The following is a 216,744-nucleotide window of genomic DNA, read 5'->3' on the forward strand; positions in this document are numbered from 1 at the left end:
CCGGGAAACAGTTGCCACCTACGGGAATCCCCCAATTTCGCGCACCCACAAGAATCGGTAAACAGGACTCAACCACTAGGTCTTCCCAGACCACACCACTTTTCCCCGATGAGGGGCTGGTCACTACCCCCTCGGCCGGCCCCTCAATAATTTTAGGGCCTTCCATTCAGTATTGTCGCTCTTGCGATAGGCGCTCCACCAACGCTGGCAGTTCTGTTGCGGAACCATAGCTGACATGGTTCGGGATCTCCGCGACAGGTGACTTTCGATATCCCTCGGTAAACAGCAAAAATGGTATCTTCGCGCGAACTGAAGTTTCGGCGTCGACTTCGCTGTCGCCGACAAAAAGGCGTTTGTCATGGGGCGGAAGCGCTTCGAAACTTGCCATCAAGTGGGTCGGGTCGGGTTTGCGTGCGTTCAACGTGTCGCCTCCCAGCACGGCATCAAAATACCGGGACAGATCCAGCGCATCCAACACATGGCGGGCGGGTGCCTCTGGTTTGTTGGTGCAAACACCCAGGACGCAACCCTTGTCTTGCAGGCGAGACAAGGTCTCGGGGATGCCGGGATATGGCACGGTCGTGTCGCTGGCCGCAGTATTGTAATGCGACAGGGTGGCTTGGGTCAGTTCGTTGTGGCGGTCCATTGGCAGGGCGCAATGTTGAATAACCCGTTCGACCAGTTTGGGCAGGCCGTTGCCGACGAATCGTTTGATAACCTCCAGCGACAACGGATCTCGGCCCACGCCCGCCAGCATTCTGTTCGCGGCCCCGGCCAGATCACCAATGCTGTCCACCAGTGTTCCATCGAGGTCAAATACGATTGCGGTTTTCATTGAAAGCCTGCCCATATCACGTGTTTTTCCAGACCTATCGCGCAATGCGTTGCACCGCAATCGTGCCGGTTTCAGGTTCTTTCGAACCGGCACTTGACATACCTTACTAAATTAATCAGATTAAAGGCAGAAACCATCAGCCAGCCTGATTTCGGGTCAGCCAGATCGTCAGAAACGCGAACAGATTAGGCCGTTTGCCTTAAAACCTCTGGAGTTGTCCGATGAACGCGCAGACCCCGAACCCCAGCCAATCCTATGCCGTCTCGATGCTTCCGGCACATAAAGCTGAAGAGCTGACCAAAGGCGGTAACCTGGCCCATATCGAACTGGGTGATCAGCTTTATACCCTGCGCATCACCCGCGCCGGCAAATTGATCCTGACGAAATGAGCACACCTGCCTCTCGGGGTGGGGCAGCGGTCGGTCGCCTGTCCGACCTCAGCCCCGTCGAAGCCGGTGCAGTGATGTACCTGCGCCTTTGGAGCGAAGGCAAAAGCGGTCGCGCTGATGCCGCCAGCGATTTTGACATCGCATTGGGGCAAGATCACGGACGGGCTGCAATGCTGTCATTGGATCGCTTGTGTTCGCTGTGCGCCCATCAAGGCCGCCGTCCATTGGTGCGCCATGGGTTGGGATGTGCATGTCTGGGTGCAGATGAGAACTGTTTTGCGCAGATGATCGCTGCGGCGTCAGAGGGCGCACGCGAAGACGCTATGATGATGGCCTCTCTGATTGTACGCCCGGATTTCGCACCTGCATTGGCTTCGTTGTCGGAAGAATTGGGGCTGGCCCTTCGCCGCATGACAGCTGCCGTGCTGATGCCAACAACAGGTCACGAGGTCCCCTCGGCCGTATTGCACTAAATTGATGTGCGTGACGGCGAAACCCCGGCGGAAGCCGGGGTTTTTTGATTCAGCAGCACCCGCAGCCTGCGTGGTGATGATCGTGATCGCAGACCGGGGCAGGGGTAAACTCGCCAACTTCCGACAGGACCTCGCGCAAAGCCCAAAGTATCATATCCACATCCTCGGCCCCGATGGTCAGGGGGGGGCGAATTTTCAGGATGTTATCCTTGGGGCCTTCGCTGCCAATCAGGATGCGATGATCGCGCATTCTGTTCTTGACGTATTTGCAGATTTCAGTGCCATCGGTTCCATCCGGGTTGACCAATTCGACGCCCAGAAACAGACCCATCCCCCTGACATCGCCGACGCATCCAAACTGTGCCTCGATCTGGCGCAGCCCGTCCAGCAGGCGCGATCCCATGCGTCGGGCGTTGTCCTGCAGATCTTCGTCATCGACAATGTCCAAAACCTCTTTGCCGATCCGGCAAGATAGGGTCGATCCGCCGAAGGTCGAGAAAAACTCAATCCCGTTGTCAAAGCTTTCTGCGATCTCTCTGGTCGTCACCAGAACGCCCAAGGGGTGGCCATTACCAATAGGTTTGCCCAGGACCACGATATCCGGCACGGCGCCTTGGTGTTCAAAGCCAAAGTAATGCTCGCCCAGTCGCCCAAGGCCGGTTTGAACCTCGTCCGCGATGCAAACGCCCCCTGCGGCGCGGATTTTTTCATAAACGGCAGGCAGGTAGCCTTTGGGCGGAATAATCTGCCCACCGACCGAGGGGAACGTTTCTGCGATAAAGCCCGCAACCCCGTGGCCTTTTTCCTGCAGAGTGGTGATTGCCCGGTCCACCAAATCCGCGAATTTTGCGGCGCGGTCTGGGTCATCCCGCTTGAAAGACCCGCGAAAATCATCGGCAACTTCGACCAGTTCCACCCAATCCGCTTGGCCATTACCACCGGGTTTGTTGAATTTGTAGGCCGAGATGGCCACTGCCGCGTTGGTATTGCCGTGATAGCCATGATCGGGCGTCACAATGCCTTTGGCCTTGGTATGCGCGCGCGCCAGTCGCAGGGCCAGTTCATTGGCTTCGGTGCCGGAATTGACGAAGAAGCAGACCTTTAGTTGGTCCGGCAGCTTGGACAATATCTTCTCGGCAAAGGCGGTCTGAGCGGGGTGTAGATACCGCGTGTTTGAGTTCATCCGCTTCAACTGATCCGCCGCAACGGCCTGAATGCGTGGATGGGCATGACCCACATGAGGGACGTTGTTATAGGCGTCGAGATAGGGGCGGCCCCATTCGTCGAACAGGTGATGTTTCCAGCCGCGCACCAGCATAACCGGGTCATCATAGGTCAGGCTAAGGTTGCCGCCGAAATGATCATGCCGCCCTTGCAGGATTGCCTGCTTGTCCGTGGGGCGGTAGAACACTTTGTCATCCGGCAGGTTCAGTAAGGCCGCTGGATTGGGACAGATCGCATGCCACAGCTCCATCTCGTCCGGGTCGCCGACACCGGGCCAGTCGGCCTCCATCCCGTCAGTTGTCAGCGCCAGTTGGAAATGCACATGCGGGGCCCAGCCGCCGTTCTGACTGGCGTCGCCAAGACGTGCAAAGGCGGCACCCTGCGCCACCGGGTCGCCGGGTTTTAGGCGCCCACAAACCTCGGGGTCCAAATGACCGTAGAGCGTGTAGAACGGATCACCTTCGGGCGTTTCGTGATGCAGGATCACCACGCCGCCATAGTCGAGGTGGTTGTCCCGGTTTTCCACCGCTTCGACCCGCGCGCTCATTGGCGCATGCAGGACCGCGCCGGCGGGTGCAAAGACATCCACGGCCAAATGTACGGTGCGGCGGTCGGAGGCTTTCCACGGTCCCTTTCGGAATCCGGGCTCGGTGTAGATCAGGCGGGGTTCGTTGTAGTAACCCAGCCATAGGCCTTCGCCGAATTCTTCGCCAACCTTCGCGGCCTCTTCCAATGGCATGTGAAACGGATTTTGTGGCCAAGCTGAATTTTCTACGGAAAGGGATCCCATCGGCGCATCGCTCAGGTCCTGATCGAACATTTGCGCAAAATGACCCCTATGATCGGATAGATATGTGTGGACGCGTTCTGCCGCGTCAGTGACGGGCAACCCGCACGCCGCGCGCAGTCGCGCGGGCATCAGGCCTCCATTGATCGATGTATTCTCAAGAAATCTCCATGCCGGGGCCTGCGAGATCGTGACATACGGATCGTTCGGGTTTTCGATCGCCATCAGGGTGGAATTTACCACAGACACCGCCAATCGCATCCGCAGTAATGGCCAGATCAGGTCGACTTCTTCCGGGCTTAGACGATTAGCAGCGTGATAGCCGCGCACCAACGCGGTCAGGGCACGCTCGGGCTTTGGATGATCCAACACGATGTATGCCCCGGCGATGGCCAGATCACAGATACGGGGCGCGGCGCACATGTCGCCCAGGTCGATCAAGCCCGATATCGTCTTACGTTGACCCAATTCGCCCTCGACCAGAATGTTGTAGTCATTGGCGTCGTTGTGAACGGCCTGCTTGGGTAGGGCGCTCAGCTGGTCCGCAATGCCATCAAATTCTGTGGCGATCGTGGCCAGCAATGCCCTTCGGTCCGGATCAGAAACCGTGTTCAGCTTGTCCGCGACCCAACCCGCCTGCGTCAGATCCCACTTGAAACCATCACGGTGCAGGCTGTTGTGCCTGAACTGCTCCAAAGCGCGATCCGTTGCACCCAGAACGCGGCCCAGTTTCAGGATCAGATCTTCGCTTTTGGGCGTGGCCTTGGCGTAGCACTGTCCGGGCAGGCGTTCCAGCAACCAGGCCAGCCTTTGCTCGCCAGTCTCGTCCTGAATGTCGATCAGCAACGCACCCTTCAGATCCGGCAACACTTTGGGCAATGGCAGTCCCGGAGCTTCAGTTGCGATGTGTTCCAGTGCCTCGATCTGCAGATCGACCAATTCACGCGCGCAGCCTGCCCGCATGATCTTGAACACATAGTCCTGACCGTTTGTGGCCTGGACCAAGAAGTTCAGATCATACTCACCATCCAGGCGCGAGAGTTTGGCCTCCAGCCCCCAGTGCGAACGCAACGTATTTGCCCAGAATGCAGTCATATCGGTCATCTGTTCTTAGGTTCCCTGGTCCAGCGCCCGAAGCCGTTTGATCAGCGAGGACGTATCCCATCGACCACCGCCCAGCTGTTGAACATCCTTATAGAATTGATCGACCAAAGCGGTCACGGGCAGGGGCGCCCCGGTCTCATTCGCGGTGTCCAGACAAATACCCAGATCCTTGCGCATCCAGTCGACGGCAAACCCATGGTCAAAATGATCGTCCAACATCGTTTCATATCGGTTCGCCATCTGCCAGCTGCCCGCAGCGCCCTGGCTGATAACCTCGACAACTGCGCGACCATCCAGACCTGCTTTTTCGGCGAAATGCAGGGCTTCGCTGAGGCCCTGAACCACGCCCGCAATGGCAATCTGGTTGCACATCTTCGTCATCTGTCCTGCACCGCTGTCGCCAATACGACGGCAGATCTTTGAATAGACCTGCATCACCGGTTCTGCGGCGTCATAGGCAGATTGATCACCGCCGCACATGATGGACAGCGCACCATTTTCTGCCCCGGCCTGACCACCGGAAATCGGAGCGTCAACAAACGTATTGCCCTGCGCTTTGGCGGCGTCATACAGCTCGCGCGTGACCTTGGCGGACACTGTTGTGTGATCTACGAAAATGGCACCTGCCCTCAGCCCATGGAATGCGCCATCATCGCCAGTGCAGACATTGCGCAAATCGTCGTCATTGCCGACGCAAGCCATGACAAACTCGGCCCCTTGAACGGCTTCCTTGGGTGTCCTGCCCAATGCGCCGCCATGGTCAGCCACCCAGGCCTCGGCCTTTGACGTGGTACGGTTATAAACAGTGACGTCGTGGCCCGCGGCCTGTAGGTGGCCAGCCATGGGATAACCCATGACGCCAAGGCCAAGGAAAGCAACTTTTGCCATTTGGTGATCCTCTCCGCTGACCGGTCCCTTCGCCCACCGAGCAGCGGACCGGATTGTTCAGCAGAGACAAAGCAAAGCTGCGCCAAAAGGGCAACCCCGCGTTACGATTTGCCGCCAAGATCCTGCAGGATTGGACAATCCGGCCGGTCATCGCCTGCACAGGCTTCGATCAGGTGGCCAAGCGTGTCACGCATGGAATTCAGGTCCGCGATCTTGGCTTCGATCTGCGCCAAATGATCCCGTGCAACCTGTTTGACGTCGGCGCTGGCGCGGGTTTCATCCTCATAGAGGGCCAGCAAAGTACGACAGTCTTCTATGGTAAACCCCAACGCACGGGCACGTCCCAAAAAGCTTAGCTTGTGCACGTCCTGCTCGCGAAAGCGGCGGTATCCGTTGTCATCGCGCATCGGTTTGATCAGGTTGATATCTTCGTAATAGCGGATGGTCTTGGCCGGAAGACCGGTGCGGTTTGAGACGTCTCCGATATTCATGCGTGGGCCTCCTTAGGGGTGGGTGGCGTGTTTTCCACCATACTGGCGCGAACGCGGCGCAGACGTAGCGCGTTCGAGACGACAAATACACTCGACAATGCCATAGCGCCTGCCGCCAATGCGGGCGACAAAAGGGGGCCTCCGAACGGATACAAAACACCTGCCGCCACCGGGATCAAAAGGATGTTGTAGCCAAACGCCCAACCCAGGTTCTGACGGATGTTGCACATGGTTTGGCGGCTCATTTCCATGGCATTTGCAACGCCGCGCAGGTCGCCCGACATTAAGACAACGTCTGCCGTTTCGATGGCTACATCTGTACCGGTGCCGATAGCGATGCCAATGTCCGCAGCCGCCAATGCTGGGGCGTCGTTGATGCCATCCCCAACGAATGCCAGCGTTCCATACAGGTCGCGCAGCCTGTTAATCGCATCCAGCTTGCCATCGGGCAGAACCTCGGCGGTGATATGATCGATCCCCAGTCGATCTGCCAGGGCTTGCGCCGTTCGTGCGTTGTCGCCGGTCACCATGGCCAGAGTAATTCCCATCTCGTGCAGCCGCGCCAGCGCTTCTGGAGTACCCGGTTTGATCGGGTCCGAGACGGTTAGGCTTGCCGCCAGCTGGCCATCAATCGCCAAAAACAACGGGGTGGCACCTTCTGCAGCGCGCGCGTCGGCCTCGGCTTGTAAATCCGAAAGGTCGATGTTGTTTTTCTCCATCAGTTTGTGCGATCCAATCAGGATGTTGCGGCCCTCGACCTGACCTTGAAGGCCCAGACCGGTTAGGGATTGAACATTCGACACATCGGGCAAGTCTGACGGGCTAGCGCGCGCGATGGCCGTTGCAATCGGATGCTCGGATCGTGCCTCGAGCGCCGCTGCCAAGCGCAAAACCTCGGTCTGACCAAAGCCGTTCGTTGGGGCAATGCTGTCCAGTTCAGGACGACCAAGCGTCAATGTCCCGGTCTTGTCCAAAGCAACGACCTTTGCTTGTTGCAGCTGTTGTAACGCGTCACCCTTGCGGAAAAGAACGCCCAATTCTGCCGCGCGTCCTGTTCCCACCATGATCGAGGTTGGTGTCGCCAACCCCATCGCGCAGGGGCAGGCGATGATCAGAACCGAAACCCCGGCGACCAAGGCCAAAGGCAGCGTCGGAGATGGCCCAAAGATCAGCCATGCAACAACCGTCAGGCCGGCAATTGCGATGACAGCAGGGACAAAGCGATAGGTGATCCGGTCCACAAGCCCCTGAATGGGGAGCTTGGCCCCTTGCGCCTGTTCGACCATCCGTATGACCTGTGCCAACACGGTGTCGGTACCGACACGACTGGCCTGCACACGCAGCGCACCAGTGCCATTCACCGTACCTCCGATAACTTGATCCTTTGCGGATTTTCCCACAGGCACCGGTTCACCCGTGATCATGCTTTCATCGACATAAGAATTGCCGTCCAGAACATCGGCGTCCACAGGCACGCGCTCACCTGGTCGTATTTGCAGGATGTCTCCGACAGTGATTTCTGCGATTGGGCGATCCACGGTGGTACCGTTTTGCTCGACCCGGGCTGTCTTGGGCTGCAATCCCACAAGCTTGCGGATAGCCGCACCGGTCTTACCCTTTGCACGTGCTTCCAAGAGACGACCCAACAGGATCAGAACGACGATGACGGCTGCGGCTTCGAAATACACATTTACAGTGCCTTGGGGCAGCGCCTGCGGTACAAAAGTGGCTGTGACGGAATACAGATAGGCAGCACCGGTACCCAAAGCGACCAGCGCATTCATATCTGGTGCCGCGCGCATCAGTGACGGGATGCCTTTCAAATAGAACACCCGCCCCGGCCCGACCAGCAGGGCAGAGGTAAGCGCAAACTGAATCAACTGGCTAGTCTGTTCACCAAGCGTTGCATGGACCCAATGGTGAAATGCGGGGATCATATGCCCGCCCATTTCAAGAATGAAAACCGGCAACGCCAGAACAGCGGCAAAAATCGTTGCGCGGGTCAGCTTTAGAATGTCTTCGGCTTTCGCATCGGTCTGCTCTTCGTCACTTTGCGTCGCTTTCAGTCGCGCACGATATCCCAAACGGGCTGAGACCTGAGACAGCGCCTCGGCGTCGGTTGATCCATCGAGATAGGAGACCGTCGCACCTTCGGTCGCGAGGTTCACTTGCGCCGCAACAACCCCGGGCGCAGATTCTAGGGCGCGCTCGATCTTGGATACGCAGGACGCGCAACTCATGCCGTCGATTTCAAGTTCAATTTGACGGGTTGCCGCCGGGTATCCTGCACTCTCCAAGGCTTGTGTGATGTCCGACGTTGGTCCAGTGAAGGTGACTTGCGCTATTTCGGTTGCAAAATTGACCGAAGCATCTTCGACGCAGGGTACTGTGCGCAAAGCTGTTTCGACGCGGCCCACACATGACGCGCATCCCATTTTCGTAATTATCAGCTGAACTGTTCGAGCGTTCGTCATCCAACTCATCCCGGCGGTTTGTCTGCCCTTCAAATGGGGATTCCAGTGACGGGAAGGTCAAGGGGTTGGTATGCGATTTCCCGGATTAAGTCACGATCCGCTTATCTTTCGTTCCATCAAATGCTGGTACAGGCGCGGAGAAACCCGGTTGAGCCACCATGCAAGACGCGCAACGCGACCCACCGGAATTGTTGGCTGTGATCGGTCGAGCCCGCGCAGGATTATCTCAGCGGCCTCAGACGGGCTCATTTCATCCATCCCGTCATTCGCCGAGCCCGGTCTGGCAGTGCCATCCAACTGAGTTTCCGCGTTCCCGGTGTTGGTCGCCACAAACGACGGGGTCGCGACGTGCACTGTCACGCCATATGGCTTTTCTTCCGAGCGGAGTGATTTGAAGAAACCTTCCAGCGCATGTTTTGAGGCGGCATACGCGGTGCGGTGGTAAAGCGGCGAAAACCCGGCCACGGATGACATCGCCAGATGTGCGCCACGGGATTTTCGGATTTCGGGAAGTAACGCGCGTGCCATTTCCACCGCTGCAAAATAGTTGACCTCGAACACCCTGCGGTGGCTGGCCTCATCTGACTGACCAAACCCGCGAATTTGAGTGATTCCGGCATTGTAGATCACCAGATCAATGCTGTCGCTTGTGGCAATGGCCTCTGAGACAGCGTTGTTCAATTGCTCGGGCAGTGTCAGGTCGCAGGCGATGGGCAAAAGGTTCGGGTTAGGTGCAAGGTCTGAGACGTTCAGGTCCAACGCCACAACCCGCCAGCCGCGTGTTAGCAACGCCTTGGACAGCGCTTGACCCAACCCGCCTGCGCCGCCTGATATGACTGCGGTTTTCATAGACCGGCCTGTTTCTTCCACAGGTCGAAAACTTCGGCGCTGGTTTTCTCGGGTGTATAGCCGAACTTTGACTTGAGCGCGGAATTGTCCAGTACTGGCCTGTATTGCAAGAACCGCACCTGCTCGGGTCCATATCGCGACAAACCCAAAGGCCGTGCGGCCGACAATGCCGCCTTTAGCAACCACGCGGGCAGCCGCAGGACCGATTTTTCCATTGCTTTGGCAAGGTCGGTCACACCTAAAGCACCGTCTCCGGCGACGTTGAAGATACCGGGCGGGCCGTCCGTTGCAGCGCGCTTTAAGATACGGGCCAGGTCACGGGTCCAGATGAAGACAAAGGGGCTTTCGCTACCTGACACGGCCATCAACCGCGGCTTGCGAAACAGAGCGGTAATCTGGTTCTCCGTGCCATCCCCCAAAACCGTGCCCACACGTAGAACAACCTGCTCCAGTGCGGGGGCTTGCTTTCGTGTTTCGGCCAGCACTTCTTCGACCTGCCGTTTGTGATCGGAATAGGGGAATTCAGGATTTCCACGCAACGGGTCGCCTTCTCGCAAAGGCACGCTGTTGTCTGCATGATAGCCGTATGCGGCGCCAGAAGACGTGACAACCAACCGACGCACCCCATTGGCGATAGCTGCATCTACAACCTTTCGCGTGCCCTCGACATCGACGGCATAAGCAGCCTCGCGTCCCATTTTGGGCGGCGGCGTAACGATAGAGGCTAGGTGCACAATGACATCAGGCTTGATCTTGGCAATGACCCGTGCGGGATCCCCAGTGGTGACATCCATACGCAGAAAACTGATCTTGTTGGGCATGTTGTCCGGGTGACGTAGGTCGGTGGCGACGACGTCATAATCGCGCAGTTCAGCCATAAGCTCACGCCCCACCATGCCAGAAGCGCCAGTGATCAGGATACGGGTCATCGTGCGGCCTTGGTTCTGGACAGGACGGAGGCGAGTACTAGGCCCGAGATGGCGTGCCAGATCCCCCAAAACGCTGCGACCACGGCCATCCCGCCCAACCCATGAAAGAACGCAAAGATCAGAACAAGCCCAAGGCCAGAATTCTGAATGCCTGTTTCAATCGTGATGGCGCGTCGGTCAAACGGGGACAATCGGGTGACAGAGGCAATACACCACCCGCCCCCCAATGCCAAGGCGTTGTGAAGGATCACAAGCCCTGCGACTGCTCCGGCGTAACTTAGGAAGAACCCCCAGTTGGCGGCCAGGGCGAGTATGATGAAGGCAAGGAAAATCCCCATCGACAGGTATTGCAGCGGCGCGCGCAGGCGCGCAGTTAACCTTGGGTGGCGCTGGTTCAGGGTGACGCCCAGCACCAGCGGCAGGATCAGCATCAGCGCGACAATGATGGCGATCTGGACCGGGTCGATCTCGGTTTGCTGCAGGATCGCGCGAGTCGGGGGGTACAATCCGCCCCACAAGGCGATGTTCAGCGGCGTTAGGAATATCGCCCCGATCGTGGCAAAGGCCGTCATGGACACAGACAGGGCTGCATTTCCACCGGCCCGATGCGTAATAAAATTCGATATGTTGCCGCCGGGACAAGCCGCCACAAGGATCAGCCCCAAAGCAATCGAAGGGCGCGGAGCCACCAGCCAGACCATTGCAAAGGTCAGCGCCGGTAGCACGATGAATTGTGAGATTAGCCCAACGATCACCGGCTTGGGTGCGCGGCGCAGGCGGTCGAAGTCGCTGGGTGCCAGATCAATGGCTATCGAGAACATGACGATGGCCAGGATCGCGTTCAGCAATGTCAGTGAACCCGGGCTGAAATTCAGCGTAATCTCGTCAATACCACTCATCCGGTGGCTTTCCTGAAACGTTTGATCCAGCCGGTGACAGCTTTGCGATAGGTGACCTTGTCGACGTAATAGGCCATGCGGGCAAGTTTGAGGTAATTCATACCTCCGGTGGCGCGCCCGTAAGCCTGTTGTTTTTGCGCGGTCAGTTCGGCGGCCACAGGGCAATCATGTTGAAGGCCTTTGATGTACCGGGCCACCATCTCGGCCTGTTCATGTCGTCCCTGCCAGCCCAGGCCGGTGGCCTCGATCATCCCCAGAACAAACAGATCGTTCCGTTCAGGATGCATGGCATTGAGATAGAGATGCGGCGCATCGCCTTGCCAGTTCAGATGGTCTTTGTCGATGAACGGGTAGTGCAGTTTGTACCCTGTTGCTGCAAGGATCATGTCGTAATCTTCGCTGCTGCCATCCTTGAAGTGAACGGACTTTCCTTCAAGCCGTTCAATGTCCGGTTGGATGCACAGATCACCGTGACCTGCGTGATACAAGACCAGTGAGTTCACGATTGGATGGCTCTCGTAAAGCTTGTAGTCAGGTTTTGGAAAACCGTATTTCTGTGGGTCGCCAACAAACCAGCTAAGGATCAGACTGTCTACTTTGCGCTTAAGCCACATAGGCAGGCGGATCTTGCCGCCCATCGTATCTGCGGGTTTGCCAAACACGTATTTCGGCACGAAGTAATATCCCCGTCGCATCGACAGGTCGCAGCGCTGTGCGTGGTGGATTGCATCCACCGCGATGTCACAACCGGAGTTGCCCGCGCCGACCACAAGGACGCGCTTGCCTTCGAACTGGCTGGGATAGCGGTATTGCGACGCGTGGATCAACTCGCCGGCGAACGTGCCGGGGAAGGCGGGCATGTTGGGTTCTGATAGCGTGCCGTTTGCAATCAGGACCCCGGCGAATTCGGTCTCGTGTTCACCGTCCTGATCTCGCCAGCAGACGCGCCAGCCGTCGCCTGAGTCGCCGAGCGGTGAAATCTGGGTAACTTCGGTATTGAACCGATACTGATCGCGCAATCCGTAATGATCGGCGAAGTCTCGGAAGTAATCGCGCATTGCACGGTGCGAAGGGTATTCGGCCACCGCTTCCTCCATTGGGAAGTCGGTGAACTCGGTCATCCGCTTGGATGAAATCAGGTGGGCAGATTCGTACATTGTCGATCTGGGGGCGTCGATGTCCCACAGACCGCCGACATCCGAATGGAGATCGAACCCCTGAAAGGCGATCCCTTGTTCTTTCAGCACTTTGGCCGCAGCCAACCCCATTGGGCCCGCCCCGATCAGGGCGAATGTGTCGCGCGTCTCCGTCATGAACCCTCCCCAAGTTCGTGACGCTTAACTTGAACGATTGACCAAAATAAGACAAGATCAATTTCATGACGATCAAATGTGCTGAAAAACCAAGGCAAAGAGCGCCTTCCAAACGGTCCTTGCAGACCAAGACACGCATTTTGGATGCAGCGGAATCCATTTTTGCCGAACGAGGATTCGAAGGGGCTTCGATCCGGGATATCGCTGCTAAGGCAAGTGTTCAGATTGGGTTGGTGCATCACCACGGCGGTGGCAAGGAAGAGCTGTTTTATCGCACCGTCGCCCGCCGCGCGAACGCGTTGGCTCGCCGCAGGATCGAGGCGTTGGAGCAGGCGAAAGACAAGGGTGCGTTATCACTGCGGACCATCTTGGACTGTTTCATCCGCCCCTATGTGATGCTTGCACAAACGGGCGGGCCGGGGTGGTTGGCCTATGGGCGTCTGGTCGCCCATGTCTCGGTCGATCCGCGCTGGCGCGACATCGCAGCCGAGTGCTTTGACCCGACCGCGCAACGCTTTATTGCAGAGATTACGGCGCTGTATCCCAATACTGAACCAGCGCTATTGGCCAGCGGACAGGTCTATTCGGTTTCAGCGATGTTGGCACATCTCAATAGCGCGTGGCGCGTCGAAGCCTTGGCGCAAGGCGGGGATATGGCCGATGTCGATCACCTGATCGAGTTCTGCGCCGCGGGCATCGAAGCGATGGTAAAAGCTGCGCGGATTTGATCAGGCGTCGGTTTTGTAACTTCGGTGGCGCGCGGAAACCGATCAAACAAAAGCGAGTTGGACGCAGCGGGCGGCGACATTCGCACGGCGTTGGGCGATGCAAAAAAGCCGAACAATATAACGAGCAGACTTATCGCGGAAGCGATAACAGCAATCACCGCAATTTGGAAAGCTGACCGCAACATGGTGTTTGCTCCTTGAACTCACATTGAGAAAAGGTCCGTGTGGCGACTGACAACCTCAGTCCGAATTCGTCAGTTCCTGTTTCAATCGCTCGTTTTCTGCCTGTAACTCGGCTAGCTGCTGCCCCAGCGTGTTCAAATGCGGACGCAGCTCGGCCTCGGTAAACCGGGGCGTGATGTGGCGGGGGCAATTCCAGTCCAGCGCGTCAACACGAATGACCACGGCACGCTCGGCGGGGGCCTCGGCCCCATCTGGATACAGGCTGGTCGCCGCAGCTTCGCCTTCAGTGAATTCGACCCGGCCGAGGATTTTAAGGCGGCGCTGGTTGGCGTAATCCATCAAGATCAGCGCAATGCGGTCGTTGCCGTCCAGGTTTCCGCGCGAGATGTATTGTTTGTTGCCCGAGAAATCGGCGTAACCAATGGATTGCGGCCCCAACACTTTCAGGAATCCGGTGGGCCCACCGCGATACTGTACATAAGGCCACCCGGTTTCGGACACCGTGGATTGATAGAACCCGTCCCGTGCTTCTATGAACGCCTTTTCTGCGTCTCCGACCAGATGTCCCTGTTGCGGGCCGCTTTCGATGAATTTTGCATAGGTTTTCGCTGACCCCATCCGTTCCTGATGGGCGCGAACGGTGGGGGTGAAGGTCAGTTCGGAAAAGGCGCGTGGCATCAGAAATCCTTTCAAAGTCCCAGATCAGAGAGCCCGGGGTGATCATCGGGGCGTTTGCCCAACGGCCAGTGAAACAGTCGCTGATCTTCGAATATCGGGAGGTCATTTAGTGAGGCGTGGCGATGTGACATTCGCCCGTCTGCGGCGAACTCCCAGTTTTCATTTCCGTAGGAACGGAACCATCGTCCGCTGTCATCATGCCATTCATAGGCATAGCGGACTGCGATACGGTTGCCTGAAAATGCCCAGAGCTCTTTGATCAGCCGGTAGTCCAGTTCCTTTTTCCATTTGCGGGTCAGAAAGGCATGGATGTCTGCATGGCCTGACAAGAACTCAGCCCGGTTCCGCCACTTTGTGTCGTCTGTGTATGCAGGCGTTACGATGTCCGCCTCTCGGCTGTTCCATGCGTTTTCTGCCATCCGAACCTTTTCGACGGCGGTTTCCTGAGTGAATGGCGGTAGAGGGGGGCGGCTCATGGTTTGATCTTTCAGGTCAGGGCGGCGGTAATAAGGGCAAGCGTCAACAGGAGAGGGACGTATTGCGGGGAAAATAGGCTGGTACGGCGTTTCATTGATCAGATCCCAAAGTATACAGATCGGTAAATTATAAATATCATGTACCGATCGGTAACCTCATACAAGCGAAAACGTGGTGTCACCGGGGACTAAAGAGCTATGACTGACGTACCCCTTTGATAAATTGAATAATATTCTTCGATATTGCAGTCGGCGGTTCGATTGTATATGTACTGATCAGTTCGCATAGGAACCGAATCATGCGCCCGAACAAGAGGGATGAACTCGTCAGAAAGGCCCTACAGGTTTTTTACAGGGACGGGTTTCACGCCACCGGCATGGATAAGCTTGTTGTTGAAACCGGTGTGTCGAAAACCTCCATGTACAAGCATTTTCGCACCAAGGAAGACCTGATCCTGGCGGCTCTGCGACTACGGGACGAGAGCTTTCGCAACTGGCTGCTGCGTCGGATCGAAGAGGTGGCGGATACACCTGCCGAGCAACTGATCGCCAGCTTTGATGCCCTAAAGGAGTGGTTCGAGGAGGACGGCTTTCGCGGATGCATGTTCATCAAAGCGGGGGCCGAGTATCAGGATGCCGATCACCCGATCCATGCGCAAGCAGCGGAACACAAGCGTCTGCTGTTGGAACATTTCACCCGACTGGCTCGCGAGGCCGGGGTAGGCGATCCCGCGAAACTGGCCAGTCAGGTCATCTTGTTGCAAGAGGGCGCGATCGTGTCTGCTGTACTTTTGAAGAACACCAGCCCGGCCGAGGACGCAAAAGAGGCCGCGCAGCAACTGCTCAAAATTGCGCAGGGCTGATCGCCAGTATTTTCCGGTTTAACGCACAGTAAAAATCCCGACATAGGCAGCTGCGAACGTTGCGTTGCACCGGCTTACGACGCGGCGTCACACGGATTGGCAGAGGGCTTCGCAAAATATAGCCTTTCTGTAACCACTGATCGGAGAGTTTGAGATGTCGCTGTTTTCCTCCACCGCCGCATGGGTCACTGACGAACACCGGATGTTTGCCGAAATGGCAGGTCGGTTCATGGATGATGAACTGAGCCCAAATGTCGAAACCTGGGTCGCCAATGGTGTTGTCGATCGCGCGTTTTGGAAAAAAGCAGGGGACACCGGCCTGATGGCGGGGGCGATCGCCGAGGAATACGGCGGTGTCGGTGGCGGGATGGGGTTCGATTCAGTCACCATTTACGAACAGGCCGCCCGCGGGGACGCAGGGTGGGGGTACGGGATCCAATCCATTGTGACCCATTACATCACCGCCTATGGCAGCGATGATCAAAAGCAGAAATGGCTGCCCAAGCTGGCCTCGGGCGAGATGGTTGGTGCGCTTGCAATGACCGAGCCTGGCACAGGGTCAGATGTGCAGGCTGTTCGGACGACGGCCGAGAAGGATGGGAATTCCTATCGGATCAACGGATCCAAGATCTTCATTACCAATGGACAGACCGCAGATCTGATCATCATTGCGGCCAAAACAGACAAATCCCTCGGGGCCAAAGGCGTGTCGCTGATTGCCGTGGAAACCGAAGAGGCCGACGGGTTCCGCCGTGGGCGCAACCTCAAAAAACTTGGGATGAAGGGCAACGACACCGCCGAGTTGTTCTTCGAAGACGTCAAGGTTCCGATGACCAACCTTCTGGGTTCCGAAGAAGGCCAAGGGTTCTATCAATTGATGAAACAACTGCCGTGGGAGCGTCTGACTATTGGCCTGATGGCGCTGGGCGCGATCGATTTTGCCATCGCCGAGACGGTAAAATACGTGCAGGAGCGGAAAGCGTTTGGCCAGCGCGTCATGGATTTTCAGAACACGCGGTTCAAGCTGGCGGAATGCAAGACGAAAGCCGAAGTGTTGCGCAGCTTTGTCAATGATTGCATCGGCAAGCTTGAGGCGGGCGAGTTGGATGCTGCCACCGCGTCCATGGTCAAATACTGGGGCTCAGAAGTGCAGAATGAAATCATGCACGAATGTCTGCAGCTGTTCGGCGGCTATGGGTTCATGATGGAATACCCAATTGCCCGCTTGTATGCAGATGCGCGGGTGCAGATGATCTATGGCGGCACCAACGAGGTCATGAAAGAGCTCATCGCACGATCTCTGGACGTTTAAGGGCGACAGAGCGGTCTTCCGTCAGTCAGCTATGGGGCGGGCGCTTGGCCAAGTTGGGTTTGCAGCCAGCTGCGGAAGGATTTGAGTGGTTCTGACTCGGCTTTTCCCTTTGGCCAAACCAGATAGTAATCACCCAGGCTGACCTCGGGCCCGTCCCAGGCCAGCGCCAGGCGATCGTTCTTTAGGTCTTCGGCCACCAGGTAGCTGGGAAACAGTCCGACGCCTAATCCATGAATGGTGGCCTGTATCATGGTTGAAAACTGATCGAACAGCATGCCTTGCAACCCTTTGATCGGATGGCCCTGCGCGGCGAACCACCGCTCCCACCCGTCAGGCCGTGTTTCAATGTGCAACAGGGGGGCATTGGTCAGCCATTCGATGCTTTCGGCGCGGTCCGGCAGCACAGACGGGGCGCAGACCGGTAAGACCTCTTCATGCATGATCTGCATGTAGTTCACCCCGCTCCAGTTTTGTTGGCCAAAGTGGAAGGCTGCGTCAAAGGGTTCGGTGTCGAAATCGAACCGTCGCAGGCGCGTATTCAGGTTTACTGTCACTTCCGGGTGGCGGCGGGCGAAATCCTGAAGCTTTGGGGCCAGCCAGTGCATGCCAAAGGCGGGAAGGATCGACAGGTGTAGCGATCCGCCTGTCGGGTTTGCCTTTAGCTTCAGGGATGCTTGCGCCAGTTGGTGTAAAGCTGCTCGTGCTGTCTGCACATAGTCTTTGGCGGCAGGGGTCAGGTTCAGCCGCATCTGGGTCCGCTGGATCAGCTCGACCCCCAGCTGTTCCTCCATCGCCTTAAGCTGTCGGCTGATGGCACTTTGGGTCAGAGACAACTCCTCTGCCGCAGCCGAGGCGCTGCCAAGGCGGTCCACAGCCTCTAATGCCAGCAAGGACGAAATCGATGGAAGAAAGCGGCGGGGCGCAATCATATGACAAATCCTCATACCTTTGCGTCTGAATATCACTGGAATTTTGCCGAGGCCAGCGAGATACAGGAATTGCGTGACCTGCACGCGATATCCGAGCATCATTTGTGTCGGTATCCCAGCCAAAGCGATAAATACGGGGCCCGCCCCACTCAGACTGAAAAGGCCAAACCATGGACCGCGCCCAGATCGTTCATGAGAATTTCCTGTCTCGTGTTGCCAAGGGCGACCTGCCCAGCGGCATGCCGCCTCAGACCGGTTTGAGCGCGACAGACGCGGTTTCGCTGTTCCGCTCCCAAGTGCTCAGCCGAGCGTTGGACCGTACCAGCCGGGCGATGCAAAAGGCTGGGCAGGGGTTTTATACGATTGGATCGTCGGGGCATGAAGGCATGGCGGCGGTTGCCCACGCTCTGCGCCCGACGGATATCGCGTTTCTGCACTATCGCGATGCGGCCTTTCAAATCGCCCGGGCCGAACAGATGCCCGGACAGCAGATCGCCTGGGATATGTTGCTCAGTTTTGCTTGTTCCAAGGAAGATCCCATATCCGGCGGTCGTCACAAGGTATTGGGATCCAAGGCGCTATACATCCCACCGCAGACCTCGACCATCGCCAGCCACTTGCCAAAGGCCGTTGGTGCGGCTTATTCGTTGGGTGCGGCGCGGCGTCATGATCCTGAGCATCGCGAATTGCCCGAGGATGGGATTGCGATGTGTTCCTTTGGCGACGCGTCGGCCAATCACTCAACGGCGCAGGGCGCGATCAACACCGCAGGTTGGACCAGTGTGCAATCCACACCCTTGCCACTGCTTTTTGTGTGCGAAGACAATGGCATTGGCATTTCGGTCAAAACACCGAAGGGTTGGATTCAGGCCTCGATGGAGCATCGACCGGGGATCAAGTATTTTCAGGCCAACGGTCTCGATATCTACGAAACCTACGCGATTGCGCGACAGGCTGCCGACTATGTGCGCACACGCCGCAAACCGGCGTTCCTGCATCTGAAAACCGTGCGGCTCTATGGGCACGCGGGGGCAGATGTGCCGACAACCTATCTACAGAAATCCGAGGTCGAGGCGGATGAGGCCAATGATCCGCTTTTGCATTCCGTCCGCCTGTTGGATCAGGGAGGTGCTCTGACCCCGGATCGGGCGCTGAAGATCTACGACCAAACCTGCGCTCGCACTGACCGCATAGCAGCCGAGGCTGCAACCCGCCCGCACCTGACCAAGGCGCAAGAGGTCATGGCCAGTCTGATCCCGCCCAAGCGCGATTGCACGCCCACGAACGGCCCAAGGACCGAGGCCCGGGCCAAGGCGTTTGGTGGGGATTTGCGTGCGATGAATGATCCCCAACCCATGAGCCGTCTGATCAACTGGGCGCTCACCGATCTGATGCTGGAGCATGGCGAGATCGTCTGCATGGGCGAGGATGTGGGCCGCAAAGGCGGGGTCTACGGCGTGACGCAAAAGTTGCAGCAGCGGTTCGGGTCGGACAGGGTGATCGACACGCTGCTGGACGAGCAGTCCATCTTGGGTTTGGCGATTGGCATGGCGCACAACGGTTTCATTCCGGTGCCCGAAATCCAGTTTCTAGCCTATTTGCACAATGCCGAGGATCAGATCCGGGGCGAAGCTGCGACCCTACCGTTCTTCTCGAATGGGCAGTTTACCAACCCGATGGTTCTGCGGATTGCCGGGTTGGGATACCAAAAGGGCTTTGGTGGCCATTTCCACAACGACAATTCACTTGCCGTCCTGCGCGATATTCCGGGGGTGATCATTGCCTGCCCCTCGACCGGATCGGACGCGGCGCAGATGCTGCGCGAATCTGTGCGGCTCGCGCGGGAAGAGCAGCGGGTGGTGGTGTTCCTTGAACCCATCGCGCTCTACCCCATGCGGGATCTGCACGGGGCACAGGATGGTGACTGGATGACAGCTTACCCGTCACCCGATCAAAGGATCGCATTGGGCGAAGTCGGCGTGCATGGCGACGGTACTGATCTGGCCATCGTGACCTATGGCAACGGGCACTACCTGTCGCAGCAAGCGCTACCAGAGCTGCAGGCCGTCGGGCTGAAAACCCGAGTTATCGATATGCGTTGGTTGGCCCCGCTGCCGGTCGACGCCCTGAGACGGGCGACAGAAGGCTGTAGACACGTTCTGATCGTCGATGAATGCCGCCAGACTGGCAGCCAATCCGAGGCGTTGATGACGTTTTTCTGTGAAGAAGATGCCCGCAAACCTGTCGCGCGTGTCGTAGCCGAAGACAGTTTCATCGCCACCGGTCCCGCCTACGCCGCGCCTCTGCCATCGAAAGACGATATCGTTTCGGCGGCCATCGCACTGACCGGAGCCAAGACATGACCCGTACTGCCGTTGTGATCTGCCCCGGTCGGGGCACCTATAACAAACCTGAGCTGGGATATCTGCACCGGCATCATGCCGAACGCCTCTCGATGTTTCAGCGGTTTGACGCCATTCGGGCAGAGGCCGGTCAGGAAACGCTCACCAAGCTGGACAGGGCCAAACGGTTTACGGTTGGCAAGTATTCCCGCGGTGACGTGGCCTCGCCATTGATCTATGCGGCCTCGCTGGCTGATGCGCAGGCACTGGCCGATGATATCGAGGTTGTGGCCGTTACCGGCAATTCCATGGGCTGGTACATCGCGCTCGCGGCGGCTGGTGCATTGAGCGATGAGAATGGGTTTCGTGTCGTCAATACCATGGGGACCTTGATGCAGGATCATCTGATCGGCGGCCAACTGGTCTATCCCTTTAATGGCGACAGTTGGACCAACGATCCGGATCGAAAAGCTGCTTTGATCGAAGATGTGGCGCGTATTGACGCGATGGACGGCCATGATCTTGCGCTGTCGATCGAATTGGGCGGGATGTTGGTGCTGGCAGGGAACGAGGCGGGTTTGGCGGCATTTGAAGCCTCCCAACCATCGGTTCAGGATCGCTTTCCAATGCGTTTGCCAAACCACGCTGCGTTTCACACCCGGCTACAGGCACCTGTCGCGACTGAAGGTCGGGCGCGACTGGCCGCAGACCTTTTCGAACAACCCCAACATCCCCTAATTGACGGGCGCGGTAAGGTCTGGTGGCCAGACGCAAGCGATACCCATGCGTTGTGGGAATACACCTTGGGCCATCAGGTGACCGAGACCTATGATTTTACCCGCGCCGTGCAAACCGCCGCGCGCGAATTTGCGCCGGATCTGTTTATCGTGACTGGTCCGGGGGCGACGCTGGGCGGCGCAGTTGCACAATCGCTGGTCCAGGCCGAATGGCGCGGCATGGCGAATAAATCTGCCTTTTTTGCACAACAAGAGGTGTCACCTATTTTGATTGCCATGGGTCGCGACGATCAAAGGTTTATTGCAACGGGATAGAACCGGGCTAATGATCCCGGCGAAAATGCACCGAGGTTCACAGTGAACACCCCCGAACACGCCTTGTGGCGCGACACTTGCAGCGAAACATTGAAGACGGCGTCCTTGTCAGTCGACCTGACGGTTGATCTGGCCGTCATTGGTGGCGGCTATACGGGCTGCTCGGCGGCGCTTACGGCGGCAAAGGCAGGGGCGTCTGTCTGCCTGCTTGAGGCGCAAGACATCGGGCATGGTGGATCGGGTCGCAATGTTGGGCTGGTAAATGCGGGGCTATGGCTGCCGCCGGACACAATTCGATCGCATCTGGGGCAAGACGTTGGAGATCGTTTGATCGATCTTCTGGCCAAAGCCCCTTCGGACGTTTTTGCGTTGATCGATGTACATGGGATCACATGCGAACCGGTTCAGAACGGAACCCTGCATTGCGCGCATTCCGCATCTGGCTTTCGGGATCTTCAAACCCGGCACGCGCAACTTAGCGCAGCGGGGGCGCCGGTGGAACTTTTGCCCGCTGAAGCTGCGCATGCCCGAACCGGCAGCAAAACGTTTCACGGTGCGCTGTTCGATCCGCATGCGGGGACGATTCAACCTCTGGCCTACGTGGTCGGTCTGGCCCGGGCTGCGTCGGACGCAGGGGCGCAGGTATTCACGCAAAGTCCGGTGCAGGCCATACGGCATCAGAACGGGCATTGGGTTCTGACAACGCCGGGTGGTACGGTTCGGGCTAAGTCGGTCATTCAGGCCACAAACGCTTATCATCAGAGGTTGGAGGACACGGCACCCGCCTATGTGCCGGTTTACTACTTTCAATATGCCACCGCACCCCTGTCGCATAACCTGCGCGCCAGCATCCTTCCAAAAGGCGAGGGATGTTGGGACACCGGTTTGATCATGACCTCGTTCCGGTTGGATCAGGACGGGCGCATGATCATCGGGGGTATGGGTGATTTGGCACATGCGGGGCGTGGGCCCCATTCTGCCTGGGTCAAACGCAAACTGGCACAGCTTTATCCTCAGCTATCGGATGAGTCTTTGGTACAAGGCTGGCATGGGCGCATTGCCATGACTTCGGATCACATTCCAAAGATTACCGAGATCGGACCAAATGCAATGTCTGCACACGGGTTTTCCGGTCGAGGTATCGGGCCGGGAACAGTGTTCGGGCGATTGATGGCGGAGAGCCTGTTAAACGATGATCCATCCTGCTTGCCGGTGCCCGCGGTCCCAGAGCATCGCGAAAGCTGGGCAGGCTTACGCCGCGCCTATTTCGAAACCGGCGCGGCGTTGACACATCTTATCAAAGCCCGGATCTAAGCGGTCAAACAGAGCGGGTGATGCCACCATCCACCCGGATATTCTGTCCGGTGATGTAACCGCCGCCCTCTGACGCCAGCATAGAAATGATCGAGGCGATCTCATCATAGCTGCGCCCGTAGCGTCCCATCGGGATGCGCGACCGAAACTCTTCTTTCTCGGGCAGGCTGTCGATGAAGCCGGGCAGCACGTTGTTCATCCGGATGTTCTCGGCAGCGTATTTGTCCGAAAACAGTTTGGTAAATGCGGCCAGCCCGGCGCGAAACACACCAGACGTCGGAAACACAGGGTCCGGTTCGAATGCGGCGAAGGTTGAGACGTTGATGATCGCTCCGCCACCCTGTGCCTGCATGATCGGCGTCACCAGACGGGTCGGACGGACTGCATTCAAAAAGTAGACCTCCATGCCTTGATGCCAATCCTTATCCGTCAATTCCAATACACCTGCGCGCGGCCCATGGCCTGCCGAGTTGACCAGCACATCAACTCTCCCCCAATGCGCCATGGCGGCATCCACCAACCCCTGAAGGTCATCATTGGACTGGTTCGATCCCGTCACGCCAACGCCGCCCAATTCTTGTGCAAGCGCCTCACCTTTGCCTGAGGAAGACAGAATGCCTACTTTGAAACCGTCAGTTGTCAACCGCCGTGCAGCGTCGGCGCCCATGCCGCTGCCGCCTGCTGTAATCAGGGCTACTTTTTCAGTCATCATTTTGCTCCATCACTTATCCGCAATCAGGATGCGCCTTGGCTCCAGATTTGACCAATCAGTTCTTCTGCCTTAATGCTGTAGAAAATCTACAGTGTGGTGCCATGCCAGCCCTTCCCCCGCTCAATGCGCTGCGCGCTTTCGAGGCCTCGGCCCGACATCTGAACTTTCGCCTTGCTGCAGAAGAGCTTGGCGTCACTCAAGGGGCAGTTGCACAACAGGTGCGCGGACTGGAGGCACGATTGGGCGAGCAGCTGTTTGACCGCCTTCCGCGCGGGCTGAACCTGACCGAGGCTGGGCGGCGTTTTCACTCACCCTTGCGCCGTGCCTTTCGATTGATCGAAGGCGCCGTTGATGAGTTTACACCCTATGCAAAGCTAACAATATCGGTCACTCCAAGCTTTGCCTCGAAATGGCTGGTGCCACGGTTGAATGATTTCACAGCTCGTCACCCTGATATCCAGGTTCAGGTTGATGCGCGTGAGAAACTTGCCGATTTCAACCGGGATGGCGTCGATATTGCAGTCCGTCAAAGCCGCAAACCGCAGGAGAAAGATCTGCACGCGGTGCCGTTGTTTTCTTGCGAGTTCATGGTCGTCTGTAACCCAGAATTAGCGCAACGCGTGACAGCTGCCTCCGATCTGAGCCGGCATGTGTTGCTCAGCGACTCTCATGGTCTTTGGCCGCTGTTTCTCGAACGTGCGGGCGTGCAGGGTAAAACCCGAATGATGAACTTCAATCAAACCAGTCTGGCAATTGATGCAGCGGTATCTGGGCAGGGTCTGGCGCTTGCAAACGAAGCCCTCGTGAGGTCCGAGATTGCATCAGGGCGTCTGGTCTGCCCGCTGGATCAGATATTGGTCGATGACCTCAGCTTTTACGTTGTAATGCCTCGAAAGCCGCGCCAACCTGACCTGGTGGTCAAGATGCGGGATTGGTTGATCTCGCAGGTCTAAAGGGCGACGACAATCTCCTCGATCTGAGCACGCAGCCATCGGTGGGCTGGATCATTCGCCGAGCGTTGGTGCCATATCATGTAGATCGAAACCGGATCACATTTGAACGGAAGCGGCGCGGCATCCAGTGACGCCAACGGGCCTTTTTTCATCAGTGCCGTGTCCGTCGAAATCAGCGTGCTGTTTTTCACAAAAGACGGTATCGCATTGAAATGGGGCAGGGTGACAATTGGCGCTCGGATCTGGCTTTGATCCACACCGCGCATCACAGCACGTGCGTTACGCCCGTCCGGAAACTGAACTTCGACATGGTCGCATTGACAGTAAGCCTGCCAGCTGTCCGGTGGCGCCCGCTTGGCGCCATCGTAGAACACCATCAGCGGGCTGGTAAGCAATCGCTTTTGCAGGATGTCGGGCCCATCCGGCGGCAACGGCGTCAGCATCAACTGGCACCGATCACTACGCAGCAGATCGGGGTCCGGGACACCCGAGGGCATGAATTCCAGCCGCAACTGAATCCCTTTCGCCCGGTTTACCCGCAGCAATTCGGGAAAGATCAACTCGCGCGGCATATCATTGGTCGCGATCCTGATGGCAATCTCTTCTGCCAGCGGGTCAAAGGGGCGTTCTTGAGTCAGGGCCCGCATTCCGTCCAGAACGCTTTGAGCAGGGTCCTTTAGGGACAGGGCGCGTTCGGTCGGGGTCAGTCCCTGACCTGACCGCACAAACAGCGGATCGCCCAGAAGCTGTCGGAGTTTTCCCAGTGTGTGGCTAATTGCTGATTGCGTCACCCCCAACCGGTCAGCCGCCTTGGAGACAGAGCTTTCTTCGAGGATAGTCAGGAATGTGCGCAGGACTTTTCCGTCCAGGTCGGTGAAATCAGTTTTGTTCATATCGTCTATGATTATTCATGAATGGATTTGCTGTCCATGGCGGGGTAGGTGATCTTAAAGAACAGGAGGCGCACGATGGGGATCCGCTTTTTCTCGGACAAAAACCGACCCGTGCATATGGGGCCTTATCCGATGGAGCGGTTGGCGCGGCAAGATCATTTGCCCGGCCTGTCCGATGTGCGACCCATGCCGGTGCTCAGTTTTCATCGACCCAATCAACCAGACAGTATCGTCAACGCGATGGGTGAGTTTCAGGCCATGATGGATGCGATCCGGAATGGGTTGGTCAATCCGTCTATGGCGGACATCCCGATTGACCCGCAGGCGCGTTCCAATCATCTGAAAGCATTTGGGTATTTCAATGATGCCTCGATGATGGGATGCGGCCCGCTGCCACCCGAGGCTTTGCTGGATCAACCTCGCCGCAACCCCGATATCGCCCGGTTGGCCCATGCCTTGCGCACGCGGCAGACCAAGACACTGGCGTCGGGCATCGACGTGATCATGGCTGATCTGAAGGACAGTATGGAGGCGACGCCGGGGCCGATTGACCGTCACCGCCATGCCATCGTGTTTTTGGTCGAGCACAACCGCGACCCTGAGCCGGACGAGCCCGGCGCGGATTGGATCATGGACGCGCAGGATCATCGCAGCTGTTTGTTGGCCACTGAAAATGCGGTTGTGATCGCCAATTACATCCGCTTGCTGGGTTTTGATGCGCGGGCACATACGGCGATGTCTTCCGAGGTCGATCTGGGAAAGCTTGCCGTGGCCGCTGGGTTGGCCTCGGTCGAAGATGGCGAGGTCGTTGTACCTTGGCTGGGGAAACGGTTTGGTCTGGCCGCAGTCACCACCGAGATGGAGGTCGCGCATGACCGGCCCCTGCAACCGATATCGCAGCAGCCGTGGTTTCGCACGCAAGGACCAGCTTGGTGGCTGGGCGCGGGGTTTGCCAAGAACGCATTAAACCGAGACGCCTATGCCAAGCGGCGCTATGCCGAAGGGGCGCATCCCTTCGAAAAGCTCAAGCGTGTGGACGATCCCACCACCTATATCGACGAACAGAATGTGGCCCGCGTCCCCAAGCGGGCGGACATGTTCGCCCGCGCGCAATTCGGCGATATGGGTAAACCTCTGCAGGATGCGGCTAAGGGTGGGCACTACGTCCGGAAATCCGCGCCAAGTTTTGCGCAACGCCGCGCTTTGGGGGCATTTGTTCTGTTGCAAGATGGGGACAGCGCCGAGGGGGCAAAACCCACGGATGCTGAACGCAATGCTGCGAATATCAAAGCCGCAAGCTATTTTCTGGGTGTCGATGCCGTGGGCCTCAGCCGCTGCCCGGAATGGACCTGGTATTCCCATGACGCCACCGGGGACGAAATCGCTCCGCCCCATGATCAGGCAATCAACATGATCATCGATCAGGGGTATGAGACTATGGAAGGTGCCAGCGGGGATGACTGGATCAGCGTCGCCCAATCCATGCGCGCGTACCTCAGGTTTTCTCTGTTGGGCGGCGTGATCGCGCAGCAGATCCGTAACCTCGGCTACAAAGCCAAGGCGCATACGGTGATGGATGGCGAGGTCCTGCAGCCTCCGTTGTTGCTGCTGTCTGGACTGGGTGAGGTCAGTCGGATCGGTGAGGTTATTCTCAACCCCTATCTGGGGCCGCGCCTGAAATCGGGTGTGGTGACGACCGACATGCCGATTGGGCATGACAAACCCATCGATTTCGGCCTGCAGACCTTCTGCGAAAGCTGTAACAAATGCGCGCGAGAATGCCCTTCAGGGGCGATCACGGCCGGTCCAAAGCTGATGTTCAACGGCTATGAAATCTGGAAATCCGACAGCCAGAAATGCGCCACCTATCGGATCACAACGCCCGGAGGATCAATGTGCGGGCGGTGCATGAAAACCTGCCCTTGGAACTTAGAGGGTATCTTCAAGGAACGCCCGTTCCGGTGGACGGCGATGAACATCCCCCAAGCCGCGCCAGCCTTGGCCAAACTGGACGATGTCGTGGGAAATGGTGGCTTGAACGACACCAAGAAGTGGTGGTGGGATATCGAGTTGCAGTCGGATGGTGCCTACCGTCCCTCGGTTCACCCTTTGAATCGGCGCGATCTGCAAAAAGACCTGGACCTGAAGTACGAGGACCAGACACTTGCCGTGTACCCGGCCTATCTGGCCCCGCACCCGTGGCCCTATCCATTTGCCATGGATCGAGAGGCCGGGATTGCCGCCTATGAGGCGATGGTTTCTGCCGATGACTACAAGGCCCGCAAGGCTGCGGGTGATATGTCTGTTGTACATCGCTATCAGATTTCCGGGGATGCCCCAGTGATGCGGGTTATGCTGTCGAAAGTCGACAAGATGACGGCAGATGTTTCGAAGTACGAGTTCTCAGCCATGGATGGTGCACCGCTGCCTGAATGGAGTGCCGGTGCGCATCTGGATGTGCTCGTCGCGCCGGAATTTCTGCGCCAATATTCCATGTCCGGTGATCCTTCGGACCGGATGTCCTACCAGATCGGTGTACTGCGCGAGGATGAAGGGCGTGGTGGATCGGCCCTGCTGCACCGGATTTTTGGCGAAGGTCGCAAGGTCTTCATCTCAAAACCCATAAATCACTTTGAGCTTGAGGAAGCGGCCACCAAGACCTTCCTGATGGGCGGAGGGATCGGCATCACGCCGATGATTGCCTTTGCCCACCGCCTGCACGCGCTGGGCAAGGAATTTGAGCTGCACTATTCTGCCAGCACCCGTTCGGCTGCAGGGTATCTGCAAGATCTGGCCGCGACCCCATGGGCAGATCATGTGCACTATCATTTCTCCGATGAAGGAACCCGCGCCAATCTGGAGACAATTTTGGCGTGCTATCAGGACGGGTGGCACGTCTATACCTGCGGTCCAGATCGTTACATGGATGGCGTGATGCAGGCAGCCGAAGCGCAGGGCTTTGCTGAAGAGGCGCGGCATCTGGAGTATTTCTCGGTCCCCGAACAGCCGGAATACGAAAATCACCCGTTTACTCTGAAACTGGCCCGCTCGGGCCGGGAACTGCCGGTGCCTGCGGACAAAGATGCAGCCCAAGTGCTGAACGAAGCTGGCATTCACGTCGATGTGAAATGCTCGGACGGGATCTGTGGCGTCTGTAAATGTGGTGTGATTTCGGGCCCGGTTGATCACCGCGATTTCGTTCTGTCCAAAAAGCAACGCGAGGGCGCGATGATCTTGTGCCAAAGTCGCGCTGCAGAACCGGATGGAATTGTGGAAGTCGATCTTTAGACGTGGTTCGGAAACGACATTCATCGATGAAAAAAATAGGTCGCTCCAGCCATGGACGCGGCCAGATTGCTGCACTAACGTCCCCTGCGAACCCCAGTGAATCCTGATCAACAGGTGCGAGGTATTTTCATGGACTATCACAGCCCTGCCAGCTTTGCCGAAGCCTCGGCTCTGGCCGCAAATGCGACGGGCATCACACGGTTTCTGGCTGGTGGCACCGATGTTCTGGTGCAACTGCGCTCGGAATTGGTGACGCCTGATACGTTAATCGACATTAAGAAAATCAACGGTGTACGCGATATCACCCGCAATGCAGACAGCAGCTGGACGCTGGGCGTCGCGGCCACCGGTGCCGAGATGAGCGAGCATGCCGAGCTTTGCAAAGACTGGCCAGGCGTGGTCGAGGCGATGGATCTGATCGGCTCGACTCAGGTGCAGGGGCGGGCGACGCTGACGGGCAATCTGTGCAACGGGTCTCCGGCTGCTGATTCCGTACCTGCGATGGTAGCGGCAAGCGTCACCGTTACGGTGACCGGACCCGATGGAGATCGCGTTGTTCCGGTCACAGACATTCCGGCCGGACCCGGCAAGACCTCCCTGACCAAGGGAGAGGTCGTGTCTGCTGTGCACATCCCGCCTCGTGGTGACAACGGCGGCGACGCTTATCTGCGGTTCATCCCACGCACTGAAATGGACATTGCCGTTGTTGGTGTGGGTGTAAACCTGCGTCTGGACGGCGAAATCATCACAGAGGCGCGTGTGTCACTGGGCGCCGTCGCACCAACTGTTTTGCTGGTCAACGACTGCGCTGAGGCGATCGTTGGCACGACACTGGATGAAGATGCCTTGGATGCGCTGGCCACCGCCGCGTCTGCCGCCTGTAACCCGATCGATGACAAGCGCGGCACAATCGCATTCCGGACCGAAGTCGCCGGCGTTCTGGCCAAGCGCGCTGCAAAAATCGCCTATGCCCGCGCAAAGGGAGACCACGCATGAGCAAGTTTCACGTATCCACCACCGTGAACGGAGACACGGTAGAATACCTCTGCGATCCACGCGAAACCTTGCTGGATTGTCTGCGCGACAAGTTGAACCTGACCGGCGCCAAAGAAGGCTGTGGCACCGGCGATTGCGGCGCGTGTTCGGTCACGGTTGACGGTCGTCTGGTATGTTCTTGCCTGATGCTGGGTGTTGAAGCAGACGGCAAGCAGATTGAAACCGTTGAAGGCATCGCCGAAGGTGACATTCTGCACCCGCTACAGAAGAAGTTCATCGAATATGCTGCCCTGCAGTGTGGCATCTGCACTCCGGGCATTCTGGTTGCGGCCAAGTCGCTGTTGGAAAAGAACCCCAATCCGACCGAGGAAGAGACGCGGTATTGGCTGGCAGGAAACCTCTGCCGTTGTACCGGATATGACAAGATCATTCGCGCCGTAATGGATACGGCTGCTGACCTGCGGGAGGCTTCGTAATGGCACTCGACGATCGCAAATCTGAATTCAACTTTGTGGGTACACGACCGGATCGTCCGGACGGGTTGGATAAAGTTACGGGCCGCGCCAAATTTGGTGCCGATATTTCTGCGCCGGGCATGTTGCATGGCGCGATCCTGCGCTCGCCCCATGCCCATGCGCGGATCATCAAAATCGACACGTCCAAAGCCGAGGCGCATAAGGACGTCAAAGCCGTTGTAACACGTGCGGATTTTGCTGATGTTCCGTTCAAGCCAGGTCTGGAAGGCGAATTCTGGAACGTCCTTGAAAATGTCATGGCAGGCGAGAAGGCGCTGTATGATGGCCACGCGGTGGCGGCTGTTGCCGCAACTTCGGCGCTGGCGGCGCGCGATGCGCTGAGGTTGATCGAGGTCGAATACGAGGTGCTGCCGCATGTCACCGATGTCGACAAAGCGATGGCATCGGACGCACCGGTCATCCGCGAAGGGGCGGCGGATTATTCGGTGTCGGAAGGGATGCACCCGAACGTCGTGCGCTATCACGAAAGTGGTCACGGCGATGTCGAAGCCGGTTTTGCCGAGGCAGATCTGGTCATCGAAGACAGCTTTGCTACCGAGGCGACCCATCAGGGCTATATCGAACCGCATGCCTGCCTGGGTATGTTGGGCAATGACGGCAAGGGTGAACTGTGGTGCACCACGCAGGGGCATTGGATCGCGCAAAAGACCTGTGCTGCACTGCTGGGGATCGAGACCTCGCAATTGCGCGTGACCGCGTCCGAAATTGGCGGCGGTTTTGGTGGCAAGACCACCGTATTCATCGAACCGGTCGCGCTCGCGCTGAGCCGCAAGGCGAACCGTCCGGTCAAAGTTGTGATGACCCGGTCCGAGGTGTTCCGGGCGACTGGCCCGACCTCTTCGGCGTCGATGGACATCAAGATAGGGATGAAGAAAGACGGCACAATTACCGGGGCGCAGGGCATCTTCCGTCTGCAGGGCGGGGCGTTCCCCGGCGCACCGGGGGACATGACCGCGATGTGCGGTTTCGCGCCCTACAACCTGACCAATGTGCATCAGGTCGGGTATGACGTCATGGCTAACCGTCCAAAACAGGCAGCATATCGCGCGCCGGGCGCGCCGATGGGGGCTTTCGCCGTCGAGTCGGTCATTGATGAGCTGTGCAATCAGTTGGATCTCGACCCCCTTGATGTACGCCTGAAAAACGCAGCTTATGAAGGCACCAAGGCCAGCTATGGCCCGCGCTACGAACGCATCGGTCTGGTTGAAACATTAGAGGCCGCCAAGGCACACCCGCATTACGCGGCTCCGTTGAAACCGGGTCAAGGGCGCGGGATTTCCTGCGGTTTCTGGTTCAACCACGGCGGAGAGACGTCGGTGTCCTTGGCCTTGTCGGAAGACGGCTCAGCGCAGCTGATGGTGGGTACGCCAGATATCGGCGGCTCGCGCGCGTCAATGGCGCTGATGGCGGCCGAGGTTCTGGGCATTCCGTATGAAAACATCCGGGTGACCATCGCAGACACCGCGACACTTGGTTACAACGACGTATCCCATGGGTCTCGCGTCACCTATGCCAGCGGTCTGGCGACGATCAAGGCGGCGCATCACGCGGTCGACAAACTGTCTGAACGGGCGGCGGCCAAATGGGGCATCCCGGTTGATGCAGTGAAATGGGAAAACGGCAGTGCGGTGCCTTCGGGGCCCAACGCGGGCGATTTTGACCCGATGCCTTTGGCGGACATCACCGCGGATATGGGCTCAACCGGTGGCCCGATCTCGGGCCATTTCGAGGCCACTCCCGAAGGTGCTGGCGTGTCCTTTGGCACCCATATAGTTGATGCCGAGGTGGATCCGGAAACCGGCAAAACCTCCGTCACGCGCTACACAGTCATCCAGGACGCAGGCAAGGCCATCCATCCAACTTACGTGGAAGGTCAGTATCAAGGCGGCGCTGCACAGGGTATCGGTTGGGCGCTGAACGAGGAATATATATACGGCGACGATGGCCGTCTGCAGAATTCGATCTTCCTTGATTACCGCATCCCCGTGGCCAGCGACTTGCCAATGATCGACACAGTGATTGTCGAAGTGCCCAACCCGGGCCACCCCTTTGGTGTGCGCGGCGTGGGAGAGACAGGCATCGTGCCGCCTCTGGCCGCTATCGCCAATGCGGTGTCCAACGCGGCTGGCGTCAGAATGCGCCAACTGCCAATGTCACCGCCCCGTATTCTGGCGGCCCTTAAGGACAATGGTTGAGGTTCACCTTTGGTCCGGCCTCCGGTCTCTGACCGGGGGTCTGGAAGTGGTTGAGGTCAAGGCGGCAACCACGGGCGAATTGCTACGGGAACTGGTTCGTGTCCATCCGCAATTGCAGGGCCCGATTGATGCCGGAGTGTCCGTCGCAATCGACGGCCGTGTCATCGCTAGCGGTTTGACCGAACCCATTCCCGAAGGCAGCGAAGTTTACCTGATGCAGCGCCTCAGGGGTGGTTAGGGCTGGGGTGACCAAGGCTCTCGTCCAACCATCCGGTCAGCTTCGGCGGTGATATCATTCATGTGCTGTTCCAGATCAAGTCTCAGGGCTTCAATCTGTTCCTCACTGGCCTTACGCGGGACGGTTTCCGTCCATTCCCGACACAGAAACACACCATCATTGCGCCACACTCGCGGCATCAAAAGTCGGTCCCAAGTTCCAGCCTCGCGACCATGGCGAGCAGAATAGGTGATGCCGAACACCCGTTTCCCGGATGCGCGGGCCCAGATCAGCGGCACAGTCGATAGAACACGCTCTGGTCCGCGCGGGCCGTCGGCGGCAATCCCAATGGAAATCCCCTGTTTCATCTTGCCCAGAACTTCACGCGACAGGGCGACGTGGCGCTTGTGGCTGGACATGGCGATCGTGTCCATCCCGAACAATCGCTGTACCCGCCCCACCATGCTGCCCGCCCGGGCCGAGGACGTGATCGAACAGATGCGCCCTTTGTCTAGCGGAAAAAAATAAGGCGATTGCGCCAGTCGCTGATGCCATAGCACCACGATGACGGGTTTCCCGTGTTCGGCCAGCTGATCCAGTTCTTCGTATCCGATGCGCTGCCAGTGCGTGTTGCGATGCACCATCCGGATATAGCTGGCAATCCGCCGCGCGACCCAGTTCAGAACGGCTTCGCTGTCTGCGATCTTTTTGCGGATGTTCACGCGGGGTTCCTTTTCCTGACCGGATCTTGTCTTAACCAACTGCACGTCATGCGCAACTTGTTTGTCCGATTGCGAAGTGTATCGGAATCTGAAAAAGCCTCTTGAGTCCGCCGCGCGGCTGGCATATCTGAGGCGCACGATAGGGGTATAGCTCAGTTGGTAGAGCGACGGTCTCCAAAACCGTAGGTCGAGGGTTCGAACCCTTCTGCCCCTGCCATTCTCAACAACATTTCCGCGCGAGCGTTAGCCTGGATTGTTGAAAGATGTAAGCCGGTGGGTCAATCCCGGTTTCCACTGCTGGGCGAATGGCTTATGGTCGCCGCGAGTTAGATAGACCCGAGTGAGGATACATGTCGCGTTTCGATGGCTACTTCCTGCGACAATTGTTGGTCCTGTTCGGCTTTTTCACTTTGGTTTTGGTTGGCGTATTCTGGATCACCCGATCAGTCAGCCTGTTTGACAGGGTGATCAGCGGCGGCCAGTCGGCAATGGTGTTTCTTGAATTTACGGCCCTGACCCTTCCGACACTGATCCGCACCGTGATGCCCATGGCGGTGTTTGCAGCCGCTGTCTATGCAACCAACCGTCTGAGCCGGGAAAGTGAGTTGACAGTAATGTTGGCCACCGGGTCCAGCCCGTGGCGTCTAGCACGAGCGGTGGTTCTGTTTGGCTTCGTAACCGGCTTGATGATGGCGATTATAAGCGTCTTTTTGCGCCCCGCCTCGGTCGAACAGCTGGAAGTGCGACAGGCCGAAGTGGCCGGGGACGTCACTGCGCAGTTGTTGAATGAGGGCGAGTTCCTGCACCCTGCCGAAGGTGTGACGGTCTATATTGGTCGGATCGATCTGGATGGAACCCTGCACGAGGTGTTTGTGTCGGATCGGCGCGACGCCGTAGACGCGGTCAGCTATTCCAGCGCGACTGCCTATCTGGTCAACAGCGACTTGGGTATTCATCTGGTGATGGTAGACGGAATTGCCCTGCGCCTTGATAAGCAGGGACGCACGCTTTCCTCCACCCTCTTCCAGGATGCGTCGTATGACATCTCTGAACTGACGAGCACCGGATCAATGGCCCGGCGTAGCCTCGAGGCCATTCCAACAATCGAATTGATGCAGGATCGCGATACCGTGGCTGCAAATGAGGATTTCTCTCGGGGGCAAATGGTTGAAGAACTGCATCAGCGATTTTCTTGGGTTGCCATTTGCATCGCTGTATCGCTGGCCGGGTACTCGACCCTGATGCTGGGTAGCTTTTCCCGATTTGGGCTCTGGCCACAAATCCTGGGCGCTTTTACGATTCTGGTCTTGTTGGAAGGGGTCCGAGGATTTGTATCACCCTTGGTGGTCGATGACCCAAGGCTGTGGGGTCTGTTGTATCTGCCAGCAGTTATGGGCGTACTCATATCGTGTTTGTTTTTGATTTTCGCGGGGCGACCGTTGCTGCGAAAGCGTGATCCTGGTGGCAAGGCTGAGCCTTCGCCTGCTTGATATCAATCGCAAAGGTTTGACAGGTTGCGTGGAACTTCGTTTTCTGTGCGCCAAGAGACAACCGAAAGGACAAGTCATGCTGGACAAAAGCCACAAGCCGACATGGACCAGTTTCGAAGAGGCAACCAAGGCTGATTGGGACGCGGTCATGGAATATGAAGAGGCTTACAATGCCGCTCTACCAGACCGAATTCTCGATGCCATTCGGTCACTGGATGAGGATTGGACGCCCTATCCAGTCAACCGGTATCAGCACAGTCTTCAGGCCGCGACCCGTGCCTATGAAGACGGTGCGGATGAAGAGCTGGTGGTCGCGGCACTGATCCACGACACTGGCGATATCCTGTCTCCCTACAACCATGGTGAGCTGTCGGCAGCGATGATGAAGCCCTATGTCAGCGAGAAAACCCATTGGATTCTCAAGCATCACTGCGTGTTTCAGGGCTATTACTACAACCATCACCTTGGCGGCGACCGGAACGCGCGCGACAAGTATCGCAACAGCCCGTATTGGGAGGATTGCCGGTACTTCTGCCATGAATACGATCAGAAGGCGTTCGACCCGGACTACTCGACGAAGCCGCTGGAGTTCTTTGAACCTATGCTGCGCCGCGTCCTGAACAAGGGCGAGGGGCATATGGAGTTGAACGAGACCGTCGAGGGTTAACAGGCAGCCATCAGGCGATAGACGATTTGCGCAGCGGTGAAGTCCCAGGCCGCATTGCCGTCAGGGGCCAATTCGACCACATCGAACCCGACGCATCTGCGGCCTTTCAGTGCGTGTTCGACCAGTCGAAGCGCCTGATAGTATCCCAACCCACCGGGCACCGGCGTGCCGGTGGCGGGCATTTGCGACGGGTCCAATCCGTCTACGTCAAAGCTGATGTAGATCAGTTCCGGAAAGTCATTGGGCAGGTCTACGGCGTGGATGTTGCCGGTGACCAACTCCTCGGCATCGATGTGGAAGACATGGTTTTTCAAACGACTTTGGACCTCTTCGGTTGAAAAGGCCCGGACACCGAACTGGGCCAGCCGAATGCCTTCCTCGGCCAACAGATGCATGACCGAGGCGTGAGAGTGCTTTTCTCCCTGATAGGCGTTACGCAGGTCGGCATGGGCGTCGATTTGAACGATGCCAATCGGGTGCCCCAACGCGCGGACCACACCCGTCACCGCGCCGTAGGACAGTGAGTGCTCTCCGCCCAATGCAACTGGCACCTTGCCTGCCCGTATGGCGGCCTCGGTGCGCTGTGCAAGGCGTTCCATGACCTCGGGCAGAGGGCCATCGCAGTCCAACGGCTCTTCCGTGAAGATGCCCTCAACACAAGGCTCGGCGTGGCCGGTGATGCGTTCCAGTTCGTTGCTGGCTTCGATGATCGCCTCGGGACCTTTGGCAGTACCGGAGCCGTAAGACACGGTGCGCTCCAACGGCACCGGGATCACGCGAAAGCGCGCGTTGTCGGAGCGTTCCGAGGCGGTCAGTTCACTGTCGAGGAATATGCTCATGAGAGCCTCTCTTTGAAGTCGTCATAGCCGAACTGCCTGATGATCTTCAACTCGTCCGTTTCGCTGTTCCACAGAGCTATTGTGGGCAGGGGCACGCCGTTGAATGTGTTGGTTTTGACCATCGAATAATGCGCCTGATCCAGAAAGGCAAAGCGCTGGCCGATCTCAAGTGGCTGGCCCCATGTGTAGTCGCCGATTACATCGCCTGCTAGACAGGACGGGCCGCCCAGACGGTAGGTATGACCCGCCTCGGCCTCATCCATCAGGGCCGGACGATACGGGGCCTCGATCACGTCAGGCATATGGCAGGTGGCCGAAATATCGGTGATCGCCAAGCTCATGCCGTTGATCGGCAGGTCGAGGATTTCACCGACCAATATGCCGGCGTCCAGCGCCACGGCTTCGCCGGGTTCGAGGTAAACGTCGATGTCGTGTGTCGCGCGAATGTCTTTGATGAAAGCGATCAGCCCGTCGCGATCATAGTCGTCACGGGTGATATGGTGGCCGCCGCCGAAGTTTAGCCATTTGAGCTGATCCATGAACGGGACGAGTTTCAATTGGACAGCGTCCCATGTGCGCTGCAAAGGCTCGAACCCTTGTTCGCAAAGGGTATGCATGTGCAGGCCATCGACGCCGTATAGCGCCTCGGCGGTCAGTTGGCTGACCGGAGTACCCAAACGCGAGCAGGGGGCGCAGGGGTCGTATTTGGGGATCTCGCCTTCGGACTGTTCGGGGTTGATGCGCAGGCCGACTTGCACCCCAGCGGCTTGGGACTTGGCGAGAAAGCGGTGTTTTTGCGCCGGAGAGTTGAAGATGATGTGGTCGGACAGCGACAGGATTTCGTCGATATCGGAGTCTTTGTAGCCAGCGCAGAAGGTTGCGACCTCGCCGCCATATTCCTCGCGGCCCAGGCGCGCCTCAAAGATGCCACTGGCGCAGGTGCCGCCGAGGTGCTGGCGTATCAGCGGGGCCAGCGAGAACATCGAGAACGCCTTGAGCGCGCTCAGGACATGAGCGCCGGATCGGGTGCCGATGTTTGAAAGGATCGCCAGATTGCGTACCACGGCTTTTTCGTCAACCACAAAGCAAGGGGTTGGCACGCGGGCCAGGTCGAAATTGCGGAAGGCTCCGGCGTCGCCTGCCTGGGTGGTCATCATATCGGACATATCAGGGGTCTCTATTGGATGGAGAGGTCGGGGGCTTTGCCCCCGGACCCCCGGAGTATTTGGGAAAAGATGAAGGTGGCTTCAGAACTCGACCGGACCGTCGAGTTCGTGGACCTGCCACGGCAGGCCGTGTTCGTTCAGCATGTCCATGAAGTCATCTGGATCGAGCTGTTCCATGTTCCAGACACCGGGCTGCACCCAGTTGCCTTTCAGCACCTGCGCCGCGCCGATCATGGCGGGGACGCCGGTGGTGTAGCTGACCGCCTGGCTGCCGACTTCGGCAAAGCAGTCTTCGTGGTCGCAGATGTTGTAGATGTAGTAGGTCTTTTCGCCCGAGCCATCCTTGGCCTGACCCGTGGCGATGTCGCCGATGCAGGCCTTGCCCTTGGTTTCTTCGCCCAGATCGCCGGGATCGGGCAGCAGGGTTTTCAGGAACTGGATCGGGATGATTTYCTTGCCGTCATGCATCACTGGATCGATGCGGGTCATACCGACGTTTTCCAGCACTTTGGCATGGGTGATATAGGCGTCGCCGAAGGTCATCCAGAAGCGGGCGCGCTCGATCTCGGGGAAGTGGGTCGAGAGCGATTCCAGTTCTTCGTGATACATCAGGTACATGTTCTTTGGCCCAATGGCGGGAAAGTCGTATTCGACCTTATGGGTCATGGCGGGGCTGTGGTGCCATTTTCCGTTTTCCCAGTGCCGTACTTCGGCCAACACTTCGCGCAGGTTGATTTCCGGGTTGAAGTTGGTGGCAAACTCCTGATCGTTGGTGCCGCCATTGGCGTCCAGCACGTCGATCTGGCGGATCGTGTCCAGCTTGTGTTTCTTCAGCCAGGTGGCGAACACTGATGTGACGCCGGGATCGAAGCCCGAACCGAGGATGGCGGCCAGACCCGCCTCTTTGAACTTGTCCTGATAGGCCCATTGCCAGTGATATTCGAACTTGGCCTCATCCTCGGGCTCATAGTTTGCGGTGTCGAGATAGTGGATACCGGCCTCAAGGCAGGCGTCCATCAGCACCAGATCCTGATAGGGCAGGGCAAGGTTCACCAGCAGTTCGGCCCCGGTTTGCTTGATCAGCTTGACCGTGTCCGCCACTTTGTAGGCGTCCAATTCCGCTGTGGCGATATCAACCCCGGCACGGGTTTTGACCGCTTTGGCGATGGCGTCACATTTCGATTTCGTGCGGCTGGCCAGAGTGATTTCTGTGAAGATGTCCGAATTCATTGCCATCTTGTGCACAGCGGCGTGGGATACGCCGCCCGCGCCGACAACCAGTGTTTTGCCACTCAAAGTGCCCATGGGGGTGATCTCCTCTCAGGGGGGTTATTCGTAATAGGTGTAGCCGTTGATCGAGTCGCGATAAGCGCTCATCAGGGTTTTGCAGTCGTTGGCTTTCTCATCGTCCACTCCTCAGTGGTTGCTGATGAGCCAAGAACATTCCCTTATCAAATACCGTTAAATCGACCCATAGGCGCTGATGTCAGACATTCGACAATGGCAACAGGTAATGGTGTCTGTGATGCGGGACAGGCCAAACCGCTGAGAAAAGATGAGAATCTATTGTTCCCAAAACATATCTCGTTGTTCGGGCCTGCCCCTTTAGTCTAGTTATCAGAACGTTTTAAGTACGCCGAAACCGACATAGCGGGGTTCAAGCAATTCGCCCTCGACTCCGCCGATTGTGCGGTTGGTCCTTTTGAAGGTTGATCCACGTTCATCGAACAGGTTGTTGACGTAGCCAAAGATCTCAATGTCGTCGCGGGGACGATAGCTGAGCCGTAGGTCGGCGACCGTGTAGCCGCTGACGGCCAATTGAGGATCATTGTTATCTGTCGAGTAGTATCCGTCGGTGAAACGAACCGTACCACCCAAAGTCCAGTTGCGCGCAAAGTCCCAATCTGCACCCAGAGACAGCATGTAGCTTGGTGAATTGCTGAACTCATTGCCCAGAAAATCAACCGAAGCTGAGCTGAACTTGGTCACCTTAGTACGCAACAAACCCAGACCACCGGTCAGACGCAGCGTATCAATCGGGCGATAATCTATACCAAGTTCAAGGCCATATGACTTGGCTTTCTCGGCGTTGACAGTCATCGCCTGACCCACGAGGCCCGGAATTGCCACGACGACAAAACGCTGTGCGTCCGTAAAGTCGCTGTAGAACAGGTTGCCGGTCAGGAACAGGCTGTCATTCAGCAGTTGTGCACGGCCGAACAGTTCATAGTTCCAGACTGTCTCTTTGTCGAACGGGACGTATTCGCCGGTCCGGAAGTTAAGAGACACGCCGCCCGGGTTGTAACCCTTGCTGATCAATGCACCGACAGTGGCGGTGTCGGAGATATCATACGCAACCGAAATCCTGGGCAGCCAATCAGAGAATGTCTCTTCATAATCCAATTCCCCTCTGGCAAAGTTCGACGTACCTGAGCGTCGGATCTTGTCCTGTTGGAACCGCAGGCCCCCATTCAGTGACCACCGTTCTGCAAACCTGTAGGTGATGTCAGTAAAGATGCCGAGGTTGTCCTTGCGGTCATCAAAGCGGGAATTTCCGCGTATCTGTAAGGCTTCGTCGGAATCCGTTCTTGCCGCGTAAATGCCAACGACACCATTGACCGCGGAGTCTTCGGAACCGAACGTCAGCCGCAATTCATTGGACAGGTTTGTCTGATCGATCTGGGCCGAGCCGAAGGTCACGGGTTCGGCAACGCGTTTCACATCGATATCCGAATATTGCAGCTGATTGATCAGCGCCATGCCGTTCCCGAACTCATAACCGATATCAGCAATGGTGGTGTTGGTGCGTTGCTTCCAGCTGGGGTTGCTAGCTGTTGTGCTGATAGGTTCTTCGAACGGTGCGTCGGCTGCCTCGGTGGTTGGACGGTTTGTGTCCGTGTACGAATAAGTCAGTTTTGCCGTCAGACCGGGAATGTCGGTTGGCGTCCAAAGAAATTTCAGGCGAGCATTCTTGCTTTCGAAATTCTGGTCCGTCGCGCCGCGCGCGAAACGCGGGTTGGTGTAGTCGATGAACGTATCCCGAGAAAAGTAATCAAGCGCGATTCTGGCGGCAAACTGCTCAGACAGCGGGGCCGAATATGCAAGCGAAGCCCGCTTGCGGTTATTGCCGCCAAACTGCAATTGCGCGGCACCTTCCTGATAGAAAGTCGGGTCCTTGGTGTTGACGATGATTGCACCTGCGATGCTGTTTGCGCCCTGTGCAGTCGTTTGTGGGCCGCGGAACACCTCGATCGTGCCTACATCCCAGACCGAGTCGGCGCCAAAGACCAACTCATTATAGCTGAGGTAGTGTCCGTCCAGATTGACAGTTGCACGGGGAACTGTGCCGCCAAAGAATGCACCGGCGCCGGTGTTTGGTCCCTGCGCCTCTTGGCCACGAATGACAGGCGCGCCGACCGTTGCAGGGTATAGAACGTTTGGTGTGCCTTCAACTGCATCACGCACATCGGCAACGGATGGTTTGGCTTCCAGGTTTTCCGAAGTGATCACGGAAACCGAACTTGCGGTTTCGCGAATGGTCCTGTCTACCTTTTCCCCGGTGACAATAATTTCCTGAAGCTCGAAGACTTCGGTGTCTTCTGGTGGCTCAGAACTTTCCTGAGCCTGCGCGGATACGCTTGAGCAAGTTGCCAGAGCAACAATGCTCGCACGACTCAACAGCCGCCCGAATGTGCGCCGTTTCATTCCTTGGTCCCTCTGTATTTTTGGACTGTCCGGCTGTCGAAACTTGCTGCAGTCAATGGATTGTTTGACCGGCCTCTGCATGGCTGGCCGAGTCACAATCTGACTCTGGCTGGCGAGTGGATTTACTACCGGCGGCTTCCACATGGCAGAATGCATTCCGCATTGCAATAAGAATTCTTGATACTACTTACCTCGAAATTGCACCAGATGGACGCAATCCACCCAGCGTATGCATCGAATGAGAATGGTTGACGGGTCTGTCTTGTCGTCCCAACATATTGGCGTTCCCGAACAAAGGACCGGATCAGCAATGGCAACTCAAAAGAGCAGTTTGTCACAGAAAAGATCGGTGGCTTCCGATCCCCCGAGAAAGGGCACGATACAGTCGGTATCGATCGCGGCGCGCTTTCTGTCCATTTTGGCGAATTCCGAGGGGCCACTTGCCCTGAGTGAAATCGCCAGACGCGCGGAAACGGGCAACTCGACCGCGCACCGCTACCTGAGTTCGCTGCAGCAGGAAGGTCTTGCCACACAAGAGCTTGCGTCCGGCCATTATGATCTGGGTCCAGCGGCGCTTGGGATCGGGCTTGCAGCGCTGCAGCGACTGGATCCGATTGAGATCGCAGCGCAGCAAATGAAGCAGTTGGCAAGCCGCGTTGCGGCCAGTGCTGGCGTTGTTGTCTGGACAGAGCGCGGGCCGACGGTGGTGCGTTGGTATCGCAGTGCATATTTTTCGATCAGTTCGCTCAGCCTCGGCGATGTACTGCCTGTCGACAATTCGGCCTGCGGTCTGGCGTTCCAGGCATTCCTGCCCTCTGCCATGATCAAAGTCGCACGGCGTAACCAGCCACCCACAACGCGAGGCAAGCCGCCGCAGCGCGACGTATTGGATGAGATACGGACATCCGGTCTGGCGGAATTGAACAGCCACCTGATGTCTGAGGTCACCGGGCAGGCGGTTCCGGTATTTGATGCGCAGAACGAAATTGTGTGTGCGATGACCATCGTGGCCGATCTGGGCAGTACAGTCGGCCCGAGCGCGGATGGCGCATTGGCGGAGGCGGGGCAGGCGGTTGCCCAAATGACCGGTACGACACGATGGGTAGGATTTTCGCCGACACGCTGAGACTGCTTGACAATCAATCGTTGGAGTTTTTAGGGTCCGGCCAATCTGCCAGACCCAGCTGACTCACGGCAAGGCCGACTTGCTGGCAGGCATGACCTACGGGTCGTGTTGTCATGCCGCTTTGCGCGGCGTTTTTGTGGATCAGCAAACCATGCGCTTTTCTCGTGGATTATCCAGCCGAGGCTTTGTGGCCGAGAGTCACACGCATAGCGGGAGTCTTGTGTGGAGATGCGCGTTCAGATTTCTGTTTCAGCGCCCAATCCAATCGCCCGCGCATCTTCCAGACCCGAATCTCGCATTCACATCAGCGATTGGCGGATCTGACCTCATTTTCACTCAATAAACGAGACCTTCCATGCCCCACGACTTTCAGGATCTGCTCAGCCCGTCTGAATGCAATCAACTCGATGCCTCGGTGAAAACACCAGAACCGACAGCCCATCAGGAACATATATGGCTCCGCCAGGCGCAATGCCCCGAAGAAACTCTGGTTCAGGTCGCGGCAGTTGACCTGCCTGAAACCGTTGATACCCAACGTTTGCTCAACGCACTCAGCAATTTGACGAATTTGCTGCCAGAAGCGGGCTACGGTTATCTCTTTGACGACAACGGGCAACTTGTCAGATCCCCGCTCGGGCAGGTGCCCGTTGCGTGTGATCATGTCAGTGATGAGCGTGCGCTTATCGACATTCTGATGAGTGCGCAGGCGAAAGAATGGGATCTGAGCAAACAGCCCCCTATTGGCGCGCGCTTGCTGTTGGGACCTGATCATCGCGCACTCGCCATTTTCCGGCACCGGGTGTCAGAAGATGTGCTACCGTTTTCTGTGCTTTTCGATGCCATATCAGCGGCTTATGACGGCAGAGACTTTGCGGTTTCACCAGCGCCGCTGAATGCGTCTGTTTCCTTCGGTGCGATTGAGGAAAGCGGTGAGGACTCACCGCTCGCCTGGATGCGCCTGCAATCCGACATGCGGCTTGCGGGGGTCTCGTCCACCGCAATCGAACACCGGATGAGCGGGGTTTGGCGGGGCGCGCTGGCGCATCATCACCAGATCTCGCTGCCGCTCACTTCAGCTCCGCTGTTGATCGGGCATCATGATGATGACGCTGTCCTGCTTGCCCGGATCACGAGTATTTTGCTGCGAATGCTGTGCCAGATGAGCGGTAAAGCAGGGGCAACGGTTGACTATCTGACACAGGGCGCAGCCGCTTTCGATCTTGGCCATGCCGCGGCATCCTCTCCTCGTTTGCAACTGCATTGGCACAACACGGCGGGTGGCGATGAAACCCTCTGCGCGGCCCTGAGTGTATTGAAGACCGAGGTCGCGGAAGTACCCAAATCGGCCCCGATAGCGATCTCCCTGCTGGCCAAACAGCAAGCAACCATGGAACTAGACGGAAACCGATGCACGCCGTTGACGATACCGACGGCCGCGCCTGTTCCGGATCTAACCCTAGGATTGCGTTTGGACGGCACACAGCAGCTGAGGATCGAGCTTGTGACCGATCGTGCACTCTCGGTCAGCGCCGGTCCGCTTCTTCTTGAGCGGCTGGTTGGCATTCTTCAGGGGCGACAACCGATCCCCGAAGCTGGTCCAATTCCCGCCCAACCCGAGCAGTCCGGGTCACGCTCGACCGATGACATCGCACAAATCATCCTGGCCGAGTTTCGGGACGCTCTGTCCAGTCCCGACATGTCCGAGGATGATGACTTTTTTGACCATGGTGGCCATTCGCTGGTTGCGACCCGGGTTATCGGGCGGTTGCTGAGCCAGCATGGGCTGGAGATCCGGTTTGCAGATCTGTTCAGCCATGCGTCTGCAAAACGCTTGGCATCAAGGGCGCATCGGGTGGAAGCAGCGCCATCAGTCGAGCCTGTCATCATCAAAGACGACGGGGATCAGGGGCCGTTTCCACTGTCTCTTGCACAGCAGTCGTTGTGGCGGGCTTACGCGGCGTTTGGAAAGGGCGCGATCTTCAACATACCGTTCGCCCTACGGTTCATTGACCACGTGGATGAGCAGGTTTTTGAGCTGGCCTTTCGTGACCTGATGGAACGGCATCCCATTCTGCGCTCTTTGCATTCTGATGAGGGCGGAGAGCCCGTGCATCAGATCGTTCCGTTTGATCAACTGGATGATCATCGCTGGTTCTGGTCCAGTGAGGACAGCCGCGATACGGACCGCAATGCCGAGGCGCATCATGTCTTTGACCTCGGTTGCGAATTACCACTGCGCCTGCGGTTTATGATGGACCCCGAAAGTGATGAACAGATATTGTCGATGTTGTTTCACCACGTCGTGTTGGATGAGTGGTCGGTCAATTTGCTGATGGACGAACTGGCGATTGCTTATCGCTGCCGTGCCGGTGGGCGCACACCGGAATGGACAACCAGCCCCATGCCGTTCCACTGTTTCACGCAATCGCAGAATGACGCGGGGCTGAATGAGGCACACGTGTCCTATTGGGCGGACAAGCTTACCGGCGCTCCGCGCGCGGCGCCCTTGTTCCCAGAGGATCTCGACGAGAGTGTTCCGAGCTCTCCGAAAGGCGGTTGGGTTGAACTGACTTTGAACCCGGAGGTTGCCGACGGGCTATATATGCTGGCCAAAGAGCAGGAGGCGTCGCTGTTCAATGTCGTTTATGCGGCCATAGCGACCAGTCTCAGCCAGCTGAGCGGTCAACAAGACCTTGTCATCGGGACATCAGCGTCGGGCCGCAACAGGGCCGAGTATTTTGATACGATTGGCTATTTTACGACCGTGGTCGCGCACCGAGTGCAGATCACAGCGGATACAACTGCGGCATCGCTGATACACTCGGTGCGCGATGAGGTCGCCGAGTCGTTGCCGCATAGCGAGATTCCACTGGATCTGGTCGGGCGCCGCCTGACCGGAGGTGAGTCACCGGCCATGGAAACCATGTTCGAAGCGTTTATTCAGATACACGCCCAGAACAAGCTGAACGGCTCACTTACGGACGCGAAGGGCCGGGATATCGCGTTCCGGCAAATCGACCCGGATAAGTCTGAAACTCTGCTGGGTCTGCAATTCGAAGTGCTGGAGGAGACAGTAGGCGAGAAACGCGGTATTCGGGTGATGATGAGCTATCGCGCGGACCGGTACGGACCCGAACGGGTCGAGCAAATCCGCGATACGTTGAACACTGTGTTCACCCGTTTTGCGGAACCCAGCATGGCTGCCCGCGCATTGCCGGTGCGGGCCAACTGACACGGAACACGAGGCGCCCTTGAGCGCCTCTTTTTCTTCAGGCCAGCGTGGCTTCGCGGGCACCCAGCACAAGGTCTTCGATCGGTTGTAACGGGCTTTCCGGACGGATAGCTCGGCTCAAATATTCGGGTAGCGCGCGCAGGTGCATGTCAAACTCGGCTTGGCTGGTCAGAGCCGGATCTGCATCCAGTTGTAATTTCATCTCGTGCCCCTGGCTGTTTGCCCGGAATGTGAGGTTGAAGCCATCTGCAGGTCCGTTCGAGAGAACGACCCGTTTGCTGTCGCATCCGTGAATGTCTGGCTCTTCAAATGGCATCACATTGATCAGAGGTGAAAAGAAAAACCGTTTTCCCGATCCTATCCCGTGGTCGGCCGCAATTTGCTCGACCCGATACCGACCGTGACGGCGCATCTGGCGCAATTCACGACCGGAACGCTTGAGAAAGCTGTTCAGATCTTCCCCACTGGCCCCGGTTTTCAGATAGAAGGGCAGGATGTTTACCCCCAGCGAGGGGATCAGAGCATTCACGCTTCCCATGCGGCTCATGAAAGGCAACCAGACCGGCAAGACCCGATCCGATCCCTTACTTGAAACAGCCTCGGGAATGCGATGCAACAAGTAAGCGCCGGAAATGAGCACCAGCATGTCCGGCCAGCTTAGACCGGTCTCTTTGGCAAGCGACAACAGCCCCTGTTCAGTCTCAGCAGAAATCGGGCATTCACCCCAAAGGCCTTCGACCCCGTAATCCTCGCCACCTTTTTCCAGGACTTCCAAATGACCTGGTTCGGACAGGCGATCTTTCCAATATGCCTGGTCCGACTCGTAGCGGGCGCCGTCGGAATAGGTCAGGTCTTCGTCGATGAAGTTGGAATACGAACGGAAGGCTGTACCTTGTTCAGATTTACCCAACCGGTGCAGATAAAGCTGCGCCACCCGCTGTTCCAGAAGCAGCATGCTATAGCCGTCCAGAACGATGTGATGACCCCGATTATACCAAATCCAGTGGTCGTCACCCAGGTGCAGCAGCCATTGCTGGGACAAGGGCTGTGAGCGTAAATCGATCACCTTGTCCATGTCCTGATGCATCAGGTGCAGCGCCTGGTGCCGTGGGTCTTTTTCACGGCGCAGATCCAGCCGCCGCAAAACAGGCCGATACTCCGGGTCGCAGTTTTGCATTGGGAAGGGCGCATCAGGCACAGTGTGGAACCGCACGCTAAGGGTTTCGGCTTCGTCGCAGGTTTGTTGAATGGCCCAACTCAGCGCATCATCGTCAACCTGCCCTTTCATTTCGACAAAATGCGCTACGGTTGAAACGGGTAGGTCGGGGTGGAAAGTGAATTCCTCCCAGAAGTCCTTCTGGGCCAATGTCAGCGGCATCAGACGCTTGAGATCAGTAATATCGGGCATTTTGCTTCCTTAAAATTTGGTCGTTTCCGCGTTTGATTCGAGCGTCAGGCGGCACGCGCTACCAGGTCCGAGACCTGCCTTGCCGTTCTGCAGCTGATCAAAGCTCCGGGTGTGACCGAGGCGTCAAAACTCGAATTCAGTCTGCGGGCAATCTCGGTCAGATGAGATGGTCTCAGACCCAGCGAGATCAGAGGGCTGTCTTCCAACAAGTCCGGTGGTGCGGTGCGATCAAGAACTGACAAATAGATGTCCAGAATGCGATGTGTGGCTGATGGAGCACCCCCGACGGCTTTGTCATTTGCTGCGGTGTTTTCTGGCTGCCTTGCCAGCTCACGGGCGCGGTTGCCGTCAAGTTTGCCATTAGCGTTTAATGGCAGAGCATCAACCATCATGAAGCGGCTGGGGACGTGGGTTTCCGGCAGGTGCCTGCGCGCGAAGGTGCGCAATTCCGATGTCTCTGGCGGGACCGGTTCCTTCGCCACGCATAACGCAAGTAAGGTTGCCTCGCGGCCTTCTGCCTCGGGCAGATCGACGACAGCGACGTGACTTAGTTTGTCATGAGCGCTCAGTTCGTTTTCCACATCGGCAAGCGAAACACGTACGCCTCGGATTTTGACATAGCCGTTGACCCGGGTGGCAAAAATCAAGGTTCCGTCGGCGCTATAATACCCCTGATCGCCGGTTTTGAAGGCACGCTGATCTTGGCCGAGATCATCGGTCAGGGTCACGAAATCGGTCTGTGTCAGCGCACCGTCCACCACGTACCCCGGAGACAGGTTGACGCCGGTCGTGTGTATCCGGCCCGTGACACCGGTCGGGCAATGCTCATCCAGTTCGTTGCAGACAAAGTACCGACAGCCCCTTAGCGGGCGGCCGTACGGAATGATCTGGCGGTCTTCGGGCCCGATATCGTGCCAGATGCTCCAGATGGTTGTCTCGGTTGGGCCACCCAGCGAGATCAGCCTTGCATCGGGAACAGTTCTGCGCAGGGACGAAATTGTCGTTGGTTTGATATAGTCACCGCCCTGGGCAACAAGTCTCAAGGATCGCAGATCATCCTCGCGGCTGCAGGCCAGCAACATCTCCAGGATTGCAGGAACCGAAGTCCAGATCGTAACCGCGTGATCCCGCACCAGTTGGGCCCAACGAATGGCATCCTTTTCCTCACCTTCCGCAGGCAGAACCAGCGTTGCCCCGGCCGTCAGCGCTCCGAACACATCGAACACGGACATGTCATGGTGCAGAGGTGTGACTGAAATCAAAACGTCCCGATCATCGACCTGCCAATGATCCAATGTGCAACCAAGAGTGTTCGATGTACCTCGGTTGCTAACCGCAACGCATTTTGGCTTGCCCGTCGAGCCGGAGGTGAACAGGTAGTAGGCGGGTTCCGCCGAGCTGCTGCGCGTGCGCAATGCGTCTTCGTCGGGTGGGCTCACGTCTTTCGTCGAATGTGCAAGCAGGGCTTGTGGTGTGATGCAGTTTTGATTGTCTGTCGGCTGTCGGGCCACCACAAGATCGGGCATACAGGCGTCCAGCAGGTATTGCAGACGTGCCGCCGGAGATCCGGCGTCAATCGGCACCCATCGAATGCCCTCCAATGCGCAGGCGAGCTGTAGGGTGACGTGGTCGCGGCTGCGGGGCAGGCAGATGGCGACAAGATCACCTGGTTTCAGCCCCATTTCCCGCAAACCTGCGATTGTCGCCAGTACGGACTCTCCCAGTTGATCATAGCTGATGTGTTCGCCGTTGCAGATCAGGGCGGTCGCGTTTGATCGGCCATCGAAAAGGCGTGTTCCGATACGTTCCAGAAAGCCTGAGCACTCGAACGGCTTGGTCTGATCGTTCAGGCGGTAGTGGGCCAGATCTGTAAAGTCAGAGGCGCCCAGAGTCAGAGTCTTGGCCTTCGATACAGACAGAATTGCACGATCGATGGCACCGAGCAGGTCAGACATCATCTCTGCTGAAAAGGCGTCTTGCGCGTAATCAAGGGAAAGCACCAGGTTTCTTTTGCCGTCCAGAGTCAGACGTATGTCCAGTGCCGTCTGCGGCGTGGGCGTCAGGCCATCCTGATACCGCATCGGGCTGTCCGGGTGCTGGGTGGGCCAGCTCAGCCCGCTTGTGATCACCACCGGCAGCGCTATTGCGCCACCATTTCTGTTCAGCAGCATTCGGTTCAGATCCACTCCGGAAAACGCGGTATGCTGCAAGCCTTCCAGTATATCCCTCTGAACCTGTGTGGCTCGATCGGCAAAGCTGCCCTCACACGCATCATAGGTCAGGGCAACAAAGGATGAGGTGTTGCCGGATGACGATCCGCCTCCTTGGGGTGAAACCGGCACAGCCACGCACAGATTCAGGTCGCTGGTCCAGCGCGCCAGAACCTCAAGAATCAGGGCCGTCAACATTGCGTTTTGAAACAGCCCCTCCTGTGCGCCCCGCCGCATCAGATCCCGGACTTGACCACGCGGAACCGTTAGGGTCTGCCGACTATAGCGGGATTGGTCAATTTGTTCAGGCGGGGTTCGGTACGGCAGGCGCGGTGGACCAGAGATTGCTTTGAGTTTGTGCTGCCAGTATTCGGCGTCGGCAGCGCGCCGATCAGGTTCCGGAAGGTCCTCATCGGTCGCAACCGGTGCTGGTGGTGCATCGGTGTTTACTTCGGGTGCAAACAGATATCTCAGAATTGCCGAGATCGAATGCGCATCCAATATGAGCGCATCAAAGCGAGTCATTACGACCAGTTCGTCGTCGGGCATCGCGATCGCAATCAGGCCCCAGGGGGACTGCTCATCGGGAAAGATCGCATGTGACCAGTGGTTCTGCAGATCTGAGAGCCGCGTTTCAGCTTCGGCTTGGCTCAACGCTGAAAAATCCAGAACCTCAAGGTTCAAAACAGGTTCCGGCCGAACCGTCTGGGTCAGCGATGGTATGTCGATATATGTGCGCAATGCTGGATTGGAACGCACCGCCGCTGTCAGTCGTGTGCGCAATAGGTCCAAGGGCATCGTTCCGCGAAACAGCTCAAAATCCTGCATTGCAATGCCGCCCAAGGGCAGCTGCGTTCCACGCCCCAGCAGGTAGGCTTTTTGCAAAGGCTTTAGAGGCATGCCGACAATTGGTGCCGCCGCTCCGGCCGGTTCCGATATCCAGGTATTTAGCGGTTGTTCCACAATTCCGGGATTGTTTGCCAGACGAATGAGCGCATCGCAGAAAGTGTCAAAGACCTGTGTCATCCAACTCTGGTCAACCATGTCTTCGCGTATGTCCCAGTTAACAAGAATGCGGTCCTGTATCCGCGCGACTTGAACATCCAGCGCGACCTGCGGGCCCTGAGATATCACCCAAACCAGATCGCCGAATGTTGCAGCGACCGCGTCTGACAGGATTGGCGTGTCGCCCGTCGCCAACCCGGCCGTGAAGACCACCGGCATGCGTTGTACGGTGCCGCGGTGGCGGGACAGGTCCCGAAACAGGGCAGGGCCCGGGTACCCCGTATGCGAAAGCTGCTTTTGGATTTCGACCCAGCAGCGCAAAGCCAGAGATTTCAGGCTGTCATCTGCGTGGATCCGGGCGCCCAAAAGCCCCAGATCCGAGAAGTCGCCGACCAATCCTGCCGCGTCCGCCGGGCGATGGAATCGGGGCAGATTGAGGCACAGTTGGTCTGTGTTCAATGAACGCGCCAAACTGGCTGCGAACAGGGCCGACATCAGACTGGAGAGTGTCACGCCGCCAAAGTTTGCGACGGATTGCAGCGCGGTGCGATCCTTAGCAGATATCCATTTTGACAAGCGGGAACTGCGTGGCGTCTTTGTTGCGCCGGTCGGGCGCGGCAATTCAGGGGCGGGGGGCAGCGCGTCAAACCGGGTTGCCCACCAGGCCCGATCTGTTCTGAAATGCTCCGGCCGCGTCGCCGTTTTTCTGCCGAATGCGACATAGTTCGGCAGCGGCGGCAACTGATCGCGACCGCCATTGGCATAGATCCGGGCAAGGTCATCCATTACGATGCCAAAGCAGGACGGATCTGCCGGGATCATGTCCATATCCACATGCAGTCTCTGTTTTTCGCCCGGCAACATGCTGAGATGAAACTCGACCCCGTGACCGGTTTCCAGCGACAGGCGCTGATGCGTTTTTTTGGTGCGAATCCGGTCCAGTTCCAACGTCAAGCCAGACCCTTTGAGGTGACGCAGATCGGACAGGTTCAGCCCGTGCCTCTCGTCGACTGGGGCAATTCGCGCGGCCCCGTCCGCGGCTACTGCCAGCCGGAGCATTGGGTGACGTTGGTACAGAGCCTGCACACTCGCTTTCAGCGTTTCGACATCCACAAGTGGCCCATCAAACTCGCTGTATAGGTGTGCGACAACACCATCTGAGGCTGCAGCCGAATGGCCGCCCGTCCAGTAGGCGGCTTGCATCGAAGTCAGGTCCAAAATGAAGTCCTCTAAGGTGGTTGACATTTCACGACAAAAATACTCAAGTATTTGAGCTCGTCAATACACACACACTGATAATCGGATCGTGGTAGTGCGGGGACTTGATAACTACCGAAGGCCAGCAGCAGTCGTTCGAATCTTTCAAAGACCCACCGGTTTCCCGCGGACAAAGTTTGAATTAATATCATGTTAAAACAACCAATTAAACTAACACACTGGCCAGAAAACCTGACCCGCTCCTACCGTGCGAAAGGATATTGGATCGATCAGCCTTTGACACGGGGGCTGCGCCATCAGGCCCGCGTTCAACCCAATCTCACGGCCATTATCTGCGGCTCTCGCAGCCTAAGTTACGGCGAGGTTGAGCAGCGGTTTATGGCCCTTGCGCGGCGACTTACGGCTTCGGGGCTTGGCCGTGGCGATACCGCTTTGGTGCAGCTTCCGAATAGCGCCGAATTCTACATTACCCTTCTGGCATTACTCGAAGCTGGCATCGCGTCGGTGAATGCATTGTTCGCCCATAAGCAGAACGAACTGAACGCCTATGCAGATCAGATTGAGCCAAGCTTGCTGATCGTCGACCGGAGTCATCCTCTGTTCCGGGACAACCAATATGTCGAATCGCTCAAGGCTCGATCCGGTCGTCTGGACACAGTATTGTTCCGCAGTGCTGAGACGGCAGACCAAAGCCTTGATGACTGGATGGGCCCGAACGTAGAATCCCTGTCAGGTGCTGGTGATGATCTGCCTCAGCCCGGTCCGACAGATCCTGACCAAGTCGCTTTCTTTCAGCTGTCCGGAGGCAGCACCGGCACACCCAAGCTGGTCCCGCGCACCCACAACGATTACGACTACAGCATTCGGGCCAGCGCCAAGATTTGCGGTCTTTCACCGAGCACTCGGTTTCTGTGCGCCTTGCCCGCCCCGCATAATTTCCTGTTAAGCTCACCCGGCGCGCTTGGCGTGTTTCACGCAGGTGGCACGGTTGTTCTGGCCCCCAATCCAGACCCGCAAATCTGCTTTCCGATCATCGCGCGCCATAAGGTCACGATGGCTGCATTGGTTCCCTCGGCAGTATCGATGTGGCTGCGCGCCGTGGAACAGGCAAAGGCCGACCCAACTGCGCAGGAACAAGACCTCAGCTCCCTTAAACTGGTTCAGGTTGGCGGTGCATCCTTCGCCGAAAGTGAGGCGCGTCGTGTCCCTAAGGTGTTGGGCTGCACCCTGCAACAGGTGTTTGGCATGGCCGAAGGTCTGGTGAACTATACAAGGCTGGACGATGACCCCGAGATTATTTTCACGACGCAAGGCAGGCCGATCAGTGATGATGACGAGGTGCGGGTCGTAGACGAAAATGGTGACGACGTTCTCGATGGTCAGACGGGTATGCTGGCCACTCGCGGCCCTTATACCTTCCGTGGTTATTTCCAGAGCCCAGATGCAAATGCCAACGCCTTCGACGATCAGGGGTTTTATTTCAGCGGGGATCTGGTGCAACGCCTGCCCTCCGGGCATTTACGGGTTGTGGGGCGGGTGAAAGACCAAATCAACCGCGGTGGTGAGAAGATCGCAGCCGAGGAAATCGAGACGCTGCTGCTGCGTCATCCGCAGGTCAATCAAGCGGCACTGGTCGCGATTGACGATCTCTTGTTGGGAGAAAAGAGTTGCGCTTTCATCGTAGCTGAAGGTGCGTTGCGGCCCGCTGAGCTGCGCCGTCACCTGATCAAACTGGGTGTCGCTGATTACAAGTTGCCCGATCGCGTGCGGTTTATCGATAGAATGCCCCTGACCGCAGTTGGAAAAACCGACAAGCGCGCATTGCGCAAATCGCTGTCTGACGGTTTCGCAAGGTCAGACGCCGGCAAGATTCCGATCCCCGAAACGCTCTAAATTCAATTGTCGTAAGAAAAGGACATGAACATGCTGGACAGAAACTGGCTTGAAACACGCGTGCGCGGCCTCATCGAGGACGAAGAAGATATCGCACCCGACGAAAGCCTGATCTACTTTGGGCTCGACTCGATCCGGGTGATGGAGCTTGCAACCGAACTCAAGGCGCAGGGCGTCGTTGTTTCCTTTGAGGAACTGGCGAGTAATCCCACGATAGATGCCTGGTGGGGTTTGATCTCGACTCGTCAAAGTGCAGCCTGACGCATTCTTACCCGTTGCGGAAATACAAGGCTGGCCCTGGAAAGATGCCTCGGGGTCAGCCGTTTTTTCATGGCGGCAAGTGGGCTATCACGACAAGTCGCTGCGCCTGCCGGACAGGCTAGGGCGCGCCGCTGCCAAGCGTCGGAACGAATACCTGGCGGGACGTTGCGCCGCGCGTCAGTCTATCCGGGCGCTAACGGGCAAGTCGCTGATCCCTGATACGGACCATGATCGCGCGCCGATCTGGCCCAGCGGTCTTGTCGGGTCGATCAGCCACGGTGGAGGACATGCTGTCGCTCTTGTGGGCAAGCAAATCGACTATCTGGGTCTGGGGGTAGATATTGAGCCTCCATTGGACACCCGCAGGGCCATGAAGCTCGCGCCTCAGATACTCACAGATTCTGAGCTGCGCAGCGATGTCTCCCCTGAGCATGTCTCACGGGCATTTTCGGCGAAAGAGAGCCTTTTTAAAGCACTCTACCCGCTGACCCGTGTCTGGTTCGGTTTTCAGGATGCGGTACTTGTCGCATGTGATGAAGATGGGCAGGGCACTCTGCGGCTGTGCCGGGATTTGGGTTCAGATTGGCCCCGAGGGCGCTGCCTGCCGTTCAGGCACGTGCGATTTCGCGGGGCGATCCTGACCCGGGTTGATATTCCCGGGCCTCAGGCTCTGAGCGTCGCGCCGCCATCCACATAGAGGTCGGCCATGGTGACGTGCCCAGCCTGATCGGACAGCAGGTACATAGCAGCCTCAGCGATATCCTGAGGCTGAGCCAATTTTCCCAACGGGATACCGGTTCGAAACTGATACGGATTGCCCCCGATCACCCTATCGGACCCGGTATCGTCCGCCCACATGCCCGTCAGCATCGGTGTCAGGGTCGAACCCGGCGCAACGATGTTGCAACGCACATTCTGACTTGCCAGCTCCAGACCGAGGCAACGTGCCATCATTGCCATTGCGGCTTTTGACGCCGCGTATGCTCCCATATTCATTCGTGGAACACCCGCCGCGTTGGATCCGATCATGACAATCGCGCCGCCGCCACCATTTGCCATGATTTGCCCCAGTGTACGCCCCACCAGAAAAGCGCCTTCGGCGTTGACCGCAAACAGGGAACGCCAGCTTTCCGGCGACATTTCCAAAAGCGGTTCGGTGTTCAGAATTCCCGCTGCGTGGACGCCGAGTTTAGCAGGCCCGAAATAGCTCTCTGCATCTGTGACGCAATCGGAAACACCCTGTGCGTTGGTGACATCCAGTTCCAGCCATCTTGTACCGGCACCATCCTTTGGGGCGATGGTGGCCAGTGCGGGGGCTGTATCGGTTGCTGTGACCTGAGCGCCCGCGGCGCGCAAAGCATCGACAACGGACTGCCCAACTCCTCCAGCTGCGCCTGTCACGAAGGCGTGTCGGTTCTCAAACCCGGTCAGTTGCATCTCAGTTTTCCTCCAAGACTTGCAATACCTGATCGGTAGTGCCGATCCCGCCGCAGGTTGAGGCGACCCAGTGCATCGCCATTTCGTGATGCGTGCGATCAAAATCGGCCTGTGCATCGACGACGGCAAAGTTCTCGAAATCGCGTTGAAATGCGTCAGCTGCGGTGGCGAGACATCCAATGTGGGCATAAATCCCGGTTATCAGAATCTGATCACGCCCGCGCGCGCGCAGAAGATGTTCCAGATTTGAGCGTTGAAACGCGCTGTAACGATGTTTGACCAACACGACATCTTCACTCTGCGGAGCAAGCGCGTCGATGATGCCACAATGCTCAGGGGTGTCCCGCATACCGGGACCCCACAGATCAGCCTGCAGCCCACGGTCGGGGCGAAACTGATCTCCTTCCTGCGCGGTGTAGAGCACCGGAATGCCTGCGCGGCGCGCGGCCTGTATCAACCGTTCGATGTTGTGCGTCACCTCTGGCAATGGCGCCCGATCTGTCGGGTATGGGGCGCAGAAATAGCGCTGCATGTCGTGTACCAGCAGGGCAAGGCGATGCACCTCTGGTATCCAGGGGCCGCGCGCCGCCGGAAGATCGTGAACAGTCGGCAAATCATAGGCAGCAATTTTCGGCAGTGCCATCCGGTTACTCCTTTTGTCCGGCTTGGCCAGTGCCGGTCAGCCCAGCCAAAGGCGGCAAGCCCAAGGCGGCCAGCATGGCGCCGAATTTTGCGCCGGTCTCGGCGCTTTCGCTTATGGGGTCAGATCCGGGAACAACGCCGGCACCAGCAAACAGCCGGGCATGTCGACCGCAGATTTCGGCGCAGCGAATGGCAACATACCATGCCCCGTCGCCGCGCGGATCGCACCAACCGGCAGCACCGGCATAGAAGTTGCGGTCAACCGGCTCGAGCTGTTTGATGAGTTGCGCGGCCCGGTTCAACGGAACTCCGCACACCGCCGGGGTGGGGTGCAGTTTGGCCGCAAGAACGGCCGATGAGATATCATCGTGTCTCAGCTCACCTTCGATCGGCGTGCCAAGGTGCCACATGCTGCGGGTCGAGGTCAGGCCCGGTCCGGTGGGCCGGGTCAGTTGACGGCAATAGGGCGTCAGGACGTCGAGGATATACTCGACCACCATCGCATGTTCACGCTTGTCTTTTTCGGATCGCGCAAGCGCGCCTGCAGCATCGGAATCCATCACAGGATTCTGGTGCCGTCGCGCCGATCCGGCCAGAGGATATGACGAAACGCGAAGCCCCTGCTTGCCGATCAGCAACTCGGGTGTTGCGCCGATCAGATAGCGGCCATGTGGATCACCCTCGCCCTGGGGCAATCTGATCTGATATGTCGTGACCGCAGGATCATTCATCAGCCGCGACAAGATCGCTTCGGACCGGAAGGGATGTTTGGCTTCCAGCGTCAAAGTGCGCGCCAGAACGATCTTGCGCAATGCGTCGGGGGACCCTTCTTCGTCTTTCATGATACGTACGGCTTCGGCCACGGCATCGGCAAATACGGGAACCGGCGGTTCGGCGCGCGGCGCCAGCAGTGGCTCGTCCTGAGTGCCGTCTTCGGAACTCGACCCAGCCGCACAGGTTGTCTGAGGCGCGGCCCACAGGCAATCTGTGCGGCGTTTGTCAAAAGGCAGGGCGCCGCCAATGACAACATCATCGGACACATCCGAAAAGGCCTTGTTCAGCCGGGATTCAAGCGTTTCGACTGTTCCTTGTGCCACCGGTGAACATGCGCTTTGAGCAGTGACGACCCGACCCGCACCACGAAACGTGAAACACGCGGGCGAATTGCCGGAAACTGAGCTACGGGACCGATCTGATACAGACAACATTTTTGTTGCCCCTTTTCGTTAAGCGCCGGACCATCGACCGCGCACATGAGGTTTGGCAATGCTGGCTTGAGCTGGCAACTGCTGCAGGTACGCCCTATGCGGCGCCTGATCGAATGCGCCTTAACGCGGACGCTTTTTGCGGTTCGGCCAATGAGCGATTTGCTGGCGGATGAACCATTCACTGATTTGAGCGAAGAGTGGCGCGACAAAGTCAGGATTCAACCCCAAAGCACTGGCCCAGTCGCTTCGTTCATTCAGCATCTCGCGTACCCGTTCAGGGGCGGGAACGGCCTGCAGGTCCGATTTGAAGTCGGCCGCGGCTTTCACATAGTCCATTCGCCTGCTGAGTAATCCGATGATCTGCGCGTCAATGGCATCGATTGCCTGACGCACATCGTCCAACCCGCTGACTTCGTCGGGTTCTGGTATGTCTGGCTTTAGCCGCACTTTTGCAGCATCTCGCGCGGCAGGGTGCAGCTGTTCCGAAGTGGCTAAGGTCATCCCGCCATCTCCACCAGTTCGGAGGTGTCGGGTTCGCCGAAATGCTGTGCCTTGAGCATGTCACGCAGGCCGCGCTTGTTGACCTTGCCGACACCGGTTTGTGGAAAGGCATCGACAAAGATGAACTCGTCAGGGATTTTGAAACCGGCAATCCCAGCTTTGCCCAGCTCGCGTCGCAACTCGTGGCTTTTGAGCACGCGCCCCGGCGCTGGAATGACAAACGCACACAGGCGTTCTCCGACGCGTACATCGGGCCGTCCGACCACTGCGGCGTCCAATACGGCGGGATGTGTGACCAAAAGATCCTCGATCTCGTCAACGCCAATCATCTCACCGCCACGATTGACCTGATCCTTCTTTCGCCCTTCAACCGAAATGTATCCATGTGGATCGCGCGCGACGATATCCCCGGTGCAATAGAACCCATCAGCGGAAAATGCCCGGGCATTGTGTTCAGGCATGTTGTAATACCCGCGGATGGTATAGGGCCCGCGTGTCTGAAGCTCGCCGGTTTCTCCGGGGATGGCTTCGGTTCCGTTTTCCCGGACAACGCGCACCTCATCCCATTCGGACATCGGCATGCCCTGAGTTGTGTGGATGAGTTCGACATCGTCATCCAGCGAGGTGTAACAGATCAGCCCCTCGGCCATGCCTAACACCTGTTGCAGCTTGCAACCCAGCCTCGGGGCCACCTGCCGCGCGTTCGACGGGTTGAGCTTGGCTCCGCCCACCTGCAAAACCCTAAGCGAATAGAGCGGTCCGCGCGAAAACGCGGCTTCGATCCACATGATTGCCAGAGGCGGGACAAGCGACGTGATGTTGACGCGGTGCTTGTCGATCAACGCGAAACATGTTTCGGCTCCGGGGTCCGGTGCCATGATGGTTGTGCCGCCGACGGACAGCGCACCCATTACACCGGGACATGCCAGAGGAAAGTTGTGTGCAATCGGCAGCGCGCACAGATAACATGTGTTCTGGTTCATGTTACTGGCCATGGCTGCGCAGCGGATGTTGTAGAGGTATTCCATATGCCGTCGGGGGATCAGTTTCGGAACACCTGTCGTGCCACCTGATATCTGAAAACAGGCCACATCCTCGGCCTCGGGGCCTGGCCAGGGTCCTAACCCTGTGATCGGTGAAGTGTCCTTGTTTCGTAATTCATCAAGGCTGACATTCCCGCGGGCGTCACCAAGGACAATGATGTGTTCGATCGAGGGCGCGATGGCTTTTACCCGATCAGCCATAGCGACCATATCGTCCCCGCCCGAAAGTTCGGGCACAATACAGGCCCGCGCCTGAACGAAATCGGCAAATTGCCCGATCTCGCGGTCGCGATGTGCGGGCAGGGCCAGAACCGGTACGACGCCCAGACGGAAAAGCGCGAACAACAACTCCACAAAGGCAATCGAGTTCGGCAGTTGCAACACAACCCGGTCACCACGCCGCAAGCCCAGATCATGAAGCGAGCGGGCCAGTATCAACGCGCCTGCGTAGAGGTCGCGGTAGCTGTATGAGCATTGGCCTTCGATCAGGGCCGGTTTGTCGCCAAAGCGGTTTTGCGCGTCCTCCAGAAACCCAAAAAAGGTCTCATCTCGCCAGATGCCTTCAGTCCGATACCGTCGCGCAATGTCAGCAGGCCAGAAGGGACAAAGAGATTGCCAGTCAAGTGCAGAAACAGTCATGTCAGGATTCCCAGGGAGTGTCGGATCCGGTGGGAAAGTCGTGACGACTTGTGCCTGCGGAGAATAGTGGATTAAGGCAGTGGGGCGTCAGCCCTGCGCGGGTCAATGCTGCCCGGTGATACGGTGGTCATAGGCGTGGATTACTCCATTGAAACATAGATTTTACAAAGTTCACTACGGGCGTCCCGCCCACTGAGCGTAAAAGTCGACTCTTTTAGTAAGTTGTTTACTGAAGCAATAAGCTTGGATTGTAAAGACCCTTATGCGTGCATGAATGCACATTCAGAGATTTAAGTCCTTGCAATAATTTTACCGTAAGCAAATAATAATAAAAGAAATTATGTCTAGTCTGATAGATGCCCAAGAAAGCTTGTTGCTGAATAATCTGATCGAAAGAGTTTTCGCTCAACCAATGCGGGAATCAGCTGATCAAGCGTCAAGTGCATGGACCTGACTGATCCCCCGGGGACACAAATAAACCCGTCAATGGCACTGGCCTGAGACCATTGCGCCACTTCCTCGGCGGCATCCTGGGCTGTGCCTACAATTTGCCAGTGCCCGGACCCCATGACCTCGGGGCGTGTCAATAGGTCCTGGAGCGAAGGTGTTTCACGCCGGATGAGCCGCTGTAACAATTCGGCATGGGTGCGGCTGGGGCACCGCGCAGGCAGAGGCGGCAGGTAGGTCGCCGCAATTGGGCAATCCTGCGGCCAATTAGTCAGATCCAGGCCAATCATCGCTTGGATGCGGGCAATCGCACGGGATCGATCAGCGCGAACATGCGTGGCCTGAAACAGGTCACGGGCTTCGGACTTGTTGTCAGCAAGATACAGGCTCAGCCCGGGCAACAGGCGGATGTTATGCGCTGGGCGCCCCTGACGTTCGGCGCGCGTACACAGGGAGGTTCGAAGAGCCGCAGCTGCATCGCGGTCCGGGGTTGACGCAAACACGGCATCTGCGATGGCGGCGGCAAAGTTCTGTCCTGCCTCGGATGCACCAGCCTGTACCAGCGGAATTCGGTCTCCCGCCCAGGCCGGGAGGTTCAACGGCCCCTGAACCCGGAATTTTTTCCCGTTATGATCAATTGGCTGAACAAGCGATGCATTTGCATATCGTCCCGTATCACGATCATTCAGGATCGCTGCATCAGGGTAACTGTCCCATAGCGCGCGCACTACTGCGACAAACTCGGCGGCCTGCGCATAACGCTCTTCAGCGGGGGGCATCGCGTCTAGCCCGAAGTTTTCGTGCCCACCAAGTGCGGTCACCACGTTCCAACCGACGCGCCCCCGGCTGATACGGTTCAACGTCTGTAGCTGACGGGCCACCACGTAAGGCGGAAGAAACGTTGTCGAGACAGTCGTCAACAAACCGATCCGCTGCGTTTCATGCGCAATCGCTGCCAGCGTCATCGTTGGATCCATGCTGGAAAATCCCGGGCCTGTCTCCAGAACCTGAGGATCCAGATACAGCGTGTCGGGCAGGAAAACGAAATCCAGTTTCGCGGCCTCGGCCCGCCTTGCGATATCGGCTGCAAAACCCGGCTCGTGATAGTTCTCAATCCCGCTGTCAGGGCGACGCCAGGCCTCACTGCTCAGCCAGGTCGGTGCCAGTGACATTCCAATATGCAACTTGCCCATGCCGTATAACCCCTGAAATCAAAGCCGGTTTTCTAATTGCCGACTCTTTTACTATGGAATATGAGGAGCGCAACCAAAGAGCGAGGGCCGCATGGTGTTGGAGCTGTGTAACGTTTCTGTATCCTACGGCAAAAATCTGTGTGTGCGCGACGTTTCGCACCGGTTTTCTGATGGGCGGTTCACAGCGCTTGTGGGTCCAAACGGATGCGGAAAGTCTACCTTGCTGCGTGCGCTAATGGGTCTGTTGCCGATGCAACAGGGCGAGGCCCGGCTGGATCAGCGACCTGTCTCTACTATAGGCCGCCGCAGTCTGGCGCGCCGGGTCGCTTATTTGCCGCAGGACAATCACTGCCCTGACTACATGACACTGGGCGAGTTGATCGAACTGTCGTCCTTTTCCCGCAGCCGACTGATGCGCGGCCCCAGCGCGTCGGACCGGCAGATATTTCGTGACGCGCTTGAGACTGTCGGTCTTCTGGACATGGCGCACCGACCGTTGAACACGCTGTCGGGTGGTCAGCGTCAGCGTGCCTGGATCGCAATGGTTCTCGCTCAGGATGCCGATTTGATTCTGATGGATGAGCCGGTCAATCATCTGGATATTGCCTATCAGTACTCGGTCCTCAATCTCGTTGCGCGGCTTACGCGGCAGAAGGGCAAGACCGTGATTTGCGTTTTGCACGATCTCAACCTGACAGCCAGCTTCGCAGATGAGGTGGTTTTGATGCGCGACGGGGGTATCGAGGCGGCAGGACCTGTACGCGAAACCATCACGGTAGGCAACGTGACAAAGACATTCGGCATGGAGGCCGAGATTTTCGATCGCAATGGGCGTCTCGTTTGCCTGCCATACCCGACGGAACTGACCGCATGAACTACGGTGAAGGCGTTCTGCGGCGGCAGCGCCTGGGTTTGATGCTGGGGGCCGGGGGTCTTTTGCTGGCACTGGGTCTGAACCTGTCTCTGGGCGCGCGCTGGATTGCCCCGGACACGTTGGTTGGCGCCCTGTATGAATTCGACCCGGATCAGTTGGATCACTTTCTTCTATGGTTCCAACGGATACCACGAGCGCTGATCGCTATTTATACCGGAGCGATGATGGCCTGTGCGGGCGTCGTGTTGCAATCGCTGATGCGCAATCCACTGACGTCACCGGCGACGCTGGGTGTCAACGCGGGCGCTACGCTGCTTGTTGTGCTGGGTGCGGCGCTATGGCCGCAGCTTTTGAGTCCTGAAAACCTTGTTGCACAGGGGATAACTGCCCTGGCGGGTGGCGTATTCGGGGCGGTTCTGGCGCTGACGGTGGCGCGACTTGCCGGGATGGCACAGGATCCGCGCGGGTTTTCCCTGATTTTGGCTGGCGCGCTGGTGGCGATGCTTCTCAGCGGTGTGACGCAGGCCATCCTGCTATCTGACCCGCAGCGCCGCAGCGATCTGCTGGGCTGGGCCTCAGGCAATATCAACCATGTTTACGCGGACCGGTTGGCGGCCTTCTGGTGGATCGGCGTAATCTGCTGTGGTGTTCTTTTGCTTCTTTCGCGGTCGCTGAACCTCATACTTCTAGGGGCTGACAAAGCGAGCTCGACCGGGGTTAATGTGCCGCTGGTCTCGCGGGTTGCGATGTTGGTCTCGGTCTTCGCTGCGGCATCAGCGGTTGCTGTGTGTGGACCGGTGGGGTTCATCGGGCTTGTTGTGCCTCATATTGCGCGCCCTCTGCTGGGCGCGGCGGTGGGGCCGCTGTTGCTGGGGTCGACGTTGATTGGGGCTGGGCTATGCCTGATGGCGGATCTGACGGCGCGAATGGCATTCCAGCCTTATACGTTGCACACTGGCGTGGTCATGGACTTGCTAGGCGGCTTGTTCTTCGTGGCCATCATAAGACAGCACTACCTGAGTGGCCGGGCAGGGCGGCTGACATGAGGCTGACCCGTGCTCTCGATACCCGTCCGGTGTTGCGTTTTGAGGGCGGGCTGGACCTGCGTCTGGGTAATCTGGCGGCCGGCTTTGGTCTGGCATTGGCGATTTTGGCAACCGCGCTCTGGTCGATAACCTCTGGCAATACCCCAGTCGGGCTGAGCGATCTTATCTCTGGTGAGTTGAGCGAGGAGCAAAGATTTGCATTGATGTACGGGCGCCTTCCGCGTCTGCTGCTTGGCCTGATGGCGGGTTGGTGTTTGGCCATTGCAGGGGCTATGCTGCAGTCGTTGACCCAGAACCCGCTGGCGGACCCCGGTCTGCTGGGACTTAGTCAGGGATCGATGATCACAATCATGGTTCTGTTGCTTTTTCTGCCCACCGCACCCGCAGCCCTGATACCTGTTGCGGGTTTGGTCGGCGGGCTGCTGCTGTTGGTGATCCTCAGGCTGCTGCTGGGCGGAAATGTTGCGGACGGGCTGGCCATCCTGCTTATGGGAATTGCTTTGGATACGGTGCTGAGTGCGATAACCGCTCTGCTGGTTCTTTATACGCCTACCGAGATATCCATGGCGGTGTCGACCTGGCTAGCCGGATCGCTGTACCTTTCTAACTGGCCGCAGGTTTTGGGTCTGTCCCCATGGGCCGCGTTGAGCTTTCCGATCCTCGTGTTTGGCGCACCAATTCTGCGCCCGCTGGATCTGGGAGACGATCGTGCCACGGCGATCGGGCTGAACCTTACACGGGTCAAACCGGTGTTGTTGCTTGCAGCTGTATTGCTGACATCCACGGCGGTGTCAGCGGTAGGACCCATTGTGTTTCTGGGTGTGATGGCGCCCCATCTGGCGCAGTTCCTCTCGGCCGCGACGGGTCGCGCACGGTTAATCCTGTCAGGCCTTATGGGAGGTTGGCTGGTGCTGCTGGCGGACCTGATCGTGCGCACAGGGGCAACGGAGACGACCATTCCGCTGGGGCTTGCGCTGACATTGCTGGGCGTACCTCTTTTTGTCATCACGCTGCGTCTTCGAATGCTACGAATCCTTTTGCAATCTTGAGAATACCATGATGCCCCTTGCTCGCCTTCTGACTTTTTGCTTGTCCATTGCAATCGCCGTTCCTGCCAGTGCCAGACCCGTCACTGACGACACCGGGCGATCCGTGAACATCCCTGACACCCCGCGCCGGATTGTCGTGTTGCATGAACCACTGTTGGGTATTCCATTGATGGACCTGGGTGTCGAAATTATTGGTGCCTATGGTCGTGGCGATGCAGGCGAGTTGCTTAGTGCCGTCGATTTTACTCGCGCCACTCTAGGTGATGGTGCCCAGTCGGCTCTGCCACGGGGAATCGGCCCCTTTGGTAACATCAACATCGAGCGGTTGCGGGCGCTTGAACCCGATCTGATCATCGGCACTGAATATGATGCGGCACAGGCTGATTTGCTGTCAACCATCGCTCCGGTGTACTTGCAGAACACCGGTTCTGGGCGTGTGCGGGGGTTCGAGGTTGAATCCGACCTTGCCGGTCTGTTGAAGCGTGAAAAGGCCCTTGAGGCCCGCAAAGCACCATATGAGGCCCGGGTCGACACATTGACGGATGAAGTGACCAATGCGCTGCCCGGTAACAGATTTTTGGCCGTGATCGTTCACGACCAGATCAATCTGGTGGGAAACACATCGGGGATGGTTCAGGCGCTTGAGGATTTGGGGCTGAAGCGGGAAGATATCGAGGGCAGCGTTTCAAATGCTCCGGGGTCGAACTTTGCTGCTCCGATCAGTGCGGAACTATTTATGCAACTCGATCCCGCACTACTGGTGCTAATGAACAGCTATATGGATACCGCTCAGGGCGAAGCCGCAGTACGCGCCCGGCTTGATCGAATTGCACCGGGCTGGGATCGGTTCATGAAACCTGCGCGGGAAGGGCGCATCCTGTATCTTGATCCGGCACAGGTCACCAGCCCAACAGTTGCCAGCGCAGAACACACGCTAACGGCGATCTCTGATTGGCTTAGTGCGCAAGAGTGATCTCTGTGTTCAATCAAGCGGTTGACTTGGCGTGCGCTCAGTTCTACCGATGCGGTATACGGGTGCTTCAAACGCCCCCAGCCAGGATCGGATCTGACACCACGAGGTCCGGGCAGCTATCACCAAAAATCAAGCCGGATGGACATTCGACTGGGAATCGCCTCGCTCCGGGCGAGCCATTGACAAGATAAGGATGGTCCGGCCCAAGCTTTGAGGATTCACATGCTGCGCCGACCTGACTATCCGCTGAACACACAAACATTTGTGCCTGGGCTCGAGTTTGCGGCTGTCCGTGATCTTATGCTGGGCGATGCCGCAAGATGGGATTTACCGGTGCAGCAGGATGATGCGCAGGTGCTGGTCGTTCAATTGGCCTATGGCTTGTGCAGCTTCAGACCTCAGCCATCTGGTACGCTGGCGGCACTGCACGCCTCGCGCCCCGAGAAGCTGCACGTGATCCGGGAACGCCTGTTGGCCCGCCTGACAGAACTTGTGCCGGAACAGATCGGTGCGCTCAGATGGTCAGGGGCCGGGCAATCCGAGCAGGTGACGGCCGACGGGCCGCCGCCCAACTTTCATTTTGCCACAGTTCAAAACGTCGCCGTACCGGCAGCCAACTTTCTGCGGGTTCGGGCGAACATGTCGGACCTGACCGGGTTTTCCAACGACTCGATCCATTTCCGCCTGCTCTTGCCGCCACAAGGAATTGCAACGCCAGCGTGGCCGGTGTTGGCCGAAAACGGCTCTACTCGATGGCCACAGGGTGACAAGGCCCTGCACAAGCCTGTGTACACCATAAAGCACCTTGATCAATCTGCCGGGAATTTTGATTTTGATGTGTTCATCCATGAAGGCGGGCGCGTGACGGAGTGGGCGCAGAACTTGAAGGCAGGCACGCGATTTGCACTCCTCGGGCCGCTGGGCGGTGGCGTATTAGAAAGCCGGAAAATTCTGTTGTGCGGTGATGAAACAGCCTTTCCGGCGATTGCTCGGATTTTGGGTAACTTGCCGGAAAATGCGCAGGGACAGGTTCTGGTCCTGTCAGACAAAGTTGGCGACGATGCCTATCGCTTTGAAACACCACCCGGTGTAACGCTCATTCGTCTGTTTCGGGGCCAAGATGACTTGGTGCAAATCGCATTGGACGAACAGGCCAAACAATCAGACCATTTCTTCTGGTTTGCCGGTGAAAAAGCCGACGTTGCCCGTGTACGGGCAGTTTACAAGGCGCGTCAGGGCGATCCGGTGACATCCTACATTCAGGCGTATTGGGCTTTGGGCGCTGCCTGAAAGTGGTTTCAAGCATCGTTGCGACGGTTTCCGCAATTTCAGCGTTATGATTCCATCTCTGAATGGCTTTGAGCGAGCACTCGACAGAAAACCCGGAACCACCCCTGTTTGAGAACGCGTGGCACGCGGTCCAGGGTTGGTTCCCGCAAATGACAGGCTTCCGAACAGCTTGGAGTCGGTTTAGCAATTGTTGCCAACGGCAGGTGACGAAATGCCTAACGATCATCTGTCGCCGCGACACCGCATGGCGGCGGCAAGCACCTAACTGTCGAATGCTGCAACGCGAACGAATGCCCGTATTGAAATCCTCTAATCTAGATGATGGCCTGCGGAGGTACGGCTTCGCTTGAATGATCGTGGGGGACGCAGATTATGCGGCCCCCCACCTACGCAAAACGTTGCTGTTATTGTTGTATAAGTACCTGCTACTCTGCAGGTACGGGGTCTTTTGCGTCCGGTTTGACTTGCTCGGGCTCTTTTTTCCAGATTGTCCACCCCATGAACCCGAATAGGAGAGTGACAAGCGGCGATAGCCAGCAAAAGAACGCAAATGGCAGGTAGGCCAGAGTTGCCACACCTAGCGTCGCCGCTTGATAGGCACCGCCGGAATTCCAGGGGACTAGGTTCGCCGTCACCGTAGCGGAATCTTCCACCGCGCGAGACAGGTTCTCGGGTGCCAATCCTCGGTCGCTATAGGCTTGCGCATAGGTGCGTGCCCCCATAACGATTGCCATGTACTGATCGCACAAAACCATGTTCGCGCCGATACCCGTGAAAACGGTTGAGGCGATCAAGCCACCATCAGAATTGACTTTTGACAGGATTTTGTCTGCGATGGCTTTAAGTTGGTTGGTGCGCTCCATAACGCCGCCAAACATCATTGCCACGATGACCAGGCTGATGGTGTACATCATTGAATCCATACCACCGCGCGTCAGAAGACTATCGACATCTTCATTGCCGGTAGAGGCCTTAAAACCACCGAAAGCTGCATTGGCTAGTGCACCATAATCAGCCCCCTGCAATCCGACAGCCAGTATTGCGCCTGCAATAACACCCAGTGTGATCCCGGGGATTGCAGGCATCTTGCGATACGACACAAACAAGACGATCAGGGGCGGCAAGATCATCGCAATATTGATCGTGTAGTTTTCATTCAGCACGGAGAGTATTGTCGAAATCCTTTCGACATTACCTTCACCACCGCTGTAGGACAGACCCAGAACAATCTCGATGATCAGGGTCAATGTGATCGAAACGCCTGTAGTGTAAGACATGTGCTTTATATGCGTGAACAGATCCGTTCCCGCTAATGCTGGTGCCATGTTGGTAGTATCGGAGAGCGGTGACATTTTATCGCCGAAATACGCTCCTGATAGAACCGCACCCGCGACGAGTGGCAGAGGAAAGCCCAAGCCCGCACCGACGCCCATCAATGCCACGCCAATGGTTCCTGTTGTTCCCCAGCTGGTTCCCGTCGCGAGCGATGTCATAGCACAGATCACGACTGTTACCGGCAAGAAGATCGATGGCGAAAGGATCGTCAAACCATAGTAAATCAGGGTTGGCACAACGCCCCCAAGTATCCAGATTCCGATCAGAATGCCAACTATGATCAGAATGATTGTGGCAGGAAGCGCATTGGTAATTCCGCGCACCATGCCATTTTGAATGTTTTGCCAGCTAAAGCCGCATCGAAGTGCAACCAATGAGGCGACGAGAACGCCAAGCAGCATTGGAATGTGCGGATCGAGACCGTAAATGACGATCGAAATACTAATTCCGACGACAAGTGAGAAAAGCGATACCATCGCCTCCCAAAAGTGCGGCATGCGCGCGCCTTCTGGTATGTCCGTTTTCATAAATGGTACTCCCTATGGTCGAGCTACTGCCCCAAAAATCGCGTCACAACTTTGCGATGAAGCATCCTGCTTTCAAATATTGTTTGTTTTGATCTGTTTTTAGAGTATTTTTTGCACAAAAAGAGAGCAATTTATACATATGGAAGGTCTATTCTTTAATTATGGATAAAACGGATAGTTTGATCATTTCTGAGTTGCGGCGGAATTCTCGCATCTCGCTTTCCGCTTTGGCATCAATCACGGGACTGTCCCGCGTGACGGTTCGTTCTCGCATGGAACGGCTTGTCAAATCCGGTGTGATCCTTGGCTTCACCATTTCTCTGAAAGATGATACTCAGAAAATCCCGATCAGGGGCATGACGATGTTGGGGATCGAAGGGGCAGGAACCGAGCGGATCAAGCGGACGTTACGCGGCTTTCCCGCTGTCAGTGCTATCCACGCCACGAACGGGAAATGGGACTTAATTGTCGAGACAGGAACCGAAACTCTGGAAGAGCTGGACATTGTACTGGGTCAAATTCGCCGTATCCAAGGGGTCAGAGATAGTGAGACGAACCTTCTGTTGGCCACTCAAATGAACACTAATGTTTGAGTGCCGAGGCATTGCATTCAACCTTGTCTTCTATCGAGCGAAGATAGGGGCTGGCCGATTCCTCGTGGCCGCTAGGGCCAGGACTCATTGATTTCTGCTGTGTGGCCTGATTCATCGTTCGAAAAACGAGTGATGGCATGTCTGATCTTTTCTGGCTGAGCGACGCGCAAATGGCGCGGCTTGAGCCCTATTTCCGAAGTCTCAAGGTAGGTCCAACGCCGATGACGGGTGTGTTCTGAACAGAATTATGTTCATCGAACACAATGGCTTGCGATGGCGGGATGCGCCCAAGGATTACGGCCCACACAAGACCCTGTACAACCGTTGGAGCGACAAGGGGGCCTCGACCAAGGACTATGGCCAAAACCTTCCGCAATGCGATGTGGTCGATCTTAAAGCGTCCCTTGCTGATGAGAATTCTGGCCCGACCTCGAGGGCACCGAAGTGGCGCGGTTCAAGTTTCGATGTGGCTGAGAAGTCTTCGAGCGCGTTCCCGTCGTCCTGTCGCAGATAATGGATGAACCCCGCGGGTTCCAACCCTCCCCATCGTGCGGCCAGTACCCGATAAGTTTGTCAAACAGCGTCTCAGCCATTTCATAGTCGGCGATCCCGTTCCGTTCGCGCCCTACGTCCATCAACCGTTGCAACGTTTCATCGGGGCCGAAATCCAAACTCCCCATAGTTATCCGGCGATGGCCCGGCCTTACACGTCGTTTGGTGCTGCATGCAACTCGGAAGAGAGATGGTGCTGCTCATCTTGACCGGTTTGAGCAGCTGGGCAACTCAGTGCAAACGAAGGCGTCAAGAATGCACACATGAGAATGGCGAGAGAGCTCGTTTTCATTGTGGGTCTCCGGTGTTTTCAGAGTTACAAGATCTCGATTAAGCCTTTCATGTGCGGATGGAAGGCGCAGAAATATGATGTTTCCATATCTTCGGTGACAGCAATTTCTCCGACTTCACCTTTGGTGATTTCCTCGGTGTCCCACCCAAACGCGTCAGCGGTGGCCGTGTGCGGGGCGAGGTCATTGTTTGTCCAGCGGACCGTATCACCAACTTGAACCTGCACCAATCCCGGCTCAAACGTGAAGGCCTTGATTGCAACGTCATGCACGATTGGCTCACGGGCCCGAAGCGGCGTGGTGGTCAAGGCGACAGCTGATGCAGCCACCGCACAGATAACCTTACGGCGTGATAGAGATTTTTCCATCACTGCAGCGCCTCGACCATCATTTCGGCGTGTCCTTCGTGCGCCTTGAAAATTTCAAGACCTTGCTGGAACAGTGCCTTCACTTCCGCATTGTCGATGTTGGGGATCATCGTATTTTCAACAAGATCATTCACGGCCTGGTGATAGGCCAATTCATTGGCAGCGTAGGCGACATCGAATTGGGCGCCACGCAGTTTAACGAAGCCGTCGATAATCTTTTCCGCATTTGCGTTGAGGGTTTGGCTAAACGCATTGTCTTGCGCGGTCGCACCTAACTTGTCCAGCAATCCTAATGCAGCTTCGTTCACCGCAGTATGATCGCGGATCATCGTGTTGGCAAATTCGTGGATGCCGGGGTTTGTGGACAGCGCCAATGCCAGATAGGCATACCGAATGTCGATGTTATCGGCAGTATAGGCGATGTGAGCATATTCAAGATCGCTCATATCAGCGACATCCTGAGCCGTTGCCTGTGTGCTGGTCATGGCCAACGTCAAGGCAAGAGCGGAAATCAGTTTCTTCATCTTAGGAACTCCAAAGTGTGTTTCGATGCACCAGAAGTAACGCCAACCAAGACATCCGATATATGCGTGATCGTTCCAAGTTTCGTGCAGGTCGTTCAGATGTGTGTACAGATGCGCTGTGGGGCTATTATAGTGGCATGCTTGATCTTCTGAGCGATATGCTCACAAACCTGTCGAGTTGCGGGAGGTTGTACTTCCGTACTTCGTTCACCAAGCACTGAGGCGTCCTCGTATGCGCCGGGAACGAACCACAAAGTGAAACCAAACTCATTTACGGTTCAGTTTCAGAATCTGATGCCGATGTCGGCGAAAGAGCGGGCAATGCTCATGGTTCTGCTTTCACTCGCGCATTCATGAAAGAGGCTGGGCAGCCACCGGTAGAATTCAGAAAAACCGGTAATTCCGTTCATTCGAAATCGTGAACGATCTGCGTTACTTGGGGGAATCTGGCATGTATTGACTTAATTCACGGCGTTCTTTCAACCTATCGATGCCGACTAGCGGCGTCCCATAGAGAAAGAAGAAGCCATGTTTCTACGCTGGATTTGCCTTGCCGGGGTCATGGCCACCGCGAGCGCCATCCATGTGCAGCACTTTCTAAGTGAACGAGAGGGGCTGGACGAGGGGGTCATTGCCAGCCCCTCAACAAGGTGTACATGAAGTGGTGTTCATGTTCCGTTGACTGACTTCTAACACCCGGTGGTGATCCGCGTAATTGGGGGTACCCCTTAGTAGGTTGAATTTCAGCGAAACGGTTCGTTTCCAAAATGGCAACAGATAATTTCACAAAGAATAGTGGACACAATTTCGCCGCAATGTAATACATTCCGCGTGGGTGGCACGTCCTGATTTTAGTACGTACAGTTTTTGAACTGGTTTTCGAGGGGGTTATGAGTGTGGCGTGCCGCCCCACGTTTCCTGAATTATCGTCAAAGCCGCTTGTTAAAGTTACCGCGACGTCAACCAGAAACGACGCACGTTTCAACAAAACCGACACAATTCCAACCAGTGCTTTGTGTAATGGAAAGGAGCGGCGCGTCTTGAAATGGGGTTCACGATTTCGACGAGGGGGTACGAGTTTGACGCGTCGCACCTCTTCAAACGGTCACCTGCAGGTAACCGCTACATTACTGTTCTGTCTTCGTGCCAAGTAGTTTTCGGGCAAACGACGTGAAGATCACGAAGCGCAGACATGTAGATATGGCAGGAAATCTGAAAACCGGATTCACTCGGACTATTGTCGCTTTCTTTTGATCGAAATAACACATCCGGAGTGCTTTGGATGCCGTGCTGGAACATCCCGGGCCATTGCGTCGACATTTCCCAGATGCCGCAGAGCACCACTGTTCACTAGTACGCCGCGACCGGCGTCCATTCGACGTTGCCCAAAACCGCTGGCAACGCATTCCCATTTTTCATTGTCATCGGGATTGCCGAACCTGGGCAGATCATGAGCTTCATGCCGGCCTGGAGTTGCCGCAACATGGTCAAGCTTTCTGGAGCTCGACTGGTGAGTTTGATGATGAGTCACTTGGGCAGCGGCGGGTTGTAATACCGTCCCATGAGGCGGCCTCGGCTTTGGCCTCAGAATAGTTACGACGCCCTGAGGATTTGGATGTCCGGGAACCGCGACGTGAGTTGCAGTGGGTTGGTTGGTCAAAGAAGGGATTTGCCCGGGAACTGCAACGGGGACCTGATTGGGTACTGCGGTTGGCACAAGTGGTGGTGTTATCGTTGGCCCAGTGGCTTGCGGTGGGATCTGACCGGGAACCGCAACTGGAACTTGATTGGGTTTTGCAGTCGGCACAAGAGGCGGCGTTATCGTCGGACCGGTAAGTTGCGGTGGGACTTGCCCTGGAACAGCAACCGGAGTTTGGTTTGGCGTCGCAGTCGGCGACAACGTTGGCGTTGCGGTGGGACTTGTCACCGGCGAGGGGACCTGACCCGGGATCGCAATCGGGATTGCTATGGGAACTTGACCCGGGATCGCGTTGGGGACCGCGCCTGGCGCGAGGACTGGAACCGTTACAGACGAGGGCGTTTGCTGCGTACCTTTTGGTGGCAGTTGGTTTGCAGTTGGTTGTGTTGGACCGTTGACCTGGTTATTTGGTCCTTGCCCTCCGGCTTGTCCGCAGCCTTGACCGGATTGGTGAGGGTTTCCAACACCCCGGCACCATCCATAGTGATTTCCTCGGGCGATCACGGGCGTGGCTGCCAACTCGGCGACCAGACATGCCACGGACACAAAAACGACGGTGTTCAGTTTCATGACTTCCTCACCAACTTGTTGTTAATGCCAGGTAAGCACCGGGATCGCCTGCACTGGTCAAAGGCCCGTCCCTGAGCGGAACCCCAACATAGCCCGACAGGAAAACGTTTCGCTTGAAATCCACGTCTAGGCCGACGCCGGCAGATGCCAATGTCGCGTTATCGACCTCGAAACTGGCTGGGTCATTGTTCGAAACATAGCCGACGTCAATGAAGGCAAAGGGTGTTAGGCGATGAACGCTGCTGGAACTTGGGAAATATGAATGAGACACTTCGAAGGTTGCAGAAATTCCAGAGTCGCCATCCACTTCATCAAATCGGTAGCCGCGCAGAGCGTATCGATCACCAAGGAAGTATTCTTCGACAGAAGGCAGGCGATCGGTAGTAAACTGACCCCAAATCTCAGTTCGCCAGGCGCTATTGGGAGATAACGCGGTTAGAGGGCTTTCGTAACCTATGCCGCCGCGAAGATGCCAGAACGAGGACTCTCCGTCATCGAAGTTCGCGACGTTTGTGTCGTTGTCATTGTCACCAAACGACAAAGTCAGCCCTGCCTCCAACACACAGCCATCAGAAAAGCTCTGGCCGTACAAGTAGGTTAGTCCCAGGACGCTGGCATCACTTGAAAGTGGTTGCCCGCCGCTGACGGAGTCTGCTTTGGACAGCCTATAATCAAGCAATAGATATCCGTACCGTTCGACGTCCCGAAGAACAGGATATCCTAAAGCGAGTGTTAGGTTTTCGCCGTCGATATCTGTTCTAGCAAAATCACCGGAGATGTCCCTGCGGGCGTTGATGTTGCCATAGAAAATCTCACCATACAGACCGTTGCTGTTGAGTGGTACACGGTAGGTCAATGCACCCCATAACGAGTGCTCATCATCGTTGTCCCAATTGTAAGCGCCTGACCCTTCGAAACGAAACAAATCCCCTACGGTCAACGTCGAGTAGAACTCCTGAACGACGTAGAAACTCAAGGCTTCGCCAAGTTCGCGAGGAGGGTTGTCCAACGTGGCACTACCGGCTTGTTTGCGTAGCGGTTCACCAAGAACTCTCAACCTCGCTCCGGCACCGTCTGGAAAGTCTATTTCTGTTGACAATTCCAGATCCGGAATGTCATCGGCCAACATAACGGCGCGCTCAAAACGCCCGAGTGTGATTGGTGAAACTCTGGTCAGAGGTGAGAATATTCCCTCAAGTGTTTTGAAGGTTCGGATGTCGACGCCTTCAATATCGATAGTCTGGATGCGTCCTTCATCCACGACGATGCTTTGCCCATTGGAGCCGACCCAGGCTTCGGCCAGAAAATATCCGTCTTCCCGATAGATTTGGCTGATCGTCGCTGCAACCTCGTTAGCTGAGATGCGGCCAGAGCGGTTGTGTGCCAGCTGTCCGGCATATGTCAAAAGCTCATCCACATCATAAACAGTGACACCACGAACGGTGGGCTTTGACGTTATATTCCAAATTTGCGCCGAAGAGAGGGTTGGAGCAAACAGGGCAACCGAGACCGAGAATAAAATTGTTAGCACAATAGAATTAAGTGAACGCATTTCAGACAACCTTTGGGCGACTATGCGGGTTGAAAAACATCCTAACCCATGTTTTCCAGAATTTTGTATGAAAAAATTTGGAATCAAAAAAGGCGATGCAATCTCGGCGCATGACGTCGGGGAAGGCATTCTTTACTTCGATGCAACACGAGCGAAATCGAGACTGAAAAACGCAATTCTGTGCTTTCAGGTGTGCATCATGATGCTGTATTTATTCATGTTTTCAGTAGGTTGAATAATTATTCAGGTTTATTACTCAACATGAACGGTACATGAACAAAGTATTTTCTACGTGTTAAAACTCGTTCAGGCATGGTCATCAATACGAGACCGAGCCGACATTGAAGCGCCCGGCCTCATCGAAGGGGACAGATATGAAAAAGACTGCCATTGGGGTTGAAACACAACACCCTCCTAAAGGAACACATTCTTCCAACACCCGCGCGCGCAGTGACGAATTGAGCAGCGCGAAGGCAAGCAGCGGCAGGTTCCCTTCTATCGAAAACGCACTCACCAAAATTGCTCACTCTATTCAGCTATATGAGGCGTCGAAAGACGTTTGAAGTAACGAAGCGATCCCCCTCAGCTTCACAGTTTCAAATCTTTCGTGAATCAGTAAAAGGCCCGCTTCCATAGGAGCGGGCTTTTTCGTTTCCGGATTGGTTTAGCGCAGATTGGTAAAACGCAAGTGTGCAGCAGTCTTGAGCTCAATTGCGTCTTTGGCCCGTCGCGCAGAGGGTCTCAGTCAAGATCCAGAAGCGCCTTAACTGTGGCTTCGACTGCATCCGTCACGGGTTTGTTCGCTGCGTTCTCGAGGGCCGCGCGTTCGGCCGCCGTCTGGTTCTCGACCAACCCGGTCAAGTCCCCGACCACCGCTTCCGTTTCGCCGTAAATGGCGGCGGCTTGACGTTCATCGTCCAGGTCTTTTGCGGTGTCGATGGACTGTTCCAGATCGGCATTGGCCGCACTAAGTTCTGCTTCGATGTCAGGATCGGTACCGCCAGCCGCTGCAAGTGCTTCTTCAAGCTCGGTGACGCGATCTTGGTGCTGCTGAACGTCTGTAAGCGCTGATTCAAGGTCGTCCTCAATTTCACCTATGGGCCGATCCGGCGGAGTCAGGCTGTCGAGCAGATCCTGTACCTCCTGTAGGTCGTCGCGCAGTTCGTCTCCGGCAAGGACCGTATCACGGTAGGTTGCGATACGACCGACACGTGAATTCGGTGCGGCGTTCTGCAAAGCGGTTTCGCTTGCATTGGCGGCATTGAGTGCTCCGAGCTCCGAGGGATGTGCCCCCAGCAGTTTGGCAAGTTTGTTCCCTGTTGTCCGGGCCGAAGGTCGAACGGATTTTGTAACCTGAAAAGAGCTTTTGGATTTGCGAGTTAAGCTCTTGGCTTTCCGGCTGGTTTTAGCAGTCTTGGTTTGGGCTTTCTTACCGCCAAATAGGTTTTTCAGGGAAAAGCCATTTGTCTTGGCGGATTTCGATCTCGCGCCTTCTGATTTTCCAGATGCTTTTGAACCACCCCCTTTTGATGCGCCCGATCCGCCCTTGCCACTTCCAGCGCCGTCATTGCCGCCGCCATTACCATTACCGTTTCCACCGCCGTTGCCGTTGCCGCCACGGTTGCCGTTGCCGCCGCCATTGCCTTTACCGTCTTTGGCATACGCAAAATCGGGAAACGTGAACGTTGCCACGATCGCAGTTGATCCCAGAAGGGCGATTACGATGGCGGAGGCCTTCATCAAGTTGTCTTTCGTCATTTTCATAACGATCCTCCAGAATCGAATTCTAATTGCGTGTTGGTTGGTTGCGCCAATAATCGTGCGCAGCGGGAATCAGTGGCCAACACTTCTATTTGATGAAATTCTCGTTGAACTCCCGCGAAACTGGTTGTTCATCGCCAGTTCACGTTGAACTCGCTAGTTTCGAGAAAACTTTGAGCATACAGAGTGCAGAGGATGAGACGACTCTTACCAATTATGGTCTTACTGACCCTTTTTCTGACCGAAGAAGGGAATGCTGCTGCGCGCGAGTTGAAACAATCCGAGCTGCGTAGGGCGACCATGACAGGCGGTGCCATACGATTGAAAAGGGTTATCAAGGGCGTCGAAAAGGTGTTCGGAGGTACGCCAGTTGATGCGCGGGCTTTCGAGGCGGACAAAGTTTACTACCGTATTCTGGTGAAAAAACCGAACGGCAAGATCATCAGCGTCATCGTTGATGCTGAGACCGGCGTCGTTGTCCCAAACCGATCCAGTATAGGTCGTCAAATTTCAGAGGCGGCTAAATCGACCGTCGGCAACTCAACGAACGCCAATTCGCTAGGGAATGCCGGCACCAGGGGCAATGATGGCGGCAACGGGAACGGCAGTGGCGGTGGAAACGGGAACGGGAACGGCAACGGTGGCGGAAACGGGAACGGCAACGGCGGTGGAAACGGGAACGGCAGTGGCGGTGGAAACGGGAACGGGAACGGCAACGGTGGCGGAAACGGGAACGGCAACGGCGGTGGAAACGGGAACGGCAACGGCGGTGGAAACGGGAACGGCAACGGCGGTGGAAACGGCAATGGCAACGGCGGCGGAAACGGGAACGGCAACGGCGGCGGTAAAAAGTAATGGAAATTCTGCCATCTAGACGCCTATAGTCACTAGACATGAGAGTTTTACTGGCAGAAGACGAACCCCATCTTTGCGAGCAAGTAAAAAAGCTGCTGAACGCTGAGGGTCGGGTCGTGGACGTCGCCCATAATGGAATGGACGCTCTGCATCTTGGCGAGACCGAACCCTACGATATGATCATTCTGGACATTGGGTTGCCAGAGCGCGATGGAATTTCTGTCTTACGTACATGGCGCAGCTCAGGCATCAAAACCCCGGTGCTGATCCTCACCGCTCGAGATGGTTGGAGCGAGCGAGTAGATGGATTGGACGCAGGTGCCGATGACTACATGACAAAACCCTTCCACATGCCGGAACTGGCCGCACGCGTCCGTGCGATTTTGCGGCGCCAAAGTGGGCAAGTGAACCCGGTAATTGAGATGGGTGAGGTCATTTTGGACACACGTAACGGGCGGGTCACGTTACATGGGATCCCGGTTGATCTAACCGCACAGGAAATCGCAGTGCTCAGTTACCTGGCTCACAACAGTGGGCGCATGATTTCACGAACAGAACTTTCAGAGCACATCTACGAATATGATGGGGATCGGGATTCGAACACGATCGCTGTCTTTGTAACGCGCCTTCGCAAAAAACTGGGTTCTGACCTCATTACTACGATTAGGGGCCGCGGATACATGATCGACACGATCTGATGCTTTCACTCCGTCAAAGGGCATTGATGGGAGGTATCGCATCCGGCGCGTTGTCGGTCGGCGTAGGCACTCTGGCTGTATTCTCTTACATTGATTCCAGAGTTGCAGACAGGTTTGACACCGCGCTTCGAGATCAACACACTCAGCTTGTGGTCGGGTTGAGTGTCGTAACTCAGGCCCCAGAAACCCTGCGCGATCTGATGTTCGACCCAGCATACAGAACGCCGTATTCAGGGCGCTATTGGCAGGTCACCAGCGCCGATGGCAACATTTACTCATCCGCCTCACTTTTTGATGCAACCATTGCCGAACCTCAGGGTTCTCCTGGCACTCCAACGATTTTGAACACTTTTGGCCCTGAAAACGAAGCAGTTCGAACCGTCTATCAGAAGATATCATACGAAGATGGGACAGTTTGGGGCGTCAGCGTCGCCGAGAGTCAGGCGCAACTGTTTGCGGAACGGCGTGTCGCACAAAAAAGCCTGTTGCCTGTATTTGCGCTTGTAGGTTTGATTGGCGTAGCAGGGTCTTTGTTATTGATGACAGTCACCTTGGGTCCGCTTCGAAAATTGCGGACTGATGTAGCCCACCGATGGGACACAGATGAGGATCTGAAACCCGAGGACTACCCGGAAGAGGTCTCGCCTTTGGTGGACGATTTGAACCAGCTTTTGCGCCGTAACCGGGACATTGTGTCCGGTTCCCGCAGGCAGGCTGCAGATCTGGCGCATGCTCTCAAAACTCCGACTGCCATTTTGCGAAATGAGTTAAGTGGTCTTTCCGAAGCAGGCGCTCCAACAGAAACCGCGTATGAGGCTTTGGATCGAATTGACGCGCAATTGGGGCGGTCTCTTGCCAGATTGCGCGCGATAAACACGGCAGATCTGACTCATTCGCGTACTGATCTGGTCAACTCTATCGACAGGCTTTCGCGGCTGTTCTCGAAAATGACAGAACGAGAAAACAAGTCACTGGAGGTATCACGTGATCCTGAAATGTGGGTTCGTATGGACACCCAGGATATCGAAGAAGTTCTTGGCAACTTGATGGATAACGCCGTCAAATGGTGTCGCAATCGCGTGCGTGTAACTGCCAAACGCCAAGCGGGCTACATCGAAATTCGGGTCGAAGATGACGGGCTAGGCATACCTGAAGATGCCCGGCGCGAGGCATTGCGGTCCGGAGGTCGACTAGATTCTTCTGTTGTAGGCAGTGGATTGGGGCTAGCGATCGCGGTTGATCTTCTGAATGCCTATGGCGCTAAACTTGAGCTAAGCAGATCAGATGAGCTTGGTGGGCTGCAAAGTCGCGTGGTGATTTCCTTGGGTACCAAGGGAATATCCTCTTAGGTTCGGGGCACATAACCAATAGATAGAGGTTGCGGCAAGAGCGATGGCGGAGAGGAAGACCTTTGTTGCCTCGGAATGGGGCTAATCAGTGAGCCACAATCCTAATTTAGTAATCTTATGGCGGCCGAATCTGAAAATTGCAGATCGACTTGTGTTGAAGCGCGTTCCGTTAAGGGTTAGTGGGGATATGATTTAGAGCCGACGCTAAGGAGACATCGATGCAGGATTACGCTCGGGAGGAATCGGAACAAACGAGTTCGTCGATCCAAACGCGATACGGTACTTTTCATGTTCCAGATGGGTCTGATACGATTTCAGATTCTCTTCGCCTGTATGGTGAGTGGGCTCAGTCCGAACTCGATATTCTATGTGACTTTTTGAGCGACGGAGATACGGTTATTGATGGTGGATCATGTTATGGTACGCATGCACGCGCATTTTCACACAGCGTTGGCCCGAACGGACAAGTCATCGGCTTTGAACCTTTTGCTGAAAATCGCCGGATCTTCAAGCTGAACGCAGCTGCGTCTCAACTGCGCAACATTGACGTGAGGGCGAGTGCACTGGGCGCAAACCCGGGGAGCGGGCGAGTTGCCGAACGTTTTGCGGATAACGCAGGTGGCACTAGAATAACGGCTTGCGAAACAGGTGGTACGCTTACAATGACGCGCCTTGATGATGAGGTGCAGGAGAGAGTTGCGTTTATCAAACTCGATCTTGAAGGTACCGAGCTGGACGCATTGAAAGGAGCGACCAGGATCCTCTCACAGGACCAGCCGATTGTGTTTTGCGAAGTATTGGACGTGTCGACCGGGGCGCAGATACTCAACTACATGTCTGAACAAGGATATGTTTGCTACGGTTTGAATACGCCTGCGTTTCGGCCAGATAACTTCAACAGATCAGACGAAGACATCTTCTTCGGCGGCACAGAATGCGGTCTGCTTTTTCTCTCGGAAGATCGAAGCGAGATTTTTTCAGAGCTTGTCGAGAGGCACATCCTTCCTAAGATTGAGACACTAGATGATCTGGCTTTGCTGCTGCTGCAACAGCCCCAATATTGTTGGTCAACACTCGCCAACTTGGGTTCTGCGTCCATCTTGGAAGTTCCGAAAGCTCTACACGACGTCACTCGACTCGAGCAGGAAACGTCACGACTCGAGCAGGAAACGTCACGACTCGAGCAGGAAACGTCACGACTCGTGCAGGAAACATCAATCGTCAAAAAAGAGGCAGCAGCTCGACTGGCAAAGCTGGTATCGCAATCGCAACCTGACATCGCGGATTTGATGCTTTCGTTGGAGCAATGGAAAGAGGAAAACAATTACGCGATCCGGCTGGCCAAACGAGTCCGAAAACTGCCCTTTGCGCTATATTTCAGGACCAACTCCAAGCATCGTCGCGGCACCAGGCAACTGCTGAAATCCAATGTCGGACCGCAGAATGCACTAGATAAACTGGAGAAGTTGAAGAAGTTACTAAGCGGAGCGCCATCCCATGCGTCAAGCTCCTCGGTCTTATCTGAGGGGCATCGAGCAAAAGTCATCAATGCGATTGCTTCGGCTAGTTCAAAAGCTACGCTGGCACCGTTACCAGATTTGACTGAAGCAGTTCTAGATGCGCCTGCTATTGCCAGAAAGCTAGCTGCGGGACGCGATCAGATAGTACTTAGCATATGCCACGATGACTATCGCGAGGTGACTGGTGGCACGCAGATCTGCATTCAGATTGAGGCGGAAAGAGCTCTCAAGTCAGGGATCGACTATCTGAATATCCATCCAGTCAGGACCTGCAACGCTTTGTTGCCAGATGAAGAAACTGAGACGGCTATGTTTCGCCTGGTTCTGAATGGTGAGTGCATTGGGATCGCGCGATACGCCGAGTTAATCGTTGCTACCGCGGATCGGTTTGCAGCTGGCCAAGTTTTCAAGTGCGTCATCCACCATTTGCTAGGCCACTCGCCTGAGACGGTTGAGCAATTGATTGAAGCGAGCTGCAATCGAACAGCGTGCTTTTGGCTACATGATTTCTTTGCGGCGTGCCAAAGCTATACGCTACTGCGAAACAACCTAAGCTATTGCAATGCTCCGGATGTTGGTTCGCAGGGCTGTAACATCTGCATTTACGGGGACGGGAGAACGCGCCACACGCAGCGTTTCCGAGACTTCTTCGAGCGAGTTGAAATCACCGCTTTGGCGCCATCTCGGGTAGCGGCTGATATTTGGGTAAAAGCATGTAACTATAAGTTGCATGACCTGATTGTTCACCCTCACACAATACTCAAGAGCGAGCCGCGGCAAGCGTCCTTGCCTGCAGTTGGCAATGGGGCTGGGGGTACCATTAAAATAGCCTTCGTGGGTGCACCATTACCCCACAAAGGATGGGATGATTTCTCGACGCTGGTTGAGGCCGAGGCTATTAATCCCGAATTAGAATTCCACTATTTTGGTAAGAGCGATGTGAGCCTGAATGTCATCAAGCATCGCGTGGACACCGCGGCCAGCCAGGTTCCTGATGCAATGACAAGAGCTCTGTCGGCTGCAGGCATTGATCTTGTGGTTCATTTTGCTCCATGGCCGGAAACATTCTCGTTGACGACATCTGAGGCGCTGGCAAGTTCGGCCTACGTTGTGACACATGGGCAATCTGGCAACGTTTCTCATTTGGTCAAATCAACGGGCCGTGGAGTTGTGTTGGACAGCAGCAAAAACCTCGCGGACTGGGTGAAAAGTGATGCTTGCAAAGAGTTGGTTCAACAAGCACGTCAACGACGTCGCACCGAAGTGTTGACATCCGAATACAGCGACATGGCGATACCCCACCTTCAAAACATGAGCGCAAAATGACAGTGCATGCTTTTACAAGCTTTTCATTTAGTTATCTTAACCGTGCGCGGGTCTTGGCCAGCTCACTCAGGCGGCAGCATCCCGATTGGGTTATTTGGGCGGTTTTGACGGATCATCCTCCTCAGGGGTTTGAATACTCTACGGAAGGTGAGGACTTTGATCGGCTGGTAACGGCTGATGATTTGTATGGCGAAACAACCGATCCATGGCTGTTTCGACATGACATCGTAGAGGCGTGTACGGCTGTCAAAGGACAAGCTCTCAAGCACATTATGGATCAGCCCGGGGTTGAGAAGGTTATCTATTTTGATCCTGACATTGCTGTTTTCTCAACGATGCAGCCCGTTGTCGAGTTGCTGGACGAATGGTCAATTGTCCTCACTCCGCACCAAACCACCCCCGATACTGAGGAAATCGCTGTACGCGACAACGAGATCACGTCGTTGCACTACGGAACTTATAATCTTGGATTTCTGGCGGTTCGTAATGACCAAGAAGCGCGTGCCTTCGCCGATTGGTGGACCGAGCGCCTTAATACATGGTGTTATGATCGCTTGGATATTGGGGTTTTTGTAGACCAGAAATGGTGCAATTTGATTCCCTGCTACTTTGACAACGTCAAAGTACTGCGGGATCCTGGATACAACGTCGCCAGCTGGAACCTGAGCAAAAGAACGATGTCAGTTTCCTCCGAAGGAGGTCTTCTGATCAACGGTGTTCCGTTACGCTTTTATCATTTTACAAAGCTTGGGCCTGTCGGTAACACAATGACCGAAAGGTATGCCCAGGGAAATTCAGAAATCTACGAACTCTGGGCATGGTATGAGCGCGAAGTTACCCGCTTCACTGATCCTACTATTCCTGCAGGGTGGTGGTATTACGGCATCTTTCAAGATGGTACAAAGATTCCGAAAGGAGCCCGAGAACTGTATCGGGATCGTGAAGACCTCAGGCGGAGTTTCCCTGATCCCTTCAAAGATGGCTATCTGCGTTGGCTGAAGAAAAATACCGATCTGATACGCAAGTGATATTTGTGCTAAGCCCTTGAAAGAAAAACGACCCGACACCTGAGTTGCTTCGAAATGCTTCTCTCCAACGCGATGGTATCCCAATGACACTTCCACCACGAAAGATTGTATATTCCGAAACGCACAATGCAGATCTGGTTGATTATCCGATTCGAGATATCGACGAAGATGCGCAGTTTACGGACTTGTTCCATAAGTCGCGAGACTTCACGATGACAGGCAAAGATGCGATGTTTGCGCTTCATAATGCCTGCAAATACGTACACTCTGCGGGCATTTCTGGCGATTTCGTTGAATGCGGCACTTGGATGGGTGGAAGTGCAATCCTTGCCGGGCTGACATTTGAAGCGCTGGACGCTCCGCGCGATCTTTGGCTCTATGATACATTCGAAGGAATGACGGCGCCGACCGAGGCAGATGTGGATGTCAATGGTGATAGTGCTTCGGCATTGATGGAGTCATTCAGCGATGAGACGGGCTGGTGCTATGCGTCGCTCGATCAAGTGTCCCAAAATTTCGCTGCAGCGGGCTTGTCAACAAAGACCTCACACTTTGTAAAAGGTGATGTCATGGAAACGTTGAAGGACAACCTACCGGAGCAGATCTCAGTATTGCGGCTCGACACTGATTGGTACGAGTCGACGCGTTTTGAGCTGGAAGTACTTTATCCTAGGTTGTCAAAAGGTGGTGTGTTGATAATTGATGATTATGGGCATTGGTCCGGTTCGCGAAAAGCCACTGATGAGTATTTTTCATCAATTCAAGCACCGCTGTTAAACCGGGTAAATGATCAGGTCAGACTTTGCATCAAAGTATGAGAAAACACTGAGGGTCATTCTGTTGGTGAATTCAACTTTGGACTTCAAAACATAGCTTCTGAAAGCTGCTCAACAGCTTCCATTTGTTCCCGCAGTTATTGAATGGTTGGTGACAGATGAAGGCCGGCTCGAAGGAAAGAAAACCTTTGATTTTGGATGCGGCGGCGCTTCTGCTGTGGGCATCGCTTTGAAGCGCATTGCACATGTGCATGGAGTGACCTTGATAACGATGCAGATGCCTGGTTTGCAGCTGGGGTTCTTGCGCTTTGGCGGAAAGGTGAAGGCCAATCTTGACTGACGTGCGACCGGCATGCGGGGAAATGGCTATACGATGTGTCCCAATGGGCTGCATGCGGTCAGCCTGCTGAATTTTCGCGGTTTCCCAGACCAACTGTCTTGCCGAGGTTGGCGCCAACAATGGTGAACCGCTGAAAGCGCCGCCATGTCAGCGGTTCACGCATCACCTGACTTCTTCATTTGTCAGTCGATGAACGAGTATTCGCCCAAGTCACACAGGTTTAGGCCAAAATCCTCGGCCTCGGAGTCATCGGCAAAGCTGCCGCGGATATCGTAGGTGCATGTGGTCAACCCGTCCGCAATGGTAATTCCCGCTTGTTGTCCCGGTGCGATGTGATCACCGGCCAGCAGGTTTTCTTCCCAGAACTCGGATGACGTGGGCGAGACATTGAACCCGACCAACGCGGAGCTGCTTTCGTTAATGAGCAGGAATTGCAGGTCTTCCGCATATGCTGGTGTTTGGGATGACAAGGCGGCGATAGTCAGCATCGCAAAAGTGTGTTTGTTCATCGAATGGATCCTTCTGTTTTCTTGAAAGTTATTGTGGGCCACCGACTTGAGGGGGTCTGTGAGTGGCAGTATGGTGGCCCACGAGAGACAGCGCTCGTTTGGCGCTCGCTCTATTCTGTTGCTGCAGACAACCTAGAACCGGAACTCGAGTCCTATCTGGCCCGCAAACCCGTGGTCGTCGGAACTGCCGTCAAAACCACTTTGGGCAGATACTTGGCCAAACAGCATGGTTTGTGTCGCGATTTCCAGATGACCACCAAGCGTCAGCTCGAGGTTATTTTTGCCGCGTTTTGTGGTGATTGTGTCATTGCCAAATGAAACACCGGTTTCGTTGTCGAAGGCGCGGGTGTAGTCAAACTGGCCAAACAAAGCGCCGATCTCACCAAAATCCCGTTCTACACGCAGGCCAAGGCGGGCACGCAAGGTTTCACCGTCGGAAACCGTTCCGACTGCGCTGCCCGTCACATCATTGAGATCATCCGCGTCAACGCTGCTGTAGATAAGCTGTGCCTGCGGCACAATGTTCAAACCGTTGTTCAGTTGGTAGAACTTGCCAACCTCGATCGAGACTGCATAGCCATCTCCATCGGTGTCCACTTCCTGCCCACCTGCCAGACGGGTTGTACTGTCAAAGAAAGCGTAACGGATCTGGCCATCAAGATAGAGTTGACTATCAGCCAGCCAAAGCGCGCTAGCTGTCAGGTCATAGGCGTCGGTGTCTATCTGCCCAGTGGCCAATGAGGTTGCGCTGTTTGTGGAAAGCGTCGTTGCCCCAAACTCAAGACCCCCAATAAGTGAGCCGTTACCGAACTCCGCAAGGGGTTGGCTGGCCCCCACGCGCAGACCACCGCCTGTTGTCTTGTTGGTGCGGTCCCCATTGGTGTATTGATCACGCCCCCCTTCGGCCTCCAACCAGAACAGCGGTTGATCCGTTGTGCTCAGGTCGATCAGGGCTCGGCTGACGGTGTTCGCATCAGACGAGCCAGTACGACCCGACAGGCGGCGTAGCGCCCCGCTCAGGGCAATCTGATCGCTGAATTGCTGAACCGCTGCGGCGAGAAAGGCTCTGTCTGGGTTGGTGTTCACCTCTCCATCCGAATTGAACGGCGACAGAACGAATTGGCCGGTGGCCGCGTCGTAATTCAGAACATAGGCGACAGATCCGTCATTGACCGCATCCTGACCATTCCTTGTCACGAAGTCTCCATTCACCAACCGGAAATCGCCCGCGGTACTCGTGCCGTTGACAGTGGCGAGGGTAAAGTTCTGAAGTGCACCGCCCCCGTTTCCGGCTTTCTCGACCTGCAACCCCTGTTGTGCCCCCGCGCTGTCGCCGGTTACGACGATCTGGTCATTGGCGCCGGTTGCAAAGTTGACATCAAGCGCGACAGTACCCGCCCCAGCGAGATTGCCCCCGAAGGTCAAACGATCTCCGCTCTGACCATCGGCCAGTCGAATAAGGCCATTGCTGAGCGTGTCGCCACCGATGCTAACGGCCCCGTCCCCGCCAAACCCGGCATGGAAACGGCTGGTCGCGTCAATTTGCAACGCTCCGCCCAAAGCCAGATTTGCATCGCCTGCAGTAATGCTGGATCCGTTCAGAGCAGTTAGTACACCAAAATCTGCCGTTGCACCGGTGAGGGTGAGGGCGCTGCCATTATCCGCTACGGTGCTTTCCCAATTGGTGAAGCGCGCTCCGTCCAAGGCACCACTGAAGGCTGAGAAGGCCAGACGGTCCTGCGTGCCTGCGCCACCGTCAAACAGAGTTCCACCGCTGATATCTGCGCCACCATTCACCGTGAGAGCATCGTTGCCGTCATTCAGCTGTACCGATCCGGTAACCGCTGATCCTGCCGCCAGGGTGACCTGACTGTTGCCCTCGTCGTTGGTGATCGCCACTCCGGATGCGGATGAAACCGATGCGCCGCTGTTGAGGGTGATCACACTCAGCCCACCGGTATTGGTTCGGGTGTTGATGCCAGCTCCGGTGCCGCCTGATACAGCACCCGACACAGTGACCGATGTTACGCCGCTGCCTGTGTTTCGGGCGTAGATTCCATTGATAGCACCAACGACGGTCCCGGACGTTGTGACGGACAGAGCCCTGTCACCGCTACCTCGGTTCACCGCTTCAATGGCATTGGTCCCTGAACCAGTGACGTCCCTGGCCTGGATTGTCAGCGTACCGCTGCCGGAGTTACGCGCAATGATCCCATATGACGCACCAGAAACTAACCCAGAAGTAGTGATCGACAGGTCAGTACCATAGTTCCGGGCATCGATCCCCCGGCCTCCGGTTCCGGTAACATTATTTGTCTGGACCATCATCGCACCGGTACCATTGTTGGCAGCGAGGATACCGTTAGAGCCCGTGACCGTCCCCGAAGCTGTGATTGACTGATCTGTGCCGGCGTTCTCGGCCCTGATCCCGTTGGTATTGGTTCCGGTCACATCCACAACCGAGATCGTCTGGGACCCGGTGCCGGTGTTGTCTGCGCGCAAGCCATCAGTGACCCCGCTGATCAGGCCGGTGGTTGTGATGGATTGGTCAGTACCTCGGTTAAAGGCCACAAGACCTGTGCCGACGGTTCCAGTGACATCTGTTGCCGCGATTGACATGGCGCCGCTGCCATCGTTGATGGTGAAAATCCCCGTGGTACCGCTGGCGGTGCCGGTCGTCGTGATCGACAGATTGGTGCCGTTGGCGCTGTTGCGGGCGTTAATGCCAAATCCGGTGGTTCCCGTGACATCCGCTGCTGCGATTGTCAGCGCGCCAGAGCCCGCGTTCTGCGCGTCAATTCCTCGTGTCGCCCCACTGACCGACCCGGTGGTTGCGACCGACAGGTCAGTGCCGGTTGCACCATTGCGGAGGTAAATCCCTTCCTCCGTCGTTCCTGCAACGTTGACTGCAGAAACTGTCAGCGCGCCGCTGCCCTCGTTTCGGGCTTCGATCCCTTTGGTAACAGCACTGATCGTGCCTGTGGATGTGACCGAAAGGTTCGCGCCACGGTTGGTTAGATCAAGTCCATTTAAGCGTGTTGATGTCACATCCGCGACTGAAAGGGTCATGTCGCCTGTGCCATTGTTTGTTGCGGAAACCCCGCGCCAGTTGCCGGTGACCAGCCCAGTTGTCGTGATTGAAAGATCGGTGCCATAGTTTGTCGCGTGGAGGCCGGAGTCATTACCGCTGCCGGTAACGTTGGCTGCTGAAATCACCAATGCACCAGCGCCACGATTAACTGCATTGATGCCGTACCCATCACCGGTGCTAATTGCATCCTCAACATCGATGGTCAGCCCCCCAGTTCCGCGATTGTCGGCATAAATTGCATGATCAACACCTCGCACGGTACCTGATGCCGTCACCGAAAGGTCTGTGCCAAAGTTGGTTGCATTGATACCTCGGTGGCTGGTGCCGGTGACATTCGAAACCGAAAGCGTCAATGCACCGCTCCCCTCGTTTCTCGCAAGAATACCCGCAGCATTACCAGAGCCCCCACCGGAGACAGCCCCGGTGGTCGTGATTGACAGATCAATCCCTGTGCTTTGATTTCGGGCGTAGATCCCATGGCCATTGTTTCCTGTGACATCTGCCGCCGAGACTGTCAGCGCACCGGTGCCCGCGTTGTTCGCATAGATACCTCTGGTACCCCCCGAAACCGCGCCCGTGGCTGTGACAGACAGATCCGTGCCGCGGCCGCCATTGCTGGCAAGAATGCCCTCGGCGGTGAGGCCGGTGACATCCGCTGCCGAAATTGTCACCGCACCGCTGCCCGTACTCAGGGCAGCAATCCCGCGCGCTCCGCTGATAACTGAACCCGACGTGGTAATCGAAAGATCCGTGCCCGTGCTCAGTGCGGAAACGCCGTCAGAGATACTTCCGCCCCGGACATCTGCCGCCGAGATTGTCAGCGCACCGCTGCCGGTGCTTTGGGCAAGAATGCCCGAGTCACCACCTGAAACGCGTCCCGTTGTCGTGATTGAAAGATCCGTACCAGCCGTATGCCGCGCAAAGATTCCATGCCCCGAACCGCCTGTGACATCTGTTGCGGCAATGGACAATGCGCCGGTGCCATAGTTGCGGGCGTCGATCCCCCGGGTGCCACCCCGAATGGCGCCGGTGGCGGCAATCGAAACTTCAGAATGGATGTTGCGCGCAAAGATACCTTCGTAGGTCGTCCCGGTAACTTCGGTGGTTGAAATTGTTAGCGCTTCGCTGCCTCTGTGCAGAGCATTGATGCCCCGCGTGCCGGTGACCCTGCCGACCGTAGTGATGGACAGACTGGTTCCGTCGCGATTGAACGCGCTAATCCCGTTGCTGGTTGTGCCCAGAACTTCATCCGTTTCGATCGTAAGTGCGCCGTTGCCATAATGGCGAGCAGAGATACCGGCGGTGCCGCTAACGGTGCCCGTGGCCGTGATCGACGTATCCGTGCCGTGGTTACGAGAATCGATCGCCGCGCTGCTTGTTCCGGTAACGTTTGCTACCGAGATGTTCAGCGCACCGCTGCCATTGTTGTCAGCACGAATACCGTTGGTGCTCCCGCTGATCGAACCAGTTGACGTGATCGACAAATCGGTCCCGCTGTTGGTGGCCGAAATGCCCGCCCCTGCGGACCCGCTGACATTCACTGCCGAAACAGAAAGCGCGCCAGTGCCGGTGTTTTGCGCTTGGATACCCTGTCTGGCGCCAGAGATCACTCCGGACGTGGTGATTGTCAGATAGGTTCCGTTGTTACGGGCAAAGATTCCGTCTTGGCTCCCCGAGGAGACATCTGCAGCCGAAATGGTCATCTCGCCAATGGTTGAATAGGCCCCATAATTACGTGCGTAGATGCCAAAATTATTGCCAGTGACCGCACCGGTTGTGGTCACTGAAAGGTCACCGCCATTATAAACCACAGCGCGAAGACCATCGCTCTTGCCAGTGATTGAAGATTGATTTGTGTCGGTGAAGGTCAATTGTGTACTGCTGAAGACGTCGATCGCGTTGTGAGAGTTGTATGGTTCGATTCCAAAACCGGGCATTGTTACTATGTTGACAGGCCCGCCACTGATGATGCCCACACTGATATCTGTCGTCGGATCAGCCGGGCCGGAGCACACGATGGTGCCAGAGAGCGGCCCAACACAGTTGCCTGCGATCGCAGTTCCGCCGCTAAAGGCAATGGCCGTGCCAAGCGCGATGGCAGGGATCCCCGAGAGCACGCAGCCAAGCGTAGGTGCAAAGCTTGCCACCTGACCTTTGTGTTTTGTCATCCGTCCGCCGCGCAGAAGAATTTCCTGATAGTGCGGCCTGCTTGTGCCGTGCTCTGCTTTTGTCATGATTTCCGTACCAAAATTGTTTTTTGTTGTTTTTGTGCTTTGTCGTCACGCCGGTTTCGGCATGGTGATCAGCTTTGCCGCCTCGGGGGTGCCCGGAGCGGCGGCCATCGGGCAGAGATGGCCCTGAAGAAGTTCAAGATCGTAAAGTTCAGAAATGGCCCCATCAATCCGCAGCCAGTCGACGCAGGTCTTTGTTTCAAGATCGATGATCTGAACGCCGCACCACGGTGCGCTATCGGTCTCAGCCAGTCGCGCATCCAGATCCAGGCCCTCGAACCGCTTGTAGCGCGGCTTTGACAGGCCAACGAAGGCAAAGCGCCCATGCAAGGACAGACCTCGGGCAAACCCGGGGCAGAACACATGCGGTTCAAAACGACCTTTGCCGTTGTCATCGAACTCAACCGTGCCCAGTTCGCCGCGCCCGGAATTCAGCAACCACAAGCGCCCATCGTGCAGACGTGGAGAATGTGGCATCGACAGCCCGTCACACACGATATCATCAGTCTCAACATTGATGACGATCCCGCCATCGGCGCGTCGGTCGCGCCAGCCGTCGATCGTATCAGACCGGCTGACGGCCGTGACATAACGTGGCCGCCTATCCTGCATAGCAAGTCCGTTCAGGTGGCAGCGATCTTCATCCACCAGCGAAGAAATGAACGGGGGCCGCCAAACCTCGCGGAAGCTGTGGCGGGCGTCGGGCGTTGCAAGGCAATTGTGACGGGTGTTGACGAAGATCGCTTTGCCGCTGGCGTCAATACCGAGGTCGTGCAAATCCAACTGACCGGTAAAGTCACTCTGCCGTGGCATAAAGGCGGCATCGAACAGATCGTTCAAACACTCTTCTGGGTCCAGCACGTTCTGCAGGTGCAGGATTTGATCATCCGCAGCCAGTGACAGCCCGTGCGCCCCGTGCCGATGCAGGCCCATGGGGCGCGGGAACGCCATCTGGTGAATGTTAACCCCACCGCCCGGCTTTACCCCCACCATGTAGAGTAATCCCGATTGATACGACGAAAAAGCAACCGACAGCCCAAGACCGGAGAGGCGCCCGGCAAAACCGGCAGAGACCGAATAGTCGGTTTTAGCCCCATCCTTCGGAACTTCTGCGGCGCTCTCTTGAACAGCTGCATCCGGCGGTTCGTTCAAAACGGTTGTGTCGCTCATTGCGCCACCAGCAGAAGAACGTCAGACCCAGATTGCCGCTGTTGATGGCACACGGGCCGCCGCGTTGCATTCGGATCGACAAATCCAATTCCGTCGTAACTTTTGAAGGCGTTAACGCGAACCATCTGAAACCTCGTACTCTTTCGATTTCAGTTCAGCGATTGGCAAAATCATTGCAACTGATCGGACCCGGAAACGCCTGTATTTGAACGCTATGATACCGCTTATGTACTGTGTGTACTTCGTCCCCGGCGCCAGAAGCAGGCCCAATGTAGGCAGCTCCAAACCGAAAGGAATCACCAGATGATTACTGCCGTTCGCACATCAACTTGCGCGACAGGAGTCCGGCGACGCTATCGGCGTGAAACAGAGTTTGGTTTCTGATCTTACGTCCGCCACGCATCGGGATTTTGCGCGTGAACTGACGCTTTGGAAAACCCGGCTTCGGGTGTTTTCGGCAATTGGGCTGATAGCCATCGCGCCAATCGCAACACGGTCGTCGACGCGACGGAGGTCAGACGGTTCCGTCCGGGTCCAATCGATACCACGGTGTGTCGCAGGTTTCCGAACCACTGCCCGAAAGTCAAGACCCTTTCAGGCGGAATTCAACCCAGTGCAGCTGCTTTCAAAGACGCCCGCAACGTCTCCCAGACGCTTTCTGGCGAACTTTCGCGAGGGTCCTGTCTGGGCGTTCGGACGCGCAACCCCTCGCGGTATTCGCTCGGAGAAACGCCATAATGATCGATAAACGCACGCGACAGCGCTGGGCGGCTGGAAAACCCGGTCCGGTATGCGACATCGCCCACGTTGCAATCAGCCGCAGTCCGGAAAAAACCGGACGCTTTTTCAAGTCGTATCAAACGGATAAGGCGTTGCGGGGTATCAACTTGCTGACAGACCTGGTAAAGTTTTGACCGGGAAATACCAAGCTCTTTCGAGATCATTTCCGGCGATAGATCGCGGTTGTGAAAATTCTGGTGAATGTAATCGACGATGGTACAAAGCACAGTCTCGCTGCGGATCTCAAGGCTTTCCAGCTCTTGTATCCATTGGTGTCTGATCGCATCCACAGCAAGTTTGTGCAGCATATCGGAAAGTGTTCCGACCTCGCTGTCATCTGCGTTTCTAAGTTCGGAAAACACATCTCTTATCGCGGTTTTCAAAATCCTGGTCACCGGACTACTGCGTAAGATCATGTTATGCAGGTTTGAGAGTCCGGGAACCTCGCTCTGCAGTTTTGGACGGTGCAGGTTAAGCGTATAAACAACAACACCCTCGTGCTGATAGAAAAAGGGGCGTTCAGTATCCAACGAACGGAGATCGCCCGATCTGGTTAACCCTTTGCCATCAGAGTAATGCGTCGCCAGGTCATTTCCGCTGTACCGGTAGTGAACCCCAAAGGCATTCATTTCCGCGCGCGCCATGCCTTGTTCTGACCGTCTCAGGAAACACGGCGTTATGCTCTGATACCGATATAACGTCAGCGCCGCAGTCCGGTTGTATTCGGCGATGAAGCTGAACGGGTTGTCCGATGGACCATCCCGATCAACCTCGATCCCGGCCGAGTCGAACAATTGCTCGCGAAAGAACGCATATTGCTGCTTTTCGGGCAGCATGTTGGTGTCGATCTTGAGGGAGGTCAGAGTATTTTGCTCAGCCATGATGCACCCCATTTGACGACGTTGATAGAAATGGTCCAGTCACATTTTTTCCTGCAGAGAACGCGTGTCGCCGAACGCCAGACCGCGAAATGTCACCGCGCTAATTCAACAGTTCATTTTCAAACGGAAAATCGGCGATGATCTCACACCCTGCCTTGGTGACCCGCACCATTTGCTCAAGCTTCACACCGTGGGAACGTCCGACCTCACCGATGTAGCTTTCGATGGACAGGGTCATGTTTTCTTCGAACACGCCGTCGTAGCCGGTACGCTACCAGAAGGCGAGGGGGGGCACCTGCGGGTACTCGTTGCACATGCCGGTGCCATGGACCAAAACGCGGCAGTCAAGGTCCTGATACTTTTCAGGCATCTTCCACGCTTTCCCGGCAAACTCACGCAGAGAAACGCCCGCTTTGATCAGCCCCATATTGGTGTGCACCTGATCATAGGACGTCTGATACAGCGTCTTCTGTTCGGGCGTCGGCTTTGCTGATTGGCAAAGCCACGTGCGCGAGATGTCGGTGTTATACCCAAATGGGCCGATCATATCGGTGTCGATTGCCAAGAACTCACCGGGTTCCAGCGCCTTGTTGCTTGCCTCGGTATACCACGGGTTTGTGTTGCTGCCCGCGACGACCAGTTTGGTTTCGATATAGTCGCCACCGAGGTTTGAGTTCATTGACGCCAGGACAGCCCAAAGATCATTCTCGGTCGCGCCGGGGATGGTCATGTCACGCATGGCGCGCAGTGCGGTCATGCACACAAGCGCGGAGTGCTTTTGAGCCTTAAGTTCTTCGGGTGTTTTGATGCTACGCGCCCGTTCAATAATGTCCTGACCGAAAACAGTCGTAATCTGTCGTTCGGTCAGCGCCGTGCGACCGCCCGGTTCAAGCTTGTCGATGGCGATTCGTGAATTGCCGCAGCGCTCGGTGATAACGTCAGCCAGTTCATCTGCCCAAGCCTCAATCAATTCGGGCCGTTTGTCTCCTGCGGTGTGGTGATACCAAAGCGTTCCCGGCCGCGATTCCGCTATGGTGTCCAGACCTTTCGACAGATGCCCGCAATTTACAAAATCGAACATCACCGCCTTGCCCTGGGTGGGAACAAGGCAATATCTGGCGGCATTGTGCATCGTCCAGATCTGCATGTTCCGACAGTCGGTCGCATAACGGATGTTAATAGGATCATAGAGCAGGATGCCGCCCAAACCGTTCGCAGCTAGCTGCTGCTGAAGCCGGTCCAGTCGTTCCTGACGCATCTTGGCTTCATCGACTTGCGGCAGACGGATGAGGCCCTGGCGAGCATCATTGATATAGCTAGTCAGGTCCATGCGGATATCCCTAATTGATCGCCTGTATCCCCGTTCCAACGCATCGCTCTTTCAAGCATGATGACGGGTGGCCGCTCCGACGGCGCTTCCGAGGTCTCAAGATCTACTGGACTGCCGCTGCGCATAAAATATTGAAAAATGTCGGGATAAATCATAACTAGAGGTAATAAAAACTATCGCAAATCTCTTCCGCCTTTGGATAACCTGTTGTTCTTCCAAGCTGCTGCTGACAATCAAAGCCTGACGCTGGCCGCCGAAGAGCTGTTTGTTACTCAGGCGGCAGTCAGCAAACGGATTCACAGGCTTGAAGATTGGCTTGGCGCATCACTGTTTTCGCGCGAAGGGCGCAAACTCGAACTCACCGAGGCAGGACGCGAACTGGCCTCGGATGTGGAAATCGCATTGGAGTTTCTGGACCGGGCCATTCACAAGATCAAAGTTCCAGAACAACCCGCCGTGCAGATTGCCGCAAATACTGCGTTGTCGATGTTCTGGCTACATCAACGTCTGAAGGCATTTTCGTTCAGTGACGCGGCCTGTGACGTCAATATCCTGACGACGGAATCGACATCCGAGCTTTTGGGGGACTCGCAGAATCTGGCGATCGTCTATTGCGATGGCAACGTCCCCGGATGGGACTGTGTCAGCATACTGGATGTCGAGATGGTGCCGGTCGCATCACCCGAGGTTGCTAAGCGGGCGGAACAGGCAAAGATGTTCACGTTGAACGCGCAAACCGAAATGGCACCTCCCATCCTGGAATTTGCAAGCCTGGCCCCTGACTGGATCAACTGGGAAACTTGGCTCCGACGGCTTGATCTGCCGGACATCAAGAATTGGCCCAGGGTACAGTGCAACAGCTATGTGCAATCAGTTGGCAAAGCGCTTGAAGGTGCAGGCATTGCACTTGTGAACGCAGCCATGATGGAGGAGGATCTGAGCACCGGCGCTTTGACTAAAATCGGACAGCAGAGCCTAAAGCCGGGGAATTCCTATCACCTCTGTCGCAAGCAAAATGTTGCTTTGTCTCAAAATGCCATGGGCCTGTATGAGTTTCTGACCAAGAAGGGCCGCACAACGTACTGAGGTGCCGCCGTCGAGGTATTGGCCACCATTTTCCGCGTTGGTTGATCGTACTCGGAAACGTTTCGCTGCGTCGTGAGGCCCAAGGCAGGAACGCACCTTTGCGACATATAGCAAACCTCGCGGAGCGATGCTTCATCTGAGCCGTCTTCAGGTTTAGCGAGCCGATAGTGAGTTCTAGACCCGCGATGCGCGAAGCGACTTCTTGGACCTAAAATCTGATTGGTCCAAGTTGGAAATAGTTTACTGTCATAGTTGACAATGTATTTCAGGTGATTATTTGTCATATGTGACAATAAACGAGAGCGCCCATGCCACGACCCAATCTGAAGGACCAACGATCAGAACAGATCCTCGACGCATATCTCACTTGTGTGGCCCGTTTCGGATTGGAAGGGGCGACCCAGGAACGCATCGCCGCCGAGGCAGGAGTCAAGCGACCCATCCTGCGTCACTACTTGGGGAACAAGGATCAAATGGTTGAGGCATTGATCGCCTATGTCGTGGACAGGTTTGCCGCGGCGACAATATCGTTGCGGGATGCCTTGGAACCTGCTGGCATGCCCACCGATCTGATTGGTCTGCTGTTTGACAAGGCCACCCCCAACGATCCGCGTGTGATGTTGGCATATCAGTCTCTGGTGACATCCGTGGCTGAACATCCCACCATGCGTCAGCCTCTCGTCGATAGCTTGGCACAGTTCCTTGATGTGATCGAACTGGTGCTACGACGCGCCTATCCTGATGTTTCTGCAATAAGAATTCGGGCCGTCGCACAGGGAATCTCTGCGACATATGTTAACTTGGATTCCCTGACCCCTCTAAACCCGCCAGAGGCGTGGCGTGAGGAGCTGAAACAGGCCGCGCTGATCCTAGCCTCCAGCTTGGAAGCAAGGGCATGAGTACCTCGCGTCTTGTCAATTATGTTGCCTTACCAGTTCTTTTGGTTTCTGCGGTCCTGGGGCTCTATTGGGTCTGGGGGCTGCTGTTTCTGTGGTGGTTGATGCCATCGATCATGACTGGTCAGACCGCGCTGGTCTCTGACATCATCCGTGATCAGGACCCGGTCCTTTTCTGGTCTGTGGCCATTCTGTGGGCGGCGTTCGGACTGATGATGATAGCGGCCAGCCTGTTTCCCGCCCACGCCATCTGGCTTGTTTAAGAGGCTGCCATGACCCGCATGTATCACCACCTTCCCGTTGACGCCTATATGTCTCAAGACTGGTTCGACCGCGAACAAAAGCTGATCTTCTCACGCAGCTGGCGCTATGCGGGACTGGCCGAGGATGTACCGAAGCCCGGCCATTTTATCTCGGTTCAGGCCGGGCTGAACAACATCTTTATCGTGATGGGACGCGATCACCGTCTGCGGGCGTTTCACAACATCTGCCGCCATCGCGGTACGCAATTGATCCGGGCGGTCGGGAAAACGCAAAAGGCGCTGACGTGTCCCTATCATGACTGGACATACGATCTGGAAGGCAACCTGATATCTGTTCCAGATGAGGCAAAGGAGTATCCCAATGGTATCGACAAATCCTGCCTGGGCCTGAAACCTGCGAGCGTCGACATCTGGCGCGGCATGCTGTTTGTTCATCCTGATCCAAACCCACCCAGCCTTGCCAAATGGTTCGGCGCTGTTGATCCGCTGCTGGGACCACACAAACCAGAAGAACTGGTGGAGTATCCCGAAGCCCGGCAGAGCTATAAAGTCAAGGCCAACTGGAAGATCGTGGTCGAGAATTACATCGACGTCTATCACCTGAGCCATCTGCATTCGAACACGTTGCATATGTATGATCATGCGCGGGCGGAATATGGGTGGAAGGGTCCACACTACCACTTTTGGGAACCACCTGCGGCGGATTATGCAAAAGATCTGAACAAGAACCTGCCGTCGCCACGGACGATCCCTGAGCCGCATGCTGGGGCCTGGGTGCCGATGCTGTTCCCCGGTATCGGCCTCGGCGCTGGTGAGGATAGTTGGAACATTTTCATAATCACACCCCTCGCACCAGGCCTGACACGGGTGGAGAACCGCACCAAATTGGCCAATGCCTCAGGTTGGGAGTTTCAGAAACAGCAATGGCGCAGTTGGAGCTTTTGGAAAGATTTCGGCGGCCTGAAATATCCAGACGGCGATGCAACCGGCGAAGATGATCCCATGGCGTCAGGTGATTTCACCGCCGAGGATATCTATGCCTGCGAGCAACAACAGAAATCCTTGACCAGCCCGTTTTTCGAGGTCGGCCCCGCCGCCAATGGAGAAAGTCCTGTGGTGAAGCACCAACAAGCCGTCCTTGAATTTCTTGAGGCACAAGAAACTGGGTCTTAGCCGCATGCTTTGGATAGACGCCAGATATTCCCACAATTGGGTGCACAAACAGCCTCAGTTCCCGCTCTGACTCTGGAAGAACAATGACACGTATTTTTGCAACACTGATCGGCATGACTCTGGCAGCCGGGCTGGTTTTGGCCAACCCCTCGGACGAGCCAATGGAGCTGGCGGTTCGTTATCTCGAAGCAACAGATGAGACAGCCATCGCCGCAACATGGAAGAACTGGCACCCGGAGGCGGTGCATACTGTCACAATCAAATACGGGTTGGGATTGCCGGATGAGCAGTTTTCCTATCCAGCGTCAGATTGGGAAACTCTTCCTGATTGGCGCCAAGATACCACATTGAAGGACGCGATGCAGGGATACACAGAAGCCACGCGCAGTGCGTCCAGACTTACCTCAGAGACTGACGAGGACGGCACACATGTTACCGCCGTCACCCGTGTCGGTTACATCTGGGGTGATACACCAGGAACCATGATCCAGACGGACAAGTTCTTTGTCGTCTCGCAAGCGGGTCGGTTGGTTATCCGCGCTCTCGACACCACGTTCGACTATCGTTGAGGACGCCATGAACCCTAACTTCTTCTCCCTGAAAGTTGCTGACATCCGGCCTGAAATCAAAGGCAAAGCGTCAAGCGTGATTTTCGATTTACCTGCCAACCTGACAGAGACCTTTCGTTGGCAGGCAGGGCAGCATGTCACTTTGCGCTTTCGCCTCAATGACAGCGAGCAGCGCCGCAGCTACACCATATCCAATCCACCCGGCGCGCCCTTGCGCATCACTGTAAAACGGGTGGCCAATGGGCTGGTCTCAAACCATATCGGTGACCATCTAAAGCCGGGTGATACGGTCGATGTCATGCCGCCATTCGGTCGTTTTTCACTGACGCCTGATCCACTGTACCGGCGCACCCACTACTTCTTTGGGGCAGGCAGTGGCATCACGCCGCTTTTTGCAATGATCAACGCTGTCCTTGAAGAAGAAACTCATTCAGTGGCCCATTTGATCTATGGCAACGCCGATGGCGACAGCATCCTCTTTGGCAAAGAACTGGACAAGTTAACAGCGGATCACGCCGACCGGTTTACCTTGCGCCATGTCCTGTCCGCTCCCTCGATGTGGAGTTGGAACAGCCCGTGGCGAAAGGGGCGCGTGGATGTAAGTATGATCAAGGATGCGATCAGCGAAACCCCACCCGTGGCGCAAGACGTCCAATACTGGGTTTGCGGTCCCGGCGCTATGAATGCAGATGTGAAGGATGCCTTGGTGGCGCTGGATGTACCGGCGGGCCGAATTCACATGGAGAGCTTTGGAGGGGTCGAGGTTGCGGCCTCCAGTGTTATTGGTATCGCCGCCAATGCAAAGGTTGAACTGGACAGGGCGATACACGATGTTCCGGTCGCTGAAAATCAAACCCTTCTCAATGCGGTATTGTCGGCGGGTCTCACCCCCCCTTTCAGCTGCCAATCTGGAGTATGCGGCGCATGTAAAGCGCGCCTGATCAAAGGTCAGGTTCACATGCAAGCCGGAATGGCGCTGGAGGACAGTGACGTCGCCCGAGGAGATATACTCTCCTGTCAGAGTGTCGCAGCCTCAGATGAACTGAGTATTAGCTTCGACAAATAAGAGGCGTGGTTCTGCTGTTAGGGCGGGGATCATGCGAACGAGTCTACGTTGCGTGCCCTTTTCGGGTGCCCGTTTCAGGGCATTGCAGCAATTGCGAATGGGTCAATGGCAGGGAACCTGACATCCGCTGCTCATGTTGAGGTACGAACAGGGCTGACAATGTGGCGCCGTTAGGGCTGACGCCCTGGATTTCATGTCTACGGGGTCGGGTTGGTCAGTGCGAGGCTCAGATACTCTGTGCGTGTGTCAATTTCGAGCTTAGAACAAGTTGTTGAAATTTATTTCAACTAGAGTAATATTTTTCACAACGGAACTCAGAGCCGATTCGTATGTCCTATTCAATCAACCATGATGAAGAACTAAGCCTTTCAACGCGCGCTGCTTGGCTCCACTATGGTGGGGGGCTGTCACAGACGGATGTGGCAAAACGATTGGGCGTTACCAAAATTAAGGCGCACCGCCTGATTGGACGTGCCAATCAGGAAGGCATCGTCAAAATCAGTTTTGATGGTGAAATCGCTGAATGCGCCGCGCTCGAAATGAAGCTCAGCGAGGTCTATGATCTCTCTTACTGTGAAGTTGTTCCTGATCTTGAAGAGGTAGGGCTTCCGGTTCGCGCACTTGGTTTGGCAGGCGGCCGCTTTCTTGGTCGCGAAATTACCAGCGGGACCAATGATGTGATCGGCGTTGGCAATGGCCGCACTCTTGCATCTTGTGTGCGTCACATGACCAGCCTCAATTCAAAAGGTATCAAATTTGTTTCGTTGATGGGTGGTTTGACGCGGAACTTCGCAGCAAATCCCCATGATGTGATGCACAAGCTGGCTGAGAAAACTGGAGCAGAAGCCTATTTTATGCCGGTCCCCTTCTTTGCAAATTCAGCAGAAGACCGTGATGTGATGTTGAAGCAGCGCGGCGTGCCCGAAGTTCGGCAAATGGCGGCGGCGTCACCCTTGAAGTTTGTGGGGATTGGCACGGCAGAGATGACGGCGCAAACCGTCACCGCCGGAATTGTCGTGGAAAGTGCCATGCAAGATGTTCGCAAGCGCGGAGGCGTGGGCGAACTGATAGGGCACTTTTTCGATGACGACGGCAAGCGTGTGCAGACCCAACTGGCAGACCGCACGTTGTCGGTCGGCATCGACGCTCTGGAAAACAGCAGAATTGTTGCCATTGGAGGGGGCGACGAGAAGATCCGAGCGATCGGATCGATACTGCGAAGCGGGCTGTTGAACGGCCTCATCACGGACGAGCGCACCGCAAAAGCGCTTATTACTTAGTTTATCCATGGGAGGATAAGAATGTACGAAAAGGAAAAGAGACTAGCCAAGTCGTATATCGACGGAAAAGTTAGCAGACGCTCCATGCTGCGCGGAATGGCAGCCATGGGCGTAACAGCTGCGACGGCCGGGGTACTGGTTAACGCCGCTGCCACTCAGGCCTTGGCCCAGAATGGATTTGACTGGAAGAAGCACTCGGGTACGACCGTGAAGCTTCTGTTGAACCAGCACCCCTATGCCGATGCAATGATAGCAAACATTGAGAACTTCAAAGAGCTCACAGGCATGGATGTCGAATATGACATTTTCCCAGAGGATGTCTATTTCGATAAGGTCACAGCGGCACTTTCCTCAGGGTCAAGTGAGTATGATGCGTTCATGACCGGTGCATACATGACATGGACCTATGGTCCTGCCGGGTGGATCGACGATCTGAACGAATACATCGGCGACGAAACCAAAACCAATCCTGACTACAATTGGGAAGATATGCTCGAAGGTGTGCGCGATTCGTGCGCGTGGAATGGTCAACCGGGCGGTGCCCTTGGGTCGGATGACGCCAAACAGTGGTGCATCCCATGGGGCTATGAGCAGAACAACCTGACCTATAACAGTCGGATGTTCAGCGAAGCCGGCCTGACGCTTCCAACCAATCTTGACGAGTTGGTCAGCACGGCGTCGGAAGCGAACGCTAAGCTGGATGGCGTTTACGGTATCGGTGTGCGGGGCTCACGGTCCTGGGCCACGATCCATCCCGGTTTCCTGTCAGCTTATGCCAACTTTGGCCAGAAGGACCTGAATGTTGGTGATGACGGCAAATTGTCAGCGGCCATGAACACCGATGTGTCGCGTGCCATGCACGAGAAATGGGTCAAGATGATCCAGGAAAGTGGCGCACCGGATTGGTCAACCCATACGTGGTATCAAGCTGGCACTGATCTTGGTGCGGGTAAATCCGCGATGATCTTTGACGCCGACATCCTGGGTTATTTCATGAATGGTGGCGACAACGCCGAAGCCGGCAACCTGTCCTTTGCACCCTTCGCAGCAAACCCGGACGCTGACGCGCCAACGCCGAATATCTGGATCTGGTCGCTGGCCATGGCAAATGCGTCCAAGCAGAAAGATGCGGCTTGGTACTTCATGCAATGGGCCTCGGGTCCTGAGCATGGTCTTTTTGGTGCCACTGAAATGGACTTCGTTAACCCTGTTCGCAAATCCGTTTGGGCAGATGCAGGTTTCCGGTCGCGTCTGGACGAAAGCTATTCGGGCTATGTCGACATGCATGACCTGTCTGCGCCTGGCGCGAAAATCCACTTCACAGCACAGCCGCTATTCTTCGATCTGACGACCGAATGGGCCGCGACGCTGCAGAAGATGGTCGCCAATGAGGTGCCTGTGGATGAGGGGCTGGATCAACTCGCGCAAAGCGTTGATCGACAGCTTAAGGAAGCAGGATTGGGTTAACTCCCAAACCCAACTGCGCCCGCCGCCTGTTTTCCAAATGGGCGGCGGGACGCCCAGACGACCCTGAAACCCCAGAAGATGTACCGGCTCTCAGAGCGGGCATGAGAAAGATGTGCCATGGCAACCGCAACCGCTGGCGACCCACCAAAGCGCAAGTTCAAGATTAACAAAAGGTACCTTCCTTACCTTTTGAGCCTGCCTGCTCTGCTGACCTGCATCGGCATTCTGATCCCGTTCTTCACCGCCGTTGCCTATTCCTTGCAACGTTACCGTCTGTCCCAACCTTGGGCGCGGGAATACAATTGGGGCGAGAATTACCTCAACTTCATGACGGACCCATCCTTCTGGAACACGCTCAAGGTCTCTATGACCTATGCGTTTGTGACCGTCGGGGTGGAGTTGTTGCTGGGTCTCGGCATCGCACTTTTGCTGCAAAAGCGCACCCGGTTTAACAACTTTGTCTCCATCATGTTGCTGATGCCGCTGATGACCGCGCCTGCCTTGGCGTCGCTGATGTGGAAACTCATGACCAATCCCGGCTTTGGCGTGCTCAGCTATTTCGCTGAACTCATTGGGATTGAAGACATGCGGTGGGCGTCTGACCCATCCACGGCCATGCTGACTGTCGTGATTGTCGATGTCTGGGTCTACACGCCGTTCATTATGATATTGTTGTTGGCAGGCCTCCGATCGCTTCCTCGACAACCTTTTGAGGCCGCCGAACTTGACGGTGTGCCCCGCCTGTTTGTGTTCTGGAAGATCACCTTGCCGATGCTGACACCTTTTCTTCTGACCGCAACATTGTTCCGTGTTATCGAGTCAATCCAGCAATTCGACATCATCTACGCCATGACCCAAGGTGGCCCTGGCGACACGCTGACGGTCTTTCAGGTCGAGGCTTATCTGAACTTCTTCCAATCGACCAATGTCGGACGATCCGCCGCCCTTTTGATGATCCTTTGGGCCATCACCTACTTCCTGTCGAACATCTTCATCAAGAACTGGCTGCGCCTGCGCGAAAAAGCGCGCGGCGACGCATAGAGGGCCCTGCAGATGCAAACCACGAGCACCTTTGAGAGCGTCCTGCGCGGCATGGCGATCACCGTGATCATCCTGTTCTTCATGTTTCCGATCTTCTGGATCTTCCTGATGTCATTCCAGACGAACGAGACGATCTTGCGCGTTCCCCCGTCGCCGTTTTTTGAGCCGACACTGACCAACTACCGCTCGCTGATCTCGGGGCGATTGGAAGGCAGCACTGCGACGCTTGAGATCGCGTTCATGTCCAACCTCTACAACTCGCTGTTTCTGTCGGTCACGTCTGTAACGGTCGGCCTGCTTCTCGGCGTCCCCGCCGCTTACGCTTTCGCGCGACTGAAGTTCCGAGGCTCGGAAGATATCGCGTTTACACTTCTGTCCTTCCGGTTCGCACCGCCCCTTTTGGTGCTATTGCCGCTGACCATCTATTTCCAGCAGATCGGACTGGCCGACACCTATGGTGGCCTCATCTGGGTTTACCAATTGATAGTTCTGCCCCTGATCCTCTGGATCGTACGTGGCTATTTCGAAGATATCCCGGCTGATATCGAATACGCTTACCGCATTGCGGGTCACGGCTTCTGGGCTACGTTCCGGAAAATAGCACTGCCTCTGGCGGGTCCCGGTATCGCAGCTGCAGGCTTGCTTGCGTTCATCTTCGCTTGGAACAACTTCATCTTTGCGCTCGTCCTCGCCTCGGCCGACAAGCAGCCCGTCACCGTGGGGGCGCTGGCGTTCATCACCGCATCCGGCATCAATTACGGGCAAATCGCAGCCGGGATCATGCTATCCATCGCGCCGACATTCGCACTCGCGCTTTATGCCCAACGCTACCTTGTCGAAGGTCTGTCGCTTGGGGCGGTGAAGGGGTAAATCATGTCACTCGAACTCACAGACCTCAGCAAAAGCTTCAAGGACGATACCGTTCTCGATGGTGTGTCCCTGCATGTGCCCGAAGGCAAAACGCTGGTCCTGTTCGGCCCGTCAGGCGCTGGCAAAACCGTGCTTTTGCGCCTGATTGCCGGGGTCATTGAACCAGACACAGGCCAGATCAAAATCTCTGGCATGGACGTTGATGGTGTAGCGCCTGAGGACCGCAACATTGGGATGGCCTTCCAGAACTTTGCGCTTTTCCCGCATATGGACGCCCACGCCAATATTGCCAGCCCGCTGACCGCGCAGAAGCAGGACAAGTCCGCGATCCAAGCCGGCGTGCAAGCGCTGGCAAAGTTGCTGAAGATCGACCACGTGCTGGGCCACAAACCGAAGGAGCTCTCCAACGGTCAAAAACAACGCACTGCTTTGGCGCGGGCCTTGGCGGGCAAACCAAAAATCCTGCTGCTCGATGATCCTTTGCGCAATGTCGATGCCAAACTACGGTTTGAAATGCGGCTTGAACTGCCCCGCTTGCTGTCGGACCAAAATGCGACCGTTGTCTATGTGACTCAGGACTACAAAGAAGCGATGGCATTCGGCGACGAGATTGCCGTGATCAATGGCGGTGTTGTTCAGCAGATAGGCACGCCCGAGCAGATTTATCTGACCCCCGCCAATGTTGAAATTGCGCGGCTGTTTGGCGATCCGGTGATCAATTTCCTTGATGTAACGCCGCAGAAAGACGCAACTGGCGTCTTTGCGCTGATCTCTGACAAACGTGTCGACCTGGACGCGGGCTACAGCCATGTCGTTGGACAAGATTGTAGTCTTGGAATTCGGCCAGAATCCGTTCTGTTCGTCCCCGAAGATCATCCAGGCGCGGTGCCCGTGACGGTCGAGGCGGAAACGCCCCTGAACGAGAAAACCGTCAACCTGTGCCTGACCGCGCGCGGCCGCGAAATCATGGCGTCCCGGCCCTCGGGTACGGACGGCCCCGCCATAGGCGCGGCGTTTGTGACGATTGAGGCTGCCAATGCACTGTTATTCGACAAGCTGACTGGCGCGCTGATCGAACCGACGGACATTGCAGTTAAAGGAAAAGTCGCATGAGTGATGTGATGTTGAACCTTGATGCGGTCGACAAGTTTTATGGCCCCATAGACAAAGGCGTGCATGCCGTGCGCAACCTCTCAATGACGGTCACGCGGGGCGAAATCATCGCGCTTCTTGGGTCGTCTGGATGCGGCAAAACCTCGACCCTGCGCATGGTCGCGGGGTTCGAAGCCGTCAGCCGTGGCAGGATCAGTATTGGCGGGCGCGAAATTCACACTCTGCCGCCTGTGCAACGCAATGTGGCCATGGCGTTTGAAGGATACTCCCTCTACCCGACCGTCACGGTCCGCGACAATATCGCGTTTGCTTTGAAACGCGGCAACTTCTCGGCCGTGGATGTTGCTGCCAAAGTGGATGAAGTCGCTGAAATGCTGGAAATTTCTGCGATTTTGGACAAGTATCCCTCTTCGATCTCTGGCGGTCAGCAACAACGCGCCTCTCTTGCCCGCGCGCTGATCCGAGACGCCGATCTGTACCTTCTGGATGAACCCATGGGCCAGTTGGAACCACAGCTGCGGACCCTGCTGCGTGGCCGGATCAAAGCCTATATCAAAGAACGCGGTCTCACGGCGATACTGGTGACACATGATCAAACCGAGGCAAACGCGCTTGCCGATCGGATTGCCGTCATGGAGGACGGCGAGCTTCAGCAATTTGCCAGCCCCGAGGATATCAAGAAATCACCCGCCAATTTGTTTACGGGCACATTCGTGGGGGAGCCCCCGATGAATGTTTTTCCTGCACGTACAAGCATTTCGGAAACGACTGTGTCCTTGCGTCTGGATGGGGATGTCGAACTCAGCTACCCGGTTGACGCATTCTCGGCTGAACTGCGCACGCGTTTGACTGAGATGGGCGAGGTCGTTCTTGGCGTGCGTCCCTACGCAGTGCAGCGGCGCGAGACCGGCTCACCCGCAACGGTTGTGGCTAATCAATGGCTGGGTGACCAAAGCCATATTGCAGCGAATTTTGCCGCTGGATCGCTGGTGCTGGTCGAACATGACCGCACACAGTTGGTCGAAGATCAGCAAATCGCCGTTCATCTGGAACCGTCCGACCTTCATATCTTCAATCCGAAAACTGGCATGGCAATCAGCCATGGGGCGCGGTTGGTTGGATGAGCAAGGATCTGATCATAGGCGTTGACGCGGGCACATCCGTTGTTAAATCCATTGTTTTTGATCTGACGGGACGTCAGATCGCGTCGGCCTCCGTCAAGAACCGCTATTTTACCGCTGAAGGTGGCGCTGCCACACAGCCACTGGATCAAACCTGGGACGATTGCGCCACAACGCTGCGCCAGTTGAGCCAACATGTCCCAGACATTGCCACACGTGTTGTCGCCGTTGCCGTGACGGGTCAGGGGGATGGCACATGGCTGGTCGATGACGCTGGTGCTCCGGTTGGGGATGCCTGGCTTTGGCTGGACGCACGAGCCGGCCAGATCGCGGAGCGGCTGCGTCAACGCCCCGAGGATGCAGCACGATTCCTGCGCACTGGAACTGGGCTGAATGCCTGCCAACAGGGCGCGCAATTGCTGCATATGATGGAGCATCAGCCTGACAGGCTGGAACGCGCAGCGACCGCATTTCACTGTAAAGACTGGCTCTACTTCAACCTCACCGGCGTACGGGCAACCGACCCATCCGAGGCGTGCTTCACCTTTGGCGATTATCGAACGCGCGCCTATTGTGATGATGTAATCGGTTTTTACGGGTTAGGGGCGAGTAACGCTTTGATCCCCCCGATTTGCGACGGGGCAACCACCCATCACCGTTTATCCAGATCCGCGGCCGAGCAGACAGGCCTGCTGGCAGGCACGCCTATCGTGTTGGGCTATGTCGATGTGATCTGCAGCGCCTTGGGGGCAGGGGCTTACGCGCAGGACCGTGCGCTTGGTTGCACCATTGTCGGCACTACGGGGATGCACATCCGAACAAAACAAGCCGCTGACATTAGCCTGAACACCGCGTTGAAATCCGGCTATGTCATGTTGATGCCTATCGAGGGCATCGCGGCCCAGATGCAAACCAATATGGCCAGTACGTTGAACCTCGATTGGGTCTTAGGTCTAGCTAAACAGGTGGCTGAAAGCCTGGGGGATGCTGTCGACAAGGATCGCCTGCTCGGTCTGATTGATGGTTGGCTAGAGACAACGCATCCCGCCTCTCTGCTATATCACCCTTATATCTCTGATGCGGGCGAGCGGGGCCCGTTCATCGACCACACGGCTCGGTCCAGCTTTATTGGCCTGAACGCAAACCACGGCTTTGGTGATCTGGTGCGCGGCACGATCGAAGGATTGGGCTTTGCTGCGCGGGATTGCTACGCTGCCATTGGGGATATGCCCGACGAAATCCGGCTGACAGGTGGCGCCGCACGATCCACCGGATTGCGCAATATCCTTTCGGCGACATTGGGTGCGCCTGTGCGCCAGTCCATGCGCGAAGAAGCTGGTGCTGCGGGTGCAGCCATGATCGCAGCCGTCTCTGTGGGCATCTATGATACGATGCAAGACTGTCTCAATGAATGGGTCTCCCCCCTTCTGGGGGAGCGCGATGACCCCGACCCGAAACTTGTCGAGACCTATTCCCACCACTTCCCTCACTACGTCGCGGCGCGCGAAGCGCTTCAGCCGATATGGCACCGGCTTGCAGATCAAAAGGACACCTGAAAATGGCACGCAAAATTGCGATCATTGGCGACTATTTCATCCTGCCCGAAGTTTTTGAGCAGGAGGTCCGCAAAGCTTGTACCGGTCACGATTTGACCGTCCGTCTGAAACAGGAGGATTGGCCCAACAGTCCGGCTGTCCACGGCTATGCCGGCGATGAGGAAGTCCCAGTCAAGGAATTTGTCGGCGATTTCGATGAGGTCGCGGAGTTTGTCGGAGATGCGGAAATCCTGGTGATGCACATGTCCCCCGTGACTGACGGAATGCTGGATGCCTTGCCGAACTTGAAATTCATCGCCTGCTCGCGCGGCGGTCCGGTCAATATTGATATTGCGGCCGCCAACAAGCGCGGTGTTCAAGTCGTCCGTGCGCCTGGCCGCAATGCCTCAGCGGTGGCAGAGTTCACCATCGGTGCAATGCTCGCTGAAACCCGCAAGATCCGCGTGGGTCACGAAACGCTGCGCAAAGGTATTTGGCGGGGGGATCTGTACCGTGCTGACACGACCGGACGCGAGTTGAACGAGATGACTGTGGGAGTGATCGGATACGGCAAGATCGGCACCCGTCTGGTCAAGATTTTGCAAGCCTTTGGCTGCCGCATTCTGGTCAGTGATCCTTATGTCCAGCTTGATCCCGCAGATACCGCCGCCGGAGTCGAACAGGTCTCGCTCGACACGCTTTTGGGCGAAAGCGACGTGGTCTCATTGCACCCGCGCGTGACGGAGGAGACCACCCAAATGATCAACAAAGACACGTTGTCGAAGATGAAAAATGACGCCTTGTTGATCAACACGGCGCGGGGGCCATTGTGCAATTACGATGATCTTCATAAAGCTTTGGTGGACGGAACCATCGGCTCGGCCATGCTCGAGACGTTCTCTGTCGAACCCACGCCCCCCGATTGGCCATTGCTACAACTCGAGAACGTGACACTGACCCCCCATATCGCGGGCGCTTCTGTGCGGACCGCCCAATACGCCGCCCAAGTTCTTGCCGAGGATGTAAAAAACTACATCACGGGAAATCCTCTGAACAACCTTTGTGGAGCCTAACAAATGAATGAAACCGAAATCCGGGCCGAAGTCGTTGCCGCCTATCAGGAGCTGAGCCGGGAAGGGATGAACAAAGGCGCATCAGGCAATGTCTCGGCCCGTTGTGGCGATCACATGTTGATCACGCCGTCTGGCATTCCCAGTGCGCAAATGTCGCCCGATCAAGTTGCAAAAATTGCCATCGACGACGAGACAGGCGCCTGGGACGGGCCGTGCAAGCCCTCGACTGAATGGCGCTTTCACCGTGGCATCCTCGCCTCGCGCCAGGATGCAGGCGCGGTCGTGCACACCCACGCACCCTTCGCCACCATCTTATCGGTCCTGCGCAAGCCTATTCCGGCGATCCACTACATGATGGCGGCCTTCGGCACGACCGAAATCAAATGCTCTGGCTACACAACATTTGGTACAGACGATCTGTCGAAGATGGTGCTGGATGCAATGGATGGCAGCGCTGGTTGCCTGATGGCGAACCACGGCATGGTCGTCACCGGCCCGAACATGACGCGCGCGATGTGGTTGGCAGGCGAATTGGAACTGTTGGCCAGCCAATATTATCACAGCCTACTTTTGGGCAAGCCGCATATCCTTAGCGCAGCCGACATTGAGAAAACCGCTGAGTCATTCTCCAGCTATGGGCCACAGGCCGCAGAGGAGTAGCAATGTCCGACGACGTTGATCTATTCATCATAGGCGGCGGAGTAAACGGTGCCGGTATTGCCCGCGACGCAGCGGGCCGGGGCCTTTCGGTGGTGCTGTGTGAAAAGGATGATCTGGCCGAAGGAACGTCGTCGCGCTCTGGCAAGCTGGTCCATGGCGGTCTGCGTTACTTGGAATACTATGAATTTCGCCTCGTACGTGAAGCCCTGATCGAGCGAGAGGTCTTGCTGAATGCCGCGCCGCACATCATCTGGCCGATGCGATTTGTACTGCCCCACAGCCCCACTGATCGGCCTGCGTGGTTGGTTCGTCTGGGTCTGTTCCTCTACGACAATCTGGGGGGGCGGAAACTCCTTCCAGGAACACGGAGCCTGAACCTAAAACGCGATCCCGAAGGAGCGCCAGTAAAAGATGACTACTCGATTGGATTCGAGTATTCCGATTGCTGGGTTGATGATGCCCGCCTGGTCGTCTTGAACGCCGTTGATGCCAGTGAGAATGGGGCCGAGATTCTGACCCGCACAAGTTGTGCGTCCCTCCGCCAACATGAAGGCAACTGGATCGCAACGGTGGAGGACACAAAGTCCGGACAATCCCGAGATATACGCGCAAAGGCTGTCGTCAATGCTGCCGGTCCTTGGGTGAATGATGTGATCGGGCGCGTTGCCGGGTCCAATTCAAGCCGATCCGTAAAGCTCGTCAAAGGCAGCCACATCATTGTGCCGAAATTCTGGAACGGAGAGCACGCCTACCTTGTTCAGAACCACGATAAACGCGTCATTTTCATTAACCCATACGAGGGCGACAAAGCGTTGATCGGCACGACGGATATTGCATATGAGGGTGACCCGGACGATGTCACCGTGGATCAAAGTGAAATCACCTACCTGATTGATGCTGTGAACCGTTACTTTAAGGTGCCGTTGCGCGCGCACGATGTGATTGAAACCTTCTCAGGCGTGCGTCCGCTCTTTGACGACGGGAATGGCAACCCAAGCGCAGTGACGCGTGACTATGTGCTGGACCTGGATCAATCGCGTGGGGCACCTCTGCTGAATATCTTCGGCGGTAAGATCACGACCTACCGCAAGCTTGCTGAACAAGCCGTGCAAGACCTGAATGCCATATTTCCGCAAATGGGGGCCAACTGGACTGCCACCAAACCTCTGCCCGGCGGCGATATGGACAATGCAGATTTCGAGACATTTCTGGGAATGCAGCAAGGCCTGCACCCTTGGTTGCCAAGGAGTTTGGCGAAACACTACGCCCGGCTTTATGGGACAAGAGCCGCTCAGATCATCGGCGCAGCTTCGGATATGAGACATCTCGGCAAACAATTCGGACCACTCCTCTATGAGGCCGAACTGGCCTATCTGGTCAAAAATGAATGGGCCAGTTGTACGGAAGATGTCCTGAACCGCCGCACCAAACACGGGCTGACCGTCAGCCCAGCCCAAGTTTCCCAGATCGACGATTGGTTCAAAAATGGCATCGCACAAACAGCTTAACTCGCCACCCCAGGATTTCGAAGATCTAAAGGCTTTGTCCGCAGAATTCGGAAATAAGCCTCTTCACATCCAGGGCGCTGGCGGCAATGCATCTATCAAACAGGGCGACATAATGTGGATCAAGGCGTCTGGCACTCTGCTTGCCGAGGCGATGACCCGCGACGTGTTCGTCCCGGTTGATCTGGCCCGCATAAAGGCTTCCATCGCCTCTCATCTACCTGACGCCGACACGCCTGCCGCCTTCCTGATCTCAGGCGGGTCTGATCTGCGTCCTTCGATCGAAACCAGCCTGCACGCCGTTTTCGCCCAACGCATCGTGCTCCATACTCATTGCATCCACACGATTGCCCACGCTGTTCAAACGAACGTCGGCGATCTTTTGGCCACACGTCTAGGTAACTTCAATTGGGCCTTTGTGCCCTACACCAAACCTGGCGCCAATCTCGCGCGCTCTGTCATGGAGGTGCTCAAACCCGACATCAACGTCATCGTCCTTGGCAATCACGGGTTGATCGTCGCGGGCGATTCCATTGACGAAGTACGCGATCTGCAAAATGCAGTGCATAAGGCGCTTGCCCTGCCTGCAACGAAACTGGACGGAGAAGATCACGCCGCCCTGCTGGCCCGCGTCGATGACCGTGCGTACGGCCTTCCCGACGATCCGTTGCTCCATCAAATTGCTCTTTCGGATCAACGGGTCGCGCAAGTCGTAGCAGGCAGTCTCTATCCAGATCATGTGATATTCTGTGGGATCGCGGCAACGGCCCTGACCCCGAACCAGACAACACAAGACGCGACAGGTGATGATAGCCGACCGCACCCTGTTTGCCTTCTCGTTCCGGGCGCGGGATTGTTGGTGCACAAAGACGCAAGCATCGGCGCAAAAACCATGTTGCGCTGTCTGGCGGACGTCATCACGCGCCTCCCCGGGACGGCGGAACTGACCTATCTGACGCAAGAACAAAACTATGAACTCCTCGATTGGGACGCTGAGAAATACCGACAGGCCCTCAATGCCGAGTGACATTTTCATAGGCATCGACCTTGGTACCTCTGGTGCGCGGGCCATCGCAATCAACGAAGGCTGCGGTGTCATCGCCGAAGGCAAATCAAACCTCGTGGATCACGGCACGGATTACCGAGATCCCAGGATTTGGTACGCCGCGACGATCACTGCTTTGTCGCTCGTGACCAAGGCCATCAAACGGCAAAACGTCAAAGCCATCGCCATCGACGGCACCTCGGGCTCAATGCTGCCAATCGATGCGAATGGTAGGCCGCTTGCTCAGGCTCGTATGTACAATGATCCCTGCGATGACGCTGAAATCCTCGACAAGATTGCAAGAGCTGCCCCGCCCGAAAGCGCAGCCCACGGCGCCACAAGTGGTGCCGCTAAGGCCCTGCTGTTTCAAGCCGCCGTCCCGAACGCCGACAAGATCGTCCATCAAGCGGATTGGGTCGCGGGCCAGTTCTGCGGCATCTTCGCCTCGGATGACAACAATGCGTTAAAGACTGGCTACGATTCGGTTACCCGAACATGGCCTGATTGGATGGAGCAGGTCGGGATCGACCGAAACCTCCTGCCAAACGTCAGTGAACCCGGCGCGGTCGTCGCGCCAATCCTGCCACATATTGCCACGCAATTCGGCCTGCCAATATCAACGCTGATTGTTGCCGGAACCACGGATGGATGCGCCGCCTTTCTCGCGACTGGTGCGTCAAAGCCCGGGGATGGCGTGACCTCCATTGGCACGACACTGATCCTCAAAATCGTTTCCGACACGCCCATTTTCGACGCTGCAAGCGGCATCTACAGCCACAGGCTGCTTGGCAATTGGCTGGCCGGAGGGGCGTCGAACACGGGCGGTGGCGTGCTTTTGGGTCACTTCACCCCCGACGAGATCGCATCACTCTCGCAGCAAATCGATCCCACGACACAACTGGGCCTCGACTATTACCCGCTTAGCAAACCGGGTGAGCGCTTCCCTGTGTCTAATCCGGATTTGCAACCTAAGCTCTTTCCCCGACCGGAAAGCGATGCCGAGTTTCTGAAGGCCATATTCGAGGGGATCGCCGGGGTTGAAAAGCTCGCCTATGCAAAACTCAACGCGCTCGGCGCGCCGCCATTGCAAACCATCCGCACAGTAGGCGGGGCGGCCCAGAATGATGCCCTCACCAAAATCCGCGAGAACTTTCTTGACCTTCAGGGCAGTATGCCAACACATGTTGAGGCCGCCTATGGTGCGGCGCTTTTGGCGAAACATGGCGGCCAGGAATGAGCCTTGCGATCGAACCGTTTGGCCCGTTGGTTGATCGTTACGATGCGTTCCTCATCGATCAATTTGGTGTGCTGATAGACGGCGAGGGGGCCTATCCCGGTGCGGTTGACGCCCTCGACCATATAGCGCAATGCGGCAAACCCGTTGTCATTCTGTCTAACTCGGGCAAACGCGCAGAACCCAATTGCGATCGCGTGGTGTCCTTTGGCTTTGACCGCAACCATTTCAAAACGGTCGTCACATCCGGTGAGATTGCATATCACGCCATCAAAAACGCGCTTGGCCGCTCTATCAGATCTGATGCACGGGTCATGGTCTTGGCTCGCCAAGGAGACGCATCCCCTATTGCGGATCTTGGGCTGGACGAAGCCGACGATCCAAAATTGGCTGATGTGCTTCTGATCGTGAGCCGGGACCTTGAGATGTCTCGCGGGGACTACATAAAGTTGCTTACCGAATTCAGGTCTACCGGCGGCAAATGCCTCTGTCTCAATCCGGATCTCAACATGCTGACCCCAAGTGGCATCGCCTTCAGTGCCGGCGCCATTGCCAAGCTCTTTGAGCAACTTGGGGGGCGCGTTGTCTGGTACGGCAAGCCCCATTCTGATATCTATGGTTGCGCGCTGGGCTTCGTGGAAAACATCCCTAAAAACAGAGTATTGTGCATTGGTGACAGCATCCATCACGACATCATAGGTGGTCATGATGCAGGCCTTGCCACTGCGCTTGTTCGCCAGGGCGTGCATGCGGATCTTTCAGATGACGCAACCGCGGAAATTCTGTCAGAGCTGGGAGTGTTCCCAACGCATGTACTGAGATCACTCTCGATAGTGTAGAAGACTGTTGGCATTGTGGATGCAGACCACCTTAGGGCCTTCAGACGCCACATGCAGAGAAACATGGGACCACTACTCCCGATGGCTGGTGGTCGGAAAGCTATTATCAAACAGGTGCCCAGAGATGAACTGGCCACGGCAAGTTAAAGAGGAAAGACAAGGGTGTGCAGGCCCCCAAAGCGCGAGACCTTGACATCGTGCTGATACACCTTCGGCCCCCGACATCGCGGCTCAGTCAATTTTGTCGTTGTTGTTTTGGCGATGAGGTCACTGCCTTTGACCAATGGTCCTCAGCAAGAAGATGGAGAGGCGCGACCAATCTAAACCATCCTGTCCAACGCTGTATTCGCTTCCGCCATATGTAGGTCCTTAAAAGGGGGGTAGGGCGCGAGATACCTGAGGTGGACCAAGCCTTGCCAGTCTCGCGCCTGTGTTTGAGAAAAGTAACATTCTTGCGATTGCTGCAATTGCGTCTCTTTTCCGCCGGATTCTCGACTGATAAGGGGGTGTGCGTAACTAGTGGGATGTTGAAAGGTGTGAGTGGGCAGATGAGAACCGGGTTTAACGGTCGCGTCGCTATTTCATGGACGCAAATAGATATTGATGGGCTCGAGGCTGCGCCTCTGGCCTGTTTGGCTGTTGGGGCGGCATGGTCCTGGCGTGGTCAGGCTGTTGTGCTCAGCGAGGCTGTTGAGCAAAGGCTTGCACAGACCGGATATGCTGGCGGTGCTGCGTCGCGAATGGACAACCGTTTTCCGATGGTCAGAGAGTTATCGGGTCACGTCAGCGGAACCATAGTACTGACCAACGGTGCTCAGAGCTTTGTTGCAGACCTCATTGTTGATGACGATGACAATAATCCGACTTTGGTATTTGAAGCTGGATGCCCGCCACGTGATCAGGATTTCTGGATCAGTGACGTAACTGATGCGGTTCCGCCGCAAAACGCAGGCACGGCAAGCGAATCCACGGTCATCTCTTTTCCCTCCCAAACATAATTGAACTGAGCAATGTCTGGAAATGGCCTCGTGTTGCGGCCATTTCACTGCGTTTGAAGGGCTGAAGTTCTGTTGAGACACTTCCCCCCAGTTCGTATTCCAGGTATTTTCACGACCGCGCCGTTTGGCGTGTTGACTCTGCTGGCGCGGCGGATATAAGCGCCGCTTCATTGGTGTTGGTGGCCCTCGCAAGGGGATGCCTGTCATGGGGGAAACCTCAAGAGGACAACGCCCTTCATAGTGGCTTTCATAGGCCTCGATCAAAACGAAGGAGATCAGCCGTGACCAAACGCACGTCTGCCAAGCACAAAATCGACCGCCGGATGGGTGAAAACATCTGGGGTCGTCCGAAATCCCCAGTCAACCGTCGCGAATATGGCCCCGGCCAGCACGGTCAGCGCCGCAAGGGTAAGCTGTCCGATTTCGGTATCCAGCTGCGCGCCAAGCAGAAGCTGAAAGGCTACTATGGCGACCTGACTGAAAAACAGTTCCGCCGCATCTATGGCGAAGCCGAGCGTGTGAAGGGTGATACTGGTGAAAACCTGATCGGCCTGCTGGAGCGCCGTCTGGACGCTGTTGTCTATCGCGCCAAGTTTGTTGCGACCGTATTTGCTGCTCGTCAGTTCGTGAACCACGGCCACGTCAAAGTAAATGGCAAGCGGGTCAACATCCCCAGCTACCGCGTCAAAGAAGGCGACGTAATCGAAGTGCGCGACAAGTCCAAGCAACTGGCCGTTGTTCTGGAAGCCGCTGCTCTGGCCGAGCGTGACGTGCCTGATTACATCGATGCCGACCATTCCAAAATGACCGCGACTTTTGTCCGCGCCCCGGGTCTGGGTGATGTGCCATATCCGGTTGTCATGGAGCCGAACCTGGTCGTTGAATTCTACGCGAAGAACTAATCTTCGCCGAACCAAAGCTGAGTTCAGAGCCGCGCCTTCGAGCGCGGCTTTTCTTGTTGAGCGGTTCCCCGCGTCAATCCGGTAGCGTATTATCTTATGCGCCAATTCTGTGGCGCAAGGCATGAATGTCGGTCAGTTCGGGATCGTTGGTCCACCCAAGTGCTGCATCCCGATCTGGAAAAGGCAATAGTACCGCGACGTCTGGCAAATCTGACCTTCCATCATCCAACAGAAGTCGGGCTGACGGTGGAACGTGCGGCACATATCGAAGGCGCGGAGTTTGCTATACGTTGTGGGCTTTCGGGGAGGCCACCGTTTCTCACGTTCACAAACTGCGACCGCTGTTCCTCAAATGATCAAATCGGAAGGGGCCGGTTTTCTGCGATCGCTTCCATTGCGAAATACGACGTCACACTGTCCAGTTCGACCTTTTCGATCAGACGTTGATAGACCTTATCGTAGGTGGCCATGTCCTGGGTCACCACTTTCAGCTGATAGTCGTAGTCTCCACCGATCCGATGAAAATCCACGACTTCAGGGATCGTGAGTACGTGACTGCGGAATGCATGAAGCCAATCGGCTGAATGGTGTCGCGTCCGCAGCATTACAAAAACCACAAGAGTCAGCCCAAGTTTCTCACGCGCAATGCGCGCATTTGATCCCAACAACACGCCGTCATCGTTCAACGCCTTCAGACGACGCCAGCACGCATTTTGTGACAGACCGACCCGATCCGCCAATTCTCGTTGCGACAGTGTCGCATCCTTTTGCAGCTCTCGAAGGATACGTGTGTCAATATGATCTAATTTTGAAGCCATAGGTGATCATACGACACAAATCTCATAACTTCTACGCAAAAATAGGCGAAGTTAATACGATGTCAGTCAATCATATTGGTTCTGCAGTAAGGAGCTTATGTTATGACCCTGACCAATTTTCGTGCGGAAATCCAATCCACCACTCACAATTCCAATCTGCGCGATGGGCTGATCGGAGAGAATGTCCTGATCCCGGGTCTGCATGGGGACGTGCCGCTTGTATATGCGGACTACGTCGCCTCGGGGCGCGCATTGCGGCAGGTTGAAGATTTCGTAACCACGCATGTGTTGCCGTTTTATGCCAATAGTCACACCGAGGCCTCCTACTGTGGCTCCTACATGACGCGGCTTCGGCGCGAGGCGCGCGCAGAGATAGCCCGTATTGTTGGCGCGAAGGAAGAAGATGCGGTGATTTTTGCCGGATCTGGTGCCACTGCTGGGCTCAACCGGTTGGTCAGTCTTCTGGGAGTGGAAGAGGCTGACCAGCCGGTTGTTTTGATCGGCCCTTACGAACATCACTCGAACATCCTGCCATGGCGCGAAAGCAAGGCGCAGGTGATCGAAATCCCTGAGGGGCGCGACGGAGGTATAGACCTGCAAGCGCTAGAGGATGCCCTGATTGCTAACTCAGACGCGGATCTGGTCATAGGGTCGTTTTCGGCCGCATCGAACGTGACCGGCATCATCACCGATCCTGATCCGGTAACACGATTGCTGAAAGCGCATGGCGCGTTGGCCGTCTGGGACTATGCCGGTGGCGGTCCGTATTTGCCAATGGATATGGGGTCAGAGGACGCCCGTAAGGATGCTATCGTGGTTTCTCCGCACAAGTTTCCGGGCGGGCCGGGGGCATCCGGTGTGTTGATCCTCAACCAGTCAGCCGTTCAGCGCAAATGCCCCAGTTGGCCAGGCGGTGGAACCGTTAGCTTTGTCTCGCCCTGGCGGCACGACTACAGCGAGGATCTGTCTACGCGGGAAGAAGCCGGAACCCCCAATGTCATTGGCGATATCCGTGCAGCACTCGCCTTTATCGTCAAGGATGTGGTTGGCACGGACGAGATCGCAAGACGCGAGGCTTTGTACAACCGCATGGCGCTGGATGGATGGAAGGACAATTCCAACCTGACATTGCTGGGAACAGATAACCCGCATCGTCTGCCGATTTATTCTTTCCTTGTCCGTAACAATGCCGGGCAGCCGGTGCACCAACAGCTGTTCACCCGGATGCTCAGTGATATCTATGGGATTCAGGCACGTGGCGGTTGCGCCTGCGCGGGACCATACGCGCACCGGCTTTTGGACATTGATCAGGCGACCTCGGAAAGATTGCACGCAGAATTGTCGGCGGGGGAAGAGATGAAAAAACCCGGTTGGGTGCGGCTGAACTTCTCGTATCTGATGAGCGAGAAAACGGTCCAATTCATCATCGATAGTGTCAATGAACTGTCCCACCGGACCGAAGACTTCGTGCCGCACTACAATGCTGATCCGGCGACCGCACGCTTCAAGGCCGCCTGACGGAATTGCCGCTTTTCTCAACGCCTTGAGACAGGTATGAGGGGCTCAATCAACCGGAGCCTCTCATGACCCAAATCATCCCTCAACCCGGCATTATGGACATCGCGCTGTATCAAGGCGGCCAGTCGCATGTTGCGGGCGTCGAGAATGTGATCAAGCTGAGTTCTAACGAAAACCCGTTTGGTCCCAGCCCCAAGGCGATTGAAGCAGTTCGCGACAGTGCGGCCGAGCTGCATCGCTATCCCAACACAGACCACGCCAGCCTGCGTGCGGCCATAGGGGACGTGCACGGGCTGGATCCGGCACAGATTATCTGTGGTGTCGGCAGTGACGAAGTGCTGCAATTCGTGGCCCAGGCCTACGCCGGGCCGGGGGATGAGGTCATCTATACCGAACACGGGTTTTCGATGTACCCAATCATCGCACGTATGGCCAGTGCCACGCCCGTTATGGTGGCCGAGCGCGACCGAAAGGTCGATGTTGATGCCATTCTGGATGCAGTGACGCCGCAGACGAAAATCGTCTTTGTGACAAACCCCGGCAATCCGACCTCGACCATGATTTCCGAGGCAGAGTTGCAGCGTCTGGCCGAAGGTTTGCCAGCGCAGTGTCTGATGGTGCTGGACGGCGCTTATGCAGAATTCGTCGACGTGTTTGATGGCGGTGCGTCTTTGGTGGACCGCTTTCAAAACGTGATCATGACGCGGACTTTTTCCAAAGTGTATGGGTTGGGAGGTATGCGGGTCGGCTGGGGATATGCGCGAAAGCCGATCATTGACGTGCTGAACCGGGTGCGCCAGCCTTTCAACCTGTCGCTGACAGCGCTTTCCGCGGCCGAAGCAGCGATTAACGACACTGAGTTTCTGGAGTTCTGCCAGTCTGAAAACGCACGCCTGCGGGTTTGGATGGCTGATGAGCTGGCGAAGATCGGTGTGCCGTCTGATCCATCCAGCACCAATTTCATCCTCGTGCGCTTTGCCGATCAGGCCGAAGCCGAGGCTTGTGACGACTACCTCAAAACGCAGGGTTTGATCGTGCGGCGTGTTGCAGGTTACAACCTGCCAAACGCTTTGCGGATCACCGTAGGCGATGAAGAGGCCTGTCGCCGCGTTGTTGCGGCTATCACTGCGTTCAAAGGGGGCGCTGCATGAGCCAGATTTATGACCGCGTGGCGCTGATTGGCTTGGGTTTGATCGCCTCGTCCATGTACTGGGCGATCAAACGCGCAGGCCTTGCGAACGAGGTCACAGGCTTTGCCCGGTCCGAGGCGACGCGGGACACCGCCCGCCGCATTGGGCTGTGCGACCGAATATGCGACACCGCGCAAGAAGCTGTCGAAGGTGCTGACCTGGTTGTTCTATGCGTTCCCGTGGGGGCGATGGCCACGGTCGCAGAAGATATCGCGCCGGTTCTGAAACCCGGAGCAACAGTGTCAGACGTAGGCTCTGTCAAGCGTCATGTCATTCAATCTGTAGCCCCGCACATTCCCGAAGGCGTGCATTTTATCCCGGCACACCCGCTGGCGGGGACGGAGCATTCGGGTCCGGAATCCGGCTTTGCCGAATTGTTCGACAACCGCTGGAGTCTGCTGGTTCCGGTCGAAGGATCCGACCCGGACGCCATCGCCCGGTTGCGCGCGTTTTGGGAAGGCTTGGGATCTAACGTCGATGAGATGGACGCAGACCATCATGATCTGGTTTTGGCCGTGACCTCTCATGCGCCCCACTTGATTGCCTACACGATGGTGGGTGTGGCCGATGATCTGCGTCGGGTGACCGATAGCGAAGTGATCAAATACTCGGCAGCGGGTTTCCGAGATTTCACCCGCATCGCGGCCTCTGATCCGACTATGTGGCGCGATGTGTTTCTGACCAACAAGGATGCGACGCTCGAGATATTGGGACGTTTCACCGAGGAATTGTTTGCCTTGCAACGGGCCATTCGAACCGGCGACGGTGAGCAATTGTTTGACTATTTCACCCGTACCCGCGCCATTCGGCGCGGTATCATCGATGCGGGTCAGGATACCGATGCGCCAGATTTCGGGCGCGGAAAGGCAAGCTGATGAGAGTTTGGGGGGGAAGACTACTAATCGGATTCGCGGCCATCTGGGCCTCAGCGTCTCAGGCACTGCCTCCGGAGCAATCCTTGGTACCCGTCGCGCGCCCGGCGGTCTATACAGGCGGTGCGTCGATTGTGCCCGCTGCCGTTCAGAGCGCGTCGGTGCAATTGGCTGCCATACCCAATTTGCGGCCTGAATTGCGGCCAGCGTCACCCCAAGTATCAGCCTTTGCAGCACGACCTTCGGACCTGCCCTTGCTGGCGCCCGACATATCGTTGATGCCGTACATGCGCCCCAAGTCGCTGGAACAGGATGTGCTGTTCAAGAAACGAAAATTGCGTAAGAGCTCGGTCTGTGGAGACATCGCAATTCAAGGCAAAGCTGTTGGAAGAGTTCCGGGGAAAATCAAGGCATGCGGGGTTAAGGACGCGGTTCAGATCACCTCGATCTCGGGCGTGAAGCTTAGCCGCCCCTCGACAATGGATTGTGGAACGGCAATTGCCCTGAACAAGTGGGTAGATAAGTCCGTCAAACCAACCTTCAAGCGGCGCGGACCGGTTGTACAGTTGCAGGTGGCTGCACATTATGCGTGCCGCACCCGCAACAATCGCAAAGGGGCCCGCATTTCCGAGCATGGCAAAGGGCGGGCCATAGATATCTCGGGCTTTGTGATGGCGGACGGTGAAGTGGTGACCGTCTTTGAGGGGTGGCGTAAGAATCCATCCCAAAAGCAACTCAAGAAGATCTGGCGCGGCGCGTGCGGACCCTTCGGCACTGTGCTGGGGCCGAACTCAGATCACTTCCACCGTGACCACTTCCATCTGGACACGGCACGGTATCGCAGCGGCCCTTACTGCCGCTAACGCAGGATCAGGCGGGGGGCAGGCCCAAGAGGCAGCGGCCCCAACGCCACGAATCCATCGCGAAAGTTCAGCTGCAAATCCAGCGCATTGGGGTTGCCCCCCAAACCGGCCAGAAAATTCAGGGCACGCGTCACCGGGTCGACGGCCTGATCGGGCAGGGCGCCTGCGGCATTTGCCATTGCGATCATATCTCGCCAGTTTTCTGCTTTGACCGCAATCTCGCCGGTTGGGATGCCTTGGGTGTCGACATCAAGCTCTCCCGCCGCAAACAACCTCAACTCGCCCCACTTGATTTCAGCCAGGTTCAAGTTGATTTGCGTCGGCTGAGGGCGACTCTGCTCCAACGCGGATCGGTCCCACGGTTTGTCAAACGTCGCAACCATATCCAGCTCGAGCGTATCGAACGCTTGCGGCAGCGATGTGGCTGATTTCATCAGGTTGCGCAAATCGTCTCCGGGTGTGAAGCCATCCACACGCCCCGAAATCATATAGGCTTCGGGAACGGACGTTTGTTCCATGATCAGCCCGAGTGTGCTTCCGGCTGCCAGCGTTTCTGTGTCGTCGGTGATCATCCAGGGTCCCGCTGTCAGGGCCATTTTCTCAAGCATCAAGGCAACGCCGGGCTGCAATTGCAGTTCTGCCTGAAGTGCATCGGCCTGAATGGTCGAGGTTTGATCGTAGTAGGACAGGCGTTGGGGGGTTTCGGCAAAGCGCAGTACCTGACGACCCGGCCAGATTGCTGGGCTTTGAAATTCGATCCAATCCGCGCTCCAGGCGGTGCCGTTCACCGGGTCCGCCAGCGCAGGATTGCTCAACCGGGTCAAATGATGCGCGGGGTATCCGGCGGTGGCGGCATCCGAGAAATCGGCTTGCCAACCCAGTTCCTGCTGCTGGTCGAACCAGCGTGTGATCGCATTGCGCAGGCCATAGCCGGCGACGAACCAGTAGGCGCTCCATGCGATGGCTACAAAAATGATCACTCGTATCAGACGGCGCATGAGCATTGGCCCTTTTTCCTGCCTTGGATTTGATGTTTATAGGCCCAAACGGGCAAGGACCAGTGTAATGACGATGTGGGTTTTCGGTTATGGATCGCTGCTGTGGAATCCGGGCTTTCCGGTGGCCCGCAGCGAACACGCGACATTGCACGGCTATGCGCGGTCGTTCTGCATGAGCTCGATCCACCACCGCGGGACCGAAGAAAATCCGGGCCTTGTCTTGGCGCTGGATGAACAAGCCAGTGCCCATTGCAAAGGGCTGGCTTTGGCGGTGGAAGCCGGACATGAAGACCGTACGTTGCACGAACTGCGTGAACGGGAATTGATCTCGTCGGCCTATGTTGAACGCATGCTGGATGTCCACATGGACAATGGTGAGGCTGTCAACGCCGTGACATATGTGATCGACGGCGACCATGTGCAGTATTGCGGCGGTATGCCCTTAGAGGATCAGGCCCAGATCATTGCCCATGCCGTTGGCGGGCGCGGCCCGAACACCGAATATCTGTACAATACAGCAGAACATCTAACCGAGATCGGCTTACGCGATCCGGATCTTGAGTGGTTGTCGCAACGGGTGCGCAACCTTACCGCATAAACTCTTGGCGTCATCGGCGTAATTTCGCTAGATTCGGCCCAGAGCAGGCAAATACCGGGAACAACGCGCATGGCGCAGGCACATCAGGGCGCGAGACCCCATTTCTCGCATCCCATTCGACAGATTGTGATGATGTTGATCGCAATCGGCCTTGCGGGGCTGGGGATATTCACGGCGCTGCCTTACGTGCTGCCGGTGTTTTTCGCAAACCCGTATTTGAACGGGTTTATTCTACTGGTCTTTGTCATCGGCGTGTTCGCCTGTTTCTATCAGGTCACGCAGCTTATTGGCTCGGTCCGCTGGATCGAAGCGTTCGTTGGCGGGGTTGTTCGTGAAGACGCCCGCACGCCGCAGTTATTGGCACCGCTGGCGTCGCTTTTGCGGGAACGGGGCGCGCGGTCCCAGATCAGTTCAACATCGACACGGTCGATCCTTGATTCCGTGGCCGAGCGGGTCGAAGAAGAACGCGAGATCACGCGCTATATCACCAATGTCCTGATCTATCTGGGTCTTTTGGGTACGTTCTTTGGTCTGGCCACGACGGTGCCGGCCATTGTCGACACCATCCGCAGCCTCAACCCGCAAGAGGGCGAAGAAGGGCTGGCTGTATTCAACCGCCTGATGACCGGACTTGAGGCGCAGTTGCAGGGCATGGGCGTCGCCTTTGGCTCGTCTTTGCTGGGTCTGGCCGGATCCCTGATCGTCGGCCTTCTGGAGGTGTTTGCAGGGCACGGCCAAAACCGTTTCTATCGAGAGCTGGAAGAATGGCTGTCTGGCATCACCCGCGTCGGCTTTGCTTCCGGCGAGGATGGCGGTGCCGAGATTGCTGTGCTGACGCCTGTTCTTGATGCGATGTCTGAACAGATGGATGCTTTGCAGTCCATGTTTGTTTCCCAGGAAACTGAGCGGGCGGACGTTTCGGCAAAGCTGAGCCAGTTGGTCGATGTGATTGGTGATATGAACCTGCGTCAAGCAGACAGCGAAGGCGTGACTGCAGCGCTGGAACGGATTGCGCTGGGCCAGGACGCGTTGTTGGATCATCTGCGCGATCACGGGTCTGGCGAAGGGATCGATGCCGAAAGCCGCATGCGCTTGCGGTCCATGGATGTTCAGTTGCTGCGCATTCTGGAAGAGATTTCCGCCGGACGGCAGGAAAGCATGAACGAGTTGCGCAAGGATCTCGAACTGTTGGTCAAGGCGATGACCCTGCCGCGCGGCGCGGTGCGCACCGTACCGGACGGGGAATAGCCCATGGCGCTGTCCCGCCGCACCGGCCAACGATTCCAAGGCTCTATCTGGCCCGGCTTTGTGGATGCGATGACGGGTTTGCTGATGGTGCTGATCTTTGTGCTGACCATCTTCATGGTGGTTCAGTTTGTTCTGCGCGAAACCATCTCGGGGCAAGAAGATGAATTGACTGCCCTGGCAGATGAAGTGGCCGCGCTGGCCGGTGCCCTTGGTCTGGAAGAACGGGAAAACAGCCGATTGGAAGCCCGGCTTGGGGCGCTCACCGCGACCTTGTCGCAGGCCGAAGGTGATCTGGTGCAGGCGCAGTCTTTGATCGCATCATTGACGACCGAGCGGGACCGGCAAGCGGCAGCATTGGATCAGGCGCAGACCCGTATTACTGATTTCGAAGCGCAGGTTGCTGCCCTGTTGTCTGATCAGGAACGGGCGCTGGGCGATATTGCCGCGCTGGAAAGCCAGCGCGAACAATTGCTGAGCGAACAGGACGCACTGAACCTTGCGCTTGCACAAAGCCGGAACGAGATTGACGCACAGGCTGAAGCCGCGCGTCTGGCTGCAGCGCGACGCGAGGCATTGGAAGCACTGATCGCTGATCTGGAGCAATCCGAAGCAGAGCGTGTTGCCCAGATTACCGAACTGGAACAGGACCTCAGCGACGAAGAAGCGGCCCGGTTGGCGGAAGCTGCTGCTGCGGAAAACCTGCGCAATCGATTGCAGAACGCAGATGCAGAGTTGACGGCCATGACCCTTGCGCTTGAGGCGCAGCGCAAAGAGGCCGAGGACACCCTGACCTTGTTGGCTGCAGCGCAGGCTGCCAGAGCTGACCTCGAACGCCAGTTTGGAGAGTTGAACAATCAGGAGCTGCAGGCGCAACTGGAAGCCGCACTTGCGGCTCGGACGCAGGCACAGGTCGACGCGGACGCGCAAAGATCACTGGCAGATCAACGAGAGGCTTTGTTGGCCGTCGCGCGTGAAGCAATTTCGGCAGAGAAGACGATTTCTGCCAAAGCGCAACGCGAGGCTGCCTTGTTGAACCAGCAAATCGCCGCCTTGCGCGGGCAATTGGGGTCATTGCAGGCCCTGCTGGACGATTTTAAAGACCGTAACGCAGCCTCGGAAGTTCAAATTCAGACATTGGGTCAAGATCTCAACGCGGCATTGGCGCGGGCCGCGTCCGAAGAGCGCCGTCGTCGATTGTTAGAAGAGGCCGAGCGTCTTCGACTTGAGGCGGAAGCGAAATCTCTTGCCGGTGAAAATCAGGAGCTGACGGCGCAGGCCGCAGATCTTGAACGCTACCGGTCCGAGTTTTTCGGCAGGCTGCGCGATGTTTTGGGCAATCAGGAAGGCGTCCGGATCGAAGGGGACAGGTTTGTCTTTTCCTCGGAGGTTCTGTTCGATACCGGCTCGGCGGTTCTGTCAACGGAAGGGCGTCAGGAAGTGGCCAAAGTGGCCAATATCCTGCGCAGTGTCGCAGCTGACATTCCATCCGGCCTGAACTGGGTCATTCGGGTCGATGGCCATACGGACAACGTACCTTTGAGCGGTGGGGGTCGGTACCGTGACAATTGGGAGCTCAGCCAGGGTCGCGCCTTGTCCGTGGTGCGCTACATGGTCGATGCGCTGGGCATCCCGCCGAACCGATTGGCCGCCAACGGGTTTGGTGAGTTCCAACCCGTCAATCCGGCCAACACGCCCGAAGCACGAGCGCAGAACCGTCGGATCGAGCTGAAGCTCACCGAACGATGAAATCGTTGGTTTTCTAAGAGTTCGGACTACCGGCGTCCAAAGCGGAAGCTTTTGTCCGGTGTTCCGGCAAAACATCTTGGGATCACCGGATAGTCTTCCGTCAGAAAGTAGGCATAGGTACCGGATGGGTATTCCGTTGAAATAGTAAACGCACCGTTACACATATCCAATGTACCGTGACCCTGCACATAGGCGTAGTCCTCGTTGAACGTGCCATCATATCGACCGTCCGGTTGGTTTCCCCCTGGTCGATTGCCGGACTTCAAACGGTAAGACGAGGTCATTTTTGTCACCTTCCCGTTGACCACTCCAGTCATGGCATAAATTGGATAGCCATCGGCGGCGTACCCAATCAGGGGTGAATGTTCTTTTGGTGACCAATCATGCAGTTCTACCAATCCGGTCGGGACGCCGTGATAGTGGTATTTCCCATTTGGTTGAACATGCGCATGGTTCGCGTCAAGACCCAGAGCAATCGCACCACCCAGAGCATTGTAAGACCACCCGGATCTCGGATCTCCGTGCCAGAATTCTGCAGCCAGAGGGTCAAATGCCACGCCGCCCAGCGAGACGCCAAAGTTCCAACCCATTTGCAACGGTGTTATTGATCCGGTCGTTTTTGGATTTGCCGGAATGTTCAGTTTTACATTCTGCGTGGAAATGCTGTGCGGATTTCCGCGGTTGGGAAACTGTCCTACAAGATGGTCAGGAATGCCGTTGCCAGTCATGCGCAGCTTGGACGCCGTTTGCTTGATTTTTGATCGACTAGTGCCCGGGTCAACAGTTGCAGGCACAAGGTTGATCGGCCTAATTTCGGTTTCGTCATGATAGCGAAATCTTTGCTGCGCCACTGCGACCGCCGCGCTGGCGGAGATAACAAGGGCAGCACCCCAAATCACGACTGTTTTCCTGCGCATTTCCAAGCTCCTCTGGTGACCGGATATGTAAGTTAAACGTTCGGAGTTTTGGTTTCCGTCGCGCAAGTAAGAAAAGATAAGCAGATTTAATCACAACCAAAATGCAGAAACGCCCGGCGCTGGTCAGCGGCCGGGCGTTTCTTGATGAAGTTTTGGTTGGTCAGATCAATCCGCAGTCAGAAGTGGCGGCTTGTCACCAGGAATGCGCCGCTGATCGGGGCCCAGGATTTCCAGGTCCAGGTCACCTTTCTTGACAGACACCCGCACAACCCCGCCTTTGGCCAGCTTCCCGAACAAAAGCTCTTCGGCGAGTGGTTTCTTGATATGCTCTTGAATGACACGCCCAAGAGGCCGCGCGCCCATTTTGTCATCGTATCCTTTGTCAGCAAGCCAGGCTGCGGCCTTGGCTGTCAGGTCGATGGTCACGCCGCGATCCAGCAATTGCGCCTCAAGTTGCAAGACGAATTTTTCGACCACCTGCAGGATGACTTCTTTCGGCAGAGGCGCGAAGGAGATTACGGCATCCAGACGGTTACGGAATTCCGGCGTGAACATGCGTTCGATCGCAGCGGTGTCCTCGCCCTCGCGACGATCACGGGCAAAGCCGATGGCCGCCTTGGCCTGTTCCTGCGCACCAGCGTTCGATGTCATGATCAAAACAACATTGCGGAAATTCACTGTGCGGCCGTTGTGATCGGTCAGCTCCCCGTGGTCCATCACCTGAAGCAGAATGTTGAACACATCCGGGTGCGCCTTTTCGATCTCATCCAGCAGCAGCACACAATGCGGGTGTTGATCGACGCCGTCTGTCAGCAGACCGCCCTGATCGAAACCCACATATCCCGGAGGTGCACCGATCAGACGGCTGACGGCGTGTTTTTCCATATACTCGGACATATCAAAGCGCAGCAGTTCGACACCCAGGGTATCAGCCAGCTGTTTCGCGACCTCTGTCTTGCCGACACCTGTTGGCCCTGCGAACAGATAGTTGCCAATTGGCTTCTCGGGCTCTCGCAGACCGGCGCGCGCCAGTTTGATTGCGCTTGAAAGCGCCTCGATAGCCAGATCCTGACCAAACACCACGCGTTTCAGCGAAGCCTCAAGGTCTTTCAGAACCTCGGCATCGTCTTTGGTGACGTTTTTCGGCGGGATGCGCGCGATCTTGGCCACGACAGCTTCGATCTCTTTGACGCCGATGGTTTTGCGACGCTTGCTTTCTGCGACCAGATGCTGGGCTGCGCCTGCTTCGTCGATCACATCAATGGCCTTGTCCGGCAATTTGCGATCATTGATGTATCGCGCAGACAGTTCAACCGCCGTCTTGATTGCATCCGCGGTGTATTTGATCTCGTGATGCTTCTCGAAATAGGGCTTGAGGCCGCGCAAAATCTTGACGCTGTCCTCAACGGTTGGTTCGCTCACGTCGATCTTCTGGAACCGCCGCGACAGTGCACGATCTTTTTCAAAATGCTGACGGAATTCTTTATATGTGGTCGACCCCATCGTGCGCAGTTTGCCGCCCTGAAGTGCGGGTTTCAGCAGGTTTGAGGCATCCATTGCGCCACCCGAAGTGGCACCGGCGCCAATGACGGTGTGAATCTCATCGATGAAAAGCACCGCGTCGGGGTGGTCTTCCAGCTCGGTTACCACCGCCTTGAGGCGCTCTTCGAAATCACCGCGATAGCGGGTACCGGCCAGTAGCGCGCCCATGTCGAGCGAATAGATCGTTGTTTCGGCCAATACATCCGGCGCTTCGCCCTGCACGATCTTATAGGCCAGACCTTCAGCTATGGCTGTTTTGCCAACCCCGGGATCGCCAACCAGCAATGGGTTGTTTTTGCGGCGGCGGCAGAGCACTTGAATGCAGCGTTCCACTTCGTCGGCACGACCGATCAATGGGTCTACATCGCCGGCGCGGGATTTTGCATTCAGATCGACGCAATATTTTCCAAGTGCGCTTTCTTTCTGTTCCGTCTCGCCTGAACCCGCCTGAACCTCTTCTTCGGCCTGATCCGCGCCAGACACCGACCGGCTTTCGCCATATGCAGGGTCCTTGGCAACGCCGTGGGCGATGAAGTTGACCGCGTCGTAACGGGTCATGTCCTGTTCCTGTAGGAAATAGGCCGCGTTGCTTTCGCGTTCGGCGAAAATCGCAACCAGAACATTTGCCCCGGTGACTTCGGTTCGGCCCGAACTTTGAACATGGATGGCGGCGCGCTGAATGACACGTTGGAAAGCCGCTGTCGGGACAGCTTCGGATCCGTCTATATCTGTCACCAGATTGGACAGATCCTCATCAATGAATTCGACCAGAGTGCTGCGCAGCTCGTCTAGATCAACGCTGCAGGCTTTCATGACGCGGATGGCGTCAGGTTCTTCCAAAAGCGCCAGCAGCAGATGCTCTAGCGTTGCAAATTCGTGGCGCCGCTCATTCGCAGCTGCCAAGGCCGCGTGAATGGCTTGTTCTAATGTGCTCGAGAATGAAGGCACGCGGGTGCTCCTCTGTCTTGGGTCGGAAGGGGCGGGCTTCGGCCGGATCCCCATCCCAACCATGTCCTCATACTATTAGAGTTTGGTTGATCGACGCCCGGCTTCAAGGGTTTTCTTTCACTTGACAGTCACATTTCCTGTGACCGTGGCCGTGAAGAGGGCGAAATAGGCACTAAAACTTGTCTTTTCTAGTCCGAATCTCGGCAAAAACTTTAGCCGGGTCCGAGTTATTCATGCCCAAATGGGCCTGAATCGCCGGATCTGTCGCCCGCAAGAAGGGATTTGTAGCCTTTTCCAAAGCCAAAACTGAAGGAACGGTAGGTATTCCGGCTGCACGTGCGCGGTCGATTTCGGCGACACGATCCTGCAAGGCCAAATTGTCCGGATCGACCGTCAGGGCGAATCTGGCGTTGGATTGGGTGTATTCATGTCCCGAACACACCAGCGTGTCATCGGGGAGGGCAGCCAGTTTGCCAAGCGAGGTCCACATCTGAGGGGCTGTGCCTTCGAAAAGACGACCGCAACCAAGGGCCATCAGGCTGTCCGCCGTAAACACCGCTTTGCTTTTGGGTAAATAAAAGGCCACATGACCTACTGTATGGCCTGAGACGTCTAGAACCTCGACCGGTTCGCCACCGATTTCAAATCTGTCGCCCTCAGCAACTTGCAGGTCCATGGGCGGCAGGCGGTGGGCATCTGCCGCAGCGCCGACCACTTGTACCGGATGGGCTTCAAGAACAGCTGCAAGGCCATCGACATGATCCCAGTGGTGATGGGTCAATAGAACTTGGCTCAACCGCCAGTTCCGCTCATTCAGCATGGCTAGAATCGGTTCTGCCTGTGGGGCGTCGACCAGCGCCGTGTCGCCGCTGACAGGGTCGTGGGCCAGAAAAGCGTAATTGTCGCTGAGGCACGGGATGGTGACGATCTCAAGAGGCATGGCCTTTTGCCCTTTCGTTGCTAGACTGCGCCCAGCTAAGCCGATTGACCGGGTGTCCGCAATGCATCTTGATGTGCAGGATCTGAGGAATTTCTACTACCGCAGCACGTTAGGACGTGCGGCGCAGGCTGCGATACGTGGCCGCCTGACAGATCTGTGGCCCGAAGCAAAGGGCCAGACAGTTGCGGGCTTTGGGTTCGCGGTGCCGCTGCTGCGCCCATACCTGAAGGACGCACGGCGTGTGATCGGCCTGATGCCCGGCCCGCAGGGCGTAATGCCGTGGCCAGCCGGGATGCCGAATGTTTCAGTTCTGACGGAAGAAACGCTCTGGCCCATCGAAACCGGTCATGTGGATAAGCTGGTGGTGATGCACGGGTTGGAAACCTCGGAACGGCCCAGCCAGTTGCTTGAAGAGTGCTGGCGCGTTCTGGGCCCAGGCGGGCGCGCGCTGTTTGTTGTTCCGAACCGGGCCGGGCTATGGTCGCGGTCGGACCGAACCCCATTCGGTTACGGGCGGCCTTATTCGGCCTCGCAACTGGAAAGCCAGTTAAAGGCCCATCATTTCCTGCCGGGGTCCCATTGTTCGGCGTTGTATATGCCACCGTCCTTTAAGCGCTACTGGTTAAAATCCGGCAGCCTGATCGAAAAAACCGGGCAACGGTTGCCGACGGTCATGGCAGGCGGTGTCCTTATGGTGGAAGCGACCAAACACATACGGCCACCGGGCGGCAACGTGACCAAAGACGCCGAAAAACGACCAATCAAAGCGCTGGATGGTTTGCTGAAGCCTGCTTGACGGGCTGGGTCGCCATAAGGCCTGTCGAAGACAAAATCATGAGGGAAAAAAGTCACAGGAATCGCAAAAACCTGCAATTTCGTAACATTTTTCAACTGACGTACCTGAACCAAAGGGTCGCACTTGTCGTAAGTGTATGAATTTAAACATTTTGTGGATAAGGCTGTCACGGTTATAATATATTGCTAGCTTGGTTCACCTCTGCTACATCCCCGGTGATTTTGATCCCCGACCGTCTGGCCGGGGTTTCTTCACGCCCCCGGGGTAGCTGCCGCAACGCGAATTCGGGGCCCAAAATATCGGAAGGGTGGACGTGTCCGAACCAGCTTCGATTTCCACAGGCATCGCCATGCGCTATGCCACCGCGATCTTCGAGATCGCTAAAGAGAATAAAGACCTCGCAGGTCTGGAAACCGGCATTAATGATCTGGCAGCCGCCTTGGGCGAAAGCGCCGATTTGCGCGATCTGATCGCATCGCCGCTGGTGTCCCGCGCCGAGCAGGAAGCAGCAATTACCGCGATTGGCGACAAGATGGGCCTGCATGCCATCCTGCGCAACACGCTGGGCCTGATGGCACAGAAACGTCGCCTGTTCGTTGTACCGCAACTGGTGAACGTCCTGCGTGAGATGCTGGCCGATGAGCGTGGCGAAGTGACCGCCGATGTCGCCTCGGCAAAAGCGCTGACCAAAACGCAAATGGAAAAACTGTCCAAGACGCTGTCCGAGCGTGTGGGCAAAACCGTGACAATAAATGCGACCGTTGATGAAAGCCTCATCGGCGGTCTTGTCGTTAAAGTGGGCTCGAAGATGATCGACAGTTCGATCCGTTCCAAGCTCAACTCCCTACAGAATGCAATGAAAGAGGTCGGATAAATGGGAATCCAAGCTGCAGAGATTTCTGCAATCCTGAAGGACCAGATCAAGAATTTTGGTCAGGAAGCCGAAGTGGCCGAAATTGGTCGCGTGCTGAGCGTCGGTGACGGGATTGCCCGTGTATATGGCCTCGACAACGTACAGGCCGGCGAAATGGTCGAGTTTCCGGGTGGCATCATGGGGATGGCGCTGAACCTGGAAAGCGACAACGTCGGTGTTGTTATCTTTGGGTCCGACCGGGACATCAAAGAAGGTGACACTGTTAAGCGCACCAACTCGATCGTGGACGTGCCAATCGGTAACGGTCTGCTGGGTCGTGTTGTTGATGGTCTGGGCAACCCGCTGGACGGCAAGGGCCCAATCGAATCCACCGAGCGCGGCGTTGCAGACGTCAAAGCGCCGGGCATCATCCCGCGTAAATCGGTGCACGAGCCGATGGCAACGGGCCTGAAGTCGGTTGACGCGATGATCCCGATTGGCCGTGGCCAGCGCGAGCTGATCATTGGTGACCGCCAGACCGGTAAAACCGCCGTTGCTCTGGACGCGATCCTGAACCAGAAGGTCTATAACGAAGCCGCTGGCGACGACGAGTCGAAAAAGCTGTACTGCGTTTACGTTGCCATCGGTCAAAAGCGTTCGACCGTTGCGCAGCTGGTGAAGAAACTGGAAGAATCCGGTGCGATTGACTATTCGATCGTTGTTGCTGCTACCGCGTCCGACCCGGCGCCGATGCAGTTCCTTGCACCCTATGCTGCGACCGCGATGGCCGAATTCTTCCGTGACAATGGCCGCCACGCACTGATCATCTATGATGACCTGTCGAAACAGGCTGTGTCTTATCGTCAGATGTCGCTGCTGCTGCGTCGCCCGCCCGGACGTGAAGCTTATCCTGGCGACGTTTTCTATCTCCACTCCCGCCTGCTGGAGCGTTCGGCGAAGTTGAACGAAGATTTCGGTGCTGGCTCGCTGACCGCTCTGCCGGTTATCGAAACCCAGGGTGGTGACGTTTCGGCGTTCATTCCGACTAACGTGATTTCGATCACCGACGGCCAGATCTTCCTGGAAACCGAACTGTTCTATCAGGGCATCCGCCCCGCTGTGAACACCGGTCTATCGGTTTCGCGTGTGGGTTCGTCCGCTCAGACCAACTCGATGAAGTCGGTCGCCGGTCCGGTTAAGCTGGAACTGGCTCAGTACCGCGAAATGGCTGCGTTCGCGCAGTTTGGTTCCGACCTTGACGCCGCAACCCAGCAGTTGCTGAACCGTGGTGCGCGTCTGACCGAGCTGATGAAACAGCCGCAGTACTCGCCTCTGACCAACGCTGAAATCGTCTGCGTCATCTTCGCTGGTACCAATGGCTACCTCGACAAGATCGACGTGTCCGAGGTTGGCCGGTATGAGGCTGGCCTGCTGGCGCACCTGCGTGGCAAGCATGCGGACCTGCTTCAGTGGATCACCGATGAAGATCCCAAGATCAAGGGTGACGCTTCCGACAAGATCAAGGGTGCGCTGGACGATTACGCCGCAACCTTCGCTTAAGGGAGAGGTGGGCACATGCCAAATCTTAAGGATCTTAAAAACAGGATCGAGTCGGTCAAATCGACCCGCAAGATCACCAAGGCCATGCAGATGGTCGCGGCTGCAAAACTGCGCCGCGCCCAGGAATCTGCCGAAGCCTCGCGCCCCTATGCCGCACGGTTCAATGCCGTGATGGCGGGGCTGGCGGCGTCGGTCGGGGGCAGCGACAGCGCCCCTAAACTGCTCCGGGGTACGGGCAGCGATGATGTCCATCTGCTGGTTGTCATGACAGCCGAACGCGGTCTCTGCGGCGGCTTCAACTCGAACATCGCCAAGCTGGCGCGCGCCAAAGCCTATGAGCTGCAAGCCAAGGGCAAGACGGTCAAAATTCTGACCGTCGGCAAGAAAGGTCGCGACGCGATCAAACGCGAGTATGGCGATCTGTTCGTTGGGCATATCGACCTGAGCGAGGTCAAGCGTTTGGGATACACCAACGCGCAGGACATCGCCAAGGACATCCTGTCCCGCTTCGACGGGGGTGAGTTTGATGTTGCGACGATCTTCTATTCGAAGTTCGTCAACGTTGTGACCCAGATCCCGACGGCGCAGCAAATCATCCCGGCTTCGTTCGAAGAAACCGAGGGTGACGACAGCGGTGCCATCTTCGATTACGAGCCTAGCGAAGAGGCCATCCTGGCCGATCTGCTGCCCAAAGGGGTCGCCACGGCGATCTTCTCGGCTCTGCTTGAAAACGGGGCTTCGGAACAGGGTGCACGGATGTCCGCGATGGACAACGCAACACGCAACGCGGGTGAGATGATCGACAAGCTGACGATCCAGTTCAACCGTTCGCGTCAGGCCGTCATCACCAACGAGCTGATTGAAATCATTTCCGGCGCTGAGGCGCTGTAGAGACTAACCGGAGACGAAACATGGCGAATGCAAAAGGCAAAGTCACACAGATCATCGGGGCCGTCGTTGACGTGCACTTTGATGATGAGCTGCCTGAAATTCTGAACGCGCTGGACACCACCAACAACGGCAAGAAGCTGGTTTTGGAAGTTGCACAGCACTTGGGCGAAAACACCGTCCGCACGATTGCGATGGACGCGACCGAAGGTCTGGTTCGCGGCGAAGCTGTAACCGACACCGGCGCACCAATCGCGGTTCCAGTCGGAAACGCAACCCTGGGCCGTATTCTGAACGTTGTGGGCGAGCCCATTGACGAAAAAGGCCCCGTAGAAACTACTGAAACCCGTTCCATCCACCAGGATGCGCCGGATTTCGCGGATCAGGCTACTGAATCCGAAGTTCTCGTCACAGGCATCAAGGTTGTTGACCTGCTGGCCCCTTACGCCAAAGGCGGCAAGATCGGCCTGTTCGGCGGTGCCGGTGTTGGCAAAACCGTTCTGATCATGGAACTGATCAACAACATCGCCAAAGTGCACTCGGGCGTGTCCGTGTTCGCCGGTGTTGGTGAACGGACCCGTGAAGGCAACGACCTGTATCACGAGATGATCGAATCCGGCGTTATCGTCCCCGATAAACTGGAAGATTCGAAGATCGCACTGGTCTACGGTCAGATGAACGAGCCTCCGGGTGCGCGTATGCGGATCGCTCTGTCGGGCCTGACCCTGGCGGAACAATTCCGTGATTCCACCGGTGCCGACGTTCTGTTCTTTGTCGACAACATCTTCCGCTTTACGCAGGCCGGTTCCGAAGTGTCCGCCCTGTTGGGCCGTATTCCTTCGGCTGTGGGCTATCAGCCGACGCTGGCGACCGACATGGGCGCGATGCAGGAACGTATTACCTCGACCAAATCCGGCTCGATCACATCGGTTCAGGCCGTGTACGTGCCTGCGGATGACTTGACCGACCCTGCGCCGGCCACGTCGTTTGCGCACTTGGACGCGACCACGGTTCTGAACCGTGCGATCTCGGAAAAGGGTATTTACCCGGCTGTTGACCCGCTCGACTCGACTTCGCGTCTGCTTGATCCGGCGATTGTCGGTGAAGAGCACTATACCGTTGCGACCGAGGTTCAGCAGATCCTCCAGCGCTACAAGTCGCTGCAGGACATCATCGCGATCCTCGGCATGGACGAACTGTCGGAAGAAGACAAACTGACCGTGGCGCGCGCCCGTAAGATCGAACGCTTCCTGTCGCAGCCGTTCGACGTGGCCGAAGTTTTCACCGGTTCGCCCGGCGTACAGGTTGCTTTGGATGTGACCATCGCGTCGTTCAAAGCGGTTGTTGCTGGCGAATACGATCACCTGCCCGAGGGGGCCTTCCTGATGGTTGGCGGCATCGACGAAGTGATCGCCAAAGCGGAGAAGATGGCCGCAGAAGCCGCCTAAGGAGCACACCTGATGGCAAACACGATGCAATTCGATCTCGTCAGCCCCGAGCGGAGCCTTGCTTCGCTCGCGGTCACCGCGGTCCAGCTTCCCGGCGCGGACGGAGACATGACGGCGATGCCCGATCATGCCCCCACAATCACCACGCTGCGCCCCGGTCTGTTGAAGGTCGAGGCCCCCGAAGGGTCCAGCGAGTATCTGGTCACAGGCGGGTTTGCTCAGATCAACGGCGACAGCCTGTCGGTTTTGGCCGAAAAGGCGATCCCGGTGGCCGAAGTGACCCGGTCGCATCTGGACGATCTGATCGCCGAGGCGCGCACCTCGCATGATGCGGCTAAAGAGGGCCAAGATCAGTCCGTTGTTGACGATGCAGCCAAGCTGCTGGCCGATATGGAAGCTCTGGGAACACATATGAGCCTGTAAGGGTCTCTGTGCACTATGTTTTCTCTAGACGGCCCCGCGTTTGCGGGGCCGTTTTTTTGTCGTGCGTTCGCCATGAGGTCAGGGTAGGTTGCGAGAATTGAATGAAAATGATGCAAGCATGAAAACGTTTAAATCCCATCCCATTGGCATTGATCAGGGCGAAGAAGTGCTGTTTTCGGAATTCGCCGATGGCGGACAGATGTGGACAGGCGATGGCCCACGCGAACGCAGAACCGCAATTGCGTTCAGCCAACCGTTCCGTTCGGTTCCGGTCGTACAAATTGGCGTATCACTGTGGGACGTGGACACGTCCTCAGCTTTGCGCGCCGAGGTGCAGGCCGAAGAGATCACAGAGGAAGGATTCTATGCCGTATTCCGGACGTGGTCAGACACACGCATTGCCCGCATCCGAGTCGCCTGGACCGCAATCGGCGAAGTGGCACATGAAGATGACTGGAACATTTCTTAACCAGCATATCGTGCGTGACATGTGCCGCGTCGGATACCTGAGACAGCACAAGCTGTATGCGATTGGTGTTCGGGCAATTGGGGCCGGTGGATCAACGGGACATTCTGAAGATTGACCCAGCGCACGCATGGCCATGCAGCGAACGGATGGAAGTGTGCGACGACGACGCGAAATGGCTCTTCCACCGGTTTTGTAAATGCGCGACTAACCGGAACGCATACATCCGACAGGTAGGCAAGGTCGCTGTCTCGCGCATTCTCGGTAAAGCTGAACGTTAAGCTGCGAGGACTGTCGCCGCAGGCTGCTTAACCCAGGTGTGATCCCCTAGATTAGAATGTCCCGAGCGCAATGGACACGGACCTTTCGATTTGGCTGGTCGATCAGGCGGGTTTCAAGCGTGGATAGATGAGTGACACTTTGCTCTGCTTCGTCATAGAGCCTGTGCACCAGTGGCGTCAGCCCATTTTCGATCGCTGATGTAACGGCGTGCTTAGCTTGTCTTCCGGCCTTTGGATCGCCGCAGAAACAGTTGGCTGGCGACAGGTCACTTCTCGTGAGACCCCGTTGGGGTTGATCATGCAGCTTGATCAGGACGTGTTCCCGAAGGAATCGAAGCGCCTCTATAGGCTACGAAGCGGACACTGACGATAGAAACCCAAGGGTCCGCTTTGCAGACAATCATTGCCTGATGAAATTAGAATTTCATGGCATTGGCGGCGAGGCTCGAGATACCTTACCGCCCGACGCGGTTAGTCCATGTGATACATCGACTCGTAAATCGGGGTTAGGGTTTTGTCCTCGAACAAGGATGAAACGCTTGTGCCGTTCCAGATGTTCAGGATCGCTTGGGTAAAGATCGGGGCGGTTGGCACGATGCGGATGTTCTTCGCCTTGGCGACTTCTTTGGTTGGCTGGATCGTGTCTGTCAGCACCAGAGATTTCATGACGGAGTTTGTCACCCGTTCGACCGCAGGGCCGCTCATGACGCCGTGAGTGATGTAGGAATGAACTTCCTTGGCACCGTTATCCAAAAGAACCTGCGCTGCCTTGCACAACGTTCCGGCTGTGTCGCACATGTCGTCTACGATCAGGCAGATCTTGTCTTTGACATCACCGATCACAGTCATTTCGGCTATTTCACCAGCTTTTTCGCGGCGTTTGTCTACGATCGACAGCGGGGCGTTGATGCGTTTTGCCAATTCGCGTGCGCGCGCAACTCCGCCAACGTCAGGCGAGACGACCATGATCTCGTCCAGTTGATCCTTGAACTGGGTTTTTACATCCAGCGCAAAAATGGGCGAGGCGTAAAGGTTGTCCACGGGGATATCAAAGAAACCCTGGATCTGAGCTGCATGGAGGTCCATGGTCAGAACCCGCTCAATTCCAGCACCAGTCAACATGTTGGCAACCAGCTTGGCGCTGATCGGCGTACGGGCCTTGGTTCGGCGATCCTGACGGGCGTAACCGAAGTAAGGGATCACCGCGGTAATACGTGATGCCGACGATCGACGCAGCGCATCAGAGATGATCAGCAGCTCCATCAGGTTGTCATTTGCCGGGTTTGAGGTGGGCTGGATAATGAACATATCCTCACCGCGGACGTTCTCGAACACTTCGACGAAAATCTCTCCGTCGTTGAACCGTTCGACCCTCGCATCGACCAGACCTTGGTCAACACCACGATACAGGCTCATGCGGCGGGCAATGGTTTCGGCAAGCGGAAGATTTGCGTTCCCAGCGATAAGCTTGGGTTCGTTGAGTGTCGGCATCGGCTGAGGTCCCCGGGCAGCGTTGGCAATGTGACAGATTCGTGATGTTGACACCGCTTAGCATGGCCTTACCGTTCCGCAAAGGTAACCCAGCGGAGAAAGTGAACATGACCCAGATTGACTACTTTTTTGCGACACTGTCGCCCTATTCCTATCTGGCAGGTCTTCGTCTGGAAGAGATCGCGACCAAGCATGGCGCGTCGATCAACTACAAGCCGCTGGACATCATTGCCCTGTTTGGCAGGACCGGCGGGGTACTTCCCAAAGACAGGCACATCTCGCGTATCGAATACCGCACGCAAGAGATGATGCGTCAATCTCAGAAAATCGGGATGGATTTCAATCTTCAACCTGCTCACTGGCCAACAAATGCGGCGCCGTCGTCCTATGCCTTGATCGCGGCGATCAAGGATGGCTCTGGAGACGTTGGCAAACTGTGCCATTCGGTTCTGCGTGCCTGCTGGGCTGAAGAAAAAGACATCGCGCAAGATGAGGTGATCCGGGAATGCCTGTCGAACGCGGGGTTCAACCCGGACCTTGCTGATAGTGGCCTTCTAGTTGGCGCCGAAACCTATGCGGCCAATCTTGAAGAAGCGGTAGATCGCGGTGTCTTTGGTGCACCGTTCTACATCACGGAAGACGGCCAGAGGTTCTGGGGGCAGGATCGGCTAGAGGATCTGGATCGGCATCTCGCCGCTCTCACATAGGTCGGGCAGGGCCTCGCCCGGCGGTCGTCACAGAAGGCTCAGGAACCGATCGATCTGGTCGGTTCCAATGGACCAATCACAGACCAGGCGGCAAGCCAGCATCTCATCGTCATCGGCGCCGTCCAGGGTATCGCCCCACAGGTGATAGACTGCGCCTGCGTCGTGTAGACGCCTGTGCTGACGGCGCGGAAAGCGGGCGAAAATCATGTTCGCTTGCGGCTCATGTAAGAACTCTGCCCCAGTCGCACGTAGCCCTTCTGCCAGATGGGTGCAGTTGGCATTGGCCTGGCGCGCTGATTTCAGCCACAAATCATCGCGCAGATAGGCAGCCATTTGCGCCGACAAATAGCGATGTTTGGAGAACAGGTGCGCCCCACGCTTGCGGCGCAGTTCGAACTCCCACGCCTTGCTTTCGTCAAAGAAGACCACAGCCTCGACGCCCATCAATCCGTTTTTGGTGCCGCCAAAGCTGACGACATCGATACCGGCTTTCCATGTCATCTCGGCTGGCGAGCAATTCAGCGCGACCAGCGCATTGGTAAAACGGGCGCCATCCATATGAATGGGCAGGCTGTATTCCTTGGCAACATCGCATAAGTCCTGCAACTCAGACCGAGTGTAGACCGATCCGCGCTCGGTCACCTGGGTGATCGAGACAGGTCCGCGCTGTGGGCCGTGAACTCCGCGGTTTCCCTCGCCCAGAATGGATTGTCGCAGCGCGTCGGGTGTCATCTTGTCGCCACCCGGAACCAGCGTCAGCTTGGCACCTGTGAAGAACTCTGGTGCGTTGCATTCATCCTCGTGGATATGCGCCACGGGCGCACAGAATACGGTTTCCCACGGCTGGCACAGGGTCGATAGCGCCAAGGCATTTGCTGCCGTTCCCGTCGCAACCAGATAGACCGCCGCCCTGGGGGCCTCAAAGATACCGCGAATCTGATCGCGTACCTCGTTCATCTGGGTGTCGGCACCATAAGCCATCTGATAGCCGCGATTGGCCTCGGTTAGTGCAGTCAGCACTTCGGGATGAACGGGTCCGGAATTGTCAGAGGCAAATTGCATCAGTTTGGCTCCTCGATAATGTAGTCTTCCCATTCTTCCATGGGCGTTTCGAATTCTGATACGGTACGCCCCTGCACGGATACCCCTGCTGCGTGGACGCTGTCGGGCGTATCAGACAGCAACGGGTGCCAGTCGAGAAGCGGTTTGCCCTCCCACAACAAGCGGTAGGCGCAGGTCTGCGGCAACCAATAGGCGTGGCTGTCGATATTGTCGGGCTTCAAGACAATACACTCGGGCACGAATTGGTGTCGGATATCGTATTGTGTGCAGCGGCAGGTTTCATCGTCCAGCAGGCGGCAGGCGACACAGGTCAGAGCAACTTCGCCCGAATCTTCGTCTTCCAGTTTGTTCAGACAACACTTGCCGCACCCATCGCACAACGCCTCCCATTCCTGGGGGTTCATCTTGCGCAGAGACTTGCGTTCCCAAAACCGGGGTGAAAGGCCCGCGCGATTGATCGGGTCCGTGGTCATGGGTTGACCAGAATCCCGCGGGCCCGGGTGCAATCTGCATCCATCTGTGCGATCAGATTCTCGAGGCTGTCAAATGTCATCTCCGGACGCAGGTAGTCGACCAGCCCGACCGATAGCGTCGCACCATACAGATCGCCCGAGAAGTCAAACAGGAAGGTTTCGATATTCGGCACTTCGCCCTGAAACATCGGCCGTGTTCCAACCGAGGCCGCACCGCGATAGCTGCCCTGATGCGGGCCGTCCAGCACATCGACCAGAACCGCGTAGACCCCGAACTTCGGCGGATGCAATCCCTGGATCGACATATTGGCGGTGGGAAAGCCCAGTTCGCGTCCCCGTTGTTCTCCGCCTACGACCTCGCCCTCGATCCGGTGCCAGTGGCCCAGCATTGCAGCAGCGTCGCGCGGGCGACCCTCGGTCAGCGCGGTCCGGATCGCGGTTGAGGACACCACATTGTCGGATCGTTCCATCAGCGGCGCAATGGTGACGCCGAACCCCATTTCCCGACCGAAGTGCGCCATATCCTGCGCGGTCCCGCTGCGGCCCTTGCCAAAGCAGAAATCAGCACCAACCACCACATGCGACAGGCCCAGCCCGTCACGGATCACCATTCCGGCAAATTCCTCGGGTGTCAGCCCGGCCAGAGCCGCGTTGAATGGCAGCTCATACAGTTTGCGTACCCCCAGTTTCTGCAGCCGATGCGCACGCGCGTTGCCACGCATCAAACGAAACGGAGGGCTACCGGGTGCAAAATGCTCGCGCGGGTGTGGTTCGAACGTCATCACGCCCAGCGGCGCATCCGGCGCTGCGCTGCGTGCAAGGTCGATGACGGATTGATGCCCGATATGAACACCGTCAAAATTCCCGATCGCGACACTGGCGCCACGGTCCTCAGGCTTAACAAACTGGAAGTCCCGGATGATCTGCATGAAGATTGCCTAACGGGACTACCCGGCAGGTTCAAGCCGCAGATCAGGCCACGCGGAATTCAAGTTGCCGACAAGTCAGTCAAACTTGCGGCTTGGGGCCAGTACCATGGCTTCGCCTACCAGCACTTTCTTCCCGTCAACGGAACAATGGCAATCCAGCTTGACGCGCCGTTTGGCGACATCCATGTCGATTACCTTGACCTCAGCATAGACCATGTCACCAGGGCGCACGGGGGCAAGGAACTTCAGCGATTGGCCCATGTAGACCGTGCCATGGCCGGGCAGTTGTTCTCCGATCACGGCCGAGATCAGACCCGCCGTAAGCATGCCATGGGCGATGCGCCCCTCAAAGATTGTATCGCGGGCGTAATCATCATCCAGATGCACCGGGTTCCGGTCAGTGGAGATCTGCGCGAACATCTCGATATCTTCATCCGTCACCACTTTGCGCAGATGCCGGGTCATGCCCATCTCGATGTCTTCGATACAAATCGTTCCGCGTGGAAGATTATCCAACATGTTGCCCTCACTCGATGTCGACCGTGAAAGAAAAAACCATCATTAGGTCAAGGTTGGCAACTTTATTACTTCGCAACTGCAGAAAATCAAGTGAAAAATAACTACCTCAGACGGCCGATTGTAAAGGTGGGATTGATCTTTTCTTTTTGAATATAGGTGGTTAGGGATTCTGCATGCGGGTGGTGCGACGTTTTTGTTTCCGCCGCAGCCAGACCACCCGAAATAAAGAGGGTATCGATTCCCTCTCCCATGCCGCCCATGATGTCTGTGTGGGGGCCGTCTCCGATGGCCAGAATGTCCCCGTCAGAGACGTCCGTGCCGAGTTCTTGCAACCTGCGGCGGGCCAGATCGTAGATCGGCGGGTGCGGCTTTCCGAAATAAAGACTTTCGCCGCCCATTTCGGTGTAAAGCCGTGCCAGTGCTCCGGCACACCATTCGCGAACCTCGCCCCGGTCAACCACGATGTCTGGGTTGGCGCATAGCAGCTTCAGGCCCATCTGCTTGGCATACAGGAAATCGGGGCGGTTCACGTCAGGATCCGCCATCGGATCAAACGGCCCGCAACACGCGATGCCTTCCGCCTGATCCAGCGGAACACGTTCGATGTGGATAGGGTGATGCAGCAATTTCAGAGGTTCAAAAAAACCTGCATCGCGTTCCCATTCCCCCATGAAAAACACTTTTTCGCCGACAGCGCCGCGAAACATGGCGGATCGGGCCGAGTCTCCGCTGGTTGCGATCGTGTCATAGGCGTCAGACGGAACGTTGAAATGCGAGAGTTGATCGGCAACCCCGGCGCGGGGTTTAGGCGAGTTGGTGACCAACACTACAAACCCGCCTGCTTTCCGGTATTGCTGCAAGGCGGCAACGGCCTCGGGGTAGGCGGTGATCCCGTTGTGCACGCAACCCCATAGGTCCACGAACAGTGCCTTGTAGCGATCAGAGATTTCAGACAGCGAAGTAATGATCTGGGTCATAGTAGCGGGTCCGGGGTAAAATGAATCCCACGATGTATGCCGCAACCGCTATGGATTGGCCATTGAAAAGGCATGAGGTCAATTGCGAAAGCTTTCCAATGTTCCACCCGTTCGCTTGCGGACAGTCCGGCGTAATGCGGTTGCGTCTGAATATCCCACCCGTGCTGCAATTTCTTCGTGGTTGAGGGTCCCGGATCGTGCCCACCGGATCGCCTCGGTCACGCGAATTGTTTGCATGAAAGCGGATGGGGTTAGGGCGGTTGCTTGCGATAGCCAACGCGAAAAAGTCCGGGGGGCCAGGCCTGCGGCGTCTGCAAGTTCGGCAAGGCTGATCTGGCGCCCCAGGTTGTGTCGCACGTAGAGTTCGGCCTTTTGCAGGGCGGGATGCCCCGCCACCAGCGTTGCGACGGACATATAGGGCAGTTGGCTGGGACGGTTGTCCGCCATCAGGAAACGGCGGCAATCTTCGGCAATAGCAAGGCCGGCAAACCACTCGATAAGGGATAGCATCAGATCGATATGAGAGAAGGCCGCGCCCGCTGTCACCAGATTACCGTCGCGCACGACCAGGTCGCCCGACTGTAAATGCGCCTTTGGAAACAGGGAATGCAACAAGGGCGCCAGCCACCAGGTTGTCGTGACATTGCGCCGGTCCAGCAAACCGGCTGCACCCAAAGCAAAGCAGCCCGAGCAAGCCCCTGCAATGAGTGTGTCTGGTTTGGACAGGCTTTGAAGCGCCTCGACCAACTCTGCAAAGCTGTGCTGTTGCATGGCGTCACGCAACTCGTGCTCTGTTGCAAGGCCGAGCCCCGGTAGGATAACGAGATCAGGGCTTTCCATGCGCAAAAGACATTCTTCCGGTGTCAGGGACGTGGCATGGAATCGTATGTTGCTTCCATGTAACCCGGCCACGCGATTGGCTGTGACCAGCATCTCGCTTGTGATGAACAGGCTGGACAATTGGCACGGTGTGGGGTGCAGGATTACGGTTCGAACGGTTTGCATTTGTCCATATTGGTTCTAATAATGTCAAAATTGACACTGACCATCTGAGCCAACTTTGTCCAGACTTCCCAGAAAAGGAGAGTGCTGATGACGTTAGAAGGTGGATGTTTCTGTGGTGCCGTGCGGTACAAGGCCGAGGGTGAGCCGGTTTTTAAAGGGCAATGCCATTGCCGTTCGTGTCAGCATATTTCAGGTGGTGCGCCGAACCTGTTCATGCTGATACCTTGCGATGGGTTCCGGTACACAGCCGGAACACCCAAGCAGTTCCGGCGCTCGGATCGCGCCGCGCCCGTGACGCGCGAATTCTGCGCGGACTGCGGAACACATATCACGACCCATCGACCGGGATTAGATCCGATAATCCTTAAGGTCGGAACCCTGGATGACCCTTCGATCTTTCGGGGGGCTAAGGCTGCACTGTTCGTGGCGGAAAAGCAGAGCTTTCACTGTATCCCCGAAGGCATACCAAGTTTTGACGGCCTGCCGCCGATGTAAGAAAGGCGCCCAACTGAGCGCCTTTTTCCAATTCAAAGGAAGTTTAGACCTTCAAGTTTGGGATGATCTGCTTTTTGCGGCTCATCACACCGGGCAGAACTACGCTGTCGCCTTCAACAGATGCGCCAAAGCTTTTTTCCGCGACGCCTTTGACCAGATCATTAGGTACCAGCAGGGTGGCCTCTTCGTTCAGAATGTCGACGACGAACAGCAGAACCTGATCAACGCCGTCTTCTCTCGAGACATCCACCATCGATGCAGCGAGGCTGGCTTTGCGGTCCAGGACAACGCCCGGCGCAGTGGTTTCCAGAACCGAGACACGGAACTTTGTGCCGTCGACCTCGTACTCCTTGCTGTCCATGCGGATCAATTCGGCATCCGAGAAGGATGAGACATCCGACTTCGCCGCGAACATCTCTGCGGCATAGGCGGAAACATCCAGATCCAGATCTGCCGCCAGTTTCTCGGCCACGGCGCGATCATGCGCGGTGGTCGTGGGCGAGCGGAATTCCAGGGTGTCCGACAGAATGCAGGTCAGTGCCGCGCCTTTGATAGCATCGGGTATCTTGGCGACGTCATCGCCGATCAAGTCGATCATGATCGTCGCGGTACAGGCCAGCGGGCGTACGGTGATGTCGATTGGGCCTTTGGTTTCCAACCCGCCGACCAGTTTGTGGTGGTCGATGATCGCTTGGATATCCGCGCTGTTGATACTGGCGGGCAGCTCAGCGGGGTTGTTGGTGTCGACGATGACAACCGGCGCGCCTTCGGCCACATCTCCGATAATCCGCGGTTTAGGCAGGTTCCAACGGTCCAGCATAAACGCGGCTTCGGTGTTGGGCTCTCCCAACAACACGGCTTCGGCGTTTTCGCCTTTGACTTCGTTCAGATACCAGGCCCACAGAATGGGCGACCCGGTCGAGTCCGTATCGGGGGATTTGTGGCCAAAAACTTGGATTGTCATGTCAACGTCCTGAGGATGGGAATTTTGCGCGCCTTATAGGATGCTAAGGCCATGTTGTCACCCGGCAGCTGTTGCGCTGCGACGGATCGTCTGAAAACCCTGAAGGTCGCTTAGAATGGCGCGCGGGTCAGAGAATAGCCTGCCTGTTGTAACTGGTTTAGCAAGCCATAGGTGTCACTCAGGTGACCAGCGCCAACGGCGATGACGACGGTCTGATCTTCGATCTCCAGTATGTGTCTCATCCAGTTGGCATTTCGCTGGATCAGAAGCTGCTGTTCAAAACGATCCCATTCTGCGTTGAACTCTTCAGGGCTGAGGCCGGAAAGTTCCAACCCCTGCAATCGGGCCAATTGAATTATCTCTGCATGGCTTTCTTCAATGTATGCGTTGGCCATGGTGGTCACTTCGTCGGCACTGCCTTGCATGGCCCCAGAAAAACGCACCAGCGATTGGATTTGTTCTTCCAATGGATGGCTGTTGAAGATGGCCATTAGATCCTCGACCTGTTCCAGCGAATGTTGCGGGATATCATGCGCCACTGCGAAATCCGTCAGGCGCGCATCCATGCCGTATTTGGCATCCGGATCCTGCATCAGGCAGGGCGGAATGCCCAACATCATGCTTAAAAACCAAGGCCGCATCTTAGCGGCCATCCAGCTTGGGATGCCGCGTTCCGCCAATGCTCCGGATAGCACAGCCCAATCTTCCTCGGCCATCAGATCGATAAGGGTTGGCCCCGACGTGATCATCACCGGGCTCAAGTCCTTTGCCAGACCTTGTTCAAACGCGCTCATCTCGTCTTGCGTGACCTCAAAATAAAATGCGTCGGCCTGACTTAGTACCGGTGTCAAACGCTCTACGACAGGTTCCATGCGCGCATCAAAGGTATGCATCGTCCCAATCAGGTGTAGTACCGTATCGCCCTTGGTCGCGATCCAGTGGTTGCCTTCAGGGAATGGGACGTCGGCCAAGGCCTTTTGCAGTTCCGACCGAGTCTCAGGCGTCATACCCGGCCTCAGGTCGCGCCCCTCACACGCTGCGTGAACGGTAATGGGCAGCAAGAGGAAGGTCAGAAGGGTCAGCAAGCGCATTGATTGGTCCCATGATGTTGGCGTCCTCGCTCATGACATATCTGTGCGATTGGATCATGTTCAACCCATCTGCCCTGCGATGGCTGGCATTCGGGAAGAAATTGCCTAGCATGGCGCCATGAACCGCGAGCAGGATCTTTATCCCCCCATCAAGGCGCTGTTGCAGCGTCAGGGTTATGACGTCAAAGGCGAGGTTGGTGCGGCGGACATTGTGGCTGTGCGCGAAGGTGCCGAGCCGATCATAGTCGAGCTCAAGCTAAAGTTCTCTTTGGCGCTGTTTCATCAGGCGATCACGCGGCTGAAACTGAGTGATCAGGTTTATATCGCAGTGTGCAAGCCAAAGGGCCGCAGTGCCCGGCGGATGCTGAAGGACAATCTCGCGATGTGTCGCCGGTTGGGGCTTGGCCTGATCACGGTTCGAGCGGACGGAGAAATCGAGGTGCAGTGCGACCCGGGTCCTTACGCGCCACGTAAGGACAAGAAAAAGACTGCGCGTTTATTGCGGGAATTCGACCGCCTTGAGGGTGATCCGAACGCAGGGGGTGCGACGCGGCACGGTATCGTCACAGCCTACCGTCAGGATGCGTTGAAATGTGCCAGCCATCTTGCTGAATGTGGCGCCAGCAAGGGCTCGGAGGTGGCAAGCGCCACCGGAGTGGCCGAGGCCACGCGCCTGATGCGCGACAATCACTATGGTTGGTTCTATAAAGTCGACAAGGGCGTTTATGATCTTTCCGCAGCTGGATCCGAGGGTCTGACGCACTGGGCCTATAGCTGGGAGCAGGTGGATTGATCACCTTCTCAGCGCGGTCAAATCCGATTCTTCCAAAAAATCCTGCACATCTTGTTGACTCACTGGTTTTTACTCCCTAGCTATGCGTCGTTATCACTCAAGCAATTCGAGTGCTAACGCCTCGTCAGTCGACGAGGGGAGGATAAACAAACTTTGAGCCCAAGGAGCTGCAAAGATGGCATTGAAACCGCTTCATGACCGTGTGCTGGTGCGCCGCACCGAAAGCGACGAAAAAACCGCTGGTGGTCTGATCATTCCCGATAGCGCAAAAGAAAAGCCCAGCGAAGGCGAAGTCGTCGCAACAGGCGAAGGCGCGCGCAAGGACAGCGGCGAGCTGATCGCCATGGCCGTAAAAGCTGGCGACAAGATCCTGTTCGGCAAATGGTCGGGCACCGAGGTCCAGGTCAACGGCGAAGAGCTGCTGATGATGAAAGAAAGCGACATCATGGGGATCATCGAGTAAGCCTAACGGCTTTCTCTGATCATCATTACAAAACTATTTCTCAAGGAGAAACGATATGGCTGCTAAGGACGTCAAGTTCGACACCGATGCCCGCAACCGCATGCTGTCAGGTGTGAACATCCTGGCTGATGCTGTCAAAGTGACCCTGGGGCCCAAAGGCCGCAACGTGGTTCTGGACAAATCCTTTGGCGCACCGCGCATCACCAAAGACGGTGTTTCGGTTGCCAAGGAAATCGAGCTGGAAGACAAGTTCGAAAACATGGGCGCGCAGATGGTGAAAGAAGTCGCCAGCCGCACCAATGACGAAGCCGGCGACGGCACCACCACAGCAACCGTTCTGGCCCAGTCTATCGTCAAAGAAGGCCTGAAGCAGGTTGCAGCAGGCCTGAACCCAATGGACCTGAAGCGCGGCATCGACCTGGCAACCTCCAAGGTTGTTGAAGGCATCAAAGCTGCTTCGCGCGAAGTCAAAGACTCGGCAGAAGTTGCTCAGGTGGGCACCATCTCGTCCAACGGCGAAGCCGAAATCGGTCAGCAGATCGCAGACGCGATGCAAAAGGTTGGCAACGAAGGGGTCATCACCGTCGAAGAAAACAAAGGCCTGGAAACTCAGACCGATGTTGTCGAAGGTATGCAGTTCGACCGTGGCTACCTGTCGCCTTACTTCGTCACCAACGCGGACAAGATGATTGCAGATCTCGACGACTGCATGATCCTGCTGCACGAAAAGAAACTGTCTTCGCTGCAGCCGATGGTTCCGCTGCTGGAACAAGTGATCCAGTCGCAAAAGCCGCTGCTGATCATTGCCGAGGATGTTGAAGGCGAAGCGCTGGCAACTCTGGTTGTCAACAAACTGCGCGGCGGCCTGAAAATTGCAGCTGTCAAAGCACCTGGCTTCGGCGATCGCCGCAAGGCCATGCTGCAGGACATCGCAATCCTGACCGGTGGTCAGGTCATCAGCGAAGATCTGGGCATGAAGCTTGAGTCCGTGACCATGGACATGCTGGGTACTGCCAAGAAAATCGAGATCACCAAAGACGAAACCACTATCGTTGATGGTGCTGGCGAGAAGGCCGAGATCGAAGCACGTGTTGCTCAGATCCGCACTCAGATCGAAGAAACCACCAGCGACTACGACCGCGAGAAGCTGCAAGAGCGCGTTGCCAAACTGGCAGGCGGTGTTGCTGTTATCCGCGTCGGCGGCATGACTGAAGTTGAAGTGAAAGAGCGTAAAGACCGTGTTGACGATGCTCTGAACGCAACGCGTGCTGCTGTTCAGGAAGGCGTTGTCGTTGGCGGTGGTGTTTCGCTGGTTCAGGCCGGTAAAGCACTGGATACTCTGAAAGGCGCAAACGCTGATCAGGACGCTGGTATTAACATCGTTCGCAAAGCCATCGAAGCGCCTCTGCGTCAGATTGCTGAAAATGCGGGCGTCGACGGTGCGGTTGTTGCTGGCAAGGTTCGCGAATCTTCCGAAGCGGCCTTTGGCTTCAACGCTCAAACCGAAGAATATGGCGACATGTTCTCGTTCGGTGTCATCGATCCGGCCAAAGTTGTTCGTACAGCTCTAGAAGATGCGGCATCGGTTGCTGGCCTGCTGGTCACAACTGAGGCGATGGTTGCAGATAAGCCTGCCAAAGAAGGCGCACCTGCCGGTGGCGGTATGCCCGACATGGGCGGCATGGGCGGCATGATGTAAGACGTCGAATTCGCCTAGGCGAATTGAGTTAGCTCCTATCGCGCTTGGCCTTTTGGCCAAGCTGCTGACCGGGTAAGCGTCACATGCTATTGAACGGGGTCGCCACAGGGCGGCCCCGTTTCTTTTTTGATCATCCCGATTCCGGAAGCGAAGGACTGCGTCTGAAAACGGAAGTTCTGGACGCAGATCAAAACGCGCGTGGGAAAGTGAGTATCAATGTCGCCCGCAAGCAGCTATGTGGTTGATATGAGATTGTTTCTGCTGATAGCCCTGACAATGTGCGCCTTCGCGTCGAATTCGATCCTGAACCGCCTCGCCATAGATAGCGGTGCCAGTGACCCTGCTGGTTTTGCCGTTTTTCGGGTTCTTGCAGGGGCTCTGGTTCTCGCTGGTTTGGTGAAATTGCGTGGTGGTCGCTTACCGCTGAGCAACCGCAGACGGATCGTCGGTGCTGGGTCTCTGTCGCTCTATATGATCGGGTTTTCGGTGGCCTATCTGACGCTCGACGCAGGGCTGGGTGCTTTGATCCTGTTCGGAGTGGTGCAGATCACCATGTTTGCTGCCACAGCTCTGATCGGAACTACACCAACGTTCAAGCAATTTGCCGGAGCCGGAGTGGCGCTGGGCGGGTTGGCCTGGGTTTTGTGGCCATCCGGCGCGATCCAGGTGGATCTGGTCGGGGCGGTCTTGATGACCGTAGCGGGCATCGGCTGGGCCATCTACTCGCTTGCCGGAAGATCCGAGCCGGATGCGTTGGAAGGGACGGCGGCAAACTTTGTTGTGGCGCTGCCCGTAACGGCCTTGGCTTTGCTGGCCCTTGGCGGGACTTGGCACATGAGCGCTGTCGGATACCTGTTGGCCGCGCTATCAGGTGGTGTGACCTCAGGGCTGGGCTATGCGCTTTGGTACCGCGTGCTGCCACAGCTTGTGCCGTCGACGGCGGCTGTTGTGCAACTCAGCGTTCCGGTTATTGCCATTGTCGCGGGTGTCGTTCTTCTTGGTGAAACAGCCGGACCACGTTTGGTCGTGGGGGCAATGCTTGTCCTTGGCGGTATAGCGTTGGCAGTCGTGCGACCCCGACGTGGCTAGGTCTTTCCTTGCCGAAGGATAAGCTCTATCTGGCGGATATGAGATTCCTGTTCGCCTTCCTCTTTTGCCTTTTTCCTGCCGTGGTCAGCGCGAATTGCGTGATCCTGCTACATGGTCTTGCACGGACCGAAGCCTCTTTTTCTGTCATGGAGCAACTGTTCAAGGCCCATGGTTACACCGTGGTTCGCCCAGGTTACCCGTCGACTGATATGGGCATCCCCGATTTGGCAAACCAAACTTTACCCGAGGCGTTTGCAGCATGTAGTGAAGATACCGCAAATGTCGTGTCTCACTCTATGGGCGGAATCTTGCTGCGTTACTGGTTGCAGGACAATCAACCAGAGAACTTGGGTCGTACCGTTATGTTGGGCCCGCCAAATCAGGGCAGTCAATTGGTTGACGAACTCAGCGCCTGGGAAGTGTTTGGCTATCTGAACGGGCCTGCAGGCCTGCAACTGGGAACAGGACCCGAAGGCATACCCCGGCAACTGCCGCCAGTTGATTTTGAACTGGGCGTGATTGCGGGGCGGAACTCGTTGAACCCGGTGTTTTCGTCGCTGATTGATGGTCCGGATGACGGCAAAGTTTCGATCGAAACCACCAAGGTCGAAGGGATGGCCGACCACATCATTCTGCCTGTGACCCATACCTTCATGATGAATAATCCACGTGTCATGGCACAAGCGCTGCATTTCATCGAGTTCGGGCAGTTTGACCCGCAAATCACCTGGCTTGACGGGGTGATGGATGTAATTGACGAACTCTGCATCGGGGAGGATTGCTCGGAACCAGCCTCGGAGCCCACGCAATGACGGCACTGGAGCTGACATTGTCAGGCGCGGATGTCTTGCTGCCAGATGCTGGGTTGTCGCGCGCCAATCTGACAATCGTTGATGGGCAGGTGCAACAGGACCGTGCGGGCCGGCAAGTGGATCTGTCTGGATACACGGTCTTGCCAGGTATCGTAGATCTGCACGGCGACGGGTTCGAGCGCCACATCGCGCCGCGCCGGGGTGCAATGAAGCAGATGGATGAAGGCGTCCTTTCAGTTGAGGCTGAGTTGGCTGCAAATGGCATCACCACCGCTGTTCTGGCGCAATTTTACAGCTGGGAAGGCGGCGTGCGCGGCCCTGAATTTGCCTCCCAGGTCTTTGCGGCGATTGCCGCGGTGCAAGGCAGCGTGGTGACAGACCTGATCCCACAGCTACGCTTTGAGACCCACATGCTGGACGATTATGCCGGGTTGCCAGAGCGGATCGCGAAATGGCAGGTGCCCTATGTGGTGTTCAACAATCACTTGCCGCACGACCGACTGGCGCAAGGCCGAACGCCGCCACGTCTGACCGGACAGGCCCTGAAGGCCGGGCGTAGCCCGGAAACCCATCTTGAGATGTTGCAGACCATGCACGCGCGCAGGGATGAAGTTCCGGCTGCGCTAGAGGCGCTTTGTTCCGACCTCACTGAACTCGGCGTGCGGTTGGGCAGTCACGACGATGCAACGGCAGAAAAACGGGCCTGGTGGCGCACGCACGGTGTGTCCATTGCAGAGTTCCCCGAAACGCTTGACGCCGCCGAAGCCGCGCGCGCGGCCGGGGATCACATCATTCTGGGGTCTCCAAACGTGGTGCGGGGCGGCTCGCACAAAGGCAATGCCAGTGCCTTGGACCTGATCGCGATGGGCCTGTGTGATGCGTTGGCGTCGGATTACCACTATCCCAGTCCGCGTCGTGCTGCGCTGATGTTGGCAAAAAGTGGTTTGCTGGACTTGGCGGGTGCCTGGGCGCTGGTGTCGTCCGGCCCGGCCGAGGTTCTGGGGCTGAGGGATCGCGGAACATTGACACCCGGAAAACGTGCGGACCTCGTTATCTTGAACACCGAAAACCACCGGGTCGCCGCCACTGTCGCCGGTGGGCGCGTCAGCTATATGTCCGGAGACATCGCCGCCCGGTTCATCACCTAGCGCCGGGCCAGCTCTTCATCTTTTCTCAAATACTCCTGCCGGAGGCTTCGCGCGGCTGCGCGATCAACCCTGACGTATGATCCGGTTGAAGTGGCCCATCTTACGGCCCGCCTTAACCTCGACCTTGCCGTAGAGATGCAACGCAACATCGCGTTCCCGCGCCAGATCCGGCACGCGGTCCATATCATGCCCGATCAGGTTCTCCATCACCACGTCAGAATGTCGCTGCCCATCACCCAGCGGCCATCCTGCCACGGCGCGGATGTGTTGTTCAAACTGATCGACGGTACAGCCGTTCTGTGTCCAGTGACCCGAATTATGCACACGTGGCGCAATCTCATTCACGATCAATCCCTGGGGTGTCACAAACAGTTCGACGCCCATGACGCCCACATAATCCAGGGCATTCAGGATATTGGCCGCCAACAGGACCGCGTCGGTGCGCTGCGCCGGTGGAAGCCGGGCAGGGACGGCAGTCGTGTGCAGGATACCATCCCGATGCACATTCTCGCCCGGATCAAAACAGGCGACCTGACCGTCCAGACCCCGTGCCGCGATGATCGAAACCTCGCGCGTGAACTCGACAAACCCCTCCAGAATGGCTGGTGCGCCTGCCATCTCGGACAATGCCGTCTCAGCGTCTTCTGCTTTACGAAGCCGTGCTTGCCCTTTGCCGTCGTAACCAAAGCGGCGGGTTTTCAGGATTGCGGGCGCTCCGATCCCGTCAATCGCGGCGCGCAGGCTGTTCAGATCGGTGACGTCGGCAAAAGGCGCGGTGTTCAAACCCAACCCATGCAAGAAGGCCTTTTCGGTCAACCTGTCCTGACTGACCCGCAGCGCTTCGCGCCCCGGACGGATCGGGCGGTGCGCTTCCAGCAAATCCAGCGCGGCGGTCGGAATATTCTCGAACTCGTAGGTGATGACATCTACCGACTCGGCAAAGGTCTTCAGTGCTTTTGCATCGTCATAGGACGCCGTAGTAACTCGATCAGCCACCTGACCAGCGGGTGGATTTGCGCCCGGCTCATAGATGTGGCTGACAAATCCCAGCCGTGCAGCCGCGACCGACAGCATGCGACCCAGCTGACCGCCACCCAGAATTCCGATCGTCGAGCCAGGGGCGAGCATATCTGTCATCATCACGTCTCCAACCGTTTGCCAATTGCTGTCAGGGCACCGAGCAATGCCTCGTGGGCCTTGCCCAAACGCAGTGCCTCAGTCATTTGCAGGCTTAGCGTTCCGTCCGTTGCCAACGCGTCGCGTTCTTCTGCCAGTTGCCCCGCTTTGCCTTTTTCCATTGCGGTAAGAAAGCCCGAGAACAACTGAGTCGTAAAAAACTCAGCCCCATGGACGTCTCCGGTTTCTTCGGCCAGCCAATTTGCACCTGTTGTCATCAGATCCAAGAAGCCAGGCACCATGGCGCAGATGGCAAAATGCGCGTTCAGCGCGGCCTCATCTGCAACTTTGATCACCGGGTTTTCCGGCTCAAACAATCCGGCCAGCAGCCGATCGTTTCCGAACGCGGCCAGAGGGCATCCACCAGACTGCAAAAAACCCAGAGGAATCGTTTGAACGAAGTCTGAGGCAGGTGCACAAAGTGTTGCCAACTCATTGGCTGAAATTGCCGCCATGACCGATATGATTTGTTGATCCGTACGAAATGTCAGCGGGGTCAGAATCTCGGTTGCCATGTGCGGTCGCAGACATAGGAAGACCATGTCACAGGCGTCGACGACGGACTGAGGCGCCGCGACGGTGGCCCCTATTTCTGCCTTCAGCTGAGCAGAAACCTGTGAATTGCGTTCCGTGACTGAAATCTGGTGCCCTTTGGCCGCCAAAAACCGTGCAATCGGGGTGGCAATATGCCCGGTGCCAATAAAGCCGATCCGGCTCATCCTTCCGGCTCTTCCGCAATCGAGGCCGACAGGGCAGCGCGCCAGGCGTCTAAACGCCGGGCTAGAGCATCATCTTGCAAAGCCAGAATACCAACCGCCATCAGCCCGGCATTGGCACCACCTGCCGCGCCGATCGCCATTGTAGCAACCGGAAAACCCTTGGGCATCTGCACGATGGAATAGAGTGAATCGACACCTGATAGCGCACGTGTCTGTACTGGCACGCCGATCACGGGTATCCGAGTTTTTGAGGCCATCATTCCGGGCAAATGCGCCGCGCCGCCTGCGCCTGCGATGATCACGTTTATCCCGCGTTCGGCCGCGGTTTTACCATAGTCCCACAGGCGATCAGGGGTGCGGTGGGCCGAAACGATGCGTTTTTCATAAGCGACGCCCAGTTCATCCAGAATATCTGCAGCTTCTTTCATGGTGGGCCAGTCCGACTGGCTACCCATGATGATCCCCACTTTGATCTCACCCATCCGCTCATGTCTCCGGCTTTTCAAAGAGCGCGAACTATAGCCAAATCGGTCTTGGTGGCAATGCGTTACCGTCAGCCTGCTACGCTTCAGGCAATGATATCAGGTGTCAGGCGATCTTCGATCAGGCGGATCAGGTCTTTCAGCTTCAATTTCTGCTTTTTCAGCCGTTTGATGGTCAACTGGTCCGAGGTGCCGGTGGCCTGCAACGCTTCGATCGCTTCGTCCAGATCGCGGTGCTGGCGGCGGAAGACCTCCAACTCAACGCGCAGTACTTCATCTGTTTTCATCGAAAGGTCGGTAGGCGCGTTCATGGGCGACTCGATTTGGTAAGTGGTGCGTTCCACACAAGATAGTGTGCTAAGTTGAATCCGACCAGACCTTGTGGACATCCTGGTTTCTTCCCATATTCTATTATGCGCGGTTGCCGAAATTGGGGCCGTTCAAAACGTCGCTTTGACAATAAAGGACGAGAAAACGTGTCAAAACTTACTCTTGGCTCATACCCGCATCTTTTGGGGTTCGAGCAGTTGGAACGCCTTTTGGAACGCTCGGCCAAAGCCGGGAACGAAGGCTATCCGCCCTACAACATTGAACAGACCTCGGACTTTTCGTACCGCATTACCCTGGCCGTGGCCGGTTTTGCAGAACAGGACCTGTCGATCACCATCGAGGACCGCCAATTGGTGATCCGCGGCCGCCAACGCGACGATAGCGAGGGGCGTATATTCCTGCATCGCGGGATCGCCGCACGCCAGTTCCAGCGCATGTTCGTGCTGGCCGATGGGGTCGAGGTGGGCGAGGCAATCATGGAAAACGGTCTGCTGCATGTCGACCTGACCCGTGCCGTGCCCGAAACCGTGGTGCAAACAATCAACATAACGAAGGGGTAAGAGCCATGAATACACCGATTGAGATCAACACCGAAGGCGACCGGATTGTTTATGTGAAAGCTGTGGATGTGGCCGAATTGCCGCGTGACCTGCGTGAACAGGCGGGCGATCTGGATCATCTATACGCTGTGCACGACTCGGACGGACAGCAACTGGCCCTTGTGGCGGACCGTAAGCTGGCCTTTGTCTTGGCGCGGCAGCATGATCTTTCGCCCGTGGCCGTTCACTGACGCGGCCCTAATGCCGATGAAATGAATATATAAGTTCCGAAAGAAGGCGCATGAACTGGTTGGAATTTGATTGGGTAGATGCGTTCAGCGATCATGCTTTCGGGGGCAATGGATGCGCTGTTGTCCATGGCGGTGCGGCGCTGCCCGAGGATGTTTGTACCGCCTATGTCCGCGAAACCTCGTTGGTGGAATGTACCTTCACAGGCCCGTCGGACATCGCCGACTTTCGGGTTCGGTACTTCCTTGCCAGCCGCGAAATCCCGTTTGCAGGCCATCCCACTATTGCCACCGTGGCGGCCATGCGGTCTCGGGGGCTGTTTTCTGGCGGTAGTCTGACGCTGGAAACCGGGGCTGGGCTTGTTTCAATACAGCTAAGCGGCGATGAGATCGAGATGACACAGGTTGCGCCAGAGTTTGGCGTGCATGTCTCTGCTGACCTTGTTGCCTCTGCAATCGGGCTGAGCGAGGATGCGATCATTTCCCCACCACAGATGGTGTCCACCGGGCTGCCGTTCTGCGTCACTGTCCTGCGAGATCATGAGGCGCTGCGAGCAGCGTGTTTGTCTGAGGGGCCTCTGCGTGAAGTTGCTGCCGCTGCGGGGTATTCAGGCTCGGATATGGCCGAACCCTTTCTGGTGACACTTCACGGCGCGACGGCTGCAGGTGACACGTTCTCGCGTCTATTGCTGGCACCACCCAGTCCGCCAGAGGACCCTTTTACCGGATCTGCGACGGGCGCCATGGCCGCCTATCTGTGGAAATATGGTCTGATGGGCAAGGATACATTCATCGCTGAACAAGGCCACGATATGGGCCGCCCCGGTCAAGCCACGGTAACCCGGGTTGGCCCGCCCGAGACGATGACAGGAATAAAAGTCGCCGGTCGCGGCCATATCCTGATGCGCGGGCAAGTCAGTTTGCCTGATCACTTGTGATGACACAGCCAGCTATTGCTATTTTGTCTTATGGCGTGAGTTTTTGTTCGAGAAGATCAAATCCCATTCGCTGATCACCTCTGCCAAGCGGGACCTTGTAGAGCATGAGTTGCGCCAATCGGTCATCCACTAGCGAGGGCGAAACCGGCGCGGATGTTGAGATCACAGCGCGCGAATGACCGCCTTAGAAAGTGCTCAGACGCAGGCGGCGAACTATCATGAATTTGGAAGACGCGCGGTGGAACTCAGCGATCTGAGATTTCAGCCTAGCGTGCGGCGGCCAACCGAGCCTCGGTGCAAGCAATTGCAATGACTAAACGAACTGTGCGTGTTGGCCGGATTTTGCATGGGTGATTTCTGAATATATCGTTTCTGCGCGTTTCGTGATAACATCGTTTCACGGTCTTTCCGGTATTTTGCGGGTTGGGCGTCATTTTTGAGAACTAGATTTTGTCAATTTTGCGCCCGTCTAGGGCCGTTTGAATATTAACGAGTATTATTTTAGGAGCACTTTGATGAGCGTTTCGTCATCCAGGCATGGCATTACCAGCCTTCCCAGATCCAAGAACTATAAAGGGCCATTCGGAAGGCTATTTCGTAAACTTCCGCCGTGGCGTTCCCCGCATGGCGACGACGCCACGGCCATCGCTGCATTGCGCGACTTTGCAACCAACGCGATGAGCGAAACGGTTGGGCAAGACAACCTGGACAATGCAAATCTGCCTGCGGGTTACACCTATTTTGGTCAGTTCGTGGACCACGACATTACGTTTGACCCGACCTCGTCCCTGATGCGTCAAAGCGACCCAGAGAAGCTTGAAAACTTCCGTACGCCGCGCCTTGATCTGGATTGTCTGTACGGTGAAGGGCCCGCAGACGAACCGTTCATGTACGACAAGAATCGTGGCGGGGCGTTCTTGCTTGGGACAACTGAACAAGATTGGACAGGTGAGAAGGACATCGCGGGTTCGAAAGAACCGGACTTGCTGCGCAACCGGCAGGGGCGCGCCATTATTGGCGATATGCGAAACGATGAGAATGTGATCGTTTCCCAGTTTCAGCTGGCTATGTTGCGGCTGCACAACCGCGTCATGCAGAAGCTTGCAACCGGTGATCCTGATGATGACACGACCGAGTTCGGTTTTGATGGCGACAGGTTCCAGGAAGCGCAGCGCAAAGTGCGTTGGTTCTATCAATACGTTGTGTGGAATGATTTCATCAAACGCCTTGTCAGCGATGCTATCTGGACCAGGGTTCTCGATAAGTCAGACAACCACAAATTCAACGGCACGGTGTATGATTGGAACTATCAGCCGTTTATGCCGGTTGAGTTTTCTGTGGCGGCCTATCGTTTTGGCCATTCATTGATCCGACCGGGGTACCAAATCAACGTCAACAATGATGCGGAAACCGGGCTTGGTTTTGGAATAGAGCTGCCGATCTTCCACCCCAATGGTCCTGAAGACAACGCAGGCAACATCCGCCACGATCTGCGCGGTTTCCGCTCGTTCCCGCATCGCCATACGGTGCAGTGGGATTGGTTCTTCGACATCGACTCGGGCGGGCCCTTCCCGCAGCCTGCCAGACGGATTGATACAAAGTTGTCGTCTGCGGTCTTTGCGTTGGATGAGGGCCCGGCACCCAAGCCCAACATGCTGGCCTTCCTGAACCTGTTACGCTCAATGCGCCTGGAATTGCCAAAGGGCTCAGATGTTGCGCAACGGATGGGTTTGACACCGCATGCGATCAACGATCCGCATGAGGATATCCTGTGGCACTACATCCTAAAAGAAAGCCAAATTCTTCCGGCAAACAACTCGGGTCGCATGCTCGGGGCAGTCGGCGGCACCATCGTTGCCGAGGTGTTCGGAGGGCTGCTGGATGGCGATCCGATGTCCTTTGTGCGCAACATGCCGAACTGGAAACCGGATGACGATGCCGATTTGATGTCACTGTTGGACAATCCGGCACCCGTGAACGGCGGGGACTGGGAGGTTGGCGATCTGTTGCGGGCTTCTGGCGCGCCAATTGACGCCAACGATGTTGCGAACACAATCGCAAACGGTCGAAACTAAAAATATAGAGGGCAGTGCTTTGTTCAAGCACTGCCCATTGGTCTTTCTCATGGCATGGGATTTGCTAACCGGCGATCAGGCCCATGCTTTCCAGCTTTAGCAACACCTGATGCGCGCAGTTGTCGACCTCGACATTTTCGGTTTCAACCCGAAGTTCAGGATCTGCCGGAGCATCATAAGGGTCTGAGATGCCGGTGAATTCCTTGATCTTGCCCTCCCGCGCCAGCTTGTACAAACCTTTGCGGTCGCGGCGCTCGCATTCTTCGATGCTGGTTGCCACATGCACTTCACAAAACGCGCCAAACTGTTCGATGTCTTCACGTACCGCGCGGCGGGTCGTGGCATAGGGTGCGATCGGCGCGCAGATGGCGATGCCGCCATTCTTGGTGATCTCACTGGCCACATAACCGATGCGGCGGATGTTCAGGTCGCGGTGCTCTTTCGAAAAGCCCAGTTCCGACGACAGGTTCTTCCGCACGATGTCTCCGTCCAGCAAGGTGACCGGGCGGCCGCCCATCTCCATCAGCTTGACCATGAGGGCGTTGGCGATGGTCGACTTGCCCGAACCTGAAAAACCGGTGAAAAACACTGTAAAGCCCTGCTGACTGCGCGGCGGTTTGGTCTTGCGCAGCTCGGTCACAACCTCGGGGAAGCTGAACCATTCGGGGATTTCCAGACCCTCAGACAAGCGGCGACGCAGTTCGGTGCCCGAGATATTCAGGATCGTGACGTTGTCCTTATCTTCGATCTCGTCATTGGGTTCGTACTGGGCGCGTTCCTGCACAAAGACCATGTGTTTGAAATCGACCATTTCAACGCCGATCTCATCCTGGAACTGGCGGAACAGATCTTGCGCATCATAGGGACCGTAGAAATCCTCGCCGGCCGAGTTCTTGCCGGGGCCGGCATGGTCGCGACCAACGATAAAGTGGGTACAGCCATGGTTCGCGCGGATCAGGCCGTGCCAGACCGCCTCACGCGGGCCCGCCATGCGCATCGCCAGGTTCAGCAGCGACATCGAGGTGGTCGAGGCCGGGTATTTGTCCAGAACCGCCTCATAGCAGCGCACGCGGGTAAAGTGATCGACGTCTCCGGGTTTGGTCATGCCGACAACCGGATGGATCAGCAGGTTGGCCTGGGCTTCTTTTGCGGCACGGAATGTCAGTTCCTGATGTGCGCGGTGCAAAGGGTTGCGGGTTTGGAACGCCACGATACGACGCCAACCCAGCTTGCGGAAATAGGCGCGCAACTCGTTCGGTGTGTCGCGGCGGGCGCGGAAATCATAATGCACGGGTTGTTGGATGCCGACCACAGGGCCGCCCAGATAGACCTTGCCAGCCGTGTTATGCAGGTAGTTCACCGCCGGATGCGCATCGTCATCGGCGCTAAAGACCATTTCCGCTTCGCGCGCTTTGTTTGGGGTCCAGCGGTCGGTCACTGTCATAGTGCCCAGAATGACACCTTCCTGATCGCGCAGGGCAATGTCTTGCCCTAGCTCGATCTTCTCGGCGAAGTCCTCGTTGACATCCAATGTAATCGGCATCGGCCACAAAGTGCCATCTGCCAGACGCATATTCTCGACCACGTTGTCGTAATCTGCTTCGCCAAGGAACCCTTTGAGCGGGTTGAACCCACCGTTCATCAGTAGTTCCAGATCGCAGATCTGGCGCGGGCTCAGATCCCAGCTGGTCAGGTCTGCGGCTTCGACTTTCAATTTCAGGGCCGAGTCATACGACACGTAAAGTTCAGAGATAGGGGCTAAATTGCTTAACATCGTCATCAGAATACTCTTATAGCAGTTTTGTATTGCCGGTGATTCCAGGTCGTTTGTAGGGCATTTGCCTCGACTGTTGAGCGAAGTCCACCGACGTCAATGAAACAAAGGACGATATGCGCTGATTTTCACCGGAAGGGAAGGAATTTCCGGTTCGGTGCCGAAAATGCGACTTTGGTTCCGCCAAGTGGCAACAATCCGATCAGCCCGAGTATATGTGTTCCATACCATGGACTGATTGGTCCAGGTGGGATGCGCGGGCCACCGGAAGGGCAGGGACGGGTTGTGTGACGCCACGCAGCTGAAACAAGCGCACCTCATCAGGATTGGTTGCAACATCTGCGGCCTGCAACAATTCGTCTGAGACAAGCAACTCGACACCCAAGGCCTTGGTTTCGCTTTCCAGGCGACTCGCGACATTCACTGCGTCACCAATGATGGTACGAGAGGCGGACCCGGCCGCTCCGAGCTCACCCAAGACCAGATCACCCAGATGCAGCCCCATACCGATGCGAACCCGGGGGCTTCCCTCGGCTTCCAACTGTTGGTTGAACCTGTCCAGCGCCCGGCTGATGTCGATTGCAGCCTTTAACCCTGCACGGGCTGAGCTGGAGGCATCACGTTTTTCGAAAACTGCAAGCAGCCCGTCACCCATGTATTTGTCCACAACTCCGCCCTCGTCGGTTATCGCCGGGACAATCGCGTCGAAAAAGCGGTTGAGCAGAAAAACGATGTCATATGGCAGCTGTCCCGTAGTGCGCGCTGTAAAGCCTCGCATATCGAGAAACAGAACTGCCAGTTGCCGTTCCTGTCCCTGACTTGCGTGCCCGCGATTGCGCCCTCCATCGGGTCTGAAAACCCGAAAAATGGTGAGCGGCTCAGTCGGTCGAATTTGGCAGGCCAGCCTTGTTTGCCCGGATGCTCCGACGGCGGCCAGGCTGCGCGCCTCGACATCGCCGGCCGGGGGCAAGCTGTCGGCCCCGTCCTCGACGATGACGCGACAGGTGGTGCACCGCCCTTTACCACCGCAAAGCGCTGTGTGTGCAATGCCGTTGGCTTGGGAAATTTCCAGCAAGGTCATGCCCTTTTCTGCAACGACTTCGGGTCCGTGCGCATAAGTGACACGCACTGAATGTCTGCGCCGCCACAATTTGCGGCCAAAATAGAACAGGGCCGTTGCACCGAGCGCGAACCAAAACGCCATCACAGCATTGTCTTTGATGCTGAACATGGTCTGGAACGCCTCGGGTGACGGCCAATTATAGTGTTCGATATATTGCTCGCGCAGGAACTCGTCTGAAAAGTCGGACCAGATGCGTCGCCCTTCGGTCAGCAACCCGGCCAAGGCAAAGGATGGTATGAACACCGCCAACCCGATCAGATAGGGCACTGTGTTGTGCCACCAGCGGGTCAGCCGCAACCACATGTGCAGGCCGATGCACCCATGTACCCAAACGATAAGCAGCAAAAGGCTTTGCATCCATATCACCGAGTTGGGCCACATCAGGACAATGATATAACCCATCTCGTCATTGACATCGTAGACCTCATGGGCGACGCGCGTCTGGATGACATGCGAGATCAGCTGCAGTGGAATCAGCACCCCAAGCACGATCTGCAAGGCGGAACTGACAGGCATGCGCAATGTTCTGCGCTGGGCTATTGAAGCAAGGGCCAGGCCCGCATGTACGAACAATGCCACATAGAAAAGCAGGCTTACTAGATTGTGACGGGTGATTGCTTTCCGCCCGTCCTGCATGCCGTGAAGATAGTCGGTGTGAAACAGGCCTAAGCCGATGTTTATGAAGTGAAAAAATGCAAAGATGAATAGAACGAGGCCGCTGCCGATCCTAAGCCGGGTTGCCCACCCGCCGCGCCAAAGAGCGTTGTCCAATACTGCCACCCGCAATCATCTTGTTCAGATCAAGTTTGAGGGGCCTCAGCGCGGGGGTCAAGCCAAGCCGCTATCCCTCACGAATGAAACGACGTAAAATCAGTGCTTTTTGGGTGAAACAACTCTGCCCACCCGATACGCTCAGCATCATCTTGAAACAAAGCAGAATCCTGAAGCACGTGGCCAAGAATTCTGCTGTTGCCTTAGTCTTGCTCGGCCAGGAAGCGTTCGGCATCTAGGGCCGCCATACAGCCCATTCCGGCACTTGTGACGGCCTGGCGATAGATGTGATCCGTCAGATCGCCCGCCGCAAATACCCCCGGGATTGACGTTTCGGTCGAACCGGGCTTGGTGACGACGTAACCGCCCATGTGGCTGTCCAGTTTATCTTTGACCAGCTCGTTGGCAGGGGCATGCCCGATGGCGACAAAAACACCTTTGCACGGAATCTCGGTGACCTCGCCGGTCTTGACGTTCTTCACACGTACGCCCTCGACACCCAGCGGTGCGTCTGTGCCGACCACCTCCTCCAGTTGGTGGAACCAGAGCGGTTCGATCTTGTCGTTCTTGAACAGGCGATCTTGCAGGATCTTTTCGGCGCGCAATTCGTCCCGGCGGTGGATCAGAGTGACCTTGCTGGCGAAATTTGTCAGGAACAACGCCTCTTCAACCGCGGTATTGCCGCCTCCGATGACAACAATTTCCTGCCCGCGGTAAAAGAACCCGTCACAAGTAGCACAGGCCGAGACACCAAAACCCTTGAACTTTTCCTCTGATGGCAGGCCCAGCCATTTTGCGCGGGCACCTGTTGCCAGAATGACGGCGTCGGCAGTGTAGGTGGTTCCGCTGTCGCCTTTTGCGACGAACGGGCGCTGGTCTAGATTCAAATCGCTGATGATGTCACCGATCACCTCGCAGCCCATGGCCTTGGCGTGATCTTGCATCCGAACCATCAGATCCGGGCCCTGAACCTCGGTATCACCGGGCCAGTTCTCGACTTCGGTTGTGGTTGTCAATTGGCCACCGGGTTCGATCCCCTGCACCAGAATCGGCTCCAGCATCGCCCGACTGGCGTAAACCCCGGCAGTGTATCCTGCTGGACCCGATCCGATAATCAGAACCTTGGTGTGTCGTGTGTCGGCCATGCTACCCCCGCTCGAACTGCCTGAACTGGGCCTGTCGCCCGTCGCACCGATATAGCGGCGGTCGCGCAGGGCTTAAAGCCCCTTCCTTCACGACATCGGATATGCACCTGTGGAATGGGATCACAAAATCGAGCGTTTTGAAAACAAAGAAAATTGCGCAGATGCGAAACATTATTGCGCATGGACAGGGTGCTGATATAAGAACCGAAAAATCAGGAGCATTTAATGGTCACGACTCGGCTGGATGAAATCGACCGCAAGATCCTGGCGGAATTGCAGGCGGACGGTCGCATGACCAACGTTGAACTGGCCAAACGCGTCGGAATCTCAGCCCCACCGTGCCTGCGACGGGTGCGCACGCTTGAAGAATCCGGCTATATCACCGGCTATCACGCCGAGGTGAATTCGCGAGAACTGGGGTTTGAAGTTCAGGTCTTTGCAATGGTCGGGCTGGACAGTCAGGCCGAGACAGAACTGCGGGCCTTCGAAGACCGCTGCCGCGACTGGCCCTTGGTCCGGGAATGCCACATGCTGAACGGCGAGGTTGACTTCATTTTGAAGTGCGTCGCGCCTGATCTCAGCAGTTTCCAACAATTTCTGACAGGCGAGTTGCTGACCACGCCAAACGTGGCCAGCGTTAAGACTTCGCTTGTTATCCGCGGCGCAAAAGACGAACCCGGCGTGCCGTTCGACGTTCTGGAAGAACGAATGAACCGGACGGCGTAAACCGCATTTGCCTTTGTTGGGCGAGACAAGGCGGAAGAATGGCGACGACCGCCAAGGAAATAATCCAGGTCAATAGTATCTGCATGATGCCCCCACATTTGCAGTAATCGTTAACAACTTAGGCAGTGATCGCGTCCACCTCTCCGTCTCCGGCGCGCGGTATCAAAAGCGGGCCAAAATCGTTCAGCGACTCGATATGCGCAAACAGGTTCAGATAGATCGACCGAAGTGAATGGCTGATCATCCGAACTGCATTTGTACCTGGGTGATAGGTTTCAAATTGTAAACCATCCACACGGATAACGCTGTGCTTTTCCAGGCAAATATGAAACAATTCCACTGGTGTTGGCGGCATTGTCTCGATAACACTCATCCCATCCTGAAACTCTGACACAGGGGTCAGGATAGACTCATTTCCATGGATGTGCCGAAGATGCGCGGGCGTTCCCAGTAGCCGCGCAGCAGGACCGGCAATAACGCCAGACAACGGTTTTTGCATTCCGAACGTATCTGCCATGATCCGCGTCAGTGGTCGCCTACGCCCGCGCGAATCCTCGCGCCCAGGGATCAGGGTGACCGAACCTTTCCAGAGCACCTTTTGCGAAGTGCCGTCCTGAGTCAGGACGCTATCACCGGGCATCAGATCTTCAATTGCTACCGGCCCAAGCTCTGTTTCCACCAGAGATCCCCGTGAAAACGCACAGAATGCATCCTCGAACATCGGCAGGGCTGGCGCGATGTGGCGCATTTGCGAAACGTCGCCATTTTTCATCAAGCAGCTAACCTCGTAACGCCGCAGCTGTGCCTTTTGCGTTGTGGCTGGTCGCGGTGCCTCTCTCAGTAAGGCAGATGTTTTTACAGCGTGGCTGGCCGCGCGGGCCAGTGAATTTGGAATAGTCATAAGTATTCCGTTCCCTTCAAAATTCCGTCGGGCGGGGCGTACCCCCGTGCGGGCCCGCCTGGCAGATAGATTCTTTGTCTTGAAACAAGCGGGTAAGACCCGTGCCCTGGCCAAGATGGCGCAGCACAGCGAAGCAATTTCGCGTTCCTTTGGTCAGCATAGTGACCCCCCAGACAAACTCGTACTTTGCAGGCCACAATTGCCTACACACACACTCCAAAAACATGCCGCAAAGTTGTTCGCGACTTGTCACGCATCGGAGCGGAGCAATTTCCGACGCGCGTTTGTACCGTCAGGACCGGCAGCTTGGTCCCTCAGGGTTCCTGTTTCAGCGTCGTGCCGCCAAACGGCGCGCGACTCTGACAGAATGGCTTGAAACTCGCTTCCACGGCATTTCCAAATTTTGGTCCCGTGTTGCCGCAACCACTGCGCTTAGAAAGCGAGATTTCATTTTCATTTTCTGATCCTGCTCTGCTTGGGGTCTGATGCCCCGTATTCCGTTTAAACCCAGTGTCTTGCTCATTTGAGGCAGCGATAAGGCTTTAGCGGGATGATATGCGGGCAGAAAATGAAGTATGGCGTCCTTCTTATTTTGGATGCCAGATTTCAAAGGTCTGATCGTCAGATAACGTCTGAGCACTGGCAAAAATTCAATACGATTCTTAATAAGATAGACACAATAAATATGGCGGAAAGGTGGCGAACTCGCCTTATTCTCGGCAACTTCTACAGTTTTATGACGGAAATCAGACGACCGTAATCCGCTTCTTTCGCATGGGTTGAACGGCGATAAGAATAGAACCGTTCAGGGTCTGAATAGGTGCAATGTCTGGTCCATTCAGCCTGACCGATTCCCGCTTGGCGAAGCCTGTGAAGACCAAAAGCTGGAAGATCGAATTGCAGCCTGTCGTCCTGGCCATTTGCAAAGAAACGACTGTTGTCTGGCGACTCGGCAATGAACTCGTCCATGAAATCCGGGCCGACTTCGTAGGCGCGTTGCGAGATGGTGGGGCCGATCACTGCACGTATGTTTTCCCGCTTGGCGCCCAACGTTTCCATAGCGTTCAAAGTGCCCTCAAGCACACCGTCCAGGGCCCCGCGCCAGCCCGCGTGGGCTGCTCCGATCACCTGCGCTTCGGTATCGGCAAAAAGGACAGGCTGGCAATCTGCAGTCAGGATCGTCAGGGCCAGTCCGGGGGTCGCCGTCACTACTGCATCCGCCTTGGGTTTTTCGCCGTTCTGGGGCCCTTCGACCGTCAGGGCAGTTGGTGAATGTACCTGATGCACACCGATCAACGCATCGGGCGCCACTTCCATTGCGTCGGCCACCCTGCGCCGATTCAGGGCCACGGCCTCGGTCTGGTCGGACGATCCGTGGCCACAGTTCAAACCAGAGAATATCCCTGAGGACGCACCGCCGCGGCGACTAAAGAAACCATGGCGTACGGGGGACAGAATGTCTGATGTCAGAATTTCCAGTGTCATGATTCCAGTCCCGGTGGTGGCGCTGAGTGTGCCGGATACAAGCCCAGCACTTTGAACAGGTTTCCCATTTCCTCGGGGTGCGTCAACCGGCGATGTGCGGCAATCAGGTCTTCCAGCGCTGATCCATCTAACGAATTGGCCAGCGTCTGCGCCCTTGTCGTGATCCCTAACCGTTCCAGAAACACGCCTTGCGGTGTCAGGCGTGTATACGCGCACCCTGTTGTCCGGGCGGCGAGGGCGAAAGCTTCAAAGTCGACATGTGAAGTTAGATCCGCCTGCCCCGGGGTCTCCAACGGGTTCGAATGTTTGTGGTTTCGCATCGCCTGTAATGTATCGCCCAAAGAACGCCAGTCACCGTAGTCCACAATCAGAGTAGCCCCGCCAAATGTCGCGATCTTTTGGGCGACCGTTGTTACAATAGGAGTTGCGGCCGAACACAGATCGACCAGATCGTCATCCGTCGTGTCAGCCAACCGGTCCTTGAGCGCGGGTTGTCCTACGCGAGGGCCCAAGCCGAATGTCAGCGCGCCTTCTGATGCGCCGACTAACCTTTCGCGCCAGCCGTCGCCATCCCTCAGAAACTGCCTGATCGGCAGGGCGTCAAAGAATTCGTTAGCGACCAAATACAATGGCAAATCTGGAAAGTCGGTGATGGTGTCTACCCATTTCGGCGCATAGTCGCGAAGGGTCTCTACCTGCTTGTTCTTTAGTTCAGGCGATGCTTCCAGCAACACTATCTGTGCCGCCTGATGGAACCCGGGAACGCGGCGTGTTGCGCGCAGGATATCTGCCATCAGTGTCCCGCGCCCTGGACCAAGCTCACCAAGTACAAACCGAGAGGGCTTCCCCTGATCCATCCAGCTTTGCGCCAGACATAATCCGATCACCTCACCGAACATCTGGCTGATTTCAGGTGCAGTGGTGAAATCGCCCTGCGTACCCAGAGGATCGCGAGTCGTGTAATAGCCCAATGTCGGATGCAGCAGGCATTCGGTCATATAGTCAGCTACGCTTATCGGGCCATCCTGGCGAATGCGCGCAATAAGATGGTCCAGCAGACTCATGTCTTTTGGCGTGCGCGCAGTGCAAACCAAATACCAAGCGCGATCATGGGCAGTGAAAGTAACTGCCCCATGGTCAGGCCGTAACCGCTGACATGCCAAGCCAGCCCTAGGGGGTTTCCGGGTGAAACGAACTGCGCATCTGGTTGGCGAAAGAACTCGACAATGAACCGCGATGCGCCATAGCCGGCAAGAAACACACCCATGATCAGGCCGGGCTTGCGAAAGGCCCCACCGCGATAGACCAGCACCAGAAGCAGGACGCCCAGCAACACGCCTTCCAGCGCTGCTTCGTACAGCTGTGAGGGGTGGCGGGCGCACATGCCCACAACAACACCTGGGCATTCCTGTGCGGCCGTACCCGGAAAGATCACGGCCCAGGGCAGCTCGCTTGGTCTGCCCCAAAGCTCGGCATTGACGAAATTGGCCAACCGTCCCAGCAACAGCCCGGGTGGCACTGTAAAGGCAACAAGATCGCCTAGTGACAGTGTTGGAATCTTATGGCGCCGGGAGAACAGAAAGGAAGCAATGACGACACCCAGCAGCCCGCCATGAAACGCCATGCCGCCTTGCCAGACTTTCAGGATGTCCAGCGGGTTCGAAAGATAATAGGCCGGTTGGTAAAACAGCACAAAGCCCAAGCGGCCGCCCAGAATGACACCCAGAATGATCCAGGTGATCAGGTCTTCTAGCTGATCGGAGCGCATTGGCGGTGTTTTGTCCGGCCAAAGGGCAGGGCGCCGCAGGACCATCATGGCCATACGCCATGCGATCAATATGCCAGCTATGTAAGCCAGTGCATACCACCTCAGGGCGAACTCCATCCCGAACAGTGAGATCGAGAATAATTCGGGCGACAGATCGGGGAAATTCAGAACAGCCTGCATGTGCGTCTCATTGCCCGGGGTTTGAGGGGCAAGTCAACCTTGTGCCCGGACCATTCTTTACCCATATAGAGACCAACTGCGATACCGGAGTAAAGCCATGCAAACCCGTAACAAGATCCTGGACGACGTCTCTCAACTGATGACCAACGCCATGGGTGTGGCGCAAGGCGCACGGGAAGAGGCCGAGAACGCAATGAAGTCGATGGTCGATCGCTGGTTGGCTGACCGAGATTTCGTGACGCGTGAAGAATTTGATGCTGTTCGTGCGATGGCGCAAAAAGCGCGCGAAGAAAATGCAGCATTGGAAGCCCGCATTGCGGCGCTTGAGGCGAAACTGGACAAGTAACACCGCCTCGTTCTGCAAATATCAGATTTTCCGGGCAAGACTGTGGTCGCGCAATCCAAATCACGGGTTGTGCGGTGCGGTGTAGTTTGACGTCTTGCACGATTTAATCAAGACAAAGCTGCAATTGGTGTCAATATTTTGATCGCCGTTGCCAGCTATCCACAACTTATTGCTGTTATCCCCAAAAATGGGGGTTGCCAGAGTCTCGGCCACATCGCACCATATTTAGTACAGGCCAACGGGGGAAGCCCGGCTTGTAGAGCAGGCAACTAGCGCTGGGGCGCTGCCAGCCCCAAAATGCTAGAGAAGAGTGAGGTGGCATTATGGCCCTTTCCGAGCAGTTTCTCGAAGAAGACCTTCATCCAATCGATATTGTTGAACATCTGGCCGAACATCACGATTGGGATTTTGACCGCATCGGCGACGATCAGATTGCAATGGCTGTGGAAGGACAGTGGCGGACATACTCGATCACGCTGGCCTGGTCCAACTATGACGAGACATTGCGGATGGTCTGTTCCTTTGAGATGGAGCCACCCGAGAACCGCGAAACCGAGCTTTACGAGCTGCTGAACAAAATGAACGACCAGTGCTGGGCGGGGGCATTCACGTACTGGGCGAACCAGAAGCTTATGGTGTATCGGTATGGTCTGGTTCTTGCAGGCGGTCAGACGGCCAGTCCTGAACAGATCGATACGATGATCACGGCTGCAGTGCTAAGCGCCGAGCGGTATTATCCTGCGATCCAACTGGTCACATGGGGCAACCGGACCCCGGAAAATGCAATGCAAGTCGCCATTGCAGAGGCCTACGGCCGCGCGTAAAGCTTTGCCCCGAACCGACAAGTAAGGGGAGGGGCAATCATGGACATGTCACGTATCGCCGAGCAGGGGCTTGTGCTTCTGGGCTGCGGTAAGATGGGATCCGCCATGTTGGCGGGCTGGTTGGATCACGGCCTGCCTGCTGCTTCTGTTTGGGCGATTGATCCCAACCCGACAGAGTGGCTGCAATCGCAGAACGTCAACATCAACACTCCTTTGCCCGAGGCACCCGCAGTTGTGCTGGTGGCTGTCAAACCGCAGATGATGGGGGCGGCTTTGCCCGCGATTCAGGCCCTTGGCGGAGGCGATAGCCTGTTCATCTCTGTTGCTGCGGGCACCTCTATCGCAACGTTTGAAGACGTCTTGGGTGAAGGCACCCCTATTGTGCGGGCCATGCCGAACACACCTGCTGCCATTAGGCAGGGAGTTACGGCGGTGATTGGGAATGCCCAAACGACGGATTCGGACCTGGAACTGGCCGAAAACCTGTTGTCAGCCATTGGTGAAACGGTGCGTTTGGATGAAGAATCCCAGATGGACGCCGTGACCGGACTCAGCGGCTCGGGCCCGGCTTACGTCTTTCATCTGATCGAAACGCTTGCCGCAGCAGGTGAGGCGCAGGGCCTTCCGCATGCCTTGGCAATGCGATTGGCCAAATCCACCGTTGCCGGGGCAGGCGCGCTGGCGATGGCCTCGGATGAGGACCCGTCGCAACTCCGCGTCAATGTAACCTCACCCAACGGCACCACTCAGGCTGCCTTAGAGGTTCTGATGCATCAGGAGGAAGGATTCCCCGACCTTCTACACCGCGCCGTCAAGGCCGCAACTGATCGATCCAAGGAGTTGTCGCGTGAGTGAGATTTCTTTTGACGACTTTCTCAAAGTCGATATCCGCGTGGGCGAGGTGATCCGCGCCGAGCCTTATCCCGAAGCCCGCAAACCGGCGATGAAGCTGTGGATCGACTTTGGTGAGGAGATTGGAGAGCGCAAAACCTCGGCTCAGATCACTGCGCACTACGATCCGTCCAGCTTGATCGGAAAGCAGGTGATGGCCGTGGTAAACTTCCCGCCGCGCCAAATCGGCAAGTTCATGTCCGAAGTCCTGGTTCTGGGTCTGCCGGACGAAAACAACGAGATCGTCCTGATCGGTCCGGATGGGAAGGTTCCAACTGGCGGGCGGATGCACTGATGAAACTTTGGATCACGCGCCCGATGACACCGGCGGTCGAAGCCCGCGCGATTGACGAATTCAAAGCCGAGATTCGCGAAGCGACCACGCCTTTGAGCCATGACGAGATGAGACGTGCGTTGTCTGAATTCGACGTGGTGGTCCCGACGCTGGGTGATCAATTCGGCGCGCAGGTCTTTCAAGATGTGTCCACACCTCAGTGCAAATTGCTTGCCAACTTCGGCGTCGGGTACAACCATATCGACGTCAGCGCGGCGCAGGCCGCAGGGGTGCAGGTCACCAACACCCCCGGTGCCGTGACGGATGCAACTGCTGACATCGCGATGACCCTGCTGTTGTCTACCGCGCGTCGCGCGGGTGAGGGAGAGCGTTTGGTGCGCTCGGGTAACTGGCAAGGCTGGCACCCAACTCAGATGCTGGGGCACCACGTCACCGGCAAGCACGTCGGCATCGTTGGCATGGGGCGAATCGGTCAGGCGATTGCCCGCCGCTGCCATTTCGGATTCGGCATGCAGGTTGCCTATTTGGCACGCAGCGCCAAACAGCTCGATTTTGCGGCAGATTTCGTACCGGATATTCTGACGCTGGCATCTGCAGTGGATTTCCTTGTTGTAGCGGTTCCCGGTGGGGCCGACACACGCCACCTGATCAATGCGCAGGTTTTGGAGGCGATGAGGACTTCGGCGATTTTGGTCAATATCGCACGAGGAGAAGTTGTGGACGAAGCCGCCCTGATCTCTGGTCTGCGGACCCGACAAATTGCGGGTGCTGGTCTGGATGTCTACGAATTCGAACCCACCGTTCCGCATTCGTTACGGGATATGGAGAACGTGACACTGCTGCCTCATCTGGGCACAGCGACCGAAGAGGTGCGCACCAGCATGGGACATATGGCATTAGATAACGTCGCTGCGTTCGTGCAGGGGCGTGCTTTGCCGAATCCGGTTTAGGCGCCGACCGCCTCGCGCCAATGCTTGCGGCAGAGTGAAACATACGTTTCGTTTCCACCGATCTGTACCTGCGCGCCTTCAGTAATGGCCCGTCCGTTTTCATCCCGGCGAATCACCATTGTGGCCTTTCGACCGCATTCACAGATTGTTCGGACCTCGCGCATTTCATCTGCAAGCGCCAGCAATGCAGCAGATCCCGGAAATAGTTTGCCCTGAAAGTCCACGCGTAACCCATAGGCCAGCACCGGAACATTAAGATCGTCCACGGCACGCGCCAATTGCCAGACCTGATCTTCGGATAGAAACTGCGCCTCATCGATGAACACGCAGGCCACAGTCCCGGTGTTGAGGCGGTTATCAATCATGGAAAACACGTCATCTTCGGGGCAAAATTTATCAGCCCGTTCCGATATCCCGATACGCGATGCAATTCGCCCGTCCCCGGCACGCCCATCAACAGCGGCCGTCATGAGATACGTGTCCATACCCCGTTCGCGGTAGTTGTGCGAGGCTTGCAACAAAACCGTCGATTTGCCCGCGTTCATGGTAGAATAGTTGAAATACAGTTTAGCCATGGCGCGGGTCTAAAACGCTTCGGGCAAACGAACAAGGTGTCAATGCCCGAAGATAAGCGACGTCGCCATCGCGGTTGCAGAGGCCGAGCAAATGCTCTTGGGGATGGAACCCCCACGCTCACAACAGCGACGCCGTTGGCCATCATGTGGCCAAACCTTCGCGAAGCTAATAAGTCGCCTCGCGTTCACTCTTTACCGGCAGGAACTGCCGCCACTCACTCACAAAATCCCCCGCTTATCTGAGGGATAGCCAATGTATGACATTTCAATTATGAATCGAATATGGGAAATATCCCCACGCTTTCCCCCAAATCGACAGTTGGGTCGGCGTGTGCAGGTAACAAGGGTAAAACAATGGCAGATATCGGGGCCTATCTGAAGAAGCATACAGAAGCACTTGTTAAAGATGTTGGAATCGAGGCCGCGTGCGAGATTACGGGCAAGTCGAAAGCAACTTTGGGACGATATTATTCTGATAATATCGAGCATGCCGATCGGTTTATGCCTGTGGATGCGGTGGCCCGTCTTGAAAACGCGGCATCTTACCCTCACGTCACTTCGGCATTAGCTGACCTAAAAAACATCACCCTGTCGTATGACGGCCGAAATACGGATGCTCCGCGTACGGGTGGGGTGAATTCGGATGTCATCGCGCTAAGTCAAAGATTCGCGATGTTGATGACCGAGTATCAGGCCGCAATCGAAGACGGCATCATCACAATGAACGAGGCCAAGCGATTGTTGCGGGAAACCAGCCTTCTGCAACAGGTCCTGATCGAGATGAAGCTACATCTGGAAGAAGAAAGCGTGAGCTGATCTGGCTTACACTCGTTCCGTGCGGGCACTGTCCTTGTTGTCAATGGTCAGGCCGGAATACTTGGCTGCACCAACCAACTGGCATCACGAAGCCTATTGCGTGTTTCACCGTCAATCTCTTGCCCAATTGTTGTTAGACAAGTTGCAAAGAACTGAAGGCACGACACTAGAGGCAGAACAACATGCAGAAACTGCAGGAACCTTACAACGTCCTGGCTGACAGGTTGGTATGCTGGTCGTTTTGTGCCGCCCTGCTGGTGCTTGTCGGCCTCATGATACTCGGAGGCCATACGCAAGGCCCGGATGATATCATGCGCTGGGTCGCAGTGGTGGACCTGCAAAACGGGCAGGGCTGGTTCGATCCGTATCAGCATCGTCTTGGGCCGGATGAGGGCACGCTGATGCATTGGTCTCGCCTTGTCGATGTCCCGATTACTGCGATCTACTGGGTGAGCAACGCGTTTCTTCCTGCGGAAACCGCATTGACCCTGACTGCGTTGATCTGGCCGTCGGTTTTGGCCGGGCTAACGCTTTGGGCATTTGCTGTCACCGGGGGCGTGTTGGGCAATCGTGCGGGGGCAATCTCGGCCCTGGTCATGGGAGTTTTCGCGCTACAGAACTCGGGAAAGTTTGACCAGTTCTCATTCGATCATCATGGGTTACAGGTTTTGCTGTTCGTCTCGGCGGCGATGTTCTTTGTCCTTAGAAAAGACAGACTGCATGCCGGGCTCTGGATCGGGTTTTGCATTGCTCTGTCGGTGTCCATTGGCGCTGAATCCCTGCTACAACTTGGAATAATCGGGGTATTTGTGGCTGTAGATTGGCTATTGTCAGGTCCGGCGGCCCGCCGCCGCACGATTGAATTCAGCATCGCAATTGTCTTGACCCTATTAATGGCGGTGTTTGTAACAACGAGTCGCGACAGCTTTTACTATCCGGGATGTGACGCGTTAACCCTGAGTGTTGCCTTGCCTGTCGGGCTTGCCGCCGCTGGCCTGTTGCCTGCAGCAATTTTTGCGTCCGACCGTTCAATTCGGGTGCGAACCGTGTGTGTGCTGGTCTTGGGGGGAACTGTTGTCGCCGCTGTGCAAACGTTTGCGCCGCATTGCCTGGATAACCCGATTCACAATATGCCGCCGGATGTACGCGAGTTCTGGCTGAGCCAGATTACAGAAGCGCAAAACGTCACGCTCGTCATTCAGCGCCACGCGGGAGAGACCATCGCATTGATCTGCATCGCCGTCTTCTCGATTTTGGCTGCGATGTTCTTTGCATACAGAACTGAGGCAAAGATCGAGTATCTTTTGTTTTTGTTTCTGATGGTTGCAAGCTTCGGCCTCTTTTTGCTCCAGTCCCGGATGATGACTTTTCTGACTATGTCGCTTGTTGCTGTGCAAGCCCAGGTGCTGCGGGTCATGTATCAGAAGTACAGGGTTGAAAATCAGCGGATCTTCGGCGTTCTGATGATCCTGTTTGTAGCTCTTGTGGCACCCAACACAGGTGCCAGCATCGAGAAGCGATACAAAGCTCTGACGGCGCCCAAGAGTGAAAAAGCGGCTGAGACAACGCCAGAGCCGCGTCACCTAATTTCTTGTAACGCAAAGCACTCCTTTGAGCCGCTCCTTAGTCTTGAGCCAGGTATGGTAGTGATTGGTTTCGACTATGCGTCATACCTGCTTCGCCATACGAATCACTCAGCTCTGGCTGGAAATTACCATCGGAACGAAGCTGGACTTCTTGCCCAGATTGATCTGTTTAGATCAAATGTATCGGATATTAGTCCACGTCTTGCAGAGTTGGGCGTGGACTACATTGCGATTTGCAAATTCAACCCCAGGTCCGACTATTGGTCTTCCGTATCTGATGGTATTGGGTTGCCTGCTGCGCTGATTTCCGGGGAATTGCCCGAGTTTCTCGAAGAAATTGAGGGCGACGAAGATGCTGCGTTCCATATCTATCGTGTCAAGAAAGGTTAGGCAGATTCACGCGGTCGGCAGGGCATTTCAGTTCATCAAGAGTGCCGTTTTACGATGACCGAACCAACAGAATAGCCTGCGCCAAAGGAACAGATCAGACCAACATCGCCATCCTCTAGGTCGTCCGAAAATTTGGAAAACGCGATTATCGACCCGGCCGATGATGTATTCGCGTAGTCCTGAAGAATGTTGGGTTGCTCGCCGGCTTCAGGTTCACGTCCCAAGACCTTTTTGCCGATGAAGTCATTCATAGTTTTGTTGGCCTGATGCAGCCACAAACGTTTCAGATCGCGGGCTTCGACGCCTTCGATGTCCATGTGATCGCCGATGTGCTTGCTCACCATCGGCAACACTTCCTTGAACACTTTTCGCCCGTTCTGCATGAATTGCATGTCGCGACGGTCGACCACCCCTTCAGGGCGCGAACGACGCAGGAACCCGTTGTTGTTTCGGATATTGTTCGAGAAAGCTGTGGCACAGCGGGTCGACAGAATTTCGAAATGCGGGCCATTTGCATCTTCGATCCGTTCGATCAGCGTGGCAGTTGCGACATCACCGAAAATGAAGTGGCAATCCCTGTCACGCCATTCCAGATGGCCCGAACAGATTTCCGGGTTCACCACGAGCGCGGCCCTGACAGAGCCGGACCGAACCATGTCTGCAGCCGCCTGAATGCCAAACGTTGCTGATGAACAGGCGACATTCATATCAAACCCGAACCCGTCGATGCCCAAAGCCTGCTGAATCTCGATTGCAATCGCAGGGTAAGCCCGTTCATGGTTCGAAGCTGCGCAGATCACCAGGTCGACGTCTGCTGCTGTGCGCCCGGCTTGCGCCAGCGCTTTGGTGCACGCATCCACGGCCATCTCGGTCATAATCCCCGGCTCTTCATCACCGCGTTGGCGAAGCGAAGGGTGCATGACCCCGGGATCCAGGACGCCTGTCTTGTCCATCACATAACGGTTCTGGATACCGGATGCCTTCAGAATGAACTCTTCGGACGAATGTTGCAGCGGTTCCATCGTTCCGGCGGCGATTGCCTCGGCATTTTCGGCGTTCTGCTTGTCGGCATAGGCGTTGAATGCCTGAACAAGTTCAGCGTTCGTGATGGTGTTCTCGGGTGTGAAAACACCTGTACCGGTGATGGCGGGCGTATACATGATAGGTCCTGGATGTTTCGGATTCACTCAAAATGCAGTCACAATGGGATTTGATCAAGTGATCTTGACCCAAGGGAATACTTGATACGCAATGCGCTTCACATCTTGAATAGTTCGAAAATTGAAGTATATGGCAATGCAGGCTCGCGCGAGGACTTCGAATGCCCGACGATATCAATACCAGACTTGGGCGCCTCAGTCCCGAGATTCAGGCGATCATGGGGGTCTATGCCCTGTACTGGAAACTGGAAGAAACCTTCGATTGTATCGAAACGGATCTGAGCCATCCAGAATGCCATATGCTGATAAAGTTGAATGAGCCCAAGCGGATGGGTGTTTTGGCTGCGGATATGTTAAGTGTTCCGTCAACGATCACCGCGACGGCGGATGCGTTGGAAAAGCAAGGCTACCTGATCCGCGAACGAGACCCCGAAGACCGCCGTGCCTGGCTTCTTGTTCTGACAGAGCAGGGGCATGAGACGCGGAATATGCTGGTGGCCGAGGCTGGAGATCTTTTTCGCCGGGCCTCTGGATTGAATACAGAAGAAACTGCCGAATTCGCGCGAATGGCATGCAAAATCCGTGACAACATTCTGAAAACGGGAATTCCCGAGGGATTGAAGAAATGAGACTCCTGACTTCACTGGGCCTTGCTCTGGCCGTTCTGGCAACTCCGATTGCCGCACAAGATGTCCCCAAACCGGTAAAACTGATGCAGGTGAGCGAAACGACACCAGGTTTCTCGCGCCAATTCTTTGGCCGCGTCGCCGCGCGCCAAACCGTCGATCTGGCCTTTCAGGTTGCTGGGCAGATTGTTGAAATGCCGGTGACCGAAGGGTTCGTGATTCCTAAGGATGGCCTGATCGCCCGTCTCGATCAGGAGCCGTTTGACCTGCGTCTGGATCGCGCACGCTTACAAAAAGAGCAAGCTGACCGAACCGAAGCCCGTCTGTCGCGTCTGCGCGGTACCACCGCCAGCCAGGTGGCCGTTGATGACGCCGAAACCGAAGCTCAATTGGCTGCGCTGGCGCTAAGGGACGCAGAATACGAACTGGATCATGCTACGCTGACTGCCCCGTTTGATGCGCTGGTGTCCAGCCGGGCGGTCGAGGCCTTTACCACCGTTTCGGCAGGCACGCCCGTTGTGCGTATCCACGATATGTCCGAGCTTCGGATCGAGGTTGACGTCCCGGAAATCCTGTTCCAACGCTCTGGGCAGAATGACGATCTGACAATCACCGCCAAATTCCCGGTCAGCGATGAAGTCTTTCCTCTGGAAGTCCGGGAATTCGACGCAGAAACCTCGAGCGTGGGGCAGACTTTTCGCATTCAATTTGGTCTGACCCCGCCTGAGGGTATGCAAATCCTGCCGGGGTCTTCTGTCACAGTAAACGTCCAGGTGCAGGACGATCGCATTGGGATCGTCGTGCCGGCAACAGCCATCGTGGCTGGCGCAAACGGGGATCTGAGCGTGATGGTCTTTTCACCGGTCGGTGCAGACGATGGCATGGTTCGGTCTGTGCCCGTAACCGTTGAACCGACACAAACCGGCGATGTCCGTGTTCTGTCAGGTCTGTCTGATGGTGACGAGGTTGTCGTTGCAGGGGGCACTGTGCTGACCGATGGTCAGGCTGTGCGCCGCTTCGCCGGTTTTGCGAATTGAGGTGCTGACAGATGAATATTGCACGCGCCTCTATCGACCGGCCGCTCTATACGTGGCTGATAATTCTGATTGCTCTGTTCGGCGGTATCTGGGGATTTTTGTCGCTTGGCCGACTTGAAGACCCAGCGTTTACAATCAAAAACGCGGTCATCGCGACACAGTACCCTGGCGCCACCGCAGAACAGGTGGCGTTGGAAGTATCAGAACCACTTGAATCCGCGATACAGCAGATGGGCGAAGTGGATGTAATTACTTCGGTCAATCAGCCGGGCCAGTCCCTGATCGAAGTGGAAATCAAATCAATCTACGACGGTACGGAATTGCCCGATATCTGGACGCGTTTGCGCGCCAAAGTGCGCGATGCCGCACGCGGCTTGCCGTCGGGGGTCAGCGCCCCTTATGTCAACGATGGGTTCGGCGACGTGTTCGGCCTGTTTTACGCAGTGACGGCCGAGGGATATTCGGACGCCGAAAAACACGAGTTAGCTACGTTCCTGCGTCGTGAGTTGCTGACCGTTGACGGGGTGGCAGATGTTGAGGTGCAGGGCCTGCCGAATGAGGCGATCTTTGTAGAGCCCGATCTGGCAATCTCAGTCAACCAGAACGTTCCTTTACAGGCGATCAATGAAGCGATTGCCAACGCGGATTCGGTCAATTCCTCGGGGTCTTTGCGCTCGGAAAGTGATCGCACGACAATTCTGACTGCCGAAGGTTCGGACAGCGTCTCGGCTATCGCCGGGCTGTCCGTCGGCTCTCAGGGTCAGGTCATCAACCTGTTCGATATGTCAGACGTTTATCGCGCGCGGCAAACCGACCCCGACATCATCATTCGATTTAACGGAACCGAGGCCTTCACTCTCGGGATCGCTGGGCTGGCGACAGAAAACATTGTCGAAGTCGGCAAACGCGCTGACGCCAAACTCGCCGAATTGGACACAGAAATTCCTTTTGGCGTCGAAATCCTGCCCATCTACCAGCAACACGTTGTGGTCGAGCAGGCATCGAACGATTTCCTTGTGAATCTGGCCATGTCCGTGACCATTGTGGTTTCTGTTCTGGGCCTTTTCATGGGCTGGCGGGCTGCCGTTGTTGTGGGCTCAACCCTTTTGCTGACCGTGGTCGGCACATTGTTGTTCATGTCCCTGTTTTCCATCGAGATGGAGCGGATTTCGCTAGGCGCCCTGATTATTGCCATGGGGATGCTGGTGGACAATGCAATCGTTGTAGCCGAAGGGATGCAGATATCGATGTTGCGAGGCAAGTCTTCGCGCGATGCTGCCGAAGACGTGGCGTCCAAAACGCAGGTTCCACTTCTGGGCGCGACGGTGATTGGTATCATGGCTTTTGCAGGGATCGGCCTCAGCCCGGATGCGACCGGAGAATTCCTGTTCTCGCTTTTCGCCGTTATTGGCATCTCGCTTCTGCTCAGCTGGGTGTTGGCCATCACGGTGACACCAATGCTGGGTCATTATTTCTTCAAACAAGGCAAAGAGGGTGAGCTGGATGCCTATAGCGGCATTCTGTTCCGTGTCTACGGTGCAATCCTGCGCTGGGCGCTGCGGTTCCGCTGGCTGGTGGTTGCCGGATTGGTCGCGATCACCGTGGTCTGTTATGCGGGCTTTGGGCTGATGAAGCAGCAGTTTTTCCCCAACTCGAACACACCTTTGTTCTTTGTACACTATAAGTTGCCACAGGGAACGCCGATTGCGCGCACGTCGCAGGATATGGCGGTTTTTGAAGAATGGCTTGCTGAACGGGACGACGTCGTATCAGCGACCACCTTTGTGGGGCAGGGTGCGACCCGGTTCATGTTGACCTACTCGGCGGAAAAGCCCAACCCAAGCTACGGCCACATGATCATTCGCACCGAAACTCTGGACGATATTCCAGCCCTTCAGGCGGATCTTGAGGCGTTTGGCTCTGCCCAGTTCCCCGAGGGAGAGTTTGGCACCAAGCGTTTGGTCTTTGGCCCAGGTGGCGGGGATCCGATACAGGCCCGATTCTCGGGTAGTGATCCGAAAGTTCTGCGCCAACTGGCAGAGGAAGCTGTTCAGATTATGGCTGCGACCTCTCCCAATGCCCTACTAGTTCACCATGACTGGCGTGAGCAAGAACTGGCAGTCCAACCGATCTACGCCACCGAACGCGCCCAAACCGCAGGGGTGACGCGTGAAGACATCGCGGCCACTTTGCAGTTTTCCACCGACGGCATCACCGGAGGGGTCTTGCGCGAGCGTGACCGCCTGATCCCGATCATCCTGCGCCGTCCGGTCGATGGCGAGTATTCGATTGTCGATCAGGTCGTGTACTCGGATCAATCCGAAAGGTTTGTTCCAATCGAGCAAATGGTGGATGGCTTCGAATACACCTCGCTCAATACGCTGGTACATCGTCGCGACCGGGTTTTGACCATCACGGTCGGGGCCGACATCCCACCCGAACTCACAGCCGCGCAGGTCCACGCAGAAGTCCGCGACGCGATAGAAGCTATTGACCTGCCGCCCGGGTTTAAGATGGAATGGGGTGGCGAGTTTGAAGACTCTGGCGATGCGCAGGCAAGTTTGGGCAAACAGTTGCCCCTGAGCTTGCTGATCATGGTTCTGATCTCTGTGTTATTGTTCAACGCAATCCGCCAGCCTGTGATCATCTGGCTGCTGGTGCCCATGTCGGTCAACGGCGTTGTTATTGGCCTGCTCGGAACCGGTCTGCCCTTTACGTTCACTGCGCTTCTGGGCCTGCTTAGCCTGTCCGGGATGTTGATCAAGAACGGCATCGTGCTGGTCGAGGAAATCGACCTGGTTCGCGCAACCGGCACACCGTTGCGCGAGGCAATCATCGAAGCCTCAGTCTCGCGCCTGCGTCCCGTCATGCTGGCCGCGATCACGACGATCCTTGGGATGGCACCATTGCTGACGGATGCGTTCTTCGTCTCGATGGCGGTGACGATCATGGGCGGTCTGGCCTTTGCTTCCGTCCTGACCATGGTCGCTGCACCGGTGTTCTACATGCTGTTCTTTGCGCGGGACGAAAGGAAGCAGATGACGGTTCACGCTGCCGTTTGATCACGCGCTGAAAGCAAAAAAGTCCCCGGTTTGTCACCGGGGACTTTTCGTTTCAAATCAGTGGTCGATCAGCCTTGCAGTGACTTAACCTCAACATCCCCTTCGGCCTGCGCCTTGATTGCCAACGCTGCAGCGTGGCTGGCGGCTGCGGTCGTGAAATAGGGGATTTTGTCATACAGAGCGATCGACCGGATGACTTTGCTGTCCTCAACGGCCTGTGCGCCTTCGGTAGTGTTCATTACCAATTGCACCTGACCATCTTTCAGCATGTCGGCCACATCCGGACGGCCCTCGTAGACCTTGTTGACGAGGTCGCAGGCAACGCCCAGATCCGCCAACCATGACTGTGTGCCGCGCGTGGCAACAAGGGTGAATCCTTGCGCAACCAAAACTTGCGCGGCCTCGAGCATGGCGGGGGTTTTGTCCGCGTCCTTGATCGAGATGAACGCGCGGCCCGACGATGGCAGAACCATGCCAGCCCCCATCTGCGCCTTGAGGAACGCTCGCGGGAAATCCCGGTCCCACCCCATGACTTCACCGGTCGATCGCATTTCCGGGCCCAGGATCGTATCGACGCCGGGGAACCGAGCGAAAGGCAGCACGGCCTCCTTGACCGAAAACCACGGCATATTGGGATCGGCCAAGGTCATTTGATCTGCGATCTTGGTGTCCTGACCCTCTTGATACGCGGGGCGCATCGGGAAGTTGGCTAGTTTCTCGCCCGACATCACCCGCGCGGCGATCGAGGCAATCGCGCTGTCGGTGGCCTTGGCAACAAAGGGCACGGTGCGCGAGGCACGCGGATTGACCTCAATCAGGTAGATCTCGTCATCTTTGATGGCAAACTGCACGTTCATCAAACCCACAACGTTCAAGGCTTTGGCCAGCTTGAAGGTCTGTTCCTTGATCCGACTAATGACTTCATCTGACAGTGAATACGGCGGCAGCGAACAGGCCGAGTCGCCGGAGTGAACGCCCGCCTCTTCGATGTGCTGCATAATGCCCGCAACATGCACGTCGGTACCATCGCACAGCGCGTCTACGTCCAATTCAACCGCGCCGGACAAATAGCTGTCCAGCAGTACGGGGCTATCGCCGGAAACCACCACGGCTTCATTGATGTAGCGCCGAAGCTGATCCATATCGCGCACGATTTCCATTGCGCGACCGCCCAGAACATAAGAGGGGCGGATCACCAGTGGAAAGCCGATTGCTTCTGCGATTTCCAATGCTTGCGCGTCGGTGGAGGCGATGCCGTTCCGGGGCTGCTTCAGGCCCAGGTCGTTGACCAGAGCCTGGAACCGCTCACGGTCTTCCGCCAAGTCGATGGCATCTGGCGTGGTGCCGAGGATCGGAATACCTTCTTCCTCCAGCGCATTGGCCAGTTTCAGCGGGGTCTGGCCACCGAACTGAACGATCACACCGTGCAGTGTGCCGTTGTCTTGTTCCTTGGTCAGGATTTCCATGACGTGTTCGAAGGTTAGCGGCTCAAAATACAACCGATCCGAGGTATCATAGTCTGTCGAGACAGTCTCGGGGTTGCAGTTGATCATGATGGTCTCATAACCCGCGTCGGTCAGCGCGAAGCAGGCGTGGCAGCAGCAATAGTCGAACTCGATGCCCTGACCGATCCGGTTCGGACCACCGCCCAGAATGACGACTTTCTTCCGATCTGATGGCCGTGCCTCGCATTCAACCTCGCCCATCATCGGGGCTTCATAGGTTGAATACATATAAGGCGTCTGCGCTTCGAATTCCGCGGCGCAGGTATCGATGCGTTTGAACACTGCGCTGACACCAAGATTACGGCGCGCGCGGCGCACGTTGTCTTCGTCGCGGCCTGTCAGGTTTCCAAGGCGGGCATCGGTAAAGCCCAACATCTTGAGCCTGCGGATACCGTCCTCGGTCATCGGCAGGCCTGTTTTGATGACGTCACGCTCGGCTTCGATGATCTCGCGGATGCGCGCAAGGAACCACGGGTCGAACTTGGTGACGCCGAAGATTTCATCGTCAGACAGGCCGTGACGCATGGCTTGCGCGATTGTGCGCAGGCGATCTGGGGTCTGCTTGCTAATGGCTTTGATCACAGCGGCCTTGTCGCTGGCTTCCTCCCAGACGCCAACGTTCAGGCCAGGGATTTCGACTTCATCAAAGCCGGTCAGGCCGGATTCCATCGAGGCCAGCGCTTTTTGCATCGATTCGTGAATTGTCCGACCGATGGACATCGCCTCACCCACCGATTTCATCGCGGTGGTCAGGTAGGGTTCCGAGCCTGGGAACTTCTCAAACGCGAATTTCGGGATCTTAGTGACGACATAGTCGATGGTTGGCTCGAAGCTGGCCGGGGTCACCTTGGTGATGTCATTGTCCAACTCGTCCAGCGTATAGCCAACGGCCAGCTTGGCTGCGATCTTGGCAATCGGGAAACCGGTTGCCTTCGACGCCAAAGCGGACGAGCGCGACACACGTGGATTCATCTCGATCACAACCATGCGGCCATCATCCGGGTTGATCGCCCATTGCACATTTGATCCGCCGGTTTCGACACCGATTTCACGTAGAACGGCAATCGAGCCGTTGCGCATGATCTGGTATTCCTTGTCCGTCAGCGTCAGGGCAGGGGCCACGGTAATCGAGTCGCCGGTATGCACGCCCATCGGATCAATGTTTTCGATGGAACAGACGATGATGGCGTTGTCAGCGGTGTCGCGCACCACCTCCATCTCAAACTCTTTCCAGCCCAGCAGGGATTCATCGACCAGGATCTGATTGACCGGCGAAGCATCCATGCCCGAGCGGCAGAAATGGATAAAATCCTCGCGGTTATAGGCCACGCCGCCACCGGTACCGCCCAAGGTAAAGGCGGGGCGGATGATGGCGGGCAGGCCGATCTCTTCCAACTCGTCCAGCGCCATCTGCACGCCAGCGTCCAGATTAGCACTGCCGTTTTCGTTCTTTGGTGCGGTAATGATGGTGGCCTTGGGGTTTTCCAATCCCAGTCGGTCCATCGCCTCGCGGAACAATTTGCGGTCTTCGGCCATTTCGATGGCGTCACGCTTGGCGCCGATCATTTCAACACCGAACTTGTCCAGCACGCCCATCTCTTCCAATGCCAGCGAGGTGTTGAGACCGGTTTGCCCGCCCATGGTAGGCAGCAGCGCGTCGGGGCGTTCTTTCTCGATGATCTTGGCGACAACCTCGGGCGTGATTGGTTCGATATACGTCGCGTCTGCCAGACCGGGGTCTGTCATGATTGTCGCGGGGTTCGAGTTTACCAGAATGACCCGGTATCCTTCTTCGCGCAGCGCCTTACAGGCCTGAGCGCCCGAGTAGTCGAATTCACAAGCCTGACCGATGACAATGGGGCCCGCCCCGATGATCATGATCGACTGAATGTCGGTTCTTCTCGGCATGGCCTACGTCCTTCGATGTTCGCGAGTCAGGGGCACCGCCCAAGCGCCCAAATTGTCCTGCGTTATAGGGACCACGCCAAAAGGTTCAAGAGGTATCGGAAACAAGGGCGAAATTGCCGCTTTCCCCTCTTTCCCTCGTCGGCGTATTCTCTATACCCCGTTGCACGGCAAATGAGGATGCAATTGCGTATTCGTTTTGATCAGGGGCCGGCCGGTCCGGGAACCCGTTTCGACCGGCCTTCCCAGATAATCCGCGCTGAAATGGCGGAAGACGTGCCCCAGGCAATGACGGCGCTGGATGAGGCGCGCGCAGGCGGCGCCTGGGTGGCCGGATATGCAAGCTATGAGCTTGGGTATGTGCTCGAGTCGCGTCTTCAGGCGCGCCTTCCCCAAGATCGCCGTTTGCCGTTGATGTGTTTTGGCGTTTACGATGGTCCGACCCAAAGCGACTTGCCAAAAGCTGATGCGGGAATTTCCAACTTTCAACCCAGGTGGGATGATGACCGATACGCCCGGGCGTTTCAGACCGTCCACGATGCTATAGGCGCAGGAGATATCTATCAGGCAAACCTGACCTTCCCGATTGACATGACTATCAAGGGCGACAGTGCTTCACTTTATGCCGCCCTGACGGCCCGCCAATCCGTTGGGCATGGTGCTTTGGTCGAACAGGAAGATTTGCCCGATCTGCTCAGCCGGTCGCCGGAATTGTTCTTTCGAACCGACGCGACGGGTTGTATTGAAACGCGCCCGATGAAAGGCACGCAGCCCCGCAGCGACGACATGGCCGAAGATGCGCGCCGTCGAAACTTCTTGTCGATCGATGAAAAGAACCGGGCCGAAAACCTGATGATCGTTGACCTGCTGCGCAATGACATAAGCCGGGTTGCCCTGCCGGGATCAGTGCATGTCCCTGAACTGTTCAAGGTCGAAACCTACGCGACGCTACACCAGATGGTCTCTCTCGTGCGCGCGCAGCTGCAGGTCGGGGCCGGGTTGTCTGATATCCTATCCGCCCTCTTCCCGTGCGGTTCCATCACTGGCGCGCCCAAAATACGCGCGATGGAAATACTGTCCGAGCTGGAGCCTTGGGCGCGAGACATCTACTGCGGTGCCATCGGTTGGGCGGCCCCGGACGGCAGATCAGAATTCAACGTGGCCATCCGTACCCTGATGGTCGAAGATGGCGCGGCGACGCTGAACGTGGGCGGCGGCGTTGTTTGGGACAGCACAGCCCCGTCTGAATATGAGGAAGCGCTATGGAAGGCCCGCTTTGCGCACCAGTTGAGCCTGATTTCCGCCTGATCGAGACGTTGGCCTATCGGCCAGATCAGGGTTTTGTAAGGCAAGACCGCCATCTGGGCCGCATGGCGCGAACTGCTGCCGCATTGGACCTGCCATTCATAGTGGACGAGGCATTGGACACTCTGTCCGAAGTGTCGAATGAGGCACCGTTGCGGTGCAGGCTGACGATGGGCCTTTCCGGCAAGTTCGAACTGACAACAGCACCTCTGGCGAGTAACCCGTCCCATTGGCGGTTGGCGCTGGCTGACACGAAGTTGAATTCGTCAGATCAATGGCTGCGCCACAAAACAACGCGGCGCAAAGTTTATGACAATGCCCGAAATGCGATGGCGGATTCTGTCGACGAGCTGCTTTTCCTAAACGAGCACGATGAGCTTTGCGAGGGAACAATCACCAACCTGTTTGTTGTGACGGTGGATGGCAGGCGCCTTACCCCGGCCCTGTCGTGTGGATTGTTGCCGGGTATTCTGCGCGAAGAGCTATTAGAAACACATGAGTTTACAGAGGCCAAATTGTTTCTGGCCGATCTCCTGAACGCGCAAACGGTCTATATGGGAAACTCGTTACGCGGGCTGATGCCCGTAGAGTTGGAGAACCGTTGATCTGGGCGCTGTTGCTGGTCTGGGCGTCTATTTCTAACCGTGCATTGTGTAAACGCTGTTTTGACGGCGCGACCTGCCTTGACTTTCCGGGCCTGACGCGGTGTACCGGCGCGACGAATTTTGCGCCCGAAGGGATATCTCCATGCACGCCTATCGCAGCCACACCTGCGCCGCACTGACCGCCGCCAATGTTGGCGAAACCGTTCGCCTGTCTGGCTGGGTGCATCGGGTTCGAGATCACGGTGGTGTGCTGTTCATCGACCTGCGCGACCATTTCGGCGTGACTCAGGTGTTGTGCGATGGTGACAGTGCCGCTTTTGCAGAACTTGAAAAGGTGCGGTCCGAATGGTGCATTCGCATCGACGGCACGGTTAAGGCGCGTGCAGCCGATCTGGTAAACAACAAGCTGCCCACTGGTGAGATCGAAGTTTACGTACGTGAACTGGAGGTTTTGGGCGCTGCTGACGAGTTGCCGTTGATGGTGTTCGGCGAGCAGGAATACCCCGAGGAAACGCGTTTGCGCTATCGTTACCTCGACCTACGCCGTGAGGCGATGCAGCAGAATATGACCCTGCGCTCGGACGTTGTATCCTCGATGCGCCGCCGTATGTGGGATCAGGGCTTTCGCGAATATCAGACGCCTATCATCACCGCATCCTCGCCAGAAGGCGCGCGTGACTTCTTGGTGCCCTCGCGCCTGCATCCGGGCAAGTTCTACGCGCTGCCGCAGGCCCCGCAGCAGTTCAAACAGCTGATCATGGTGTCTGGTTTCGACAAGTATTTCCAGATTGCACCGTGTTTCCGCGATGAAGATCCCCGCGCTGACCGCTCTCCGACCGATTTCTACCAGCTCGACCTGGAGATGTCGTTTGTCGAACAGCAGGACGTGTTCGACACGATCCAACCCGTATTGACCGGTGTGTTTGAGGAATTCAGCGGTGGTCGCAAAGTGGACCAGGACTGGCCGCAGATTTCCTATAAAGACGCGGCGCTTTGGTATGGTAGCGACAAGCCGGACTTGCGTAACCCGATCAAGATGCAGGTTGTTTCCGACCATTTCCGTGGCTCGGGTTTTGCGATCTTTGCTAAATTGTTAGAGCAGGAAGGGACTGAGATTCGCGCCATTCCTGCGCCAAGTGGTGGTAGCCGTAAGTTCTGCGACCGCATGAACGCCTTTGCCCAGAAAGAGGGTCTGCCCGGCATGGGCTACATCTTCTGGCGCGATCAAGGCGAAGGCATGGAGGCTGCCGGCCCGCTGGCCAAAAACATCGGCCCCGAGCGGACCGAGGCAATTCGCCAGCAATTGGGTCTGGGCGTCGGCGATGCGGCGTTCTTCCTTGGGGGCAAGCCGAAAGCCTTTGAAAAGGTCGCAGGCAAGGCGCGTGACGTTATCGGTGATGAGCTGAATCTGACTGAAAAAGATCGCTTTGCCTTTGCCTGGATCGTGGATTTTCCGATTTATGAGCAGGACGAAGAATCCGGCGCGATCGACTTTGAACACAACCCGTTTTCAATGCCCCAAGGCGGGATGGAGGCGTTGCAGGGAAACCCTCTGGATGTTCGCGGCTATCAATACGATCTCGCGTGTAACGGGTATGAACTGGTTTCCGGTGCGATCCGAAACCACAAACCTGAGATCATGCTGAAAGCCTTTGAACTGGCTGGATATGGTGAAGACGAAGTCAAAAGCCGCTTTGGCGCGCTCTTCAACGCCTTCCACTATGGCGCCCCACCTCACGGTGGTTGTGCTGCGGGCATCGATCGGATCGTGATGCTGCTGGCGGATGAGGCCAACATCCGCGAAGTGATGATGTTCCCGATGAACCAGCGCGCTGAAGATCTGATGATGGATGCACCGTCTGATCCAACGTCGGATCAACTGATGGAACTCGGTTTGCGCATCATACCGCAAGACTAGTCATCACGCGCAAGCAGAACTGCAGGCTAGTGCGATCAGGGTCATCTACACGCGCCACTGTCTGAACGGTCGCGCGGAGGCGGCGGAGTTCCAAAAAACCGAACTCAGCACGCGCGGGGCTGTCTCCGGACCCCAAACAACCATTAGTCCAGCGGGTTTTTCAGGTCGCTTCTGTTCACCCGTATTGTTCGTGCGGTGTGACGTGTCTGTCGATAAACCCACAGGCACAATAAGGTCGCTGTGATGAAATAGGCAGTGGCCATTCTAAATTGCCTCCCTTTGTTCCAGGCGGTCTTGGACAATACCTGCAACCTTTGCGGCTTGCGCGGTGATCGGTGTGCCATGTGCACGCGACCTGGCCAACTGACGAGCGGCTTCCGCCAGCACATTGTCATCTGCTTCTCGCGCCACGCCGCACAAGAACTGCGCCGCGTAGTCCAATGTCCGATGGTCATTCGGCCCCGCCAGCACGTCCGCGATATGGGCCATGTCATCCTGATAGGCCATGGGATCCGGCTGGATCACCTCATCGCGAACCGAGTGTAGGCCGCTGGGGCGTCGATCCTCGGGCAGCAATTCCAGGATGGATCTTTGAAAGAACGACATGGACGCTATCGGTTTGGCGAGAAACCCATCAGCCCCGGCGCCCAGAGCGTCGGTTTTGGTGCAATCGTCGCCGGACATGCCCAGAATGACGCAGATGCGGGGGCTGGCATTCGAAAGCTCTGCAATCAGATCAGCGCCGGACCCGTCAGGCAACCCCATATCAACAAGAATAACCGAGGGGCGGTAGATCTGCAGATGCCGACGCGCTGATTTCAGGCAATCGGCGCGCCTGATCCTGGCGCCGCTGTGCATGCACATAAGGCGTATCACATCGCAGGCATATCGGCTGTCCTCGACAACCAGAATGGTTTGTCCCAACAAGGGCCGCGTCGCGGTAGGCGTGGCGACGGTGGTGGCGAAAGGACCCGAATCGTCCATGGCAAATCTCCTATCCAGCAGATGCTTCACGCTAGGAACTTCTGGCTAACACAGGGTTAACGGGCGATTTGGCGCACTTGTCCTTTGGCAGGTCTGCCCCCATAACCCATGCAACGCAGGACTGAGGAGAATGACATGATTGGTCGTCTGAACCACGTCGCTATTGCCGTGCCGGATCTTGAGGCGGCGTCCGAGCAATATCGCAGCGCGCTGGGCGCCAAGGTCGGCGCGCCCCAGGACGAGCCGGATCATGGCGTGACCGTTGTGTTCATTGAATTGCCCAATACCAAGATCGAATTGCTGTATCCGCTGGGCAATGACAGCCCGATCAACGGCTTTCTGGAAAAGAACCCGGCGGGCGGCATTCATCATGTGTGCTACGAAGTGGACGATATTATTGCGGCACGCGACCATCTGAAAGAAACAGGTGCCCGTGTTCTGGGGTCGGGTGATCCAAAGATAGGTGCCCATGGCAAACCCGTCTTGTTCCTGCACCCCAAAGACTTCAATGGTTGTCTTGTTGAGCTAGAGCAGGTTTGAACCCCAGCCCGGAGGGCCTGAAATGACCATAACAGCCGGTTTGGTGTTGTTCGCCGTGATCTGGTTCATGACGTTGCTGGTGGTGCTGCCCGTTCGCATCAAAACGCAAGGTGATGTGGGTGAGATTGTACCGGGCACCCATGCGGGTGCTCCGGAAGTGCATCACATGAAGAAAAAGCTGTGGATCACCACCGGCATAACGGTGATCCTGTGGATTATCATCGCCGGGATTATTCTGTCAGGTGTGATCTCGGTACGGGATTTCGACTGGCTGAATCAGTTGGAACCCCGGTGAGATCCTTCAGGAGTCGAGACCGGACAACCGATGGTAAATGTGGGTGAACGTGGCGACACCGATGATCGGGATCACCAAGTTTACCAACGGAACGGATAGCGGAATTGCCATCAGTGTTCCCGCCAGCCAAACGGTTGTGGAATGCTTGGCCCGGAGCTTTCGGGCGCCGTCGCGACCCAAACGGCGCATCGCAGCAAGCGTGAAGTATTCGCGACCCAGCAGAAAGCCGTTCATGCCCCAGAATATGAATGGCGCAAACGGGGTGAGTATTGCGTAAAGGATCAGGGCCAACAGGTTTGCCGCGATCAGCACACCCAGAAAGCTCAGACCGTCCAGAAGGGCTTCGCTGAAGGGGATTTTCTGGGCGGGCGGCAGGCTGGAATAGTGTTTGTCTTCGACAGCCTGCGCAACATCTTCCAGAAAGATCGACGTTATGGCCGAGGCAACGGGCATCATCAAAAACACCGGAAGCACAAGCACCAACAATATACCCGAGTAGTTCAAAACGTCGTTCAACCAGGGTACTGCACCGATGAAGGGCAGGGAAATCTCATTCCCGGACAGCGTGTTTATGAACCAGATCGCACTGGCGCAGGCGGCAATCAAAAGCAGGATCGTCAAGCCCACGCCGCGCAAAAGAACAGATCGGAACTTTGGATCACCAATCTGACCCAATGCAGCAAAAAATGCATTCAGTATGGTCATTCAGAAACCCATTTGGTTAGTGCTGCAACGTCCGGGCGTGGGCGTTCTGGAGGGGCGGTGCTTTCAGTGGCGATGTGGATTAGCCCCGCGACGCGTTCATTCTCGGCCAACCCCAGTGCTTTTTCACAAAACCCTCGATCATGAGTTTGCCAACCTGACAACCAGTTCGCGCCCCACCCCGCGGCCAGAGCAGCGTTCAGCAGCGCTAGGCAGACAGCCCCGGCTGAGTAGGTTTGTTCAACCGCGGGGATCTTGGCCGAGGGTTTTTGAACTTCAACGACCGCAACGGCCAAATGCCCCAAGTCAAACTGGCTGCGCGCCTTAACGATTTCTTCCGGGCTTTTGTTCAAAGCGCGCCCGGCTTCTTCGGTCAGATTGGCCAAACGCGGCATGGCGCTTTTCTCAAGAACAACAAACCGCCAGGGTTCCAGCTTGCCGTGATCCGGGCTGCGGGCTGCGGCCTTCAGCAGCGGAATCAATTCACTCCGGTTCGGGGCCGGGGCAATCAGTGTTTTGGCAGGTCGGGACCGACGCGACTGCAGAAACTCCAGGGCGGCGGGGCTCTTCAAGGGCATATGTTAATTTCCTTTACATCGACGCTACGTATGTTGGTCAACAGTGCCGCAGTTTCAAGGGCAAGAAGTTGGGTTTGGGGGATCAATTTCATTCCAGCGCCTTTTAGGCAAGGACCATGGAGCGAAGCGATGGCGCGGGATCTGTCGCAAACTTTTGACGATCGACGTTTGTAAATTGGAGAGTGAATGGCTGCCGGGAACATTAAGTCGAAAGTCAGCTCATGATTTCCTTCTAAGGCGCGCAATATCCGAAGGAAATGATTCTGTTCGCAGTGTTCTTCTACGTTCGATACGGGATGTCATATCGTGATCTTGAGGAGATCATGGCGGAACGCGGTGTCTCGGTCGATCACATCACACCAAACCGCTGGGAACCGCGATATTCAGGCGTAATAGGTGAAACTGCCCGATGCTAGTGTTCAAAGCCTTCACCTCAACTGCGGCAACACTCAACGGAATCGAAGTGGGGATATGATCCGCAAGGGTCAAATCACGCCCGGACTCTGTCCGTTTTGGGAGTTCGCTGAGTGGGTCGCTTAACCTTGATGGGATCGCTGAAATAGTTCGCCATGTTCGAAAGTTCACAACAGAACTTTTGGCAGCCTGGGCCGCGGGCGAAAGTGCAATGGCAATCGCGGGATGTCACTGACATGGTTTCGCACCGGTGGGCGTTCCTCTTTTGGATGCCGGTTGAGCGAGCACCACTTGGTTTGGGATTGGGCCCTGGCTAAGAATGCGTAACCCGGCCCGAAGCTAAACTTTGGGCATACCCTTGGGACGTAAATGGCGTTTTTGGGCGGCGATACGAAAAGGCGCATTGGGTGCGCCATAGCCCTGATAGTTGCGTTGCCGTTGGACGATCTCAAAAAAAAGACCACCTGAAAAAGGGTGCGAGTACATCTGGAGAAATGAGCCGCTTTCGTCCTCGTCATACATGACATTATGTGCTGCGAGATTTGTGACGAATTCTTCAGACAAATCAAATCGCGTTGCAACATCGGCATAGTAGTTTTGCGAAATCTCAAGGGGTTTGAAACCGGTGTCCGCGAGGTTACTCGAGGTTGCAAAGATGTCGTCGCATGCGAATGCGATATGCTGCACGGAGGCTCCGAAACTATCCGCTAAAAAGTGGCCCGCCATTGTTCGGTGCGTTTCGGCCCCGTTCAGTGTGATGCGGAACGAACCGTCCTGGGTCGCGAGAGCTTGACTGCGGACCAATCCATCTGGGTCGATCACATCGACCATTGGCGATTTTTGCATATCGAACAGCGTCGAGTAGAACAGTGACCAACTCAACATTTCGTCGTAGCTCATCGTTTGGGCGACGTGGTCGACCCATTGAAGACCACTGCCCATGGTGGCCGTTTGCGCTTCGTTGAATTCAACCGTCCAGACGTCTGACAAGCCACTGGCCGTGTCGATGAAGTGCAGCACGCTGCCGCCCAATCCACGGATGGCTGGTATATCCAGCTCTCCGGGCCCCGTTGGTTGAGAAAAAGTGCTCGCCCCCAGGCTGGCTGCACGTGACACGGTGGACTGCGCGTCTGCGACGTCGAGACCGATGTCACAAACTGTCGTCCCATTGGCGTTAAAAGCGCTGCTGGCATACCCTGTGGTTTCCCGGTTGATGACGATGCGGATGGTACCGCTTGTCCAAAGCGACAGGTTTTTTGAGATATGCTCGCCCGCATGACGGAACCCAAGCGTGCGCAAAGTCGTTTCAAGCGCATCCGCCTCGCTGCCACGTGATGCAAATTCAAGAAACGAAACCCCTTCGACCCGCATCCGCTTTGGTATGTCGGGCAGGTCGACACGCACGGTGGGCTCGGCTTGTCGTACGTCGTCCATCAATGCGATCAGAGAACGATAGCCATCCTTTGCAATGGTTATGGGGCTGCCGCCGCGAAACTGATCGTTGAAAATCTCAAGGCTGATCGGTCCGCTGTATCTTGCAGCCATCACCGCTTGCATAAAGCCGGTTATATCAAGATCGCCTTCCCCGGGCATGTTTCTGAAATGACGTGACCAATACAGCAGGTCCATATCGATCAACGGGGCATCAGCGAGTTGGACAAAGAAAATCTTGTCCCCCGGAATGCTACGAATAGTGTCTGGGTCGGTTTTGCGGGCTAACGTGTGAAAGCTGTCGAGGATCAGGCCGATATTTGGGTGATCGGCCCGGCGTACGATTTCCCATGCGTCGCGATGATCGTTGACATGTTTGCCCCAAGCTAAGGCTTCGTAACCGACCCGCAAACCGCGCTTGGCTGCTCGCTCACCCAAGTCGTTGAGATCCTGTGCTGCCCGATCGATGCCGCCAAGACAAGTCGGGTGGCATGAGGAGCAGATCAGAACCAGATCCGTGCCAAGTTCTTGCATCAGATCGAACTTGCGTTCCGCCCGATCAAAAGCTTTTGCGCGTAAGGGATCTGGCAGCCCTTCAAAATCACGAAACGGTTGGAACAGAGTGATCTCTAGCCCGAGTGCGCGGATCAACTCTCCTACTTCACGGGGGCTGCCATCGTGGGTCATGAAATCCTGTTCGAAAATCTCGATCCCATCATAGCCCGCGGCTGCAATTGCCTCTAGCTTTTCAGGCAGGCTGCCTGCAATCGACACAGTTGCGATAGAGGTTTTCATGAGGGGTCCTTTGACGCGTTACCAGGTTGAAGGATCAAACCGTTGACGCAACGCGGCAACACTGTCTGCAAGCAAAACCAAATCAACACCCACCGCAGTGAAATCAACGCCGGAAGCGATGTAGGCCTGAGCGGTATCTGGGTCCAATGCCATCAGGCCAACAGGAACATCGATAAGCTTAAGCTGATCAACGGCTTCCTTGATGGCCGCGATGACCTTTGGATGGTCCATTTGACCGGGTAGCCCCATCGACGCGCTCAGGTCTGCAGGCCCGATAAAGATCGCATCGACGCCTTCTGTCTGGGCAATACCTTCCAGGTTCCGAAGACCCTGCATCGTTTCGACCTGCAGGACGAGGCAGAGCTCGTCATAGGCAATGTCGAAGTAGTCTTCGACCTGGCCATAGCGGGTTGCGCGGGTCATGCCTGCCATGCCTCGTATGCCGTGCGGTCCATAGCGCATGGCAGACACGGCTGCTTCAGCCTCTTCCACCGTCTGCACATAAGGTACGAGCAATGTTTGCGCGCCCATATCCAAGATGCGTTTAAAAAGGATTGGGTCGTTGTCTGCCGGCCGGACAATGGCACTGACCTGCGGGTTGGATGCGATGGCTTGCAGCGCTGGCAAGACTTCGACCGTCTCAATCGCTGCGTGTTCGCAGTCAATCAAGACCCAATCGAACCCCGCGCCGCCCAACAACTCTGGCACCGTGTTGCCGCCAATCGTGTTCCAAATGCCAAGTTGGTGCCGTTGACGCAAAGCAGCCTTGAACAGGTTCTTTGGATTCTTCATGGCGTGTCTCCCATGCAGGCTCAGCCCGGATAACCGGCAAAGCGTGGCAGCCAGAGGATCAGATCAGGGAACAGCATCATCAAAATCAACGCTGCAATCAGCACGGCAAGGAACGCCCAGATTTCCGCGATAATCTCGCGCAGCGGGATATCGGTGACCGCGTTGATCACAAACAACAGGATGCCATAGGGCGGCGTGATCAACCCGATCATGGAATTGACGACGACAAGCACACCAAAGTGCACAAGATCGATCCCCAATGCATTGCAGGTCGGAATGAACAGCGGAACGATGACCAGAATGATTGTTGTTGCATCCAGCACGCAGCCCAGCAGAAGGATTAGAATATTGACCATAATCAGGAACATGATCGGGCTGATATTCGCACCGTCCAGGAATGCTGAAATTGCCTGCGGAATTTGCTCAGTGATCACCACATAGTTCAGAATGAATGCGCCACCGATCACGATGCCAACCGCAGCCGATGACCGGGCAGAGTCGACAAACACCTGATAAAGCGTTTTCCAAGTGAGGGCGCGATAGAACAAAGCGGCCAGAAGCAAGGCGTAGAAAGCCGCGACAGCCGCCGCTTCTGTTGGCGTCGTGACGCCACCGTAGATGCCGTAAAGCAGGATCACCGGCATTAATAACGCCGGGAAGGCATTTGCTGTCTTTTTTGGCAGTTCCCGCAGCGGCACGGACTCTTCAACCTCGAACCCGCGTTTGTGGGCGAGGTAGCCGTTCATGCCCATCAAGACGATTCCCATGATCAGCCCGGGCAGGATGCCTGCTAGAAACAACGCCCCGATTGAGGCATTTGATACCAACGCATAAAGCACCATTGGGATCGACGGCGGAATGATCGGACCAATAGTGGCAGAGGCCGCGGTGATCGCTGCCGCATATCCGCGACTGTAACGACCGTTGCGGGTCATCATTGAAATGATGATCTTTCCAATCCCCGCCGCATCCGCCACGGCCGACCCGGACATTCCCGAAAAGATAAGGGATGCAACGACATTCACATGCCCCATGCCACCTTTGAAGCGGCCAACCACGGCGATGCAAAAATTCAGCAGGCGATCCGTGATCGAGCCTGCGTTCATAATATTTGCGGCCACGATGAACAGGGGCACCGCCAGTAGAATTGCGCTTTTGTAAAAGCCTTGCAGTATCTTTTCCCCGGCCAAGGCAACGTCCAGGCCGGACAAACCAAGATAGACGACGGAGGCGATCAGGATCGAATATCCGATCGGCGTCCCGATTCCAGCCAGAACGAAAAGAGTGACAAGCAGGGAAACAAGCTCAAAACTCATGTGCGTTCGTCCGCTTCTGCTTCCAGAACCACTTCAAGCTCGGTTTTTGGCGGCCCATTGCGGAAGACATCAACGGCGAGCCACGCGTAGCGGGCGGTCACAACAATCATAAAGGCGCCGTAGATGGAAAATATCGTTCGCAGAGGGATTTTAGCGCCGGTGAACGGGTTCCGAACCGTTGTGGTTTTACGCAGCTTGATCCAGTCGATGTAGTCCCATGTGGGCAAAAAGGCATAGAGCATCCCGGCGACAATCGCCACGGCCGAGATCATGGCAAAAACTGCACGCAGTTTGCGCGGGGCCGCCAGATAGAGGATGTCGAATTTCACATGATCCCATTCGCGCAGCACAAAAGCGCAGGTGAAGAAAATCACCCAAACCCATAAGATGCCAATCAGCTCAAGCGTCCAACCCAGCGGTTCGACAGCCGCCAGCGTCGGCAGCGTCTCGCTAAGCCCCAGTGACCCGATGATTTTGGGAAGGTAGCGCGACCCGATCTGCAAAAGAAAAACGAAAAAGATCGCAGCCAACATCATGGCTGCGATCGCTTCAGACAGACGAGAGGTCCACCGAATAATTGTTCTCATTGTGACCCTCTCCACCGATCAGGCGCTCACTCACCAAGCGCGTTGATCTTGTCCAAAACACCTTCCGGCCAACTGGCTGCAAACTCGCTGCCAACATACTGGGCCTGCACGTGATCACGGAAGGCGGCTGTATCGGGTTCATAAACCTCGACGCCGTTCTCTTCGATGAACGATGTCAGGTTCGCCTCAAGATCTAGTTGACGCAAGCGACCAACAGACGCAGCCGCGTCAGCGGCACGCTGAACGGTCAATTGCTGTTCTGGTGTCAACGCGTCAAAGGTTGCCTTGGACATCGCGATATAGTTCAGATCAACCAGATGCGACGTCAGTGCGATCTGTTTGGTTACCTCATAGAACTTCTTGTCCACAACAGTCGGTAGTGGGTTGTCTTGCCCATCAACAGCACCTGTTGCCAGGCCTGTATAGACCTCTGAGAATGCCATCGGTGTTGGCGATGCGCCCAAGGCGGCCCCCAGGAACTGCCATGCGTCCGTGCCCGGCATGCGCAGGTTCACGCCAGCCAGATCAGCGGGTGTTTGGACGTCAAGTTCGTCGCGCGTTTGGCGCAGGTTCACGTGGCGTCTACCCAGATACATGACTGACAACAGCTTCACGCCAAGCTCGTCTTCAACTTTTGCCTTGAAGGGCTCCATCAGTGGATCATTGAAGACGCGGACCTGATGGGCGGCGTCTTGATGCACGTAGCCTGTTGCGAAGATTGAGAACTCGGGGAAGAACTGTGCCAGTTCTTGCGCCGATGTGATGGACATCTCCAGGTTCCCGCGGCTGATCGCGTCAAGCTCGGTGCCCTGATCAAACAGCGTTGCGTTGTAGCTGGGCTCGTAGGAGGCAAATCCCGAGACGGCCGGGCCGAAAACTTCTGCCAAAGCAACGGAACGCGCGTCCGTTTCAGAACCGGATGAGGACATCCGCAGTTGTACTAAATCCCCGTCGGCAAATGCAGACGTGGATAAGATGGCCCCGGCCGCGACCATGCCGGCAAGCGCCAAACGGCGTGTCAGTTTCAGTGTCATGTTTGTCCTCCCAGACGTTGTGTGCCGTCCCTTTTGGGGCGGCGATTTGATGTTTTGGTTACTCGGCTGCCTCGGGGGCGATCCCCGCGCAGGCATCGATTTGAACGGTCGACTGCGTGGTGGCTGCGGTTTGAATCGCCTCGACAACCTGCATCGTGCGCAACCCTTCCTCGGCTGTGACGAGGGGCGTTTCCTTCCCTCGGATGACATCTGCGAAATGCGCGATCTGATTGATAAGTGGATCGGACGCAGGGCGAGGCATCGTGGTGGCAGTAATGGCATTCCACCACGACTTGTCACCATCATGACGCCAAAGCCGCATGTCAGGGATCGACAGCGATCCGTCAGACCCGCCAATATGATAGCAAGATTGATCCGTGACCGGGTAAATCGGGTATTCAGCGGCTGTCAGTTCCCAGCTCCATGGTGCGACGATGCTGTCAGAGACCGAAATTGTACAGAGTGCCCCATTGGCAAACCTCAAAACAGCGGCGGCCAGATCCTCGTTTTCATGTCCACGCCGCGACGGGGCCAGTTGCGCCTGCACTGAAACGACCTCGCCGCAAAGGTGCCGCATCAAATCAACATCGTGAACAAGGTTAACGGATATCGGGCCTGCACCAGTTTTTGTTCGCCAGAGAGCGGCCTCAAAATAGTCGTTTGGCTTGTAGAACCAGCAAGTCGCCTGCGCTGCTCTGACATCACCAATAGCACCCGACTGGATCAAAGACGCGGCTTTTTGGATCATAGGGTTATGGCGTCGATGATGGCCCACTAGAACGGGCGTTCGCGCTGCGGCGCTTGCCTGAACGATCTTTTGCGCTTGTTCCACAGATGCCGCCAATGGCTTTTCAATCAGCACGGGAACGCTGCGTCCAAGGCAGGCTTGAGCACCGTCCAGATGCATCGGCGTCGGCGTCGATAGGATCACCCCGTCAACGCGCGTGGTCAGAAACAACTCCTCAATATCTGATGCCAAACGGACATCACCGAAGTCACCGCCGCATGGTTCGACCACAGCCACCAGTTTCGCACCCGTGACGTGTGCGATAGCAGCGATGTGGCGTTGTCCGACAAGGCCGGCGCCGACTACGGCGAGTTTAACTGACTTTGACATCACGTTCCCAGGTTGCGTCGCGGTGACGTTAACACAAATTATGATGTTCGCAATAATATATGATATTTTTTGTTATACAGGATTTTTATGGGGATTGAGGTTTCTCTCTCGTTTCCTCTATGATCTGCTCAATCAATGACGAAAGAGCGATATGACCCGCCTGAACAGCACTGTTGGCACCAACACCTATGAACGTGTCAAACGTGACGTGATTTTTGGGGACCTTGCACCTGGCGCGAAGCTGAAGCTCGATAGCTTGCGCAAAACCTACGGGGCCAGCGTCTCGACCTTGCGTGAAATTCTGAACCGGTTGGCAAGCGAAGGCTTTGTTGTCGCTGCCGAACAGCGCGGTTTCTTTGTCAAACCCGTTTCGCAAGACGATCTTGTCGAAGTTGCGAACCTGAGGATCCTGCTGGAGTGCTCGGCCCTCGAAACATCGATCAGAGCAGGTGACACCGAATGGGAGGGTCGTCTTGTGGCGGCGCACCACAAGTTGCAACTGGTCGAGCAGAAGATGCTGTCGGGTGATCACTCGCAAAAAGAGTTGTGGAAAAGGTATGACTGGGAATTCCATCAAGCCCTGATCAGTGCCTGCAATTCGCAGAACCTGTTGGCACTGCATGGCACAATTTTCGAAAAGTACCTGCGCTACCAAATGCTGGTTTTGACGTTTCGTGGTGAAAACGCCGCCGCCGAACACCGCGATATGCTTGATGCCGCACTTGAACGGGACACCACTGCAGCCATCGATGTGCTGGAAACACATATCCGCAAAGGCCTTGAGCACACGCTGTCAGCGATGAATCAAAGTCCGCTCTGGCAAAGCTAGATTTCAGCTGCGAACTTCCAGACGGGTCCACCGTTTTTTATGTCCGGTCAGGTTTACTACGTGCCGCACGCGAAACCCGATCAGATCAAGCAGCCGTTCGGTACTGATCGGCTAGGGGCCTCGCGAACCGGGGGCGGGGTCGGGAACGCAGGCGGGGACTGCCTTGTACTGGTCGCTTTGGCCCCGGTCGTCAAAGGTCACCAAACGGCCTTCGATCACATTTGCGGGGCAAGACAAAGCGCAATCCATCCGCATTTGCCCTGTCTCGAACAAATCAATCGCCTCGGCAAACGGAAGTGCGCCAAACAGCTTCATTGAACCTTGATAACTGACTCAAGGATTCGTGCGGAGCAATTCGCTGGCTTTTTCTCCAATCATAATCGCAGGCGCATTTGTGTTTCCGCTGACGATCTCGGGCATTATCGAGCAATCGGCGACACGAAGGTTCCCAATTCCGTTCACCTTCAGGCTTGGATCAACGACCGACTTTTCGGAGGTGCCCATCGAACATGTTCCAGTTGGGTGATAGATCGAGACAGAGTTCGATCTCGCCCAATCCAACGTGCCCTCGTAGTCGTCGCATGACAGATCCGACGTTGGACGGAACTCCTCGGATATCTTGGAGGCCAGAGGATTGTGGCGGGCGATACCGCGCGCGATATTCACGCCTTCAACGATTGTTCTACAGTCCGTTTCGGTGGACAGATAGTTCGGGATGATTTTGACGTATGTGGACGGATCAGGGCCATCCAAGCGCAGCTCTCCCCGGCTTTCTGGTCTCAGCTGACAGACGGACATGGTGAAGGCAGAAAACGGATGTACGCCTTCGCCAGGGCTATCGGCGGACCAGGGCTGGACGTGGAACTGGATGTCCGGCGTCTGGGCGTCCAGGCGGGTTTTCAGGAACCCGGTGGCAAGGCTGGCCGCCATTGTCATGGGTCCGGCGCGGAATAAGGCGTACTTCAGCGCAATACGCGCCTGATTGAACAGGCTACGCACCTCATCATTCAGTGTAGGTTCGTTGCACTTGAAAACAAGGCGGGCTTGCAGGTGGTCCTGTAGTCCCTTGCCAACACCTGGCAGGGCGTGAATGGGTTCTACCCCATTGTCTTTGAGGTGATCCGGGTCACCGATCCCGGACAGCATCAGGATCTGGGGTGAGTTGATTGCACCGCCAGACAGAATGATCTCGCGGCGTACTTTGAGCGTTTTCATCTGACCTGATCGATCGCGATAGACCAGCCCGGTTGCGCGTTTTCCGTCCAACTCGATTCGGTTGACAAGCGCATGCGTGATGATGTTCAGATTCTGCCGGTTCCGGATGGGTTTGAGGTATGCGACGGCTGCGCTGCAGCGTCGACCATTGCGGGTGGTCAGCTGAAAATATCCCACACCTTCCTGATCGGCGCCGTTGTAGTCGGGGTTGAACGGATAGCCAGCCGCTTGTGCTGCGGCGACCCAGGCATCGCATATGGGTCGTTGTATGCGCATGTTTGAAACCGCAAGAGGTCCGCCGGTTCCGTGGAACTCGTCCTCGCCACGTTCCTGATCTTCGCTGCGCTTGAACAGGGGCAACACGTCATCCCAACCCCAGCCGACATTCCCCATTTGGCGCCAACGGTCATAGTCTTCTTTCTGGCCACGCACATAAAGAAGACCGTTCAGGGAAGATGATCCTCCCAACACTTTGCCACGTGGCCAGTCGATGGATCGCCCGTTCAGGCCTGGATCAGGCTCGGTGCGGTAACACCAGTCGACCGACGGGTTGTGCATCGTCTTGAAATAGCCGACGGGGATATGAATCCAAGGGTTTGTGTCTGGCCCGCCAGCCTCCAACAAGGCCACGGATGTCTTTGGATCAGCGCTCAGTCGATTGGCAATGACACAGCCCGAGGATCCGGCTCCGACAATCGCATAATCCACTTCCATATCCACGTCCTCCAAACTCCGTTGAAAAAAACTCTATGCAAGATGCCAGAATTATACTAGCATTTTTTGATACAAAATGTATCATTAATTGCGATCAGGGAGGTAAGCAATGGAGATCGGTCGAAAACTAAGTGGTATTTCGCGGCGAGATTTTTTCCGTGTGGCAGGCCGGTATGGCATGAGCTCCACGCTATTGGCTGCTGGTGGATTCGGTGGCGCCATGAGCCTCGCAAATCTGGCGCATGCTGCAGAATCCACCTATGAAAAACGGTTCTCGAAAGAGCCGAAGCATACTCTGAAATTCGGTGCATCCGGGTTCAATACAAGAAACCTATTGATCGAGCGGGCAGGGGCAATTGAGTTCGCTCGCGACTTGGAAGAGCGCACGGATGGTGAGATTCGCATCGAGTTCATTGGCGACAATCAGATCTGTGGTCAGCTAAGTTGTGTCGAGAAAACACAGCAGGGCATCGTCGACATCTATGCTGCGTCGACGCAGAACTCAGCAGGCGGCGCGCCCTATCTGAACGTGTTGGACTATGCTTACATGTTCCCCAGCCGTGCGGCGCAGTATCACTTCTTCTATAGTCCCGCGAGCCAGCGCATCCTGCGTGAACCGCTTGAAAAACGGCATGGGCTAAAGTTCCTGTTCACCCATTGTGAACTGCGTGGCCTGCAAATGGGGTCGACCTTTGCTGACAAGCCGACGGTTACGAAACTGGAAGAACTGTTTGGCACCAAAAACCGCGTGACGGGCACTCAGCTGGGCCGGATCGCGATGCAGTTGCTGAACCTGAACCCGGTTCCGGTGGCGTGGGAAGAAACCCTTGATGCGTTGAAAACGGGCCTTATCGATGGCGCTGAAACTTGGGCATCTGCCGTGGCCTACGCCAACATGGCGCCGGTGGTGTCGCAGTCTGTGAACCTCAAGTTCTTCTGCGGAACCGAGCATACCTCGATGTCGGCCAGCGTCTTTGACGGGCTGGGTGGTGAACTGCAGGATGCGGTTATGGAATCGTCCTACTTCACCCAGGCGCTTATTCAGGGGGCCAACGAAGCGGCCTTGCTGAATACGGTTGGCTTCTCGGAACCACAATTGCCGAACACGATCTTTGCTGAAAATGGTGTGCGCGCGGCGTTCCTGGCTGACGATCAGATCAAGTTGGCCGAAGAGATGTGCGCCCCGAACTACAACCCGGAACCCTGGGCTGAATGGCGCGAGCGTTTGAACAAATGGGCCGGAGGTATCGACACTTATCAGGAGATCTACGACATCGCGCGTGAGATCCCTGCTGATACACTGCCAGAGAACGTCGAACCACGTCGTTGGTGGAAGGGCGAGGCCTGATCTAAGCTTTTAGGGACCGGCCGCGCGCGGGCCGGTTCCACTAAACACCGACTGGGAGGACGGGGTTCATGTCATTTTGGGCAGATGTCGGCGCTATCTTCAGCGCCTTGCTGAGCCAGGATTCGTTCGAGATCCAAACCGCATTGCGATCAGACGCGGCTTGGGTTGTTGGCACAGTTGCCGCCGCGATTGGCGGTCTTCTCGTTATGATGCTTTACCGCAAGGTGCCGTTTATCGAGCGCCACTTTGAACGATCGGTCATGGTGTATTCCTACCTCGCCATCGCACTGATCATCTTCTGGGGTGTGATCGACCGGTTTGTTTTCAATGATCAGGAACCTTGGTCCACGACCATTCCGCCACTGCTGTTCATGGTCATGGCCTGGTTCGGGGCGTCCTACAATGTGCGTCTGCGCACGCATCTGAGTTTCAGTGAATTCCGCAGTGCCATGCCGCGTGCCGGCCAGCTGGCCTGTCTGATTCTGGACGCAGTCTTGTGGTTTATTTTCGCTGTCATCGTGATCGTGACGACCTCGCGACTGGTGGCGCTGTCTGCATCGAACTTCCAGATTGTGCTTGGGACCGACAACATCATGCAATGGTGGTTCCTGCTTGCTGCGCCGCTGTCTTTTTTCCTGATGGTTGGTCGAGTGTTTCAGAATCTGGCCGACGACTTGCGCAATTGGAAAACAGGCGAGCCGCTGATCAAGCAGGCCGTGATTGGGGCAGACTGATGACTGACGGAACAATTGTCACACTGATCTCTTTGGGGGTTACGTTTCTTTTCATGCTGGGCGTGCCGGTGCTGCTGGTCATCGGTTATTGGGTGATCGGTTGCTCTTTCGTGTTGGGCCTCACGCTCGACAATATGGGCGCCGAATTGTTGAACGTGTTCAACAAGGGCTTTGCCCTGCTGGCGATGCCTCTGTTTATTCTGACCGGAGACCTGATCAACAAGTCAGGTATTGCCCGACGGTTGAGCGACTTTGCCTACTCGTGTCTGGGTTGGATACGCGGCGGGCTGGCTATGGCGTCTCTGGGCGCTTGCGGGCTGTTTGCAGCGATTTCAGGGTCGAACTCTGCGACCACAGCCACCATCGGTTCGATGCTGCATCCCGAGATGGTCAAGGGTGGATATGACGAACGCTTTAGCGCCGCGACAGCGGCGGCTGGTGGCACCGTCGGCATTATTATCCCACCGTCGATTATCTTCATCGTCTACGGGTTTCTGATGAACCTACCGATATCCGAACTGTTCTTAGCTGGCATCCTGCCCGGTGCCTTGATGGTCATTGGCATGCAATTTGCTTGTTGGATCATCTGCCGCATGAACGGCTGGGGCTACCTGATCCCGTTGCAGCTGAACCGGATCCTTAAAACTGCGTTTGGCGCGTGGCTTGGGTTCTTTGCCATCGGCCTCGTCCTTTGGGGCATTTACACAGGTAAGTTTTCCCCCACCGAAGCGGCGGGTGTTACCGTTGGGTTTTGCGTCATCGCGGGATTGGTCAGCTATCCGATCAACCGTATCATGGGGGCTCGTGACGACGTCTCACCCACCGACAAAAGCTTTGCTGAAATGCTGGTCGTCGAAGGCTTTACCATCCCCGAGATTCCGTCGATCGTCATCCGCTCGGCCCAGATTACCGGCATTCTTGCACCACTGATCGCGATCTCAGTGGTTATGCAACAAATACTATCGCTGCTGGGCGCACAGCAAACCATCGGTGATTTTGTAACGTCAATGGGTGGATACTATGCGGTTCTGTTCACATCGATGGTCATCGTCTTTTTCTCGGGCATGGTGCTGGAAAGCCTGCCGGTGACGATCATCCTTGCGCCGATTCTCGCACCGATTGCCGCGTCGGTCGGCGTTGATCCGATCCATTTCTCGGTGATCTTTCTTGTTGGTGCGTCGATTGGATTCATTACGCCGCCATACGGCCTGAACCTCTATGTCGCATCCAGTGTGACGGGCGTGCCCTATTTCCGGCTGTTGCGGTACACCGTGCCGTATCTTGTGGCGTTGCTGTCTGTGTGGATATTGGTTTCTCTGGTACCCGATCTGGCCTTGATCCTGCTGCCAAACAACTAGAATGTAGCGGGATGACCCATGCGGACACACCAGAAAAAGACACTCAAATACCGACCAACCTGCGCTTGCTGCTGATCCTGGAAGAGGTCGCCAGGCGTGGGGTTGCGGTCAAACCATCAGATCTGATCGAGGCATTGGGTTTGGCAAAACCAACGATCCACCGATTGCTGCAGACGGCTGAGGCAGAAGGATTTCTGCAACGTGATCTGGATGGGCGATCCTATGGCCCCGGTCCTCGGTTACGGCAACTCTCCGTAAACACAGTGTCGTCTGAACACCTGCGAACCGCGCGGCTTGCGATTCTGCGCGGGGTTGCCGATGAAATCGGTGAGACTTGCAACCTTGCCATTCCGGACCGAGAGGGGATGATCTATCTGGACCGGGTTGAGACGAAATGGCCACTGCGCATTCAGTTACCTGTCGGAACGCAGGTCCCGTTTCATTGCACGGCCAGTGGTAAAATGTACCTGTCTACCCTCCGACAGAATACACTTGAAGGATACCTTTCCGCCCGCAAGTTGCACCCTAATACTGATCAGACATTGACAGACCCAGTGGTGTTACGAGAGGAGCTCAAGCGTATTACCCAGAGGGGTTATTCAACCGACGACGAAGAATTTATGCCGGGAATGGCAGCCGTCGCCGTTCCAGTTTTCGATGAGAATAACCGGCTCGTTGCCACGCTTTCTGTCCACGCGCCAACCCAGCGTCACAATTTGGGCAGTTTAGTTCAGTGCTTGAACTCACTTCAGGATGGGGCAGAGAAACTCTCGGGTTTGCTCGTTCCTTAAGTTTCAGCCTCATTGATTTACCGCCCGTGAAAACCGAAGCCGCAATGCGATTTTGGCGCAGCGTAGCTTCGGGCGCCCAAGCATGGTTTCGATCCAGATGTAACAGACCGAAACCGCAGTTGGGAACCAGAATAGATTGGTGAAATCTTCTCAACACACCCTGGCTTGCGCAAAAGAATTAGGCGCCTCTGCGGGTCTGCCAGCCAATGAGACTGAGAAAAGCAAATAGGACTGCGGCTACGCAGACGATCGACGGACCCGCCGGCGTGTCAAAGACATAGGCCGTGCGCAGGCCAGCGACCGCTGAAAAAGCCCCAATCGCGGCTGCAATGACCGCCATCGTCTCCGGTGATCGCGCAAGGCTTCGGGCGGCGGCGGCGGGAATGATCAACATGGCTGCAATTAGCAGAACACCCACCACCTTGATCGCAACGGCGACAGTGACGGCAAGGGAAAGGGTCAATACCAGTTGCTCGCGCTTGGGATCGAATCCGCTGGCATAGGCCAGCTCCTCGTTCAGGGTCGCGGTCAAAAGCCGCGACCAGCGCCATGCAATCAGTGCGACCACCAAAAGTGCGCCGCCCCAGATCACCGCCAGATCAGTGCGCGATACAGCCAGAATGTCGCCAAACAAATACGCCATCAGGTCGATACGAACGCCTGACAGGAATGAGACGGCAACCAGGCCAAACGCCAAGGCAGAATGCGCCATAACGCCCAGAAGCGTGTCCATCGCATAGCCACGGCCAGCCAGCAGCGTGACAGTCAGCGCCATTATCAACGCGACGGCGAGCGCGCCTGTGAAGATCGACATTTGAAAGGTCAGTGACAGAGCCACGCCAAGGATGGCAGCATGTGCCGTCGCATCGCCGAAATAGGCCATGCGGCGCCACACGACAAAACACCCTAACGGAGCCGCTGCGAAGGCAACGCCAACCCCAGCGAGCGTTGCTCGCGTCATGAAATCATCCAGCATTATTCAGCCGCTTCCTGAGCATCTGCACCATGGTCGTGATCATGATCATGGTCATGACGATAGAGAGCAAGCGCGCCGCCGGTCCCCGTTCCAAACAAGGCCCGGTATTCCGGGGCGGAGGCCACGACGGCGGGCGAACCCTCGCAACAGACATGCCCGTTCAGGCAGATCACCCTGTCAGATGCGCTCATGACCACATGCAGTTCGTGACTGATCATCAGAATTGCGCACCCTGTGTCACGGCGTACGGCTTCGATCTGGCGATAAAATGCCGCCGAGCCGGGCTGATCAAGTCCCTGCGTTGCTTCGTCGAGCAAAAGGATCTCGGGTTTGCTGATCAATGCCCTTGCCAGCAGAACGCGTTGAAATTGCCCACCTGACAGCTGTGACATCTGGCGTCTCAAAAGATCCGGCGCACCCGCAGTTTCAAGTGCATCCTCGCACGCCTGAGGTGACACGCCACTTGCGAGCCGCATGAAGCGTTCGACAGAAATCGGCAGCGTCGGGTCTATATGCAGCTTTTGCGGCACGTACCCAATCCGCAGACCCGCCCTTTGCCTGATGCGCCCCTCAGCTGGCTTGGTCGCCCCGATGATTGCACGCAGCAGGCTGGTCTTACCCGACCCGTTGGGTCCAACAATTGTTACGATCTCACCCGGTTCGATCGTTATGTTCACATGACGCAGAACGGTATTTGCACCATATCGCACACAGAGGTCTTCAACTGTGATCAGTTCCATTTCTACGCCTTTTCGGAACAGTCGGGGCACAGGCCTTCAGCTTCGACAACTGTTCGTTCTATTTCAAAACCCACAGAGCGCGCAGCCGCCCCAAGCGCACCTTTGGCCGGTGCCGAATGGGCTTCTGCCACGGCGTCGCAACTTCTGCAAATCATGAAGGCAGGCGAATGTGTGGCACCGGGATGCGAGCAGGCAACAAACGCATTCAGGCGCTCAATCTTATGTACGAATCCGTTTTCGACTAGGAAATCAAGGGCTCGGTAGGCCACGGGCGGTTGCGATCCAAACCCTTCGTCCCGCAGCCGATCCAAGATTGCATAGGCGCCCAGCGCCCGATGCTCCTGAAGTAAGAGGTCCAGGACTTTGCGCCTGACCGGTGTCAGGCGAAGCCCATCCTCTTTGCATCGCGCCTCGGCCGTCGCCAAGCCGGTTTCAACGCAGTTGTCATGATTGTGCTTCTGAAACCCAACGAGAGCCGGGTCTTCGGCAGGTGCGGCTTGAGTCTCTCTTGTCATGTTATTCCATATCATGTATTCGGCTCGTAACGTTATAAAATCACATAGAGGGTCTGATGTCCAGAAAGCTTCTTTCAGTTTCGATCACCACCGCGCTGTTGGGTAGCGCAGCCGTAGCAGACGTTCCGAATGTTGCGGTCGACATAGCACCGGTTCATTCATTGGTGGCCAGGGTGATGGAAGGGGTCGGCACGCCGGACTTGATTGTGCCGCCGGGTGCGTCCCCGCATGAATACAACCTTCGCCCGTCCGAAGCTGCGGCCCTGCAAAATGCAGATTTGGTGTTTTGGCTGGGCGAAGACCTGACACCCTGGATGGAAGGCGCGGTAGACACCCTTGCTGACGGGGCAACCGTCACGACCCTGCTGGAATCTGACGGCACTGTCCTTCTGGATTTCCGTGAGGGGGCTTTGTTCGAAGCGCATGACCATGGCGATGACGATGACCATGGCGACGAAGACCATGCCGGGCATGGCAGCCACGATCACGAAGGCGATCATGGCCACGACGAGCACACCGAAGATGACGGGCACGCTGACCACGATCACGATGAACATGCCAAGGACGAAGATCATGACCATGGCGACGAACATACCAAGGACGAAGAACGCGCTCATGACGACGGCGATGATGACCATACGGATGGCGATGACCACGATCACGAAAAACATGACGAGCATGAAGGCCACGACGATCACGGTCACGGCGCACATGACCCGCATGCATGGCTCTCGCCTGAAAACGCTGGTGTTTGGCTGAACGTGATTGCAGCGCAACTCTCGTCAGCCGATCCGGAAAATGCGGGCACCTATTTTGCCAATGCTGCAACGGCGCGCAAGGAAATGGATGCGCTTTCGATGGAAGTGTCAGCGACGCTCGAACCTGTTCGCGGCGGCACCTTCGTCGTGTTTCACGACGCTTATCAATATTTCGAGAACGCCTTTGATTTCCCAGCTTCCGGTGCGATCTCTCTTAGCGACGCATCAGACCCCAGCCCTGCTCGCATTGCAGAAATTCAAGGCCGTATTCGCGATGAGGGTATCGATTGCGTTCTGGCCGAACCGCAGTTCAACCAGGGTATCATCGAAACTGTGTTGGATGGCACAGAAGCCAATACCGGTGTGATTGATCCGCTTGGATCTGATCTGGAACCGGGTCCGGCCCTTTACCCCCAACTTATCCAGAGCATGGCAAAGACGCTGGCTGAGTGTTTGTGACTCATCGGGTCAGGGGTAAACATAGCTGCGATGGATGAACTCTGCGCAGGTGACGGCCGTTTGCGAAGCAAAGCGAGATGGAGAGCCTGATAGCAATTCCTTCGAGCGGGAAAGCAAATGACCGGAGTTGATCTATCGGCACACGCTTGAGCCAACGACATGGGTTTACCCCGGTACTGCTGCAATGCTCACGCTGAAGCCCCAAGCGATTGCGCTACCATTGTGGTAACGCAACGAATTCCGCGAGGACGATCATTGAAAGCTGTCCAAATCCGCTGGCTGCGATCCCGCTGTGCCCTGGGCCTGTTGCCAATGACCGGACAGGATTTTGACTGTCTGCCGCGTGGGACTTTGGTGTCGCAATCGGAAAAGCTATTAATAGCGGGTTTCAGGGGGTTTATCGTGGGATTAATGCGACTTTCTGTTTAGCGTGATGCCTATTCATGGAGGTAAGTGATTGGAAAGACGTCTCGCTGCGATACTTTCCGCCGATGTCGTTGGCTACAGCCGCCTCATTCGCAATAACGAAGCGGGTACTCTTGCGACGGTCAAAACCCACCGCGAGCGGCTTTTTGAACCCATCGTCGCCGCACGGAATGGTCGCATCGTAAAGGTGATGGGGGACGGTTTGCTCATCGAGTTTGCAAGTGCTGTCGAGGCCGTGCGCTGTGCGGTGGACATGCAGCACTATGTCGGGATCGGCAATGCGGACGTGCGGCAAGACGAGCGGGTGCGATATCGGATTGGTCTTAACGTCGGCGATATCGTCGTGGATCAGGGTGATATTCACGGTGATGGCGTCAATGTGGCAGCGCGTATTGAAAGTCTGGCTGACCCCGATGGTATATACATGTCGGCCAATGTATTCGAACAGGTGAAGACCAAGCTGGATCTCACAATCCAGGACCTTGGGACGCATGAGGTCAAAAACATCTCTGAGCCTGTTCACGTGTTCAGCCTCGCCTTGGATGATAAAGCTGCAACCATCGTGTCCCCGATCACACCCGTTGCAAAAAAATCCGGGAAAAGCGTGCCGGTCATCGCCGCCAGCGTCGCGGCTGCTCTGGTCGTGGGTACTGCTGCGTGGTGGCAACCGTGGTCTTCGGCGCTATCTCCTGACGCAGAGGAGCAGGCCGCGCCCGTGTCAGGTAAACCCTCCATTGCGGTCATGGCGTTTGATAACCTCAATAATGACCCAAGCCAGAACTACCTCAGCGACGGGCTGAGCGAGAACATCCTGACGGCGCTGTCCCGGTTCTCCGACTTTTTCGTAGTCGCGCGAAATTCGACCTTTTCGTACAAAGACAATCCGGCAGATATACAGCAAGTGGCGCAGGAACTGGGCGTGCGCTACATCGTTGAAGGGGGTGTTCAGATCGCGGGGGATCGCCTGCGAGTGACGTCTCAACTGATTGATGCGACAACCGGCCAGAATATCTGGGCCGACAGCTATGACCGGGACCGGCAGGACATTTTTTCCGTTCAGGATGAGATCACGCGGACCGTGGCATCGCTTTTGTCGACAAACATTGATCTGGCGGAATATAGCCGCCTGAAGCATCGGCCAACGGAAAGCCTCGGCGCTTACGAGCTGCGCAAACGCGCGCAAGAGGAATGGTTTACCTTTACCAAGGACGGCAATATCCGGGCTGAAGAGCTGAGCGCAAAGGCCATTGCGCTCGACCCTAGTTATGCCGGTGCATATGTGGAAAACGCCTGGGCGCATATAAACGGGTATCGCTGGGGATGGACGAATACCCTGACGCGCGACGCATCGCTGGTACGCGCATTTGAGATGGCGCGAAAAGCTATTGAGTTGGACCCTTTCAATTTCAAAGGCCATTGGGTTTTGGCCAATGCCACCACGCAAAGTGGTAATCTTGAGCGGGCAGCAGCACTGTATGACAAAGCGATTTCCCTCAACCCAAATTCAGCATCCGTCCTGGCAGATTCCATCGACCCATTGGTCTATGGCGGCAACGCGCCCGAGGCCGTTGAGCGTATGAAATTGGCGATCCGGCTGAACCCGCACCATCAGGACTGGTATCTTTGGAATCTGGGTTGGGCCCAGTATTTTGCTGAGGATTATGAAGCGGCCAAAGCGTCCATCGAGCAGATGAACGAAATCCCTGACGGGTTGAAACGCACTTATGCGCCGGTTCTGCACCGTCTTGGGCTCGTCAGTGAGGCGCAAATGGTTATCGATGAATTTCTGATCGCTAATCCCGATTTTACCATCCAAGAGGCAAAGAGTGCGCCGTTCGAGAGCGAAGCGTATCTCACCCGATGGTTGGATGATCTGCAACGATTGGGCGTGCCTGATGCCGGTGAATGAATGGTTTTCGTGGATTTCATACACGTGACACCACAACAAACAGGACTCTCTCAGCTGCTATGACGATCCCCTGCTTCTGAGAGCGCTTGTACAGCTGCTGACCTGTGCAGCACGGATGGCTAACGCCATTTTTCTGCGAAACCTCATCCGCATGGTCTGCCGGCTCGGAGATCGGTGTTGTGTATTCAGATCCGGCATTGTTGATGAGGACGTCCAGCATTATTCAATGCTAAGTATCCGTGACATAGTAGTGTGTGCTGGACGGTATGTGACGGTCGAGACCAGCGCGTTGGGGTTATCCAGAAATGGCGAGAGCAACATTCGGTTCATCGTTGAGCAATGCGCGCGCCATCTTCGGTGCGCTCATGATCGAGATGTGTGAGCGATGTCGGAAAATTTGGCGCTAAACGACTGGACAACCTTGTAGATTGGACGTCTCAAGTTGGTGAGGATTCTATCGTCCTTAGCCACGAGGAACTGCCGCAGGTCTACGTCCCTAAATCGTGTGTTATTCATGGGGCTGTTATTCAGTTTTCCCTAACTATGTGCGCTCGCTGAGGGTTCCATCTGATAGCGAGCTTTCCCTGATCGGATTTCAGGCTGTTGAGATTATTGTTCGGCCTCTTGACCGCGTTAGTGGACTAAATTATCCAATTTAGACAAGCACGTCAATTTTAGTTTATCGTTATGAAAAGGCCCCCCTCATGTCACACGCCGATTTCACACCTTTTCAAGTCGAGCAATTTCTCTCCGAGCTTGAACACGGCGTTGTTTTCAACTTTTCGGAAAGCGGCGTGCATCCAATGTCGCTCCAGGGCCTGGTGGATCTGGCTGGGATCGACACGGCCGTGCTGATGCAAACCATGCTGGATTATCCTCAGGTCAATGGCAAACAATCGCTACGTGATACGATTGCCGGTTTTTATCCCGGCGCTACAGCTGATGCGGTGATGATTACGGTCGGTGCAACCGAGGCCAACACCCTGGTCACAAACACGTTGCTGCGGCCCGGTGACAATGTGGTCTGTTTCCGCCCAACCTACGCACAAATCTCGGGCAACGCGCAAAACCGCGGCAACGAAGTGCGCTGGGTCAATCTGATCGAATCCAATGGCTGGGCCCTGGACCAGGACGCTTTGAACAACGCCGTTGATGACAAGACACGCATTATCCATGTGGTCAATCCCAACAACCCAACCGGTCAGGTGATCTCGGATCAGGACCGTGCGGCCATTATTGCTGCCGCCGCGCGCGCTGGGGCATGGATCGTTACAGACGAGGTCTATGCAGGAACCGAACGCGAAGGTGACGCCGAGACGCCTTCTTTCTGGGGCAGCTATGACAAAGTACTGATCGTAAACTCAATGTCCAAAGCCTATGGTTTGCCGGGCCTGAGGCTGGGGTGGCTGGTGGGGCCCGAAGACATCATCACCCAAAGCTGGCGGCGGCATGAATACGCCTCGATCGCGACCTCTATGCTGTCGATGGAGCTGGCGGATATAGCATTGGCCGAACCAACCCGGTCAAAGCTCAAGGCCCGCGCACGGCAACTGATCCGGACGGGATTTGATGTGCTGACAGAAGAGCTCGACCGTCATCCCGGTGTTTACGATGTAGTCCCGCCACAAGCATCGGCAATGTCATTCGTCCGCTTTGACCTGCCGGTTTCATCCGAAGACCTGGCGGCGCGGTTGCTACAGGAAAAAGACATCCTGGTGATCCCCGGCTCTCGCTTCGGGGTCGAGGGTCATCTTCGCTTTAGCTCGGCACTGCCCGAAGATCACCTGCGCAAAGGTCTGGCGCTGCTGAACGAAGTAACCGCCGACATATTGGCGCGGAGCTGAACCGTGTCTGATCTACTGGCCACTGCAAAGGCGCTGGCGCAAGCTGTTCCGCTGCTATTCGGCAATCGGGTCGAAGTTGTGTTGCACGATCTGGAAACCGAAACCATCGGCTGCATCGAAAATCCGTTTTCCCAGCGTAAACCGGGCGATCCATCCAACATGCAAGAGACCGACTTTCGCCCTGGTGACACGGTCATCGGACCCTATGAGAAGGTGAACTGGGACGGCAGCATTTTGCGGTCGATCAGTGTTGTGCTGCGTGACGATGCGGGCAAGGCCAGATATGTACTCTGTATCAATCATGATCAGGCCGATTTGCAGCAGCTGAATCAACTTGTCCGCAACCTGCAACCCACACAGATTGCCGGCGTCCAGCCGGACTCGTTGTTTCGAAATGACTGGCACGAGCGTTTGAATGTCTTCGTCAGCGATTGGTGCGCGCATCGGGATTTGCGCATCGACGCGCTGGACCGAAGTACCAGACGCGCTTTGGTCGGTTCATTGCAGGACTCAAATGCACTGGCCGGGCGCCATGCGGCAGCCTATGTCGCGCGCTTGCTGGGCGTCAGTCGCGCGACGATCTACAATGACCTCCGAGCGATCGCAGAATGATCGACGAGCTGAGCGATGTTCTGGGCGTATTGGAACGTCTGGTAGGGTTCCCCACGGTCTCAGACCGACCAAATACCGATCTGGTGCGCTTTGTCGCTGAATATCTGGACCGTCTTGGGGTTCGATACCGCACCATTCCCGACAGCAGTGGTGCAAAGCTAGGGCTGATCGCACAGATCGGGCCAGAGGTTGAGGGTGGGGTAATCCTGTCCGGTCACACCGATGTTGTTCCGGTTACAGGCCAAAGGTGGGCATCCGACCCCTGGCAGCTCACCCATCGAGATGCACGATATTACGGGCGTGGAACCTGCGATATGAAAGGGTTTGTGGCCCTGGTTCTTGCGGCAATGCCGCAAATGGTGACTGCTCGATTGGTGCGTCCGATTCAAATCGCTCTTTCCTTTGATGAAGAAGTCGGGTGCATCGGAACCCAACCGATCCTAGATGCATTGCGTGCGCATCTGCCGCGCGCCGAAGTCGTAATTGTTGGCGAACCCAGCATGATGGGGTTGGTGACTGCACATAAGGGTGGGCTGGGGCTGACAACGCGGATCACTGGCAAAGCTGCGCACCCCTCCCGCCCGGATATCGGCGTATCGGCCATCGAGGCCGCAGCGCAACTGATCCAATGGCACCAGACCGAGACGGCGCGGGCCAAAGATCGCGGCGGCGACCGGCATTTCACGCCCGCTTATTCAACCGCGCAGGTTGGCACTATTCAGGGGGGTATCGCTCTGAACACGATCCCCGCCGAATGTGTTTTCCAAAGCGATATCCGCTTTGTTCCGCCCGAAACCGCGTCGGATTGGATCACGCGATACGACTGCAAGGTTCGCGAGACAGAAGCCGGAATGCGTGCGCGTCACCCCGACGCCAGTATTGTAGTGGACGTGCCAGAAAACATCCCCGCCTTTTGTCAGGAACCCGACGGGGCGGCGGAACGGCTGGTCCGACAGATCACGGGCGACAACAGCAGTCAAATGGTCTCGTATCAGACCGAGGCTGGGCATTTCCAGCGCGCTGGTTACTCGGCTGTGGTCTGTGGACCCGGCAGTATCGAACAGGCCCATGGGCCCGATGAATTCATCTCCGCCGCGCAATTGCGGCATGGTCAGGCGTTTATCACGGACCTGATCCAGACCCTTTGTTGAAGGAACCCAGCATGTCAGATACCCCCATCATCCTTGATGCAGAACAGATTGCCGAACTTATTCCACACATTGATCTGGCCGCCGAGCTGCGCGGCATGTTCGCAGAGCTTGGGCGCAAGCAGGCGGTGCAGCCAGCGCAGACACTGACCCCGTTCCCGGATGATCGCGGTGACTATATCACTTATTTGGCGGCGCAGGGTCAGGCGGGTGTGTTTGGCGCCAAACTTTCACCTTATCTGGTGACGGGCGACAAGCCGATCATCACCGCCTGGACGATGTTGATGTCGATGGAAACCGGCCGGCCGCTTCTGCTGTGCGACTCGGGCCAGCTGACGACCGAAAGAACGGCGGGCACAACTGCACTGGCGGTGGATTTTCTTGCGCGACGGGACTCGCGCAGTCTGGCCATCATCGGCAGCGGTGCCGTTGCCCAAGCCCATTTCCGCCATGTTCAGAGCTTGCGTGATTGGGATGAGGTGTGCGTCTACTCGCCGGGTATTGGCGACAATGCCGATCGCCAGGCGGCGTGGCGGTCACTATCTGAACAAGTGCGATTCTCTGACAGCGCCGAAAGTACCGTCTCTGGGGCCGATGTGGTGATGCTGTGTACCTCTTCCGGGACTCCGGTGGTCAATGTAGAAGCGTTTGGGCCGAATGCGCTGGTGACATCAATCAGCACAAACGTAGCCCGCGCGCATGAAGTTGACCCCGCCTGGCTCGCGCGTGCACAGGTTTATTGCGACTACCGCGCCACAACCCCGACATCAGCGGGAGAGATGGTGCTGGCAACGCAGGACCACGGATGGGCTCCGGAACAGATAAAGGGTGATCTTGCCGAACTCGCTATCAACGGCTGCTCGTTGCCCGACTCCGGTGCCCCGGTCTTTTTCAGATCAATCGGGTTGGGGTTAGAGGATATTGCTGCAGCCAATGCAGTGCTTCGGATATTCGATAAGTCTTGACGCGGCCCAATCGCCGCCTGCGTCGAACGGATTATGTGATCAATCTGCTTCGCCGATCGGCGGGGCAGTTTCCTATCTGGAAGATACTCAAGCATAACAGGACTGACGTCGACTATTTTGATTGGCTGCATTGTGTCGAAAGGCGAGAAGGCTTCGCCCCTCTACAAAGGTTTTTGCCGCTGTTGATGACCGGCCAATCTATGCCGGTCTTGACGTTCACAAGAAGATTTGTTCGGTCGCGCTGTTTGAGCGGGAAGACGGGTCGTCCTCGGCCGATTTTCTGGCTGGCCGCTCGCAGCCTAACTGTTCAACGGGCCGGAAGATGTCACCTCAAATCCTGACCTCGTACTTGCCGTCAATCGACCTGCAAACAGTACCGCTCTTTACACTTTGTAGTCAGGGAAGTTAACTTTCCATGTCGTCTATTCTCTTGGTTTTCAAATCAGAGAGTTTTCGTAAATGCAGCTGGGGGGAAGAGTGGTCCGGTATCTAATCAAGATCGTTTGGTCGGACAAAAATGATCACGGTGATGCCCTGGTGTTGGCTATGACCTTCCTTCATTCTTCTTACATGAAGGGTCTGAACCTTCGGTGCTTGTGCTGTCTTAGCGTAATTTTCTTCACGTGCAGGGGGCCGACACTTGCAATGCCGGGTGCCTGTAAGATGCCGCTGATAGGGGTTCTCTTAGGTCTGCCGAAGGGGCTGAGTGCTGATGGTTGATCGCGCCCCCGTTATCGAGATCAAGGACCTTCACAAAAGCTTTGGCAATCTCGAAGTGTTAAGAGGGGTCGACATTACGGCCCATCGGGGTGACGTGGTGTCGCTGATCGGCTCGTCGGGCTCGGGCAAATCGACCCTGCTGCGCTGCTGTAATCTGCTGGAAGACAGCCAGCAAGGCGAGATCATGTTCAAGGGCGAACCGGTGCATTGGACTGGCAGCCACCACCATCGCCGCCCGGCCGATCCCAAACAGGTACTGCGCATCCGCACCAACCTGTCGATGGTGTTTCAACAG

The 216,744-nt window shown here is 56.4% G+C and carries 191 protein-coding genes, 1 tRNA gene and 2 pseudogenes; 113 read left to right on the plus strand and 81 right to left on the minus strand.

What is annotated here, in order from left to right; genetic code table 11:
* Positions 1-166: 166 nt before the first annotated feature.
* Positions 167-835 (minus strand): phosphoglycolate phosphatase, encoded by a 669-nt coding sequence (gene gph / locus D9K61_RS03715; RefSeq protein WP_120632094.1) that lies wholly within the window; start codon positions 833-835, stop codon positions 167-169.
* Positions 836-1,056: 221 nt separating this feature from the next.
* Here gph and hemP point away from each other — a divergent pair, with 221 nt between their 5' ends.
* Together hemP and D9K61_RS03725 are read left to right on the plus strand one after the other, a co-directional pair.
* The gene (hemP, locus tag D9K61_RS03720; RefSeq protein ID WP_120631905.1) at positions 1,057-1,224 is read left to right on the plus strand and encodes a hemin uptake protein HemP; all 168 of its coding nucleotides are present in this window, start codon (positions 1,057-1,059) and stop codon (positions 1,222-1,224) included.
* On the plus strand, positions 1,221-1,697 hold the full coding sequence (locus D9K61_RS03725) for a hypothetical protein (RefSeq protein WP_120631906.1): 477 nt from the start codon (positions 1,221-1,223) through the stop codon (positions 1,695-1,697). Before hemP ends, D9K61_RS03725 begins: the two co-directional genes overlap by 4 nt.
* Before the next feature lie 49 nt (positions 1,698-1,746).
* On the opposite strand, the gene D9K61_RS03730 is transcribed toward D9K61_RS03725, so the two are convergent.
* The 8 genes from D9K61_RS03730 to D9K61_RS03765 all read right to left on the minus strand — a co-directional run bounded on the left by D9K61_RS03730 (position 1,747) and on the right by D9K61_RS03765 (position 12,655).
* The gene (locus tag D9K61_RS03730) at positions 1,747-4,812 is read right to left on the minus strand and encodes an aminotransferase class III-fold pyridoxal phosphate-dependent enzyme (RefSeq protein WP_120631907.1); all 3,066 of its coding nucleotides are present in this window, start codon (positions 4,810-4,812) and stop codon (positions 1,747-1,749) included.
* A 6-nt stretch (positions 4,813-4,818) separates the two neighbouring features.
* Entirely contained in the window at positions 4,819-5,754 is a 936-nt protein-coding gene (locus D9K61_RS03735; RefSeq protein ID WP_256386739.1) for an NAD(P)-dependent oxidoreductase, read from the minus strand.
* A gap of 47 nt (positions 5,755-5,801) precedes the next feature.
* Positions 5,802-6,191 (minus strand): Cu(I)-responsive transcriptional regulator, encoded by a 390-nt coding sequence (cueR, locus tag D9K61_RS03740; protein WP_120631909.1) that lies wholly within the window; start codon positions 6,189-6,191, stop codon positions 5,802-5,804.
* Positions 6,188-8,665, minus strand: coding sequence for a heavy metal translocating P-type ATPase (locus D9K61_RS03745; RefSeq protein WP_120631910.1), 2,478 nt, complete (start codon positions 8,663-8,665; stop codon positions 6,188-6,190). The genes cueR and D9K61_RS03745 overlap by 4 nt, the downstream gene beginning before the upstream one ends.
* A gap of 90 nt (positions 8,666-8,755) precedes the next feature.
* Positions 8,756-9,514 carry an SDR family oxidoreductase gene (locus tag D9K61_RS03750; protein WP_120631911.1) on the minus strand — a complete coding sequence of 253 codons (759 nt, stop codon included), beginning with the start codon at positions 9,512-9,514 and terminating at the stop codon, positions 8,756-8,758.
* Positions 9,511-10,443 carry an SDR family oxidoreductase gene (locus tag D9K61_RS03755; protein ID WP_120631912.1) on the minus strand — a complete coding sequence of 311 codons (933 nt, stop codon included), beginning with the start codon at positions 10,441-10,443 and terminating at the stop codon, positions 9,511-9,513. The genes D9K61_RS03750 and D9K61_RS03755 overlap by 4 nt, the downstream gene beginning before the upstream one ends.
* Positions 10,440-11,342 carry a bile acid:sodium symporter family protein gene (locus D9K61_RS03760; RefSeq protein WP_120631913.1) on the minus strand — a complete coding sequence of 301 codons (903 nt, stop codon included), beginning with the start codon at positions 11,340-11,342 and terminating at the stop codon, positions 10,440-10,442. The genes D9K61_RS03755 and D9K61_RS03760 overlap by 4 nt, the downstream gene beginning before the upstream one ends.
* Positions 11,339-12,655, minus strand: a complete 1,317-nt coding sequence (locus D9K61_RS03765) for an NAD(P)/FAD-dependent oxidoreductase (protein WP_120631914.1) — start codon at positions 12,653-12,655, stop codon at positions 11,339-11,341. Before D9K61_RS03765 ends, D9K61_RS03760 begins: the two co-directional genes overlap by 4 nt.
* 65 nt (positions 12,656-12,720) lie before the next feature.
* Here D9K61_RS03765 and D9K61_RS03770 point away from each other — a divergent pair, with 65 nt between their 5' ends.
* Positions 12,721-13,383: a TetR/AcrR family transcriptional regulator gene (locus tag D9K61_RS03770; RefSeq protein WP_120631915.1), complete on the plus strand. Its 663-nt coding sequence runs from the start codon at positions 12,721-12,723 to the stop codon at positions 13,381-13,383.
* Positions 13,384-13,623: 240 nt separating this feature from the next.
* Here D9K61_RS03770 and D9K61_RS03775 read toward each other — a convergent pair whose 3' ends face one another.
* Together D9K61_RS03775 and D9K61_RS03780 are read right to left on the minus strand one after the other, a co-directional pair.
* Positions 13,624-14,244, minus strand: a complete 621-nt coding sequence (locus D9K61_RS03775; protein WP_120631916.1) for a pyridoxamine 5'-phosphate oxidase family protein — start codon at positions 14,242-14,244, stop codon at positions 13,624-13,626.
* 11 nt (positions 14,245-14,255) lie between these two features.
* Complete coding sequence (locus D9K61_RS03780) at positions 14,256-14,720, minus strand: nuclear transport factor 2 family protein (RefSeq protein ID WP_120631917.1); 465 nt, start codon at positions 14,718-14,720, stop codon at positions 14,256-14,258.
* A gap of 299 nt (positions 14,721-15,019) precedes the next feature.
* Here D9K61_RS03780 and D9K61_RS03785 point away from each other — a divergent pair, with 299 nt between their 5' ends.
* Together D9K61_RS03785 and D9K61_RS03790 are read left to right on the plus strand one after the other, a co-directional pair.
* Positions 15,020-15,583, plus strand: a complete 564-nt coding sequence (locus tag D9K61_RS03785) for a TetR/AcrR family transcriptional regulator (protein WP_120631918.1) — start codon at positions 15,020-15,022, stop codon at positions 15,581-15,583.
* 154 nt (positions 15,584-15,737) lie between these two features.
* Complete coding sequence (locus D9K61_RS03790) at positions 15,738-16,895, plus strand: acyl-CoA dehydrogenase family protein (protein ID WP_120631919.1); 1,158 nt, start codon at positions 15,738-15,740, stop codon at positions 16,893-16,895.
* Between the two features lie 29 nt (positions 16,896-16,924).
* Here the strand turns inward: D9K61_RS03790 and D9K61_RS03795 are convergent, their stop codons facing one another.
* Positions 16,925-17,824, minus strand: a complete 900-nt coding sequence (locus D9K61_RS03795; protein ID WP_120632095.1) for a LysR substrate-binding domain-containing protein — start codon at positions 17,822-17,824, stop codon at positions 16,925-16,927.
* A gap of 170 nt (positions 17,825-17,994) precedes the next feature.
* Between D9K61_RS03795 and D9K61_RS03800 the strand changes: the two genes are divergently transcribed.
* The 3 genes from D9K61_RS03800 to D9K61_RS03810 are packed head-to-tail and all read left to right on the plus strand — an operon-like array spanning position 17,995 to position 22,532.
* Entirely contained in the window at positions 17,995-20,187 is a 2,193-nt protein-coding gene (locus tag D9K61_RS03800; RefSeq protein WP_120631920.1) for a thiamine pyrophosphate-dependent enzyme, read from the plus strand.
* Positions 20,184-21,218: an ACP S-malonyltransferase gene (locus D9K61_RS03805; RefSeq protein ID WP_120631921.1), complete on the plus strand. Its 1,035-nt coding sequence runs from the start codon at positions 20,184-20,186 to the stop codon at positions 21,216-21,218. Before D9K61_RS03800 ends, D9K61_RS03805 begins: the two co-directional genes overlap by 4 nt.
* Before the next feature lie 42 nt (positions 21,219-21,260).
* Positions 21,261-22,532 carry an FAD-binding oxidoreductase gene (locus tag D9K61_RS03810; protein WP_120631922.1) on the plus strand — a complete coding sequence of 424 codons (1,272 nt, stop codon included), beginning with the start codon at positions 21,261-21,263 and terminating at the stop codon, positions 22,530-22,532.
* A 4-nt stretch (positions 22,533-22,536) separates the two neighbouring features.
* On the opposite strand, the gene D9K61_RS03815 is transcribed toward D9K61_RS03810, so the two are convergent.
* Positions 22,537-23,244, minus strand: a complete 708-nt coding sequence (locus D9K61_RS03815; protein ID WP_120631923.1) for an SDR family oxidoreductase — start codon at positions 23,242-23,244, stop codon at positions 22,537-22,539.
* A gap of 101 nt (positions 23,245-23,345) precedes the next feature.
* On the opposite strand from D9K61_RS03815, the gene D9K61_RS03820 reads away from it, so the two are divergent.
* Positions 23,346-24,197: a LysR substrate-binding domain-containing protein gene (locus D9K61_RS03820; RefSeq protein WP_120631924.1), complete on the plus strand. Its 852-nt coding sequence runs from the start codon at positions 23,346-23,348 to the stop codon at positions 24,195-24,197.
* On the opposite strand, the gene D9K61_RS03825 is transcribed toward D9K61_RS03820, so the two are convergent.
* Positions 24,194-25,090, minus strand: a complete 897-nt coding sequence (locus tag D9K61_RS03825; protein WP_120631925.1) for a LysR family transcriptional regulator — start codon at positions 25,088-25,090, stop codon at positions 24,194-24,196. The two genes, D9K61_RS03820 and D9K61_RS03825, sit on opposite strands and share 4 nt — an antisense overlap.
* Positions 25,091-25,165: 75 nt before the next feature.
* Between D9K61_RS03825 and D9K61_RS03830 the strand changes: the two genes are divergently transcribed.
* The 5 genes from D9K61_RS03830 (at position 25,166) to D9K61_RS03850 (ending at position 32,343) form a co-directional block, all read left to right on the plus strand.
* Positions 25,166-28,378: a reductive dehalogenase gene (locus tag D9K61_RS03830; protein WP_120631926.1), complete on the plus strand. Its 3,213-nt coding sequence runs from the start codon at positions 25,166-25,168 to the stop codon at positions 28,376-28,378.
* 129 nt (positions 28,379-28,507) lie between these two features.
* Positions 28,508-29,374 carry a xanthine dehydrogenase family protein subunit M gene (locus D9K61_RS03835; protein ID WP_120632096.1) on the plus strand — a complete coding sequence of 289 codons (867 nt, stop codon included), beginning with the start codon at positions 28,508-28,510 and terminating at the stop codon, positions 29,372-29,374.
* Positions 29,371-29,850: a (2Fe-2S)-binding protein gene (locus tag D9K61_RS03840; protein ID WP_120631927.1), complete on the plus strand. Its 480-nt coding sequence runs from the start codon at positions 29,371-29,373 to the stop codon at positions 29,848-29,850. The genes D9K61_RS03835 and D9K61_RS03840 overlap by 4 nt, the downstream gene beginning before the upstream one ends.
* The gene (locus D9K61_RS03845; RefSeq protein ID WP_120631928.1) at positions 29,850-32,105 is read left to right on the plus strand and encodes a xanthine dehydrogenase family protein molybdopterin-binding subunit; all 2,256 of its coding nucleotides are present in this window, start codon (positions 29,850-29,852) and stop codon (positions 32,103-32,105) included. Before D9K61_RS03840 ends, D9K61_RS03845 begins: the two co-directional genes overlap by 1 nt.
* Entirely contained in the window at positions 32,098-32,343 is a 246-nt protein-coding gene (locus tag D9K61_RS03850; protein WP_120631929.1) for a MoaD/ThiS family protein, read from the plus strand. Before D9K61_RS03845 ends, D9K61_RS03850 begins: the two co-directional genes overlap by 8 nt.
* On the opposite strand, the gene D9K61_RS03855 is transcribed toward D9K61_RS03850, so the two are convergent.
* Complete coding sequence (locus D9K61_RS03855) at positions 32,340-33,044, minus strand: lysophospholipid acyltransferase family protein (RefSeq protein ID WP_162946729.1); 705 nt, start codon at positions 33,042-33,044, stop codon at positions 32,340-32,342. The genes D9K61_RS03850 and D9K61_RS03855 overlap by 4 nt on opposite strands.
* A gap of 141 nt (positions 33,045-33,185) precedes the next feature.
* Here D9K61_RS03855 and D9K61_RS03860 point away from each other — a divergent pair.
* From D9K61_RS03860 to D9K61_RS03870, 3 genes are all read left to right on the plus strand, one after another.
* Positions 33,186-33,261 (plus strand) — tRNA-Trp (locus D9K61_RS03860).
* 133 nt (positions 33,262-33,394) lie between these two features.
* Positions 33,395-34,534, plus strand: a complete 1,140-nt coding sequence (lptF, locus tag D9K61_RS03865; protein ID WP_120631931.1) for an LPS export ABC transporter permease LptF — start codon at positions 33,395-33,397, stop codon at positions 34,532-34,534.
* Between the two features lie 76 nt (positions 34,535-34,610).
* Positions 34,611-35,201: an HD domain-containing protein gene (locus D9K61_RS03870; RefSeq protein WP_120632097.1), complete on the plus strand. Its 591-nt coding sequence runs from the start codon at positions 34,611-34,613 to the stop codon at positions 35,199-35,201.
* Here the strand turns inward: D9K61_RS03870 and speB are convergent.
* From speB to D9K61_RS03890, 4 genes are all read right to left on the minus strand, one after another.
* Positions 35,198-36,040: an agmatinase gene (speB, locus tag D9K61_RS03875; RefSeq protein ID WP_120631932.1), complete on the minus strand. Its 843-nt coding sequence runs from the start codon at positions 36,038-36,040 to the stop codon at positions 35,198-35,200. The genes D9K61_RS03870 and speB overlap by 4 nt on opposite strands.
* Entirely contained in the window at positions 36,037-37,206 is a 1,170-nt protein-coding gene (gene nspC, locus D9K61_RS03880; protein WP_120631933.1) for a carboxynorspermidine decarboxylase, read from the minus strand. Before nspC ends, speB begins: the two co-directional genes overlap by 4 nt.
* An 81-nt stretch (positions 37,207-37,287) precedes the next feature.
* Positions 37,288-38,511, minus strand: coding sequence for a saccharopine dehydrogenase family protein (locus tag D9K61_RS03885; RefSeq protein WP_120631934.1), 1,224 nt, complete (start codon positions 38,509-38,511; stop codon positions 37,288-37,290).
* A 312-nt stretch (positions 38,512-38,823) separates the two neighbouring features.
* Positions 38,824-40,911, minus strand: coding sequence for a TonB-dependent receptor (locus D9K61_RS03890; RefSeq protein ID WP_120632098.1), 2,088 nt, complete (start codon positions 40,909-40,911; stop codon positions 38,824-38,826).
* Between the two features lie 349 nt (positions 40,912-41,260).
* Between D9K61_RS03890 and D9K61_RS03895 the strand changes: the two genes are divergently transcribed.
* Both D9K61_RS03895 and D9K61_RS03900 read left to right on the plus strand, forming a co-directional pair.
* Complete coding sequence (locus tag D9K61_RS03895; RefSeq protein ID WP_254055666.1) at positions 41,261-42,037, plus strand: IclR family transcriptional regulator; 777 nt, start codon at positions 41,261-41,263, stop codon at positions 42,035-42,037.
* Positions 42,038-42,392: 355 nt separating this feature from the next.
* On the plus strand, positions 42,393-45,269 hold the full coding sequence (locus D9K61_RS03900; protein WP_120631935.1) for a condensation domain-containing protein: 2,877 nt from the start codon (positions 42,393-42,395) through the stop codon (positions 45,267-45,269).
* Positions 45,270-45,306: 37 nt separating this feature from the next.
* Here the strand turns inward: D9K61_RS03900 and D9K61_RS03905 are convergent, their stop codons facing one another.
* Both D9K61_RS03905 and D9K61_RS03910 read right to left on the minus strand, forming a co-directional pair.
* Entirely contained in the window at positions 45,307-46,677 is a 1,371-nt protein-coding gene (locus tag D9K61_RS03905; RefSeq protein ID WP_120631936.1) for a condensation domain-containing protein, read from the minus strand.
* Between the two features lie 44 nt (positions 46,678-46,721).
* The gene (locus tag D9K61_RS03910) at positions 46,722-51,137 is read right to left on the minus strand and encodes an amino acid adenylation domain-containing protein (protein WP_120631937.1); all 4,416 of its coding nucleotides are present in this window, start codon (positions 51,135-51,137) and stop codon (positions 46,722-46,724) included.
* A 162-nt stretch (positions 51,138-51,299) separates the two neighbouring features.
* On the opposite strand from D9K61_RS03910, the gene D9K61_RS03915 reads away from it, so the two are divergent.
* Genes D9K61_RS03915 through D9K61_RS03925 form a run of 3 tightly spaced genes read left to right on the plus strand, consistent with a single transcriptional unit; the run spans position 51,300 to position 53,961 of the window.
* Complete coding sequence (locus D9K61_RS03915; RefSeq protein ID WP_120631938.1) at positions 51,300-53,003, plus strand: (2,3-dihydroxybenzoyl)adenylate synthase; 1,704 nt, start codon at positions 51,300-51,302, stop codon at positions 53,001-53,003.
* 30 nt (positions 53,004-53,033) lie between these two features.
* A complete protein-coding gene (locus D9K61_RS03920; protein ID WP_162946730.1) occupies positions 53,034-53,264 on the plus strand; it encodes a phosphopantetheine-binding protein in 231 nt (76 codons plus the stop codon).
* Entirely contained in the window at positions 53,254-53,961 is a 708-nt protein-coding gene (locus tag D9K61_RS03925) for a 4'-phosphopantetheinyl transferase (RefSeq protein WP_120631940.1), read from the plus strand. Before D9K61_RS03920 ends, D9K61_RS03925 begins: the two co-directional genes overlap by 11 nt.
* Here D9K61_RS03925 and D9K61_RS03930 read toward each other — a convergent pair.
* From D9K61_RS03930 to D9K61_RS03955, 6 genes are all read right to left on the minus strand, one after another.
* Positions 53,928-54,701 carry an SDR family oxidoreductase gene (locus tag D9K61_RS03930; RefSeq protein WP_120631941.1) on the minus strand — a complete coding sequence of 258 codons (774 nt, stop codon included), beginning with the start codon at positions 54,699-54,701 and terminating at the stop codon, positions 53,928-53,930. The two genes, D9K61_RS03925 and D9K61_RS03930, sit on opposite strands and share 34 nt — an antisense overlap.
* 1 nt (position 54,702) lies before the next feature.
* A complete protein-coding gene (locus D9K61_RS03935; RefSeq protein ID WP_120631942.1) occupies positions 54,703-55,344 on the minus strand; it encodes an isochorismatase family protein in 642 nt (213 codons plus the stop codon).
* 4 nt (positions 55,345-55,348) lie between these two features.
* Positions 55,349-56,440 carry an isochorismate synthase MenF gene (locus tag D9K61_RS03940; RefSeq protein ID WP_254055667.1) on the minus strand — a complete coding sequence of 364 codons (1,092 nt, stop codon included), beginning with the start codon at positions 56,438-56,440 and terminating at the stop codon, positions 55,349-55,351.
* Positions 56,441-56,671: 231 nt separating this feature from the next.
* A complete protein-coding gene (locus D9K61_RS03945; RefSeq protein WP_254055668.1) occupies positions 56,672-57,052 on the minus strand; it encodes an isochorismate lyase in 381 nt (126 codons plus the stop codon).
* The gene (locus tag D9K61_RS03950) at positions 57,049-58,734 is read right to left on the minus strand and encodes a (2,3-dihydroxybenzoyl)adenylate synthase (protein WP_120631944.1); all 1,686 of its coding nucleotides are present in this window, start codon (positions 58,732-58,734) and stop codon (positions 57,049-57,051) included. The genes D9K61_RS03945 and D9K61_RS03950 overlap by 4 nt, the downstream gene beginning before the upstream one ends.
* 344 nt (positions 58,735-59,078) lie before the next feature.
* A complete protein-coding gene (locus tag D9K61_RS03955; protein ID WP_120631945.1) occupies positions 59,079-60,374 on the minus strand; it encodes an NtaA/DmoA family FMN-dependent monooxygenase in 1,296 nt (431 codons plus the stop codon).
* A 91-nt stretch (positions 60,375-60,465) separates the two neighbouring features.
* On the opposite strand from D9K61_RS03955, the gene D9K61_RS03960 reads away from it, so the two are divergent.
* The 5 genes from D9K61_RS03960 (at position 60,466) to D9K61_RS03980 (ending at position 65,606) form a co-directional block, all read left to right on the plus strand.
* Positions 60,466-61,248 (plus strand): ABC transporter ATP-binding protein, encoded by a 783-nt coding sequence (locus D9K61_RS03960; RefSeq protein WP_120631946.1) that lies wholly within the window; start codon positions 60,466-60,468, stop codon positions 61,246-61,248.
* Entirely contained in the window at positions 61,245-62,294 is a 1,050-nt protein-coding gene (locus D9K61_RS03965; protein ID WP_120631947.1) for an iron ABC transporter permease, read from the plus strand. Before D9K61_RS03960 ends, D9K61_RS03965 begins: the two co-directional genes overlap by 4 nt.
* Positions 62,291-63,343, plus strand: coding sequence for an iron ABC transporter permease (locus D9K61_RS03970; RefSeq protein ID WP_120631948.1), 1,053 nt, complete (start codon positions 62,291-62,293; stop codon positions 63,341-63,343). The genes D9K61_RS03965 and D9K61_RS03970 overlap by 4 nt, the downstream gene beginning before the upstream one ends.
* A 10-nt stretch (positions 63,344-63,353) precedes the next feature.
* Entirely contained in the window at positions 63,354-64,316 is a 963-nt protein-coding gene (locus D9K61_RS03975; protein ID WP_120632101.1) for an ABC transporter substrate-binding protein, read from the plus strand.
* A gap of 222 nt (positions 64,317-64,538) precedes the next feature.
* Entirely contained in the window at positions 64,539-65,606 is a 1,068-nt protein-coding gene (locus tag D9K61_RS03980; protein ID WP_120631949.1) for a siderophore-interacting protein, read from the plus strand.
* Between the two features lie 425 nt (positions 65,607-66,031).
* Here the strand turns inward: D9K61_RS03980 and nhaC are convergent, their stop codons facing one another.
* Positions 66,032-67,468 carry a Na+/H+ antiporter NhaC gene (gene nhaC, locus D9K61_RS03985; protein WP_120631950.1) on the minus strand — a complete coding sequence of 479 codons (1,437 nt, stop codon included), beginning with the start codon at positions 67,466-67,468 and terminating at the stop codon, positions 66,032-66,034.
* A 161-nt stretch (positions 67,469-67,629) separates the two neighbouring features.
* On the opposite strand from nhaC, the gene D9K61_RS03990 reads away from it, so the two are divergent.
* Both D9K61_RS03990 and D9K61_RS03995 read left to right on the plus strand, forming a co-directional pair.
* Positions 67,630-68,061, plus strand: coding sequence for an Lrp/AsnC family transcriptional regulator (locus tag D9K61_RS03990; protein WP_120631951.1), 432 nt, complete (start codon positions 67,630-67,632; stop codon positions 68,059-68,061).
* 137 nt (positions 68,062-68,198) lie between these two features.
* A pseudogene (locus D9K61_RS03995) lies at positions 68,199-68,401 on the plus strand (transposase); the annotation flags it as partial.
* 528 nt (positions 68,402-68,929) lie between these two features.
* Here the strand turns inward: D9K61_RS03995 and D9K61_RS04000 are convergent.
* The 3 genes from D9K61_RS04000 to D9K61_RS04015 form a co-directional block, all read right to left on the minus strand.
* Positions 68,930-69,271: a plastocyanin/azurin family copper-binding protein gene (locus D9K61_RS04000; protein ID WP_120631952.1), complete on the minus strand. Its 342-nt coding sequence runs from the start codon at positions 69,269-69,271 to the stop codon at positions 68,930-68,932.
* Complete coding sequence (locus D9K61_RS04005; protein WP_120631953.1) at positions 69,271-69,795, minus strand: DUF4142 domain-containing protein; 525 nt, start codon at positions 69,793-69,795, stop codon at positions 69,271-69,273. Before D9K61_RS04005 ends, D9K61_RS04000 begins: the two co-directional genes overlap by 1 nt.
* A gap of 2,276 nt (positions 69,796-72,071) precedes the next feature.
* Positions 72,072-73,745: a ShlB/FhaC/HecB family hemolysin secretion/activation protein gene (locus tag D9K61_RS04015; protein WP_120631955.1), complete on the minus strand. Its 1,674-nt coding sequence runs from the start codon at positions 73,743-73,745 to the stop codon at positions 72,072-72,074.
* A 245-nt stretch (positions 73,746-73,990) separates the two neighbouring features.
* On the opposite strand from D9K61_RS04015, the gene D9K61_RS26800 reads away from it, so the two are divergent.
* Positions 73,991-74,179, plus strand: coding sequence for a hypothetical protein (locus D9K61_RS26800; protein ID WP_162946731.1), 189 nt, complete (start codon positions 73,991-73,993; stop codon positions 74,177-74,179).
* Positions 74,180-74,357: 178 nt separating this feature from the next.
* Here D9K61_RS26800 and D9K61_RS04020 read toward each other — a convergent pair whose 3' ends face one another.
* A complete protein-coding gene (locus D9K61_RS04020; protein ID WP_120631956.1) occupies positions 74,358-75,380 on the minus strand; it encodes a hypothetical protein in 1,023 nt (340 codons plus the stop codon).
* A gap of 192 nt (positions 75,381-75,572) precedes the next feature.
* On the opposite strand from D9K61_RS04020, the gene D9K61_RS27235 reads away from it, so the two are divergent.
* From D9K61_RS27235 to D9K61_RS27240, 7 genes are all read left to right on the plus strand, one after another.
* Positions 75,573-76,232, plus strand: coding sequence for a PepSY domain-containing protein (locus D9K61_RS27235; RefSeq protein ID WP_216825743.1), 660 nt, complete (start codon positions 75,573-75,575; stop codon positions 76,230-76,232).
* Between the two features lie 38 nt (positions 76,233-76,270).
* Positions 76,271-76,930, plus strand: a complete 660-nt coding sequence (locus D9K61_RS04030) for a response regulator transcription factor (protein WP_120631957.1) — start codon at positions 76,271-76,273, stop codon at positions 76,928-76,930.
* Positions 76,930-78,279: a sensor histidine kinase gene (locus tag D9K61_RS04035; protein ID WP_120631958.1), complete on the plus strand. Its 1,350-nt coding sequence runs from the start codon at positions 76,930-76,932 to the stop codon at positions 78,277-78,279. The genes D9K61_RS04030 and D9K61_RS04035 overlap by 1 nt, the downstream gene beginning before the upstream one ends.
* Positions 78,280-78,497: 218 nt before the next feature.
* Positions 78,498-81,125: an FkbM family methyltransferase gene (locus tag D9K61_RS04040; protein ID WP_120631959.1), complete on the plus strand. Its 2,628-nt coding sequence runs from the start codon at positions 78,498-78,500 to the stop codon at positions 81,123-81,125.
* Positions 81,122-82,153 (plus strand): hypothetical protein, encoded by a 1,032-nt coding sequence (locus D9K61_RS04045; protein ID WP_120631960.1) that lies wholly within the window; start codon positions 81,122-81,124, stop codon positions 82,151-82,153. Before D9K61_RS04040 ends, D9K61_RS04045 begins: the two co-directional genes overlap by 4 nt.
* Before the next feature lie 83 nt (positions 82,154-82,236).
* Positions 82,237-82,971 (plus strand): TylF/MycF/NovP-related O-methyltransferase, encoded by a 735-nt coding sequence (locus D9K61_RS04050; protein WP_120631961.1) that lies wholly within the window; start codon positions 82,237-82,239, stop codon positions 82,969-82,971.
* Positions 82,972-83,080: 109 nt separating this feature from the next.
* Positions 83,081-83,269 carry a hypothetical protein gene (locus D9K61_RS27240; RefSeq protein ID WP_120631962.1) on the plus strand — a complete coding sequence of 63 codons (189 nt, stop codon included), beginning with the start codon at positions 83,081-83,083 and terminating at the stop codon, positions 83,267-83,269.
* A 182-nt stretch (positions 83,270-83,451) separates the two neighbouring features.
* On the opposite strand, the gene D9K61_RS04060 is transcribed toward D9K61_RS27240, so the two are convergent.
* The 6 genes from D9K61_RS04060 to D9K61_RS04080 all read right to left on the minus strand — a co-directional run bounded on the left by D9K61_RS04060 (position 83,452) and on the right by D9K61_RS04080 (position 93,261).
* Positions 83,452-83,778 carry a hypothetical protein gene (locus D9K61_RS04060; RefSeq protein ID WP_120631963.1) on the minus strand — a complete coding sequence of 109 codons (327 nt, stop codon included), beginning with the start codon at positions 83,776-83,778 and terminating at the stop codon, positions 83,452-83,454.
* A 132-nt stretch (positions 83,779-83,910) separates the two neighbouring features.
* Complete coding sequence (locus tag D9K61_RS04065) at positions 83,911-89,103, minus strand: autotransporter outer membrane beta-barrel domain-containing protein (RefSeq protein WP_120631964.1); 5,193 nt, start codon at positions 89,101-89,103, stop codon at positions 83,911-83,913.
* 45 nt (positions 89,104-89,148) lie between these two features.
* Entirely contained in the window at positions 89,149-90,270 is a 1,122-nt protein-coding gene (locus tag D9K61_RS04070) for a TIGR03032 family protein (RefSeq protein WP_120631965.1), read from the minus strand.
* Between the two features lie 605 nt (positions 90,271-90,875).
* Positions 90,876-91,931 carry a helix-turn-helix transcriptional regulator gene (locus tag D9K61_RS04075; protein ID WP_162946733.1) on the minus strand — a complete coding sequence of 352 codons (1,056 nt, stop codon included), beginning with the start codon at positions 91,929-91,931 and terminating at the stop codon, positions 90,876-90,878.
* A 100-nt stretch (positions 91,932-92,031) separates the two neighbouring features.
* The gene (locus D9K61_RS26810) at positions 92,032-92,169 is read right to left on the minus strand and encodes a hypothetical protein (RefSeq protein WP_162946734.1); all 138 of its coding nucleotides are present in this window, start codon (positions 92,167-92,169) and stop codon (positions 92,032-92,034) included.
* Positions 92,170-92,202: 33 nt separating this feature from the next.
* Positions 92,203-93,261 (minus strand): Xaa-Pro peptidase family protein, encoded by a 1,059-nt coding sequence (locus D9K61_RS04080; protein ID WP_120631967.1) that lies wholly within the window; start codon positions 93,259-93,261, stop codon positions 92,203-92,205.
* A 207-nt stretch (positions 93,262-93,468) separates the two neighbouring features.
* Here D9K61_RS04080 and D9K61_RS04085 point away from each other — a divergent pair, with 207 nt between their 5' ends.
* The 21 genes from D9K61_RS04085 to rpsD all read left to right on the plus strand — a co-directional run bounded on the left by D9K61_RS04085 (position 93,469) and on the right by rpsD (position 114,997).
* On the plus strand, positions 93,469-94,347 hold the full coding sequence (locus tag D9K61_RS04085; protein WP_162946735.1) for a LysR family transcriptional regulator: 879 nt from the start codon (positions 93,469-93,471) through the stop codon (positions 94,345-94,347).
* 308 nt (positions 94,348-94,655) lie between these two features.
* Positions 94,656-95,246, plus strand: coding sequence for a TetR/AcrR family transcriptional regulator (locus D9K61_RS04090; protein WP_120631969.1), 591 nt, complete (start codon positions 94,656-94,658; stop codon positions 95,244-95,246).
* On the plus strand, positions 95,243-95,506 hold the full coding sequence (locus D9K61_RS04095; protein WP_120631970.1) for a hypothetical protein: 264 nt from the start codon (positions 95,243-95,245) through the stop codon (positions 95,504-95,506). Before D9K61_RS04090 ends, D9K61_RS04095 begins: the two co-directional genes overlap by 4 nt.
* A 9-nt stretch (positions 95,507-95,515) precedes the next feature.
* Positions 95,516-96,679 carry an aromatic ring-hydroxylating dioxygenase subunit alpha gene (locus tag D9K61_RS04100; RefSeq protein ID WP_216825744.1) on the plus strand — a complete coding sequence of 388 codons (1,164 nt, stop codon included), beginning with the start codon at positions 95,516-95,518 and terminating at the stop codon, positions 96,677-96,679.
* Positions 96,680-96,762: 83 nt separating this feature from the next.
* Complete coding sequence (locus D9K61_RS04105; protein WP_120631971.1) at positions 96,763-97,248, plus strand: hypothetical protein; 486 nt, start codon at positions 96,763-96,765, stop codon at positions 97,246-97,248.
* A 7-nt stretch (positions 97,249-97,255) separates the two neighbouring features.
* A complete protein-coding gene (locus tag D9K61_RS04110) occupies positions 97,256-98,314 on the plus strand; it encodes a ferredoxin--NADP reductase (protein ID WP_120631972.1) in 1,059 nt (352 codons plus the stop codon).
* Positions 98,315-98,643: 329 nt separating this feature from the next.
* A complete protein-coding gene (locus D9K61_RS04115) occupies positions 98,644-99,594 on the plus strand; it encodes a sugar-binding transcriptional regulator (RefSeq protein ID WP_120631973.1) in 951 nt (316 codons plus the stop codon).
* A 21-nt stretch (positions 99,595-99,615) separates the two neighbouring features.
* Positions 99,616-101,061, plus strand: coding sequence for an ABC transporter substrate-binding protein (locus tag D9K61_RS04120; RefSeq protein ID WP_120631974.1), 1,446 nt, complete (start codon positions 99,616-99,618; stop codon positions 101,059-101,061).
* Between the two features lie 117 nt (positions 101,062-101,178).
* Positions 101,179-102,102, plus strand: coding sequence for a carbohydrate ABC transporter permease (locus D9K61_RS04125; RefSeq protein ID WP_120631975.1), 924 nt, complete (start codon positions 101,179-101,181; stop codon positions 102,100-102,102).
* Positions 102,103-102,114: 12 nt separating this feature from the next.
* Complete coding sequence (locus tag D9K61_RS04130) at positions 102,115-102,972, plus strand: carbohydrate ABC transporter permease (protein ID WP_120631976.1); 858 nt, start codon at positions 102,115-102,117, stop codon at positions 102,970-102,972.
* 3 nt (positions 102,973-102,975) lie between these two features.
* Positions 102,976-104,085, plus strand: coding sequence for an ABC transporter ATP-binding protein (locus tag D9K61_RS04135; protein ID WP_162946736.1), 1,110 nt, complete (start codon positions 102,976-102,978; stop codon positions 104,083-104,085).
* A complete protein-coding gene (locus D9K61_RS04140) occupies positions 104,082-105,209 on the plus strand; it encodes an ABC transporter ATP-binding protein (protein WP_120631978.1) in 1,128 nt (375 codons plus the stop codon). Before D9K61_RS04135 ends, D9K61_RS04140 begins: the two co-directional genes overlap by 4 nt.
* Positions 105,206-106,762, plus strand: coding sequence for an FGGY-family carbohydrate kinase (locus tag D9K61_RS04145; protein WP_120631979.1), 1,557 nt, complete (start codon positions 105,206-105,208; stop codon positions 106,760-106,762). The genes D9K61_RS04140 and D9K61_RS04145 overlap by 4 nt, the downstream gene beginning before the upstream one ends.
* A 2-nt stretch (positions 106,763-106,764) precedes the next feature.
* Positions 106,765-107,814 (plus strand): 2-hydroxyacid dehydrogenase, encoded by a 1,050-nt coding sequence (locus tag D9K61_RS04150; protein ID WP_120631980.1) that lies wholly within the window; start codon positions 106,765-106,767, stop codon positions 107,812-107,814.
* A gap of 3 nt (positions 107,815-107,817) precedes the next feature.
* Complete coding sequence (locus D9K61_RS04155; protein WP_120631981.1) at positions 107,818-108,474, plus strand: class II aldolase/adducin family protein; 657 nt, start codon at positions 107,818-107,820, stop codon at positions 108,472-108,474.
* A 2-nt stretch (positions 108,475-108,476) separates the two neighbouring features.
* Entirely contained in the window at positions 108,477-109,982 is a 1,506-nt protein-coding gene (locus tag D9K61_RS04160; RefSeq protein WP_120631982.1) for a glycerol-3-phosphate dehydrogenase, read from the plus strand.
* Entirely contained in the window at positions 109,960-111,006 is a 1,047-nt protein-coding gene (locus D9K61_RS04165; protein ID WP_120631983.1) for a class II aldolase/adducin family protein, read from the plus strand. The genes D9K61_RS04160 and D9K61_RS04165 overlap by 23 nt, the downstream gene beginning before the upstream one ends.
* Positions 110,996-112,261: an FGGY-family carbohydrate kinase gene (locus D9K61_RS04170; protein ID WP_120631984.1), complete on the plus strand. Its 1,266-nt coding sequence runs from the start codon at positions 110,996-110,998 to the stop codon at positions 112,259-112,261. Before D9K61_RS04165 ends, D9K61_RS04170 begins: the two co-directional genes overlap by 11 nt.
* Entirely contained in the window at positions 112,258-113,097 is an 840-nt protein-coding gene (locus tag D9K61_RS04175; protein WP_120631985.1) for a TIGR01459 family HAD-type hydrolase, read from the plus strand. The genes D9K61_RS04170 and D9K61_RS04175 overlap by 4 nt, the downstream gene beginning before the upstream one ends.
* 548 nt (positions 113,098-113,645) lie before the next feature.
* Positions 113,646-114,095 (plus strand): hypothetical protein, encoded by a 450-nt coding sequence (locus D9K61_RS04180; RefSeq protein WP_162946718.1) that lies wholly within the window; start codon positions 113,646-113,648, stop codon positions 114,093-114,095.
* Between the two features lie 281 nt (positions 114,096-114,376).
* Complete coding sequence (gene rpsD, locus D9K61_RS04185) at positions 114,377-114,997, plus strand: 30S ribosomal protein S4 (RefSeq protein ID WP_120631987.1); 621 nt, start codon at positions 114,377-114,379, stop codon at positions 114,995-114,997.
* 356 nt (positions 114,998-115,353) lie between these two features.
* Here rpsD and D9K61_RS04190 read toward each other — a convergent pair whose 3' ends face one another.
* Positions 115,354-115,815, minus strand: a complete 462-nt coding sequence (locus D9K61_RS04190; RefSeq protein WP_120631988.1) for an Lrp/AsnC family transcriptional regulator — start codon at positions 115,813-115,815, stop codon at positions 115,354-115,356.
* Positions 115,816-115,917: 102 nt separating this feature from the next.
* Here D9K61_RS04190 and D9K61_RS04195 point away from each other — a divergent pair, with 102 nt between their 5' ends.
* The 4 genes from D9K61_RS04195 (at position 115,918) to D9K61_RS04210 (ending at position 120,258) form a co-directional block, all read left to right on the plus strand.
* On the plus strand, positions 115,918-117,333 hold the full coding sequence (locus D9K61_RS04195) for an aminotransferase class V-fold PLP-dependent enzyme (protein ID WP_120631989.1): 1,416 nt from the start codon (positions 115,918-115,920) through the stop codon (positions 117,331-117,333).
* 65 nt (positions 117,334-117,398) lie between these two features.
* The gene (gene hisC, locus D9K61_RS04200; RefSeq protein ID WP_120631990.1) at positions 117,399-118,484 is read left to right on the plus strand and encodes a histidinol-phosphate transaminase; all 1,086 of its coding nucleotides are present in this window, start codon (positions 117,399-117,401) and stop codon (positions 118,482-118,484) included.
* Positions 118,481-119,398 (plus strand): prephenate/arogenate dehydrogenase family protein, encoded by a 918-nt coding sequence (locus D9K61_RS04205; RefSeq protein WP_120631991.1) that lies wholly within the window; start codon positions 118,481-118,483, stop codon positions 119,396-119,398. Before hisC ends, D9K61_RS04205 begins: the two co-directional genes overlap by 4 nt.
* Positions 119,398-120,258, plus strand: coding sequence for an extensin family protein (locus D9K61_RS04210; protein ID WP_120631992.1), 861 nt, complete (start codon positions 119,398-119,400; stop codon positions 120,256-120,258). The genes D9K61_RS04205 and D9K61_RS04210 overlap by 1 nt, the downstream gene beginning before the upstream one ends.
* On the opposite strand, the gene D9K61_RS04215 is transcribed toward D9K61_RS04210, so the two are convergent.
* On the minus strand, positions 120,255-121,256 hold the full coding sequence (locus tag D9K61_RS04215; RefSeq protein ID WP_120631993.1) for a DUF2125 domain-containing protein: 1,002 nt from the start codon (positions 121,254-121,256) through the stop codon (positions 120,255-120,257). The two genes, D9K61_RS04210 and D9K61_RS04215, sit on opposite strands and share 4 nt — an antisense overlap.
* 67 nt (positions 121,257-121,323) lie before the next feature.
* Here D9K61_RS04215 and D9K61_RS04220 point away from each other — a divergent pair, with 67 nt between their 5' ends.
* The 3 genes from D9K61_RS04220 to D9K61_RS04230 all read left to right on the plus strand — a co-directional run bounded on the left by D9K61_RS04220 (position 121,324) and on the right by D9K61_RS04230 (position 124,848).
* Positions 121,324-121,854, plus strand: a complete 531-nt coding sequence (locus D9K61_RS04220) for a gamma-glutamylcyclotransferase (protein ID WP_120631994.1) — start codon at positions 121,324-121,326, stop codon at positions 121,852-121,854.
* Positions 121,855-121,923: 69 nt separating this feature from the next.
* Positions 121,924-123,102, plus strand: coding sequence for a biopolymer transporter ExbB (locus D9K61_RS04225; RefSeq protein WP_120631995.1), 1,179 nt, complete (start codon positions 121,924-121,926; stop codon positions 123,100-123,102).
* Between the two features lie 3 nt (positions 123,103-123,105).
* Positions 123,106-124,848: a peptidoglycan -binding protein gene (locus D9K61_RS04230; protein ID WP_120631996.1), complete on the plus strand. Its 1,743-nt coding sequence runs from the start codon at positions 123,106-123,108 to the stop codon at positions 124,846-124,848.
* Positions 124,849-124,874: 26 nt separating this feature from the next.
* Here D9K61_RS04230 and D9K61_RS04235 read toward each other — a convergent pair whose 3' ends face one another.
* The 3 genes from D9K61_RS04235 to gloB all read right to left on the minus strand — a co-directional run bounded on the left by D9K61_RS04235 (position 124,875) and on the right by gloB (position 129,195).
* Complete coding sequence (locus tag D9K61_RS04235) at positions 124,875-125,765, minus strand: YHYH protein (protein ID WP_120631997.1); 891 nt, start codon at positions 125,763-125,765, stop codon at positions 124,875-124,877.
* 165 nt (positions 125,766-125,930) lie between these two features.
* Positions 125,931-128,255 (minus strand): ATP-dependent Clp protease ATP-binding subunit ClpA, encoded by a 2,325-nt coding sequence (gene clpA / locus D9K61_RS04240; RefSeq protein WP_120631998.1) that lies wholly within the window; start codon positions 128,253-128,255, stop codon positions 125,931-125,933.
* Positions 128,256-128,427: 172 nt separating this feature from the next.
* Positions 128,428-129,195, minus strand: coding sequence for a hydroxyacylglutathione hydrolase (gene gloB, locus D9K61_RS04245; RefSeq protein ID WP_120631999.1), 768 nt, complete (start codon positions 129,193-129,195; stop codon positions 128,428-128,430).
* Positions 129,196-129,256: 61 nt separating this feature from the next.
* Between gloB and D9K61_RS04250 the strand changes: the two genes are divergently transcribed.
* The 7 genes from D9K61_RS04250 (at position 129,257) to D9K61_RS04280 (ending at position 135,632) form a co-directional block, all read left to right on the plus strand.
* Entirely contained in the window at positions 129,257-129,991 is a 735-nt protein-coding gene (locus D9K61_RS04250) for a class I SAM-dependent methyltransferase (RefSeq protein ID WP_120632000.1), read from the plus strand.
* A 313-nt stretch (positions 129,992-130,304) separates the two neighbouring features.
* A complete protein-coding gene (locus D9K61_RS04255; RefSeq protein ID WP_120632103.1) occupies positions 130,305-130,865 on the plus strand; it encodes a F0F1 ATP synthase subunit delta in 561 nt (186 codons plus the stop codon).
* Positions 130,866-132,404 carry a F0F1 ATP synthase subunit alpha gene (gene atpA / locus D9K61_RS04260; RefSeq protein WP_120632001.1) on the plus strand — a complete coding sequence of 513 codons (1,539 nt, stop codon included), beginning with the start codon at positions 130,866-130,868 and terminating at the stop codon, positions 132,402-132,404.
* A gap of 15 nt (positions 132,405-132,419) precedes the next feature.
* Complete coding sequence (locus D9K61_RS04265) at positions 132,420-133,295, plus strand: F0F1 ATP synthase subunit gamma (RefSeq protein ID WP_120632002.1); 876 nt, start codon at positions 132,420-132,422, stop codon at positions 133,293-133,295.
* A 20-nt stretch (positions 133,296-133,315) separates the two neighbouring features.
* The gene (gene atpD, locus D9K61_RS04270; protein ID WP_120632003.1) at positions 133,316-134,740 is read left to right on the plus strand and encodes a F0F1 ATP synthase subunit beta; all 1,425 of its coding nucleotides are present in this window, start codon (positions 133,316-133,318) and stop codon (positions 134,738-134,740) included.
* A 12-nt stretch (positions 134,741-134,752) separates the two neighbouring features.
* Positions 134,753-135,163: a F0F1 ATP synthase subunit epsilon gene (locus D9K61_RS04275; RefSeq protein ID WP_120632004.1), complete on the plus strand. Its 411-nt coding sequence runs from the start codon at positions 134,753-134,755 to the stop codon at positions 135,161-135,163.
* Positions 135,164-135,281: 118 nt separating this feature from the next.
* Positions 135,282-135,632, plus strand: coding sequence for an H-type lectin domain-containing protein (locus D9K61_RS04280; RefSeq protein WP_120632005.1), 351 nt, complete (start codon positions 135,282-135,284; stop codon positions 135,630-135,632).
* Between the two features lie 749 nt (positions 135,633-136,381).
* On the opposite strand, the gene D9K61_RS04285 is transcribed toward D9K61_RS04280, so the two are convergent.
* Positions 136,382-137,401, minus strand: coding sequence for a ribose-phosphate pyrophosphokinase (locus tag D9K61_RS04285; protein WP_120632006.1), 1,020 nt, complete (start codon positions 137,399-137,401; stop codon positions 136,382-136,384).
* Between the two features lie 107 nt (positions 137,402-137,508).
* On the opposite strand from D9K61_RS04285, the gene D9K61_RS04290 reads away from it, so the two are divergent.
* Positions 137,509-138,108, plus strand: coding sequence for a 2-hydroxychromene-2-carboxylate isomerase (locus tag D9K61_RS04290; RefSeq protein WP_120632104.1), 600 nt, complete (start codon positions 137,509-137,511; stop codon positions 138,106-138,108).
* Positions 138,109-138,135: 27 nt separating this feature from the next.
* Here the strand turns inward: D9K61_RS04290 and D9K61_RS04295 are convergent, their stop codons facing one another.
* The 6 genes from D9K61_RS04295 to D9K61_RS04320 all read right to left on the minus strand — a co-directional run bounded on the left by D9K61_RS04295 (position 138,136) and on the right by D9K61_RS04320 (position 143,073).
* Positions 138,136-139,170 (minus strand): low specificity L-threonine aldolase, encoded by a 1,035-nt coding sequence (locus tag D9K61_RS04295; protein WP_120632007.1) that lies wholly within the window; start codon positions 139,168-139,170, stop codon positions 138,136-138,138.
* Positions 139,170-139,643, minus strand: coding sequence for a YcgN family cysteine cluster protein (locus D9K61_RS04300; RefSeq protein ID WP_120632008.1), 474 nt, complete (start codon positions 139,641-139,643; stop codon positions 139,170-139,172). Before D9K61_RS04300 ends, D9K61_RS04295 begins: the two co-directional genes overlap by 1 nt.
* A complete protein-coding gene (locus D9K61_RS04305) occupies positions 139,640-140,572 on the minus strand; it encodes a bifunctional riboflavin kinase/FAD synthetase (protein WP_120632009.1) in 933 nt (310 codons plus the stop codon). The genes D9K61_RS04300 and D9K61_RS04305 overlap by 4 nt, the downstream gene beginning before the upstream one ends.
* Positions 140,573-140,647: 75 nt before the next feature.
* Positions 140,648-141,091 (minus strand): MaoC family dehydratase, encoded by a 444-nt coding sequence (locus D9K61_RS04310; RefSeq protein WP_120632010.1) that lies wholly within the window; start codon positions 141,089-141,091, stop codon positions 140,648-140,650.
* Positions 141,092-141,192: 101 nt separating this feature from the next.
* The gene (locus D9K61_RS04315; protein ID WP_120632011.1) at positions 141,193-142,068 is read right to left on the minus strand and encodes an HAD family hydrolase; all 876 of its coding nucleotides are present in this window, start codon (positions 142,066-142,068) and stop codon (positions 141,193-141,195) included.
* Between the two features lie 78 nt (positions 142,069-142,146).
* Positions 142,147-143,073, minus strand: coding sequence for a GlxA family transcriptional regulator (locus tag D9K61_RS04320; protein WP_120632012.1), 927 nt, complete (start codon positions 143,071-143,073; stop codon positions 142,147-142,149).
* Positions 143,074-143,160: 87 nt separating this feature from the next.
* On the opposite strand from D9K61_RS04320, the gene D9K61_RS04325 reads away from it, so the two are divergent.
* Positions 143,161-143,568, plus strand: a complete 408-nt coding sequence (locus D9K61_RS04325) for a GFA family protein (RefSeq protein ID WP_120632013.1) — start codon at positions 143,161-143,163, stop codon at positions 143,566-143,568.
* A gap of 43 nt (positions 143,569-143,611) precedes the next feature.
* On the opposite strand, the gene D9K61_RS04330 is transcribed toward D9K61_RS04325, so the two are convergent.
* Entirely contained in the window at positions 143,612-144,532 is a 921-nt protein-coding gene (locus D9K61_RS04330) for a manganese-dependent inorganic pyrophosphatase (protein ID WP_120632014.1), read from the minus strand.
* Between the two features lie 110 nt (positions 144,533-144,642).
* The gene (locus D9K61_RS04335; RefSeq protein ID WP_120632015.1) at positions 144,643-145,623 is read right to left on the minus strand and encodes a TraB/GumN family protein; all 981 of its coding nucleotides are present in this window, start codon (positions 145,621-145,623) and stop codon (positions 144,643-144,645) included.
* Between the two features lie 118 nt (positions 145,624-145,741).
* On the opposite strand from D9K61_RS04335, the gene D9K61_RS04340 reads away from it, so the two are divergent.
* The 6 genes from D9K61_RS04340 (at position 145,742) to D9K61_RS04365 (ending at position 151,627) form a co-directional block, all read left to right on the plus strand.
* Positions 145,742-146,416, plus strand: coding sequence for a DUF2161 domain-containing phosphodiesterase (locus D9K61_RS04340; protein ID WP_120632016.1), 675 nt, complete (start codon positions 145,742-145,744; stop codon positions 146,414-146,416).
* 175 nt (positions 146,417-146,591) lie between these two features.
* Positions 146,592-146,879, plus strand: a complete 288-nt coding sequence (locus tag D9K61_RS04345) for a co-chaperone GroES (protein ID WP_120632017.1) — start codon at positions 146,592-146,594, stop codon at positions 146,877-146,879.
* Positions 146,880-146,934: 55 nt separating this feature from the next.
* Positions 146,935-148,578: a chaperonin GroEL gene (gene groL / locus D9K61_RS04350; protein ID WP_120632018.1), complete on the plus strand. Its 1,644-nt coding sequence runs from the start codon at positions 146,935-146,937 to the stop codon at positions 148,576-148,578.
* Between the two features lie 246 nt (positions 148,579-148,824).
* Positions 148,825-149,667: a DMT family transporter gene (locus D9K61_RS04355; protein ID WP_120632019.1), complete on the plus strand. Its 843-nt coding sequence runs from the start codon at positions 148,825-148,827 to the stop codon at positions 149,665-149,667.
* Positions 149,668-149,705: 38 nt separating this feature from the next.
* Entirely contained in the window at positions 149,706-150,479 is a 774-nt protein-coding gene (locus tag D9K61_RS04360) for an alpha/beta hydrolase (RefSeq protein WP_120632020.1), read from the plus strand.
* The gene (locus D9K61_RS04365) at positions 150,476-151,627 is read left to right on the plus strand and encodes an alpha-D-ribose 1-methylphosphonate 5-triphosphate diphosphatase (protein WP_120632021.1); all 1,152 of its coding nucleotides are present in this window, start codon (positions 150,476-150,478) and stop codon (positions 151,625-151,627) included. Before D9K61_RS04360 ends, D9K61_RS04365 begins: the two co-directional genes overlap by 4 nt.
* Before the next feature lie 63 nt (positions 151,628-151,690).
* Here the strand turns inward: D9K61_RS04365 and D9K61_RS04370 are convergent, their stop codons facing one another.
* The 4 genes from D9K61_RS04370 to D9K61_RS04385 all read right to left on the minus strand — a co-directional run bounded on the left by D9K61_RS04370 (position 151,691) and on the right by D9K61_RS04385 (position 154,315).
* A complete protein-coding gene (locus tag D9K61_RS04370) occupies positions 151,691-152,764 on the minus strand; it encodes a 5-(carboxyamino)imidazole ribonucleotide synthase (protein ID WP_120632105.1) in 1,074 nt (357 codons plus the stop codon).
* Between the two features lie 2 nt (positions 152,765-152,766).
* A complete protein-coding gene (locus tag D9K61_RS04375) occupies positions 152,767-153,522 on the minus strand; it encodes an NAD(P)-binding domain-containing protein (RefSeq protein WP_120632022.1) in 756 nt (251 codons plus the stop codon).
* Complete coding sequence (purE, locus tag D9K61_RS04380) at positions 153,519-154,004, minus strand: 5-(carboxyamino)imidazole ribonucleotide mutase (protein WP_120632023.1); 486 nt, start codon at positions 154,002-154,004, stop codon at positions 153,519-153,521. Before purE ends, D9K61_RS04375 begins: the two co-directional genes overlap by 4 nt.
* Positions 154,005-154,090: 86 nt before the next feature.
* Positions 154,091-154,315: a YdcH family protein gene (locus D9K61_RS04385; RefSeq protein WP_120632106.1), complete on the minus strand. Its 225-nt coding sequence runs from the start codon at positions 154,313-154,315 to the stop codon at positions 154,091-154,093.
* 165 nt (positions 154,316-154,480) lie between these two features.
* On the opposite strand from D9K61_RS04385, the gene D9K61_RS04390 reads away from it, so the two are divergent.
* From D9K61_RS04390 to D9K61_RS04405, 4 genes are all read left to right on the plus strand, one after another.
* Positions 154,481-154,894 (plus strand): Hsp20 family protein, encoded by a 414-nt coding sequence (locus D9K61_RS04390; RefSeq protein ID WP_120632107.1) that lies wholly within the window; start codon positions 154,481-154,483, stop codon positions 154,892-154,894.
* Positions 154,895-154,899: 5 nt separating this feature from the next.
* A complete protein-coding gene (locus tag D9K61_RS04395; protein WP_120632024.1) occupies positions 154,900-155,124 on the plus strand; it encodes a DUF1150 family protein in 225 nt (74 codons plus the stop codon).
* A 50-nt stretch (positions 155,125-155,174) separates the two neighbouring features.
* Positions 155,175-156,059, plus strand: coding sequence for a PhzF family phenazine biosynthesis protein (locus D9K61_RS04400; RefSeq protein ID WP_120632025.1), 885 nt, complete (start codon positions 155,175-155,177; stop codon positions 156,057-156,059).
* A gap of 515 nt (positions 156,060-156,574) precedes the next feature.
* Positions 156,575-158,134, plus strand: a complete 1,560-nt coding sequence (locus tag D9K61_RS04405) for a heme peroxidase family protein (protein ID WP_120632026.1) — start codon at positions 156,575-156,577, stop codon at positions 158,132-158,134.
* A 64-nt stretch (positions 158,135-158,198) separates the two neighbouring features.
* Here the strand turns inward: D9K61_RS04405 and D9K61_RS04410 are convergent, their stop codons facing one another.
* The 3 genes from D9K61_RS04410 to trxB form a co-directional block, all read right to left on the minus strand.
* Entirely contained in the window at positions 158,199-159,914 is a 1,716-nt protein-coding gene (locus tag D9K61_RS04410; RefSeq protein WP_120632027.1) for a bifunctional sulfate adenylyltransferase/adenylylsulfate kinase, read from the minus strand.
* 196 nt (positions 159,915-160,110) lie between these two features.
* Positions 160,111-161,802, minus strand: a complete 1,692-nt coding sequence (locus D9K61_RS04415; protein ID WP_120632108.1) for an adenylate/guanylate cyclase domain-containing protein — start codon at positions 161,800-161,802, stop codon at positions 160,111-160,113.
* Between the two features lie 203 nt (positions 161,803-162,005).
* A complete protein-coding gene (trxB, locus tag D9K61_RS04420) occupies positions 162,006-162,947 on the minus strand; it encodes a thioredoxin-disulfide reductase (RefSeq protein WP_120632028.1) in 942 nt (313 codons plus the stop codon).
* Between the two features lie 225 nt (positions 162,948-163,172).
* Between trxB and D9K61_RS04425 the strand changes: the two genes are divergently transcribed.
* Positions 163,173-163,673: an Lrp/AsnC family transcriptional regulator gene (locus tag D9K61_RS04425; protein ID WP_120632029.1), complete on the plus strand. Its 501-nt coding sequence runs from the start codon at positions 163,173-163,175 to the stop codon at positions 163,671-163,673.
* A gap of 118 nt (positions 163,674-163,791) precedes the next feature.
* On the opposite strand, the gene D9K61_RS04430 is transcribed toward D9K61_RS04425, so the two are convergent.
* The 4 genes from D9K61_RS04430 to lgt form a co-directional block, all read right to left on the minus strand.
* Positions 163,792-164,574, minus strand: coding sequence for a Hint domain-containing protein (locus D9K61_RS04430; protein WP_120632030.1), 783 nt, complete (start codon positions 164,572-164,574; stop codon positions 163,792-163,794).
* Positions 164,575-165,300: 726 nt separating this feature from the next.
* Positions 165,301-166,059, minus strand: coding sequence for a peptidoglycan editing factor PgeF (pgeF, locus tag D9K61_RS04440; RefSeq protein WP_120632032.1), 759 nt, complete (start codon positions 166,057-166,059; stop codon positions 165,301-165,303).
* The gene (locus D9K61_RS04445; protein ID WP_120632033.1) at positions 166,056-167,123 is read right to left on the minus strand and encodes a class I SAM-dependent methyltransferase; all 1,068 of its coding nucleotides are present in this window, start codon (positions 167,121-167,123) and stop codon (positions 166,056-166,058) included. Before D9K61_RS04445 ends, pgeF begins: the two co-directional genes overlap by 4 nt.
* A complete protein-coding gene (gene lgt / locus D9K61_RS04450) occupies positions 167,120-168,007 on the minus strand; it encodes a prolipoprotein diacylglyceryl transferase (RefSeq protein WP_120632034.1) in 888 nt (295 codons plus the stop codon). Before lgt ends, D9K61_RS04445 begins: the two co-directional genes overlap by 4 nt.
* Positions 168,008-168,104: 97 nt before the next feature.
* On the opposite strand from lgt, the gene D9K61_RS04455 reads away from it, so the two are divergent.
* The 5 genes from D9K61_RS04455 (at position 168,105) to D9K61_RS04475 (ending at position 171,313) form a co-directional block, all read left to right on the plus strand.
* On the plus strand, positions 168,105-168,353 hold the full coding sequence (locus D9K61_RS04455) for an accessory factor UbiK family protein (protein WP_120632035.1): 249 nt from the start codon (positions 168,105-168,107) through the stop codon (positions 168,351-168,353).
* Between the two features lie 323 nt (positions 168,354-168,676).
* Entirely contained in the window at positions 168,677-169,177 is a 501-nt protein-coding gene (locus D9K61_RS04460) for a YbjN domain-containing protein (protein WP_120632036.1), read from the plus strand.
* 39 nt (positions 169,178-169,216) lie between these two features.
* A complete protein-coding gene (gene proC / locus D9K61_RS04465) occupies positions 169,217-170,032 on the plus strand; it encodes a pyrroline-5-carboxylate reductase (RefSeq protein WP_120632037.1) in 816 nt (271 codons plus the stop codon).
* Positions 170,025-170,363: a tRNA-binding protein gene (locus D9K61_RS04470; RefSeq protein ID WP_120632038.1), complete on the plus strand. Its 339-nt coding sequence runs from the start codon at positions 170,025-170,027 to the stop codon at positions 170,361-170,363. The genes proC and D9K61_RS04470 overlap by 8 nt, the downstream gene beginning before the upstream one ends.
* Positions 170,363-171,313, plus strand: a complete 951-nt coding sequence (locus D9K61_RS04475; RefSeq protein ID WP_120632039.1) for a D-glycerate dehydrogenase — start codon at positions 170,363-170,365, stop codon at positions 171,311-171,313. The genes D9K61_RS04470 and D9K61_RS04475 overlap by 1 nt, the downstream gene beginning before the upstream one ends.
* Here the strand turns inward: D9K61_RS04475 and D9K61_RS04480 are convergent.
* Entirely contained in the window at positions 171,310-171,888 is a 579-nt protein-coding gene (locus D9K61_RS04480) for a thymidine kinase (RefSeq protein ID WP_120632040.1), read from the minus strand. The two genes, D9K61_RS04475 and D9K61_RS04480, sit on opposite strands and share 4 nt — an antisense overlap.
* Before the next feature lie 354 nt (positions 171,889-172,242).
* On the opposite strand from D9K61_RS04480, the gene D9K61_RS04485 reads away from it, so the two are divergent.
* Positions 172,243-172,704 (plus strand): hypothetical protein, encoded by a 462-nt coding sequence (locus D9K61_RS04485; protein WP_120632041.1) that lies wholly within the window; start codon positions 172,243-172,245, stop codon positions 172,702-172,704.
* A gap of 182 nt (positions 172,705-172,886) precedes the next feature.
* The gene (locus D9K61_RS04490; RefSeq protein ID WP_120632042.1) at positions 172,887-174,680 is read left to right on the plus strand and encodes a hypothetical protein; all 1,794 of its coding nucleotides are present in this window, start codon (positions 172,887-172,889) and stop codon (positions 174,678-174,680) included.
* A 35-nt stretch (positions 174,681-174,715) separates the two neighbouring features.
* Here D9K61_RS04490 and D9K61_RS04495 read toward each other — a convergent pair whose 3' ends face one another.
* Positions 174,716-175,840, minus strand: coding sequence for a beta-ketoacyl-ACP synthase III (locus tag D9K61_RS04495; RefSeq protein ID WP_120632043.1), 1,125 nt, complete (start codon positions 175,838-175,840; stop codon positions 174,716-174,718).
* Between the two features lie 161 nt (positions 175,841-176,001).
* Between D9K61_RS04495 and D9K61_RS04500 the strand changes: the two genes are divergently transcribed.
* From D9K61_RS04500 to D9K61_RS04510, 3 genes are read left to right on the plus strand one after another with little or no spacing between them, the layout of a single operon-like run.
* The gene (locus D9K61_RS04500; protein ID WP_120632044.1) at positions 176,002-176,469 is read left to right on the plus strand and encodes a MarR family winged helix-turn-helix transcriptional regulator; all 468 of its coding nucleotides are present in this window, start codon (positions 176,002-176,004) and stop codon (positions 176,467-176,469) included.
* Entirely contained in the window at positions 176,466-177,503 is a 1,038-nt protein-coding gene (locus tag D9K61_RS04505) for an efflux RND transporter periplasmic adaptor subunit (RefSeq protein WP_120632045.1), read from the plus strand. Before D9K61_RS04500 ends, D9K61_RS04505 begins: the two co-directional genes overlap by 4 nt.
* An 11-nt stretch (positions 177,504-177,514) precedes the next feature.
* Complete coding sequence (locus D9K61_RS04510; RefSeq protein ID WP_120632046.1) at positions 177,515-180,565, plus strand: efflux RND transporter permease subunit; 3,051 nt, start codon at positions 177,515-177,517, stop codon at positions 180,563-180,565.
* A gap of 68 nt (positions 180,566-180,633) precedes the next feature.
* On the opposite strand, the gene carB is transcribed toward D9K61_RS04510, so the two are convergent.
* Positions 180,634-183,978, minus strand: a complete 3,345-nt coding sequence (gene carB, locus D9K61_RS04515; RefSeq protein ID WP_120632047.1) for a carbamoyl-phosphate synthase large subunit — start codon at positions 183,976-183,978, stop codon at positions 180,634-180,636.
* Between the two features lie 177 nt (positions 183,979-184,155).
* Between carB and D9K61_RS04520 the strand changes: the two genes are divergently transcribed.
* The 3 genes from D9K61_RS04520 to aspS all read left to right on the plus strand — a co-directional run bounded on the left by D9K61_RS04520 (position 184,156) and on the right by aspS (position 187,803).
* Positions 184,156-185,283 carry an aminodeoxychorismate synthase component I gene (locus D9K61_RS04520; RefSeq protein WP_120632048.1) on the plus strand — a complete coding sequence of 376 codons (1,128 nt, stop codon included), beginning with the start codon at positions 184,156-184,158 and terminating at the stop codon, positions 185,281-185,283.
* A complete protein-coding gene (locus D9K61_RS04525) occupies positions 185,238-185,885 on the plus strand; it encodes an aminotransferase class IV family protein (RefSeq protein WP_120632049.1) in 648 nt (215 codons plus the stop codon). The genes D9K61_RS04520 and D9K61_RS04525 overlap by 46 nt, the downstream gene beginning before the upstream one ends.
* Positions 185,886-186,027: 142 nt before the next feature.
* Complete coding sequence (gene aspS, locus D9K61_RS04530; RefSeq protein WP_120632050.1) at positions 186,028-187,803, plus strand: aspartate--tRNA ligase; 1,776 nt, start codon at positions 186,028-186,030, stop codon at positions 187,801-187,803.
* Positions 187,804-188,067: 264 nt separating this feature from the next.
* Here the strand turns inward: aspS and D9K61_RS04535 are convergent, their stop codons facing one another.
* Complete coding sequence (locus D9K61_RS04535) at positions 188,068-188,787, minus strand: response regulator (protein WP_120632051.1); 720 nt, start codon at positions 188,785-188,787, stop codon at positions 188,068-188,070.
* A gap of 135 nt (positions 188,788-188,922) precedes the next feature.
* Between D9K61_RS04535 and mce the strand changes: the two genes are divergently transcribed.
* Both mce and D9K61_RS04545 read left to right on the plus strand, forming a co-directional pair.
* The gene (gene mce / locus D9K61_RS04540) at positions 188,923-189,327 is read left to right on the plus strand and encodes a methylmalonyl-CoA epimerase (RefSeq protein ID WP_120632109.1); all 405 of its coding nucleotides are present in this window, start codon (positions 188,923-188,925) and stop codon (positions 189,325-189,327) included.
* A gap of 22 nt (positions 189,328-189,349) precedes the next feature.
* Complete coding sequence (locus tag D9K61_RS04545; RefSeq protein ID WP_120632052.1) at positions 189,350-189,622, plus strand: DUF1467 family protein; 273 nt, start codon at positions 189,350-189,352, stop codon at positions 189,620-189,622.
* Positions 189,623-189,628: 6 nt separating this feature from the next.
* Here D9K61_RS04545 and D9K61_RS04550 read toward each other — a convergent pair whose 3' ends face one another.
* Both D9K61_RS04550 and D9K61_RS04555 read right to left on the minus strand, forming a co-directional pair.
* On the minus strand, positions 189,629-190,327 hold the full coding sequence (locus tag D9K61_RS04550; RefSeq protein ID WP_120632053.1) for an EI24 domain-containing protein: 699 nt from the start codon (positions 190,325-190,327) through the stop codon (positions 189,629-189,631).
* Complete coding sequence (locus D9K61_RS04555; RefSeq protein WP_120632054.1) at positions 190,324-190,902, minus strand: nitroreductase family protein; 579 nt, start codon at positions 190,900-190,902, stop codon at positions 190,324-190,326. Before D9K61_RS04555 ends, D9K61_RS04550 begins: the two co-directional genes overlap by 4 nt.
* 257 nt (positions 190,903-191,159) lie before the next feature.
* On the opposite strand from D9K61_RS04555, the pseudogene D9K61_RS04560 reads away from it, so the two are divergent.
* Positions 191,160-191,312, plus strand: a pseudogene (locus tag D9K61_RS04560) (IS6 family transposase); the annotation flags it as partial.
* A 343-nt stretch (positions 191,313-191,655) separates the two neighbouring features.
* Here the strand turns inward: D9K61_RS04560 and D9K61_RS04565 are convergent.
* Genes D9K61_RS04565 through D9K61_RS04590 form a run of 6 tightly spaced genes read right to left on the minus strand, consistent with a single transcriptional unit; the run spans position 191,656 to position 198,388 of the window.
* A complete protein-coding gene (locus D9K61_RS04565) occupies positions 191,656-193,542 on the minus strand; it encodes a bifunctional sugar phosphate isomerase/epimerase/4-hydroxyphenylpyruvate dioxygenase family protein (RefSeq protein WP_120632055.1) in 1,887 nt (628 codons plus the stop codon).
* A gap of 18 nt (positions 193,543-193,560) precedes the next feature.
* Positions 193,561-194,334, minus strand: coding sequence for an HpcH/HpaI aldolase/citrate lyase family protein (locus tag D9K61_RS04570; RefSeq protein WP_120632056.1), 774 nt, complete (start codon positions 194,332-194,334; stop codon positions 193,561-193,563).
* A gap of 20 nt (positions 194,335-194,354) precedes the next feature.
* A complete protein-coding gene (locus tag D9K61_RS04575; protein ID WP_120632057.1) occupies positions 194,355-195,650 on the minus strand; it encodes a TRAP transporter large permease in 1,296 nt (431 codons plus the stop codon).
* Positions 195,647-196,237 (minus strand): TRAP transporter small permease, encoded by a 591-nt coding sequence (locus D9K61_RS04580; RefSeq protein ID WP_120632058.1) that lies wholly within the window; start codon positions 196,235-196,237, stop codon positions 195,647-195,649. The genes D9K61_RS04575 and D9K61_RS04580 overlap by 4 nt, the downstream gene beginning before the upstream one ends.
* Before the next feature lie 26 nt (positions 196,238-196,263).
* Positions 196,264-197,271, minus strand: coding sequence for a TRAP transporter substrate-binding protein DctP (gene dctP, locus D9K61_RS04585; protein WP_120632059.1), 1,008 nt, complete (start codon positions 197,269-197,271; stop codon positions 196,264-196,266).
* 58 nt (positions 197,272-197,329) lie between these two features.
* Complete coding sequence (locus D9K61_RS04590; RefSeq protein ID WP_120632060.1) at positions 197,330-198,388, minus strand: Gfo/Idh/MocA family protein; 1,059 nt, start codon at positions 198,386-198,388, stop codon at positions 197,330-197,332.
* Positions 198,389-198,539: 151 nt separating this feature from the next.
* Between D9K61_RS04590 and D9K61_RS04595 the strand changes: the two genes are divergently transcribed.
* A complete protein-coding gene (locus D9K61_RS04595) occupies positions 198,540-199,217 on the plus strand; it encodes a GntR family transcriptional regulator (RefSeq protein WP_120632061.1) in 678 nt (225 codons plus the stop codon).
* A gap of 111 nt (positions 199,218-199,328) precedes the next feature.
* On the opposite strand, the gene D9K61_RS04600 is transcribed toward D9K61_RS04595, so the two are convergent.
* A complete protein-coding gene (locus D9K61_RS04600) occupies positions 199,329-199,532 on the minus strand; it encodes a hypothetical protein (protein ID WP_120632062.1) in 204 nt (67 codons plus the stop codon).
* An 18-nt stretch (positions 199,533-199,550) separates the two neighbouring features.
* Positions 199,551-201,146: a GMC family oxidoreductase gene (locus D9K61_RS04605; RefSeq protein WP_120632063.1), complete on the minus strand. Its 1,596-nt coding sequence runs from the start codon at positions 201,144-201,146 to the stop codon at positions 199,551-199,553.
* Between the two features lie 109 nt (positions 201,147-201,255).
* On the opposite strand from D9K61_RS04605, the gene D9K61_RS04610 reads away from it, so the two are divergent.
* From D9K61_RS04610 to D9K61_RS04625, 4 genes are all read left to right on the plus strand, one after another.
* Positions 201,256-202,494 carry a TRAP transporter substrate-binding protein gene (locus D9K61_RS04610; protein WP_120632064.1) on the plus strand — a complete coding sequence of 413 codons (1,239 nt, stop codon included), beginning with the start codon at positions 201,256-201,258 and terminating at the stop codon, positions 202,492-202,494.
* Between the two features lie 68 nt (positions 202,495-202,562).
* Entirely contained in the window at positions 202,563-203,228 is a 666-nt protein-coding gene (locus tag D9K61_RS04615; RefSeq protein ID WP_120632065.1) for a TRAP transporter small permease, read from the plus strand.
* Positions 203,228-204,586, plus strand: a complete 1,359-nt coding sequence (locus tag D9K61_RS04620; protein ID WP_120632066.1) for a TRAP transporter large permease — start codon at positions 203,228-203,230, stop codon at positions 204,584-204,586. The genes D9K61_RS04615 and D9K61_RS04620 overlap by 1 nt, the downstream gene beginning before the upstream one ends.
* An 11-nt stretch (positions 204,587-204,597) precedes the next feature.
* On the plus strand, positions 204,598-205,377 hold the full coding sequence (locus D9K61_RS04625) for an IclR family transcriptional regulator (protein ID WP_120632067.1): 780 nt from the start codon (positions 204,598-204,600) through the stop codon (positions 205,375-205,377).
* Positions 205,378-205,555: 178 nt separating this feature from the next.
* Here the strand turns inward: D9K61_RS04625 and D9K61_RS04630 are convergent, their stop codons facing one another.
* Genes D9K61_RS04630 through D9K61_RS04640 form a run of 3 tightly spaced genes read right to left on the minus strand, consistent with a single transcriptional unit; the run spans position 205,556 to position 207,608 of the window.
* Complete coding sequence (locus D9K61_RS04630; RefSeq protein WP_120632068.1) at positions 205,556-206,353, minus strand: metal ABC transporter permease; 798 nt, start codon at positions 206,351-206,353, stop codon at positions 205,556-205,558.
* Positions 206,353-207,093: a metal ABC transporter ATP-binding protein gene (locus D9K61_RS04635; protein ID WP_120632069.1), complete on the minus strand. Its 741-nt coding sequence runs from the start codon at positions 207,091-207,093 to the stop codon at positions 206,353-206,355. Before D9K61_RS04635 ends, D9K61_RS04630 begins: the two co-directional genes overlap by 1 nt.
* Positions 207,094-207,095: 2 nt before the next feature.
* The gene (locus tag D9K61_RS04640; RefSeq protein WP_120632070.1) at positions 207,096-207,608 is read right to left on the minus strand and encodes a Fur family transcriptional regulator; all 513 of its coding nucleotides are present in this window, start codon (positions 207,606-207,608) and stop codon (positions 207,096-207,098) included.
* A gap of 56 nt (positions 207,609-207,664) precedes the next feature.
* Here D9K61_RS04640 and D9K61_RS04645 point away from each other — a divergent pair, with 56 nt between their 5' ends.
* Positions 207,665-208,825 carry a zinc ABC transporter substrate-binding protein gene (locus tag D9K61_RS04645; protein WP_120632071.1) on the plus strand — a complete coding sequence of 387 codons (1,161 nt, stop codon included), beginning with the start codon at positions 207,665-207,667 and terminating at the stop codon, positions 208,823-208,825.
* A gap of 457 nt (positions 208,826-209,282) precedes the next feature.
* Complete coding sequence (locus D9K61_RS04650; RefSeq protein ID WP_120632072.1) at positions 209,283-211,160, plus strand: adenylate/guanylate cyclase domain-containing protein; 1,878 nt, start codon at positions 209,283-209,285, stop codon at positions 211,158-211,160.
* 16 nt (positions 211,161-211,176) lie between these two features.
* Here D9K61_RS04650 and D9K61_RS04655 read toward each other — a convergent pair whose 3' ends face one another.
* On the minus strand, positions 211,177-211,380 hold the full coding sequence (locus D9K61_RS04655) for a hypothetical protein (protein ID WP_120632073.1): 204 nt from the start codon (positions 211,378-211,380) through the stop codon (positions 211,177-211,179).
* A gap of 484 nt (positions 211,381-211,864) precedes the next feature.
* Here D9K61_RS04655 and D9K61_RS04660 point away from each other — a divergent pair, with 484 nt between their 5' ends.
* The 5 genes from D9K61_RS04660 to D9K61_RS04685 form a co-directional block, all read left to right on the plus strand.
* Positions 211,865-213,004, plus strand: a complete 1,140-nt coding sequence (locus D9K61_RS04660) for an aminotransferase class I/II-fold pyridoxal phosphate-dependent enzyme (protein ID WP_120632074.1) — start codon at positions 211,865-211,867, stop codon at positions 213,002-213,004.
* Between the two features lie 3 nt (positions 213,005-213,007).
* Positions 213,008-213,616 carry a transcriptional regulator gene (locus D9K61_RS04665; protein ID WP_120632075.1) on the plus strand — a complete coding sequence of 203 codons (609 nt, stop codon included), beginning with the start codon at positions 213,008-213,010 and terminating at the stop codon, positions 213,614-213,616.
* Positions 213,613-214,767 carry an acetylornithine deacetylase gene (gene argE / locus D9K61_RS04670; protein ID WP_120632076.1) on the plus strand — a complete coding sequence of 385 codons (1,155 nt, stop codon included), beginning with the start codon at positions 213,613-213,615 and terminating at the stop codon, positions 214,765-214,767. The genes D9K61_RS04665 and argE overlap by 4 nt, the downstream gene beginning before the upstream one ends.
* A gap of 11 nt (positions 214,768-214,778) precedes the next feature.
* Positions 214,779-215,729, plus strand: coding sequence for an ornithine cyclodeaminase family protein (locus tag D9K61_RS04675; protein WP_120632077.1), 951 nt, complete (start codon positions 214,779-214,781; stop codon positions 215,727-215,729).
* Positions 215,730-216,441: 712 nt separating this feature from the next.
* On the plus strand, positions 216,442-216,744 hold a 303-nt coding region (locus D9K61_RS04685), incomplete at its 3' end, for an ATP-binding cassette domain-containing protein (RefSeq protein WP_120632079.1).

This window comes from Ruegeria sp. EL01, from assembly GCF_900313035.1.
Lineage (GTDB): Bacteria > Pseudomonadota > Alphaproteobacteria > Rhodobacterales > Rhodobacteraceae > Ruegeria.

Bases quoted from the DNA above. Each gene is read 5' to 3' on its own strand.
- gph (WP_120632094.1), bottom strand. From the start codon at position 835: ATGAAAACCGCAATCGTATTTGACCTCGATGGAACACTGGTGGACAGC.
- hemP (WP_120631905.1), top strand. From the start codon at position 1,057: ATGAACGCGCAGACCCCGAACCCCAGCCAATCCTATGCCGTCTCGATG.
- D9K61_RS03725 (WP_120631906.1), top strand. From the start codon at position 1,221: ATGAGCACACCTGCCTCTCGGGGTGGGGCAGCGGTCGGTCGCCTGTCC.
- D9K61_RS03730 (WP_120631907.1), bottom strand. From the start codon at position 4,812: ATGACCGATATGACTGCATTCTGGGCAAATACGTTGCGTTCGCACTGG.
- cueR (WP_120631909.1), bottom strand. From the start codon at position 6,191: ATGAATATCGGAGACGTCTCAAACCGCACCGGTCTTCCGGCCAAGACC.
- D9K61_RS03745 (WP_120631910.1), bottom strand. From the start codon at position 8,665: ATGACGAACGCTCGAACAGTTCAGCTGATAATTACGAAAATGGGATGC.
- D9K61_RS03750 (WP_120631911.1), bottom strand. From the start codon at position 9,514: ATGAAAACCGCAGTCATATCAGGCGGCGCAGGCGGGTTGGGTCAAGCG.
- D9K61_RS03755 (WP_120631912.1), bottom strand. From the start codon at position 10,443: ATGACCCGTATCCTGATCACTGGCGCTTCTGGCATGGTGGGGCGTGAG.
- D9K61_RS03760 (WP_120631913.1), bottom strand. From the start codon at position 11,342: ATGAGTGGTATTGACGAGATTACGCTGAATTTCAGCCCGGGTTCACTG.
- D9K61_RS03765 (WP_120631914.1), bottom strand. From the start codon at position 12,655: ATGACGGAGACGCGCGACACATTCGCCCTGATCGGGGCGGGCCCAATG.
- D9K61_RS03770 (WP_120631915.1), top strand. From the start codon at position 12,721: ATGACGATCAAATGTGCTGAAAAACCAAGGCAAAGAGCGCCTTCCAAA.
- D9K61_RS03775 (WP_120631916.1), bottom strand. From the start codon at position 14,244: ATGCCACGCGCCTTTTCCGAACTGACCTTCACCCCCACCGTTCGCGCC.
- D9K61_RS03780 (WP_120631917.1), bottom strand. From the start codon at position 14,720: ATGAGCCGCCCCCCTCTACCGCCATTCACTCAGGAAACCGCCGTCGAA.
- D9K61_RS03785 (WP_120631918.1), top strand. From the start codon at position 15,020: ATGCGCCCGAACAAGAGGGATGAACTCGTCAGAAAGGCCCTACAGGTT.
- D9K61_RS03790 (WP_120631919.1), top strand. From the start codon at position 15,738: ATGTCGCTGTTTTCCTCCACCGCCGCATGGGTCACTGACGAACACCGG.
- D9K61_RS03795 (WP_120632095.1), bottom strand. From the start codon at position 17,824: ATGATTGCGCCCCGCCGCTTTCTTCCATCGATTTCGTCCTTGCTGGCA.
- D9K61_RS03800 (WP_120631920.1), top strand. From the start codon at position 17,995: ATGGACCGCGCCCAGATCGTTCATGAGAATTTCCTGTCTCGTGTTGCC.
- D9K61_RS03805 (WP_120631921.1), top strand. From the start codon at position 20,184: ATGACCCGTACTGCCGTTGTGATCTGCCCCGGTCGGGGCACCTATAAC.
- D9K61_RS03815 (WP_120631923.1), bottom strand. From the start codon at position 23,244: ATGATGACTGAAAAAGTAGCCCTGATTACAGCAGGCGGCAGCGGCATG.
- D9K61_RS03820 (WP_120631924.1), top strand. From the start codon at position 23,346: ATGCCAGCCCTTCCCCCGCTCAATGCGCTGCGCGCTTTCGAGGCCTCG.
- D9K61_RS03825 (WP_120631925.1), bottom strand. From the start codon at position 25,090: ATGAACAAAACTGATTTCACCGACCTGGACGGAAAAGTCCTGCGCACA.
- D9K61_RS03830 (WP_120631926.1), top strand. From the start codon at position 25,166: ATGGGGATCCGCTTTTTCTCGGACAAAAACCGACCCGTGCATATGGGG.
- D9K61_RS03835 (WP_120632096.1), top strand. From the start codon at position 28,508: ATGGACTATCACAGCCCTGCCAGCTTTGCCGAAGCCTCGGCTCTGGCC.
- D9K61_RS03840 (WP_120631927.1), top strand. From the start codon at position 29,371: ATGAGCAAGTTTCACGTATCCACCACCGTGAACGGAGACACGGTAGAA.
- D9K61_RS03845 (WP_120631928.1), top strand. From the start codon at position 29,850: ATGGCACTCGACGATCGCAAATCTGAATTCAACTTTGTGGGTACACGA.
- D9K61_RS03850 (WP_120631929.1), top strand. From the start codon at position 32,098: ATGGTTGAGGTTCACCTTTGGTCCGGCCTCCGGTCTCTGACCGGGGGT.
- lptF (WP_120631931.1), top strand. From the start codon at position 33,395: ATGTCGCGTTTCGATGGCTACTTCCTGCGACAATTGTTGGTCCTGTTC.
- D9K61_RS03870 (WP_120632097.1), top strand. From the start codon at position 34,611: ATGCTGGACAAAAGCCACAAGCCGACATGGACCAGTTTCGAAGAGGCA.
- speB (WP_120631932.1), bottom strand. From the start codon at position 36,040: ATGAGCATATTCCTCGACAGTGAACTGACCGCCTCGGAACGCTCCGAC.
- nspC (WP_120631933.1), bottom strand. From the start codon at position 37,206: ATGTCCGATATGATGACCACCCAGGCAGGCGACGCCGGAGCCTTCCGC.
- D9K61_RS03890 (WP_120632098.1), bottom strand. From the start codon at position 40,911: ATGAAACGGCGCACATTCGGGCGGCTGTTGAGTCGTGCGAGCATTGTT.
- D9K61_RS03900 (WP_120631935.1), top strand. From the start codon at position 42,393: ATGCCCCACGACTTTCAGGATCTGCTCAGCCCGTCTGAATGCAATCAA.
- D9K61_RS03905 (WP_120631936.1), bottom strand. From the start codon at position 46,677: ATGCCCGATATTACTGATCTCAAGCGTCTGATGCCGCTGACATTGGCC.
- D9K61_RS03910 (WP_120631937.1), bottom strand. From the start codon at position 51,137: ATGTCAACCACCTTAGAGGACTTCATTTTGGACCTGACTTCGATGCAA.
- D9K61_RS03915 (WP_120631938.1), top strand. From the start codon at position 51,300: ATGTTAAAACAACCAATTAAACTAACACACTGGCCAGAAAACCTGACC.
- D9K61_RS03920 (WP_162946730.1), top strand. From the start codon at position 53,034: ATGCTGGACAGAAACTGGCTTGAAACACGCGTGCGCGGCCTCATCGAG.
- D9K61_RS03930 (WP_120631941.1), bottom strand. From the start codon at position 54,701: ATGCAACTGACCGGGTTTGAGAACCGACACGCCTTCGTGACAGGCGCA.
- D9K61_RS03935 (WP_120631942.1), bottom strand. From the start codon at position 55,344: ATGGCACTGCCGAAAATTGCTGCCTATGATTTGCCGACTGTTCACGAT.
- D9K61_RS03945 (WP_254055668.1), bottom strand. From the start codon at position 57,052: ATGACCTTAGCCACTTCGGAACAGCTGCACCCTGCCGCGCGAGATGCT.
- D9K61_RS03950 (WP_120631944.1), bottom strand. From the start codon at position 58,734: ATGACTGTTTCTGCACTTGACTGGCAATCTCTTTGTCCCTTCTGGCCT.
- D9K61_RS03955 (WP_120631945.1), bottom strand. From the start codon at position 60,374: ATGGGCAAGTTGCATATTGGAATGTCACTGGCACCGACCTGGCTGAGC.
- D9K61_RS03960 (WP_120631946.1), top strand. From the start codon at position 60,466: ATGGTGTTGGAGCTGTGTAACGTTTCTGTATCCTACGGCAAAAATCTG.
- D9K61_RS03965 (WP_120631947.1), top strand. From the start codon at position 61,245: ATGAACTACGGTGAAGGCGTTCTGCGGCGGCAGCGCCTGGGTTTGATG.
- D9K61_RS03970 (WP_120631948.1), top strand. From the start codon at position 62,291: ATGAGGCTGACCCGTGCTCTCGATACCCGTCCGGTGTTGCGTTTTGAG.
- D9K61_RS03975 (WP_120632101.1), top strand. From the start codon at position 63,354: ATGCCCCTTGCTCGCCTTCTGACTTTTTGCTTGTCCATTGCAATCGCC.
- D9K61_RS03980 (WP_120631949.1), top strand. From the start codon at position 64,539: ATGCTGCGCCGACCTGACTATCCGCTGAACACACAAACATTTGTGCCT.
- nhaC (WP_120631950.1), bottom strand. From the start codon at position 67,468: ATGAAAACGGACATACCAGAAGGCGCGCGCATGCCGCACTTTTGGGAG.
- D9K61_RS03990 (WP_120631951.1), top strand. From the start codon at position 67,630: ATGGATAAAACGGATAGTTTGATCATTTCTGAGTTGCGGCGGAATTCT.
- D9K61_RS04000 (WP_120631952.1), bottom strand. From the start codon at position 69,271: ATGGAAAAATCTCTATCACGCCGTAAGGTTATCTGTGCGGTGGCTGCA.
- D9K61_RS04005 (WP_120631953.1), bottom strand. From the start codon at position 69,795: ATGAAGAAACTGATTTCCGCTCTTGCCTTGACGTTGGCCATGACCAGC.
- D9K61_RS04015 (WP_120631955.1), bottom strand. From the start codon at position 73,745: ATGCCTTCCCCGACGTCATGCGCCGAGATTGCATCGCCTTTTTTGATT.
- D9K61_RS26800 (WP_162946731.1), top strand. From the start codon at position 73,991: ATGAAAAAGACTGCCATTGGGGTTGAAACACAACACCCTCCTAAAGGA.
- D9K61_RS04020 (WP_120631956.1), bottom strand. From the start codon at position 75,380: ATGAAAATGACGAAAGACAACTTGATGAAGGCCTCCGCCATCGTAATC.
- D9K61_RS27235 (WP_216825743.1), top strand. From the start codon at position 75,573: ATGAGACGACTCTTACCAATTATGGTCTTACTGACCCTTTTTCTGACC.
- D9K61_RS04030 (WP_120631957.1), top strand. From the start codon at position 76,271: ATGAGAGTTTTACTGGCAGAAGACGAACCCCATCTTTGCGAGCAAGTA.
- D9K61_RS04035 (WP_120631958.1), top strand. From the start codon at position 76,930: ATGCTTTCACTCCGTCAAAGGGCATTGATGGGAGGTATCGCATCCGGC.
- D9K61_RS04040 (WP_120631959.1), top strand. From the start codon at position 78,498: ATGCAGGATTACGCTCGGGAGGAATCGGAACAAACGAGTTCGTCGATC.
- D9K61_RS04045 (WP_120631960.1), top strand. From the start codon at position 81,122: ATGACAGTGCATGCTTTTACAAGCTTTTCATTTAGTTATCTTAACCGT.
- D9K61_RS04050 (WP_120631961.1), top strand. From the start codon at position 82,237: ATGACACTTCCACCACGAAAGATTGTATATTCCGAAACGCACAATGCA.
- D9K61_RS04060 (WP_120631963.1), bottom strand. From the start codon at position 83,778: ATGAACAAACACACTTTTGCGATGCTGACTATCGCCGCCTTGTCATCC.
- D9K61_RS04065 (WP_120631964.1), bottom strand. From the start codon at position 89,103: ATGACAAAAGCAGAGCACGGCACAAGCAGGCCGCACTATCAGGAAATT.
- D9K61_RS04070 (WP_120631965.1), bottom strand. From the start codon at position 90,270: ATGAGCGACACAACCGTTTTGAACGAACCGCCGGATGCAGCTGTTCAA.
- D9K61_RS04075 (WP_162946733.1), bottom strand. From the start codon at position 91,931: ATGGCTGAGCAAAATACTCTGACCTCCCTCAAGATCGACACCAACATG.
- D9K61_RS26810 (WP_162946734.1), bottom strand. From the start codon at position 92,169: ATGACCCTGTCCATCGAAAGCTACATCGGTGAGGTCGGACGTTCCCAC.
- D9K61_RS04080 (WP_120631967.1), bottom strand. From the start codon at position 93,261: ATGGACCTGACTAGCTATATCAATGATGCTCGCCAGGGCCTCATCCGT.
- D9K61_RS04090 (WP_120631969.1), top strand. From the start codon at position 94,656: ATGCCACGACCCAATCTGAAGGACCAACGATCAGAACAGATCCTCGAC.
- D9K61_RS04095 (WP_120631970.1), top strand. From the start codon at position 95,243: ATGAGTACCTCGCGTCTTGTCAATTATGTTGCCTTACCAGTTCTTTTG.
- D9K61_RS04100 (WP_216825744.1), top strand. From the start codon at position 95,516: ATGACCCGCATGTATCACCACCTTCCCGTTGACGCCTATATGTCTCAA.
- D9K61_RS04105 (WP_120631971.1), top strand. From the start codon at position 96,763: ATGACACGTATTTTTGCAACACTGATCGGCATGACTCTGGCAGCCGGG.
- D9K61_RS04110 (WP_120631972.1), top strand. From the start codon at position 97,256: ATGAACCCTAACTTCTTCTCCCTGAAAGTTGCTGACATCCGGCCTGAA.
- D9K61_RS04115 (WP_120631973.1), top strand. From the start codon at position 98,644: ATGTCCTATTCAATCAACCATGATGAAGAACTAAGCCTTTCAACGCGC.
- D9K61_RS04120 (WP_120631974.1), top strand. From the start codon at position 99,616: ATGTACGAAAAGGAAAAGAGACTAGCCAAGTCGTATATCGACGGAAAA.
- D9K61_RS04125 (WP_120631975.1), top strand. From the start codon at position 101,179: ATGGCAACCGCAACCGCTGGCGACCCACCAAAGCGCAAGTTCAAGATT.
- D9K61_RS04130 (WP_120631976.1), top strand. From the start codon at position 102,115: ATGCAAACCACGAGCACCTTTGAGAGCGTCCTGCGCGGCATGGCGATC.
- D9K61_RS04135 (WP_162946736.1), top strand. From the start codon at position 102,976: ATGTCACTCGAACTCACAGACCTCAGCAAAAGCTTCAAGGACGATACC.
- D9K61_RS04140 (WP_120631978.1), top strand. From the start codon at position 104,082: ATGAGTGATGTGATGTTGAACCTTGATGCGGTCGACAAGTTTTATGGC.
- D9K61_RS04145 (WP_120631979.1), top strand. From the start codon at position 105,206: ATGAGCAAGGATCTGATCATAGGCGTTGACGCGGGCACATCCGTTGTT.
- D9K61_RS04150 (WP_120631980.1), top strand. From the start codon at position 106,765: ATGGCACGCAAAATTGCGATCATTGGCGACTATTTCATCCTGCCCGAA.
- D9K61_RS04155 (WP_120631981.1), top strand. From the start codon at position 107,818: ATGAATGAAACCGAAATCCGGGCCGAAGTCGTTGCCGCCTATCAGGAG.
- D9K61_RS04160 (WP_120631982.1), top strand. From the start codon at position 108,477: ATGTCCGACGACGTTGATCTATTCATCATAGGCGGCGGAGTAAACGGT.
- D9K61_RS04165 (WP_120631983.1), top strand. From the start codon at position 109,960: ATGGCATCGCACAAACAGCTTAACTCGCCACCCCAGGATTTCGAAGAT.
- D9K61_RS04170 (WP_120631984.1), top strand. From the start codon at position 110,996: ATGCCGAGTGACATTTTCATAGGCATCGACCTTGGTACCTCTGGTGCG.
- D9K61_RS04175 (WP_120631985.1), top strand. From the start codon at position 112,258: ATGAGCCTTGCGATCGAACCGTTTGGCCCGTTGGTTGATCGTTACGAT.
- D9K61_RS04180 (WP_162946718.1), top strand. From the start codon at position 113,646: ATGAGAACCGGGTTTAACGGTCGCGTCGCTATTTCATGGACGCAAATA.
- D9K61_RS04190 (WP_120631988.1), bottom strand. From the start codon at position 115,815: ATGGCTTCAAAATTAGATCATATTGACACACGTATCCTTCGAGAGCTG.
- D9K61_RS04195 (WP_120631989.1), top strand. From the start codon at position 115,918: ATGACCCTGACCAATTTTCGTGCGGAAATCCAATCCACCACTCACAAT.
- hisC (WP_120631990.1), top strand. From the start codon at position 117,399: ATGACCCAAATCATCCCTCAACCCGGCATTATGGACATCGCGCTGTAT.
- D9K61_RS04205 (WP_120631991.1), top strand. From the start codon at position 118,481: ATGAGCCAGATTTATGACCGCGTGGCGCTGATTGGCTTGGGTTTGATC.
- D9K61_RS04210 (WP_120631992.1), top strand. From the start codon at position 119,398: ATGAGAGTTTGGGGGGGAAGACTACTAATCGGATTCGCGGCCATCTGG.
- D9K61_RS04215 (WP_120631993.1), bottom strand. From the start codon at position 121,256: ATGCGCCGTCTGATACGAGTGATCATTTTTGTAGCCATCGCATGGAGC.
- D9K61_RS04220 (WP_120631994.1), top strand. From the start codon at position 121,324: ATGACGATGTGGGTTTTCGGTTATGGATCGCTGCTGTGGAATCCGGGC.
- D9K61_RS04225 (WP_120631995.1), top strand. From the start codon at position 121,924: ATGGCGCAGGCACATCAGGGCGCGAGACCCCATTTCTCGCATCCCATT.
- D9K61_RS04230 (WP_120631996.1), top strand. From the start codon at position 123,106: ATGGCGCTGTCCCGCCGCACCGGCCAACGATTCCAAGGCTCTATCTGG.
- D9K61_RS04235 (WP_120631997.1), bottom strand. From the start codon at position 125,765: ATGCGCAGGAAAACAGTCGTGATTTGGGGTGCTGCCCTTGTTATCTCC.
- gloB (WP_120631999.1), bottom strand. From the start codon at position 129,195: ATGCCTCTTGAGATCGTCACCATCCCGTGCCTCAGCGACAATTACGCT.
- D9K61_RS04250 (WP_120632000.1), top strand. From the start codon at position 129,257: ATGCATCTTGATGTGCAGGATCTGAGGAATTTCTACTACCGCAGCACG.
- atpA (WP_120632001.1), top strand. From the start codon at position 130,866: ATGGGAATCCAAGCTGCAGAGATTTCTGCAATCCTGAAGGACCAGATC.
- D9K61_RS04265 (WP_120632002.1), top strand. From the start codon at position 132,420: ATGCCAAATCTTAAGGATCTTAAAAACAGGATCGAGTCGGTCAAATCG.
- atpD (WP_120632003.1), top strand. From the start codon at position 133,316: ATGGCGAATGCAAAAGGCAAAGTCACACAGATCATCGGGGCCGTCGTT.
- D9K61_RS04275 (WP_120632004.1), top strand. From the start codon at position 134,753: ATGGCAAACACGATGCAATTCGATCTCGTCAGCCCCGAGCGGAGCCTT.
- D9K61_RS04280 (WP_120632005.1), top strand. From the start codon at position 135,282: ATGAAAACGTTTAAATCCCATCCCATTGGCATTGATCAGGGCGAAGAA.
- D9K61_RS04285 (WP_120632006.1), bottom strand. From the start codon at position 137,401: ATGCCGACACTCAACGAACCCAAGCTTATCGCTGGGAACGCAAATCTT.
- D9K61_RS04290 (WP_120632104.1), top strand. From the start codon at position 137,509: ATGACCCAGATTGACTACTTTTTTGCGACACTGTCGCCCTATTCCTAT.
- D9K61_RS04295 (WP_120632007.1), bottom strand. From the start codon at position 139,170: ATGCAATTTGCCTCTGACAATTCCGGACCCGTTCATCCCGAAGTGCTG.
- D9K61_RS04300 (WP_120632008.1), bottom strand. From the start codon at position 139,643: ATGACCACGGACCCGATCAATCGCGCGGGCCTTTCACCCCGGTTTTGG.
- D9K61_RS04305 (WP_120632009.1), bottom strand. From the start codon at position 140,572: ATGCAGATCATCCGGGACTTCCAGTTTGTTAAGCCTGAGGACCGTGGC.
- D9K61_RS04310 (WP_120632010.1), bottom strand. From the start codon at position 141,091: ATGTTGGATAATCTTCCACGCGGAACGATTTGTATCGAAGACATCGAG.
- D9K61_RS04315 (WP_120632011.1), bottom strand. From the start codon at position 142,068: ATGACCCAGATCATTACTTCGCTGTCTGAAATCTCTGATCGCTACAAG.
- D9K61_RS04320 (WP_120632012.1), bottom strand. From the start codon at position 143,073: ATGCAAACCGTTCGAACCGTAATCCTGCACCCCACACCGTGCCAATTG.
- D9K61_RS04325 (WP_120632013.1), top strand. From the start codon at position 143,161: ATGACGTTAGAAGGTGGATGTTTCTGTGGTGCCGTGCGGTACAAGGCC.
- D9K61_RS04330 (WP_120632014.1), bottom strand. From the start codon at position 144,532: ATGACAATCCAAGTTTTTGGCCACAAATCCCCCGATACGGACTCGACC.
- D9K61_RS04335 (WP_120632015.1), bottom strand. From the start codon at position 145,623: ATGCGCTTGCTGACCCTTCTGACCTTCCTCTTGCTGCCCATTACCGTT.
- D9K61_RS04340 (WP_120632016.1), top strand. From the start codon at position 145,742: ATGAACCGCGAGCAGGATCTTTATCCCCCCATCAAGGCGCTGTTGCAG.
- D9K61_RS04345 (WP_120632017.1), top strand. From the start codon at position 146,592: ATGGCATTGAAACCGCTTCATGACCGTGTGCTGGTGCGCCGCACCGAA.
- groL (WP_120632018.1), top strand. From the start codon at position 146,935: ATGGCTGCTAAGGACGTCAAGTTCGACACCGATGCCCGCAACCGCATG.
- D9K61_RS04355 (WP_120632019.1), top strand. From the start codon at position 148,825: ATGAGATTGTTTCTGCTGATAGCCCTGACAATGTGCGCCTTCGCGTCG.
- D9K61_RS04360 (WP_120632020.1), top strand. From the start codon at position 149,706: ATGAGATTCCTGTTCGCCTTCCTCTTTTGCCTTTTTCCTGCCGTGGTC.
- D9K61_RS04365 (WP_120632021.1), top strand. From the start codon at position 150,476: ATGACGGCACTGGAGCTGACATTGTCAGGCGCGGATGTCTTGCTGCCA.
- D9K61_RS04370 (WP_120632105.1), bottom strand. From the start codon at position 152,764: ATGACAGATATGCTCGCCCCTGGCTCGACGATCGGAATTCTGGGTGGC.
- D9K61_RS04375 (WP_120632022.1), bottom strand. From the start codon at position 153,522: ATGAGCCGGATCGGCTTTATTGGCACCGGGCATATTGCCACCCCGATT.
- purE (WP_120632023.1), bottom strand. From the start codon at position 154,004: ATGGGTGAGATCAAAGTGGGGATCATCATGGGTAGCCAGTCGGACTGG.
- D9K61_RS04385 (WP_120632106.1), bottom strand. From the start codon at position 154,315: ATGAACGCGCCTACCGACCTTTCGATGAAAACAGATGAAGTACTGCGC.
- D9K61_RS04395 (WP_120632024.1), top strand. From the start codon at position 154,900: ATGAATACACCGATTGAGATCAACACCGAAGGCGACCGGATTGTTTAT.
- D9K61_RS04400 (WP_120632025.1), top strand. From the start codon at position 155,175: ATGAACTGGTTGGAATTTGATTGGGTAGATGCGTTCAGCGATCATGCT.
- D9K61_RS04405 (WP_120632026.1), top strand. From the start codon at position 156,575: ATGAGCGTTTCGTCATCCAGGCATGGCATTACCAGCCTTCCCAGATCC.
- D9K61_RS04410 (WP_120632027.1), bottom strand. From the start codon at position 159,914: ATGACGATGTTAAGCAATTTAGCCCCTATCTCTGAACTTTACGTGTCG.
- trxB (WP_120632028.1), bottom strand. From the start codon at position 162,947: ATGGCCGACACACGACACACCAAGGTTCTGATTATCGGATCGGGTCCA.
- D9K61_RS04425 (WP_120632029.1), top strand. From the start codon at position 163,173: ATGGTCACGACTCGGCTGGATGAAATCGACCGCAAGATCCTGGCGGAA.
- D9K61_RS04430 (WP_120632030.1), bottom strand. From the start codon at position 164,574: ATGACTATTCCAAATTCACTGGCCCGCGCGGCCAGCCACGCTGTAAAA.
- pgeF (WP_120632032.1), bottom strand. From the start codon at position 166,059: ATGACACTGGAAATTCTGACATCAGACATTCTGTCCCCCGTACGCCAT.
- D9K61_RS04445 (WP_120632033.1), bottom strand. From the start codon at position 167,123: ATGAGTCTGCTGGACCATCTTATTGCGCGCATTCGCCAGGATGGCCCG.
- lgt (WP_120632034.1), bottom strand. From the start codon at position 168,007: ATGCAGGCTGTTCTGAATTTCCCCGATCTGTCGCCCGAATTATTCTCG.
- D9K61_RS04455 (WP_120632035.1), top strand. From the start codon at position 168,105: ATGCAAACCCGTAACAAGATCCTGGACGACGTCTCTCAACTGATGACC.
- D9K61_RS04460 (WP_120632036.1), top strand. From the start codon at position 168,677: ATGGCCCTTTCCGAGCAGTTTCTCGAAGAAGACCTTCATCCAATCGAT.
- proC (WP_120632037.1), top strand. From the start codon at position 169,217: ATGGACATGTCACGTATCGCCGAGCAGGGGCTTGTGCTTCTGGGCTGC.
- D9K61_RS04475 (WP_120632039.1), top strand. From the start codon at position 170,363: ATGAAACTTTGGATCACGCGCCCGATGACACCGGCGGTCGAAGCCCGC.
- D9K61_RS04480 (WP_120632040.1), bottom strand. From the start codon at position 171,888: ATGGCTAAACTGTATTTCAACTATTCTACCATGAACGCGGGCAAATCG.
- D9K61_RS04485 (WP_120632041.1), top strand. From the start codon at position 172,243: ATGGCAGATATCGGGGCCTATCTGAAGAAGCATACAGAAGCACTTGTT.
- D9K61_RS04490 (WP_120632042.1), top strand. From the start codon at position 172,887: ATGCAGAAACTGCAGGAACCTTACAACGTCCTGGCTGACAGGTTGGTA.
- D9K61_RS04495 (WP_120632043.1), bottom strand. From the start codon at position 175,840: ATGTATACGCCCGCCATCACCGGTACAGGTGTTTTCACACCCGAGAAC.
- D9K61_RS04500 (WP_120632044.1), top strand. From the start codon at position 176,002: ATGCCCGACGATATCAATACCAGACTTGGGCGCCTCAGTCCCGAGATT.
- D9K61_RS04505 (WP_120632045.1), top strand. From the start codon at position 176,466: ATGAGACTCCTGACTTCACTGGGCCTTGCTCTGGCCGTTCTGGCAACT.
- D9K61_RS04510 (WP_120632046.1), top strand. From the start codon at position 177,515: ATGAATATTGCACGCGCCTCTATCGACCGGCCGCTCTATACGTGGCTG.
- carB (WP_120632047.1), bottom strand. From the start codon at position 183,978: ATGCCGAGAAGAACCGACATTCAGTCGATCATGATCATCGGGGCGGGC.
- D9K61_RS04520 (WP_120632048.1), top strand. From the start codon at position 184,156: ATGCAATTGCGTATTCGTTTTGATCAGGGGCCGGCCGGTCCGGGAACC.
- D9K61_RS04525 (WP_120632049.1), top strand. From the start codon at position 185,238: ATGGAAGGCCCGCTTTGCGCACCAGTTGAGCCTGATTTCCGCCTGATC.
- aspS (WP_120632050.1), top strand. From the start codon at position 186,028: ATGCACGCCTATCGCAGCCACACCTGCGCCGCACTGACCGCCGCCAAT.
- D9K61_RS04535 (WP_120632051.1), bottom strand. From the start codon at position 188,787: ATGGACGATTCGGGTCCTTTCGCCACCACCGTCGCCACGCCTACCGCG.
- mce (WP_120632109.1), top strand. From the start codon at position 188,923: ATGATTGGTCGTCTGAACCACGTCGCTATTGCCGTGCCGGATCTTGAG.
- D9K61_RS04545 (WP_120632052.1), top strand. From the start codon at position 189,350: ATGACCATAACAGCCGGTTTGGTGTTGTTCGCCGTGATCTGGTTCATG.
- D9K61_RS04550 (WP_120632053.1), bottom strand. From the start codon at position 190,327: ATGACCATACTGAATGCATTTTTTGCTGCATTGGGTCAGATTGGTGAT.
- D9K61_RS04555 (WP_120632054.1), bottom strand. From the start codon at position 190,902: ATGCCCTTGAAGAGCCCCGCCGCCCTGGAGTTTCTGCAGTCGCGTCGG.
- D9K61_RS04565 (WP_120632055.1), bottom strand. From the start codon at position 193,542: ATGAAAACCTCTATCGCAACTGTGTCGATTGCAGGCAGCCTGCCTGAA.
- D9K61_RS04570 (WP_120632056.1), bottom strand. From the start codon at position 194,334: ATGAAGAATCCAAAGAACCTGTTCAAGGCTGCTTTGCGTCAACGGCAC.
- D9K61_RS04575 (WP_120632057.1), bottom strand. From the start codon at position 195,650: ATGAGTTTTGAGCTTGTTTCCCTGCTTGTCACTCTTTTCGTTCTGGCT.
- D9K61_RS04580 (WP_120632058.1), bottom strand. From the start codon at position 196,237: ATGAGAACAATTATTCGGTGGACCTCTCGTCTGTCTGAAGCGATCGCA.
- dctP (WP_120632059.1), bottom strand. From the start codon at position 197,271: ATGACACTGAAACTGACACGCCGTTTGGCGCTTGCCGGCATGGTCGCG.
- D9K61_RS04590 (WP_120632060.1), bottom strand. From the start codon at position 198,388: ATGTCAAAGTCAGTTAAACTCGCCGTAGTCGGCGCCGGCCTTGTCGGA.
- D9K61_RS04595 (WP_120632061.1), top strand. From the start codon at position 198,540: ATGACCCGCCTGAACAGCACTGTTGGCACCAACACCTATGAACGTGTC.
- D9K61_RS04600 (WP_120632062.1), bottom strand. From the start codon at position 199,532: ATGAAGCTGTTTGGCGCACTTCCGTTTGCCGAGGCGATTGATTTGTTC.
- D9K61_RS04605 (WP_120632063.1), bottom strand. From the start codon at position 201,146: ATGGAAGTGGATTATGCGATTGTCGGAGCCGGATCCTCGGGCTGTGTC.
- D9K61_RS04610 (WP_120632064.1), top strand. From the start codon at position 201,256: ATGGAGATCGGTCGAAAACTAAGTGGTATTTCGCGGCGAGATTTTTTC.
- D9K61_RS04615 (WP_120632065.1), top strand. From the start codon at position 202,563: ATGTCATTTTGGGCAGATGTCGGCGCTATCTTCAGCGCCTTGCTGAGC.
- D9K61_RS04620 (WP_120632066.1), top strand. From the start codon at position 203,228: ATGACTGACGGAACAATTGTCACACTGATCTCTTTGGGGGTTACGTTT.
- D9K61_RS04625 (WP_120632067.1), top strand. From the start codon at position 204,598: ATGACCCATGCGGACACACCAGAAAAAGACACTCAAATACCGACCAAC.
- D9K61_RS04630 (WP_120632068.1), bottom strand. From the start codon at position 206,353: ATGCTGGATGATTTCATGACGCGAGCAACGCTCGCTGGGGTTGGCGTT.
- D9K61_RS04635 (WP_120632069.1), bottom strand. From the start codon at position 207,093: ATGGAACTGATCACAGTTGAAGACCTCTGTGTGCGATATGGTGCAAAT.
- D9K61_RS04640 (WP_120632070.1), bottom strand. From the start codon at position 207,608: ATGACAAGAGAGACTCAAGCCGCACCTGCCGAAGACCCGGCTCTCGTT.
- D9K61_RS04645 (WP_120632071.1), top strand. From the start codon at position 207,665: ATGTCCAGAAAGCTTCTTTCAGTTTCGATCACCACCGCGCTGTTGGGT.
- D9K61_RS04655 (WP_120632073.1), bottom strand. From the start codon at position 211,380: ATGCTGGACGTCCTCATCAACAATGCCGGATCTGAATACACAACACCG.
- D9K61_RS04660 (WP_120632074.1), top strand. From the start codon at position 211,865: ATGTCACACGCCGATTTCACACCTTTTCAAGTCGAGCAATTTCTCTCC.
- argE (WP_120632076.1), top strand. From the start codon at position 213,613: ATGATCGACGAGCTGAGCGATGTTCTGGGCGTATTGGAACGTCTGGTA.
- D9K61_RS04675 (WP_120632077.1), top strand. From the start codon at position 214,779: ATGTCAGATACCCCCATCATCCTTGATGCAGAACAGATTGCCGAACTT.